Below are 230686 nucleotides of genomic sequence, written 5' to 3'. Positions count from 1 at the left end.
GCAAGAGCAAACATAGCGGCCCCAACGGTAACTGTGTAGAGGTCGCTTTTTCCGTAGACGGCAATGTCGGCGTGCGTGACAGCAAGCAACACGGCAATGGCCCCGTCTTGGCTTTCACCCCGGGTGAGTGGGATGCGTTCGTAGCGGGCGTATCCGATGGGGAGTTCAAGCGGGCCTGAGTGGTCGGCTGAACCGAGATAGCAGGGCCCCGAGTCGAATTGGACTCGGGGCTTTTCGCGTTCCGGGCCCGCCGATGCGGCGGGCCTCGCGGCTGTGTCCGGTGCTTCTAGTGCCTGTTGCCGCTAGTGCCCGTTGCCGTTGCCGTTGTCCTGCGCGCGCCGCAGTACGGCCAGCTGCGTGTGCTCGGCCTCGCGCTCGATCTCGGCATTGCTGTCCCGCTCGGCGGGCGGGTCGGCGCGGAAGAAGCTCCCGGTACCGGGTCGCCCGGCCGCACCGAGTTCGTTCATCTTCCGGGGCACCTTCGCGCCCTGATATTCCAGCGGTACCGGATGCCCGTGTGCGTCGACGGGACCGAGCGGTTGATGCAGCTCGATGTACTCGCCGTGCGGAAGTCGGCGCACCACACCGGTTTCGATGCCGTGCTCGAGTACCGCGCGGTCGCCGCGTTGCAGGCCGAGGCAGAGCCGGTAGGCCGCGAAGTACGCCAGCGGCGGCCCGAACAGCAGCGCGATGCGGAAGCCCCAGGTGGTCGCGTTCAGCGAAATGTGGAATTGCAGCGCGATGATGTCGTTGACGCAGGCCAGGGTGAGGATGAGATAGAACATCAGTGACATGGCCCCGATTGCCGTGCGCACCGGCACATCTCGCGGTCGCTGCAGCAGATTGTGCCGGGCCACATCACCGGTGAGCCGTTTCTCGATCCACGGATAACCGATGAGCAGGCCGAAGATGATCGGCATGACCAGTCCCACCGAGAACGCGCCGGGCACCATATGCCCGAAGATATGCAGTTCCCAGGCCGGGAACAGGCGCAGGAAGCCGTCTGTCCACATCATGTAGAAGTCCGGCTGGGTGCCCGCGGAAACCTGGGATGGGTTGTAGGGCCCCAGATTCCAGATCGGATTGATCTGCAGGATGCCGCCCATGATGGCGACGACGCCGAGGGTGAAGGCGAAGAACGCGCCCTGGTCGAGGGAGAACACCGGCACGATGCGGGTGCCGATCACATTGCGTTCGGTGCGGCCGGGCCCGGGGTACTGGGTGTGCTTCTGATACCAGACCAGTGCGATGTGAGCGGCGATGAGCGCCAACATGATTCCGGGTATGAGCAGTACGTGCGCGATGTAGAGCCGCGGGATGATGATGTCGCCGGGGAAGTCGCCGCCGAACATGAGCCATTGCAGCCAGGTGCCGATGATGGGCGCGCCCATGGTGATGCCGGCGAAGGCGGCGCGCAGGCCGGTGCCGGACAGCAGATCGTCGGGCAGCGAGTAGCCGAAGAATCCTTCGAACATGGCCAGTATCAACAGGATCGCGCCGATCACCCAGTTCGCCTCGCGGGGTTTGCGGAAGGCGCCGGTGAAGAAGACACGGCACAGGTGCACGATCATGGACGCGGAGAACAGCAGCGCGGACCAGTGGTGCACCTGCCGGACGAATAGTCCGCCGCGGACGTCGAAGGAGATATCGAGCGCGGATTCGTAGGCGCGCGACATGGTGACGCCGCGCAGCGGTTGAAATGCGCCGTTGTAGGTGACCTCGGTCATGGACGGATCGAAGAACAAGGTCAAATACACGCCGGACAGCAGCAGAATGATGAAGCTGTACAGCGCTATTTCACCGAGCAGAAACGACCAGTGTGTCGGAAACACCTTGTTGATGGATCTTTTGAGGAATGACGCGGCCTGATACCGCTCATCCGCCGCATCGGCCTGTTCGGCCAGACGATTACGAGTTGCCATTGCGGTCACCCGCCCCCGAAGAGAATGGTAAGGCTTCTACTACAAACGGTAGCACCCAGAGTCCGTGCCCCGTATGGCCTTTCGTTAGGCTCGTCGGGTGAACCTGGCCGGTACCGCCCTGACGCCCCGGGACGCCACCATGTACTGGCTCTCCACCCGCACCCCCAATGATCTGTTCCTGCTCTACGCGTTCGCGGAGACGGCGGAGCCGACCGCTGTTCTCCGGCGATCCATCGCGGATCGGGTCACCCGCATTCCGGATTTGCTGGTGCGCGTGCTGGCCACCCCTGCAAACATTGCGTATCCCATTTGGGCGACTTGCGAATTCCTCGATGAGCAGGTGCTCGAGCATGAGCCGCCGGAGCGGGACTGGGGTGCGCTCACCACCGCGGTCGGCGACCTACTCGGCGGCACCCTGGATGCCGCCCATCGTCCCTGGCGACTGCACCTGTTCCGAAACATCACGGCCGCGCCCGGTTTCGCGGCCGGGGAACCGGCGTTGATCGCGGTCCTGCAACTCTCACACGCGCTCGCCGACGGCCGCCGCGCCGCGACCCTGGCTCGCGCCCTCTTCACCGATTCGAGCGATCCCACTGCGAAAACCGCTGCATCCCTATCGAATTCGCTCTCCCGGATGATCCCCGAGGGTTGGCCCGCAGCCGCCATGGCGATCCCGAGATTCCCGATAGCCATGGCGCGCACGGTATTCCGAGGTTTCGCCGCCTATCGCGCCGAACAACGCCTTGCCGAATTGACCTCCGCCGGTGTGATCCCACCCCCGGCTCGCACCGGCCCGCCGAACCTGCTGAACGGCACCGGTTCCGCCCCCGCGGCCCACACCGCCCGCATGCTCGTGCACGCCGCGCCGGACCTGAAGGTTGCCGGTCATACCGTCACGGTGATCGCGGCGACCGCGATCTCGCTCGCTCTTCAGCGCTATCTGGATTCCCGAGCCGAAACCGCCGATTCCCTCCTGGCCCAGGTCCCGATGGCGGTAGCCACCGACTCCGGCCCCCGAAACAGCTACCGCGACCTCACCGTCGACCTGTCCATCCGGGAGCCGAACCTCCCGCGCCGTGCCGACCGCATCGCCGCGGACATGTCCCAGCGCCGCCATCGCGCCGAACACCCGCTCCAGGAATCCAGATCCCGCGCCACCGCAGCCATCCCCGCCCCCATCCTGCGCCGCGACATCATGGGCTACCCGATGGACCAACTACCCCAACGGGTTTCCGGCCACACTGTTATCTCCAGCGTCCACCGCGGCCCCGCCGACCTCTCCCTCGCGGGAGGCCCGGTCCGCTTCACCGCAGGCTTCCCCGCCATCGGCTCGGTCATGCGCCTCACCCACGGCATCCACGGCCTCGGCAACACCATCACCCTCTCCCTACACGCCGACCCCGCCACCATCGCAAACCTCGATACCTACGCCGAGCTGTTGAATGCGGCCCTCGCGGAGGCTGTTTCCGCCTTGCGGTTGCAACCGGAGATGTGATCGGGGGCGCAGATTCTGACCCCACCAGATCAGCGTCGTAGTTCGCCCCGGCGTGGATAAAAACCTGCGACCGTGGGCAATTCGTAGTATTCGAACCCGTTCCAGTTGACGGTCGGTAGTCTACCGCGAAGGGTGGCGGGGCTGCGGGCTTCCAGCAGCATGGTGGCCTTGTCCGGTGTCAGCAGATCATGGCGCTGCTGGCGTGTGGTCGCCGTAACTCGTTCTCGGCCTTGACCTTCGCGGGCCTGATCAGTACCGGGATCGCGATCATCCGCACCACCCCGCCCGGCGATCCGTGGCCGCTCGATGCGGTCCAGTTCCACCATCGCCTCGGTCGGAAAGAAAGGTGACACCTGGGCGCAGCGCTCGCACCGGCTGGTCGGCTTGCGCGACCGCACCATGGGCCGCGTGCCGCGCGACGCCGAGCTGGTCGTGCTCGAAGGCCCGGCGCTCGGTGTGCGCGGGCCCGGCCAGCACGATTCGGCCTGGTACCGCGGCAAGCTCTACAATGTGTGTGCCTCGCTGGGGATCCCGGTCATGGTGTGCCCGCCGACCTCGCGCGCGAAGTGGGCCACAGACAACGGCAGCGCGGGCAAAGTCGACGTAGCCGTGGCGGTGGCCAAGCTGTGGCCCGCTGCCACGCTCCGCGGTGACGACTAGGCCGACGCGCTGTGCCTGGCCTCGTTCGGTGCCCAGCACCTCGGGCTGCCGGTCCCGTAGACTCCCCAGCGCCGTTGTAATCGAGTCTCCGGGCGATGCATCGCGCGTATCTGCAGCAGTTGTAAGGAATGTTCGTTGCGCTGGTGTCAGGAACGATGGCGGGAACGATAACCAGAGTGATGGTTTTCGTGACAACCAGAGTGATGATCTGCGTGATAACCAAGAACGATAACTGGAACGATAATTTGTGCGAGACATCGTCCAAATAATTTGAACGATGAGATCCACGGTGAGTCACCCGCTAGAGTTGCGGAGTGTTTCAAGACAGTCTGAAAGCACGCAGGGGGTCAGACCCGACGGCCTGACCCCCGTCCTCACGGTGTCAGCAGGGCAGGATCATCGAGACCACAACTGCAGCACCACCGCTGGCAACGGGATGCAACCCACCGCCAGCAGCCAAGGACTACGCACGGAAACCTCGGCTGTCAGTCGGATGACTGCCGAGGGCTTCCGGTTCCGTGGCTTCTTCTTCGCCACATCCTCTCCCTTCATCGGTAGTGGCGGCGGTGTACCTGGGATGGGACACAACCACCTACCGAACGAAGGCAAAGCCCGCTCAGCGTAGCGACCGAATCGCGTGACCCAGCAGCGATTTCGAGAATTGCCCGCAATGTCCCGGGTTGTTCAAGCATTTTTCTTACTGTGAATCAGAAACTGATTCACAGTAATAGAGAACCGGACCGCACAGTCTCACCGGTGCGCGGTGGCGGCCACATCCCGGCCGTGTTCCATGATCGTCGTGCCCCTTGACGCCGACCAGCGCCGAGCGCGCGACCCTCGCCCGCGTCCTGGGTATGTTGGCCGCCGGTGTGCTTGTGCGCCCGCAGGATTCGCAGTGGAACCTGCGCGGCCATGTGTGCGGCCAGCGCGGTACTGGCAGTTGAAAGCACTGCGGCAGTGATGATTTGGCGGGTGCCCTCTTCAATATCCGACTACCGTCGTCAGGGTGGCTGGCATTCTCGAGGCGACAGTGGCGAGCGTTAGCGCGGTCACTGTCGCCCTCATCGGCGGAGCATTCGCGATTCGAAACGCCCGCAAGACACCACACGAAACCCTGAAATCGCTGCTTGAGCTGCTCAAAGACCCTGACATCAGCAGTGGAGACCGTGTTGTTCTACAAGACGCGACACATCGAGAAATCGCCCGCATCGGAATGCTCAACACAGCCAGGTTGGAAGGCTTTTGGGCGTTCCAGCGGGCTCGGTTCCTCGGCGGGATGTCACCGTTCACGCAGCGCGCACTGTTCACAGCAATCATATTGCCCGCGTTGACAATTCCAACTGCATGGGTTTGGCCGGTGAGCCTCAGCGACAACTTTCCCGGGTTGACCGTCGACTATGCCGTAGCGACCTACAAGTCCGGGGAGGGTGGCGCCGGAGACCTCACGTGGTCGGTTGATCGCGACTGGGGGTGGGGCCACTTGGTAGACCACTACATCATCTCTCCACCTTTTCCCACGTGGCTGGTTATGGTCGCCTACATATTGGTGATTGTCGCGGTCATACTGCTGACCAGAGTCGGCGTGGCAGCCGCTCGCACGCATCACATCCTCCGAGCCCTGGCCTCGTTCGGCATGTTTGCTCTCATCTGCCAACTGGTCACCTATGTCGTATACCGAATACTGGGACACTTGGCTACCAATCCGCAAGCGTGGTACCTCGTCTACCAACTAGGTGACGGCTGCGAATCGGAGAGGATGACTGGAGTCGCTATGCCCCCGGGCACCACGAGCTGGGGACAGGAAAAGGTCTACGCATGCGTGCAGTGGGAACATTTCACTGAGCCAGATCTATTGGGCTATACCTGGATTCAACCTGGTCTGCAGGTGTGGATGTTCTGTATCATTGTGGGCTGGGTTGTCGTGAGCTCCCTTCTCCTGCGATACGGTCCGGGAGTCTTCCGTCGCCTCGCTTATGGTCTGAGTCGCCTTCCCAGCTTGTTAGGCAGGCTCTGGCGATGGATTCGGACCCACCTGTGACAAGCCGCGAGCAAACCCTCGGCGCGCCGTGGGCGCGGTAACCAGCGTTTTCGACGGCGACAGCTGGCGGTCTCCATAACCGCTTCCACCACGCACGGCTCCACACCCCACCTCCTCGCGATCTCCGCGACGGTCACACCGTGCGCATGTTGGCGGCGCCACGCGTCCTCACTGGCCGACCACGTCAACTCGGCGATCACCGACACTCGTGCTCGGAGGTCCTCGCACGGGTCACACGTCAAACCCAGTACCTTCTCTGGGGCGCCGCGTGATGCTCCGCGATGATCGCAAGCTCACGCGCCCGGTCGATGATCTCTATCCATACGTCAAGTGGCTCTGTCATGGTCCCCGATGCGTTGCAGGTTCCAGTCCATCGTGGGCCCGAAAACTGCTGCACCACAAGAGAGTTGAGTGGTGAGGAAATCGCCAGGTTGTCGCTGCGGCGTTGTCTGAACATCGGTCCGCATTGCGTTGCAAGGCTGTCTGCGGGGTGCCGCCCCCCGATCGAGAAGAACGGGGGACGGCGCGCGTCGCTAGACCCTCGAAGTCGACCGGAACGCCCCTGGCCTACCGCGCAAGCCCGCACGGGCGAGACACGATAGCGCGACTCCAGCGAGCATAGACCGTACGTCCGCTGATTTCACCGGCTTACCCTTGCAGTGAATCTACTGCTGGCTGCACGCCGAGTGAACTTCGCTCAGCTCGGGGGCCCTCCGTGACCAGCGTTCTCGACGGCGACGGCTGGCGGTCCCTGCCCGACCGCGACAAAACACATCTACGCGACCGACCTGCGTGAGGCGTGCGCGCGGATGCGAATGCCGCTCGACACCAGCGACACACCCGGCACGCTGGCAGCCAAGCACCAGCCCGGCACCGCGCGCCGGGACTACCTCGACCGCATCGACCGCGATCTGGTGTGGGTACGCGACACCCCCAACGCCAAACTGATGATCTTCACCCCCAACCAGGTCGGCAAGAGCACTCGCGTCTCGCGCTGGTTCCCGTTCTGGTGGCTCACCTCGGACAGGGGTGGGAGCCGCGCCACGCGCCCGGTCTGACCGGAGACCGCGGGCAGATGCTCGGCGAGGATGTTGCCGATCGCCGCCGCAGCGGCCTGGCGCGCCTCGCGGTCCAGGTGCCCATTCCGATCCACGGTGGTGGTGAATCGACTCGCGCCCGAGCGCGGCTTGAATCACAGGCAGCGAGATCCGCTCAGTGATCATCCATGACGCGCACGTGTGGCGTAGATCATGGATGCGAGGTGCTTTGCCGCGCAACGGATCTTCGGGGTCGAGGGCCAGGCGTGCGAGCGTGGGCACCCACACCGTTTTGTAGAACGTGCTGATCTGCACCGGATCCCGTGCGAATTGGTGAACAGCCAATCGCTGTATGCGCGACCGGTCGGCGGCAGCGCCTTCAACATGGTGGCATCGATGTTGATCGTGTGCTTGGATTTCTTGGTCTTCGGCGGACCCAGAATCCTTTTGCCGCCGGTGTATTTCCACGCCTGTCGAATCCGCACGGTGCCCGCCTTGCGTGAGACATCCCCGACCCGCAGCGCGGTGGCCTCACCCCGGCGGACTGGCTCAGTGGCGATGGCCAGACCATTTTGTGGACGAAATCCACTGCAACACAATTGATGTCGATGAAGATAGCTCATGGATGCTAGTCGCATCGAACAACATCAGAAAGGAGCTCGTCGACATGGCAGCTTCCGCTGGTCAGGCCACACCGAACCGTCGCGTCATAGCCCGCGAGATCGCCGATGCTTATGGGCGCGCTGTGACTACTGTTCAGCAACAATGGATGACGAGCGACCTCTGGCCGCCGGTTGTCGGCAAGCGGGGCCGCTGGCATGAATATGACTTTGCCGATGTCGACGCCGTAGTCCGCGAGCACTTCCTACGCGACCACCAAGTCGGCGGTAACCCGGACGACCTGCTGACCATTGCCGAGATCTCCGAATACACAGGGCTGGCCCCGGCAACGGTTCGCGCCGATATATCTCGTGGTCGTATCAAGCGGGACCCCGACGACTATGCCGATGGTGTGAAGCGATGGAAGCGCTCGACGATCGAGGCGGCGATGAAGGGGCGCCGGAAGTACTCGCGCCCGCCCGAATCGGCTACGCCGACCGACATTGAAATCGGTGTCCGGATAACTGTGCCGGCAGCCGTTTTCGACAACTATCAACCACTTGTCGGACAGTTGGTCGAATTGCTCGGGTCCTTCTCCGAGCGACTGCGCGAAGAGGGTGGGAGCCTGGAGATCACGACAGCTGGTCAGGACCCGAGCTGACTACCGGGAGCTGCCGATGGTGTGATCGCGGGCGGGCTGATGCTGCAGCGGCAATGACGAAGGCCCCCATCGACACCGGGTCGATGGGGGCCTCGTGAGCGGAGGATAGGGGATTTGAACCCCTGAGGGCGTTAACCCAACCCGCGTTCCAGGCGAGCGCCATAGGCCACTAGGCGAATCCTCCGTGGAGCAATATACCGGTTGCACCCCGGTCGAAAGCAAATCGCGAGGTTCGGGGGAGGGTTCGGGAGGGGGTGGTCAGTTTTTGCGGAGGCCGGTCAGGGCCTTCTGGACCTGGTCTTTGGCGACCTGTGCCACATCGTCCTTGGTGATGGTTTCGCCGCTGCCGCGGTCGACGCTGATCTTGACCTTGACCGAGACATTGCTGTCCTGCGCGGCCACGGTGTAGTCCAGGACGGTGAAGGAGGAGTAGTCGCGGGTTTCGGCGTGCCAGTAGGCCTGTGAGCCCAGGCCGGTGACATCGCCGGAGGAGCGGCCGCTGCCGGTGGTGCCGGTGTCGTAGGACTTCCAGGAGTCGTAATCCGGTTTCCCGTACGCGCTGAGGAAGGTGACATCGAGGGTGATGTCCGCCTCATTGGTGTGGTACTTGCTGGTGCTGGACTGGCCGGAGTAGCCGGCGGTGCAGTTCAGGCGGCCGCCGCTGTAATCGGTGGGCTTGGTCTCGGAATGCGTCGGGCTGCCCTTGGAGGTGGTGGACCATTTGGTCAGCACCGTCGGGTCGATCAGGCTGCACGCGTTGCCGACCTTGTCCATGGAGTAGTTGCCGTCCATGGCCTTCTTGTCATTGCCGAGCGTGGTGAGCGGCTTGTCCTTCTGGGTGAGGGCGACCGCCGCGATACCGATGCCCGCGAGCACCACCAGCCCGAGCACACCGCCGATGATCCATCCGGTCTTACCGCCGCCACCGGACGGCGGCGGCGCGTACCCGCCGTGCATGGGTTGCGGTGCGGGCTGGGCGTACTGCGGCTGGGCGTACCCGCCGACCGGCTGCGCCTGCTGGTAGCCGGGCGCGGCCTGATACCCCGGCACCGCCTGCTGCGCGGGCGCGGACTGATAGTTCGGTGCGCCCGGAAACTGTTGTGCCGGTGGAACGTACTGATTTCCGGCGGTCCCGTAGTTGAGCATGGTCGGATCCGCCCCGACCACCGGCTGCCCCGCATCGGTCCCGGTAGGCGGGGTGGCCCACCACTGCGCGGTCTCCTGATGATTGGCGGGATCCTGCGGTCCGCCCGGTCCTGAGCTCGTCACTACTGGTTCCCCTCCGGTACTGAGCGGGTCACCCCCGCGCTGTCGAAAGGGATCGTAACGACCCCCGGCGGCGCGGGTCTTCTCGAGCCGCTACACTGGCCGACGGATCCAGCGCGGCGCGCATCCTGTGAACTCCCCCAGGGCCGGAAGGCAGCAAGGGTCAACGGGCTCTGCCGGGTGCGCTGGGTCCCCTTTAATTTTCGGGGTGTGCGAGGGACGTATATAGCTCCCCACCGGCCGGTGCTACCAAGTAACGTGACCAGTTGGGTCCGCGCGTGCGCGCGGACCCGCACACATTGCCCCTAGCCCCTGGAAAGGCTGCACTGATGCCTCGGCAGACGCAGATCGGTTTGATGAGCCATGCGGAACTCGTATCCGAACACGAGACGCAGACCGCGAACTACGCGAAGCTCAAGACCGAAAAGCTGACGCTGGACATTACCCGCGGTAAGCCCGCGCCCGAGCAGCTCGACCTGTCGCTGGATCTGCTCTCGCTGCCGGGCAATGACGACTACCGCGACGGCAATGGCACCGATGTGCGCAATTACGGTGGCCTGCACGGTCTCCCGGAGTTGCGCGCCATCTTCGGCGAACTGCTCGGCATTCCGGTGTCGAATCTGCTGGCGGGGAACAATGCCAGCCTGGAGCTCATGCACGACGTGATCGTGTTCTCGATGCTGCACGGCAACGCCGATTCGGTGCGGCGCTGGGTGGACGAGCCGGTCATCAAGTTCCTGTGTCCCGCACCGGGTTACGACCGGCATTTCGCCATCACCGAATCGCTCGGTGTGCAGATGATCCCGATTCCGATGGATCATGACGGCCCGGACGTGCACGCCATCGCCGAACTGGTGGCCACCGACGCCAGCATCAAGGGTTTGTGGGCGGTGCCGAACTACTCCAACCCGACCGGTGTCACCTTCTCCGAAGCCATTACCCGCGAACTGGTTTCGATGCCGACCGCGGCGCCGGACTTCCGCCTGTTCTGGGACAACGCGTACGCGGTGCACCCGCTCACCGATGCCGCCGATCCGGTGCTGGATGTGCTGGGCCTGGCGGCCGCGGCCGGAAACCCCAACCGCCCCTACGTCTTCGCCTCCACCTCGAAGATCACCTTCGCGGGCTCGGGCGTGAGCTTCTTCGGTTCCTCGACCGCGAACCTGGACTGGTACCTGAAGCACGCCGGTAAGAAGAGCATCGGCCCGGACAAGGTGAACCAGCTGCGCCACCTGCGTTTCTTCGGTGACGCCGAGGGTGTGCGCACGCATATGCAGAAGCATCGCGCCATTCTGGAGCCCAAATTCAAACTGGTGCTGCGCATTCTGGAGGACCGCCTCGGCGCCTCGAAGATCGCGTCCTGGACCGAGCCCAAGGGCGGCTACTTCATCAGCCTGGATGTGCTGGAGGGCACCGCGACCCGGGTGGTGGCGCTGGCCAAGGACGCGGGCATCGCGCTGACCCCGGCCGGTTCGTCCTACCCGTATGGAAAAGACGTGGAGGACAAGAACATTCGCATCGCCCCCAGCTTCCCGTCCCTGGGCGAGCTGGAGAAGGCGATGGACGGCCTGGCCACCTGCGTCCTGCTCGCGGCCACCGAGAAGATCCTGAGCCTCGGCGGCGAATAGACTCCTAACGAGCGAAGGCGCGCACTGGAATCCAGTGCGCGCCTTCGCTTTACGTTTCGAATCCTATGCGGGCTTATGTGCCAGCACGGCGAAGATGGTCACCGACAGGTGGATGTCACCGCTGGCGGCCCCGGCCTCCAGATCGGCGATGAGCTGATCCCGCTGCTGTTCGGTGATGGAACCGCGCGCCACGGACATATCCGCGATCCGCGCCACCAGCGCGCCCGCGCCGATGCCGCCGTCCTGAATCAGTGCGTGCGAACCGATATCGTCGACGACCAGTCCGGCCGCGGTGAGCTGTCCGGCGAGCCGCCGCCCCGCGAACGGATTGGTGGTCCCGGCGATCATGGTTTCGATCACCTCGTGCACGACGGCGCGATCACCGGGGTGCACGACCGCCGTGCCCCAGTCGCTGTCCATCACGACCACGCGCCCGCCGGGCTTGAGCACCCGGGCGATCTCCCCGGCCGCGCGGGCGGGCGCGGTCAGATGCTGGAAGACCCGCTCGCACAACGCGATATCGAAACTCTCGCTGCCGAACGGCAGCCCGTAGGCGTCGCCGGAGACGAATTTGGCGGTGGAGCCGGATTGGCGCACGCGCCGTTCGGCCTCGGCGAGCAGTCGCGGATCGGGTTCGACGCCGATCGCGGATCCGGTCGGGCCGACCCGGTCGGCGAAGGTGAATACTTCGGATCCGGTGCCGGAGCCGATATCGACGGCGCTTTCGCCGGGCTGTACCGCCAATGCGTCCTGCGCCCAGTTCCGCAGTCGGCGCACGCCTGGCAGCGCGGCCTGCAAATCCTGGACATCGACCAGTTGATCCTGGCCGTCGCGATCGAACCGATCCGGTTTCGAGCCGGATCCGAGGCCGTCGTGCGGCACGGTTCCCACTGAAGAATTAGCCATGGTGTCGGGCATGGCGCCGACCCTACTCGTGACCCGCGTCACCGCAACGCGGGACGGGTGGGATGATCGAGCCATGGTGAGCCGCGCTGTGTGTATCGCTCAAGAACCCGCCGCCGACGCCCTGCTCTCGGCGGACGATTTCGCGCTTTTGGTGGGTATGACCCTGGATCAGCAGTTCCCGATGGAGCATGCGTTCCGCGGCCCGCAGAAGATCGCCGATCGGATGGGCGGCTTCGACATCAATAAGATCGCCGCCGCCGATCCCGCCGAATTCGAGGAACTCGCCGCCACCCCGCCCGCCATTCACCGCTACGGCCGCTCCATGGCCCGCCGCGTGCAGGAACTGGCCCATTTCATAGTCGAGAACTATGACGGTGATACCTCCGGCCTGTGGACGGCCGGAGATCCGGACGGCAAGGAAGTCCTGAAGCGGCTCAAGGCCCTCCCGGGCTTCGGCGATCAGAAGGCCCGAATCTTCCTGGCGCTCTTGGGCAAACAGAAGGGCTTCACCGGCAAGGGCTGGCGCGAGGCCGCGGGCGCCTACGGCGAGGACGGCTCCCGGCGTTCGGTGGCCGATGTCGTTGACGCCGAATCCCTATCTCAGGTAAGGGAATTCAAGAAGCAGGCCAAGGCCGCCGCCAAGTCGAAGTAGTCCCCGGTACACCGGCCCGATCGAATCAAGCTGGTTTTTAACCTCTGGTAATCGGTTCGGTTGCTTAATGCTTGCCGCCATCAGTTCGTTTCAGGCAGTGGTGAGGGAAGCAGTACCAATGAAGATGAGGAAATTCGCCGGGGTCGCGGCCCTTTTGATAGGCGCGATCGGCGTGACGACCGGGACCGTGGCAGCGGCTCCGGCGCAGGCCGATGCGGGTGCGATCAACTACAGCGCCACCAATACCAACACGAACACGGTCATCACGACCGATGCCGGATCCTTGGTGGTCGAGGACGGCGTGTTCAAGGTGAAGGCGGCCAACGGCACCACGGTCGCGGGCACCGAATTGAGCTTCCGGGTGGACGATTTCGTCTTCCCGATCGCGGCGGAGATCAAGGATCGGACGGCGACCCTGACGCCGCAGTTCGATCAGGCGCACGCGGTGTACAAGCCGGTCGCCCTGCCGTATGAGAACCAGGCCCCGTGGAAGACCGAGTACGACCGTGAGCAGGCCGCCTGGAGCCGTCTGACCAGCACCATCAGTGCGGGCGCCACCATCGGTACCGCAGTCGGCGGCATCGCCGGCGCGGCCATCGGCTGCGTGCTCGGCGGTGCGGTGAGCGCGACCCTGACCGGTGCGCTGACCGCCATGTTCGGTGCGCTCCCGGCCGCCGTGGTCGGCTGCATCGCGGGTGTTGCCGCGGTCGGCTTCCTGGGCACCTTGGTGGGTCAGCTGTTCATCACCGCGCCGGTCGCGATTCTCGCCGCGGCGCAGTACTTCACAACCATCAACACCCCGTTCGTCGCCCCCGGTAAATAATTCGGGGCGGTTTGCCCGAGGTTGCCGCGACAGTGTTCATGTTCGCGGCATCCTCGGGCAATCTCATGTTCGCGTCAACGGGTTTCGATTCCCTCGTTCCCCCTGCGGATCCCTGATGAGGAAAACCGAAAAAATGCTTTCGAAGAAATTCGCCGCCACCGCGGCGCTGGTGATCGCTGCTCTCGGCGTCGCCACCGGTACTGCGGGAGCTGCCCCCGAGGCCGCCGACGCCGGTGCCATCAACTACACCGCCACCAATACCGATACCAACACGGTCATCCGGACCGATGCCGGTTCCATGGTCGTCGAGGACGGTGTCTTCAAGATCAAGGCTGCCAACGGCACCACCGTGGCCGGCACCGAGCTCAGCTTCCGGGTGGATGACTACGTCTTCCCGATCGCCGCGGAGATCAAGGATCACACCGCGACCCTGACCCCCGAATTCGTCGCGGACAAGGGTGTTTACAAGCCCATCAACCTGCCGTACGAGAACCAGGCTCCCTGGAAGTCGGATTACGACCGTGAGCAGGCCGCCTGGAACCGCATGACCCAGACCATCACCATGGGCGCCACCATCGGCACCCTGGTCGGCGGCATCGGCGGCGCGGCTGTCGGTTGCGTCATCGGCGGCGTCGCGGGGGCGGTGCTGACCGGCGCCCTGACCGCCATGTTCGGTGCGCTCCCGGCGGGCATCGTCGGCTGCATCGCCGGCATGAGCGTTATCGGCTTCCTGGGCACCCTCGCGGGCCAGATCCTGGTGACCGCTCCGGTCGCGATCATCGCCGCGTTCAACTACTTCACCACCATCAACCAGCCGACGCTGCAGGCGCCGGCGAAGTAGTTTCACGGTTTCACAGTTTCACGGCACGGCCCCCGCTCACACAATTCGAGCGGGGGCCGTTGCTTGTCAATACTTCGAATCATCAGGGTTGCAAGACTCCCGCGCGGCCCCGTCTTGCTCGATGCTGGCCGACGCACTGCACGAGAGATGAGGGAAGCAGTACATGAAGATGAGTAAATTCGCTGCTGTCGCCGTTTTGGTGACGGCAGCTCTGGGCGTGTCCGCGGGCACGGTCAATGCCGCTCCTGAATCGGATTCGGCCGCAATCAATTTCACGGCCACCAATTCCCAGACGAATACGGTCATTCACACCGATGCGGGTTCGCTGGTGGTCGAGGATGGTGTGTTCAAGATCAAGGCCGCCAATGGCGCCACGGTCGCGGGTTCCGAACTGAGTTTCCGGGTGGACGATTTCGTCTTCCCGATCGCGGCCGAGATCAAGGATCGCACCGCGACCCTGACCCCGGAGTTCGATGTCGACAAGGCTGTCTACCAGCCGGTCGCGCTGCCCTATGAGAACCAGGCTCCGTGGAAGACCGACTACGACCGTGAGCAGGCCGCCTGGAACCGCCTGAAGGACACCGTCGCGATGGGCGCCACCATCGGCACCCTGGTCGGTGGCATCGGCGGCGCGGCCGTCGGCTGCCTCATCGGCGGCGCCACCCTGGCCACCGTGACCGGTGCGCTGACCGCCATGTTCGGCGCCCTGGGCGGCGCGGTGTTCGGTTGCATCGTCGGCATGAGCGTCATCGGGTTCCTCGGCACCCTGGCGGGCCAGCTGTTCGTGACCGCCCCGGTCGCGATTCTGGCTGCCGCGCAGTACTTCACCACCATCAACCAGCCCTCGGTGCAGCCCGCCAAGTAGTCCGGACGCATCCGTTCCGCCGATGGTCCCGGCCGGAACGGATGGCACCGCGAGGATGGATGGAACCCGCTCGGTCGAACGACCGAGCGGGTTCGTCGTATTTCCTTGCGATCTCCGTGAATCCAATGGTGTCCGGAGTGCGCCCGCGGTGGTGCACTGGGGTGATGGGTGAGCTGACCTCGATTCGCGGCGATGCGGCCGCACTCACGACGGTGGATGGGGCGGATCTGCGAAAGACCTTCGCGCACTTCCCCAGTGGAGTGGTGGCGGTCTGCGCGCGGATCGGCGGGGTACCGCACGGCATGGTGGTGAGCACCTTCGTGCCGGTGTCGCTGGACCCGCCGCTGGTATCGCTGTGCGTGCAGTACTCCTCGGAGACCTGGCCGCGGCTGGAGAAGGCGTCACTGCTGGGGCTGAGCCTGCTCGGGACCGAACAGCAGGCCGCGGCGCGCAGTCTGAGTTCGCGCAACGGTGACCGCTTCCGGGATGTGGAACTGCGCAGCGGGCACGGCAATGCCGCGTTCATCGCGGGCGCCAGCGCCTGGCTGGAAGCCTCTGTGCACGAACAGGTTCCGGCGGGCGATCACGCGGTGGTGCTGTTGCGGGTGCATCGGCTGACCGCGCATCCCGATACCGAGCCGCTGGTATTCCATCGCAGCGGATTCCGTTCGCTGCACGACGGCGCGCCGCCGGGACTGACCGAGGCCGCCAGCTGAGGCCGTTGGCTGCGGCCCTCCGCTGAAATCATTGCCGCGCCATTGAATTCACGTTGATCCGGACCGGCGACAGTCGCCGGACCGGCTCGTAACGTCATCCTCACCATCCAGAGCGACCGAGAGACCTGGCTCGTAGAAGTCGCAGCAACCCCCCGATTCGGGTGCGGGTGCTACCGCCGGGACCGATGGAGGACAGATCCACATGAGTACCCTTGCCGCGCCGCCCGATTCCCGGGAGGAGGACGCACATCATGACGACGGCGCGCTGACCGTCGCACCCACCCGGCATCCGTGGCGCTGGGTGGCAGGCGGTATCGCGCTGCTGGTGGTCGCGCAGTTCGCGCACGGCCTGGCCGTGAATCCGGGCTGGGACTGGTCCACGTTCGCGCAGTACATCACGGCCGCCTCGGTGCTCTCGGCACTGAAGGTGACCATCGAGCTGACGTTCTGGGGCACCCTGCTCGGCTTCTTCCTCGGCGTCTGGCTTGCGATCGGCCGCCTGTCGAAAAACCCGGTGCTACAGGCTCTTTCGTGGGCCTACATCTGGTTGTTCCGGTCCATTCCGCTGATCGTGCAATTGCTGTTCTGGTTCAATATCGCGTACCTGTACAAGACGCTGTCGCTGGGCGTGCCTTTCGGACCGGCGTTCTACACCTTCGACGTGAACGGTGTGATCAGCGGATTCACCGCCGCAGTCATCGGTTTGGCGCTGCATCAGGCCGCGTATTCGGCGGAAATCATTCGCGCCGGGATCATTTCGGTGGATCAGGGGCAGTGGGAGGCGGCCAAATCGCTCGGGTTGCCCTGGCACAGGCAGTTCTTCGGGGTGATCGCGCCGCAGGCCATGCGCGGCATTCTGCCCAATGCCGCCAATGAGGTGATCAGCCTGTTCAAGGGCACCTCGATCGTCTCGACGATGGCGATCGCGGAGTTGTTCTACCAGGTGCAGGTGATCTTCGGCCGCAATGGCCGGGTGGTGCCGCTGCTCATGGTGGCGACGGTCTGGTACATCGTGCTCACCTCGATCCTGAATGTCGCGCAGTACTACATCGAACGCCACTTCGCGAAGGGCAGTGCGCGATGAGCGAGTACGCGGTCGAATTGCGCGGCATTCGAAAGTCTTTCGGCGACCTCGAGGTGCTCGGCGGGGTGGATCTGGCGGTGCGCACCGGCGAGGTCACCGTGATCCTCGGTGCGTCCGGTTCCGGCAAGTCGACCCTGTTGCGCACCATCAACCACCTGGAGAAGGTGGATGCCGGCACCGTCCGGGTGGGCGGTGAACTGGTCGGCTACCGCCGCCGGGGCAATCGACTGCACGAGCTGCCCGAGCGCGAGATCCTGCGTCAGCGTTCGCGCATCGGATTCGTCTTCCAGAACTTCAATCTCTTCCCGCACAAGACGGTTCGGGACAATGTGGCCTTCGCGCTGATCGGCGCGCTCGGCCGGCCCAAGGCCGAGGCGCGTGCCGAGGCCGCGCGGTGGCTGGAGCGAGTCGGCTTGGCGGACAAGGCCGATGAGTATCCGCGCCGACTGTCCGGTGGTCAGCAGCAGCGGGTGGCGATCGCCCGCGCGCTGGCCCTGCGCCCGCAGGTGCTGTTGTTCGACGAGCCCACCTCCGCGCTGGATCCGCAGCTGGTCGGCGAGGTGCTCGATGTCATCCGGGATCTGGCGCGGTCGGGTTCCACGCTGGTGATCGTCACGCACGAACTGGGTTTCGCCCGCGAGGTGGCCGACACCGTCGTGCTGCTGGACGCCGGGCGAATAGTCGAACAGGGCCCGCCCGCCCAGGTTTTCGACGAGCCCGCGCATGAGCGCACCAAAGCTTTTCTCTCGCACGCGCTCTGACGCGTCGTCCCCAAGTGAAGGAATGTCATGTCTTTGTCGAGTCGTCGCAGACGGATAAGCACCGCGCTCGCGGTCGCGATCCTGGGCCTGTTCGTCGGCGCGTGCGGTAACGGCGACGGTGGCGCGGACAGCACGCGCACGGTGAACGGCCTGACCTACGATCTGACCCCGCAGCAGTCCGGCCGCGTGCACGCGGACAAGGTGGATTCCATTGCGGCACAGGTGCCCAAGGCGATCCGGGACCGCGGCACGCTGATCGTGACCGGTTCGGCGGCGTCCGCGCCGCCGCTGCGCTTCCTGGCCAATGACGATCGCACCACGGTCGGCTCCGAGGTGGATTTCGCGAACCTCTTCGCCGACATCCTTGGCTTGAAAGTCGATCTGCGCACCGCGGATTGGGCGCAGAACTCGGTCAAGGTGGATTCCGGTGAGGTGGACGCCTTCATCTCCAATGTGACCGTCACCGAGGAGCGCAAGGAGAAGTTCGACTTCGCCACCTATCGTCTGGACAATCTCGCGCTCGAGGTGCCCAAGGACGCGACCTGGACCTTCACCGATCGAAAGTCGGTGGCGGGCAAGCGGATCGGTGTCGGCTCGGGCACCAATCAGGAGCAGATCCTGGTGCAGTGGAACGAGGCGAATATCGCCGAGGGCCTGCCCAAGATCGATATCGCCTACTTCCAGCAGATCACCGACTACTACCTGGGCCTGTCCTCGGGCCGCCTGGACGGCTACCTGGGTCCGAACCCGTCGGCGCAGTACCACGCCGTCACCGCGGGCCAGACCAAGGTGATCGGCACCCTCTCCGGTGCGGGCGATGCCCTGCAGGCCGAGATCGGCGTGCTCGTGAAGAAGGACAACGGTCTGATCGGGCCGATCCACGAGGCCATCCAGTACGCCATCGATCACGGCCTCTACCAGAAGGTCATCGACCGCTGGGGCCTGAAGAACGAGACCGTGACGGCCTCCCGGATCAACCCGCCCGGCCTGCCGAAGAAGAAGGGCTGAGTACGTGAAATTCCTGCTCCTTACCCTGATCACGCATACCCCGGACCCGGTCACCGGCATCCAGGAGACGCCCCGGCAGCGGTTGCGCCGGGTGGTGGACAGCGCGCGCCTGGCCGAGGACCTCGGCTACGACGGCTTCGCGGTGGGGGAGCGGCACGAGGATCCCTTCATCTCGGCCGCACCGCCGGTGGTGCTCAGCCATATCGCCGCCGTCACGAATCGGATCGCGCTGTTCACCGGCGTCACCACGCTCAGCCTGCTGGATCCGGTGCGTGCCTTCGAGGATTACTCGACGCTGGACAATCTCTCGGACGGCCGCCTCGAACTGATCATCGGCAAGGGCAACGGCGCGGCGCAGGCGCAACTGTTCCACGTCACCACCGAGGATCAGTGGGAGCGCAATCGCGAAGGCTACGACCTGTTCCGGCAGCTGTGGGCCAGCGACAGCGTCACCTGGAGCGGCAAATTCCGGCCGCCGCTAACCGAGGCGAAGGCCCTGCCCCGTCCGCTGCAACCGCGCCTGCGCATCTGGCACGGCAGCGCCACCAGCGAGGAATCCGCGGATTACGCCGCGCTGCACGGTGATCCGCTGTTCTCGGCGAATGTCACCTATCCGGTCGAACCGTATGCGGCGCTGGTCCGGCACTACCGTGAGCGCTGGGCGGCGTACGGGCATGATCCGGCGGAAGCGCTGGTGGGCGCGGGCACGGCGGGCTTCCTGGTCACCCGGGATTCGCAGGAGGCCCTGGACCTCTACCGCCCGATCTTCGAGGCCCGCAAGGCCGCCGCCGCGAAGTTCAACGTGCCCATCGTGTTCGACACCGTCGAGGATTTCGCCGCGCGTTCCTCCGCCCTGCTCGGTTCGCCCGCGCAGGTGCTGGACAAACTGCACCGCTACCACGAGCAACTCGGTCACGAGGTGCTGCACCTGAGCGCCGACGCGGATGGCCGCACCGAGAAGCAGCACCGCGAAAGCCTCGAACTGTTCCAGGCGGAGGTGGCGCCCGAACTGCGCCACCACATTCCGAGCCGTCCGCTCGGCGCCGATCGCTACCCCTCCGGAGATCCACAGTGAATTCATCCCCAGCCGTGCACAGCGTGCCCACCGCGGCGTCGCCGAATCGATCGGCCGCGGCCCGCCTGCGGCGACCGGTCGCGCTCGCCGGTGTCCTGGCCGCCGCGCTATCGCTCGCGGCGTGCGGCAGCGGTGACGACGGTGCGGCCGCGTCCGGTCCGGCACAGCCGGGCGGCACCCTGCGCTACGGTCTCTCGACGGCCCCGACCTGCTCGGATCCCGCGCAGTCCGGGACCAATCAGACGCTGTACGTGACCCGCCAGATCGTGGATTCGCTTACCGATCAGGATCCGGCCACCGGTCAGATCCGGCCGTGGCTGGCGGACAGCTGGTTCGTGAGCCAGGACGCGCGCTCGTTCACCTTCCATCTGAAGGAGGGCGTCACCTTCAGCGACGGCACCCCGCTCACCGCGGATACCGTGCGCAAGAACTTCGATTCGATCGTCGCGCTGGGTGGCGTGAAGGCCCCGCAGGCCGCCAGCTTCCTGGCCGGATACACCGGCAGCACCGCCGTCGATCCGCGCACCGTGCGAGTGGACTTCAACGCGCCGAACGCGCAGTTCCTGCAGGCGTCCTCGACCACCCAGCTCGGTATCCAGGCCGAGGCCACCCTCGCCAAGTCGGCCGATGACCGCTGCCTCGGCGGCAATATCGGCAGCGGACCGTTCACCTACGCGGACTGGAAGCAGAACGCCTCCGCCACGCTGGCCAAGCGCATCGGATATCACTGGGGCTCTTCGCTTTTCGCCAGCCAGGGCGAGGCGCTGCTGGACAAGATCGTCTTCACCGTCGTGCCCGAATCCGGCGTGCGCACCGGCAGTCTCGCCTCCGGGCAACTCGACGCGGTCAGTGACGCGCTGCCGCAGGACGCCCCGCAGATCGAGGGCGCGGGCGGCAAGGTGCAGTACACCGCCAATCCCGGCGTGCCATTCGGCTTGCAGCCCAATGTGACTCGTGGAGCGCTGCGTGATCCGGCGGTGCGCAACGCGCTGCTGACCGCCATCAACCGCAAGGAACTGGTGGACACCGTGCTGGGTCCGCAGTTCAAGTACGCGACCAGCGTGTTGGCCTCGGCGACACCCGGCTACCTGGATCTCTCCTCCCGGGTGAAGTTCGATCAGGCCGCGGCCAAGAAGATCCTCGACGACGCGGGCTGGGTGCCCGGGGCCGACGGTATTCGGGTCAAGGACGGTCAGCGACTGTCCTTCGGTGTGCTGTTCTCGGCCGTATTCGCCGGTAACCAGGCGATTCTCGAGCTGACCCAGCAGCAGGTGCGCGCGGTCGGCATCGATCTGCGGCTGGAGCCGGTATCGGTCGCCGAGAGCACCACCCGGCAGAACAACAAGGACTATGACGTCACCTACTACAACGTCAGCCGGGCCGACGGCGATATCCTGCGCCAGTTCGCGGTGAACGGCCGAAACCTCAACGCCCGCAGCGAAACCGACAAGCTCGACACTCTGCTGGATCAGCAGCTCGCGGCCACCGACAATGCCGTGCGCACCCGCCTGCTGGGCGAGGCGCAGAACGCGGTGCTCGATGACGGCCTGTGGATTCCCACCATCGAACTGTCGCAGGCCATCGGCGTCGGCAAGAACGTCGCGGACATCAAGTTCGACGCGTCGGCGCGGCTGCAGTTCCACGACGCCGGACTGCGGCGGTAATCGCCATGCGCCGGTACGTGATCGGACGGATATTGCAGGCGGTGCTCGTGCTGTGGGCGGCCTTCTCGCTGTCCTTCGTCGTGCTCTACCTGCTCCCGTCGGACCCGGTCGAAATGGCCGCGAACGCGGCCGAGGGTCTGCCCACCGATGCCGCCGCCATCGCCGAGATGCGCGCCAGATACGGCCTGGATCAACCGATCTGGGTGCAGTACTGGCATGCGATCACGCACGCGGTGCACGGGGATCTGGGGTATTCGATCAGTACCGGCCAATCGGTGACCGGCGCGCTCGCCGACGCACTGCCGTCGACGCTGGCGTTGGCCGCGCTCGCCATGGTGTTCGCGGTGCTGGGTGGTACGGGACTGGCCGTCGCGGCCGCGTACACCGAGCGGCCGCGATTGCGGAGCCTGCTCACCGCGCTACCGCCGCTGGGTGCGTCCATGCCGCAGTTCTGGGTGGGATTGATTCTGCTGCAACTGTTCTCGTTCCGGTTCAAACTGGTGCCCGCGTTCGGCGGCACCGGTTTCACCGCGACCATCCTGCCCGCGATCACGCTGGCGCTGCCGGTGGGCGCGGTCATCGCGCAGGTGCTGTATTCGAGTCTGGTCACCACCTGGCGGCAGCCGTTCGTGGAGGTCGCCTTCGCCAAGGGCGCCTCGCGCTGGTGGGTGCAGCTGCGGCATGTGCTGCGCCCGGCCATCGCGCCCGCGCTCACCGTGGCGGGTCTGTGGGTAGGCACCGTGCTGGCCGGATCGGTGGTCACCGAGACGGTGTTCTCCCGTCCCGGCATCGGCCGCCTCACCCAGCAATCGGTGCTGTACCAGGACATTCCGGTGGTGCAGGGCATCGTCGTATTCGCCTCGCTGGTGTTCGTGACGGTCAACCTGCTCATCGATCTCGCCTATCCGCTGCTCGATCCCCGGGTGGCGCAGCGCAGTTCGCGTAAGGAGTCCGCCCATGCCTGAGATCTTCTACCTGCTGGCGGTGCTGACCGTCGCCCTCGGCGGCCTGTCCCTGCTCACCAGGACGCGGCCGGACACCGAAACGCGCGGCGCGGCAACCGAACCCGCGCGCCCGCCGCGACTCCGGGTGATCACCCTGACCCACGCGATGCTCGATCCGGGCATGGCCTACTGGTTCACCGGCGAAGAGGCCAACGATGTCTGAGGCCCTGGCGTTGAGTACGCCCACCGCGCCGCCCGAGACCGGCGGACGGGTCGGAATCACCACGGTGCGAGGTATTTCCGCGCGCACGGCGGTCACCTGGCTGCGCCGGAACTACGGCCTGGTGGTGTCCGGTGTGATCGTGCTGCTGGTGCTCGGCTGGGCGGCCGTTCCCGGGGTCTTCGCCGGTGGTGATCCGCTGCACGGGATTCCGGCGCAGAAGTTGCGCGGTCCGAGTGCCGAACACTGGTTCGGTACCGACAATCTCGGCCGCGATCTCTACACCCGCATGGTGCACGGCGCCGGACTCTCGCTCAGCGCCACCGTTTTCGCGGTGGTCCTGGGTCTGGTCATCGGCTCCCTCGTCGGTCTGGTGGCGGGTACCGCGGGCGGTGCGATCGACAGCGTGATCATGCGCGTCACCGATGTGCTGCTGTCGATTCCGGATCTGCTGGTCTCGCTGGCGCTGATCACCGTGCTCGGCCTGGGTACCCGCAATGTGGCGCTCGCCGTGGGCATTTCGCTCATCGCGCGGTTCGCCCGGGTGATGCGCGGTGAGGTGCTGCGGGTGCGGCGCGCACCGTATGTGGAGGCCGCCTTCGCCGCCGGGGTGCGCTGGCCGGTGGTGCTGTTCCGGCATGTGCTGCGCAATGCCTACGCACCGGTCGCCGCACTGGCGGTGATCGACTTCGGCATGGCCGTGCTGTTCGTGGCCTCGCTCAGCTTCCTCGGCTACGGCGCGGTGCCGCCCACCCCGGAATGGGGCTCGCTGGTCTCGGAGGGCCGGAACTTCCTGGCCACCGCCTGGTGGCTGACCACCCTGCCCGGCCTGGTGATCATCGCCCTGGTGCTCGCCACCCAGCGCATTGCCCGCGCCCTGCACAAGGACAACGCCCGATGAGCGACGCACTGCTGAGCATCAGCGATCTGAAGGTGGAGTACCGGGGGAGCACCGGGACCACCGTCGCGGTGGACGGCGTCTCGCTCGAGGTGTGGGCCGGGGAGACGGTCGCGCTGGTCGGCGAATCAGGTTCCGGCAAGTCCACTCTCGCGCACGCGGTGATCGGGCTGCTGAACGGCGGTGTGATCACCGGCGGGTCCGTCGATTTCGCCGGACAGCGTTTGGATCAGGCGAATCAACTTGCGCTGCAAGCGATTCGGGGCGCGCGCATCGGCCTGGTGCCGCAGGATCCGGGCACCGCGCTGAACCCGGTGCTGCGCATCGGCGATCAGGTGGCCGAGGTGCTGCGCATCCACGGCCGCGCGGACCGGCGCACCGCGCATATCGAGGCGGTGCGGATTCTCACCGAGGCCGGGCTGGACCGGCCCGAGACGCGGGCGCGACAGTATCCGCAGGATCTCTCCGGTGGGCAGCGCCAGCGCGTGCTGATCGGCATCGCGCTGGCCTGCGCACCCGAACTGGTCATCGCCGATGAGCCGACCAGCGCGCTCGATGTGACGGTGCAGCGCCGGATCCTGGACCATTTGGCGAATCGCACCGCCGAATCCGGCAGTTCGGTACTGCTCATCACCCATGACCTCGCGGTCGCCGCCGAACGCTCCGATCGCATCGTGGTCATGCAGCATGGCCGGATCGTCGAAACCGGCAGCACCGCGGCCGTTCTCGGCGATCCACAGCATGAGTACACCCGGCGGCTGATCGCCGCCGCGCCCAGCCTCGATACCGAGATCCCGCCGCGCCCCGAACTCGCGGACCGCACACCGCTGCTGGCGGTGAACGGGCTGCGCAAGGTGTTCTCGATCGGGCACGGCGTCTCACTCACCGCGGTCTCGGACGTGTCGTTCGAGGTCGCGCGCGGTGAAACCCTGGCGGTGGTGGGCGAATCCGGCTCCGGGAAGTCCACCACCGCGCGCATCGCCGCACGGCTGGAACAGCCGGACGCGGGCACGGTCACCTTCGGCGGTCACGATGTCGGCGGGCTGCGCGGGGCGAGATTGCGCGAGTTCCGCCGCCGCGTCCAGGTGGTCTACCAGAATCCCTACGTCTCGCTGAACCCGAAGCTCAGCATCGCCCGGATCATCTCGGAACCGTTGCAGGCCTTCGGCATCGGTGATCGCAAGTCCCGGCGCGAGACCGTCGCCGAACTCCTGGACCAGGTGGCGCTGCCCGCCGCCTACCTCGATCGCCGCCCCGCGGAGCTTTCCGGCGGGCAGCGCCAGCGCGTGGCGATCGCCCGGGCGCTGGCGTTGCGCCCGGACCTGCTGGTGCTGGACGAACCCGTTTCGGCCCTGGACGTCTCGGTACAGGCACAGATCCTCGATCTGCTCGAACAGCTCCAGCGCGAACTGAACCTCGCCTACCTGTTCATCTCACACGACCTCGCCGTCGTGCGCCGCCTCGCCGATCGCGTCGCGGTCATGCGCCAGGGCATCATCGTCGAAACCGGCGCGACCGCAGCGCTATTCGACGATCCGCAACACGAATACACCCGGGAGCTGCTGGCGGCGGTGCCGCGCGCCGGAACACCCGCCGCTCCCGCCCTGCTCACCCCTCTCGAAAGGACAGCGTGATGCCGCGACCCGCACCGCTACTGCTGGGCCTGGAACTGTCCGGCACCGGCGCGCACCCCGCCTCCTGGCGGCGCGCGGATTCGCGCGCCGAGGAACTGTTCACCGGCGGTTACTGGGTGGACGCGCTGCGCGCCGCCGAGCACGCGGGCTTCGATCTGGCCTTGCTGCCGGACTCGTTCGCGCTCCAGGCGGCGGGTGCGACCGGACGCCTGGACGCGGTCGCCATCGCCGCCCGCGCCGCCGCCGCGACGCACCGGATCGGCCTGATCCCGCAGGCCCCGGTCACCCACACCGAACCCTTCCATCTCTCCAAAGCCATTGCGAGCCTGGACTTCGCGACCTACGGCCGCGCGGGCTGGGAGGTCACCGTATCGGGTGACGGCGAGGCGAAACTGTTCGGCCGCAAACCCGAACAGGATGCGCACTCGCGCTGGTTCGAAGCCGATGAGGCAATCGAAGTGGTTGCGCGCCTGTGGGATTCGTGGCAGGACGATGCCGAGATCCGGGATATCGCGACCGGCCGCTTCATCGACCGCGACCGGCTGCACTACATCGATTTCGTCGGCGACAACTTCTCGGTGAAGGGTCCCTCCATCACCCCGCGCCCGCCGCAGGGCCAGCCGCCGGTCACCGTGCGCGCGGCCGATTCGCACAGCGCCCGGGTCGCGGTGCACCGCGCCGATCTGATCCGGATCACCGCCCGGGATCTGGACGCGGCCGCCGCGCTGCGCACCGAACTCCGCACGGCCGTGGCCGCCGCCGGTCGCGACCCGAATCAGGTGCGGATCCTGCTGGATATCGATATCCACCTCGCCGTCACCGCCGATGACGCGGCGGTGGAGGTGGCGCGGCTGGAGGACTGGGTCGCCACCCCCGCCCCCGGCACGCTCTTCCACATCGGCTCCGCGGCCGAGCTGAAGGACCTGCTGGACCGGATCGAGACCGACTGCCATGCCGACGGCGTAGTGCTGCGCCCGCTGGCGCTGCCCGCCGCGCTGCCGTACCTCGCCGAATTGACCGCGGGCGGCCCGGCCGACTCCGGTGCGCACACGCCCACCCTGCGGGACCGCCTCGGGCTGCCGCGCCCGGTCAATCGCTATGTGAACGCCTGAGGAGAGCCATGCCGGAACAGCGGATACGCAAGCAGATCCACCTCGCCGCCCACTTCCCGGGCGTCAACCACAACACGGTGTGGACCGAACCGAACTCGGGCAGCCAGATCGACTTCGACTCCTTCGTGCACCTGGCGCGCACCGCCGAACGCGGTCTGTTCGACTTCTTCTTCCTCGCCGAGGGCCTGCGCCTGCGTGAACAGCGCGGCCGCATCCACGATCTGGACGTGGTGGGACGCCCGGACACCTTCACCGTGCTCAACGCGCTCGCGGCGGTCACCACGCATCTCGGGCTCGCGGGCACCATCAACACCACCTATAACGAACCCTTCGAACTGGCACGGCAATTCGCATCGCTGGATCATCTGTCCGGCGGGCGCGCGGCCTGGAACGCGGTCACCTCCTCGGACGCCTTCACCGGCGAGAACTTCCGGCGCGGCGGCTATCTGGAGCACGCCAAGCGCTACACCCGCGCCAACGAGGTGATCGAGGCGACCCGCGCGCTCTGGGACAGCTGGCCCGCCGAGGCCCTCGTGGTGGATCGTGAGCGCGGCGTTTTCGCCCAGCCCGCGCCCCGGGTGCGTTTCAGCAGCGAGCAATTCGATATCGACGGGGAATACGTGCTGCCGCGCAGCCCGCAGGGGTATCCGGTGCAGATCCAAGCCGGAGACTCCGATGACGGCCGCGAATTCGCCGCCGCCAAGGCCGATGTCATCTTCAGCGCGCACGGCGAACTCGAGGACGGGCAGCGCTTCTACACCGACGTCAAGGATCGGCTGGCCAAATACGGCCGCGCCCGCGACGATCTGAAGATCCTGCCCGCCGCCGGATTCGTACTCGGCGATACCGCCGAGGAGGCGGCGGCGAACGCGAAACGCATTCGCCGCCAACAGGTCACCCCGCAGACCGCGATCGCCTTCCTGGAGCAGGTGTGGGGCCGCGACCTGTCCGAATACGATCCAGAGGGCCCGCTGCCCGATATCGATCCGGTCGACAATGCCGACATCACCCGCGGCCGGGTGCGGCACGCCAAGGATCCGCGCGCGGTGGCCGAGGCCTGGCGCGCCAAGGCGGCGGCGGAGAACCTCAGCATTCGCGATCTCATCATCGAGACCACCGCGCGCCAGCAGTTCGTCGGCACGCCCCGCGAGGTCGCGGTGGCCATCGATCACTACGTGCAGAGCGATGCCGCCGACGGTTTCGTGCTGGTCCCGCACCTCACCCCCACCGGCCTCGACGAATTCGTCGACAAGGTGATCCCCGAACTCCAGGAACTCGGCAGCTTCCGCACCGAGTACACCGGCCCCACCCTGCGCGACCACCTCGGTCTGCGCCACCCGCACCGCAGCACCGAAGGAGTACGCGCGTCATGACCGCCATCGTCACCGAATTCGAACAGCAGTGGGCCACCTGGCAATCCGAGCGCGACGCGTGGGCGCGGCAACCGCTGGGCTGGCTCAGCCTGACCGGCCTGCACTGGCTCGGCAATGCCGACGAGACCGTACCCGGGCTCCCGGGTCACTGGCGTGCGGACGCCGAAAACGTCTATGCGACAGTGGAATCCGGCACCACTGCCCTGACGCTCGACGGGGCGGTGCTCTCCGGAACCACCACGCTCACTCCGGGTGAGGGCGCGCCCGGCCTCGAGGTCCGCCACGGTGATCGGCTCATCGAAGTCATCCGCCGCAGTGGGCAATTCGCGCTGCGCGTGCACGATCCGGCCGCGCCGTCACTGGCCGCGTTCACCGCGATCCCGGCCTACGCCCCGGATCCGCGCTGGGTGGTCACCGGCCGGTTCGCCCCCTTCGAGGTGGCGCGCGTGGTCACCACCGGTGCGGTCGTGGCGGGGCTCGAACACCACCATGTCGCCACCGGCACGGTCACTTTCGAGCTGGGCGACGCCGAGCACGAACTCGTCGTGTTCGGTAACCAGACCCGCGGTCTGCACCTGCTCTTCACCGACGGCACCAGCGGCGTCACCACCTACGGCGGCGCACGTCGCCTCGATCTACCCCGCCCGGCAGCCGACGGCACCGTGACCATCGACTTCAACCGCACGGCGAACCTGCCCTGCGCCTTCACCGATTACGCGACCTGCCCGGTCGCCCCGCCGGAGAACCGTCTTCCGGTGGAAATCACTGCGGGCGAACAGGATCCACGCAAGGAGCACGCGCTATGACCACTCCGCTCTCGGTCCTGGACCTCTCGCCGATCAGCGCGGGTTCGGACGCCCGGCAGGCGCTGCGCAACACCATCGATCTGGCACGGCAGGCCGAACGCTGGGGCTACCGGCGCTTCTGGATCGCCGAACACCATTTCGTGAATGTGGCCAGTTCGGCATCCACCACCCTGATCGGCCTCATCGCCGCCGCCACCGAATCCATTCGGGTGGGCACGGCGGCGGTGCAGTTGGGTCATCACACCTCGGCGGCGGTGGTCGAGGCGTTCGGCACCGTGGACGCGCTGTACCCGGGTCGCCTGGATCTGGGTCTGGGCCGCTCCGGGCATCGCGGCTCGCAGATCCGCTCCGCCGGAGTGCCGCCGGTGCCGAAGCAGGGCCGTCGTACCGAAGTGCGCGACGGTGTGGTGCTGCCGCCGCCCTTCAATCCGGGCCAGCTGCTCGACACCACCCGTATCGCGGCGGGGCTGGAGGCGCTGAGCCTGCCGGGCGCGCAACCGCTGCCCTATACCGAACAGGTACAGCAGATCCGGGATCTGCTGGCGGGCACCTACACCGGCAGCGACGGCGTGCACCTGCGCGCGTTCCCCGGTGAGGGCGCGGATGTGCAGCTCTGGCTGTTCGGCAGCAGCGGCGGTGAAAGCGCCCAGCTCGCAGGGGAATTGGGGCTGCCGTTCGCGGCGAACTATCACGTGTCGCCCGGCACCATCATCGAGACGGTGGAAGCCTATCGAGCCGCCTTCCGCCCCTCCGAACGCTTCCCGCGCCCCTACCTGGTGGTGTCGGCGGATGTCGTTGTGGCCGAGGACGATGCGACCGCGCGCCGCCTGGCCGCCAGCTACGGCCACTGGGTCTACAGCATTCGCAGCGGTGCGGGCGCGGCCGAATACCTGGACCCCGATACCGCGCCGCCACTCTCGGACCATCAGCTCCGTCTGATCGACGACCGGGTCGCCACCCAGTTCGTCGGTTCACCGAGTTCGGTGGCCGAGCGACTGCGCGCCCTGCAACAGCTCACCGGTGCGGACGAACTCGTGATCACCAGCGTCACCCACGATCACGCGGATCGCTTGAATTCGCACCGTCTGCTTGCCCGCGAATGGGGGTTGACCCACATCCGCGCGGCGTAGATCCGCCGCCGCTCGCAAGCGAACGGGGACTCCGTGCGCGAGTGGCGCGGGAAACCGCATCTGCGCCCTTGGGCCAACCCGCAGATGTGGTCGTCGAGCCGGGCCCGGACCGTGGACCGTCCGGGCCCGGCTCTTCCATGTTTCGAAACCTCTTGTGCCAGTCATGAAATGGTCACGATGCGACCTATTGAATATGACGCAGAGGTCATCGAAAGATAGGAAACACCCATGAAGAAGACTCTCGCCGTCACCGCCCTCGCGCTCGCCGCCGCCGGACTGGGCGCGGGCGTGGCGCACGCCGAGGAGCTCCAGGTCGACGGCAGCTACGGCTCCGTGCAGGCCTGCGACGCCGACGGCACCAACGGCAGCTTCCAGGCCGGCGGCGTCAACCTGCGCGGTGAGGACGGCTGGCGCTACCGCTGCGACCAGGGCAACGACGGCCTCTGGTACATGACCATCTTCCGCTGATCCGCCGCGCCGCCGGACAGGCATCACATCCAGCCTGAAAAGGCGTGCAGGACAGTGGAAAATGCCCGGCTGGGGACCATCCAGCCGGGCGTTTTCGGGTCAGTGGGTCAGTGGGCCGGCCGGGTCAGCGGGCGGTGCGGGTGGCGCGGCGCATGGCCGAGACCGGATCGGCGTAGAACACGCTCAGCGAGGTGACCGCCGCCGCGAACTCCTGCACCCGGCCGCCGAAACGGCTGATGCGCAGATCCGCCGCCGGGAGCGTGGTGCTCTCCGCGAAAGCCTGTGCCACCCGCTCCATTCCGGGCCGGTAGCCGGTGAAAGCCTGACCGCCCAGCACGACTCGATCCGGGTTGAACATATCCCGCACCAGAGCCGCTGTGCGCCCGAGGATTTCGGCCCGCTCCAGCAGCAGATCCTTGGCCGCGACCGAACCCGCGTCGGCGGCCCGGTACAGATCGGTGATCACCGGGCGGCGCGGGGCCTCCGGCTTGGGCAGTACGCCGCGGCGCACCGCGCGCTCCAGGAAGAAGCGCTCACCGATGGTCGCCTCCAAGCAACCCTTGCGGCCGCAGGTGCAATCGGCGTCCGAACCGGTCGGCAGATGGGCGATGGAACCCGGGCCGTTGGCCGGGGTGTGTACCCGATCATGCAGTGTCACAGCCACACCCGCGGTTTCCCGGGCGTAGATGTACAGGCTGGAACCCGGCCGCTGCCCCTCGCCCGGCTCGCGCCCGGCCAGCAGCAGCTCCGCGGCGGCCATCGCCTCCACGTGCGCGGATACCGATACCGGCAGATCCAGCACGCTGCTGAACACCGCCGCCACCGGAGCGGCCTGCCAGCCCAGGCGCGGATGATCCACCACACCGGCGGCCGGATCGACCCGGCCCGCCAGCGCCACACCGGTCCACAGCGGACGGCGGCGCGGCAGTCGATCCAGGAAAGCCTTGGCACTGCGGGCCACTATGGTCAGCGCGGCGTCCTGACCCGTTTGGGGAGTGGCGATTTCGAGCCCGCCCAGAATCCGGCCGGACAGATCCGCGGCCACGATGCGGGTGAGCGTGGAACCGATGTGCACACCGAGCGTCACGAACGAATCGGTGTCCACCTCGAACGGCACGCGGGGCCGGCCGACCGCGCCGGAGGCGGTCAGATCGGCGCGCTCACGCAGCAGCCCGGCCGTAAGTAGCGCCGACACTTGGCGATTCACCGTCGCGATGCTCAAACCCGTGCTCTGCGCGGCGATATCGCGGAAGATCGGCCCGCGCGCCGCGGCCCGCAGTACGGCGGCGGCGGGGTTGTCGGTAATGCGCAGCTCCGGCGGCACCGCGGGGCGGGCCGGGGCCAGACGGGCGGTGGCGACGGTGCCGTGGGTACGTTTTTCAAGGGTGGGGCTGGTCATAATATGAAGTCCTTGCTGCGGTCCCAACCTGGAAAAGGGGGGACGAGTGCCTACATGAAGAGATTCAGCGGTGCAGCGAGGAGGCCCGGACCCGGGAGCGAATCACGAAGGATTCGAGGTCGATCGGGGAATCAGAGCTCAGCTGCCTAGAAGCAGCGACAACACAGTTCGCGTTGGCGAGGCAGCCGAACACCGAGCGCCACGGTCACATACGTGACTCGTGCGGCAGCGGTGCGGTTGGCGGACATGTGTACAAAGTTAACATCCCGATCAGGGCGAACGGAATCCGTTCTCCCATATCTCGAGAAATGAGGGCCTGCTCACTCCACCCCGTCGCGCTCGCGCGCGCAGGTATTCCGATCACCGTGATTACAAGACTCAGGTGGTCGGCGCGGGGTGGCGCAATAGCCCCTCCGGCATGGATCGCGGCAGGCCGGGCGCATGGGCGGGCGGCGCAAATCAACCGGCCGTGCCGGGGTGCGCACGGTGCTCGAGCGGTACCGTCCGGCGTCCCCGTTAAAGTCTGAAACCGCTGGTCAATGGCGGAAAGGAGATGACGTGACGCCGGAACCCACACCGCTGCGCACCCCCGCCCGCCGAGCCGATCGAGCCCGCCAGGTGGCCGATATCGTGCGGCAGCAGATTCACGCCGGAGCGATCGAGGATTCGCTGCCCACCGAGCAGGAGCTCGCCGCCGAATTCACGGTCTCGCGCAACACCGTGCGGGATGCCCTCGCGCTCTTGAAGGATGAGGGGCTGATCGAGCGCGCACCCAAGATCGGCACCCATGTGGCACGCCGTAAATACGACCACGGTCTGGACGCCCTGCTCGGGTTGAAGGAAACCCTGCGCGGGCACGGTGACGTGCGCAATGAGGTGCGCGCGGCCACCCGCACCACCCCGCCCCCGGCGGTTGCCCGCAAGTTGCGCCTCGCCCCCGGTGAACCCGCCGTATATATCGAGCGGCTGCGCTGGTTCGGTGATCTGCCTCTCAGTCTCGATCTCACCTACCTCGTCCCGGATATCGGCGACGAGGTGATCACCCGCGATCTGGAGACGAACGACGTGTTCGCGCTCATCGAACAGATCAGCGGCGGCCCGCTCGGCTCCGCCGACCTGGCCCTGGAAGCCATTACCGCCGATACCCATTCGGCCGCCACGCTGCAAATGCCCGAGGGTGGCGCCCTGCTGTTGCTGGAACGACTCACCAAGCTCGACGACGGCCGCCCGGTCGACCTCGAATACATCCGGATGCGCGGCGACCGGATCACCATGCGCGGCAGCCTCACCCGGCCGCCCGAACGCACCGATTGGAGGCTCACCTGATGGCACTGGTCAATCAGCGCGCCGACGTCCCCGTCACCATCGACGAATCCCTGTGTATCCAGGGCTGCACGCTCTGCGTGGAGATCTGCCCGCTCGACTCGCTGGCCATCAATCCGGAAAACGGTAAGGCCTTCATGCACGTGGACGAGTGCTGGTACTGCGGCCCGTGCGCCGCGCGCTGTCCCACCGGCGCCGTCACCGTCAATATGCCCTACCTGCTCCGCTGAAGGACCCCTCGCATGAAGCACCACCGCATCGCCCGCCTCGCCGCCGCCGCGGTCGCCGCCGCCATCGCGCTCACCGCGTCCGGCTGCTCGCTGGAATCCTCCGGTGACGGCGACACCGTCAAGGTCGTCATCGGCTACCAGTCCAAGACCATCAATACCGTCACCGCCGGAACCCTGTTGAAGGCCAAGGGATTCCTGGAGCAGCGGCTGAACGATCTGTCCGCGCACGGCGGGCCCAAGTATTCGGTGGAATGGCAGGACTACGACACCGGTGCGCCCATTACCGCGCAGATGGTGGCCGAGAAGATCGATATCGGCTCCATGGGCGATTACCCGTTGCTGATCAACGGTTCGCGCACCCAGGCCAACGAGCGGTCCAAGACCGAACTGGTCTCGATCACCGGGTACAACCCCAAGGGTGCGCTGAATATGGTTGTGGTCGCGCCTGATTCGAAGGCGCAGACGATCAACGACCTCGCGGGGCAGAAGGTGTCGGCGAGCGTCGGCTCCGCCGGGCACGGCACCCTGGTGCAGGCGCTGACCCGGGCGAACATCGATCCCAAGACCGGGGTCGAGGTGCTCAACCAGCAGCCCCAGATCGGTTCCTCCGCACTGGAATCCGGTCAGGTCGCGGCGCTGTCGCAGTTCGTGGCCTGGCCCGGACTGCTCGTGTTCCAGAACAAGGCCAAGCTCCTCTACGACGGTGCGGAGCTCAATGTCCCGACCTTCCACGGCGTGGTGGCCCGTCGCGACTACGCGAAACAGCACCCGGAGGTGCTCGATGCCTTCCTGCGCGCACAACTGGACGCGACCGATTTCATCCACACGCAGCCCCTGGAAGCGGCCAAGCTCGTCGCCGAGGGCAGCGGCCTGCCTCAGGAGGTCGTGTACCTCTACAACGGGCCGGGCGGAACCTCCTTCGACACCACGCTGAAGCCGAACCTGCTGGACGCCTTCAAAGCCGATGTGCCGTACCTGAAGTCGATCGGTGACTTCGCCGACCTCGATATCGACAAATTCGTCGACGACACCGCGCTGCGCAAGGCCTTCCAGGAAAACGGCGCGAACTACGATGCGGCACTGGTCAATAACGCCAACCCCGCGCCGGTCACCGGCACCGACCCACTGACCAACCGCCCCGCCGACAATCCGGCGCAGGCCGGTGAGATCTGGTTCACCGGCTCAGACGCCACCCAGGCCGCCGCCGACCCGACCAGCCTGCTGCGTGCCATCAAACAGGCTCGCGCACAGGGCAAGACGGTCCGCGCCGCCTACGTCCCCGACGCCGAACTCGGCACCCGCTGGTTCGCCGACAAGGCCATCTGGGTCCGCGACGGCGACACCTATCTGCCCTTCACCACCCCCGCCGCGGCCCAGCGCTACCTGACCCAGCACCCCTCGGGTGCGATCGTCGGCTACGACCAGGCCATCACCGAGGTCCGGCAATGACCTCCCAGGCCGCCACCTCCGCCTCGGGCCAGACATCCCCCCGGGAAGCTTCCTCCCGTCATCCCGGCACGCTTTTGGCCGGGATCCACGGTGACCCCGCCGAAAACGCTGGATCCCGGCCAAAAACACGCCGGGATGACGGGATCGGGGCCGCCGGAGTGCGCGGTGGCGGGCGCTTGTCTGCCGTGGTCTGGCGATCCCGCCTGATCAAGCTCGTCTCGGTGCTCGTGGCCATCGGGGCCTGGCAGTTCTTGACCGCCAACAATATTCGGCTCTGGGTGCGGTTCGACACGCTGCCGACCGTGACCGAGATCGTGCGGGCTTTCCACAAGCAGCTGGGGACCGATACGTACTACCTCGATCTCGGGCAGTCGCTGATCCGCATCCTCACCGGATTCGGGCTCGCGGCGGTGTTCGGCGTGACACTCGGTGTGGCGCTGGGGCGTTCGCGCTGGGTCGCGGACACCATCGGACCGCTCACCGAACTGGCCCGGCCGATTCCGGCGATCGCCGTTGTGCCCGTGGCGATTCTGCTCTTCCCCGATGACGAGGCCGGGATCGTGTTCATCACCTTCCTGGCCGCGTTCTTCCCGGTGATGGTCTCCACCCGGCACGCGGTGCGCGCGCTGCCGACCATCTGGGAGGACTCGGTGCGCACGCTCGGCGGCAGTCGCTGGGATGTGCTGTTGCGAGTCGTGTTGCCCGGCAGCCTGCCCGGCGTCTTCAGCGGACTCTCGGTCGGCATCGGGGTGTCCTGGATCTGCGTGGTCTCCGCCGAGATGATCTCCGGCCGCCTCGGCGTCGGCTACCGCACCTGGCAGGCGTACACCATCGTCGACTATCCGGGCGTATTCGTCGGCATCATCACCATCGGCGTGCTGGGGTACGGCACCTCCGCCGCCGTCGAACTCATCGGACGGCGGGTCACGCACTGGCTGCCGCGCGTACCGGAGGTGACCAAATGACCAGCGGTATGAGCCTGCGCGTGGACGGTATCGACCTGTCCTACACCGGTGCCCCGGTGATTCGCGATCTGTCCCTCGAGGTGCGGCCGGGCGAGATCCTGATCCTCACCGGACCGTCCGGATGCGGAAAATCCACCGTGCTGCGCGCCCTCGCCGGACTGCTGCGGCCCGACGCCGGACAGGTCCTCGCCGACGGCACACCGGTCACCGGCACCAATCGCGATCGCGCCGTCGTCTTCCAGGACAACGCGCTATTGCCCTGGCGCACGGTGCGATCCAATATCGAGCTCGCGCTGAAACTGCGCGGTGAGCCCCGTGCGGGCCGAAAGGCGCTGGCGGAGAAGTGGATCGAGGAGATCGGCCTCCACGGATTCGCCGACTTCCTGCCCAAGAGCCTGTCCGGCGGTATGCGCCAGCGCGTTCAGCTCGCGCGCGGCCTGGCCGGTGCGCCGCGCTCGGTGCTCATGGACGAACCCTTCGGCGCACTGGATTCGCAGACCCGCGCCACCATGCAGCGCCTGCTGATCGACACCTGGCGCACGCACCCCACCACCCTGGTCTTCGTCACCCACGACGTGGACGAGGCGCTGCTGCTGGGAGACCGCGTCGCCGTCCTCGGCCGCGCCGGTGCGCCGCTGCGCGCCCTGCTGGATGTGCCGCGACCGCGCGAACTCGGTGTGGACCGCACCGCGTTGCGCGCCGAAATCATTACCGCCCTGGATCATTCGGGCGATCTCGCCGCGCTCTGACGGCGACCCCGACCGATCCCCTCACGAATGTTGGTGTGCCTGATGGAGATTCCCGACCTCGCCGCGACCACCCGGCTCGACTGCGACGTCCTGGTCATCGGCGGCGGCACCGCGGGCACCATGGCCGCACTCACCGCCGCCGAACAGGGTGCGAACGTACTGCTGCTGGAGAAGGCGCACGTGCGGCACTCCGGTGCGCTGGCCATGGGTATGGACGGCGTCAACAACGCCGTCATCCCGGGCAAGGCCGAACCCGAGGACTACGTCGCCGAGATCACCCGGGCGAATGACGGAATCGTCAACCAGCGCACCATCTATCAGACCGCCACCCGCGGCTTCGCCATGGTGCAGCGGCTCGAACGCTACGGCGTGAAATTCGAGAAGGACGCGTACGGCGAATACGCGGTGCGCCGCGTACACCGCTCCGGTTCGTACGTGCTGCCCATGCCCGAGGGCAAGGACGTCAAGAAGGCGCTGTATCGCGTACTGCGGCAACGCAAGATGCGCGAGAAGATCCAGATCGAGAACCGGCTCATGCCGGTGCGGGTGCTCACCGAGAACGGGCGCGCGGTCGGCGCGGCCGCATTGAACACGCGCACGGGCGAATTCGTCGCCGTCGCCGCCAAAGCCGTTATCCTGGCGACCGGTCCGGCCGGACGACTCGGCCTGCCCGCCTCCGGCTATCTCTACGGCACCTACGAGAACCCCACCAATGCGGGCGACGGCTACGCCATGGCCTACCACGCGGGCGCGGAGCTCTCCGGTATCGAATGCTTCCAAATCAATCCGCTCATCAAGGATTACAACGGACCGGCCTGCGCGTACGTCGCCAATCCGTTCGGCGGCTATCAGGTCAACGCCCTCGGTGAGCGCTTCGTCGACTCCGACTACTGGTCCGGGCAGATGATGTCCGAGGTGAAGCGGGAAATCGAATCCGCGCGCGGTCCCATCTATCTCAAGGTCTCGCACCTGCCCACCGAAACCCTCGATGCGCTCGAAGGCATCCTGCACACCACCGAACGCCCCACCCGCGGCACCTTCCACGCCAATCGCGGCCACGACTACCGCACCCACGACATCGAGATGCACATCTCCGAAATCGGTTTGTGCAGTGGACATTCCGCGTCCGGCGTCTGGGTCGACGAGAACGCCCGCACCACCGTGCCCGGCCTCTACGCCGCCGGTGACCTGGCCTGCGTACCGCACAACTACATGATCGGGGCGTTCGTCTACGGCGATCTCGCGGGCTCGCACGCCGCCGGAACTCTGGCCGACACCCCGGCCCCGGCCGCACTGCCCGCCGATCAGTTGGCCGCCGCGCACGAACTCGTCTACCGCCCGCTGCGCAATCCCGAAGGGCCGCCGCAGCAGCAGGTCGAGTACAAGCTCCGCCGCTTCGTCAATGACTATGTGGCACCGCCGAAGACGGCCACCAAGCTCTCCCTCGCCATCGAGACCTTCGATCGCATGCTGGACGATATCTCGGCGATGGGCGCGCAGACCCCGCACGAGCTGATGCGCTGCGCCGAGGTGACCTTCATTCGCGACTGCGCCGAAATGGCGGCTCGCTCGTCCCTCACCCGCACCGAATCCCGTTGGGGCCTCTACCACGAACGCGCCGACCTCCCCGAACGCGATGACGTCGAATGGCGCTACCACCTCAACCTCCGCAAAGCCGCCGACGGCGATATGGAGTTCCTGAAGCGTCCCGTCGCCCCGTACTTCGTACCGGTCCCGGGCCTCGACGACATCGCCACCGATGACACCACGGTCATTCCGGTCCAACAGCCCGCCTTGATCGGCAGCCCTCCCAACCTCGCCACCGCACCGTCGACACCCGGCACTGTCGCCGACGTGGTGTCCTCCGCGAAAGCGCCTGTCGCTCCGCGCATCGCGCTCCTGCTGAGCCTGGACGCACCGACGGTCGAAGAACTCGAATCCTTCCTGGATGATCCGGATCCCCAGGTCCGAGCCACCGCAATTTCGGTACTCACCGAGGGCACCCCGGACGGCTTCGACGCTCCGTTGGTCGCGGCCCTGGGCGATTCCGACTCGGCGGTGCGTGCGGCCGCCATCGACGGACTCCGGGAGTTGGTCGAAATCCTGCCCGCCACAGCGACATCCGAGGTCGGGGGTACTTCGACACCGGCGGATACCGCAGCGGCAGGCGAGGACGATCTGGTCGGCGCGAACCCCGCTACGCGCAGCGGCACCACCTTGGCCGAGCACGCCGATTCACCGGACCCGGCTGTTCGCGCGACAGTGGTGGATCTACTGCGCGCCCTGCGTGCGGGGTCGGCGGAGCTGTTCGCCAAGGCGGCCGTCGACGCTGATCATCGCGTCCGCATCGAGGCGGTGAACGGCCTGGTGTCCCTTGACGAATGGTCCACCCTGGCCACGGCCGCCCACGATGAGAACCGTGAAGTTCGTATCGCGGCGGCCAAGGGCTTGGCCACGGTCGGGATCGGCGGCTTGGAAGCGGTCCGCACTCTCCTCGCCGACCGCGATCCGCTCGTCCGGGCCGCTGCTCTCACGGCATTGGCGCGCCTCGGCAACGCCGACGACATCACGACTTTGACCGTGGCGCTGAAGGATTCGGCCTGGCAGGTGCGCGAAGGCGCGGCCCGGGGGCTCCCCGCCGTCGGCGCGGACCTGGCCGCCGAGCCGTTGAGCCTGGCGCTGGCCGACATCCACCCGGATATTCGCAAGGCGGCCGTCCTGACCCTGAGCAGCTGGCCCGAATCCACTGCCGCTCGGGACGCACTGAACATCGCCCTCGATGACTCCGACGCCGATGTCCGCGCCTATGCCCGCCGCGCACTCGCCGTTCATTCGGGCGCGTGACGGGCCTCAGCTCTCGGTGAAGAGCTTCTCCAATTCGGTTATGCAGTAGGGGAAGTGGGCCGCGAAGCGGTAGAGGTCGTGATCGGATTCGAAACCGCCGAACCAGTAGAGGCCGGGGGTGCCGTCGTCCGTGGGATTCAGGTCGCGGAAGGTGCGCACCCACTGATCGGTGCGCCGGCCCGCCACCATGAAGGGCAGCGCCCGGGAGAATATCATCTCTCGGTCCGGTGCCGGAATATTCTGCGGGACAACGGCATCCAGGCTGCGCAGCATGGCCTGGACGCGCCCCGCCAGCTCCCGGCCCAGCGCGGTGCGGGACGGTAGGTAGCGGGGGAGCAGCAGGGCCGCAATGCCACCCAGGATGAGTGCGACGCCGATCAGGGCGTGGCCGGGGCCGAGCGCGAGGGCCAGGGTGGTGATGGCACCGGCCGCCACCAGCGTTGCGCCCAGCCAGAATTCGAAACCCCGGCGCGTGCGGTCGATGAAGCTGCCCTGCGCGGTGGCCTCGTCGATGAGGGTGCGGCGGACCGCCCGGGCATTGACCTTGTCGCGCAGCGTCGACACCATGACCGCATCGGTGCCCTCGGGCAGGAAGGTCTCGTAGACCGCGCGCTCATAGCCGGTGAGCTGGTCGTCGATCGGGTTCATCCGGCTGATCCGCCAATCGGATTCGCCGATCGCGGCAATCCAGATGTAGCTGCGGACGGCCAGATCCACCACGGTGGCGGCCATATCGGGGGCATCCACATAGCCGTCGGTCAGCAGTCCGGCGGTACCGGGCCCGATGCCATCGGGCGAAGTGAACCGGACGTGATCCCCGTGGCGCTCCAGCGGATCGAGCACCTGGGCGTTCGGTTGCTGCCTGCGCGCCCACACCACGTATCCGGCGGCCGCCGCCAGCGCCGCCAGCAGCGCCCCGAACGCCGCCAGCACCGGACCCGTGATGGAGAACGGGCCGGGTGAATCATCGTCCTGGATATCGGCATTCGGCTTCACCGTGCCGGGCGGGATCTGCAGGGTCACGTCGATGACATCGCCCTTGCGCAGATCCGTCTTGTCCAGATGCGCCACACCGTCCGGTTCCACGCGGATATCCGCGCAGTCCTCCGGCTTACCGGGCTGGCCGATCGTGCACTTGGTGACGCCCATCCGGAAATCGGGACTGGTCACCACCACGCTGATGGACGCCACATCGGTATTGAGCACCCCGGTCCACCGGAAGGTCTGCGCCCCGGCGGAATCGGCGACCGTGTTGTGCACCGTGTACTTGAACGTCACCGTGCCCGAACGCGCATCGATGGTGAAGCGGTCGTCCGCGACGGTCGCCTCACCGTCACCGGTGGCCTGGATATCGCTCACCTGGAAGGTGCGCTGAATGGCATCGGTGACCTGCACCCGCAGCGGCAGCACCTGCCGGAACTCATTGCCGGCGGGCACTTCCACGGTTTCGGTCACCCGGAGCAGGCCGTCATCGCCCAGGTCCACGTCCGCGGTGATCTTCACGCCGTCGGGCTGCTGCGACTGGGCGGCCGGGGCTGCCACGCCCGCCAGCGCGAGCAGCAGCGCCACGAGGACGCCCCCCCGAAAAATCTGCATGGATGGTCACTCTAGCCAGCTTGCTATTCTTCCTCAGCGGCTGTCGGTTATCGGTGAGAACGAGGGGGTGCGGGGGTATGACTCGCCCACCGTCCGGCTACGGACCGAATAACCAGGGCGGCTGGCCGCCCGAACCGGATCCGCGCCGCCCGCAACAGCCGCCCGGACAACCGCGGCAAGGCAATTCACCACCGCCCGGCGGTTATCCACAGCGGCCGGGGGGTCGGCCACAGCATCCCGCACAACCCGGCGGGCAGCCGCCGCGACCCGGTGGGAATCCGGCGCAGCCGGGCGGCTATCCGGGTCAGCCGGGCGGGTACCCCGGTGGGCCGGGTGGGTATCCCTCGCGCCCGGGTGGTTATCCGGTGCAGCCGCCGCACCCCGCCGCACCGCCGGGAGGCATTCCGGCACAGCCGCGTACGGGTTATCCACAGCAGCCGGGTTATCCCCAGCGGCAAGGGTTCTCATCGCCGCAGGGCTCCGGTCCCGCGCCCACCTTCGCGCAGCCGCGACAGCCCGCGTATCGCCCGCCGATGCCACCGCCCGCCGCGCATACGCAGACCGGGATGCAGGCGGTCCAGCGTCCCGCTCCGCCGCGCCGCCGCCGCTGGGGCACGCTCGTCGTCATTCTGATCCTGCTGGTCAGCACGGTTGTGCTGCGCACCGCCATCCGAACCGGGTTGAGCGCCTTGGGAACCGGCGACAAGGTGCAGACCGGGTACAGCAACGATCCGGGCAGCGAGAACGCGGGCGTCGCCAAGACCTCGGACAATCCGCTGGTCACCGATGACAGCCTCACCCTGCTGCCGGAGAACTGCGCCTACACGCCGTGGAGCACCGACGTCGACGTCGCGCGCACCTTCTTCCAAACGGCCGCCAACTGTCTCGCCGACGCGTGGAAACCCCTCTTCACCGATATCAAGCTGCCGTTCGAGCCGCCGAAGCTGAACGTGTCGGCCAGCACCAGCGGCATCACCACGCTGTGCACCGGCAACAGCAGCAATTTCGCCGCCTTCTACTGCTCGGCCGACAAGACCATCTACATGCCGATCAGCCAGCTGCAAACCGATATCTACAAGAACAACTGGGTGGTCTACCTGTCGGTGTTCGCGCACGAGTACGGCCATCACGTCCAGGCCGAATCCGGCATCCTCGGCAAGGTGCACCAGCAGCGCCGGGACGCGGGCGCGCGCAGCGATACCGGCCTCGAACTGTCCCGCCGCACCGAACTTCAGGCCAACTGCTTCGACGGCATGTTCCTGTCCTCGTCGAATAACGGTGGCGCACTGAGCAATGCGCAGATCGGCGTCGCCCGCAACGATATGTACCACCGCGGCGACGCCCCCGGCGATATGCGCGATCACGGCACCTCGCAGAACGGCGGCGCGTGGTTCGAGATGGGCTACGACAAGAACCGCACCGCACAGTGCAATACCTTCGCGGCCGCGCTCAACAAGGTGAACTGACCATACGAAAACGGCCGGGGCGGCGAATGATTCGCTGCCCCGGCCGTTTCGGCGGTTATCGGCTCAGTGCCCGAACGGCCCGTCCCGCTTGATCTGATGACCGTGCCCGTTCACGCCCTCGGCGTACGCGGTCTCGGCGTGCAGCGCGAAGTCGATACCGGAGATCTCCTCCTCGCGGCTCACCCGGAATCCGATGGTCCGGTCGATCACCTTGCCCAGTGCGAACGACACCCCGAACGCGAACGCCGCCACCGCGAGCACGCCCACCAGCTGCTTGCCCAGCTGGGTGAGCCCACCGCCGTACAGCAGTCCCTCCGGACCGTTCTCACCCGTCATCGCGCGATTCGCCAGGAAACCGATGAGCAGCGTGCCCACGATGCCGCCGATGAAGTGCACGCCCACCACGTCGAGCGAATCGTCGTAGCCGCCCTTGAACTTCCAGCCCACCGCGAACGAACACACGGTGCCCGCGACCAGACCCACGATCAGCGCGCCCATGGTGTTGACCGAACCGCAGGACGGGGTGATGGCGACCAGACCGGCCACCGCGCCGGACGCCGCGCCGAAGGTGGTCGGGCGGCCGTCGCGCACCTGCTCGACGACGAGCCAGCCCAGCATGCCCAGGCAGCCCGCGACCAGCGTATTGAGGAACACCGCCGCGGCGGTCGCGTTGGCGCCCAGCGCCGAACCGGCATTGAAACCGAACCAGCCGAACCACAGCAGGCCCGCGCCCAGCAGCACGAACGGCAGATTGTGCGGCCGCATGGCATCGACCTTGAAGCCCACGCGCGGGCCGAGCACGATCGCCAGCGCGAGTGCCGAAGCGCCCGAAGCGATCTCGACGACCAGACCGCCCGCGTAATCCATGGTGCCGAAGGAGGCCAGCCAGCCGTTCGGGGTCCACACCCAGTGCGCGATGGGCGCGTACACGATCAATGCCCAGATCGGTACGAAGATCATCCACGCGGAGAATTTCGCGCGGTCCGCGATCGCGCCGCTGACCAGTGCCACGGTCAGAATCGCGAATGTCAGCTGGAAGGTGACGAACAGCAGTTCCGGAATTCCACTGCTCGCGTGCACAGTCGTGGGATCAATTCCGGAAAGTCCGAAATGGCCGAAATTGCCGATGAGTCCGCCACCCGCGTCATCCCCGAACGCCAGGGTGTAACCCGCCACCAGCCACACCACCGTGACCAGCGGAATCGAGATGAAACTCATCATGAGCATGTTGAGCACACCGCTGGAGCGCACCATGCCGCCGTAGAAAATAGCCAGGCCGGGCGTCATGAGCAGCACCATCGCCGTGGCCGCGAGCAGCCAGGCGGTAGCCGCCGGATCGATGTTCATGAACAAACTCCTTCCGCGCGAATTCGCGTTGCACGGAAGTTACCGAATCCTCACGTTTCGGCGCTGTTACGAAAATGAGGACTTGGATACGTGTATGTAACAGCGATCAGGCGCGGCGCTCTTTGTTCTTGCGCGACAATGCCCGCATTCCACGCGGTCCGGGCACAGGCAGGTCATCCGAGAGCGACATCCACTCGGCGATGGTGAGCCACTGCTGCTGCGCCCGCGCGTCCGCTGTGTCGTTGAACACGCGGCGGCCGCGATCATCACGCAGCTCATAGGCCAGCACCGACCAGCGCGGTGGCCGCTCGTTCTCGGCCAGCTGATCGCGCAGATACGCCGCGACCAGCGTGCCGATGGCGTTCACCGGTCGCAGCGACACCCGATTACCGAACCGGGCGGCATGGAAACGCCTTCCGGCACACAGGGATCGGGGCGTCGCGTTGTAGGCGATCCAGCCCGCGCGCTGCGCCCGCTCGATCAGCCACAGATGCTTCACCGCGGTCGGCGGGATATCGCCGACGCGATCGCGAATCAGATCGAAGACCGGCTCAGACAGCAGAATGTCCCGGCGCGTCGGCCCGGTGCCGTGCGCGATCCAGTATTCGTCGGTGAGTTTGGCCAGCACCCGGCCGAAATCGTCGACACTGCGCTGGGCGCGGCGGCCCAGGCGTTCGATGCGCTCGGCCTCGGCGCGCATATCGTTCTGCACGATCAGGGTTTGGATGGCCGCCAGCGTCGGCACCTGGCCGCGCTGCAGCAGTTCCAGAATCGCGCCCGCGGTGGCCGGGTCCGCGGCTGCCGACACCGGTAGCGAATCACGCTTGATGTCGTAGTCCTGCGGGCTGATGGCTCGACTGAGCAGTCCGACCGCGGCGAGATCACCTGCGAATTCGGTGCTGGAGAGCCAGGCGTGGGCGATGTCGTCGTGCGACGGCACTTGGAAGATCCTCCGATGAGATTTGGTTGTGCCCCGGTCGGGATGAGGGACCGGCCGGGGCCACCAACCTGATGAAGGTTTGGCTACCGAAGTTGCCGATGTCCACGGTAGCCAAACGATTGCGATCTTGCTGCATCGGTTCACTGGATCGTTATGTCCGGTCTGTGCGGATGAAACCGAACACGCATCCGTAAATGGTGATCTTGGGCGGAGGTAATGTCCGGCTATCGTCCCTGGACACCCACGCCGGGAATTTGCTCACCGGCCACAGCAGAATCGAGTTCAGTCCGGTCGGTATCGAACGGGCATCCAGAATGGATGTGACATAACCCACAGTTTGACGCGCCGGAGTGCTGGAACGCGACGTATGCGCGGCCGCGCGGGCGGTGAATCGTTCGATGTCGTAGCCACTCGGTAACCTTTGGGCCGTGGCTCTGTACCGGAAGTACCGACCGGCAACGTTCGCTGAAGTGGTGGGGCAGGAGCACGTCACCGATCCCCTGAGTATCGCCCTGGACACCGGGCGGATCAGTCACGCGTATCTGTTCTCCGGCCCGCGCGGTTGCGGCAAGACCTCGTCCGCGCGCATCCTGGCGCGCTCGCTGAACTGCGTGGAGGGTCCGACCTCCACGCCGTGCGGGGTCTGCTCGTCCTGCGTCGCGCTCGGGCCCGGCGGCTCCGGCAACCTGGATGTGATCGAACTCGACGCCGCGAGCCACGGTGGCGTCGACGACACCCGCGAACTGCGCGACCGCGCCTTCTACGCGCCCGCCGAATCCCGCTACCGCGTCTTCATCGTGGACGAGGCGCACATGGTCACCACGGCGGGCTTCAACGCGCTGCTCAAGATCGTGGAGGAGCCGCCCGCCCACCTGATCTTCGTCTTCGCCACCACCGAACCGGAGAAGGTGCTGCCGACCATTCGGTCCCGCACCCACCACTACCCCTTCCGGCTGCTCCCGCCCGCCACCATGCGCGGCCTGCTCGGCAAGATCTGCGAGCAGGAACATGTGGAAGTCGAAGAATCCGTGTACCCCTTGGTGATTCGCGCGGGCGGCGGCTCACCGCGAGACAGCCTCTCGGTGCTGGACCAGCTGCTCGCGGGCGCGGGCCCCGAAGGCGTCACCTACCCCCGCGCGGTCTCGCTGCTCGGCGTCACCGATGTGGCCCTGATCGACGATGCCGTCGACGCGCTGGCCAACTCCGACGGTGCCGCCCTGTTCGGCACCATCGACCGCGTCGTCGAAGCGGGCCACGACCCCCGCCGCTTCGCCACCGACCTGCTCGAACGCCTCCGCGACCTGATCCTGCTGCGCGCGGTCCCCGACGCCACCGAACGCAACCTGGTCACCGGCCCCGGCGATGTCCTCGCTCGCATGCAGGACCAGGCCCACCGCCTCGGCCCCGCCACCCTCGCCCGCCACGCCGAACTCCTGCATGAGGGCCTCGGCGATATGCGCGGCGCGACCGCCCCCCGCCTCCTGCTCGAAGTCGTCGCGGCCCGCATGCTCCTGCCCGCCGCCTCCGACGCCGAAACCGCCACCCTGCAACGCCTCGAAACCCTCGAGCGCCGCATGGCAGGCGGCGCCATCCCGCAATCGGCCCCCGCCGCACCCGCGCCCGGACGGTCGGCCCCGGCTTCGGACTCCGCACCCGCCCCCTCCCCGGCGTCCGCCCCCGCCGCACCGCCGACCGGGGCACCCCGCCGTCGCGGCGCGGAAGCCCTCGCGGCCCTGCGCGAAAACCGCCCCGGCGCAACCGCTCCGACCCCGCAGCAGCCCCAGGCCGCCGCATCGCAGCAGCCCCCCGCCGCTCCGCAGCGGCAACAGGCCGATCAGGCGCCCCGCGCGCAGGGGCAAGCGGTAGAGGCGAGCGCGAATTCGGCTGCGGCACAGCAGGATCGGCATATCCCGCAACAGGTCGCGGACGCCACTCCTGTTACGCGACCCGCAACTCTCCAGGGCCAATCTGTACCGGCGGAAGTCGCGCAATCGGATGCGACGGGTGCGCAGGGCGCATCCGGTGCCGAATCCGTCGCCGGGACGGGCGGTACCTCGGAATCTGTTGCCCGGCGAGGTGCTTCGGCAGCATCGGGTGCCGATTCCCCGGCGGCTGATGCTCCGCCTCGGACCCCGGTCGCGGCGGTTCGGCCGCCGGAGATGAATGCGGTGCGCGGTCTGGTGGTCGACGCGGCTGCCGACGCGGGCGTTGGCACGCCTACGGATGCTGCTCCCGCCGCTGCCCCGCAGGCGGATTCGATCGTGGATGCGGATGACGCGAACGCCGATGTTCCGTTGCCGGGGCTGGTGGCGGAGGCTGATCTGGCCGCCGCGGCGGCGGCCAAGGAAGCGGCGGCTCGTGCCGCGGAGGCCGCCGCGCAGGGTGGCCCGGCGGATTCCGCTGAAGCTCTGGAAGACGCTACGCTGCAGGTGATTTCGGCGGTTTCCGGTGGGGCCGACGCCGAGCAGGAGGGCATGTTCGATCTCGCCGAGGTCGATCCCGATCAGCTGGCGCTCGGCGCGGATCCCGAGGTGGCGACCGCCGATGACCCGGTGCCCGCATTCGCGTTCTCGGGGCAATCCGGGGATCCGGCAACCGCTTCCGAGGTCGTCGCGCAGCTCACCGCCGACAATCAGGGCGATGGTGGACCCGCCGGAATCGCCGATGACGCGAGGCCCGGTGACGCCGCGGGTGTCGAGGATGCCGCGCATGCGGTGGCGGCCGGCGCTCCGACCGCGGCGGCGTCGGCTCCGGCCGAGCCCGGTTCGGCTGAAACCGCTGCGGCTGAGCCGATTTCGATATCCCAGTCCGCTGCGCCCTTCGAGTCCGCTGCCGTGACGGAGCCCGCTGCGGTCTCGACCGCACCCGTCGCATCCGAAACCGCTGCGGCTGAGCCGGTTTCGGTGCCCCAGTCCGCTGCTGCCTTCGAGCCCGCCGTTGCTGAGCCCGCGGCGGCCTTCGAACCCGACGTCATCGCTGAGCCCGCTGCGGTCACCGAGCCCACCACTGTGGCCGGGGGTGACTCGTCCGAGGACGTGTTGCGGGAGATCGAGGCGGCCTGGGCGGATATTCGGGCCAAGGTGCGGGAGTTCGGGGCGGCGGTGCAGGCGTTGCTGTCCGGGGCCTCGGTATCGCGGCTCGAGGGCGGGACGATTGTCTTCGCGCATCAGCACGCGCCGCTGGCGCAGCGGTTGTCGCAGCCCGCCAATCTGGATGCGGTGCGGTCGGCGGTCAAGGCCGTGCTGGGGCGTGAGCATGACGTGAAGTGGGAAGTGGGGAGTGGGCCCGCGCCCGCCGCCCCGCAGGCGAGTGCCGGCGGGGCCGGGAAGGGACCGGCCGCCGGTGCGGGAGCCGCGCCGAAGAAGGCCGCGGCCAAGTTCTCCCGGCCGAGTCAGGCCAAGAGCGCGGCGGCCGGCGCGGCCACGACGGTCGCCGCTCCGGCGGCGTGGGGGAGTCCGGCGGTCGCGCCGGGCGGTACGGGTGACGGTGCGGCCGAAGGCACGATTGCGGGTGATACGGCCCACGGCGCCTCGGGCTCCGGCGGCGCGGCGCAGGGCGGTTCGGTCGTCACGCGCGGCGGGTCCGCCGGGGGTGCGGGAACCGCCGCGGCGGGTGCGCAGGCCCGGGGCGGGAACGGGAGCGCGGCGGTGCGGAACGCACCGCCGGAGGACGATATTCCGCTGCCTGACGGGCCGGACTATCCGGACGACCCGGGGCCGTCGGACTACTCGTCAGTAGGTTATGACGGCGTCCCACCTGCTACTACGGACGAGGAGGAGCGGGAGATGCTGGCCGCCGCGGCCGTGCCTATCCCCGCCGAGGAGCGCCGCGACCCTGATGATGTGGCCTTGGAACTGTTGCGGTCCGAACTGGGGGCTACTCCGTTAGAGGGTTGACAGTTGCCCTGTGAGGCGCATTAAGTTAACCGGAGTTCGCATCGGGCGGTACTATGATCGGGTGGCCGTGAGTATCGGTTCGGCGAAGTTCTAAGGTATGCCCAGGCGTACGGGTTGCCAGAGAGCGCGTCGGTCCGCTTCTGAGGCTGTTTGTACAGCGTCAGACGATCGGTCGAACGACTGATCGCGCAGGTTACCCGCGGCCGCCCCGCACAACGCGGTGTCGGCGCACATTACGGAAGGAAAACTCCGATATGACCACAGAGGCCTACATTTACGAGGCCATCCGCACCCCGCGCGGCCGCAACAAGAAGGGGTCGCTGCACTCGGTCAAGCCGATCGATCTGACCACCGGTCTGGTCGAAGAGCTGCGGAACCGTTTCCCGAACCTCGATGAGGATCGGATCTCGGACATCATCCTGGGTGTTGTTTCCCCCGTCGGTGACCAGGGCGCGGATATCGCCCGCACCACCGTGCTGACCGCGGGCCTGCCCGACACCGTCGGCGGTATCCAGATCAACCGCTTCTGCGCCTCCGGCCTCGAGGCCGTCAACCTGGCCGCCCAGAAGGTCCGCTCCGGCTTCGATGACCTGGTCATCGCCGGTGGCGTCGAGTCCATGTCCCGCGTGCCGATGGGCACCGACGGCGGCGCCATGTTCATGGACCCGAAGACCTCCTACGAGGCTTACATTGTCCCGCAGGGCATTTCGGCCGACCTGATCGCCACCATCGAGGGCTTCACCCGCGATGACGTCGACGCCTACGCCGTGCGCTCGCAGGAGCTGGCCGCCAACGCCTGGAAGAACGGCTACTTCACCAACTCCGTCGTACCGGTCAAGGACCTCAACGGCCTGACCGTGCTGGACAACGACGAGCACATGCGTCCCGGCACCACCGCCGCCGACCTGGGCAAGCTGAACCCGGCCTTCGCCGGCATCGGCGAAATGGGCGGTTTCGACGCCGTCGCCATGCAGCGCTACACCTACGTCGAGGCCATCAACCACGTGCACCACGGTGGTAACTCCTCGGGCATCGTCGACGGCGCCGCGTTGGTGCTGGTCGGCAACGAGGATGCCGGTAAGGCCTCCGGCCTGACCGCGCGCGCCCGCGTCGTGGCGACCGCCACCTCCGGCGCCGACGCCACCATCATGCTGACCGGCCCGACCCCGGCGGCGTTCAAGGCTCTCGCCAAGGCGAACCTGACCGTCGACGACATCGACATCTTCGAGATCAACGAGGCGTTCGCCTCCGTCGTGCTCAAGTTCCAGAAGGATCTGGCGATCCCGGACGAGAAGCTGAACGTCAACGGCGGCGCCATCGCGATGGGCCACCCGCTGGGCGCCACCGGCGCGATGATCACCGGCACCGTTGTCGACGAGCTGCACCGTCGCAACGCGCGCTACGGCCTGATCACCCTGTGCATCGGCGGCGGCATGGGCGTCGCCACCATCATCGAGCGCGTCTAACGCCCACCGACTTTTCTCGAGGAGAACCAAAGACAATGACTGAGAACATGATCGGCTGGGAAAAGGACGCCGACGGCATCGTCGTGCTGACCATGGACGACCCCAACCAGGGCGCCAACACCATGAACCAGCTCTACAAGGACTCCATGAAGGCGACCGTCGATCGCCTGGAGGCCGAGAAGGACGACATCACCGGTGTCGTCATCACCTCCGGCAAGAAGACCTTCTTCGCCGGCGGCGACCTCAAGAACATGATGAAGACCACCCCGGAGAACGCGGCGGACATCATGGAGGAGCTGGGCAGCATCAAGGGTGACCTGCGTCGCCTGGAGCAGCTCGGCAAGCCCGTCGTCTCGGCGATCAACGGCGCTGCCCTCGGCGGCGGCCTGGAGATCACCCTGGCGACCCACTACCGCATCGCCGCTGACGTCAAGGGCGTGCAGCTGGGCCTGCCCGAGGTTTCCCTCGGCCTGCTCCCGGCCGGTGGCGGCGTCACCCGCATCACCCGCATGCTCGGCATCGCGAACGGCCTCATGGGTGTGCTGTTGCAGGGCAACAAGTTCAACCCGCAGAAGGCCAAGGCCACCGGCCTGATCAACGAGGTCGTCGGCTCGATCGAGGAGCTCGTGCCCGCCGCGAAGGCGTGGATCAAGGCCAACCCGGACAAGGGCGTGCAGCCCTGGGACGTCAAGGGCTACAAGATCCCCGGCGGCACCCCGTCCAGCCCGGCGCTCGCCGCCAACCTCCCGGCGTTCCCGGCCAACCTGCGCAAGCAGCTCAAGGGCCAGAACATGCCGGCGCCGCAGGCCATCATGGCCGCCGCGGTCGAAGGCGCGCAGGTCGATTTCGACAACGCGTCGCTGATCGAGTCGCGCTACTTCGTCTCGCTGCTGACCGGCCCGGTCGCGAAGAACATGATCCAGGCGTTCTTCTTCGATCTGCAGTCGATCAACAACGGTGGTTCGCGTCCCAAGGACGTGCCCAAGCGTGAGATCAAGAAGATCGGCGTCGTCGGCGCGGGCATGATGGGCGCGGGCATCGCGTACGTCTCGGCCAAGGCCGGTTACGAGGTCGTGCTGAAGGACGTCACCATCGAGGCGGCCGAGCGCGGCAAGAACTACTCCGAGAAGCTCGAGGAGAAGGCGCTCTCGCGTGGCAAGACCACCGAGGAGAAGTCGAAGGCGCTGCTCGCGAAGATCACCCCGACCGCCGACGCGGCCGACTTCGCCGGTGTCGACTTCGTCATCGAGGCCGTCTTCGAGAAGCCGGAACTGAAGAACGCGGTCTTCCAGGAGATCGAGGACATCGTCGACGCCGACGCCCTGCTGGGCTCGAACACCTCGACGCTGCCGATCACCCTGCTGGCCAACGGTGTGAAGCGGGCCGAGGACTTCATCGGCATCCACTTCTTCTCCCCCGTGGACAAGATGCCGCTGGTCGAGATCATCCGCGGCGAGAAGACCTCGGACGAGGCGCTGGCCCGGGTGTACGACTACACCCTGGCGATCCGCAAGACCCCGATCGTGGTCAACGACAGCCGCGGCTTCTTCACCTCGCGCGTGATCGGCACCTTCATCAATGAAGCGATCATGATGCTGCAGGAGAACATCGATCCCGCGACCATCGAGCAGGCCGGTCTGCAGGCGGGCTACCCGGCCGCGCCGCTGAAGCTGAGCGATGAGCTCAACTTCGAGACCATGAACAAGATCTTCAAGGAGACCAAGGCCGCCGCCGAGGCCGAGGGCAAGGCCATCTCGGCCGCCTCGCTCGCGTCGGGCAACGTCATCGACACGATGATCGACAAGTTCGACCGCAAGGGCAAGCTGGGCGGCGCGGGCTTCTACAACTACGTCGACGGCAAGACCGCCGGCATCTGGGAGGGCCTGCGTGAGGCCTTCGGTTCCAAGCGTGAACTGCCCGAGGGCGTTTCGCTGCAGGACCTGAAGGACCGCATGCTGTTCATCGAGGCCATCGAGACCCAGAAGTGCTTCGACGAGGGTGTGCTGACCACCACCGCCGACGCCAACATCGGCTCGATCTTCGGCATCGGCTACCCGGCCTGGACCGGTGGCGTGCACCAGTTCATCGTGGGCTACCCGGGCGGCACCGCCGGCTTCGTGGCTCGCGCCGATGAGCTGGCCGCCAAGTTCGGCGAGCGTTTCGAGGTTCCGGCCTCGCTGCGCAAGTAATACGAAAGCGCCTGCCGCGCCGAGGGTTCGGATAATCTCGGCGCGATAGCGTGCACAGACGGGACCCGGGTCGTGTTCACGACCCGGGTTCCGTCGTATTCGGGCTCGGGTGCGCCGCATGCGCCGCCGCCGGTCCCGCGTCGAGCCGGGGTGACGTTCGCATCGCCCGAAGCGATATCCGGGTATGGCGAGGCGCTGTTCGGGCCGGGTGCGGCCAACACCTGGCATACCGTGGATTTCGGGGCGGGCGTACCGGATTTCGGTGCGTGTGGAACCCCGCTCGGACCTCGGTGCTGTGCCGAATTCCGCACACATATGTGCCCAGCGCGCTACGTTTGAATATGCGCGGGTAGAACACCGGTATCGCCCGTAGATTCGGTGCGCGCTCGTCCAGTGCGAGGTGGGGTAGAGATGGAACCACAGCCGCGCCCGGGAGACTCCCGGAGCGACTCTACTCGGCCCGAAACTGCCACGCAGGCATACGTTCCCATGAGCATTGTCGATGAGCTCGAGGCCATGGGACTGGTCGATGCCGAGGAGGTCGGCCGCGGCGGCTTCGGGGTGGTTTTCCGCTGCACGCAGCGCGTGCTCGATCGCGTCGTCGCGGTGAAGGTGCTCTCCACCGAGATCGACGATGAGAGTCGCGAGCGGTTCCTGCGCGAGGAGCACGCCATGGGGCGGCTCTCCGGTCATCCCAATATCGTCGACATCCTCCAGGTGGACGTGACCGCCAGCGGGCGGCCGTACATCGTGATGCCCTATGCCACGCACGGTTCGCTGGAACAGCTCGTGCGCGATAACGGTCCGCTGACCTGGTCCGATTCCCTGCGCGTCGGGGTGAAGCTGGCGGGGGCGATCGAGACCGCGCACCGCGCGCAGGTGCTGCACCGGGATGTGAAGCCCGCCAATGTGCTGCTCAGTCGGTACGGCGAACCGCAGCTCACCGATTTCGGCATCGCCCGGATCCCGGGGGGCTTCCGCACCTCCACCAGCTTGATCACCGGATCGCCCGCGTTCACCGCCCCCGAGGTGCTGCGCGGTGACGAACCCACCGTGCGCTCGGATGTGTACGGTCTCGGCTCCACCCTGTTCGCGCTGCTGACCGGGCATGCCGCCTATGAGCGGCAGGCGGGGGAGAAGATCGTCGCGCAATTCCTGCGCATCACCAGCGCACCGCTGCCGGATCTGCGCGAACAGGAGATCCCGCCGGATGTGGCCGCGGCCATCGAGGCCGCCATGTCGCCGGATCCGCGGGACCGCCCGGAGTCGGCGGTGGAATTCGGTGATCTGCTGCGCACGGTGCAGACCGGGCACGGGCAGGTGCCCGATGAGATGGCGCTGCTGGACAGCGCGGGTGACGAAGCGGATTCCGAAGCCACCGAACAGTATTCGCGGCATCGCACGGTGATGAACTCGCCGCGCAACCGCTCGCTGACGCTGCGCCCGCCGACCGGTCCGAGCGGCACCTTCACCCCCGTGGGCGGGTCCATCACGCCGACCGGAAATACGCTACCGCCCACCGCCGCAACGAAATTCCGGCCGCCGACGCCCGCGCGCGAACCGGTGGCGCGGCCCCGGCTGCTGGAACCGCTGCGCGCGGGCGGCAGGCGGCGGCTCGCGGTCATTCACGGTCCCGCGGGGTTCGGTAAGAGCACCCTGGCCGCGCAATGGTGCGCCGAGCTCACCGATCGCGGGGTCGCGGTGGCCTGGATCGGTATCGACCGGTACGACGACAATGAGGTGTGGCTGCTCGCGCACATCATCGCCGCCATTCGCAGGGTGCGGCCCGAAATCGGGGCCGGGCTGGAGCAGGTGCTGGAGGAGCGGCCCGCGGAGGCGGTGCCGTACGCGGTGTCCGCGCTGATCGACGAGGTGCACGCGGGCGGTAACACCATCATCGTGGTGGTGGACGATTGGCATCGGGTCACCGATACCGGCGCGCATCGGGTGATGGACAACCTGCTCGACAATGGCTGCCACCATTTGCGTTTCGTGATCACCAGCCGGGAGCGCTCCGGATTGCCGTTGAGCCGCATGCAGGTCGCCGATGAGCTCGTCGAAATCGATTGTGATCAGCTGAAACTCACCGAGGCCGAGACGCGGCAGCTGCTCGTCGACCGCACCGGGTCGCAGCTGTCCGACCGTCAGGTCGAGCAGATCTACGCCGCCACCGACGGCTGGCCCGCCGCCATTCAGCTGGCGAGCCTGTCCTTGCGGGCCGCCGGGGCGGACGCCGATCAGCTGATCACTCGAATATCGGGTGACAGCAAGGCGATTCGCGAATATCTCGCCGAGAATGTGCTCGACAGCCTGGAACCGGCCATGCTCGACTTCCTGTCCGCCATCGCCGTGCCGGAGCGGGTGAACGCCTCGCTCGCCGCGGCGCTGAGCGGCAGCGCCGAGGCCGGGACGCTGCTGGAGCAGGCCGAACAGCGAGAACTGTTCGTGCACCGGCTGTCCGAGGATTCGTCCTGGTATCGCATGCAGCCGATGGTGGCCGAACATCTGCGGGCGCGCCTGGAGCGTGCCCAGCCTGGACAGGTCAAAGCGTTGCACCGCAGGGCTTCCCGCTGGTTCGCCGAGCATCAGTTGCTGCGGCAGTCGGTGGATCACGCTTTGGCCGCCACCGATTTCAAGTTCGCGCTCGATCTGATCGAGAACGGCGGTATGGATCTGATCGACCGCTCCCGGCTGGCCACCCTGTTCGGCACGGTATCGAAACTGCCTGTGCAGCAGGTGACTTCGCGCAGCAAGCTGTTGATGGCGCTGGCCCGGGCGAATGTGAATCTGCAACAGTCGGGCGCGGCGCGCACCGCGCTGGGCCGGCTGTCCAGCATGCTGGCGCGCAGCTCACCCACCGATGCCGAGGCGGTGAACCAGCGCTGTCAGGCGGCCGTACTCGATGCCGCCGACCAGGTGGCGCGCGACCGCACCGACGGTGTGCTCGACAAACTCGCCGACAGTCTGCGCCTGGCGGAGGAACTGCCGCCGTGGACGGTCTCCACCGCCGCGAATCTGGCCTCCTTCGTGCGACTCTGCGAATTCGATTTCGACGGCGCGCGCCGCATGCAGGAGTGGGCCGCCCCGTATCACGAGCTGTCCGCCGATCCGCTCGGTGCGGTGTTCGGTCTCTGCGGGCAGGGTGACGCCGCCTACGAACAGCTCGATATCGACTCCGCCACAAGCTTTTTCGAACAGGCCTGGCAGACCGCCCGGGATCGTTCCGGCCCGCACTCGCAGCCGGTGCGGGTGGCCGCCGCCCTGCTCGGCGAACTCGCCTACCGCCGCAATGATCTCGACAGTGCCGAACGGCTGCTGGATCAGAGCTATCAACTCGCCACCCACGTGGGTCCGGTCGACTTCCTGATCAGCACCTTCGTCATCGGCGCCCGCGTGAAGGCCGTGCACGGCGATCTCGACACCGCCACCGCCCGCCTGGACGAGGGCGCGCGAATCGCACTGGACCGCAAGCTCAATCGCCTCGCCGCCCACATCAGGGCCGAGCGCTTCCGCCTCGGCCTGCCCCCGGATCAACTCACCGCCGGCCTGGTCACCGACCCGATGACCCGCCCGGTCCGGCATCTCTCCGGCGCTGCCGCCCTGGCCGCCGAAGCCGAGGAATTCGCCACCGTCCGCGCCCTGCTCTACCGCCACTATCGCGGTGACGACCGCGGGGCCGCCGACGACCTGGCCCCGCTGGGCACCGATGACACGGCCGTCAAACGCGCCCGCGCCCTGCACGCCCGCATTCGTGAGAAGAACCGCCCGCGCGCGGAAATGGATGCCGCCCTGCTGCTCACCGAATGCCTGTCCGCCTCCGGCTGGGTCGGCGAGTCCATCGCGGTGCTGACCCCGGTGGTGGTCCGATACGCCCCGCTCGGCTGGTCCCGGCCCTTCCTGGACGCGGGTCCCGGCGTGCGGAACATCCTGCGCACCATGCGCACCCAACTGCCGCTGATCGATATCGGCAGTCCCGACGCACCGGAGTTGCCGCGCGGGTTCCTCGATTCGCTGCTCTGATCTCGCGGTGCGGCGGTCGCCGTCGCGTGCGAGCGGCCGCGTATGTTTCGCCAGGGTGTCGGTGCCGTCATGCCGGTGTGGCGGGGTTCGCCAGGGGACCTCGAGGGGGTTCACAGGGTTTCTCGAGGAATGGCGTTGAGAATCGCCGTCGTGCTGTTCACCCGTGTGCTGTCGCAGAGTCCTCCGCTCGGCCCTCCTCCCGCACCGCACGTGCCGGTGATGACGGGGCGGGGCGGGAACTTCCACCATGGGATTTCGCTGTTGCACGGGTGGTTACCGCAGGCGGTGTTGTTCGCGGCGGTGTTCACGCTGATCGTGGCGCTGGCCCGGTTCAAACGGAATTGGTGGTTGTTCTCGGTGCCGGTGTGCGTGGGGCTCGGGGTGGCGGCGGCCTGGGGTGCGTGGCTGTACATGATGGACGAGGGCCTGGCCTCGGATCCCGCGCCGATGCTGCTGTGGGTGTGCATCGCCATGATCGCGGCGGCGGGCGGAGCCTTCATTGTCGGCTGGCGGTCGGGACCGTGGTGGCAGCAGGGGGCGGCGCTCTTGGCCGTGCCGCTGGCGCTGGTCAATGCGCTGATCGTGCTGAATCAGTGGGTGGGCTACTACCCGACGGCGAATGCCGCGTGGGAGGCGCTGACCGCCGAGCCGCTGCCGCATCAGACCTCGCTGGCCTCGCTGGCGTCGCTGCGCAATACCAATGTGGGTTCGGGACGCATTGTGCCGGTGGATATTCCGGAGTCCGGCAGTCATTTCAAGCATCGCGAGGAGTACGTGTACCTGCCGCCCGCGTGGTTCGCCGGTGATAAGCCGCCCGCGCTGCCGGTGGTGATGATGATCGGCGGGGAGTTCAACACCCCGGCGGACTGGGTGCGCAGCGGTCAGATCATGCCCGCCGTCGACGATTTCGTGAACGGCAACAACGGGCAGGCTCCGGTGCTGGTGTTCGTCGATTCCGGCGGCAGTTTCAACAATGACACCGAATGCGTGAACGGCAGTCGCGGTGATGCCGCGGACCATCTCACCAATGATGTTCCGGACTATATGAAGTCGGCGTTCGGGGTTTCGGCGGATCCGGCGAAGTGGGCGGCGGTGGGCTGGTCCATGGGCGGCACCTGCGCGGTGGATCTGGCGGTCATGCATCCGGAGCTGCTGCACACCTTCCTCGATATCGCCGGTGATCTCGGGCCGACGGCGGGCACCAAGGAGCAGACGATCCGCCGCCTGTACGCCGGAAACGCCGATACCTGGGCGCAATTCGATCCGCAGACGGTGATGGCCAAGCATGGCCCGTACACCGATATGGTCGGCGTCTTCGACGATCTGACCCCGCCGCAACACCAGGGCGGTAATCGCAACGGCGGCAATGGGAACGGGAACGCCAATGCGGGCGGCTACGGCAACGGCGGTAACTTCCGTCCGAAACAGCCTGCAGCCGACGATGATTCGGTCGGCCTGGGCGGTCACGACGGCGTCTTCGACACCGGCGAGCTGGGTGCGGCGAACACCCTCTGCGAGGATGGCCGCCGCGTCGGCATCGACTGCACGGTGCACACCGCAGAGGGCGGTCACACCTGGCAGTTCGCGTCGTCGGCATTCACCTCGACACTGCCGTGGCTGACCGCGCGACTGGGCCTGCCGGTGCCCAACCTGTCGTAAGGCGTTGCCCCCGTTGGCGATTGCCGCCGGGGGCAACACCGTCGTTGGTGGCTAGGCCTTCCACCACGGGCGCAGCGGAACCGTCCAGGCCTGATCGTCGCCGAGCTTGACGCCCAGCACCTGGTGCAGCTGCACCACATTGCGTTCGAAGCCGAGCTGGCAGCCCGCCATGTACAGGCCCCACACCTTGGCGGTGCCCTCGCCGACCTCGTCGACGGCGGCTTCCCAGTTCTTCACCAGGTTCTCGCACCATTCGGCGAGGGTGAGCGCGTAGTGCTGTCGCAGGTTCTCCTCGTGCAGCACCTCGAGACCCACGTTCTGGATATCGGAGATGATGCGCCCGGAGCCCGCTAGCTCCCCGTCGGGGAAGACGTAGCGGTCGATGAAGTCGCCCGCCTTGGTGGTGCGGGTGTTCTCCGGCCGGGTGATGGAGTGGTTGAGGAAGGTGCCGCCGACCCGCAGCTTGGATTTGATGAATTCGAAGTAGGCCGGGTAGTTGTGCACGCCGATGTGCTCGGTGAGCCCGATGGAGGAGACGGCGTCGAAATCGCCCTCGCGCACATCGCGGTAGTCCGAATGCCGCACCTCGGCGAGTTCGGTCAGGCCCTCTTCGGCGATCTTCTGTTGCGCCCATTCCGCCTGTTCGGCGGAAAGCGTTGCGCCGATGACCTTTACGCCGCGCTTGGCGGCGTAGCGCACCATGCCGCCCCAGCCGCAGCCGATATCGAGCAGCCGGTCCCCGGCCTTCAGATTCAGCTTGTCGAAGACGAGCCGGTACTTGTTCTCCTGCGCCTGTTCCAGGCTCCACTGCTCGTCCTCGTACACCGCGCAGGTGTAGGTCATGGACGAGCCGAGTACGTACTCGTAGAAGGTGTTCGAGACGTCGTAGTGGTGGTGGATCGCCTCGGCGTCACGAGTCTTGCTGTGCCGCAGTCCTTCCAACGCGATGCGTCGCCAGCGCGGCAGCGTCTCCTGCGGCGGCGGCGCGACCGGCTTGAGCAGTTCCCAGCCCAGTGAGCGCGCGATGACGACCAGCTGCATGGCGGTGGGCCGCCGGAACTTCAAGCCCGCCATGGCTTTCAGCAGTTCGTACGGGTCGCCCGCGTGCACGCCGTGCGCGATCATGTCGCCGGAGATGTATGCGCGTGCCATGCCCAGATCGCCGGGTGCGTTGGCCACATAGTTGACGCCGCGCGGATGGATGATCTCCAGGCCGAACTCGGAGTCCTCGGGGCCGGTGCTGCTGCCGTCGTACGCGGTGAAGCGGATCGGCATCGGGCCCTCGATGAGGGTCTCGAAGATCTCGGCAATGGTGAGTTTTGTTCCGAGCTCGGCGAATACGTCGGAACGATCCTTGAACGTGGTCACTTGCGTTGCACCGCCTTCGAATACAGATCCAGTAAACGAGAATCCGGGTCGTAGGTTGCTTTGAGTTGGGCGTAGGTCTTGCCGCCGTAGTAGAGCTCGGCGAACTCGTCCTGCTCGTAGTAGGAGTCCGAGTAGAGGGATTTGTGCCCGTCGAGCGCGGACACCTGCTTCTCGATGGCGCGGTTGGCCGCGCCCTCCTGCTGTCCCGGCCGGGTCGGCACGGCCGACCAGAAGCCGACGTTCACATAGGTGCGATCGGGTTCCAGCGGGTAGAGCGGCCACGGCCGCTCCGGTCCGCCGGAGTCGCGCAATCGCAAGGGGCACAACCAGATCGGTTCGATCGGTATCTCGCGCAGGAACCAGTGCAGGAAGTCCGCGGTGCGTTCGATGGGCACCTCGATGTCCTGCACCACGCGTTCGCGAGGCAGGTTGCCCTGCCGGGCCTCCATGCGGTCGCCGATATGGTATTTCTGGTCGAGTCCGATGAGCTTCCAGTAGAAACTGCTGCGCCGGTACTGCTTCGGCCACAAGCGCCGGATCTTCGGGTGCTGCGCCCCGAAAGCCCGTGAGCACCAGAACCAGTCGGTGTCCCAGCGCCACAGGTAGTCCGAGATGGTCAGGCGGTCGCGCTTGGGTTCGTTCGAGTCGTGCTGGATGGACCGGTAGAAGATGTCCATATCGGTGTAGTCGCTGACCGGTCCGGGTTCATCGGTCTGGCGGCCGAGCACCAGGTAGCTCTCGTCGGCGGTGAACACCACGCCGTCGAGGTAGTCGACCCGCTCCCCGGCGTACGAGCGGTCCGCGATGATCTGCGCCATGGTTGTTTCCAGCTCCCGCAATTCATGAAACCTTATGTGGCGCAGTGCCACATAGGGTTCGACCGCTTCGAGCTGGATCTTCAGGCGGGTGGAGTAGCCGAGTGTGCCGTACGAGTTCGGGAAGCCGCGGAACAGGTCCGCGTATTCGCCGTCCGGGGTGGCGGTGATGATCTCGCCCGCCCCGGTGAGCACATCGATCTCCAGCACGGATTCGTGCGGGAGCCCATTGCGGAACGAGGTCGACTCGATCCCGAGTCCGGTGACCGCGCCGCCCAGGGTGATGGTTTTGAGCTGCGGCACCACCAGCGGCGCGAGCCCGTATTGCAGGGTGACCGCGACCAGATCCTCATAGGTGGTCATGCCCGCCACATCGGCGGTTTTGTTATGCCGGTCGACCGCGATGACCTGTGTCAATCCGGAAACGTCGAGTCCGGGCGCGGTGTTCTTGGCCCGGGCGCGAAACAGATTGGAGGTCTTCTTGGCCAGCCGGACATTCGCATCGGGCGGGATGGCTCGATACGAAGCGAGTAGCCGATCGACCCCTGCCTGATGCGCTGCGAACCCTGATTCCCGCACAGCCGTGGTACGGCCGGCCTTCCCCAACAGACTCACTGCCACCCCCGGAACGCTAGCCTGCACCGACCGGTACGGCCAGCAGGAGCACACCGGCGGGGCGGTTTTTCACGCACAGTTTGCATACGCATCAACACCCGCTACCAGCCGCATATCGAGTCTATTCCCGTTATCCCGGTGATTATAGTTACTAGAGCTAACTATCCGGGGGATTTTTTCCCCGGAGTTTTTCCGGCCTTTTCCGGGACCACCGATCGCGGCGGCGGCTCGGGGGCCGAACAGCGGTTCCCGGCCCGCCACTGCTTGAATAGGCCGGTGCGCTGGCGTCCGAGCAACCTGGATAAAGTCCGGCTGGCGCTGCTGGCCGCCGGATTACTCTGCGTGGCAACCGGATTGCTACCCCGCGCCGAGGCGGCGGACAATATGCGGCGCATCGCGCCACTGCTGCTGTTTCTCGGCAGCGTGATCGTGCTGGCCGAACTGGCCCGCGCCGCCAAGGTATTCGATGTGATCGCGCATCGGCTCGCGATCGTCGCGGGCGGCGACTACGCCGCGTTGTTCCTACTGTGCGGGCTCTTCGCCACGGTGACCACCGTCGTGCTCAATCTCGACACCACCGCGGTCCTGCTCACCCCGGTCATGCTCGCCCTCGCGATTCCGGCGCGCATCGCCCCGCTGCCGCTGGCCATGACCACGCTGTGGCTGGCCAATACCGCGAGCCTGTTGCTGCCGGTCTCGAATCTCACCAATCTGCTTGCCGCCGACCGCGTCGGCCTCGACGTCACCGGCTTCGCCGGTCGCATGTGGCTGCCGCAACTGCTGTCGACGACCGCCACCATGGTGTGCCTGTGGGTGTTCTATTGGCGGCGTTCGCGGCGCGGCGCGGATCGCTACGTGGTGCCGGAACCGGTGCGCCCGGCCGATTCCCGGGAACGCTGGCTGCTGTGGTCGACCAGCGGGGCGTGCCTAGCCTTCGTGGTGTCGATTCCGCTGGCCGGTGATCACATCGGTTACGCGGCCGCCGCCGCGGCGCTGATCGCCCTGGTGGCGTTCGCGATCTTCGACCGCTCGGTGCTGCGGCCGTCGCTGTTCCCCTGGCAGCTGCTGGTATTCGTCACCGGACTCTTCCTGGTGGTGCCCACCCTGAGCCGCTTCGGTCTCTCGCATCTGATGCACGGATTGATCGGCGACGATCCGGGAACGTCCGGTGCCTTCCGCGCGGCGGGTGCGGGCGCGGGCCTGTCCAATATCGTGAACAACCTGCCCGCCTACACCGCCGGTGAGGCCGTGATCCCGGACGGCAATCGAAATCAATTGCTGGCCTTGCTGATCGGCTCGAACGTCGGACCGATCGTGCTGCCGTGGGGTTCCCTGGCCACCCTGCTCTGCCTGGAGTTCTGCCGCGCCTACGGGGTCCGCGTTCCGATGCGCCGCTTCGTGTTCACCGGTCTCGTGCTCGCGGTGACCGCGACGACGCTGGCCGTGGCCGGCCTGCTGATCGCCGGTTAGCTCGACGCGGAACCGAATCTGAAAGTGTTGTGTGGCTGGGGCTGGGGCTAAAGTCTCCGGAGGCGGAACAGTACAGCCGGGAACTTAAGGAGCACATGGTGGGACAGGTCAGCGCCTCCAGTTCGATCGTCGTGACGGCGGATCCGCAGCGCACCCTCGAGGCGATCGCGGACTACGAATCGGTGCGGCCGCGCATCAACTCCGCGCACTACCTGGACTACAAGGTGGTCGAGGGCGGCAAGGGTGCGGGCACCGTGGTGGATTGGACGCTCAAGGCCACCGAGAAGCGGTCGCGCAATGTGCACGCCACCGTCTCGGTGTCGGATTCCATGGTGACCGAACGGGATTCGAACTCCTCCATGGTGACCACCTGGACCGTGACCCCGCAGGGCAGCGGTTCGCTGGTCACCACGCGCACCAGCTGGAAGGGCGCGGGCGGGATCGGCGGCATCTTCGAGGGCATCTTCGCACCGCTCGGCCTGAAGAAGATCCAGGCCGAGGTGCTGGAGAACCTGAAGCGGGAACTTTCCTAACCGGCGATATCGAAGAGGTTGCCCTCGGGGTCGGCGAGCGTCGACCACTTGATGCCGTACTCGTCGAAATCGGCGATGTGCTTGGCGCCGAGGGCAACCGCGCGCTCGATCTGCTTGGCGAGGTCCTCGCCGTGCAGATCGAGATGCACCACATTCTTGCCCGGCGTCTTGTCCGGCACCCGGATGAACATGAGCGTCGGGGTGACGCCGGTGCTCTGCCCCACCGTGGCGAATTCCCGGTTGGCGTCCGGATCCACGGTGCGCTCCAGCAGCTGCGCCCAGAATCCGGCCAGCTCGGCGGCGTTGTCGCAGTCGACGGTGATATTGGCGATGGTCAATGGCATGGCGGTTCTCCTGTTCAGAGCCGGCCGATGGGCCAGCAGATTTCGGTGATGTAGTCGGTCTCGGCGACATCGCCGGGACCGGCCAGATAGCGTTCGCGGACGGGTTCCGCGAGCGCCGAGTCATGTTCGGCGACATAGCTGCCCAGTGCGCCGTAGGTGCGGTCGAAGTCGGTGAACGGACCCAGGTGCACCGCCACCGCGAACCGGCGGGCGGGCAGATCGATCACCGTGCCGAGCGCGGCGCAGCGCTCCCGATCGGCGGGTGCGATCGGCACGAAGGCCACCACCTCACCGCGATCGTTCTCGAAGAACTCCATGGCGTAGGTCGCGCTGCCGGGGCCGTCCGGTGCGATGCCCGCGGCCTCCAATGCCTGGTACAGCGTGCCGAAACTGGTGTCGCACCAGACATCGATGCCGTCGCGGGAGACCACCTCGGCGATCGCGAGCGCGGGAAAGCTGGGGACGGAACGATATTCGACCTTCAGCGGCTCGGCGCCGGGCGGCAACAGCAGCGTCCGCAGCGAGGCCACCACATCACGGGTGCGGGCGAGTTCGGCTTCCATGCGCTCGAGATGTGCGCGCAGTGCGGCATCGCGTGTCCCGCGATCCGGCGCGTCCAGCACCGCTTTGATCTCCGGCACCGGCATATTCAGCTCGCGCAAACGCCGGATCAGATGCGCCCGCTCCACCTGATCGGTCGAATAGAACCGGTACCCGGTGCTCGGATCCACCAGGGCGGGCGGCAGCAATTCGATCTCGTGGTAGTAGCGCAGCGCTTTCACGCTGAGATAGCTGAGCCGGGAGAACTCCCCGATCGGAACCGTCGCTGTCATGCCTTCAGCGAACACTCTCCCACCGGGGGAGAGTCAAGAGCGCCGCGCGGAACGACGACTAGGCTGGGCACCGTTACTTCCCCCGCAGAGAGGACACGCCGTGCAACCCGGTGGAGAGTTCGATATCCAGCAGTTGATGGCCCAGGCGCAGCAGATGCAGGCAGCCGTGATGGCCGCACAGCAGGAGATCGCGGAGTCCGAGGTCGAGGGCGAGGCGGGCGGTGGCCTGGTGCGCGCTCGGATCCGCGCCACCGGTGAGGTGCTGGCGCTGACCATCGATCCCAAGGTGGTCGATCCCGAGGATGTGGACACCCTGCAGGACCTGGTCATCGGCGCGCTCAACGCGGCCATGGAGAATGCCCAGCAGCTGGCCGCCGATCGGCTCGGCCCGCTGGCCGGCGGTCTCGGCGGACCCGGCGGGGCGCTGCCGGGTTTCTGAGCCCGGGCTGCTGAGATAGGCGCTGCCCGGCTGATATGACCGCGTCCGGGTTTCGGGCAGGAATACGGCCGGGCGGTTTCGGCCACGGGAAGGTGGAGGCGTGTACGAGGGTCCGGTTCAGGATCTCATCGACGAGCTGGGCAAACTGCCCGGTGTAGGTCCGAAGAGCGCACAGCGCATCGCGTTTCACCTACTCGGCGTGGAACCGCCGGAGATCGACCGGCTCCAGGCGGCCCTGCAGAAGGTGCGCGACGGAGTGCGTTTCTGTGCCGTCTGCGGCACCGTCTCCGATGGTGAACTGTGCCGGATCTGCTCCGACCCGCGCCGCGATCGCACCATGATCTGCGTGGTCGAGGAGCCCAAGGACGTGCAGGCCATCGAGCGCACCCGCGAATTCCGCGGCCGCTATCACGTCTTGGGCGGAGCCCTGGACCCGTTGTCCGGCATCGGCCCCGATCAGCTCCGCATTCGGGAACTGCTGCAGCGCATCGGCAACCAGGAAGACGGCATCGACGTCAGCGAAGTCATCATCGCCACCGATCCGAACACCGAGGGCGAAGCCACCGCGACCTACCTGGTCCGCATGCTCCGCGATTTTCCCGGCCTCAGCGTCACCCGCCTGGCCTCGGGCCTCCCCATGGGCGGAGACCTCGAATTCGCCGACGAATTGACCCTGGGCCGAGCACTTTCCGGCCGCCGCGCCCTTTAAGGGCGGCGGTTACGAGAGTTGTCTATGTCCATACCGGCGGAGCCAATGCCGCCGGTTGTGGACAGGGAATGTGCTGACTGTTCCTGGGTATATCCGCGCCCGCCCCCGTGGCGTGCAAAGCGACTACCGCGGCCAGCGCGGCGGCTATTCCGGCGAGTACCGCCAGGCTCTTACGCAGCCTCGGAGTCGCTTTCTTCGGGCGTAGCTTCACAGTTCTCTCCTCGCTCGGGGGGAACGGCACCGCAGGAAATTAGTGAAAGGCTAGCGTTCCTTCGGCCGCGCAGACTTAATCTCCCGGGTGCCCAATCCCGAATCGAGACGCTGTTGTTATTCGGCCGCGCACATCGACCGCAGTACCCCGCGCATGATCGGCCACCCGTATTTGGCCGGAGCGAAGGCCATAACCTTGGCGATATTGATCGGCGTCAGCACCGCTGAGCTGGCGATACCGCCGATTCCCGCCGCCATGCTCGCCAGGCTGATGAGCAGGCTCGCGCTGTCCAGTGTCGCGTATGCCAGGTCCCCGGAGTTCTCGATGGAAACATCGGCGAGCGGCACGGTTTCGTGCAGTCGTCCCTGCTGGATATCGAATCCCAGATTGGTGAGGAAGGTCAGCGGCCCGTAATCGATGGCATTGGGAATCGGCCCCAGCTCCTCGACGGGACGCATGACCAGCGGTCCCGCGACGTGATGGTCGCGCAGGAATGCCTGAATCGAATCATGCGCATTGTTCAATGAGTCCCGATCGACCGGCAGATCGGGATGGTTCGCCAGAAACGTACGGGTCCGCTCGAATATCTGCCGGGTGCTGAGACCGCTCGCCGGGCGGCAATCGTCGTTCGCGAGCACCAGTTGATTCGCGAGATCCTCGATATGCGCGGGCACGTCGAAACTCTGATAGATCTCGTCATCGGTGAAGGAGAGATCCAGCGGCGCATAAGAATTGGGCAGATTACAGGTATCGCCGACGCGATCCTGAATAACCCGCGCCATCCGGTGCACGCCCTTGAACATGCCGCCGACCATGCCGCGCAACATATATCCCACGCGCGGAACCATATTCGCGGCCATCTGGGTGGGAATTCGCACGATCCGATTGGAGAGGACGAAGACCTCGATGGCGTCGTTCACGGTGAGTTCGGAGACGGTGACGGTGGTGTCCATCCGCCCGGTGCGCACGGCGTCCAGGCCGTTCACGATGTAGGTGACGATCGGATCGTCGATATCGTCCAGCCGCTGCGCGACGGTGCCGGGATCGACCGGCAGCAGGTTGCGGTGAATTCTGGTGGCGGCCACGGTTTGCCGGAATTCATTCACTTGCTGGTCGTATGCCACCAGCTGTGTCGGCGGTACGACGGTGCGCAGCGCCGAAGCGGCAGCGGTGATGACATTGTCGAAAGTGGGTGCGCCGGTGGCGCAGTCGACATCGCTGACGGTCACCTCGGCGAGCGTGCCGTCCGCGGGCGCGGCCTGCGCCGTGCTGCTGGTCGGGGTGAGTACAGCGACGCCGACCAGGGCGGCGATGGTGCATGCGCCCGCCAGTGGCGTGAATCGAGAGAACTTCATCGGGTCTTCCGTGCTGGGTCCGGGCGCGCCGGAGCGCACCTGGAACGACAAATCGGTTAGGTAAGGTTTACCTCACGATGTCCGATTTGTCGCATGGTTGCTAAACCATTGCCCTGTCTGGTAAGCCCAGCTCAGAAGGTGATGCGCTGCCAATCCAGGGCATCGAAGTTCGACCGATCGCCGAGCGTCCACGACCAGATCAGATCCGCGACGGTCGCCGGATCATCCACTCGCACGGTGAAATGGCGGTCCGGCGAACCGTCCCGGAACTCCACGTCGTAGCGGCCGTTCTCATGCCGATAGGTCTGGATGTAGGTCTGATCGCCGCTCTCCACGATCAGGTACGGCCCGGGCGCGGTGAGTTCGGGCACCCACAGGTGTGCGAGTTCGCTTGTGAGATAGGGGAAATCGCCCGCACCGCCGTGCGAGACCGATACCGGCACCGCACCGGCCGGATCGATCAGCCAGGCCAGCTGCGGATCGTAGAGGGCGTACCCGCGCGGGGTCGCCAGCTCGAAAAGCATTGCGCGCACATGGCCGATGGCGTCATACGGGCTGGAGACGAACAGCGCCTGTCCCATCGCCCCGTCCGCCGCGGGCGCGGCGAGGAAGGCGTCCTCCTCGATGAGCTCACCATTGCGCGCGTCGAGCTCGGCGGCCATCGCGGCCACCGGCTCGGCGGCGGGTTGGCGATCCTGCGCGGTCAGGAACGCGTCGATCTCGGCGGCCGTCGCGGCGACGCCGGAGGGTAGTAGCACGTGGTCGTAGCTCACCTGACCAGGCTAGTAGTCACCCGGCGAGGGTCTGCGGGCCGGTGCTGAACTCGGGCTCGACGCATTCGCAGCCGCCCGCGATATCGGAGCAGTCGGCCAGGTACGGGTGGCGTAGCCGATCGGTATCCGCGCATGCCCAATCGGTGCACTCGGCCGAACCGTCGGCATGTGCGATCAGCGTTCCATGGCAGGAATTCATGCGTCCTCCTTCAACCGTCTGCTCGAAATCCAAGCACCCGGGTCCGACAAGCAGGGGGAGGTCACCGCGTGTCGTCCGATCTGTCGGGAATAAAGCCAGCGTGTCTCGGGCTGGCGTGGTGAACTTGACTATGGGGATTCGGGTTTCCCTCGAACATCGCACCACCTATACCTTCGATCGCCCCGTGCGGATCCATCCGCACGTGGTTCGTTTGCGACCCGCGCCGCATACGCGCACCGCGATCCAGTCGTATTCGATGCACGTCACCCCGGCCGAACACTGGGTGAACTGGCAGCAGGACGCGTTCGGTAACTTCCTGGCGCGCCTGGTGTTTCCGGAACCGGCGCAGGAGTTGTCCATCACCATCGGCCTGATCGCCGATATGGATGTGGTCAACCCCTTCGACTTCTTCGTCGAAGAGGCCGCCGAACACTATCCGTTCACCTACATTCCCGCGCTGGCCGCCGATCTCGAGGCCTATCTGCGCCCGGTCGACGAGGGCGAATCCGGTTCCGGCCCAGGCAAAGCCGTCCTCGACTGGGTCGCCCGGCATCGGCCCGATGACGGACCGCGCACCATCGAATTCCTGATCGGCCTCAATCAGGCGCTGTGCCAGGACGTTCGGTACACCATCCGGCTCGAACCCGGTGTGCAGACACCGGATCACACGTTGGAGACCGGACTCGGCTCCTGCCGCGATTCGGCCTGGCTGCTGGTATCCATTCTGCGCGAATACGGGCTGGCCGCGCGCTTCGTCTCCGGGTACCTCATCCAATTGGCCCAGGATGTACCGTCTTTGGACGGACCCTCGGGACCACCGGCGGACTTCACCGATCTGCACGCCTGGACCGAGGTGTACCTGCCCGGTGCGGGCTGGATCGGCCTGGACCCCACCTCCGGCCTGTTCGCGGGCGAGGGTCACATACCGCTGGCCGCCACCCCGCATCCGGTCTCCTCCGCCCCCATCACCGGTGCGACCGATCCGGTCCAAGCCACCCTCGACTTCACCAATACGGTGCACCGCATTCACGAGGATCCGCGAGTAACGCTGCCCTACAGCGATATTCAATGGGAGCGCATCGCCGCGACCGGCGCCGCCGTGGATGCGCGCATGCACGCCGCGGGCATCGATCTCACCCTCGGCGGCGAACCCACCTTCGTCTCCCTCGACGACCAGACCGGTCCGGAATGGACCACCGACGCCGACGGCCCCCGAAAGCGGGAGCGCGCGGCCGATTTGGCGCAGCGCCTGCGCCGCGTCCACGCCCCGCGCGGCCTCACCCAATACCGCCAGGGCAAGTGGTACCCCGGAGAACCGCTGCCCCGCTGGGAAATCGCGCTGCTCTGGCGCACCGACGGCGAACCCCTGTGGACCCACCCCGAACTGCTCGCCGACCCCTGGCTCTCCCCGCCGATCGCCCAGCTGAACCAGGTCGCGCACCGCTCCGGGACGCGCACCACCGATGAGCAGATCCGGGCAAGCCGCGCGAACGAAGAACGCCGCGCCGCCCTGCTCGGCGAACAGCGCCGCGCCCGCCAGGCGAACGAGGCGCTCGGCGCACCCATCGTGCCGACCCCGCTGCACCTCAGGCCGGATCCCCTTGCTCCGCAGCCGGATAACACTGTTCCCGCACCTCCCGGGACCGATCCCGATGGTGCGCTAGCAGCGCATTCGGCGGACGCGAGTCCCGGCATCGATTCCGCCGCGCCGCAACGCGATAGCGCGGCGAAGCCGCCGGCCGAGGCAGATCCGGAGTCGGCCGAATCGGTCCCGTCCGGGTCCGGCGACCGGGACGTTCCAGATGATGGTTCCGCGGATCTCGATGCCGGTAACGGTGCACGCCATCCGGCCACCGATTCCGATACCGTGCAGCGCGGCAGCACGGAGGCTCCGCGCGCCGGGGCGGGCACGTTCGAATCCGGTGCTGGTCGTGCCGATCCTGCCGCAGGTAACGGTGCACCGCATTCGGCGGCGAATGCGCATCGGGATTCGATGCTGGAACACGATGGGGGAGAGGTTGTCCGGAGCGCTTCGAGCGCCGACGACGGCGTGGATGACGCGCGTGATCTGATCGCGCATGTGGTGGCCGGGCTGGGGCTGCCGCGGTCGCAGGTGCGGGCGGCATATGAGGATCCGCTGCTGCGGATGGCCGCGCACGCGGCGCTGCCCAGTGGCGATCCGGTCGACCGCGAGGACGATCTTGCGCCGGAACGTGATTCGGCACTGGCGCGGCGAGAACTGCTGGCACGACTCGATTCCGGAGTCGGCGCACCGGCGGCGTATGTGCTCTCGCTGTATCGCCGCGCGGACGAGGCGGGCTGGGCCAGTGCGGACTGGCGGCTGCGGCGCGGGCGAATCATATTGACGGAGGGGGATTCTCCCGCCGGACTGCGGTTGCCGCTGGGTTCGGTGTCGTGGCAGGCCCCGCCCGCGCGACCGGAGGCGGATCCGTTCGCACCGCGCCTGCCGCTCGCGGTGGATGAGCCGTCCGCGGTGGTGGAATCGGCCGATCGCGCGCCGATCACCGCGCTGGTGGCGGAGATTCGCGATGATCGGCTGTACGTCTTCCTGCCGCCGGTGACCGAGTTCGGCGCGTTCTGCGATCTGGTGCGCCGCGTCGAGGAGGCGGCGCTGGCCATCGGTCGGCCCGTCGTGCTGGAGGGGTACGGCCCGCCGGTGGATGACCGGCTGCAATCGCTGTCCATCACCCCCGATCCGGGCGTGATCGAGGTGAACGTGCAGCCGACGACGAGTTTCGCCGAACAGTCGACGCTGCTCGAAAACCTCTATGAACAGGCCAGATTGGCGCGCCTGAGCACCGAATCATTCGATGTGGACGGCACCGATCGCGGTACCGGCGGCGGCAATCACATCACGCTGGGCGGGGCCACCCCGGCGCGCTCGCCGATGCTGCGCCGCCCCGATCTGCTGGTGTCGATGCTGCGCTACTGGCAGCGGCATCCCGCACTGTCGTACCTGTTCTCCGGCCGCTTCATCGGCCCCACCTCGCAGGCCCCGCGCGCCGATGAGGGCCGGGTCGAGGCGCTCTACGAAATGGAGATCGCGTTCGCCGAGATCGCCCGCCTGAGTCGCGATTCCACTTCGGGCGTCGGGGGAGCGGGCGGTCACGCGAGATATGACGACGGCGTGCTGTCCGGATCGCAGGGCGCGATCCCGCGCGAGAACGCCGCCGCCCCCTGGGTCGTCGATCGGGCGCTGCGGCATCTGCTCACCGATCTGACCGGAAACACCCATCGCGCCGAATTCTGTATCGACAAGCTGTACAGCCCGGATTCCACGCGCGGGCGGCTCGGGCTGGTGGAGCTGCGCGGATTCGAGATGCCGCCGCATTTCCGGATGGCCATGGTGCAATCGCTGCTGGTGCGGGCGCTGGTGCTGCGATTCTGGGAACAGCCGTACACCGCGCCGCTCATTCGGCACGGGGCGAATCTGCACGGGCGCTATCTGCTGCCGCATTTCCTGGCCGCCGATATCGCCGATGTGGTGGCCGATCTGCGTTCGCACGGTATCGAATTCGATATCAGCTGGCTGGAACCGTTCTCCGAATTCCGCTTCCCCCGATTCGGGACGGTGGTGCTCGGCGATGTGGAAATGGAACTGCGGGGCGCGATCGAACCGTGGAACACCCTCGGTGAGCAGACCACCGCAGCCGGGACCGCGCGCTATGTGGATTCCTCGGTGGAGCGCATGCAGGTGCGGGTGACGGGCGCGGATCGCGGCCGATATGTGGTGACCTGCAATGGTTTCCCGATTCCGCTGATGGCCGCGGGCAAGGCCGACGTGCAGGTCGGCGGGGTGCGGTATCGCGCCTGGCAGCCGCCGGAATCGCTGCATCCGACCATCACCGTGGACGCGCCGCTGACCTTCGACGTGGTGGATCTGGAGACCGGTCTGTCCCGGGGCGGCTGCACCTATCACGTCGCGCATCCGGGCGGCATGTTCTATGCCGGGCCGCCGGTGAACGCGATGGTGGCGCAATCGCGGCGCAACCGGCGCTTCGAACCGGCCGGGCATACCTCCGGCCCGGTCGACATCGCGGATCTGCGTGCCAAAATGGCCATACAGGCCACGGACATCGGCGCGCCTGGGATCCTCGATCTACGCCGGGCGCGCACGGTCTGGGGTAGTGGCGACCGGTAGGCACACGCTGAAAGTGGTGACGGTGGGAGCTGCCGGGGAGTACGCGAAATACCGTGCGGCGGCAGCCGATACGGGTTCCTTCGACGCCGTCGGCCTGCCCGTCGACGGCTACTACGACGAACTGGTGAACGACGGCGGCCGCCTGCGCCCACTCTGGTCCGAACTCTCCGCCGAATTCCTGGAGCAGGGCCGGGACGGTTTGCACGCCCTGGACGCCCGGGTGCGCCGCCGCATCGAGGACGACGGCATCACCTACACCGATCTCGGCGGCGACGCGAATGAGCCCGCCGCACCGCGACCGTGGCGGCTGGACCCGATTCCGCTGCTGCTGGACGTCGCGGACTGGCAGGGCCTGGAGGCGGGCGTGGTGCAGCGTTCGCGGCTGCTGGACGCGCTGCTCGCCGATGTGTACGGACCGCGCCGCACCCTCACCGCGGGCCTGCTGCCGCCGCAGGTGGTGTTCGGCTACCGCGGCTATATGCGTGCGGCGCACGGGATCTCGCTGCCCGGGCGGCATCAGCTGTTCCTGCACGCCTGCGATATCAGTCGCCGCAGCGATGGCGGCTTCCGGGTGCTGGCCGATTGGGCGCAGGCCCCGTCCGGCGCGGGTTACGCGCTCGCGGACCGGCGGGTGGTGTCCGCGGCCATTCCGGAGGCATTCGAACTGGCCAGCCCGCTGCCGTTGAATCCATTCGTGCGGGCGATGCGCCTGATGCTGGTGGAGGCCGCGCCGCACGGCGCGGCGGAGGAACCGGTCGTGGTGGTGCTGAGCCCCGGCCCGCATTCCGAAACCGCCTTCGATCAGGCGTATCTGGCGTCGGTGCTGGGCTTCCCGCTGGTGGAGAACGCGGACCTGGTGGTGCGCGACGGACGTTTGTGGATGCGTTCACTGGGCACGCTCAAACAGGTGGACGTCGTTTTGCGCCGCGTGGACGCGGAGTTCTCCGATCCGCTGGATCTGCGGCCGGATTCGCGCCTGGGCGTGGTGGGATTGGTCGAGGTGCTGCGGCGCGGTGCGGTCACCGTGGTCAATACGCTCGGCAGCGGACTGCTGGAGAGTCCGGCGCTCGCGGTCTTCCTGCCCGAGCTCTCCCGAGCGCTGCTGGATCAGGAGCTCATCCTGCCGAGTGTCGAAACCTATTGGGGCGGAGACGATTCCCAGCGCACCAAACTGCTCGCCGACCTGCCGCGACTGGTATTGCGCTCCACCGCCGACGATTCCACGGTTTTCGGGTCGCTGCTCACCCGCCCGCAACTCGCCGAATGGCGTGATCGCATCACCGCCGAGGGCTGGAAGTGGGTGGGCCAGGAACCCGCCCGTTTCTCGGTGGCCCCCGCCGTCGCCGGTTCCGGCGAGCTCGCCGCCGCGCCGGTCGCTGTCCGGCTGTTCTCGCTGGCCGGGCGGGTCGGATATCGCGTCATGGCGGGCGGACTCGGCCAACTGCATCAGCGCACCGGCCCCGACGGCATGATCGGCGAGGCCACCGCCAAGGACATCTGGGTCCGCGCCGCCCCCGCCGCCGTACCCGCCGTGGAGATCGCGGAGGAACGCGAACGCCGCGCCCCCGTACTCCCCACCCCGGATGTCATCAGCTCCCCGCGCGTCCTGAACGACCTGTTCTGGATGGGCCGCTACGCCGAACGCGCCGAAGCCGCCGTCCGCCTGCTCGGCGCCACCCACGACCGCTACCAGGACTACCGCTACCGCCCCTGGATGGAGGGCGCCGACGCCATGCCCATCCTCATCGCCGCCCTGGGCCACATGACCGGCACCACCCCACCCCCGCCGAGAAAGACACCGCCGCAATCGGATTCGACCGGCCCGGCATCGGATCGCGTTGGCGCTGATCCGTATCCGGCCGGGCAGCAACAGAATTCGAACGACCAACGGCAGAGCGAAGGCGGCCTGTCGCAGAGTCAAGGTTCGAGCGGGCAGACTCAGGGCTCCGGCGGCCAAGGCCAGAGCCAGAGTTCCGGTGGGCAGAACCAGAGTCAGGGTTTCGGTGGGCAGAGCCAGAGCCAGGGTGGGCAGAGCCAAGGTTCAGGTGGGCAGTGGCAGAGCCAAGGCATGTCGCCGGAGTCGTCCGCGGTGGCGCGGCGGCGGGAGTTCTCCGATCAGCCGACGGTGCCCATCGCGCTGCCGGGCGCTTCGCGGCGCGATCACGGGTATCTGGTGTCGCTGACGGTGGATCGGGAGTTGCCGGGTTCGCTGGCGTTCGCGATCGAGTGCTACGGGAAGGCGGCTCGCGCTGTGCGAGACCAGCTTTCGCCGGATACCTGGATGATTCTCGGCGCCATCGACCGGGCGCTGTCGGAATATCGTGGCGCGCGCGGGGATCGGGGTGCGGCGCTGTCCGCGGTGCATTCGCGTTCGCTCGCCGCGCTGCTGTCGCTGGCCGGGATCGACGCGGAATCCACCGTGCGCGATACCGGCTGGCATGTGATGGATATCGGCCGCAGGCTGGAGCGCGGCCTGGCGCTGTCGTCCCTGCTCGCGGCCGCGCTCACCGATTCCTATCCGGATCCGGTCACCCGGGTGGTGACCGAGGCGGTATTGCAGGCCAGTGTCTCGGCGGTGAGTTATCGCAGGCGGCACGGTGATTCGGTGCGGGTCGCCGCACTCGCGGGCCTGCTGCTTTTCGACGAGGGCAATCCGCGCTCGCTGGCCTATCAGCTCGAACGCCTGGAGGCGGACTTCCTCGCGCTGCCCGCCGCCTCGGGATCCTCGCGCCCGCAACGGCTGTTGACCGATGCTCAGCGAATGCTGCGTCGCGTCGACCCGGCCGATCTGGAGGTCACCGATGGCGCGGGCTGCCGCACCGAACTCGCCGAACTGCTCGACGGTGTGCACCTGCGCCTGCGCAAGATCTCCGAATCCTTCGAGACCACACGGCTTTCGGTGCCGCGCGAGATCCAGCCGCTGTGGGGCTCCACCCGGGTGGTGGAGTGAGGATGCGCCGCTATCGGGTCATGCACAGCACCGTCTACGTGTACTCGGACGCGGTCACCAGTTCCTACGGCCGCGCCTATCTGAGCCCGCGCGAATTCCCGGGCCAGCGTTTGCTCTCGCACGAGATCCGCATCGATCCGGTGCCCTCGGATCGCTCGGTCGGCACCGATGTGTACGGCAACACCACCCTGTATTTCCATGTCACCGCCGATCATCGCCGCCTGGAGGTGACCGGTGAATCGGTGGTCGAGGTGCGCAACCCGCCCGATCCGCCCGCGCCCGCCCCGTGGGAGAAGGCCTGCCCGTCCATCGAAAACGGTCCGCTCGCAGTGGAATTCACGCTCGATCTGAATCCGCCCGAGATCATTCCCGAGGTCGCCGCCTATGCCGCCGAATCGTTTCCGCCCGGCCGCCCGCTGCTCGAGGCCGTCGAGGAACTCACCACCCGCATCTACACCGATTTCACCTACGAATCCGGTTCCACCAATGTCAGCACCCGCGTCGCGGACGTCTTCGCCGATCGGCGCGGCGTCTGCCAGGATTTCGCCCGCCTCGGCATCGCCTGCCTGCGCTCGCTGGGTCTGGCCGCCCGCTATGTGTCCGGTTATCTCGCCACCGATCCGCCGCCCGGTAAGGAACGCATGATCGGCGCGGACGCCACGCACGCCTGGGCCGCGGTCTGGCTGCCGGACGGCAGCGCCGAGGGCCACTGGGTCGATTTCGATCCCACCAACAATCAATTCGCCGATGAACGCTATGTGACCGTGGCCTGGGGCCGCGACTACGCCGACGTGCCACCGGTGCGCGGCATCATCTACACCGACGCCAAGGAGAGCAGCATTCGGGTCTCCGTCGACGTCGCCCCGATAGAGGTGTGACATGCGCGATTTCGCCTGCCCGAACTGCGGTCAGCAATTGGCCTTCGAGAACTCGCTGTGCCTGAGTTGCCGCAGCCCACTGGGTTTCAGCCTGGCCGACCGCACCCTGCTGGTGCTGGCCAAGGATGCCGCCCCCGAAGCTGTGCACAATCATCCACAGGTCGAGGGCATCGACCCCAACCTGGATGGCGTGGTGGACGCCAACACCTTCCGGCTCTGCGACAACCGGCATGTGGCGCAATGCAATTGGCTGGTGCGCGGCTCCGGTCTGTGTGAATCCTGTCGCCTCACCCGCACCCGCCCGTCCGATCAGGACGAGCACTGGCTGCCCGCCTTCGCCGAGGCCGAGGCCGCCAAGCGCCGGCTGCTGGTGGAACTCACCGAACTCGGCCTGCCCATCGTGGACCGGCACGCCGATCCGGAGTTCGGCCTGGCCTTCGATCTGCTCGCCAGCGCCGACCACCAGGTCATGACCGGCCATGAGAACGGTGTCATCACACTGGATCTCGCCGAGGGCGATGACGTGCACCGCGAACAGTTGCGGGTGGAGATGTCCGAGCCCTACCGCACCCTGCTCGGTCACTTCCGGCACGAGATCGGCCACTATTTCTTCCCCGTGCTGGTCACCGATGCCGAGATGGACCGGTCGCGCACCCTGTTCGGCGACCCCTTCGCCGACTATCAGGCGGCCCTGGACAAGCACTACGCCGACGGTCCGCCGCCCGGCTGGGAATCGAGCTACGTTTCCTCGTACGCCACCATGCACCCGGCCGAGGACTGGGCCGAAACCTTCGCCCACTACCTACACATTCGCGACACCCTCGATACCGCCGCCGCGTTCGGCTTCGCCCCGGCGGGCGCGACCATGGACCGTCCGCAGGTGGGCCGCTCCGGTTTCGACCGCATCATCGAACTCTGGCTACCGCTGGCCTGGTCGCTGAACATGGTGAACCGCTCCATGGGCCACCCCGACCTCTACCCGTTCGTACTGGCCGGGCCGGTGCTGGAGAAAATGCGGTTCATTCACGAACTCTGCACCGCCGCTTGATAATTCGCGGTGGCTAGACGCGATGCGCGGTGAGTTCCATGACGGTGTACGCCCCGACGCCGGGCTTGTACGACTCGGGCACCACATTGTCCATCCGCAATCGGAAGACCCCGTCCACGGTGTCATCCACCATGATTCGCCACTCCCAGTCGCCCCCGTAGGTCGCCGACAGTTCGACCTGCGCCCCCGGCCGCGCGGTACCCGTCAGCACCTGCGGTCCGGGCTTCTGATGCCAGGTGTCACTCCACAGCGCCTGTGCGTTCCCGTCCTCGTCCGCGCCCACGACCAACAGTCCCTGCTGCGGTCCGTCCGCCGGATGGCTCCAGGTGTAGCCGATCGACGCCAGATTCCCGCCCGCCCCGAAGGTGACCGTCACGGTCGCGGCGGAGGTTTGCATGGTGTCGGTCGGCATCAGCCGAAAATCGTTCGCGCCGGACCATTGGCCCAGCAGATTCGCCAGCATCGCCATGCGGCCGAGGGTAGCCGCGCACCTGGGTTCCGGCACCGTATTGCCACGCTGTAAACTCGTGATCATCATGCAGCGGGCAAGCCTTCTCCTCGGCCGCCGCGGCGGGGTCTGATACGGACCGGCTCCCGTCGCGGGTGTTCGTCGTGCCGGTCTACCCCATACCTGGGATCCAGCCACACTCTCGGAGATAAATCGCCATGTCACCCGCTGATGCTTTCGTTTCCGGTTCGCGCACGATCAACGTGCCGTCGAAGCCGGCCCCTGCCGACCAGCCCGCCTGGAACACGCAGAAGAACTCCTCCATGCCGACCTTCCGGTACCGGCCGTTCGCGGAGGAGGTCGAGCCCATCTCGGTGCCCGACCGCACCTGGCCCGACAAGATCATCGACCGCGCGCCGTCCTGGTGTGCCGTCGATCTGCGCGACGGCAATCAGGCGCTCATCGATCCGATGAGCCCGGCCCGCAAGCGCCGCATGTTCGATCTGCTGGTGCGGATGGGCTACAAGGAGATCGAGGTCGGCTTCCCCGCCGCCTCGCAGACCGACTTCGACTTCGTCCGCGAGATCATCGAGGACGGCGCGATCCCGGACGATGTCACCATTCAGGTGCTGACCCAGTCCCGCGCCGAACTGATCGAGCGCACCTTCGAGGCGTGCGCGGGCGCACCGCAGGCCATCGTGCACTTCTACAACTCGACCTCGATCCTGCAGCGCCGCGTGGTCTTCCGCGCGGACCGCGAGGCCGTCAAGAAGATCGCCACCGACGCCGCCACGCTGTGCCTGGAGATCGAGAAGAAGTACCCGGACACCCGCTGGCGCTACGAGTACAGCCCCGAGTCGTACACCGGCACCGAGCTGGATTACGCACTGGACGTATGTGATTCGGTATCGGCGATCATCCAGCCGACGCCCGAGAAGCCGCTGATCATCAACCTGCCGGCGACCGTGGAAATGGCGACCCCGAACGTCTACGCCGACTCCATCGAATGGATGAGCCGGAACCTGGCGCGCCGCGATTCCATCGTGCTGTCGCTGCACCCGCACAATGACCGCGGCACCGCGGTGGCCGCCGCCGAACTGGGTTACCAGGCCGGCGCGGATCGCATCGAGGGCTGCCTGTTCGGCAATGGTGAGCGCACCGGCAATGTCTGCCTGGTGACCCTGGGGATGAATCTGTTCTCGCGCGGGGTGGATCCGCAGATCGACTTCAGCAATATCGACGAGATCCGCCGCACGGTCGAATACTGCAACCAGCTGCCCGTCGCCGAGCGGCATCCGTACGGCGGCGACCTGGTCTACACCGCGTTCTCCGGTTCGCATCAGGACGCCATCAACAAGGGTCTGGACGCGATGAAGGCCGCCGCCGACAAGGCGGGCGCGGATGTCGACGACATCGTCTGGGAGGTGCCGTACCTGCCCATCGATCCGAAGGACGTCGGCCGCACGTACGAGGCTGTCATCCGGGTGAATTCGCAGTCCGGCAAGGGCGGCGTGGCCTACATCATGAAGACCGATCACGGGCTGGTGCTGCCGCGCCGCCTGCAGATCGAGTTCTCCCAGGCGGTCCAGAAGATCACCGACGGTGAGGGCGGCGAGGTTACCCCGAAGGCGATGTGGGACGTCTTCTCCGAGGAGTACCTGACCCCGATCGTGCCGCTGGAGCGCATTCGCCAGAAGGTCTCCGCCTCCGAATTGGACGGCGGCGTCGACCATATCGAGGCCGTGGTCAAGGTGGACGGCGTCGAACAGGCCATCTCCGGTGAGGGCAACGGCCCGCTGGCCTCGTTCGTGGACGCGCTGTCCACCATCGGCTATGACGTGCGCGTCCTGGATTACAGCGAGCACGCCATGTCCTCCGGTGATGACGCGCAGGCCGCCGCCTACGTGGAATGCGCCATCGGCGACAAGGTGACCTGGGGCGTCGGCATCGCCACCTCGATCACCACGGCGTCGCTGCGCGCGGTCGTCTCCGCTGTGAACCGCGCCGCGCGCGGCAATTGATCCACATCGATCCACAGTGATGATCCCGCTCCGAGATTCGGGGCGGGATCATCGTTTTGCACGGTGAACTCCCGGTAGCGGCACAGTTGCGCGGGGGTGCGAGGTATTACCAGGCCAGGGTGGGAGAGCGTCGGCAATGCTAGCGTGGAACCGCATTAGCGCCGAGCTCTCTGTTCGAGCTGTCGAGCAGATGGGGGACACGTGACTACGAACGATCAGAATTCGACCGCACAGGCCGCGGCCGGGCTGCCGGTGGACGCCGACGACGTCAAGGACGAGCACGCCGCGTCCGGCGCGGGCGCTCCGGAGCCGGGTAAGGCCGCCGAGGCCGAAGCCAATGGCGAGGGTGAACAGGGTGCGGGCTTCTTCCCGCCGGTTCCGGACTCGATCGAGCAGACCACGGTCTTCCACCCCGATGCTCCCGGACCGTACGGGCCGGGGCAGCCGGGATCCTTCCCGCCCGGACCGGGCGCGCCCGAGGGGCCGAATTCCTTTGCCCCGGGTGGATTCCCGCCGCCCGGACCGTACGGCCAGCCGTACCAGGGCGGCCCGAACGGGCCGTTCGAGGGCCAGGGCCCCTTCGCGGGCGGGCAGTTCCCGCAGGGTCCGCAGCAGGGTTTCCCGCCCACCGGCAACTACCCCGCACCCGATGCCGGACAGTTCGCGCCGCCGCCGAATTCGGCTGCGCCGGGCCAGTTCCCGGGTCCGGACGGCAGCTACGGTGAGGTCCGCGACAACACCCCGTACGGCGAGATCCGGCAGGAAATCGGCAGCGACGGCATGGTTCGCCGGGTGTTTCCCGATCAGCCCGATCCGAGCGGTCAGCACGGGCCGGAGGGTGGCGCACCCGGGCAGTTCGGTCAGCCGGGACAGTTCGCGCCGTCGAATGATCAACCGGGCGGGCCGATCTACAGCTGGTCCCCGCCGCCCGCGCAGGCGCCGCAGCAGCACATGCCGCAGCAGGGTTTCCCGCAGCAGGGCTGGAATGGTCAGCCGCAGCAGGGATTTCCGCAGCAGCAGGGCGGGTTCCAGCAGCAGCCGCCGCCGGGGCATTCGGTCAATGATCTGAATCTGCTGCGCCGGGCGCGACGCGCGCCGCGCAGCGGCTGGCGGCGGGCGGTGCACAAGGCGTCCGGCGGTGTGATCAATCCGGGGGAGTCGCCCGCGGATCTGATGCACGCGCAGCTGGTGGATCGGGTGAATCAGCCGGTGCGCGGCGATTACCGGATCGCGATCCTGTCGCTCAAGGGCGGTGTCGGAAAGACCACCACCACCGTGGGTTTGGGGTCGACCTTCGCCTCCGAGCGCGGTGACCGCGTCATCGCCATCGACGCCAATCCCGACCTGGGCACGCTCGCCCACCGGGTGCCGCGGCAGACTCGCTCCACGGTGCGAAATCTGTTGGAGGACACCCACATCACCCGGTACTCCGACGTGCGCGCACACACTTCCCAGGCGCCGAGCCGACTGGAAGTGCTTGCCAGCGAACAGGATCCGGCGGTGTCGGAGGCGTTCAGCGAGGCCGATTACCGCAAGGCGATCGGCATCCTGCAGCAGTTCTACAACATCATCCTCACCGACTGCGGTACCGGGCTCATGCACTCGGCCATGTCCGGCGTACTGGATATGGCGAGCTCGCTGGTGCTGGTGACCTCACCCGCCATCGACGGCGCGCGCAGCGCCTCGGCGACGCTGGACTGGCTCGATCACCACGGCTACCACAAGCTGGTGGAGCGAACCGTGGTGGTGGTCAACGCATCTCGCAAGGGTTCCTCCACGGTGGATCTGGATCAGCTGCGCAAGCTGTTCCTGGACCGCACCCGCGCGGTACAGGTGGTGCCGTTCGACGATCACCTCGCCGAGGGTGCGGAAATCGACCTGGAACTGGTCTCCAAGCCGACCCGCCGCGCCCTGCTGGAACTGGCCGCCATGGTCGCCGACGACTTCGGCTACCACGCCTCCCAGCGGTTCAACCCGAACAACCAGCACTGAGCCGAAAAGTTCTGCGCCACAGCTGAAAACCGACAACGCCCCGCGACATGTCTGTCGCGGGGCGTTGCGGCGGGTGGGGGGTGTGAGTCGGGGCGTTCCCCCTCGTCATCCCGGCATGCTTTTGGCCGGGATCCACACCCGGCAGTTGCTGCGCCGAAGGTGTGGATCCCGGCCAAATACGCGCCGGGATGACGAGAGGCTGGTCAGCCCGAATGTCGGAGGGCTGTCAGGCGTGCACCAGCGGTGCCAGGGCTCGGCCTGCCAGATCCACGGTGCCGGGCTCGTGGCCGTTGGTGACCAGGTTGACGATGAGGCCGTCGATGCCGTGGTCCAGGACGCGGGCCTGGAGCTGTTCGGCCACCTCGTCGGGGGTGCCGACGAATTGGCGGTCGGCGGGGGACTGCTTCAGCGCCTCCACCGGCATCGAGGACAGGTCCGTAATGCCCATGCGGGCAAGGAGATCCGCCTGCGTCTTGCGGGCGCGGTCGCCGTCCTCGTCGACGATGACGAAGGCCAGATAGCTGGTCTCCAGGGTGTCGCGGGCGCGCCCGGCCTCGTCGAGGCGGGCGTGCAGGGCCTCCAGCTTGCGGGGCAGTTCGGAGGCGTTGCAGATGATATTGAGGTGGTCGGCGAACCGCGCGGCCAGTGCGAACGTCTTCTTCTCGCCGCCGCCGCCGAGCATGATCGGCAGATCGTCGCGCACCCGCGGCTCATTCATGGCGTCCTTGGTCCGATACCACTTGCCGTCGAACGTGGAGTGCTGTCCGCGCAGCATCGGCGTGATGATCTCCAGGGCCTCCTCCAGGCGTTCGAAACGCTGGGTGAAGGTGCCGAAATCGAAGCCGTATGCCTGATGCTCGAGCTCGAACCAGCCCGCGCCGATGCCGAGCACCGCGCGCCCGCTGCTCACCACGTCCAGGGTGGTGACGGTCTTGGCGGTGAGCGCCGGATTGCGGTAGGTATTGCCGGTCACCAAGGCGGACAACTGAATTCGCTCGGTGACCGCGGCCAGACCGGACAGCGTGCTGTACGCCTCCAGCATGGGCTGATCGGGCGTGCCGAGCAGCGGCAGCTGATAGAAGTGATCCATGACGAAGGCGGCGTCGAATCCGGCCGCCTCGGCTTCGCGCGCCTGTGCGGCCACGGCCGCGAACAGCTCGCGCGGCGCTACCCCGTAGCTGAAGTTGGGCATCTGATATCCGAGACGAATGCTCATGCGTTCACGCTATGACCTGGAGTGCACTCCAAGTCAAGCGCCGCACCGAATGTTCATTGGGCCGCAGCGTATTCCCGCGCGCGACAGGCCTAATCGGCGGTGGCGCGGCGGGCGGCCCGCTGGAAGGCCGCCAGGACGGTGGCGACGGCGGGGCGTTTCTCCGCATGTGGGCGGGTAGCCAGATCGTAGAGGCGGGCCGCGCGCACTCCGGCCAGGCGCAGCATCACCACATCGGGGTGCCGGACCGCGTGCCGCGGCATGAGCGCGATGCCGTAGCCCGAGGCGACCAATGCCTCGATCACGGTGAAATCGTTGAGCCGCTGCGCGATTCGCGGCTGGACGCCGGTGACGGTGGCGATCGAGCGCAGTACATCGTCCACCGGGAAGCCGCCGCGCACACTCAACCAGGTCTCATCCGCCAGTTCGGCGGGCACCACCGCGCCCTGCCGCGCCAGCCGGTGCTCCGGCCCCACCACCACATCGATGGGCTCGCGCATGAGCACCCGCGAGGCCACCCGCGCCCCGCCCATCGATGCCGACCGCTCATCGCGATGGGTCAGCACCACGTCGTAATCGGCAAGCAGCCGAGGCACTTCCACCGGCGGCACATCCTCATCGGCCGCCACCATCTCCACCCCGGTCTCCGCCAATTCCGCGAGCACATGCGGCAGCAGCAGCGCCGCCCCGGACGGAAACAGCGCCACCCGCACCTGCCCGCGCGGCGATCCCCGATAGGACGCCATCTCCGCGGCGGCCTTCTCCATCGCCGCCAGCACCTCATCGGCCCGCACGACGAGCGCCCGCCCGGCATCGGTCAACCGCACCCGCCGCCCATCCGGCTCCAGCAGCGCCACCCCGGCCTCCCGCGCCAGCACCTTCAACTGCTGCGATACGGCCGAAGGCGTCATCGACAACGCCTGCGCCACCGCCGCCACCGTCCCCCGATCCGCCAACTCCCGCAGCACCCGCAACCGCTCCACCGACATGAGCGGCCCGCCGCCGCCGACCTCACTCGAATCACCCACGCGCCCAGTATTTTCTGCACCGCCGCCGGGCGAATCAGGCCGACGTCCGGGTGGCCGCAGGCTCGCTGTGCCCGGATTGTCCGCCCCGGCCGGTGCCGCGACGGCCTCCGCCAGGGTCCGGGGTGGGGTACCCGCCGGGAGGTTGCGGGGCCCCATCGTGGTCGGGGTGGTGATGCGGCGCGGGCGGGGGACGGTGCGGGGTGGGGTGGGGTGTTCCGGGTCTTCGGGGTGGTGCATAGATAAGTTCTACTACATCATTGGTGCAGAATTATTCGATTGTTCTTACCTATGGATGGCTTCAGTATTTGCCGCATGACCAATCGTGATCGGCTGCTCGGCCTGGGTGTCGTGGTGCTCTGGGGACTGAATTTCCTGGCCATTCGGGTTGGGCTCGATCACTTCGAGCCGTTCTTCTTCGCCGCCCTGCGGTTCGCGGTGATCGCGGTGCCGGTGCTGATCTTCGTGCCGCGCCCGCAGGTGCCGTGGCGCTGGTTGCTGCTGTACGGGGTGGGGTTCGGGATTCTGCAATTCGCGTTCCTGTTCAGTGCCATGCGAGCCGGAATGCCGACCGGATTGTCGTCGCTGGTGTTGCAGTCCTCCGCGCCGTTCACGGTGCTGCTGGGAGCGGTGTTCCTGCGGGAACGGTTGCGGCCCATGCAATTCGCCGGGATCGCGGTCGCCATGGCGGGGATGGCGGTGATCGGCTGGGATCGATCGCACAGCGCGGCGCTGCTGCCGCTGGTGCTGACGCTGCTGGGCGGATTGGGCTGGGCCTTCGGCAATATCGGATCGCGCATGGCCGCGGCGCATGCCGCGCCCGGCGGTCCGGTGAATCCGCTGCATCTGACGCTGTGGATGACCGTGATCCCGCCGCTGCCCATGTTCGCGCTGTCCGCGCTCGCGGAGGGCCCGACCACCGGTCTGCACGATCTGGCGGCCTCGTTCTCGGCGAGCGGCTGGCCCGCCTATGCCGCGCTGGCGTACATCGTGTTGCTGGGCACCATCGCGGGTTCGGGCCTGTGGACGTATCTGATGAGCCGCTATCCGGCGGGCACGGTCGCCCCGCTGTCGCTCATGGTTCCGGTGGTGGGCATCGCCGCCTCGTGGGCGTTCCTGCACGAGCGTCCGACGGCGGTTTCCCTGCTGGGGGCGGCCATCGTCATCGCGGGCGCGTTCACCGCGACGTCGGCGCGCCCCGGGCAGACTGCGAAGTCTGCGAAGCGAATAGTCCGCATTCGACCGTCAATGTTCAACACAAGGTACGCAAAACAGGACCCAACGGACCAAACCCCGGTTCCCGCTGCCTAGGATTCCCCCAGGCGTGGGAGGTAGGGAATGACTGGACAGCGTTTGTCCGTCACGCGGCGAACGGTGCTGCGTGGCGCGGTCGCGGCTGGTGCTCTGGCGAGCACCGCCGCCACCTTGCGGCCCACTCCCGCGCACGCCGATCCGGGCCGCAGCGTGGCCGTACTGGGCGGCGGTGTCGCAGGTCTCACCGCCGCGCACGAATTGGCCGAACGCGGTTTCGACGTCACGGTGTACGAGCGCCGGGCACTCGGCGGCAAAGCCCGCAGCATCCCGGTGCCGAACAGTGGTCGTGACGGCCGTCCGGAACTCATGGGCGAGCACGGTTTTCGCTTCTTCCCCGGCTTCTACCGGCACATTCCCGACACCATGCGGCGAATCCCGTTCGCGGGCAATGCGAACGGGGTCTGGGACAACCTGGTCGCCGCCCCGGAGGCGCGTTTCTCCCGCCGTGACGCCGATGACGTGATCCTGCCCATGGGTAAGGCCGGGCGCATCTGGGCCACCCCGGACGATTTCCGCGAGACCGTCGGCTCGGCCATCGCCACCAGCACCAAGATGTCCGAGGCGGACGCGCTCTACTTCGCCAATCGACTACTGGTGTTCAACACCAGCTGCGATGCCCGCCGCTACGGCCAGTGGGACAAGATCGCCTGGCGCGAATACGTGGGCGCGGGTCGCCGCTCCACCGAATTCCGCATGCTGCTCTCGCGCACCCTCACCACGCTGCTGGTGGCGGCCAAGGACGATCTGGCCAGCACCCTCACCATCGGCAATATGGGTGAGCAGTTCCTGGGCAATCCCTTCGAAGTCGCGAATGACGGTGCGCTGGACCGGCTGCTGAACGGTTCCACCAACGAGGCGTGGATCGATCCGTGGGTCGCGCGGCTGCGTGAGCTGGGCGTGAAATTCGCGACCGGCGAGGTGCGCGGACTCGAGATCGCGGACGGCAGAATAACTTCCGCGCGCATTGTGGACGGTTCCGGCGCGGCCCGTCAGGTCGAGGCCGACTATTTCATCTCCGCCGTGCCCACCGAGGTCGCCCGCACCCTGTGGACACCCGAAATCCTTTCCCGCCGACCGGAATTGGCGGGCATGAATCAGCTCATGGTGGATTGGATGACCGGTATCCAGTTCTTCCTGAAGAGCGAGACCAATATCGCGCGCGGGCACGCCGCCTACGTGGATTCGCCGTGGTCGCTGACCTCCATTTCGCAGAATCAGTTCTGGAACCGCACCCCGGTGACCGGTATGGGCGACGGCACCGTCAAGGACTGCCTGTCGGTGGACATCTCCGACTGGAACACCCCCGGCATGCTGTACGGCAAGCCCGCCAAGCAATGCACCCACGACGAGATCGCCCGTGAGGTATGGGCGCAGCTCAAGGCGCATCTCAATGATCAGCGCGAACTATTGAGCGATGCCGATCTGCACTCCTGGTTCCTGGATACCGGCATCACCTGGGACGCCGGGGCCAAGCGCAACAGCAATGCCGATCCGCTGCTGATCAATACCGCGGGCTCCTGGGCGCTGCGTCCGGAATCACACACCGCCGATATCGAAAACCTGTTCCTGGCAGGCGATTACGTGCGCACCAATGTGGATCTGGCGACCATGGAGGGCGCGTCCGAGGCCGCGCGCACCGCGGTGAACGCGCTGCTGGACGTCTCCGGTTCCAATGCCCCGCGCTGCCAGCTGTTCAAGCTGTACCGTGCCACCGAGCTGGAACCGTTCCGGCAGTTGGACATCGCCCGCTACAAGGCCGGTCAGACGAATCTCTTCGATATTCCCATGTAGCGACATTCCCTACAATTCACTGGCGGCGCACGGCGGTTCGCGCGTTCAATCGAAGTCATGAGCGAGATCAAGGATCCGGCTGAACTGCGTGAACTCCTGGGCGCTCCGACGCCCCGGGCCGTCGCCAAGGAGCGGGTCGCGCTGCATGAGCGCGATAGGGAGTGGATCTCCCTGTCTCCCTTCGTGGTACTGGCGACCAGTGACGCGGACGGCAATTGCGACGCCTCGCCCAAGGGTGATCCGGCCGGTTTCGTCCGGGTGCTCGACGACACCACCATCGCCATTCCGGAGCGGCCGGGTAATCGCCGCGCGGACGGCTATCTCAATATTCTGAGCAATCCGCGTGTGGGCGTGATCTTCCTGATTCCCGGTCGCGGGGAAACCCTGCGCGTCAACGGTCGCGCGCGCCTGGTGCGCGATGCCCCGTACTTCGACGACATGGTGGTCAAGGGCCATCGCCCGATCCTGGCCGTCGAAGTGGATGTGCAGCAGATCTTCCTGCACTGCGCCAAGGCTTTCCTGCGCAGCGGGCTGTGGAAACCGGAGCAGTGGCCGGTCGACACCCTGCCGAGTCAGGCCCGGCTGGTGAAGGAGTTGCAGCCCGGCACCACCGAAACGCTCGAACAATTGGAGAAGCACTACTCGCACACCTATGAGGAGCTGCTCTACAAGTCCTGAGTGCGGCACACCTCACGCGTGCCGGGTCCATGCCGCCTGCGCATCGGCCCGGTCGCACCAATAAACTCGCGGCGTGGCAGACATTTCGGTACGCGGACAGCTGGCGCTGCGGGCGGCGACGGCGGCGTCATGGGCGTCGCGGCGCGCCGGGCGCGGCAATGGTTCGATGATCGGCGGCCTGATCGCGCTGAAAATCGATCCGACGATCATGACACAATTGGGGCGCGGCCGGCGCACGGTGCTGGTCACCGGCACCAATGGCAAATCGACCACCACCCGCATGACCACCGCCGCGCTACAGACCGTCGGCGCGGTCGCCACCCAGGCGGACGGCGCCAATATGGATGCCGGAATCGTGGCCGCGCTCACCGCGAATCGGGTCGCGCCGCTGGCCGCCATCGAGGTGGATGAACTGCATCTGCCGCATGTGGCCGATGCGCTCGAACCCGCCGCGGTGGTGCTGCTCAATCTGTCCCGCGATCAGCTGGACCGGGTCGGCGAGATCAATATGATCGAGCGCCGCCTGCGCGCCGGTATGGCGCGGCATCCGGACGCGGTGCTGATCGCCAATTGCGATGACGTGCTGGTCACCTCGATCGCCTACGACCATCCGAATGTGGTCTGGGTGGCCGCCGGGAGCGGCTGGGCGGTGGACTCGGCCAGTTGCCCGCGCAGCGGTGAGCCCATCGTGTGGGAGGGCGAGCACTGGTACAGCACCGGCGCGGATTTCAAGCGCCCGGAACCGCAGTGGCGGGTCGACGAGCACGGCATCCACGGTCCGGACGGCCTGGAATTGCCGCTGGCGCTTGCCCTTCCGGGGCGCGCCAATCGCGGTAACGCCACCCAGGCGGTGGCCGCCGCCGTGGCGATGGGGGCCGATCCGCTCGCCGCCGCGAACGCCACCGGCACTGTCACCGAGATCGCGGGCCGCTACCGCACCGTCGAGGTGAACGGGCATAACGCGCGACTGCTGCTGGCCAAGAATCCGGCGGGCTGGCAGGAGGCGCTGTCCATGATCGACTCCGCCGCAACGGGTTTGGTGATCGCGGTGAACGGCCAGGTGCCGGACGGCGAGGATCTGTCCTGGCTCTGGGATGTGCGCTTCGAACATTTCGAGGGCACCCAGGTGGTGGCGGCGGGCGAACGCGCCACCGATCTCGCGGTGCGCCTGACCTACGCGGGTGTCGACCACATCACCGTCGCGGATCCCTTGCGCGCCATCGCATCCTGCCCGCCGGGCAAAGTCGAGGTGCTCGCCAACTACACGGCCTTCCGTGACCTGAACCGCGACCTGGAAGCGAAGGCCCGCGCATGAGCGAATCGACCGTCCGCATCGGCCTGGTGCTGCCCGATGTCATGGGCACCTATGGCGACGGCGGCAATGCGCTGGTGCTGCGTCAGCGTCTGCGCCTGCGCGGCCACGACGCCGAGATCGTCGAAATCAATCTGTCCGATCCGGTTCCGGACTCGCTGGACGTGTACACCCTCGGCGGTGCGGAGGATTCCGCGCAGCGCCTGGCCACCCGGCATCTCCAGCGCTACCCGGGCCTCCAGCAGGCCGCTGGCCGGGGCGCGCCGGTGCTCGCCATCTGCGCCGCCATTCAGGTGCTGGGCCACTGGTACGAGACGTCGTCCGGTGAAAAGGTCGACGGCGTAGGGCTTTTCGACGTGACCACCTCGCCCCAGGACAAGCGCGCCATCGGTGAGGTGGCGACCCAGCCGTTGCTGCCCGGCCTCACCCAGCCCCTGACCGGCTTCGAAAACCACCGCGGCGGAACCAAACTCGGCGGCGACGCGTCCGGTCTGGCCCGCGTCACCAAGGGTGTGGGCAATGGCGTCGGTGACGGCCTCGAGGGTGTGGTGCAGGGCTCGGTGCTGGGCACCTACATGCACGGCCCCGCCCTGGCCCGTAATCCCGAACTCGCCGACTACCTGTTGAAGCAGGCCCTCGGTGTGGACACCCTGGCTCCCCTCGATCTCCCCGAGGTGGACCAGCTCCGTCGCGAACGTCTGCGCGCCTGACCGAACTCCGCCGGCTCACCGGTTTGTGAAACACCACTCCGTCATCGAGGTCGGGGGCTGTACGGCCCCCGCTAGCACGCATTTCCCGCGACACATAGCCGACACGCATGGCGAGTCTTGTGGCTCACCCTGAATGTGTTGAGCGGGCGGCGACCGGCCGGTAGTGTCGCGCGCGGCCTACTTGATGAGGGAGGTGGCCGGTTGCGCAGGCGCGCGGTGTTCAAAGCTGCCGGTATGGCGGCTCTGCTGGCGGGTATGGGATCCGGGGCCGCGATGCGCGGCGCGGGTACCGCCGCGGCGAATCCGATCTGGAACGCGCTCTTCCAGGCGTGGGTCCCGGAAATCTTTGCGCCGCTGCCTGATCCGCCGGAGCACACCGACGCCATCGTGATCGGCTCGGGCTTCGGGGCGGCGGTCACCGCGCTGCGGCTGGCCGAGGCGGGCGTATCCAATACCGTGCTGGAACGCGGTTCGCGCTGGCCGAACGATCCCAATCGGGAGATCTTCACCGGTGACGATCTGCCGGACGGCCGCGGCTTCTGGCATCGCACCAGTTTCACCGGCGTCACCAAGGTGCCGATGACGTTCGCCGATTTCGGCGGCGTGCTCGACGTCACCGAATTCGGCGGCATCGATGTATGGCGCGGTGCGGCGGTCGGCGGTGGCTCGATCGTGTTCACCGGGGCCATGGTCGCGCCGCCGAAGCATCTGTTCGACACGGTGTTCGGCGGTATCGCCGACTACGACGAACTGGACCGGGTCTACTACCCGCGGGTGCGGGACATGCTGCGGCTGAGCCCGATGCCCGCCGATATCTACAACTCGGCCCCGTTCACGCATTCGCGGGTGTGGGATCGGCAGGTGCGGGCGGCGGGTTATCAACCGGTGCCCAATGATTCGATCTTCAACTGGGATGTGCTGCGCGCCGAACTGGCGGGCGCGTCGCGGGCGTCGGCCACGGCCTCGCGCAGCAATCTCGGCAATTCCAATGGCGCGAAGTTCGATCTGAATCAGAACTACCTGCGCTACGCCGAGGCCACCGGGCGCACCGGGATCTTCCCCGGGCATCGGGTGGATTCCATCGGCCAGGACGGCACGGGCAAGTACGTGGTGTCGGTGACCAAACTGGCCCCGACCGGTCAGATACTCGGTACCCGCACACTCACCTGCAACCGCCTGTTCCTGGGCGCGGGTTCGGTCGGCACCTCCGAACTGCTGGTGCGCGCGCAGGCCACCGGCACCCTGCCGAATCTGAACGAGCACATCGGCGACGGCTGGGGCACCAACGGTGATGTGGTGCTGGCGCGCAGCGTCAGCGAGCCGACCACCACCGGTGGCGGCGTGCCCAGCGCCAGCCGCATCCTGGACGAGTCCGGGGTGCCGCTGACGCTCGAAAACTGGTATGTCCCAGGCATTCCGGTGGATACCCTGGCTATCGCCTCGCTCGGCATGGTGCTGGATCCGACCCGGGCGCGCTTCGGCTACGACCGCGCCCGCAATACCGTCGGCCTGAATTGGCCGCGCGCCACCCAGGATCATGTGATCGCGGCGTGCCGGACCGTGGACCGTCGTATCGCGGGCCTGTCGAACTCCTCGGTCGACTATTCGCCGATCGGCTACGACGCCAACGCCGCTTTCACCGCACATCCGCTGGGCGGCGCGGTCTTGGGCCGGGCCACCGATGTGAACGGCCGGGTGCACGGTCACCCCGGCCTGTACGTGATGGACGGGGCGGGCATTCCGGGCAGTACCGCGACGGTCAATCCGTCGCTCACCATCACCGCGCTCGCCGAACGCAATATCGAGTCGATCATTCGCGCGGGCAGATAGCTGGGACGCGGGCTGCGAGGTTGCCCGAGCGTGCGGTGTGCGCGCATCGCGGGCGAGGGCGCAGCCCGAGTCACGCGTTTCGGACCGATCCGGCCGGGGCAATTACGCTGGCGCCAGACCGTTCAGTGAGGAAGGGGTCGGCGTGAGCGAAATCGGCGCACCGGAGGCGGAGAAATTCCCGCCCAAGCCACCCGCCCTGTGGACGGATCTGTTCATGCTCGCGCTGGCCGTGGTGTCGGTGGCGCTGGTGGTCTGGGTGACGTTCTTCCCGGTGTCCGGGCACACCTATCACGCCATCCGGATCGTCGACTACAGCATCTGCGCGATCTTCCTGGCCGAATTCCTGTGGCGCTGGCGGCGGGAGGCGTGGAGCTGGACCTTCCCGTTCATCTACTGGTACGAGGTACTGGGCATGATCCCGGTGACCAGCCCGTTCTTCCGCGGCTTCCGGCTGCTGCGGATCGTGGTGATCGCGGTGCGGGTGGGCCGGGTGGCCGATCGCGCGCTCGGCGAACGCGTCACCGCCGCCGTGGTGAATCGTTCGGTCGGGGTCATCGTCGAGGCGGTGAAGCGGCCGGTCACCATGGCCGTCATCGACGAGGTCGGTGAGGTGCTGCGCACCGGCCACTACGCCCGCAATATCGCGAACGCGCTGGAGGAGAACCGGGGCGAGCTCGATCAGATGATGCTCGAGCTCATTCGCCAGGATCCGCAGTTGGGGCGGGTGCGCTATCTCCCGTTCCACGAGGACATCATTCGCGGTATCGCCGACGCCAGTTTCCGGCTGGTGTTCCAGGTGCTCGCCGATCCGCGCACCGATGAGCTGGTGGCGGATGTGCTGCGCGAGAACATCGATCAGATGCGGACGGCGGTGCGGTCCGGGGTGCGGGTGCCGGAGTCGGTGAATCACCGACTCCCGCAATAGCTTTCACACGCTCACCCGTGTTGTGCGGCCTCGCCGCCGTGTCGTAGGTCATCGCCGCCGTGCCGGATGCGATCACGCGGGTTCGCGTAGCGCACTGTCTCCCAGGCGATCAGCGCCAGCAGCACCGCGCACAACAGTGCCAGCGAACCGAGCGCGGGCAGGGTGGTGGCGAGCGGAATCAGCGCCAGCAGGGCCACAGCGGCCACCACACGCGGTATGAGCAGTTTGTGTGTCGCGTAGTATCGGAAACCCACCAACGCCAGCAGATAGGCCACTGCGCCCCCGTAAAGGGCATACAGCGGAATGCCGTAGAGCTTGTCCTCGAGCGAATGCCCTTGCGCCCCGCCCACATAGCCGAGCACCTTCTTCAAACCCAGTGACATGGCCACGATTCCGGCGATCATCGGGAAGTGCCAGTAGGTGTAGCAGCCGCGGGCGATCTGGATGCGCCGCTCACCGGTCGAGTGCTCCAATTCGTGTTCCACCATCAGCGCCGCCACATCGAAGTACGCCCACCACATGAGCCCCGCGACCGCGAGTCCGAGCAGCGAGCCGAGCGTGATGGCCCAGGAGATCGGCAGTCCGGCCACGCCGACGCCGATGGAGACGATGGATTCGCCGAGCGCGATGATGATGATCAGCCCGTACCGCTCGGCGAAGTGCTTGGCGGAGTTGACCACCCAGTCATTGCCGGAGAAGCCGGTCCACAGCATTTCCCCGGCGAGCGCGGCCAGCCAGAGCAGGATCTGCCAGTCGCCGTGACTGCGCACGCCGAGCAGCAGCAGCACCGCGGCGATGGTGAGCGATCCGGTCGCCCAGCGCACCACCTGTCCGCGCAGTTTCTCGTCCTCGGCGCTGGCCATCCAGAACACCCACAGGTGCACGATGCGCGCGACGAGATACGCGATGACGAATACGAGCGGCCCGTACCAGCCGCCCGGAAGATCGTGGAACGCTTCGGGAATGGTGAGCGCGATGATGAATGCCGCGCCCATGGCCACGAACATGGCGACCCGCGCGATGCCCTCATCGGCCTTGACCACATTGCCGAGCCAGGAGTAGCCGATCCACATCCACCACAGCAGCATGAGGATGACCAGCGCGCGCAGCAGGTTGATCGCGGTGGTCTCGTGGGCGGCGAGATCGGTGACCATGGTGAACGCGAACACGATCACCAGGTCGAAGAAGAGTTCCAGCTGGGTGACGGAGGCGTCCCGCGCCACCGGCATGATTCGCTTTCGTTGCGCACCGGGCATGTTGGACATAGTGCCGGGTTCGCGCCCCGAAGGGCAGTGTCAGTGACGCGTGTTCACCTTCGGCGTCACGCGGTGCCGAAGCCCGGTTCGAGTCGGCCGCCGTAATGCAGCGGCTGGGAGTAGGCCTGGGGTTCGTATCCGGCCTGTTCGACGTACGGGGCTTCCTCGACCTCGCCGAGTCCCTCGATGCCGGTGACCGATTCGACGAAGGAGATGAAGTTCTCGATGGTGGTCTCGCCCTCGCGGCGCGCGGTGCGCTTGAGGAACATGCCCGGCGCGGGAATCGGCAGGTACAGCTCGGTGTGGTACCAGACCTCGGTCCCGCCGTCTTCGGTTTCGGCCAGGTCGAACCAGCCTTGGCCGCCGGCGCCCGCGCTGGATTCGGAGACCTTCCAGGCGACCCGGTTCTCGCTGCAGGTGTACTCGACGACCTGGCGATCGGGGCGGCCCATGAGGGTGGCCGAGACGTAGGCGCGTTTGGGGCGGCCCAGTTTGTCGCGGGTGGCGACCCGGACGTCCTGGTACGACGGGGACCAGTCGGGAAGTTGCTCGACCATGAGCAACGCCTCCATCACCTGATCGGGATCGATGTCGATGATGAAGCGGTGATCAGTCTTAGTGCGCATTCCTACCCTCCAGCTTGGGCACCGATTGTGACCAGCGTCGCTCGCCGAGTCAACTGTGTCGCATACCGCCCGGTCTTGTCTGGTTCGCCGGAATCATGAATTTCACTGTCGCGCAATGGAATCGGAACGTACCCGTGGGTAAGTTCCGTTTACCGAATTGGTGACCCAGGTCACAGCAGGGTCACCGAGCGGGAACCGCTCGTTCCACCGCCATTCGCACCAGCGTCGCGGCCTGTTCCTCGGAGAAGATCCCGGGCAGCGTAAGTCGTTCCAGGATCAGCCAATTGATGGCCAGGTAGAGCAGCAGCACGGAGTCGGCATCGCCCGGCAACTCCGATTCGAGGTGGTTGCGGACGTTGAAATCGATATCCGCGCGCACTCGTTCGGTGAGCACCTGCTGTAGCTCCGGCCGCCGGGTGGCCTCCAGCCGCAACTCCAGCTGGGCGAGATAGCCGGTGCGGAAGCTGGTGATGCGCTCGACGATCTCATTCATCAGTTCGGTGATGGTGTCGCGGTCACGCGGTCCGGTGGTCAATTTCCCCATGGTCTCGGGGCTGGGTTCGAGCCGCTCGTAGAAGCGGTTGCCCACCTGCATCATCAGCTCGTCCCGGTTGGCGAAGTAGTTCGAGGCCGTTCCCGCCGGTACGGCGGCCTCCTTGTCCACCGCCCGGAAGGTGAGTCCGCGCGCCCCTTCGCGGGCGAGCACCTCGATCGCGGCATCGAGTAATGCGTTCCGTCGTTCCGGGTTGGTTCTGACCATTGACACCACTCCATCTGTAGTACTATCTTCGTAACCACTACAGGCAGAGTACAACAATTGAGGCGGTAACCTTGCGACACCTTGTCTACTACGTGGCGGTCTCCATCGACGGCATCATCGCGGGCCCGGGGGGCGAGTTCGACTTCTATCCGGTGGCCGAGGACATGGCCGCCTGGGTCAATGTCCACTACCCCGAAACGGTCCCCACCCTTCTGCGTGAACAAATCGGCATGGCCGTGCATGAGCCCAACAGGCAGTTCGACACCGTGCTCATGGGCCGCGGCACCTACGAACCCGGACTTGCCGCCGGTACCGCCAGTCCCTACGCCCATATGAAGCAGTACGTGTTCTCCAGCTCGCTGGCACAGGCGGACTACCCGGCTGTGGAAATCGTGAACACCGATGCAGTCGAACTGGTGCGACAGCTGAAAAAGGAAGAGGGCAAAGACATTTGGCTCTGCGGTGGCGCGAAGCTGGCGGGTCAGCTGCTCGACGAGATCGATCGGCTGATCATCAAGAGCTACCCGGTGATCGCGGGCGCGGGCGTCCCGCTCTTCGGCGGCGACTTCAGCCCGGCCCGGTTCGACGTAGCGGAACGCCGGGAATTCAGCAATGGCACCCAGATCAGCTGGTTCGATCGCGCAGCAGCGCGGTGACCCGAGCCGAGGTCTCGTGCAGCCGCTGGAACACATCGAGCAGCACTTCCATCTGCTCATCGCTGTAATCGTTCATCACCTTGCCGAACTCGCGCGCCAAAACCTCGTAGTGCGGCGCGATTTCGTCGATGCGCTCCGGAACGGCGGTGACGATCACCCGTCGCCGATCCAGCTCATCGTGTTCCCGGCGCACATAACCCGCCTTCAACAGCCGATCGATCATCCGCGTGATCGCCCCCGTGGTGAGCCCGGTCCGCTGTGCCAATTCACCCGCCGTCGCGGGTCCGTCCAGCCGCAGCAGATTGAGACACCGCAGGTCGGTGACGTGCAGGCCGAGCTTGTCGGCGATGGCCCCGTGCACCATGACGGCGTCGGTGGCGGTGCGCTGGGCGGCGAGGGTGAGCGCGGCGGCGAGCTCACGGTGTTTTTTCGTCATCCCTTGACAGCATAGTCTGTCCCGCGCAATATCTTACTGAATCAACTACTTACTCAATCAGATATCGATTGATTCAGGGGATGTCATGACCGCTCAGCTCACCGACGAAACCGCCATCCGTTCGCTCTTCGACCGTTCCAACCGGGCGTGGGAGGCGGGGGACGCGCACGCCTATGCCGCCGTGTTCACCGCGGACGCCGACTATGTGAGCTGGTTCGGGCAGCACGTCAGGGGGCGGGAGGCCATCGAGGCGGCGCATGTTCCGGTGTTCGCCAAGTATTTGAAGGGGACGCGTCTGGATGGGGAGATCACCGGGGTGCGTTTCGTCACGCCCGATGTGGCCGTCGTGCACGGGCGGGGCGCGGTGGTGAAGGGCCGGCGGCGGCGGGGTCGCTTCAACACGAAAGTGAATCTTTACGTGGTCGTTCGGGTCGAGGGGGAGTGGGCTTTCGCGGCCTTCCACAACACCAAGTACAGCTGGTTGTTCAATGCTCTTTCGGGAAGCCAAGATTCGGCCCGCGACCGTTCGGCGACCGGCTAGCCGGGAGGTAGCAGGAAAACGTATGGACCTCGGCCGGTAGTCTTGCAGGTCGGTAGCAGCAGTTTGTCGATCTTGGAGGATTCCCGCAGTGGCTCTCGTCGTCCAGAAGTACGGAGGATCCTCGGTCGCCACCGCCGAGCGCATCCGCAGGGTCGCCGAGCGGATCGTCGAGACGAAGAAGCAGGGCCACGATGTCGTGGTCGTCTGCTCCGCGATGGGTGATACGACCGACGAATTATTGGATCTGGCCCAGCAGGTGGCGCCCGCGCCGCCCGCCCGCGAAATGGATATGTTGCTCACCTCGGGTGAGCGCATCTCCAATGCGCTGGTGGCCATGGCCATTCATTCGCTCGGCGCGGAGGCCCGCTCGTTCACCGGTTCCCAGGCCGGTGTCATCACGACCGGTACGCACGGCAACGCCAAGATCATCGATGTGGCTCCGGGCCGGGTGCAGAACGCGCTCGCCGAGGGCACCATCGTGCTGGTCGCGGGTTTCCAGGGTGTGTCCCAGGACAGTAAGGACGTGACCACGCTGGGCCGCGGTGGTTCCGATACCACCGCCGTCGCGCTGGCCGCCGCGCTCAATGCCGATGTGTGCGAGATCTACACCGATGTGGACGGCGTTTTCAGCGCCGACCCGCGCATCGTCGCCGATGCCCAGAAGCTGGACACCGTCTCCTATGAGGAAATGCTGGAGATGGCCGCCTGCGGCTCGAAGGTTCTGATGCTGCGCTGCGTCGAGTACGCGCGCCGCTACAACGTGCCGGTTCATGTGCGCTCGTCGTACACCGATAAGACCGGCACCCTGATTTCCGGATCGATGGAGGACATCCCGTTGGAGCAGGCAATTCTCACGGGCGTCGCGCACGACCGCAGCGAGGCCAAGGTGACCGTGGTCGGCATTCCGGATAAGCCGGGCTACGCCGCCAAGGTGTTCCGGGCCGTCGCCGATGCCGAGATCAATATCGACATGGTGTTGCAGAACATCTCGAAGGTGGAGACGGGTAAGACTGACATCACCTTCACCCTGCCCAAGCTGGACGGCCCGCGCGCGGTCGAACTGCTCACCAAGGCGCAGGGCGATATCGGCTTCTCGCAGGTCGTGTACGACGATTTCGTCGGCAAGGTGTCGCTGGTCGGCGCGGGTATGAAGTCGCATCCGGGCGTGACCGCCACCTTCTGCGAATCGCTCGCGGACGCGGGCATCAATATCGATCTCATCTCCACCTCCGAGATCCGAATCTCGGTGCTGGTCAAGGACACCGACCTGGACGAGGCCGTGCAGGTGCTGCACCGGGCGTTCGATCTGGGCGGCGATGAAGTGGCCGTGGTGCACGGCGGAACGGGGCGCTAGTCATGGGCGTACGCGTGGGTGTTGTCGGCGCGACCGGTCAGGTCGGCGCGGTGATGCGAAAGCTGTTGGAGGAGCGCAACTTCCCCGCCGACGAGGTGCGGTTCTTCGCGTCCGCGCGCTCGGCCGGTAAGACGCTGCCGTTCCGCGGTCAGGACATCGTGGTCGAGGACACCGAGACCGCCGATCCGTCCGGTCTGGATATCGCGCTGTTCTCCGCGGGCGCGACCATGTCCCGGGTGCAGGCCCCGCGTTTCGCGGCGGCCGGTGTCACGGTCATCGACAATTCGTCGGCCTGGCGCAAGGATCCCGAAGTGCCGCTGGTGGTTTCCGAGGTGAACCCGGAGGCGACTCGCAACCTGGTCAAGGGCATCATCGCCAATCCGAACTGCACCACCATGGCCGCCATGCCGGTGCTCAAGGTGCTGCACGATCAGGCGGGTCTACAGCGCCTGATCGTCTCCAGCTACCAGGCGGTGTCGGGCAGCGGTCTGGCGGGCGTCGAGGAACTCGCCACCCAGGTGCGCGCGGTCATCGACGATGCCGAGAAGCTGGTGCACGACGGTTCGGCCGTGGATTTCCCGGCTCCGAACAAGTACGTCGCCCCGATCGCCTTCGATGTGATCCCGCTCGCGGGCGCGCTGGTCGACGACGGCTCGGAGGAGACCGACGAGGATCAGAAGCTGCGCAACGAGTCTCGCAAGATTCTCGGCCTGCCGGAGCTGCTGGTCAGCGGCACCTGCGTGCGCGTGCCGGTCTTCACCGGCCACTCGCTCTCGATCAACGCCGAATTCGCCGAACCGATCTCGGTCGAGACCGCGAAGAAGCTGCTCGCGAACGCTCCCGGCGTCCAGCTGGTGGATGTGCCCACCCCGCTGGCCGCCGCCGGTAAGGACGAATCCCTCGTCGGCCGCATTCGCCAGGATCCGGGCGTCCCGGACGGTCGCGGTCTGGCGCTGTTCATCTCCGGCGACAACCTGCGTAAGGGCGCGGCGCTGAACACCATTCAGATCGCCGAAGTTCTGCTCGCGGACCGCTGAGTCCAAAGCTCCGAAAACGGGCCGTTCGATCCACTACGGATTGAACGGTCCGTTTTTCATATTCTGGCCTTCTTCAGTCGGTCCAGAGTTCCGCGCAGGGTAGTGGTGGAAGTCGATCTATCGAGGAACCATCGGGGGTGGTTGCCGATGTCCCGATGGTGACTTCAATACTGTGCGGACGCAAGTGCGCCGCGAGGCGTTCGGCAATTGCGCGGGCGGCTCGGTAGTCGAGCACCATGCCACCCGGAAAGCGTAGGCGCACATGGACTTCGCGCGTTTGCGGTGCGGCGGTCATGTGCCACCTCTTGTTGTCGGATTGGTGCGACGGGTCCCAAGTAAACGGTAAACACAGAAAAATTGCGGTGCAATAAGAAAAATACATGTTCCATACTGTGCGCCGTAAGCTCGCCCGGCGTGGAATCCTTGTCCGCAGATCCCATCTGGGAAGGAGAAGGGCATGGTAGGTATCGGCGAAACAAGCGGGCGGTGACGGCCGGGAAAGCCGATCAGGCAGAAGGAGTTTGACCCGGTGGCCGAAAGTACCCTAGGGGCACGGGTAGCGGAGTTGCGCCGGCGGCGGGGACTATCGCAGAAAGAGTTGGGCGCGGCAATCAGGCGCTCGGAAAGCTGGGTGTCGCAAGTCGAACGGGATGTACTGCCGGTCGAAAGACTGTCCGTACTCCAGCGACTGGCCGACGTCCTCGGAGTCGCGGTGCGAGACCTGAGACCCGAGGCGGCCGAACCGATGGCCGCCGATCGTGGCGATGGTCATCGAGCCGGATCCGCCGTTTTCGAACAACTGCGACTGTTGCTCACCGGACATCCAGCGCTGGAGCAACTTCTCGGTGACGAGGCCGATCGCGAGTCGGCCGATGAGTTGCCGGGGCTACAGGAACGAGTAGATCTGGCATGGCAGTTGGCGCACGAATCCCGGCTCGTCGAGGTCGGTAGCGCACTGCTGGAACTGATTCCGGATCTCGAACACGCGGCGCGGACCACCTCCGCGAAACGGCCGGAGGTGCTGACACTGCTGTCACGCGCCTATCAGGTGGCCGCCACCGCATTCACCCGTCAGGAGGAAGTGGACGCGGCCTGGGTAGCCGCCGATCGGGCGCTCACCGCGGCCGAGGAATCCGGTGACGCGCTCAGCGTCGTGGCCGGAACCTACCGCATGGCACAGGCTTTCCTGCGACTACAGCGGTTGGAACAGGCCGAGCAGGCGGCCCGGGTCTCGGTGGCGGCGCTCGCGCCGCAGGTCGCCGATCCCGAGCTGTTGCGCCCGGAAGTGTTGTCGCTCTACGGATCTCTGCAGCTCATGCTGGCGGTGATCGCGGCGACCGATGGCAATCGGACCGCCGCGCGCACCGGTCTGGCCGCCGCGCGCACCGCCGCGCAGCGACTCGGTGAGGGCCGCAATGATTTCGACACCGAATTCGGTCCGACCAGTGTGGCCGTGCACGCGGTCGCGGTGGCGGTCGAATTGGGTGACGCGGGTGAGGCGCTCGATACCGCGGCGTCGGTGGACGCCTCGGTGCTCTCACCCGAACGGCAGGCGCGTTTCCTGGTCGACGTGGCTCGCGCGCACGCGCAGCGACGCCAGGCGCAGGACGCGCTGGGGGCCTTGCTCAATGCCGAGCGCTTGGCTCCCGAGCTGGTGCACCATGATCCGCGGGCGCGGGAGGTGGTGCGCGATCTACTCCAGTTCGCGGGTCGCCGACCGGCCGATGATCTGCGTGAACTGGCCGGCCGGGCCGCTGTGACGCCGTAACGCGGATACGAGGATGTTCCGGTGTCCGTGGGTGTGGGGGCCCACGGACACCGGAACAGGGTTCAGCGAATGCCGGGGGTGCGTGGGTCCGGACCCACGCATGCCAGCAGCTGACATCCCGGCGGCGCGTCGCTGAACGGCGGAGCCAGCGGGGTGTTCAAGCAGGACAGCACATTACAGCCCGGGTAGGCGTCCGGGCCGAGGCCGAACACGGCCAGCGCGATATCGGTGTCGAAGTATTTGGAGGCGTCGAAGCGCAGCGGGGGTTCCACGAACTGACCCGGATCGGGGACCGGGCTGTCGTGGAAGGCCGCGAACAGTTCCCGGAAGAACTCGTGCGGAACCTCCATGCCGTACTGCAGGATTCCGCTCGCGCCCTGGTTGGTGTGCACGCCGAACACCCCGGTCCACACCACCATCAGGTCCAGGCTGGGGATGATGAACACGTGCTGCAATCCCAGCCCGGACATGGAATACATGTCCGCGGGCAGGAATTCGGCGTTCTCGGCGCAGTCCGGGCCGATCCAGAACAGGTAGCCGTAGCAGCTGTTGGTGCTCGACGAGCTGGTGGCGCGGTGCAGATAGGCGCTGGAGACGATCTCGCGGTCGTGCCAGCGGCCGTCGTTCGCGGTCAGCATGCCGAGCCGGGACAGATCGTCGGGCGGGATCATCAGGTGCGCGTAGCCGTAGGTGTGCCCGGAGCGGTCCCGGGCCCAGTAGTAGTCGCCGCGCTGTATCCCGATGGGACCGAACAGCTCTCGTTGCGCGAACTCCTGGAGCGGTTCGCCGATGGCCAGTTCGATCACATAGGAGAGCAGGTCGACATTGCGCTGGCTGTAGGAGAATTTGCTGCCGGGTGGATTGTCGAATGGCACCGCGAGCGCCTGTACGGCGCTGAACGGGTCGACCGGAATGACGCCCGTGAGGCCTTCGGTGACGAGTCCGATACGCAGACCGGATGTTTCGGTGAGCAGATTCTCCACGGTGATCGAACGATGTTCGGCATCACCGATTCCCGGCGGGAGATAACGGTCGATGGGCGCGTCGATATCGAGTTTGCCTTGATCCCAGGCGATTCCGGCGAGCAGTGAGACAATGCTCTTGGTGACGCTCCAGACATTCCATGGAATATGTCCGGTTTGAGCGTTTTCCGGCCCCTCGCCGATGAGACAATTATGTCGGAAAACCTGCACATTCAATCGATTTCGGCTTGCCGCGAAGTTCAACGCGTCCCGCAACCGGGCACTGTCCAGCCCGGCCTGTTCCGGGGCAGCTCGTTCGAATTCCCGCCCCTGCGGTTGCTCGCACTGTATTTCCGGCTGCGCCATTTCCGCCGGCTGCGCGTGCGCGAAACCGCCGCCGCAGATCACCAGTGCCATCGCCACCGCGCCGGCCCAACCCCCGCGCTTGCGCAACATGCGTTTCAGGTTATCCGGCGAGCACTGTCCCAGACCCCGAAACGCACAGCAAAACGCCGCCAGGCGGGGGGAGTCCTGGCGGCGTCGCTCGCAGCTGCGCTGCGAAGCAGCGTCGACGCCCAACAAGCGCCTCTCGGCGGGTGGTCGCTCGTAGCGACGGAGGGTGCGGCCCGGGGCTGTTACCGACGCCGACAGTGGTGATCAACCGGGCTGCGGCGGGATCTATTCCGGCTCCGACGGTGTGATCTGCGCTACCCGGCGGGCCGTGCGGGTCCGCCCGGCAAACTATTCGGTGCGCGCTGTCGCCGGGACCGTTTAGCATTCGCAACGAAGACCGAACTTTTCCCGGGGGGAAGCCTTGACCGACGATCCGGTGATCACCGAACTGCTCAGCGTGCTCGAGCAGAACCCCGAGCTGCTCTCGCTGCGGCTGCGGGTGGTCGAACTGCTCGCCGACCGTGAGCGCTACGCGGACGCGCTCACGCACTGCGCCACCGCGCTGGGGCAGGATCCCGGCAATGCGACGGCAATGGCGCTGCTGCAACGCTGTTCGGCCGCGCTCGCGGGTGGGGCGAGTCCCGCGCCGGTCGCGGCCGCACCGGCTGCGGCCACCGCGCCCGAGGCCGCCGCGGCGGCCTCGGAGACGCCGAATGCCCAGCGCGGCAACGGTTTCGACTGGGCCGCCGCCGAAGCCGAGGTCGGCGACATCATCAAACCGGCCTTCGTCGACGACGACGGTGAACCGCTGGTCGTCAACGAGGGCGATGTGGGGCTGTTCGAGAAGCCCAAGCTGTCACTGTCCGAGGTCGGCGGTATGCAGAACGTGAAGGAGCAGCTGGAGCTCTCGCTGCTCGGTCCGCTGCGAAATCCCGAGCTGGCCAAGGCATTCGGCACCAGCGCGCGCGGCGGGCTGCTGCTGTACGGTCCGCCCGGCTGCGGTAAGACCTTCATCGCCTCGGCGGTGGCGGGCGAGCTCGGCGCGAACTTCTACCCGATCGAGATCGCCGACATCCTCGATATCCACCTGGGTGCGAGCGAACGCAATCTGCATCAGATCTTCGAGGTGGCGCGCCGCAACGCGCCCTGCGTGCTGTTCATCGACGAGGTCGACGCGCTCGGCTACAAGCGCAGCCAGATGTCCGGCTCGGCGGGCCTGCGCACCGTGGTGAATCAGCTGCTCACCGAAATGGACTCGGCCACAGGCGATAACGAGGGCGTCTACATCCTGGGCGCGACCAACCACCCCTGGGATATCGACGTCGCGCTGCGCCGCCCCGGCCGCTTCGACCGGATGATCCTGGTGACCCTGCCGGATCCGGAGGCCCGCGTCTCCATCCTGCGGCACCACCTGAAGGACCGTCCCGTCGAGGGCATCGACCTGAAGGCGATAGCCCTGCGCACCGACGGCTTCTCCGGCGCCGACCTGGCCCATATCGCCACCTCCGCAACGCAATTGGCGATGGCCGACTCGCTGCGCGCCGGAGCCGTCCGCCCCATCCGCATGACGGATATCGACCAGGCCATGACCCAGATCCGCCCCAGCACCAACGCCTGGTTCGAATCCGCCCGCAACGTAGTCGAATTCGCCAACAATGACGGCGCCTACGACGAACTCGCCACCTACATGAAGCGCATGAAGCTCCGCTGACCGAACCTGCGGTAGCGGTGGGAAGAGCAAATGGATAGTCGTATCGAACGGGCCGCCGTGCTCGTTCAACTGGGGCGGTCGGAAGCCGCCCGGGAGTTGCTGGCGGAGGTGCTCGCCGGCGAGCCGGAGAGTCTGCCGGCGCTGGCCCTGATGGCCGATATCGAGTATCGGCTCGGTGACTACCAGCGATCGGTTCGATACAGCGGCGACGCGCTGCGATCACTACCCGAGAACGCGTCGCTGTGGCGCTCGCGGGCCGCGGCCTTCTGGATGCTGGGCCGCCGGGCCGCCGCCGAGCCGGACACCGCGCGCCGGTACTACGCCGATGCCCTGGCGAATGCCTTGCGTGCCGTGCAGATCGATGGGGAGGACGTTGCCAGCCTGCGCATTCTCGCGGTGACGCAGGCCGAATCCGATCCGGACACCGCCCTCGAGACGGTAGGGCGCGCACTGGAAATCGATGCCGAGGACGCCGCTCTGCACTCCCTGCATGCCGCGGTGCTATACAGCCTGAAGTCGCGCGGCGCGGAATTCATCGAGCGAGCCCGAGTCGCCTATCACGAATCACTCCGCCTGGAACCGAACAGCGCCGAAGCCCTCTACCACCTCGGCGTCCTCGACTTCGAGCATGGGAATCGACGACAGGCGGCCGAGCGGCTGCATATGGCCGCACGGATCGACCCGTACTACGCGGAGTCGGCGCGGCACTACATCGACCGGATCAAGCACGAGTACCGGGCCGCCGGAGTCACCCTGGTCTACTCCGATACCGGTGCGGCTTCCACCCGAGACCCCGCGTCCGAGCGAGACCCCGTGTCCGAGCCCGACCTCGCGTCCGATCCGGTGCCCGCACCGACTCCGTCGGGACCCACCGGCGAATGGAATGCCGAGGTGCTCGCCGAACTGCGCCGGTTCGACCCGGAGCGCTGGCGTGAGACCACCCCGGAGAGCTTCGACGCGGGAGTGGCGGTGCTGCGTGACCAACTCGCCATCGACCCCCGAAATGCCGCCGCCGCACACGAATTGGCGCTGACCGACTGGTTGTGCGGGCGTCGCCGGGCCGCCCTGGCGCGGTTGCGCAAGGTGGGGCAATGGGATTCGGAGCGAGGGGATTCGGAACGGGCCGAACAGGTGGCGCGACATATCGTGCTGATCGAGTCCGAGACCGAACGGGCCGAGGCCGCGAAAGTGGAGCGGGAGATCGCGGCCGAGGCTGCCAGGGTGCGCGCACAGCAACGAGCCCAGCAGCGCCGCAACAGATCCGGGAAATCGACAACCCGTGAACTGGCGGCCGCCACCAGCTCGCGTCCGCAACGTCGATGGGGCGGAGCGCTACTACTTTTCCCCATACTGCTGTTCGTGCGACTGGTGGCGAGCGGCTGTTCGGCGGATTCGAGCGGTCACCAGCCGCCGACGGTCACGACCACCAGGAATGTGCCGCCCTACAACCTGGCGACCGACCCGGCCTTCATCTCCATGCTGAAGTCCCCGCCGCCGGTGGTGCCCCATGGATAGCCGGATCGAGCGAGCCTGGGTGCTGATCAACCTCGGGCGGCTCGAGTCCGCCCGGGAAATGCTGGCGGAGATGCTGGCCGGGGAGCCGGAGAACGGCCAAGCCCTCGCCGCCATGGCAGACGTGATGTATCAAATGGACGACTTCGAGCGCTCGCTCGGTTACAGCGCGGCGGGGTTGCGGGTGTGGCCGGACAGTTCGTTTCTGTGGCGGAGTCGAGCGCTGGCGTACTGGCGGTTGGGTAGTACCGGAACCAGTAGCCCGGAGGTGTACGGCAAGCGCAATGCCTCCGCGCTCGCCGCCGCGCAGCGCGCTGTGGAACTGGACCCCGACGACATAGACAACCTGCGCATTCTCGCTGTGACGCAGCGCCGTAGCGACCCTGAAGCCGCACTGGCGGCATTGGACCGGGCACTGGAGATCAATTCGGAGATCCCCGAGATCCATCTGGTGCGCGCTATGGTGCTGCGCCAGTTGCGTTGGCGCGAAGACGTTTTGGACGAGCAGGCGGAGGCGTCCTTCAACGAGGTGCTCCGGCTCGATCCGGACAATGCGGCAGCGACCTTCGAGCTGGGGCTGATCGAAAATCGGCGCGGGCAGCTCGAGCGGGCGCTGGAGCGCTTTCATATGTCCGCGCGACTGGATCCCCGTTTCGCGGAGAACGCGCGCACCAATATCGCACGCATCGAGCGGCAGCTGAGCCGGGCCCGAGCCGCGGCGGCCGACTCCGGGGCCCCCGGCGTTACGGCACCGACCAGCCTCGCGCCTACTGCGGAACCTGCTGCGCCGGAGAAGCTTCCGGCGGAGAAACCCACTCGTATCGAACTCGCGCCCACTCAGGAGCCCGAGCCCACCCCGGAACCCGAGCCTGCCGCGGAACCCGAGCATGCCCGCGAGGCCGCGGCGGGCGCTGCTCGGCTGCGCGATCAGCGGCGAGAGGGGTTGCGGTACGAGCAGTCCGGGGCTGCGAGCGATCCGGAGCCGAGAACCGCGACACCGTCGCGGCGCTGGGGTCGATCGGCGCTGCTGTTGATTCCGATTCTGCTGTTCGTGCGGTTGGTGGCGAGTGGTTGTTCGGCGGATGCGAGTGAGCATCAGCCGGTGCGGCCTACCGGGCCCGCGCCGCTGTTTCCGATCACCGATCCGGCGATCAAGTCGGGTCTGCGGTCGTTTCCGTCGGTTGTGTTGGTGCCCCATGGATAGTCGGATCGAGCGGGCTCGGGTGCTGGCCAGTCTGGGGCGGCTGGAGGCGGCGCGGGAGACGTTGGGGGAGGTGCTCGCGGGGGAGCCGGAAGATGTTGTGGCGCTGGCTGATATGGCCAATGTGGTGTTGCGGCTGCGGGATTATTCGCGGGCGGTGGAGTACAGCGCGCTGGCGTTGCGGGGGGATCCGGAGAACACGTTCGCGTGGCGGGTGCGGGCGCTGGGGGAGTTGGGGATGGCTCGCGATGTCGAGCTGGGGCCGGAGGCGGTGGCCGAGCATCGGGAGCGGGCGCGGGTCGCGGCCGAGCAGGCGGTGCGGATCATGCCGGAGAACACCGATAATCTGCGAATCCTGGCTTCCACCAAGCGGGATCGGGATCCGGCGGCGGCCTTGGCGACGTTGGACACCGCGCTGGAAATCGATCCGGACGATGTCAGCGTGCATCTGCTGCGCGGGTTCATTCTGCGCCGAAATATGAAGGGGCGCAACGAACAAGCCGAGGCGGCGTTCCGCGAGGCACTGCGCCTGGATCCGGAGAACGCGGAGGCGCTGTACGAACTCGCGCTCGTCGATATCGATGGCGGTGAACGCGCGCGCGGCGCGGAGCAATTGCGCCGGGTGGCGCTGCTGGACCCGGAGTACGGCTCCGCGGTGCGCGATCACCTGGAGTGGCTCGCCGCCGAGGACGATCGCCTGGTCCAGGCGGCGCGGGCGGCGGAGACCCGGCGGCTGGCGAACCGCCACGCCAGTGCTCCGCAGCCGCAGTTCCTGTACGAGACCACCAAGCAGCAGGCGCGCGGCAAGCGGGTCACCAAGTGGGTGGTCGGGGTGGTGATCTTCCTGATCATCCGGGCCCTCGTCGCGGGTGTTTCGCCCGATTCGAGCAAGACCACGTACACCCCGCCACCCGATCCGGTCGTCCCGTCGTGGGTGCGGTATCCACCGCCGACCCTTCCGTATCGCCCGTTTCCGACCTTCCCGACGGAACTGCTGCGGGAGTGGCCGTCGAACATCCCGCGGCCGAGCTACCCCTATCGGCCGCCGGTGGCCCCGACCACGCCGCCGACCCCGCAGCTGACGGTTCCGCCGGGCGTGAACCCATTCCAGTGATTTCATCTGTGCAGGTAGAGAGGTTATTTTAAGGAAACGGCCAGCTTTTCTTGACTAACTCCAGAAAAGGGAGCAGGGTGAAAAAGAGTTTTCCCCCACCCTGAGGAGGCTTCGAATGACCAAGCCGACGACCACCAATACCGGCACCCCGGTGGTGAGCGACGACGAATCGCTGACCGCCGGCACGCAAGGCCCGATCCTGCTGCACGACCACTATCTGATCGAGAAGCTGGCTCAGTTCAACCGCGAGCGGGTGCCCGAGCGCATCGTGCACGCCAAGGGCGCGGGCGCGTTCGGCGAACTGGTGGTGACCGGCGACGTCAGCCGCTTCACCAAGGCGAAGCTGTTCCAGCCCGGTGCGCGCACCGAATCGCTGGTCCGGTTCTCCACCGTCGCGGGTGAGCAGGGCTCCCCGGACACCTGGCGTGATCCGCGCGGTTTCGCGGTGAAGTTCTACACCCCCGACGGCAATTACGATCTGGTGGGCAATAACACCCCGGTCTTCTTCATCAAGGATCCGATCAAGTTCCCGGACTTCATCCGATCGCAGAAACGCCTGCCCGGCAACGGACTTCGCGATCACAATATGCAGTGGGACTTCTGGACCCTGCGCCCGGAGACCGCGCACCAGGTGACCTGGCTGATGGGCGATCGCGGTGTGCCCAAGTCGTACCGCCATATGAACGGCTACGGTTCGCACACCTACCAGTGGATCAATGCCGCGGGCGAGCGCTTTTGGGTGAAGTACCACTTCAAGACCGATCAGGGCGTGGAGTCGCTGACCCAGGCCGAGGCCGATACCCGCGCGGGCACCGATCCCGATTTCCACCGCCAGGATCTGTGGGAGGCCATCGAGCGCGGCGAATTCCCCAGCTGGACACTGCATGCGCAGGTGATGCCGGTCGCGGACGCCGAGGGCTACCGCTTCAACCCGTTCGATCTGACCAAGATCTGGTCGCATAAGGACTACCCGCTGATCGAAATCGGCAAGTGGACGTTGAACCGCAACCCGGGCAACTACTTCGTCGATATCGAACAGGCCGCCTTCGAGCCCTCGAATGTCGTTCCGGGCATCGGCTTCTCGCCGGACAAGATGCTGCTGGGCCGCGTCTTCGCCTACGCGGACGCGCATCGCTACCGCATCGGCACCAATTACGCGCAGCTGCCGCCGAATCAGCCCAAGGCGGAGGTGAACTCCTACTCCAAGGAGGGCGCGATGCGATACAGCTACAACGACGCGAAAACCCCGGTGTACGCACCGAATTCGTACGGCGGACCGCACGCCGATCCGGACAAGGCCCCCGACGGCGGCCTGTGGGATTTCGAACCGACCATGGTGCACGCGGGCTACATCGAGCATGCCGAGGACGGCGATTTCACCCAGCCGGGCACGCTGGTGCGCGAGGTGCTCGATGACGGTGAGCGAGATCGCCTGGTGTCCAACGTGGTTGGGCATGTGCTGGGCGGAGTGCAGGAGCCGGTGCTGAGCCGCGTCTTCGAGTACTGGAAGAACGTGGACACCGAGCTCGGCAAACGCATCGAAGAGGGTGTGCGCGCCGGGCTGAACAGCTAGCGAGTACATCCGGATCGACCGAAGCGACCGGGCCCGCACCTCGAAAGGTGCGGGCCCGGTGTTGTTTTCGGTGTTGGTCAGCGCAGTAGTGCGTCGGTGAGCGCCGCGGCCGTGTTCCGGTCCAGGGGAGCGTGTCCGATGATGAAGCGATACCAGAACAGCCCGTAGAACTGGTCGAGCAATAGATCCAGGTCCGTGTCCGCGCGCAACTCGCCCCGTTCGACTCCGCGCACGAGCACCTCCCGCGCGACCGCACGCCGTTCCATGGCGAACGTGCGCAGCGATTCCGCGAGGTGTTCGTCCCAGGCGGCCTCGCGCACCAGGGTTCGCAGTGCGGGTCCGGTCGGAACCCGTTGCGCCCCGGCGAAAGTGCTCTCGATGAGCTGGAGCAGATCCTCGCGCAGCGATCCGGTGTCCGGGCGCGCGACATCCTGTTCGGATCTGTCGGTGAGCGCGTCGAGCAGCAGTGCGCCCTTGGACGGCCACCAGCGGTAGACGGTCTGCTTGCCGACGCCCGCCGCCTTCGCGATGGCGTCGATATTCACCTTGGCCCCCTCGGATTCCGCGAGCAGCCGCAGCGCGGCATCCAGAATCGCCTGGTGCGCGGCCTCATTGCGCCGCCGTCCGGTGTGCGGTCGTTCCATGCGCTGCCTCCTGTGACCCAACTCACCGCATTGTCGAGACTAAAAGTCTCGATAACGGCGTTGTCGAGACTGTGAGTCTCGTAATCCTAGACGGGACCACATCCAGAAAGGCATTCGACATGACCACAGCGGATTCGGCCGGCACCGTCCAGCGGGTAGTCGTCATGGGCGGCAGCTCCGGCATCGGCGAGGCCACCGCCACCACCTTCGCCGCGCAGGGAGCCGAGGTCGTCATCACCGGCCGCGCGCAGGACAGGATCGACGCGGCCCTGGTCCGCATCGGCGGCAAGGCGACCGGGTATCGCATGGACGCGACCAGCCCGGCCGATATCGCCGCCTTCTTCGCGCAGTCCGGCCCGATCGATCACCTGGTCATCGCGGTCAGCGGCGCGGCGGGCAGCGGCCCCTTCGCCGAACTGAACCTCGACGATCTGGAAGCGGGTTTCGCGCAGAAGTTCTGGCCGCAGGTGCGCATCCTGAAAGCCGCGCTGCCGCATCTGAATCCGACCGCATCGGTCACCCTCATCACCGCCGCGTCGGCCCGCGCGGCCTTCGCCGGTACGGCGGGCCTGGCGGCGATCAACGGTGCGCTGCAATCGATGGTCCCGCCGCTGGCCGTCGAATTGGCCCCCGTCCGCGTCAACGCGGTCTCCCCGGGTGTCATCGACACCCCGTGGTGGGATCGCGTTCCGGAGGAGCGCCGCCGCGACCTCTTCGACGGCCTGGCCGCCACCACTCCCGTTGGCCGCGTGGGCAATCCGGCGGAACTGGGCCGCGCGGTACACGCCCTGGCCACCAATGGTTTCATCACCGGCGTGGTCCTGGATGTCACCGGCGGGGCCAATCTCCCGACCGGCCGCTAACGGCCCTTGCGCAGTTCCGGGTCGAGTCCGTCGAGAATGCGGCCGACCTGGATATCGAAGGCGCTGCTGCGAATCGCGTGCATATCCACATCGGGTGCGAGGGTCTGTTCGTCGAATTTGAGGTAGCGCCGGTGCAGGGTGGGATACGGCCGGGCGGCGACCTCGGCCGTTGGCATGAGTTTGCGGAACCATTCGACCTCGGTCAGCCCGCTGCGCCGGAAGGTGACCTGCGCGGCGGCCTCGCTCAGTGCCATGCCGATGACGAAGGAGAAGATCACCGTCACCGCGGTATCGGCGTCATCGGGGGTGAATCCGGCGTCCTCCAGCAGGCTGAGCACGGATTCGTTGAGCCGCAGCATATTCGGGGCGAGGTAGAGCAGGCCCATTTCGCCGAGCACCGTGGACAGCCAGGGGTGCCGCAGCATCATCTCGCGCAGGTCCCGGGTGAAGGCGACCATGGCGGGCCGCCAGCCGTCCGGCCCGGCGACCGGCGGGGTGAGCTCACCGAAGACGGCGTCGGTGATGAGCTCCATCAGCTCGTCCTTATTGGCCACGTGGGTGTAGAGCGAGGTGGCCCCCGCGCCGAGGCGAGCGCCGAGCTTGCGCATGCTGAGTGCGTCATTGCCCTCGGCGTCGAGCAGGGCCAGGGCCTCGGCGACGATCTGATCCCGGCTGAGTGCGGGCTGATCGCGGCGGCGACCGCGCGCGGGTTGGCGCGTCCACACCGAGTGGATCGGCTGTTCTGCCTCGCTCATGGCCTCTTCTCCTTCGTCCGCCGGTCAGCATAACCGCTGCTAGAACGCTGTTCGAATCTTGGAACGGTGTGCGGCATTGCGAACAGTGTACGGAGACCGTACAGTGTTCGACAACGCCGCACAGTGTTCGGCGAAAGCTTTTCGAGGGGAAATGAAATGACTGCGAACGATGCGGCCGCCGCGGTGACTTCGCCTGCGGCACAGCGCAACCCGAGGCGCTGGCTGATCCTGATCGTGCTCTGCCTGAGCTCGCTGGTGCTGGTGATCGACAATATGGTGCTCAATGTCGCCATCCCGCAGCTGTCCCGGGATCTGGGCGCGACCACCCAGGACATCCAGTGGGTGCTGGACTCCTACATCCTGGTGTTCGCGGGCCTGCTGCTCACCTCGGGCAGCCTGTCCGACCGCTTCGGGCGCAGGCTGGTGATGGTGATCGGACTGGCGCTGTTCGGGGCGGCCTCGCTGCTGGCCGCGTACGCCACCTCGCCGGAGACGCTGATCGCGGGCCGCGTGGTGATGGGCATCGGCGGCGCGCTCATCATGCCGAGCACACTGTCCATCCTGATCACCGTGTTCGACGAGCAGGAGCGGCCCAAGGCCATTGCCGCCTGGAGCGCGGTGGCCATGGTCGGCATGGTCGGCGGCCCGGTGATGGGTGGCGTACTGCTGAACCACTTCTGGTGGGGTTCGGTCTTCCTGCTGAATGTGCCGATCGCGATCGTCGCCATTCTCGCGGCGCTGGCGCTCATGCCGGAATCCAAGGGGCCGTGGACGACTCCGGATTTCCCGGGCATGGTGCTCTCGATCGTCGGCACCACCGCGCTGGTGTGGACCATTATCGAAATCCCGGCCAAGGGTTTCGCCGGGGTGTGGCCGTCGCTGATCGTCGCCGTGATCGGCTTCTCCGCCTTCGTCATTCGTGAGCTGAAGGCCGAACATCCGATGGTGCCCATGCAGCTGTTCCGCAATCGGGTCTTCACCGGTTCCAGCTTCTCGCTGGTGCTGGTGGTGTTCGCCAATGCCGGTCTGCTGCTCGTACTCACCCAGTACCTGCAATTCGTGCTCGGTTACTCGCCGATCAAGACCGCGGTGGCGTTCACGCCGATGGCGTTGGCGGCCCTGGTATGTCAGGCCATCGGCGCGGGGCTGATCGGCAAGCTCGGCGTCCGCACCGTCACCATCGGCGGCCTGCTGGTGCTGGCGGCGGGTACCGGCGTGCTCACCACGCTCACCGTCGATTCCGGTTTCTGGATGCCCGCGGTCGCCATGGCCCTGGTCGGCGGTGGCGCGGGTCTGGCCATGCCCGCCGCGATCGGCGCGCTGATGGGTGCGGTGCCGCCGGAGCAGGCCGGTGTCGGCTCGGCCCTGAACGACACCATTCAGCAGACCGGTGGTGCGCTGGGTGTGGCTGTGCTGGGCGCGATTCTGGCGAAGTCCTACACCAACGGCATGCCGGAATCGGCTCCGGAATTGGTGCGCGAGAATCTGGCCCCGGCTATCGGCAGCGGTGACGCCGCGATCATCGCCGCGGCGCGCGAAGCCTTCACCAACGCGATGTCGACCACCTTCACCGCCGGTGCGGTCAGCGTCCTGGCCGCCTGCGTGCTCGCGTTTTTCCTGATGCGAGGTGCGAAAGCGGTGAATGCGGAAGGTGTTTCGCCCACCGAGCCGGTGGATGACGAGCTGGTCGACGCCCGCTAGCCGTCGAAACGAGAACTCCGCCCCCGGTGCCAGTCCCGGGGGCGGAGTTCCTTTGTGAAGCAGCCGCCATCAGGACAGCAGCTGCTCGATTCGGGCGGTGCAGAAGCCGGTGATATCCATCTCCGGCGGCAGCTGCACTCGATTCGCCATGCGCAACAGCGGAACCGACAGCAACACGGCCGCCAGGATCTCGTTGAACACCAGGTTGCACACCCGCATCCCGCTGCGCTTTTCGTAGTAGGCGATGGTCTCGTCCCGGCTCGGGGTGCCGGGCAATGGTTCGTGTCCCTCGAAAGTCGAACTGGCCCAGTCCAGGAACAGCAGCCAGGCCAGATCGACCTCGTGATCGCCGAGATGCGCGATCTCCCAGTCGAGGACGCCGGTGACCCGGAAGTCCCCGTCGTACAGGATGTTCGACATCCGGGCATCACCCCAGTTCAGCACGATGTGTTCGGGCTCATAGAGATTGGCCCGCAGGTACGCGATGGCGCGCCGATACGTCTCGGGCTGCGCCCCGGCGGTCGCCCAGCTCAGTGCCGCGTCCAGATAGTTGACGAGCTGCTGCACCGGTTCCGTACCGTGCCGCGGCAACGCCAGGAAATCCAGTCGCATTGCCCGCCAATCCAATCGATGGATATCGGCGATCGTATCGACGCAGCCCCACCACATCCGCGCGCGCTGTTCGGGTGTGGCCTCGAAGTAGTTTCCCGCTACGTGATACGACGGGTAGTCGCTGGGTGCCTCACCGGTGAGCCGGTTCATCACGAAGTACGGGCTGCCGAGATCGGCGTCGCCGCGATCGAGCCACATGGGTGTCGCCACCGGTATGTCGGTGGCGGCCAGGCGTTGCATGACCAGCACCTGGCGCAGCAGATCGTAGTCCGGGAACAGCGACATCTCCGGTGGCCGCCGGAAAACCAGTGGCAGCGTGCCGTTCTCGTCGATGACCTCGAAAAGGTATGTCTCGGTGGCGAAACCGCGATCGGTGCGCTTGAATTCGCGGACCGTGGCAGTGCCGGACACCGGGAAGTTCCGATGCAGCAGCGGTTCCAGGCCCGCCGCCAGCCGGTCGGCGGGCAGTCGAATGGCGTTCACGCTCAGTACCCTTCGTACCCGTACTTCTCATTGCGGCCCATGAAGACCATTTCGACCAGGCCGTATCCGACCTTGCCGTCCGTCTCGACCCGGCAGAAGGTTTCACTCAGCATGCCGACCTGCTTCAGGTCCGCGGTATCGGTGAGGTCGGCGACGAAACTGTCGCTCCATTGCTCCCCCTTCCAGATCCCCGAGGCATAGCCGCGATACAGGTCGTAACCGGCCAGGCCGGGCCAGAAGTCCGAGACCGGGGTGATGGTGAATTCGCGGGTCTTACCGGCCGCGTCCACGATGCTGAACGTGCCGCCGCGGACGATGCGGAAATCGTCGCGGAAGGTGAGCTCGTGCCCCGCGTCGCGTACCGGCTGCGGTTGCGCGTCGGAGTCGAGCGGCGGCAGGACGGTCCCCTCGAAGTGCCAGCGGTGTCCCTCCGGGGTCTCGCGCTGCGCGAAATGCACCAGCTCGTCCTCGAATTGGAAGATGCCCATGTAGTAGAGGACGCCATCCGGTATCTCGTTGGGCTGCAATACGCCGCCGCCTTCGTTGATGGCCCCGCCGCCGCCTCCGTGCCGGGTGCCCCAGGAGTGATCGCGGCCGAACCACCAGGTGGCGGGGTCGATCTCGATTCGTGCCCCCTCGACCTCGAGCCACCCTGAGACGCGGCCGTTCTGGTAGTACCGCCGCGCGTCCTCGCGGACTCGTCCGCGAGTGCGGAAGAAGGCGGGCTCCTGTTCGTAAGCCGGGAATTGGGCGTCGAATTCGAGTTGGAGCCGGATGCCGTGCTCATTGTCGGCGAGGGTGGCACGCACCTTGCGCAGCGGTTCGACGATCTCGTAGGTGAACGGTCCGACCCGCCAGGAGCCGAGGCCGTCGTAGCGGTCGTCGATCTGCCGGGACAGGCGCACGGTATGCGCCTTGTCGCCGATGGTGATCATGGCGTAGGCGTCGATGAGATTGCGGTTGGGGTAGCGCGCCATACCGGTCATGACGCTCACCTCGCCGGTGGTGTCGAAGCCGTACATGACCACGCGTTCGGTCCAGCGCAGATCGCTCTGCTGCACATGGTCGAACGTGGTGGGCAGCTGATGGCAGAGCAGTTCGTCCTGGGGCGTCAACATTGACGGGTGCCTCTCGGTGGTAATTCGAATACGAGGCGCAGCGTATTTGAAAGAAGGTCTGGATGTAACCTCAATCGCAGAAATCGCTTCGACCAGTTGGGAGAACCCCGGTGAGCGCACCGTCGCAGGCCCGCTCCGGCCCCGGCCGCCCCCGCGATCCGCAGCTGGACGCGCAATTGCTGACCGCGACACAGGAACTGCTGGTCAGCGAGGGCTATCAGGCCACCACGATCGCCGCGGTCGCGCGCCGGGCGGGGGTGGTCACCACCTCGATCTACCGCCGCTGGCCGAGTAAGCGGGCACTGGTCGAGGATGCGATCTTCGCGCTCGACGAGTTCAACCATCCGGTCCCGAGCGGTGATCTACGGGCGGATCTGCTCGCCTGGACGCGACTGTTCCTGTCCGCATCGGCGCATCCGGCGGCCCGCTCGGCGATTCCGGGACTGCTCTCGGAGTATCACGACGACCACGACAGCTACCGCCGGCTGCTCGATCGCGGAGAACTGCCGACCCGGGAGGCGCTGGGCGAGTTGCTCGCGGGTGCGGTGACGGCCGGTCAGGCCGATCCCGGATGCGATGCGGACGCGGTGTTCGAACTGCTGCGGGGCGCGACCCTGTTCCGGGCGCTCACGCACGGCACCGACGACGCCGACGTCTTCTGTGCGCAGATCGCCGATGCCCTGGTGGCGGTGGCGGCGACCCCTGCGGGTCAGCGTATGAGGCCGAACCAATAGATCACACAGGCCAACACGAAGACGATCACTGTTTCCATCGTCGGATCCAATCTCCTTGGCGCACTTATCTCCACGATACCGGGTATCAAGATCACCCGGCGGTGGGATTCGAAACGCGGAACCCGCCGATCCTGACACCCCTCGTGGACAGGTTCGGCGGGTTCCAGCGCCCGGCCTGCCGCCCCCTTCGCGGCAGGACATCTGTGGTGGCTTTACCGGTGTGTCCCGGTGTTGCACACAACAATGCGGGGCCGTGCTTGGCACGGCCTTAAGAAGATCTTGCATTCACGAAAAATGCTGGGGCTGAACAGAATTCAGATTTCTCGACCCACCTTCAGGGTGTACGCGAAGGCGGCCGCGGCGGTCAGTGCCAGCAGTAGATAGCCGAGCGTGTAGTCGTGCCGGGAGCTGTAGACCAGGCCCATGACCAAGGGCGGGAAATAGCCGCCCAGTCCGCCCGCCGCACCGACCACGCCGGTCACGGTGCCGACCCGGGCCGGATCCACCAGCTTGGCGATCAGCGCGAACACGCCGCCGGTGCCCAGGCCGAGGAAGAAGGCCATCAGCACCAGGCTGGTGCCGGCCGGAAACTCCTGCGGCGGTTCGAAACTCAGCACCACCGCCATGATCGCGGTGCCCGCGAACGAGATGGCCAGCACCTTGACCGGCCCCAGTTTGTCCGAGAGCGTGCCGCCCAGCGGCCGGGCTAGCACGCCCGCGATGGAGAACCCGGCGGTGCGCAGGCCCGCATCGGACTGCGCGAACTCGTACACATTGCGCAGCACCGTCGGCAGATAGGTGGAGAAGGCCACGAAACCGCCGAACGCCACCGCGTACAGCAGCGAGCCCTGCCAGGTCGCCTTGAGCTTCAACGCCTCTCGAATGCGCGGTAGCGCAGGCTCGGTGGCCGGGCTCCAGTTCGGTGAGTTGCGGCTGAACATCAGCATGATCACGCCCATGATCGCCAGCGCCACGGCCATGATGACGTGGGTGGTGGCGCGGCCGAGGTGATCGACCAGCCGCGGGGTCAGCAGCGCCGAGAGCGCGGTGCCGCCCATGCCCGCACCGAACACGCCGGTGGCGAAGCCGCGCCGGGCCGGTTCGAACCACGCGTTCACGAACGGAACGCCGACCGCGAACGAGGTGCCCGCGATGCCCAGGAAGAAACCCCAGAAGATGAGCGCCCCATAGGAATTCGACCAGCCCACGAAGAGCGTGGGAATGATCGAGATGAAGCAGATGACGGCGAACATGAGCCGCCCGCCGAACTTGTCGGCGAGCACGCCGGCCGGAATGCGGCCGAGCGAGCCGACGAGCACCGGTGTGGCCACCAGCATCGAGGTCTGACCGGGGGACAGACCCAAATCGTCTGTGTAACTACTGGATAGCGGTCCAATCAGGTTCCAGGCCCAGAAGGTGAGGCCGAAAGCCAGTGTAGCGAGCGTGAGGTTTCTCGCATTCATACCGTTTGTCTAGCAGAAACGCCGGTCAAAAGGACTAAATTAGGCCAATTCGGCGCGCCTGATCGACCCCGGCCGGGTCCCCCGCACTATGGCTGCTGTCAAGTTGCGGAATGCCTCAGGAGGCGCATGTGAAGTTGTGGCGATCCCGCTGGTTACGGGCGGCTGTGCTGCCCGTGCTGGTGGGTGCGACAGCGGCGGCCGGGCCGGTGGCCCGGGCCGACGTCATCCCCGAATTACCGCTCATCATCGATGTCAGTACGCCCGCGGACGGGCAGTGCGCCGGTCCGCTGCACGGCACCACCGCCGTGTACTTCCCGACCGGGGTGCCCGCGCACGCCGATGTGGAATGGCGAATTCTCGGCGGCGGACAACCGATTCGCACCGGCATCATCCCGATGAACAGCGATGTGATGACCATCGGCTTCGATATCGGCCAGGACGAACTGCCCGCGGACGGCCGACTACGGGTGGATGCCCGCGCCAGAGTCCCCGGCGGCGCGGCGAGCGGTTACGGCAAGCCCTGGAACCTGCGGGTGGGCCGGGAATGCCGCCCGTTGCACGTGGTCTCGGCCGGTGACGCGGTCACCTGGGGACAGGGGCTGGATCTGGACCGCACCTTCGCGGGCCTGACCGCCCAGACGCTCGGTGATCAGACCGGGCGCGCCACGCGACTACACGACTATTCGGTCTCCGGTGCGGCACTGGACGCCCCCGGCCTGCACACGGGCGCCGGCGACGCCAGCTGCCCCCTGGACACCAAGACCGCCGACGAATCCGGCGCCAATGAACTACCCGATGTGTTCTGCCAATTGGAGCAGGCGGGGGCCGAGGCCCGCGCGCACGGCTACCCGGTGGACCTGGTGCTGCTGGACGGCTGCATCAACGATCTGGATCCGGTCTTCGGCATTCCGGTCGGGGTCACCCCGGGCACCAGGGATCTGACCGCCGCGGTGCGGCGGGAATGCGGCGGCCTCGGAGCCGAGGCGGTGAACCCGGCGGCGGGGGTGCCGTACTTCAGCGGTGCGAAACTCGGATACGGCGGGCGCGGTATGCGCGCGGCCATCGAGAAGGCGCACGCGCTGCCCGGCAATCCGAAGGTACTGGTGTCCAACTACTTCCACGGCGCGGACGCACCGGGCGTGCCGGAGGTGTTGCGCGCACGCTGGTCCGAATTCGTGCGTGCCTCGGCGGAGGCGTTCCGGCAGGCGGCGGCGCAGGCCAATGCCGTCGCGGGGGAGGCGTACGCGGTCGCCGCGGACGGTCTCGCCAGTCAGGACGGTGATCGCAAGCTGTGGATGAATCCGCTCGGCGACGAGGAGATCTCACTGCGCCTGCTGGCCTGTCCGCAACTCACCGATGTGCCGCCGCAGTGCCGGGCGACCGCCATCGCGCACGCGGACCCCGATGGGGCGCGGGAATACGCCAGGGCCTTCCTGCTGAACCCCGCCATGCGCGAATGGTTCGGTGGCGGTGGACCTTCCGGCGACGGCTTCACCGTCTCCCGGACGGCCGGGCCCGCCGGGACCATGGTGGATTTCGACGCCGAACCCGCGGGCGGTGCGATCCGCCAGTACGACTGGTACTTCGGCGACGGCGCGCACATCGTCACCAAGGGCACGGCGGTGTCGCACGCCTACACCGATCCGGGCCCTAATCTGCCGCGGCTGCTGGTGACGGATATGACCGGGCGGCAGAGCGTGTACGAACTCGGCGAACCGATCGTGATCGAGTAGGCGGCAGGCTATTTCAGTGCCGCGGCCAGGTCCGCGATAGCGCCGTCGGTGACCGGATACCCCGGGAAGTAGCAGCACACCCGGGATATCCGGTCACCGAATCGATCGCGGATCCGCGCCGCGCACTGCGCGGGCGTCCCGCTCACGGTGAGCGCGTCGACCATGGGATCGTCGATCAGCTTCGCCATCTCCTGCCAGCGGCCCTGTTTGGACAGCAGGTTCAGTTCCGGTTGCAGATCGGCCCAGCCTTCCACCTCCAGCACCGGGCGATAGGACGGTGTCGAGCCGTAGAAGGAAAGCAGGTTGCGCACCGATTGTCGCGCGGTATCGATCTCCTCGTCCGAATGTCCCATGGCCACAATGGCTTCCGCGATGATCTCGAACGGGCGGTCCGCGCCCGCCAGGCCCCTGTCGATCGCCGGTAGCGTGCGCTCGCGGAAGTGCCGCTCGGTATTGAAGGGCATGACGAGTATGCCGTCCGCCACCCGCGCCGCCATCTCGGTCATGCGCGGGCCGAGCGCGCCGACCAGCACCGGCGGCACACCGTGCGGATTGGGGCCGGGATCGAAGTTCGGCGGCATCAGGGTGTGCTGCCAGAATTCGCCGCGATGGTTCAGGCGTTCCCCGGTCTGCCAGGCGCGCAGGATCTCTCGCACCGCCGCGACGGTATCGCCCATCCGATCCACCGGGCGGGACCAGGTGCTGCCGTAGCGGCGCTCGATATGCGGGCGGATCTGCGAACCCAGTCCGAGCCGGAATCGCCCGCCGGACAACAGCTGTAGGTCATAGGCGGCGTGCGCGAGGTGAATCGGGCTGCGCGGGAACGCGATCGCCACATTGGTCATGAGCCCCAGGCCGGAGTCCGCGGCCAGGGTGAGCGGCAGGAAGACATCGTGCGCGCCCTCGAAGGTGAAGACGCCGTCCACCCCCGCCGCACGCAGTTCCCGTGCGCGCGCAGCGGATTCGGCAACCGGGACGTTCAGCCAGACATCGAGCGGCAGTGGCGGCATCGCATTCCCATCGGTAGTGCACAACGAACTCCGCCCCGGGCGCTGAATCGTCAGTCCCGGGGCGGAGCGGTCACCGCGCGTTGTGGTCGGTGACCGGCGGTTCCGGAACCGTAAGGGAAGTAACAGTTCTTCCGGAACCGCCGTCCTGCTCGGTGCTTACGCGCCGATGAACTCCGCGGCCTTCTCGCCGATGAGGTAGCTCGGTGCGTTGGTGTTGCCGCCGGTGATGCTCGGCATGATCGAGGCGTCCGCGACGCGCAGGCCCTCGATGCCGTTCACCTTGAGCGTCGGATCGACGACCGCGCGCTCGTCCACGCCCATGCGGCAGGTGCCGACCGGGTGGTAGATGGAGTGCACGCGGTTGGGCAGCTCGGCGCGCAGCGCGGTCTCGTCCTGCAGGGCGGGGCCGGGGGCGAGCTCCTCGGACCAGTCACCGGCAATGCTCTTGTGCGCCATGATCTCCCGGATCATCCGAATGCCCTCGATGAGGAATTCGGTATCGCGCGGATCGCTCAGGTAGCCCGGATCGATGAGCGGGGAGGCGAACGGATCGTTCGAGGCCAGCTTCAGTTCGCCGCGGCTCTTGGGGTAGATGAGGCTCGGGAAGATGGTGAAGCCGGGACGGCGATCCACCAGGTGCAGCTTGTCCTCATCCTGGTTGGGGATGGGGTAGCTCCACGGCAGGGTGTGGATCTGCATATCCGGGTAGTCGCCCTCGGCGTACTTGGTCTTGACGAAGCCGCACGCTTCGAAGACCGTGCGCCCCATCCAGGAGCTGCCCGGGCGGGCCAGTTCCTGCATGATGCCGCTGGCGAAGTGCGTCGGAATGCCGCGGTGGATGGCCTTTTTGGAGATGAAGGTCATCGGCACGAACAGGTGGTCGTGCAGGTTCTGCCCGACGGGCAGATCGGCGAGCACGTCGATGCCGAGTTCGCGCAGGTGCGCGGCCGGGCCGACGCCGGACAGCATGAGCAGCTGCGCGGAGCCGATGACGCCACCGGAGACGATGACCTCCTTGGCGGCCTTGATGATTCGGCGGGTGCCGTTCTTCTCGGCCAGTTCCACGCCGGTGGCGCGGCCCTTCTCGATCACGACCCGGGTCACGTGCACATGGGTGAGCACGGTCAGGTTGGAGTTCGGCCGATCGGTGATGAAACCGCGCGAAGAGCTGTAGCGCAGACCGTTTTTCACGCTCTGCTGGAAGATCGAGATGCCTTCCTGCGATTCGCCGTTGTAGTCCTCGATGATCGGCGCGCCGAGGGTGTCGGAGGCGGCGACCATGAACTGCTGGGCGATCGGGGTCAGGTCCTGCTGCCGGGTGACCTCGATGGGACCGCCCGCGCCGCGCACCTCGCTCGCGCCGTCCTGCCAGTTCTCCAGGCTCTTGTAGGCGGGGAGCACCTCGTCGTAGCTCCAGCCCGTATTGCCTTCGGCGGCCCAGGAATCGAAGTTGGCCCGGTTGCCGCGCACGTAGAGCATGCCGTTGACGGAGCTGGAGCCGCCGAGCACCTTGCCGCGCGTCATCGGGATCTTGCGATCGTTGGCGTGCTTCTGCGGGATGGAGAACTGCTTCCACGTCACGCGCTTCTTCAGCTGCGGGACGGTGTGCACCATGCTGATCGCGCCGGGCATGGTGACCAGGCGGGTGTTGTCCTTGCGGCCTGCTTCCAACAGGATCACGCTGGCGCCGCGCTCGGCGAGCCGGCCGGCCACGATGGCGCCGGCGCTGCCCGATCCGACGACTACGTAATCGGCCTCGGTTGCGGAGTCCCCGGAGCGCGGAGAAGCGGTCATTCTTCGTTACCTCATCCTTGAGTGTGCCTGCGGTCACTGTAGAACAAGTTCTAGTCTGCGCACAGGGCGGACTTGATGTCCAGCCATGCGGGCGACCTCAGGGGCCGAAAATATGATCATCCCGCACGTGGTAGAACAGGTTCTAGAGATGCTGCGTATTAGCTGGCCTCGTCGGTTGCTGCCGGGGCGGGTTCGGCCCGTCGAAACCATGGTAGGAGCAGCCCGTACGTGGTTCAATTCACATGAAACGCGTTTCAGTTTTGCGATCATGACGGCAATACGCGCGAGGAGGAACAATGACTGTTCCGTCGCTACCGGCAGGTTTCGATTTCACCGATCCGGCGCTGTGGGCTGATCACAGTCCCGCGCAGGAGTTCGCCGCGCTGCGGCGCACCGCACCGGTCTGGTGGAATGCCCAGACGCCCGAACAGGCGGCCCCGTTCACCGACGCGGGATTCTGGGCCATCACCCGGTACGAGGATGTCAAGGAGATATCCCGGAGACCGGAACTCTGGTCCTCGCATGAAAAGGGTTCCATCATCCGGATGCCTGCGGATTCGCTACCGGAACAGCTGGAGCTGTCACGAAACGCGTTGCTGATCAATATGGATCCGCCCAAACACACCAAGATTCGGCGCATCGTCTCGCAGGGCTTCACCCCGCGCGCGGTGGAGGGTTTGCGCAAGGCGCTCACCGAGCGCGCCGCGGCGATCGTCGCGGAGGCGAAGGACACCGGAGGCGGCGATTTCGTCGAGCAGGTGGCCTCCGAGCTTCCGTTGCAGGCCATCGCCGAACTGCTCGGGGTGCCGCAGGATGATCGGCACAAGCTGTTCCACTGGTCCAATCAGCTGTTGAACTTCGATGATCCGGAGTTCGCCGGGGCCAATATGCAGGCCAATGCCGAACTGCTCGGATACGCCTACAACCTGGCCGAACAGCGCCGCGCCTGCCCGATGGACGATATCGTCACGCAGTTGGTGACCGCCGATATCGACGGTGAGGCACTGGGTTCGGACGAATTCGGCTTCTTCGTCATCCTGCTGTCGGTGGCGGGCAATGAAACCACCCGCAATGCCATTACGCACGGGATGAAGGCATTCGTCGACAATCCGGAACAGTGGGAGCTGTACCGGGAAAAGCGCCCGCGCACCGCACCCGATGAAATCGTGCGCTGGGCGACGCCGGTCACCTCATTCCAGCGCACCGCGCTGAGCGATACCGAACTCGGCGGACAGGCGATCAGCGCGGGCGATCGGGTCGGATTGTTCTACAGCTCCGCCAATTTCGACGAAGACGTGTTCCACGATCCGTTCTCGTTCGATGTGCTGCGCGATCCCAATCCGCATGTCGGATTCGGCGGTACCGGTGCGCACTTCTGCGTGGGCGCGAATCTGGCCCGCCTGGAAATCGATCTGATGTTCAATGCCATCGCCGATGTCATGCCGAATATCACCGAGGTCGAACCACCGCAACGGTTGCGCGCGGGGTGGATCAATGGGATCAAACACTGGCCGGTCAACTACGGGTGAGCGGCTGTTCGCGGCGAACCCGTTCTACTATGCGAATGTGACCTCACTTCGCGAAATTCCCGTACAGACCCTGGACGACAAGCCCACCACCCTCGCCGAGCTGGCCGGCGACAAGGTGGTGCTGCTGGTCAACGTGGCCTCCAAATGCGGTCTGACCCCGCAGTACAACGGCCTGGTGGAACTCCAGAACGCCTTCGGCCACCGCGGTTTCACCGTGATCGGCGCGCCGAGTAACCAGTTCATGGGCCAGGAACCCGGCACCGCCGAGGAGATCGCCGAATTCTGTTCCGCCACCTACGGTGTGGACTTCCCGCTGCTGGAGAAGCTGGAGGTGAACGGTGACGGCGCGCACCCCATCTACCGCGAGCTCACTCAGGCCGCCGATGCCGACGGCACCGCCGGTGACGTGCAGTGGAACTTCGAGAAGTTCCTGATCGGCCGCGACGGCTCGGTGCTGGCGCGTATCCGCCCGCGCACCGAGCCCACCGACCCCTCGGTCATCGCGGCGATCGAGAGTGCGGTCTAACGCGTGCGCCTGCGATAACGCACCGCACACGGCTGTTCCAACTGCACGACCATTTTCGAATGGTCGTTGCGGTAGCTGTCCGACGGCTGGGAGAGTTCGAACTCCCAGTCGCGCAGCAGAATCGAGAAAATCGCCTTCAACTGCATGAGGGCGAAGGCCGCGCCGACACAGCGGTGGCGGCCCGCGCCGAACGGGATCCAGGTCCAGCGATTGACCAGATCCTCCTGATTCGGGTCGAGATAGCGGGCCGGATCGAAGGTATCCGGATTCGGGAAATCCGCCGGAATCCGGTTGGAGACAGCGGGTGTCGCCGCCACCAGATCGCCGGGCGCGATGCGATGCCCGCACACCTCGAACTCGTCCTGCGCCACGCGCATCAGGATGATGAGCGGCGGATGCATGCGCAGTACTTCCTTGAGTACCGCTTCCAATCGCGGAATCCGGCGCAGCGCATGGAAACTCACATCCGCGCCGTCGGCGTACAGCTCATCCAGTTCGGCCACCACACTGCCGAGCACTTCCGGATTGCGCAGCAGTTCGATGATCGTCCAGGCGGCGGTGCCGGAGGTGGTGTGATGCCCGGCGAACATCATCGAGATGAAGATCCCGGTGATCTCACTGGCCGAGAACCGGGGGTTGCCCTGCTCGTCCGGCACCGACACCAGCACATCGAGCATGTCCCGATCGTCTTTGCCCCGTGCGGGATTCGCGAGCCTGCCCGCCATGATGTGCCGCACCAGTTTCACCAATTGATGCCGGGCCGCATCGCGGCGGCGGAAGCTCTCGATATCGGCGTTCGGGTCCACGTAGCAGTAGGCGTCGGTGCCGCGCTCCAGCTCGTGATAGAGGTGCGCGAAGCGGTCGTCCAGCTCCTCGCGGAACTTGGTGCCGATGAGACAGGCCGAGGAGGTGTAGATGGTCAGCTCGGCGAAGAATTCGAGCAGATCGATCTCGCCCGCATCACCCCAGGACGCCAGCATGCGATCCACTTCGCGGGCGATGGTGGTGGCGTGCCCGCGCATCTGATCGCCGCGTAACGCGGTGTTGTGCAACATTTCCTTGCGACGTTCCGGCGGTGCGTCGAACACCACGCCCGCGCCGAAGATGGGCTTCATGAACGGATAGGCGGCGGCCTGATCCAGATCCTCGTCACCCGCCCGGAAGAAGAATTCGTTGGCCCGCGCGCCGGACAGCAGGATCACATCCCGGGTGGCGAGTCGGAACGAGCCGATATCACCGCATTCGGCGCGCACCCGCGTCATCAGGGCGATGGGATCGGTCCGGAACTCTTCGAGATGGCCGTGCTCGTGCTCGCCGCCCGAGACCGGCCGGGGTGTGACCGGGGTCATCGGAATACCTCCCGCGCTGGAGTAGACACCTGTCTGGACAGTACTACCGGCGTGCGGGCGCGGCAAGAGATTTCAGTGGGGGATAAACGATTTCGGGAAAAGTGCGGGTGCGGTCGAAGGTCAGCCGCGCAGTGCGTGCAGTGCGGCCTTCTCCAGCCGGTCCGCGATTTCGGCATAGGAGGCGTAACCCATGCCCGCGCGCACCAGTGCGCCCGCGTACAGCAATTCCAGCGTCTCCACCATTTCGAGGTCGCTGTCCGAGCCGAGCGCGTTGATCAGCCGCTGCCGGATCTCGCTGCCGATGCGCAGCCGCAGATGCGCCACATCGGGATCGGTGCCGAGCAGGGCGCTGGTCACCGCACCCGCCAGTGCGGGTTCGTCGGCCACCAGCATGGCGATCTGCCGCAGCACCGCGACCGCCCGCTCGGTGCTGTCCGCATCCGCGAGATCGGGTGCGGGGGTGGCGGCCAGGCGTCGCCAGAACATCTCCGCGACCAGGTGTTCCTTGGACGAGAAGTAGGTGTAGGCGGTGGCGGTGCCCACCCCGGCGGCCGATGCCACCATGCGCACCGTGAGACCCGCGAACCCCTCGCGCGAGAGCACCTCCATCGCCGCCCGGGTGAGCCGGTCGACGGTCTCGGCCTGCTTCTCGGTAAGGCGGCGGCGGGTGGCCTCCATGTTTACGACCGGGCGGTCGGAAAGAGAATCAGACACGTGTCCGGATGCTACTATGGCGCTGCTCTCCGGGCAACTCGCCGATACGCAATCCGTATCAATGCGCGCGCCCCAGAAAGGTTTTCGGATGACTCAGGCCGACATTTCCGCCGACACCGCCGCATTGTTCGCGCTCGCCGAACAGGCCATCGGATTCATGCCGCCGGAAGAAGGCCGCGCGCTGTACGAAGCGGCCCGCGACTACGCGGGTGACGGCGCGATTCTCGAAATCGGCACCTACTGCGGCAAATCCGCGATCTATCTGGGCGCGGCCGCCCGCGAAACCGGTGCCGTCGTCTTCACCGTCGACCACCACGGCGGCTCCGAGGAACATCAGCCGGGCTGGGAATACCACGACCCGACGCTGATCGATCCCGAGACCGGCGTCTTCGACACCTCGACCACGTTCCGCCGCACCATGATTCGAGCGGGCCTCACCGAAACCGTCATCGGCGTCATCGGTTCCTCCGCCACCGCGGCGCGTTTCTGGCGCACCCCGCTGCGCCTGCTGTTCATCGACGGCGGGCACACCGAGGAAGCCGCCCAGCGCGATTACGACAACTGGACGCACTGGGTGGCGGGTGGCGGCCTGCTCGCCATCCACGACGTTTTCCCGGACCCGGCGGACGGCGGGCAGGCCCCGTACCACATCTACCGCCGGGCGCTCGACTCCGGAAAGTTCCGCGAACTGTCCGTCACCGGGTCGCTGCGCATTCTGCAGCGCAACGCCGCCTGCAACTGACCGCCCTCAGTGCGTCGGCGTGGTGGCGCAGGCGCAGTGGCTCGCGGTGATCCGGGTCGGGCGGAGCAGATCGCGGAAGATGTTGTTGGCCGGGGTGGTTCGGGTCAGGGCATCGGCGGCCAGCAGGGTGGCGGCCGCGGTCCAGGTGGTGCGTTCCTCGGGCCAGCGTTTGCCATCGGTGAAGACCAGGCCGGTCCAGTAGGAGCCGTCCGGCTCCCGCAGGTGCTGCATGTTGATGAAGAGCTGGCGGGCCCGGCGGTTGTCGCCCAGGGCATCCAGGGCCAGCACCAGTTCGCACGTCTCCGCGCCGGTGACCCACGGCTGGTCGGAGACGCAGCGGATGCCGAGGGTGGGGACGACGAAATCCTCCCAGCGGGAGGTGATTCGGTCGTAGGCGGTGCGGCCCCGAATCGCGCCGCCGAGGATGGGGTAGTACCAATCCATGGAGTAGCGGCTCTTGTCCAGGAACGCCTCGGGATGGTCGCGCAGGGCATGGCCCAGGCGCAGCGCCGCCACCTCCCAGGAGGGTTGCGGATCGTCGAGCTGATCGGCCAGGGACAGCGCGCAGCGCAGGCTGTGGAAGATGCTGGAGCAGCCGGTGAGCAGGGCTTCGCCGGAGGAGCCGCCGGGGCCCAGGGACCAGTGGATTTCGCCGAATTCGCCCTGTTGCAGGGACAGGACGAAATCGATGGCGGCGCGGACCGTCGGCCACATCTCCCGCGCGAATTCGGAATCGTCCGTGCTGGTGAGGAAGTGCAGGACGCCGGTGGCGATATAGGCGCAGAAATTGGTGTCGGCGTCGGCGTTCTCGATGACGCCCGCGCGGAACTGCATCGGCCAGGAGCCGTCCGCGCGCTGGGTTTTCGCGGACCAGCGATAGGCGTCGCGGGCCTGATCCCACAGGCCCGCGATGGTCAGCGCCATGGCGTTCTCGATGTGGTCCCACGGGTCGGTGTGGCCGCCGGTGAACCAGGGCAGCGCGCCGTCGGATTCCTGGGTGGCCGCGATGGATTCGGCGGTGCGCAGGCAGTCCCGGGCGGACAGGACGCCGGGGACCGCGGGTAGCTCAGCGATGGGCACGGCGGACCGCGGGCTTCGCGAAGTACAGCGCCACGCTCTTGCCGATCAGCGGGTCCAGCAGGCGTTCGGTGGTGCGGGTCAGCTGCGGCGCGGACATCATGTCCCACACCAGCATTCGGTGATACATCGACACCGCGGGATGCCTGTCGTTATTGACGCCCACCGCGCATTTGAGCCACCAGTACGGCGAGTGCAGGGCGTGTGCGTGCGCCCTGTGGATAAATCGCAAACCCCGTGCGGTGATCTTGTCGCGCAATTCGTCGGCGCGGTAGATGCGCACGTGCCCGCCCTCATTGGCGTGATATTCGTCGGACAGCGCCCAGCAGATGCGTTCGGGCAGCCAGCGCGGGACCGTAACGGCCAGTGCGCCACCGGGTTTGAGCACGCGCGCCAGTTCGGCGATGGCCGCGCCGTCCTGCGGAATGTGCTCGAGGATCTCCGAGGCGATCACCACGTCGAATTCGCCGTCACCGTACGGCAGGTCGAGGGCATCACCGCGGACCGTCTCGGCCTTCGCGTACTCGGGCGCTTCGCCCGCCTCCGCCATGGCGTGGAACATGGTGTCCACATCGGCGAGGTCGCTGCCGTTCTGATCGAACGCCACGATGTCGGCGCCGCGCCGATACGCCTCGAAGGAATGCCGTCCGGCCCCGCACCCCACATCGATGACGCGGGTGCCCGGGCCGATGCCCAGGCGGTCGAAGTCGACGGTCAGCATGAAAGGGCCTCCTGATGGCGTGCGATGGCATGTTCGTAGATGGAAACCGTTTGCGCGGCAACGGCTTCCCAGCTGAAGACGGTGAGGGCGCGCTCGCGGCCCGCCCGGCTCAGGCGTTGCCGCTGCGCGGGGGAGTCGAGCAGTGCGCCGAGGGCGCGGGTCAGGTCATCCACATTGCCGGGCTCGACCAGTTCCGCGCAGTCCGCGACCACCTCGGGCAGTGCGCCCGCGCGGCTGGCCACCAGGGGTGTGCCGCTGGCCATGGCTTCCACGGCGGGCAGTGAGAAACCCTCGTACAGCGAAGGGATGCAGGCGATCTCGGCCGAGGCCAGCAGGCGCGCGAGTTCCGCGTCGTCGAGCCCGCTGACGGCGGTGACGATATCGGCGAGACCGAGTTCGGCGATCAATTTCTCGGTCGGGCCGTCCGTCTCCAGCTTGGCGACCAGCCGGAGTTCGAGATCGTGTGTGATTCGCAGGCGGGCAATGGCATTGAGCAGGTGCGCGATGCCCTTGAGCGGTTTGTCGGCACTGGCCACCGCCACTATCCGGCCCGGCACGCGCGGCTCCGCGTGCGGCCGGAAGAGTTCGGTGTCCACGCCGAGCGGCACGGTGCGCACCTGCTCCGGGCGCACCCCGAAGTCCTGGACGATATCGGTCGCCGACGAGGACGAGACCGTGATCAGTTCCGGAATCCGCCGGGCGACCCGCTCCTGCATGCCGAGGAAGCCATACCACCTGCGCACGAACGGTTTTCGCCGCCACGGCGCGGCGGCGAGGTCGACCGCCCGGTCCCGGGTGATCGGATGGTGGATGGTCGCCACCAGCGGCAGGTGCCGGGCGATGTCCAGCAGCCCGTAGCCGAGGCATTGATTATCGTGCACCACATCGAAATCCGCTGTCCGGGAACGCAGTATGCGCGCGGCGCGGGTGCTGAAGGTGCGCGGCTCCGGGAATCCGGCCGTCCACATGGTGGCGACCTCCAGCAGATCGGTGCGATCCCGGATCTCCGACGGTCGCGGCGTGCGGAATGGATCCTCGTCCCGGTACAGGTCCAGGCTCGGCACCTCGGTGAGCCGCACGCGCGGGTCGAGGAGCTCCGGATACGGCTGTCCGGAGAACACCTCGACCTCGTGCCCGAGTTCGGCCAGTCCGCGACTGAGGTACCGGACGTATACCCCTTGTCCGCCGCAGTGGGTTTTGCTGCGATAGGACAGCAGGGCAATACGCACGGGCACACCTTTCCTCGGCCGCAGCGAAATCTACTGGGGGCGTGTGTCTTTCAGGTAACGATCGCTCCGTGCGCGGTCAGGCGTTACGGATCGGCTCGAGTTTGCCCGCCAGCCGTTCCAGATAGGCCAGCACATCGGCCTCCGGCTTGTCCGGCAGTCCGTACAGCACATCGGTCACACCGGCCTCGGCCCAGCGGGCGAGCTTGTCCGCATCGGGCTTGAAGTCCAGCGCCACCACGCGCGGCGCGCCCTCGCGTCCGGCTTCCTTCCAGATCTTCATGAGCAGGGCGGTGGACGCCGAGACATCGGTTTCGGCGGGCGTGGTGATCCAGCCGTCACCGGTCCGCGCGATCCACTTGAAGGTCTTCTCGGTGCCGCCCGCGCCGATCAGCAGCGGAATATGCGGCTGCACCGGCTTGGGCCAGGCCCAGCTCGGCCCGAACGATACGAAATCGCCGGAGTAGCTTGCCTCTTCCTGCGTCCACAGCGCGCGCATGGCCTCGATGTACTCGCGCAGCACCGTGCGCCGCTTATTGCCCGGCACGCCGTGATCGGTGAGTTCATCGGTGTTCCAGCCGAATCCGGCGCCGAGGGTGAGGCGGCCACCGGACAGGTGGTCCAGCGTCGCCAGGGTCTTGGCTAGCGTGATCGGATCGCTTTCGGTGGGAAGCGCCACCGCCGTGGACAATTCGATCCGCGAGGTCACCGCCGCGGCCGTGGCCAGCGAGACCCACGGATCCAATGTCCGGGTGTACCGGTCATCGGGAAGTTCGGAAGTTCCGGTGAGCGGATGCGCCGCATCACGTTTCACCGGAATATGGGTGTGCTCCGGCACGAAGAACGAGTCGAACCCGTTGTCCTCGGCCCCCTTGGCGGCAGCGGCGGGCGTGATCCCGCGATCGCTGGTGAAGAGAACAATACCGAATCGCATGTGCGCCTACCTCTCTCAGTTGCCCTTGGCCGCGGCTACACCCGCGCGCCGTCCGTAGAAACTTCCATCACCCAGCGAACAGCCGCTGGCGTAACCGCCCGCGCAGATGCCCGAGGAGACCCGGCCCGCCGCGAAGAGTCCCGCGATGGGTTCGCCGGAGACGTGCAGCACCCGCGAATCCAGATCGGTGCGCAGTCCACCGAGCGTGAAGCCGCCGGTGTATCCGCGCAGGTCGTACGCGCCGAGCGGAGCGCTGATCGGCTTCACCCACTCGGTCTTCTTGTGCAGGAACGGATCTTCGCCGTGCTCGGCATGCCGGTTGTACAGATCGATGGTGGATTGCAGGGTGCCCGCGGGCAACCCCATCTCACCTTCGAGTTCCTCGATGGTCTCGGCCACCCAGGTCGGCGCGATGCGCAGGAAGCTCATCGAGGATTTGGTCTCGAACGCCGCCTCCAGCGCCGCCTCGTCGATGATCAGGTACGCCTTGTTGTCCTGATCCTGGAGCACCGCCTGACCCATGCGCCCCGGATAGGTGTCCTCGGTGATGAAGCGCTGGCCGTGCCCGTTGACCAGGATGCCGCGCGCGATCACCTGCGGGTCCGCGATCAGCGCGACCTCGGTGGCGTCCATATGCGCCAGATCCGCGCCGAGCGCCTGCGCCACCCGGATGCCGATGCCGTCGTGTTCCTCGACGGTCGCGGCCGGGCGGCCGAGGATCTTGGGCGCGTACTGCTCCACCATCTGGTGGTTGTAGGCGAAGCTGCCGGTCGCCAGCACCACACCGCGTTCGGCGCGCACGAACAGCTCCTTGCCGTACCGCTTGGCGGCGACGCCGACCACGCGCCCGGTCTCGTCGACGATGAGCCGTTGCAGCCGGACATCGAATTCCTGTCGCACACCCAGCTTTTCGGCCTGCTGGGCGAGCGGTTCCATCAGCATGTAGCCGCCGCCCTTCTCACCCAGTTTCTTGTCCCGGGTCCAGGCCAGATGCCCGCGCGGCGCGGGGGTGGCGATGGCGTTGAACGGTGCGGAGTTCTCGCCGCCGGAGAACATCAGGCCCTCGTCGGCGGGCGGCTCATAGGCGGGTTCGCCCCAGAACACCTCGTTGAACGGCACACCATTGGCGACCAGCCAGTCGAAGTGCTCGACACTGCCCCGGCAGTAGTCGTGAATCTTGGCCTTGTCCACGCCCGGCCCGAGCGCGGCGGTCAGGAACTTCTCCATCTCCTCCGGAGTGTCCTCGAACCCGAGCTTGCGTTGCAGCGCCGTACCGCCGCCGAGGTAGATGAACCCGCCGGACAGGGCGGCCGCGCCACCCCATCCGCCGGTGCGTTCCAGCACGAGCACATCGGCCCCGGCCCGGGCCGCCTCGATGGACGCGCACACCCCGGCAATGCCGAAGCCGACGACGACCACTTCGGCTTCGAGATCCCAGGAGCTCACCTCACTGGCCCGGAGTGGTCGCACGGTTGCGGTATCGGCCATGGTCTTGGAATTCCTAACTGGTGGAGGACTATTGCTTCTTGTGTGCCTTGACGGCCTTGCCAACGACGCCGTCGAGGGTGGTGCCCGCGGGCCAGCCCACGTAGTGGCACAGGAACAGCGCGATCTCGTGCAGCTGCTCCTCGTCCAGCTCGTCATTGCGCAGCGCCGCGCCGACCTGGATCTCCGCGATATCGAACAGGCCCTGCGCGGTGACCGCGCCGAGCAGCAGCAGTCGCCGATCGCGCAGGGACAGCCCCGGGCGGGACCAGATATCGGCGAACAGGTGATCCGCGGTGACACCGAAGTGCACGCCCGGACCGTCCTGGAACTCCCAGCCGTACACCTCGCTCATCTTCTTCAGACCGCGTTCTCTGCGTTCATCGGTCATTTCACCACTGCTCCTTTGCGATTGCGCCGCGGCCGACGCCGAGACCGTCACCGAGGCCGCCCAGGGCCTGATCGGCGAGCGGCAGGTCGACGCCGAGCCGGCGGCCGAGATCGAGGGCGAGGGCGAGATCCTTCTCGCCGAGATCACGTACGTGCGTCAGGATCGGGAACCAGAAATCGTCCTGGGCGACCGGTGCGGAGGTGTTGCGCAACATGATCGCGCCCGGACCGCCGGTATGCGAATCGGAATGCCGCACCACCTTGCCGAGTTCGGTGATGTCCAGTCCGGCGGCCTCGGCCAGCCGCTGCGATTCGGCGGCGGCGGTGAAAGCGATGAAGTGAAGCAGGTTGCGCGCCAGCTTCATTCGGGTGCCCGCACCGACCTCGCCCGCGTGCACGATGAGCGAGGCGAAACTGGAGAACGGGCCGCGCACGGTCTGGAAGGCGGTATCGCTACCGCCCACCATGATCGCGAGGCCACCCTTCTGCGCGGCCGGTGCGCCGCCACTGATCGGGGCGTCCACGAATTCCACACCGTGCTCGGCACATTCGGCCGCGAGCTGGATCGCCGTGGTGTCGGAGATGGTCGAGTGCACCGCGATCACGGTGCCCGGCTTCGCGGTGCGCAGCATGCCGTCGGGTCCGGTCACGACCGAGCGCACCTGGGCGTCGTCGAGCACCACCACCGAGATCACCGCGCACCGCTCGGCGACTTCGGCCGCCGATGCCGCGGCCGTCGCACCGCCGTCGACGAAGGGGGTCAGCGCGTCCGCCCGCATATCGCAGACCACCAGCCCGCCCGGCCGGGCGAGCAGCCGTTTGGCCATGGGCGCGCCCATATTGCCCAGGCCGATGAATCCCACCGCGGTATCGCTCATGCTCGGAATACCGTTCCGCCATCGACATTGAGCACCTGGCCGGTGACCCACTTGGCATCGTCGGAGAGCAGGTACAGGCAGGCCCCGACCAGATCCTCCGGCGTGCCCAGCCGCTTGATGGCCGCGCCCTTGACGATCTCGTCCACGAACTGCTCCGGCACGATGGAGCGGGTGGCCTCGGTGTCGATGGGACCGGGCGCGATGGCATTGATGCGAATGTTCGCGCTGCCCAGCTCATGTGCCAGCTGCTGGGTGAGGCTGTTGATGCCCGCCTTGGCCAATCCGTAGAAGCCCGAGTACGTCCACGCGGCGGTGGAGGACTGGTTCACGATCGAGCCGCCGCCCTGTTTGCGCATCGACTTCCACACCGCGCGAGTCATATTCAGCGCGCCGTCCAGATTCACGCCCATGAAATTCTTGTAGTAGTCCCACGGCACGGACAGCAGCAGGTCCAGTTTCATGGTGCCGTAGATGGCGGCGTTGTTGACCAGGTGGTCGATGCGGCCGAACTCGTTGCGGGTGAATTCCGCTACGGCGGCCGCGGATTCGGGGTTCGACACGTCCACTTCGTGGAAGACCGCGGTACCGCCGTCGGCGGTGATGCGCTTGGCGACATCCGTGCCGCGTTCGGTGTTCAGGTCGGCCACAACGACTTTCGCGCCCTCGGCGGCGAGTGCCTTCGCGTACTCCTCGCCGATGCCCTGCGCGGCTCCGGTGACAATGACTGTTCTATCGGTGAATCGGGCCATGACGTGCTCCTTCAGCAGCCGGTCGCGATAAGTTTGGTTTCGAGGTACTCCTCGAATCCGGCAATGCCCATTTCCCGGCCGATGCCGGATTGCTTGTATCCGCCGAAGGGGGCGTCGGCGGAATACCAGATCCCGCCGTTCACGCTCAGGGTGCCGGTGCGCACGCCCTCGACCACGGTGCGGACGCGCTCGGTATCGGTGCCCCATACGGTTCCGGACAGGCCGTAGGGGGAATCGTTGGCCAGGCGCACGGCATCGTCATCGCCGTCGTGCGCGATGATCACCAGCACCGGGCCGAAGATCTCCTCCTGTGCGACGGTCGCCGAATTGGTCAGGCCCGCAATGAGAGTGGGCTCGATGAAATAGCCGGGCCGATCGGGCCGGTTACCGCCGATGACGGTGCCGCCCTCGCTGCGCGCACTGTCCAGGTAGCGTTCGACTGTGCCGCGCTGGCGTTCGGAAATCAGTGGGCCGCAGACGGTTCCGGGCTTGTTCGGATCGCCGGGCCGGATGCCCCGCAAAGCGCGCGTGGCGATCTCGACCGCCTCGTCGTAGCGTTCGCGCGGCACCAGCAGGCGGGTGCTGATGGCGCAGCCCTGTCCGGCGTGCACGCTCACCCCGAAGGCCGCATAGCTCACCGCCGCCGACAGATCCGCGTCATCCAGCACGATGAACGCCGATTTGCCGCCGAGCTCCAGGAACACCTTCTTCAAAGACTGTGCGGCAGCGGTCATCACGGCTTTGCCGGTGCGCGTCGATCCGGTGAACGAGATCATGTCCACGCGCGGATCGGTGACCAGCCGCGACCCCAGGCCATGGTCGTCCGAGGTGACGATATTGATCACCCCGGCCGGAATATCGGTCTCCTCGGCGATGATTCGCCCCACCGCCGCCGCGCACCACGGGGTGTCCGGGGCCGGTTTGAGTACCACCGTGGCCCCCGCCGCCAGCGCCGGGCCGATCTTGGCGAAATTGATCTGATGCGGGAAATTCCACGGGGTGATCGCGCCGACCACGCCGATGGGCTCGCGCCGCAGCGTGCGACTGCTCTTGATGCCCATGGGCGACGCCACGCCGAGATCTGTTTCCCAGGAATAGCTTTCGGCCAGATCGGCGAAGTAGCCGAGATCGGTGATCGGGCCCTCCAGCTGCGGTCCGGCGGTCAGCATGCGGGGCGCGCCGACCTCGGCGATGGTGATCTCGCGCAGGTCCTCGAGATGGGCGCGCAGCGCGTCGCGCAACTGCCGCAGACAGTGCGCGCGGAAGGCCGGATTCCGGGACCAGTCGGTGTCGTCGAAGGCGGTCCGCGCGGCGGCGATGGCGGCATCCATATCGGCGGCATCGGCATTGGCCGCCCAGCCGATTTGCTCCCCGGTCGCCGGATCGAGGTTGCTGAACACACCGGCCCCGCCGGGTACCAGCTTGCCCCCGATCAGCAATTGGGACCCGTCATCTGGAATGAGATTGCTCAGGCTCAACGGTAGCTCCCATGCTGTCCGGACACGTGTACGGACTATAAGTTCGGACCTCGGAAACACGCAAGAACATGTTTCAGTTTGCGAGACTGGTTCCGAGTATCGATTTTCGATTCCCGTTGTCAGCCAGCCCCCGCGCCAGTACTGTACGGACACATGTCCAGCCAGATGTCCCAGGGGTTGGGCGCCGTCCGTCACAGTCGACGAACGTGTTATCGAATACGAGGTGCACAGACCATGACCGCAGCCTCCCTAGAGCCGCTGCTGTTCGACCCGTACGACTACGGCGTCCATGAGGACCCGTACCCGGTCTATCAGCGCCTGCGCGCCGAAGCGCCGCTCTATCACAATCCGACCCTCGACTTCTGGGCCCTGTCCAGGCATGCCGACGTGGCCGCCGGATTCCGTGACAATGTGAATCTCTCCAGCGCCAACGGGGTCTCGCTCGATCCCGCCGCCTGGGGTCCGCACGCGCACCACACCATGTCCTTCCTGGCCATGGACGATCCGCGGCACCTGCGCCTGCGCAAACTCGTGTACCAGGGCTTCACCCCGCGCCGGGTCACCGAGATGGGCGATCGCATTCGCGAGATCACCCTGCAACACCTCGAACCCGCGCTGGCCGCGGGCAGTTTCGACTGGATCGACGATGTCGCGGGCAAACTGCCCATGGATGTCATCTCCGAACTGCTCGGCGTGCCCGAGGCCGACCGCGCCGAACTGCGCCGGCTCGCCGATGTGCTGCTGCATCGCGAAGAAGGCGTGCTCGATGTGCCGGTGCCCGCCATGGAGGCCGCGCTACAGCTGTTCGGCTACTACACCGAGATGGTCGCGCAGCGCCGCAAACAGCGCACCGAGGACCTGACCTCCGCACTGCTGGACGCCGAGGCCGACGGGGACCGGCTCACCGATGAGGAGATCATCGGCTTCATGTTCCTGATGGTGGTCGCGGGCAACGAGACCACCACCAAACTGCTCGGCAACGCATTGCACTGGGCCGGAGTGCATTCCGAGCAGTACGCCAAGGTCGCCGCGCATCCGGATCTGGTCGACGACTGGGTCGAGGAGACACTGCGCTACGACGCGTCGAGCCAGATCCTGGCGCGCACCGCGGCGGTGGATCTCGAGTACTACGGGCGGACCATTCCGCAGGGCTCGAAGGTGCTGCTGCTCATCGGGTCCGCCAATCGCGATACGGCGGCCTTTCACGATCCGGACAGCTATGACATCGACCGTGCCGACAAGGGCGGCCTGATCAGCTTCGGCCGCGGCGTGCACTTCTGCCTCGGCGCGCACCTGGCGCGGCTCGAGGCCGGAATCGTCTTGCGCGAGTTCACCGATCGGGTGCGGTCCTACGACCTGCTGCCCGGCAGCGAACGCGTGCATTCGGTGAACGTGCGCGGCTTCGCGAAATTGCCCGTGACAGTGGAGGTTCGGTAAATGCCAAAGTTCACACCGCATCCGGCGCGGCGGCCGGTCCTGATCGCCGGGGCCTCCTCCGGTATCGGCGCGGCCACCGCAACGGCCCTGGCGGAACTGGGATATCCCGTCGCGCTCGGCGCGCGGCGGGTGGAGATCTGCGAGGAACTCGCCGAGAAGATCCGCGCCGACGGTGGCGAAGCCTTCGCGCACCGGCTCGACGTCTCCGATACCGCCTCGGTGGACGAATTCGTCACCGCCGCCGAAAACGCGCTCGGGCCGATCGAAATCGTGGTTTCCGGAGCCGGCGACCTGGAATTCGCATCCGGTTGGGCAATGGATCCCGACCTCTTCGAATCCCAGGTCCGGGTGCACCTGGTGGGCGCGCAACGACTCGCGCACCGGCTCATCCCCGGCATGATCGAACGGCAGCGCGGCGACTTCGTGGTCATCGGCTCGGACTGCGCCGACCGGGCGCGACCCGGCGTCGGCGCGTACAACGCCGCGAAAATGGGCGTCGAAGCCCTGGCCCGGCAATTGCGCATGGAACTCGAGGGCACCGGCGTGCGCTCCTCCATCGTGCGCCCGGGCCAGACCCTCACCGGAATGGGCATGACCGCCGACCCCGCGGTCATCGGACCCATGCTCGAGGAATGGGTGAAATGGGGTTTCGCCCGGCACCCGCACTTCCTGCGCGCCTCCGATATCGCCGCGGCCATCGTCGCGGTCGTCTCCACCCCGCGCGGCGCGCACCTGGTGCTGGTCGAGGTACAGCCCGAAGCGCCGATCAAAGAGCCTGAGCCGAACAAGAATTCAGGAGAATAGCCATGCGGATCGTCGTCGACATCGATCTGTGCCAGGGGCACGCCGTCTGCCAGGACGAAGCCCCCGGGCTCTTCCGCGTACCCAAACAGGGCCAGGTCGAGATCCTCAGCGCCGACCCCGGCGACGATCTCGAAGCGGCCCGCACCGCCGTCCGCTACTGCCCCACCCAGGCGCTCGCACTCCGTGACGACAGCACGGCCGATTGAAGGAATCATCATGGCCTGGTCCCGCACCGAACTCGACGACATGATCACCCGCTGGGTGGAGGAGAACCGGCGCTGCGAAGCGCTCGGCGACTGGAAACCCCTCGCCGACTTCTACACCCCGGACGCCACCTACGGCTGGAACTACGGGCCCACCCAGGAATTCATGGCCGTCGGGCGCGATGAGATCCGCGATATCGCACTCGGACAGGAGATGTTCGGCCTGGAGGGGTGGACCTACCCCTATCAGGAATTCGTGGTCGACGAGCGCAGCGGCAGCGTCATCGGCTTCTGGAAACAGATCAACGAGAAGACCCGCGCCGACGGACGGCCCTACAGCCCGGAGGGCATCGGTGGCAGCTGGTTCCGGTACGCCGGCGACGGGCAGTGGTCGTGGCAGCGCGACTTCTTCGACTTCGGCAATGTCACAGCGCTTTTCGTGGAGATGATCTCCGGCGGCGTGCTGTCCTCGGGCATGCAGAAGCGGATCGAGCGCTCGGTCTCGGGCGAACCGCTCAAAGGCTGGTATCCGGTCGGACAGGGCCCGGCGTCACTGTGGTGAACAGTCGATACAGCTCGCTGACCCGCGGCGAGCTGGCCATCCTGGTACCCGAACTGCTGCTGTGCGGGCATCTCATCGACCGCTCCGGAATGGCCCACGCCATCGGCGCTTTCGGGCGCGAGGGCATGACCGGGGTGGCCATCGACGAATGGCGGCTGGCCTCACCCATCTACACCCGTCGCATGCGCGCCGCCCTCGGCATCACCGGGGACGGCGTGGTGGCCATCTTCAAGGGCTTCCAGCTCGATATCGGCGCGCCACCGCAATTCATGGATTTCCGCTACCGGGTGGACGATCACGACAACGGCGCGTTCCACCTGGACCACTGCGGCGCGCTCGCCGATGTGGAACCCATGGGGGAGGAGTACGTGGTCGGCATGTGCCACCACATCGAAGACCCCACCTTCGATGCCACGGCACTGGCCACCAATCCCCATGCGCGCGTGCGGCCGCTGCATCGACCGCCCCGGGTACCCGCGGATCGGACGCCGGTCTGCGCCTGGACGGTGACCATCGATCGGTCGCAGCCGCCGTTCGAGGCTCCGGCGGACGCGTTGGCATTGGCCGAAACACGCGCGGCGACTGTGGAATTGGCGGCGATCGAACAGGACGGCGACGGGCGGCACGACTACGCCGGACCACTGCTGAACGATCTCCGATTCACGGACTTCTCCCGATCGGCATTGATCCGGATGGCCGACGAGGTGTGCCTGCAACAGCACCTGCTCACCCTCGGATTCCGCCGAGCGGTCGCCGAACGTTCGGATTCGGCTGTGGCCCTGGGCATCACGCGTAAGCAGTTCATCGGAATCGCCGGAATCACCGCCGAACGCCTGCGCCTCGCGCTCGGGCTCGGCGATGACGCGGCGGCGCTGGCCAAGGTATTGCGACTGCATCCGGCCCTGAATCCGGCGGACTACGTCGACGCCGAGGTGAGCAGCGAAACCCACGGCGGGGAGCGGACGGTGGAGCTGCGGCTCGGCCGCGACTGCGGCGCGGTGGCGGACGGGGCCTGGGCGGCACTGGTCGACGACACCCACCTCGAGGCGCTCAACGCGCTTGCGCGCGGGGTGAATCCGCGTTTCGAGGTCCGGGTGCGAAGCGTCACCGACACCGCGCTGACCGTCGAATTCGGACTGTCCGCCACACCCTTCCGGGAGGCGGGCGAGGTCGCCATCACCCGCTTCAGCACCGGAGCCGACTTCTCCTTCACCGACCGGGGAATCCCCCTGCCGCTCACCGTCCTGTAGAAAGCGAACGCCCATGGCCCGCAACTTCGCCGACCTCTACGAACACTCCGCCGACGCGGTACCCGACCGGCTCGCCGTCATCGAGGGCGAACGCCGGCGCACCTTCGCCGAACTCGACGAGCGCGCCAATCGCCTGGCGCATCACCTGGCCGCCGCCGGGGCCGGACCCGGCACCCATATCGGCTTCCATATGCACAACAGCATCGAAACCCTCGAAACGCTGTTGGGCTGCTTCAAGATTCGCGCGGTACCGATCAATATCAACTACCGGTATCAGGCCGAGGAACTGCGCTACGTCTACGACAACGCCGATCTGGAAATGGTTGTGCACCACCGCTGTTACGCCCCGCTGCTGGAGGCGGTCCGGCCGCAACTGCCGAAACTGCGGCACAGCCTCGTGGTCGAGGACGATCAGGGCGGCGACGGACTGCCCACCCTGTCGCAGTCGTATGAGGAGGCGCTCGAAAACTCCTCCCCGAAAAGGGATTTCGAGGAGCGCAGCGCCGACGACCTGTTCATCATGTACACCGGCGGCACCACCGGACTCCCCAAGGGCGTCATGTGGCGGCAGGAGGACATGTGGCGGGTCCTGGGCGGCGGCATCGACTTCTACACCGGCGAACCGGTACTGGACGAGTACCAGCAGTCCCGCGCGGGCGCGGCGCTGGAGCAGCCGCTGCGCTGGTTCGTGCTGCCGCCGCTGATCCACGCCGCCGCCATGATGCCCACCTTCACCGCACTCTGGTCCGGCAACACCGTGCTGTTCGAACCCCGCTTCGATCCGGCGCGCATCTGGCAGACCGTGGCGCGGGAGCGACCGAACATCCTGGTCATCACCGGTGACGCCATCGCCCGGCCGCTCGTGGACGCCTACCGGGCCGCACCCGTGGACGCCGCCTCGGTGTTCTCCATCGGGTCCGGTGCGGCACAGCTCACCCAGCCCGTGAAAAACGAACTGCTGGAACTGTTTCCGAACACCCTCGTCACCGAATCCATCGGATCCTCCGAAACCGGTTTCGGCGGAATCGGATTCGCGCAGAAGGACGACGATCCGGGACGCGGGCCGCGGGTGAACACCGGACGCGGCGCGCTGGTGGTGGACGATGCCGGGCAACCGGTCGAGCCCGGCGGCCAGGGCTGGCTGGCCAAGACCGGCAATGTGCCGATCGGCTACTACAAGGATCCGGTCAAGACCGACAAGCTGTTTCGCACGGTGGACGGGCAGCGCATGGTCATCACCGATGATCGGGCCCGGGTCGAGGCGGACGGGGCCATCACGCTCATCGGGCGCGGGAACATGGTCATCAACACCGGCGGCGAGAAGGTCTTCCCCGAAGAGGTGGAGGCCGTGGTCAAGGCGCACGAATCGGTATACGACGCCGTCGTGATCGGTATCGCGCACGAGCGCTGGGGACAGCTGGTCGGCGCGGTGGTATCGGCTCCGGCCGGGATCGATTTCTCCGGACTGGAGGATCATGTGCGCGCACATCTGGCCGGATACAAACTGCCCCGGCGCATCTGGGTGACCGAGACCGTGGCGCGCACGCCCAGCGGAAAACCCGACTACCGCTGGGCCAAGGCGTACGCGGAATCCGCCGAGCCCACACACGAGGTGCGATAACCGGTTATGGAACCGAATGCCACGTCAGGGTCCGATCAGCGAGATACCTTGGCCGAATCGATGGCGAATATCACAGGAACCTGTTCTAATTCTGACATGGCAGCGGCGCACACCGTACTCGGTGAACAGGTTCGGATGCCGGTCGAGATCAGGCATGCCGACGCCGCCTCCGCGCTCTTCTTCGCGGATACCGCGGCGGCGCGCGAGCTGCTCGCACCGGCCGGACTGGAACCGGTCACCGTACTGGGCCGGGCGATCCTCTCGCTCGCCTTCGTCCGCTACGTCGACGGAGACCTCGGGCCGTACCACGAATTCGCCTTCTCGCTCATGGCCCGCCAACCCGGGCGCAAGGACAGCACCGGGGCCTACATCCACTGGCTGCCGGTCAACCAGAGCTTCACCTGCGAAGCGGGACAATCGATTTGGGGCTTCCCCAAACTGATGGCCGATATCGACATCACCCCCGTACGCGGCGGACACCTGTGCGATGTGCGCGTGGACGGGGAATTCGTGGTCGGCATGCGGGTCGCGAACGGGCTGCCCATGCCCGGCGGCGCGGGCGGGGCATCCATCGACGCCTACACCCACCGCAATGGAACTCTGCGCCGGACACCGTGGGTGATGAATCCGAGCGGCGTGCGCGGACGGCCCGGCGGCGTACGCGTCGAACTCGGCAACCATCCGATCTCCCAGCAGCTACGCGCCCTCGGCCTGCCCAGGGGTGCGCTCTTCGGCAGCCGGATCGGCTCGCTCGCAATGACTTTCGCCGATGCCACCACCGTTCTGCCGACCCGGGAGGCCCGATGACCCAGACCGCACTCGTCACCGGCGCGGCCAGCGGTATGGGCCGCATCGTCGCCCAGCGGCTCGCCGCGGCTGGCTGGAAGGTCGCGGCCGTCGACCTCAACGCCGACGGGCTGACCGAAACCGCAAGGCGCTCACCGAATATGGCCACCTACACCTGCGATGTCTCCGATACCGAACAGGTGCGCGCGGTGGTGGAGAAGGTGCGCGGCGAACTCGGAACCATCGACCGGCTGGTGCACGCGGCGGGCATGTGCCACGTGCACGCGTCGGCGCTGAATCATGATGTGGCGCAGATCCGCAAGATGATCGACGTCAACTACATCGGCACCGTCAACCTGTGCCAGGCCGTCATCCCGGCCATGAAGCAGGCGCGGACCGGCACCGTCGTGTTGTTCGCCTCCGTCGCGGGCTGGCTGCCCTCACCCGGTATGGCGGGTTACTCCGCCTCCAAATTCGCGGTCATCGGGTTCATCGACAGCCTCGCCTACGAACTCCAGGACAGTGGCGTGCGGCTGCTCGGGCTCTGCCCGCCCATGGTCGAGACCGCCTTCCTGGACAAGGTCCGCGAAGAGAACGAATCGGTGCTGGCCGGAACCGGCGGCATGAGCCCCGAAGGCGTCATCGACGCGCTCGAAAAGGCCCTGGCCAAGCCGAAGAGTCCGCTGTTCGTATTCCCCGGACAGGCGTACCCCTTCTACCTGATGCGGCGATTCCTGCCCGGCGTCATGCGCCGGATAGTGGGCCGCACCGTGAAGCCGACGGATTAACCGTCGCGCGGAAACCGGCTCGTGCTCCGACCGGTGACCGCAATCGGCGCTGGGCGATCGGGGCTCTGCGATCGCCCAGCGCCTCTTCTTCCCCGTGCCGAAGCGGCCCCGCCACCGCAATCGGCCAGCGAATAATCGCTGGCCGGAACCCGCCCCCGCGCGGCACGATAGCTCTTCTGCACTGCTCGGAAACCATTCGAGAAGGGGACGGATGAGCTCGCGCGCGCCCGCGATAAAACTGGTTCTGCGATATTACGGCCGGGAAATGGCCCGGCGAAAACTATTGACCACCGGCGGAATGCTGGGCCCTGCCCTGGGCAGCGTCTGCCAGAGTTACATCGCGCCACTGCTGGTCGCGATCCTGATCGGCCGGGTCGCAAGCACCGGCGACTCCGGCCTACCCACGGTCGGGCCGCTGGTGGCCGCCTTCGCCGGGGTGATCGTGCTGTCGGAAGTGCTGTGGCGCATCGGAATCCACTGCCTCAACCGGCTCGACGCCTACGGCATCGAAAGCCTGTACGTGATCGCCATGGACGAACTGCTGGCCAAGGACGCGGCGTTCTTCCACAACAACTTCGCCGGATCGCTCACCAAGCGGGCCCTGAGCTTCGCCACCCGCTTCGAGCAGTTCGTCGATACCTTCGCGTTCGAAATCTTCTCCGCCGTACTGCCTTTGGGTTTCGCGGCGGTCGTGCTGTGGCGCTACGACCCCATGCTGGTGGTGGTGCTGATCGGCATGATCGCGTTCACCGCGCTGGTGATCGCGCCACTGATCCAACGTCGACAGGCGCTGGTCGACGATCGCGAGGCATCCATCGCACTGGTCTCCGGGCATGTGGCCGACAGCCTGGCCAATATGCAGGTGGTGCGGGCCTTCGCCGCCGAACGCCAAGAGGCCGAGGAACATCGGCGGCGGGTGCTCGATCAACGGCGCAAATCACTGCTGTCCTGGGACTACGCCAACCTGCGCATCGATACCGTGGTGACACCGCTGGTGGCGGTCACCAATGTCGCGGGATTGCTCATCGTGCTCGGGCTCAGCGGCGGGCACGCCTCGGTCACCGCGATCATGGTGGCGTTCACCTACTACTGGAACGCGACCGGGATCATGTTCCGGTTCAACCAGATCTACCGGCGACTGGAGAGCACGCTCACCGAGGCGGCGCAGTTCACCGAAATGCTGCGCACACCACCCACCGTTGTGGACAGCTCGGAGCCGGAAGCCCTGCTGCCCAAGGGTTCCGACGTGCGATTCGAGAGCGTGCACTTCACCCACGCGGGGGCGACGCCACTGTTCACCGGGCTCGATCTCGAGGTGCCCGCCGGATCCAAACTGGGCCTGGTCGGGCGCTCCGGTGGCGGAAAAACCACCCTCACCCAACTGCTGCTGCGCCTGATGGACATCAATGACGGCGTGATTCGCATTGGCGGACAGGACATCTCGAAGCTGAAGCAGAGCGATCTGCGCAGCCAGCTCGCCTATGTGCCGCAGGATCCGGCCATGTTCCACCGCACGCTACGAGAGAACATCCGCTTCGCCCGGCCCGGCGCCACCGAGGCGGAGATCCTGCGCGCCGCCCAGGCCGCGCACGTCACCGAATTCGCCGACGCGCTACCGCAGGGCATGGATACCCTGCTCGGCGAACGCGGCGTGAAACTGTCCGGCGGACAACGGCAGCGGGTCGCGCTCGCGCGCGCCATCCTGCGCGACGCACCCATTCTGCTACTGGACGAAGCCACCAGCGCCCTCGACTCCGAGAGCGAAAAGCTGGTGCAGCAGGCACTCTGGGAGCTGATGGAGGGGCGTACGGCGCTGGTGGTCGCGCACCGTTTGAGCACCGTCGCCGGAATGGACCGGCTCGTGGTGCTCGATCACGGGCGGATCGTCGAGTCCGGCACCCATGAGCAGCTGCTGCACGCGGAAGGAACGTACGCGCAGCTGTGGCGGCATCAATCGGGTGGCTTCCTCGGCGAAGAATTGATCGCCCGGTAGCCTCCGTCATCCCGGCGCGCTTCTTGGCCGGGATCCACACCTACGCAGTGGATCCCGGCCAAACCCACGCCGGGATGACGGGCTACTTGCCTTGGAAGTTCGGCTTGCGCTTCTCGGCGAAGGCGCGCGGGCCCTCCTTCGCGTCCTCGCTGCGGAAGACCGGCAGACCGACCTTCGCGTCGATCTTGAAGGCCTCTTCCTCGTGCAGACCCTCGGTATCGCGGATCACCTTCAGAATCGCCTGAACCGCAAGCGGCCCATTGTTATTGATCAGCTCGGCGATCTCCAGGGCCTTGTCCAGCGCGGTTCCGTCCGGCACCACATGCCCGATCAGGCCGTGCTGCAACGCTTCCGCCGCGGTGATGTGCCGACCGGTCAGCAGCAGTTCCGCCGCCACCGTGTACGGGATCTGGCGCGGCAGCCGCACCGCGGATCCGCCCATCGGGAACAGGCTCCACTTCGCCTCGGAGACACCGAATTTGGCGCTCTCACCGGCAATGCGGATATCGGTGCCCTGCAGGATCTCGGTGCCGCCCGCGATGGCCGGACCCTCGACCGCGGCGATCAGCGGCTTGCTCAGGCGGTAGCCCTTGAGCAGGCCCGGCATCCGGGTCGGATCGAACGCGGCGCCCTCGCCCATGCCGTCGCTCGGGTTACGCTTGGACATGGCCTTGAGGTCCGCGCCCGCGCAGAACGCGCCACCCGCACCGGTCAGGATGCAGCAGCGGATCTCCGGATCACTGTCCACCCGCTCCCACGCCTCGGTCATGATGCTCAGCATCTCGCCGGTGAGCGCGTTCTTGGCGGTGGGGCGATTCATGGTGACGATCAGCGTGCCGCCACGCTTCTCCACGAGAGCATGAGGCTCGGTATTGCTACTTGTTTCAGTGGTGGCTGTCGTCATCGCCGACCTTTCTTTCCGCAGATTCGGGGACGAAACTACCCCGCGCCGTTGTCTTGAACAATAACGTGTTCTAGTTTGGATCGTGGTGACCGCCGTCACGGGCGGCAAGTTATGGGAGATATGCCATGAGTACGAGTACGCAGAGCAAGCTGCCGCCCCGGGTAACGGAATCCTTGATCAACCGGCTCACCGGCATGGTGACCGCGGGCACCGCGGGCGAGGCCCGCGAACCCTTCGACATGATCGAGGTCTACACCGGCGACGTCGTCGGCCAGCTGCCGCAGTCCTCGCCCGAAGACGTCGAGGCCGCCGTCGCCATCGCACGCGCCGCCCAGGTCGAGTGGGCGCGCCGCCCGCTCAAGCAGCGCCTCGAGGTGTTCGAGCGCGCGCACGAGCTGATCCTCACCGAGATCGAGACCATCGCCGATCTCATCCAGATCGGCTGCGGCAAGGCCCGCCGCATGGCCATCGAAGAAGCCTGCGACACCCCGATGGTCATCGCGCACTACCTCAAGACCGCCGAGAAGACCCTGCGCTCCAAGAAGCGCAGCGGACCCATGCCGGTCATCACCAGCTCCACCGAAGAGCACCGCCCCAAGGGCGTCGTCGCGGTCATCGCGCCGTGGAACTTCCCGTTCGCCATCTCCATGTCCGACTCCGCCCCCGCGCTCATGGCGGGCAACGGCCTGATCCTCAAGCCGGACAACAAGACCGCGCTGTGCACCCTGTTCGGCATCGAACTGCTGCACAAGGCGGGACTGCCGCGCGGACTCGTCCAGGTGGTGTGCGGCGGCGGACCGGATGTCGGCCCGACCATCATCGACAACGTCGACTTCGTCATGTTCACCGGCTCCACCAACACCGGGCGCACCATCGGCGCGCAGGCGGGCAGCAACCTCATCGGCTGTTCGCTCGAACTCGGCGGCAAGAACCCGATGATCGTCCTCGACGACGTCAACCTCGACGAATGCATCCCCAGCGCCACCTTCGCCGTCTTCGGCAACACCGGCCAGGCCTGCATGCACATCGAGCGCATCTACGTGCAGGAGCGCGTCCACGACGAGTTCGTGCGCCGATTCGTCACAGCCGCAGAGGAATTGGGTGCGAAGGCCGGAGCCACCTACAACTTCGACCCGGAGATCGGCTCGCTCGTCTCGGTCGAACACATGCAGCGGGTGTCCGCGCACGTCGAAGAGGCCCGCGAGAAGGGCGCGACCGTGGTGACCGGCGGCAAGCCCCGCCCGGACATCGGCCCCGCCTTCTACGAGCCCACCATCCTCACCGGCGTCACCAAGGACATGGAACTCGCCACCAAGGAGACCTTCGGACCCGTCGTTGCCATCTACAAGTTCGGCAGCGACGAAGAAGCCATCCGCCTGGCCAACGACACCGACTACGGCCTGAACGCCAGCGTCTGGGCGGGCGATTTCACCCGCGCCGGACGCATCGCCGAGAAGCTCGAAGCCGGGGCCATCAACATCAACGACGGCTTCGTCACCACCTACGCCGCCAAGGGCACCCCGTCCGGTGGCGTCAAGAGCTCCGGCGTCGGCACCCGCCACGGCGCGGCGGGCATCCTCAAGTACACCGACACCATCAATGTCGGCGTACAGAAGAAGCAGATCCTCGCCGCCCGCGCGGGCATGCCCTACGAGAAGCAGCTCAAGAGCACCCTCATGACGCTGCGCCTCATGAAGAAACTGCATCTGGGCTGAAAACGCCTGCGACACAACGACCCCCTGCCTTCGCGGCAGGGGGTCGTTGCGCGTTCGGAGATAGTCCTCCGGAGCCGGAGCCGGAGCCGGAGCCGGAGCCGGAGCCGAGGGCCGGGGGTCAGGGGCGCTGGGCGCTGACCGACAGCTGGCCGATGCCGATGATGTGGCTGCTCATCGAGAACGAGGCGACGGCCGGGGGAGTGGCGGCGGGCAGATCCATTCTCGGAACGTCCAAGGCCAGCACCGTGATTCGGTAGGTGTGCGCCTTATCGCCGCTCGGCGGGCAGGGGCCCAGGTAGTCCGCCGCGCCCGCATCGTTGGTTCCGGTCACGGCCGTGACCCCGGTGCCGAATTCCGTTGCGGTGGGGGCGATATCCCAGTTGATCCAGTGCCAGAAGCCGCTGCCGGTCGGCGCGTCCTGATCGAACATGGTGACCGCGAAGCTCTTGGCCGCCGCCGGAGCCCCCGACCAGCGCACTCGCGGTGCGTGATTGGCGGCCGTGCACCCGAACGCCCCGGCGAAGTTATCCGCCCCGAACGTGCCGCCCCGCACGTCCGGACTGTTCACCTCGAACGTCGCGGCCCCCGCCGGAGCCACACTCCGCACCGTGACCCCGGCGGCGGTGGGCTGTGCCGCCGGAGCCGATTCGCCGTCCGTCCCGCATGCCGCCACGCTCAGCAGACCGGAGGCGACGACGGCGGCGGACGCGATTCGCGCGATGGTGTTCATGACGATCCTCCAAGATCCGTTGTTTCAACTTCTGAGACAAGCATCTTGGATATTGAGATCGCGGAGAAGGCCGTCCACATCCTGGTATCCCGCGTACCACCCGATCGTCCGTGCTCAACGCCCTGCGCCATGATGGTCCGGTGGACAGAGCGGAATCCGGAGCCGAGTTGGGCTCCTTCCTGCGCGCAATGCGAGAACGACTGACGCCCGAGGCCGCGGGCCTGCCCGGCACCGGTAAACGCCGCACCCCCGGGCTGCGCCGCCAGGAGGTCGCCGAACTCGCGGCCGTCAGCATCGACTGGTACATCCGCCTGGAACAGGGCCGCGCAGTCACGCCGGGAGCCGCCGTCCTGGACGCCATCGCCGCAGCCCTCCAGCTGACCGATTCCGAGCGCTCCCACCTGCACCTGATTGCCCGCGGTTCCCAACCCCCACCGCAGCGCGCCCAGGCCCCGCTGAGCGCCTCCATGCGGGCCATCCTGGACGGAATGCCCCTGCTCCCCGCCTACGCCATGGACTTCCGAGGCGATGTGCTGGCCCGAAACGCCGCGGCCGCAGCCCTTTTCGGCGAAGACTTCCTCCCGGGCGTCAATATCGCCCGCCTCATCTTCCTCGACGAACCCACCCGGGCCACCCAACTCGACTGGCCCAAGGTCGCCCGCGAAACCGTGGGCGACCTCCGCCTCAACCTGGCCCGCAACCCCGAAGACCCCCGCCTGCTCGCCCTCATCACCGAATTGCGCACCGCCAGCCCGGATTTCGCTACCTGGTGGAACGACCACACCGTCCAGGAACGCCACCACGGCCGCAAACGCTTCGCCCACCCCGCCGAAGGCACCCTCACCCTCGACTACGACACCCTGGTAGCCCCCGACACCTCGGCGCACCGCCTCTTCGTCCTCACCCCCGCAAATGCCTTCACAGAGGCCGCATTACGCACCCTCATCACCACCCGGGCCCACCGCCTCGGCACCCACCCGTTGCACCCCGCCGCCAGCTGACCCCGAAACAGCGAAAAGGCCCCGACCGAAGTCAGGGCCTTTCCTGTGTCTCAACCAACACGTCGGGGTGACAGGATTTGAACCTGCGACCTCTTCGTCCCGAACGAAGCGCGCTACCAAGCTGCGCCACACCCCGTGATGTGAACGTGGAGTAGCTTAGCCGATGGGTGGGCCGGATGATAAATCGGCTGGTCAGAGGGGGTAAATGTGGTTGGGGAGCGGGGGTCAGAGGGGGCGGATGGTGGCCAGGATTTTCTTGGCCAGGGTGGCGTCCACCGAGTTGGCCACGCCGGTGTCGGCGGCGATGGTGAAGACGAATGCGCCGTTGTCGCCGGGGAAGGCGAAGGTGTAGATGGAGTAGGTGGAGGCGCAACCGGAGGCCGGGGGCGGGGCATTGCCCTTCGTCTCCAGGTAGACGCCCTGGAGCTGGTTATCGGTGTTGCTGAAGGGTTCCGAGGCGCCGGGGGTGGAACCCGTGGAGGTGGACCAGCCGATCTTGGACATGCGGGTGGCTATATCGGTCGCGGCCTTGGCGGGATCGGTTTCCGTTGACTGACTGAGGAATACGTTGGTGCGGACGTAGTTCGGGCAGTAGTCGACGCCGTCCTGCGCCAGGCCCGCGATGGGAACGGAATCGCCGCCGCTGTTGAAGCTGGTCTGGCCGGTGCGGTCGAGCTTCCAATCCTTCGGAATGTCATATGCCGCACCGTTTTCCGTGATCGTCACCACCTGGTAGCCGGGGATCACCGCGGCGGGCGTTGACGTCTTCGGGGACGTGGTGGGCTTGGGAGAGGTGCTCGGCTTGTTGCCGGAGGGGGTCGTGGTGAGCGCGCTGATCAACGACGGCGTCGTATTCCCGTGTGCCGAAGGATCATTGGAGCCGCGGTTCACCAGCACCACGGTGACCACCGCGCCGATGATCACCAGCACCAGTGCGCCGATACCGGCGAACAACCAGCCCTTGCCCTTACCGCCGCCGGGAGGTTGCTGGCCGTAGCCGGGCGGGCCGTATGGCGGCTGCGGCGGCTGCTGATACGGAGTCGGCCCGGACTGATACGGCGACTGCTGATACGGCTGATTCGGCGCGCTCTGATACGGATTCGGCGCGCTCTGATACGGCTGACCGCCCGTGAACGGCGCGGTCGGGGGCGGCTGCTGCTGCCCCCACGGCTGATGCACCGTCGGATCCGACTGGCCCACACCGTAATTCGGTGCGGGCTGCTGCGGCTGCGCGGGATGCGACTGCCACGGCGAATCAGCGGCGGGCGCGCCCTGCCACCAGTCCGGATCCGGACCCTTCGTTGTCGGATCCTCGTTCGGTTCATTACCACTGGCCACGGCTCACCCCTGACTGACGACTACATACCGCGTTGTATATCGCGGAACGGGTCTATCGCGCGACAGCCTCCGAGGTGGTGCGTCCGCGACCCGACTCCGCCACCGGCTGCTTGGGCGGCGCGCCGACCAAGGTCACCAGCGTCGCCTCCGGACGGCAGCAGAACCGGTACGGCGCCCACGGCGACGTACCCAGCCCGGCCGACACGTGCAGCTGCGTATGCGAACCCCACTGCGACGGACCCTTCACCCGCGAACGGTCGATACCGCAATTGGTCACCAGCGCACCGAAACCCGGAACGCACAGCTGACCGCCGTGGGTGTGACCCGCCATGATCAGGTCGTAGCCGTCCCCGGCGAAACGATCCAGCACCCGCGGCTCCGGCGAATGCGTGAGCCCGATGCTCAAGTCCGCCAACGGATTCGGCGCACCCGCCACGGTGTCGTAGCGATCCCGCTTCAGATGCGGATCATCCACGCCCGCGGTCGAGATCTTCACCCCGGCGACCTCGATATCGCGGCGCACATGCGTCAGATCCAGCCAGCCGCGCTCGGTGAACGCCGCGCGCAGATCCTGCCACGGCAGCGGATCGCCGAAAACGCGCTTGTGATCCTTCTTGAAGTACTTCAGCGGATTCTTCGGCACCGGCGCGAAATAGTCATTCGACCCGAATACGAAAATGCCGGGCCGGCCCAGCAGACCGCCGAGCGCCTGCACCACCGCGGGCACCGACTTCATATGCGAGAGGTTGTCGCCGGTGTTCACCACCAGATCCGGCTCCAGCCGATCCAGCTCCCGCAACCACGCCTGTTTCAACTGCTGACCCGGCATCATGTGCAGGTCGGAGATGTGCAGAACCCGGAGCGAGGGTTTACCCGGCGCCAGCACCGGCAGCGTCGCCTCACGCAGGGTGAAGGCGTTGCGCTCGATCAGCGTGGCGTATCCGACTCCGGCGACGGCGGCCCCTGCGGCTCCCAGAGCGGTACGGCGAAGGGCGACGGTCGAGATTACGGGCATTCGCCCAGAATAGGCGACCCGTTGAAAATGCGTCGAGCCTCGCGGGTGATGAACGGTACCGTGGCGGCCATGTCGGAACTCAAATCGAAGCTGCGTGCCGATCTCACCACCGCCATGAAGGCCAAGGACACGCTGCGCCTGAACACCGTGCGCATGCTGCTCGCCGCCGTCCAGACCGCGGAGGTCGCCGGTACGCAGGCGAAGGAACTCACCGACGCCGAAGTCATCGCCGTCCTGTCCAAGGAGGCGAAGAAGCGCAACGAGGCCGCCGTCGTCTACGAACAGGCCGGCCGCGGTGAACTCGCCGCCACCGAACGCGCCGAAGAACAGATCATCGACGAATACCTGCCCACCCCGCTCACCGACGCCGAGGTGGCCGATATCGCCGACACCGCCATCGCCGACGTCGCCGAACAACTCGGCGAGCGCCCCGGCATGCGCCAAATGGGCCAGGTCATGAAAATCGCCACCGCCCTCGCCGCCGGGCGCGCCGACGGCACCCGAGTCTCCGCGGCGGTCAAAGCCCGCCTCTGACGGCGATACGCGAAAAGCATCAGGGCCCCTCGCCGATTACCGGCGAGGGGCCCTCGAGCGGTTCTTTACCGCGCTAGCGGGGGATCGGGATGGGGATGGGGATCGGGGGGAGTTGCGGCAGACCCGGCAACTGGATCCCCGGCAGGGAGGGCGGGGGAGCGGCGGACGGCAGCGGATGCTGGGTGCCGTCGCTGACGTAGATGGTGATCACCGAACCAGGGATGGCCGAACCATCCGGCGAGATGCTCATCACCGTGCCCTTGTTCGCGCCGGGCGCGGAGGTCACCGAGACCTGGAAACCGGCGGCGGTCAGATTGCCGGTCGCCTCGGCCTGGCTCTGGCCGATCACATCCGGAATCTGTGAATTGTTCGAGCCGCGCACGTACTTGTCATCCAGCGGCGGCAGACTCAGCGGCGGGAACTTGCCGAGCACGTTCTTCATCGCGCCCAGCCACGTCCGCGCCGGTTCATTACCGCCGTACAGGTTTCCGCTGCCGCAATTGCGCAGCGGGTACGAGCAGATCTCGCCCGGAGTCGGGCTGTCGCCGTAGATGTACGCCGAACCCGCGAACGACCCGCTGAACGCCAGGAAGGCCGAGGAGCGGTGCGTTTCGGTGGTTCCCGTCTTGGCGGACAGCGGGAAGTTCCAGCCGACCGAACCGGCCGCACCGGCACCGGTACCGCTGAGCACGTCATGGCTCAGCGCGTTGGCGAGCGTGTTCGCCAGCCCCGGATCGACCACCTGCTCACATGCCTGCTGCGTGAGCGGCACCGGCTTCCCGCTGCGATCCACCACCTCCTTGATGGGGGTGGGCGGGCACCAGCGACCACTGGAGGCCAGTGTCGCGGCCACATTCGACAGCTCCAGCGCGTTCACGCCGACCGGGCCCAGGGTGAAGGAACCGAGGTTCTGATCCTTCACCATGTCCGCCAGGCTCTGATTCCCATGGCCCGAGGTCCCCGGCTGCGCGTAGGAGCGCATACCGAGCCGCACGGCCATATCCACCGTCGGCGTCACGCCCACGGCCTGAATCAGCTTGACGAAGGCCGTATTCGGTGAGGTCGCCAGCGCCTCGGTCACCGACATCGGCGACTTGTAGGCGCCCGCGTTCTTCACGCAGTACGTCTCGGCCGGGCAACCCGGCGTACCGCTGTTACCCATGCCCTTGGCCTGGAAGTTGGCGGGCACGTCCAGCTGTGCGCTGATGCCGAGCCCCTTCTCCATCGCCGCGGCCGTGGTGAAGATCTTGAAAATCGAGCCCGCACCGTCACCGACCAGCGAATACGGCTGCGGCTGCACGGTTTGATGCGCATTGCCGTCGAGTCCGTAGGTGCGGCTCGACGCCATGGCCAGCAGCGGATGCGAATCCTGACCCGGGGCAACCACATTCATCACCGAGGCGATGTCGTCCAGATTCGGGTCCGCGTTCGCGGTCACCGACGCCTTGGTCGAGTTCTGCACATCCGGATCGAGCGTGGTGCGAATCAGGTAGCCGCCCTTGTCGATCTGATCGCGGCTGATCCCGGCATTGGCCAGGTACTGCAGCGCGTAATCGCAGAAGAACCCGCGATCATTGGCCGCGATGCAGCCGCGCGGCAGCCCCTTGGGCTCGGGCAGCACGCCCAGCGGATCGGTCTTGGCCTTGCGGAACTCGTCGGCCCGGCTGGGGATATTCGCGATGAGCGTGTCCAGCACGGTGTTCCGGCGTTCGAGCACGCCCGCCGGGTTGGTGTACGGGTTCAGCTTGGAGCTGGACTGCACCATGCCCGCCAACATGGCGGACTGCACGATGTTCAGATCCTTGGCGTCCACGCCGAAATAGGTCTGGGCGGCGTCCTGGATGCCGTACGACGAATTGCCGAACGGAACCAGGTTCAGATAGCGGGTGAGGATCTCGTCCTTGGTGAGCTGCTTGTCCAGCGTCATCGCCATGCGGATCTCGCGGATCTTGCGGGCGGGCGTGGTCTCGATGGCGGCGCGGCGTTCGGCGTCGGTCTTGGCGACCACGAGCAGCAGATAGTTCTTCACATACTGCTGGTCGATGGTCGAACCACCCTGCTGCACTTCGCCGCCGCTGGTGTTGGTCAGGAAGGCACGGAAGGTGCCCTGCCAGTCCACGCCACCGTGTTCGGCGAAGCGTTTGTCCTCAACGGACACGAGCGAGAGCTTCATGTCGTTGGAGATCTTGTCGCTGGGGACCTCGAATCGGCGCTGCTCGTACAGCCACGCGAACGGCTGCCCGTTGGCGTCGACCATGGTCGACACCGCCGGGACCGCGCCTTCCACCAGTTCGGCGGAGACGTTGTCTACGGCGTCGGCGGCTCGGTTCGAGATATAGCCGAAGCCGCCGGCGAGTGGGAACAGCAGCCCGGCGAGGAGAACGGCGGCCAGGACGCAGCTGCCGGCCAGTCTCGCGAGCGTTCGTGTGATCGGCACGGCCCCTAGCCTAATTGCCCTTTCCGGTGCTTGGCGCTCGCCCGGGCGCGGGGTGTCCATTCGTCTCAAAGATGCCGACTGGCCGGTTTTAGGCAACGAATGCATGGACGGACGTACCAGAAAATCTCAGGACGGTCTTGCGCGAGCGCTACACCACTATCTAGATTGAGAACCCAGTGTGATAGAGCTAACACTCAAAGTGGAATGTGGTGCAGTTCGCAGTGGGGTTGGGTATCTGCGCGCTGCACACGCGATTCTGGAGCGCCGTGACCCGGTGTTCGGACTGCAAAGGGGCACTTAAATGCACATGACTACCCCGATAGCTCGATTGGACGTGGAGCAGGCCGAAGCAAGGATCGCCTGGGTTTCCCAGGCCCGATGCAAGGAAGTGGATCCCGACCAGTTGTTCGTGCGCGGCGCTGCCCAGCGCAAGGCGGCAACCATCTGCCGGCACTGCCCGGTGCTGATGGAATGCGGGGCGGACGCCCTGGACAACCGGGTCGAGTTCGGTGTGTGGGGCGGCATGACCGAACGGCAGCGTCGCGCGCTGCTCAAGCAGCATCCCGAGGTGACCTCCTGGGCGGACTTCTTCCGTGTCCAGCGTACGCAGAAAGTAGCCATGTAATCCGACGTATTCCCATAGGCAGAATGGACCGAGCCCGCGGATGCGGGCTCGGTCCATGTCTGGGGTCGGATCGGGCAGAACAGGCAAATCCTCCAGGGCGATTCAGGGGGGTTGCGCATTCACGCCAGCGATGGCGCAAATAGGTCAGGCAGTCCGGGCGGCTCCCGCTTCGGCCAGCTGATCACCGACCGCGCGCAACGCCTCGATATCGGCGACCTCGAACGGCAATGCCGTCACCGCCGCGATCGGCACCCGCGGGTGCGCGCCCGTGAACCGGTGCAGCAGATGCTGTTCCCGCTTCGCGGTCACCGCCCGCTGCGCGTGAATCCGCAGCACGGCGGCCGCCAGCGCGGCCGGAGTCTCGGATTCGCCGTTCACCGGTGTCTGCGGGGCCAGCTTGTCGGCCGCCACCTGCGCCTGCTCCGCCGAAAGCGAACTCAGCACGGGGTGCGTGCGATTGAGCACCAGCCCTGCCAAAGGCATCTTGTCCGTGGACAACCGGTCCACGAAGAACGACGCCTCCCGCAGCGCGTCCGGTTCCGCCGCCGCCACCACGATGAAATGCGTGCCCGGCCGGGACAGCATGGCGTAGGTGCGATCCGCGCGATCCTGGAATCCGCCGAACATGGACTCCAGCGATTGCAGGAACACCGAGGCGTCCTTGAGCAGCTGACCGCCGACGATCGTGGACACGCCGCGCAGTGCCAGACTCATCGCGCCCGCGACGAGTTTGCCGACGCCGCGGCCCGGCGCCATGATCACGCGGATCATCTTGCCGTTCAAAAAATTGCCGAGACGCTTGGGCGCGTCGAGGAAGTCCAGGGCGTTCCGCGAGGGCGGCGTGTCGACCACGATCAGGTCCCACTCGCGTTTGCTCGCCAGCTGCCCGAGCTTCTCCATTGCCATGTACTCGGACGTGCCGCCGAACGAGGACGCCACGGTCTGATAGATCGGATTGGCGAAGATCTGCTCGGCCTTCTCCGGACTGGTGTGCTCGAGCACCATGTCATCGAAGGTGCGGCGCATATTCAGCATCATGGCGTAGAGCTCGCCCTTGACGCCCTCGCCCAATTCGACCTTCTGCGGGGTGTTTCCGAGATCGCTGACGCCCAGCGATTGCGCGAGCCGGCGGGCCGGGTCGATGGTCAGCACGACCACCTTGCGCCCCGATTCGGCCGCCCGCAGCGCGATGGCCGCGGCGGTGGTGGTCTTGCCGACGCCGCCGGAACCGCAGCACACCACGATGCGCGAGGTCGGATCGGCGAGCATCTTCGAAATGTCCAGGGGGACGGTATTGGCCGGAACGATCATGGTCAGCGGACTCCCTGCGCGCTCAATACTTCGGCCAGCTCGTACAGCCCGCCCAGATCCATACCGTCGGCCAGCGACGGTAGGTACAGCCGCGAGATATCCACCTGCGCCAATTCCTCGGCGCTCTCGTCCTGCGCGTGCAGGCGGGCCGAATGCTCGACGGTCTCGGCGACCAAGCCTTGGAAGTCGGCCTCGGACAGGGTGATTCCGGCCTCGGCGAGTCCGGCGCGCAGCGCGTCGGTGTCGAGTTCGCCCGCGGCGGCCTTCTCGCGCAGCGCCCGCGGCAGATAGCCCTGATTGGCCCGGTTCACGATGACGGTGCCGATATTCAGGTCATTGGCGGTGAGTTCGGCGACCGCGTCCGCGGTCTCCTGCACCGGCAGCGCCTCCAGCAGCGTGACCAGGTGGATCATGGTCTGCGGCGAATGCAGCAGCTTGGATACGCCCTCGGCCTGCGAGGCGATCGGACCGCCGCCGGCGATCTCGGCCATGGCCTGGGTGACGTCCAGGAAGCTGGCGATCCGGCCGGTCGGCGGGGCGTCGATGACGATTTCGTCATATGCCGGTTTACCCGACTTGTCGACGCGCACCGCGCATTCCTTGATCTTGCCGGTCAGGATCACGTCCCGCAGACCCGGCGCGATGGTGGTGACGAATTCGATCGCACCCACCCGGCGCATGGCCCGGCCCGCGAAGCCGAGGTTGTAGAACATGTCGAGGTACTCGAGGAAGGCGTGCTCGACATCCAGGGCCAGCGCCAGCACTTCGCCGCCGCCCTCGGCGGTGGCGATGCGAGTCTCGGTGGGCGGCAACGGCGGCAGATCGAAGAGCTGGGCGATGGACTGTCTGCCCTCGACCTCGACCAGCAGTACGCGGCGGCCCCCCGCCGCGAGTGCCAGCGCCAATGCGGCCGCGACCGTGGACTTCCCGGTGCCGCCCTTCCCGGATACGTAATGCAGGCGGGCTTTGTCCGCCCGCTCCGGCCAACCTGCTTCGACCCCCGGCTCAACCGAAACGGGCACTGCTATCGGTACTCCCACGCTCGCGAGCCTATAACCCGTTCCTGGTTCATGCCCACAAGTGACACCAACTGTCTGATACACCACTCTGGAATTCTCGATTTCCTGATATCGAATGCGCCAGACCAGGGTCCGAGGTATGGGACCACCTGGACCGGGGCTAATCTCACGACCATGAGTGATCTGACCGCGTGGGAGTACGCGACCGTGCCGCTGTTGACGCACGCCACCAAGGCAATCCTCGACCAGTGGGGGTCCGACGGCTGGGAGCTCGTCTCGGTGCTCCCCGGGCCGACCGGTGAGCAGCACGTCGCCTACCTGAAGCGACCCAAGAACTGATGACCGCCGCCACCGCGTGGGCGGAGAACCTGGAGAAGCTGGGCGTCACCGTGCCCGGCGTGGCCGCGCCCGTGGCCTCGTACATTCCGGCCATCCGGACCGGGAACCTGGTCTATACCTCCGGCCAGCTGCCGTTCGTGGACGGACAGCTCACCGTGACCGGCAAGGTCGGCGCGGAGGTCTCCACCGAAGAGGCCGCCGAGGCCGCTCGGCTGTGCGCGCTCAATGCGCTTGCGGCCGTGCATGATCTGGTCGGGCTCGACAATGTGGTGCGCATCGTGAAGGTCGTCGGCTTCGTCGCCTCGGCCCCCGGCTACTCCGATCAGCCGGTCGTCATCAACGGCGCGTCCAACTTCCTCGGCGAGGTCTTCGGCGATGCGGGCGTGCACGCGCGCTCCGCCGTCGGCGTCTCCGAACTCCCGAAGAACACCCCGGTGGAAGTGGAGCTCATCGCCGAAGTGCGCTGAGCGCTTGCTCTTTCGAGGACACGTGGGAAGTGTGGTGCGTCCAACCTGGACCCACCGCACTCCCTGGGTTAGGACAGAAATATGACCCTCACTCATCCCGCGTATGAACAGCTGCGGCAAGTGACTCCGTCCGCCGGTGTGGTGCTGGCCGACAATCCCAGCGGAATGACCTTGCAGGGCACCAACACCTGGCTGCTGCGCGCTCCCGGTAGCGCCGAGTATGTGCTGGTGGACCCGGGTCCCAAGGATCGCAAGCACACCGAGGCGCTGGTGCGCGAGACCGGCGGGAAGATCGCGTTGACGCTGATCACGCATCATCACGCCGATCACACCGGCGGTATCGATCGCCTGGTGAAGGCCACCGGAACCCCGGTGCGCGCCAAGGACTCCCAATTTCTGCACGGCTCCACCGCGGTGCTCGCCGACGGTGAGGTCATCGAGGCGGCCGGACTCCGCATCACCGTGCTGGCAACCCCCGGGCATACCGAGGATTCGGTGAGTTTCCTGGTGGACGGGCCGGACGACGGCGATGCCGCGCTGCTCACCGGCGACACCGTATTGGGCACCGGGACCACGGTGCTGGAATCCCGCGACGGTGCGCTCGCCGACTATCTGAACTCGCTGCAGCGGCTGGCCGAGGCGGCCCCGGCGCGGGTGCTGCTGCCCGCGCACGGCCCGGATCATCCGGATGCCCTGCCGGTCATCGACTTCTACATCAAACATCGCGAGGAGCGCCTGAATCAGGTGCGGGCGGCCCTGGAAGAGCTGGGCCCCAACGCGAAAGCGCTGCAGATCGTCGCGAAGGTCTACGCCGACGTGGACAAGCGCCTCTGGCCCGCCGCGCACAGCTCGGTGCAGGCCCAGCTGGCCTATATCCGCGCCGAGGGCTGAGACGCACGAAGGGACCGGGTCGTCACTTGCGTGGCGGCCCGGTCCCTACGAGTCTCTGTTCCCTGATGTCGCTGCTTACCGCGCGCGGCGGGCCAGGCGCTCCGAGTCGGAGATGAGCACGCTCTTGCCCTCGAGCCGCAGCCAGCCGCGGTGCGCGAAGTCGGCCAGGGCCTTGTTCACGGTTTCGCGAGAGGCGCCGACCAGCTGGGCGATCTCCTCCTGGGTCAGGTCGTGGGTCACGCGCAGCGCGCCCGCTTCCTGGGTGCCGAAGCGCTGTGCGAGCTGCAGCAGCGCCTTGGCGACACGACCGGGCACATCGGTGAAGATGAGGTCGGCCAGGTTGTTGTTGGTGCGGCGCAGACGGCGGGCGAGGACCCGCAGCAACTGCTCGGCGATCTCCGGGCGCTGATCGATCCAGGCCTTGAGGGCGTCCCGATCCATGGTGACCGCGCGGACCTCGGTGACGGTGGTGGCCGTCGAGGTGCGGGGGCCCGGATCGAAGATGGACAGCTCACCGAACATGTCCGACGGGCCCATGATCGTCAGCAGGTTTTCGCGACCATCGGGGGAACGTCGGCCGATCTTCACCTTGCCGGAGGTGATGATGTAGAGCCGGTCGCCCGGTTCACCCTCGTTGAAGATGACATGACCGCGCGGAAAGTCCACGGGCTGAAGTTGTTTGGCGAGGGCGGCCACCGCGGTGGGCTCGACGCCTTGGAAGATGCCTGCTCTGGCGAGGGCCTCGTCCACGAATGTGCTCCTTATGGGAAATGGCTCTGTTCTGGACCGAAGCATTCGGCCGACAGTGCAGTCTACTTTGCAATACGTCCGGGTAGTGATAGACACCACGCGGCGGGGTCATTCTCCGACACGCGGAGTCCGATTACACGACACGCACCGTCGATCTCGCGACACGCAAAGTTCAACTCTAGCGACACGCCGTCGAGCTCACCCATGAAGATCGGAAAATGCTCTCGACCGGCCGAAAAACGGCAGATCGGTCAAAAGCGGAGCGCGTCGGCTCAGCTGGCCTGCGCCACATCCAGACCCTTCGCGGCGGGCCGGGCGCGCCGTGGACGCGCCGCGGCGGCGGGCAATCCCAGTTTGGTGAGGTCACTGACCTCGGCATTCGTGGCTCGATCCAGGTACTGCTGCACCTCCGGATCGGGCTCGAGCAGCTTGCGAAGCCGGTTCTCGACACGTTCCATCACCAATGCGAACAGCATCAGCGCTATCGGAAACAGCACCACAGCGAGTCCTTGCATAGGGAGGAGTAAACACGGCGAAGGTCTCAGATGGAACACGGCGGGTGCGCAGCCCGGTTGATGGGGCTTGCGGGTTACGTAAGGTGGACGCGTGCGTGTCTCGACATCCAGCCAGGTGACTCCCGCCCCTGGCGCAGCTGCGCCTCCTGGCGGGAAAGCGAAGTCGCGCGCCAAGGAAACCCCCACCGGCCTGGTGCGTCGCGCCCGCCGGATGAATCGCACGCTCGCGCTGGCCTTTCCGGACGCACACTGCGAACTCGACTTCACCACGCCCCTCGAATTGGCCGTGGCCACAATCCTTTCCGCGCAGTGCACGGACGTCAGAGTGAACCTGACCACACCCGCGTTGTTCGCCAAGTACCGCAGCGCCCGCGATTACGCCGAAGCCAATCGGGCCGAGATGGAGGAGTACATCCGCCCGACCGGCTTCTACCGCAACAAGACCAATTCGCTGATCGGGTTGGGTCAGGCGCTGGTCGAACGCTACGACGGTGAACTCCCGAACACCCTTGACAAGCTGGTGGAGCTGCCCGGCATCGGACGCAAGACCGCGAACGTCATCCTCGGCAATGCCTTCGGCGTCCCCGGCATCACCGTCGACACGCACTTCGGCCGCCTGGTCCGGCGCTGGCAGTGGACGGACGAAGAAGATCCGGTGAAGGTCGAGCACATCGTCGGCGCGCTCATCGAGCGCAAGGAGTGGACGATGCTCTCGCACCGCGTCATCTTCCACGGCCGCCGCGTCTGCCACGCCCGCAAACCCGCCTGCGGCGCCTGCATCCTCGCCAAGGACTGCCCTTCGTACGGCACCGGCCCCACCGATCCGGCCACCGCCGCCGCCCTGGTCAAAGGCCCGGAAACCGAGCACCTGCTGGAACTGGTGGGGTTGTGAGCCCTGCGGCTCCACCCGAGCACACCGCACGCCCCCGGTCGCACGACACCGCGGGCGAACACGGCCATTCGACCTCCGCTTCCGGCCGGGACTCCGGTCGACTCACCGGAATTCGCGGGATCGGACCGGTCCGCGAGGTCGAGCGGGCGGACCGGAGCCGACGCGGTCGTAGCGGAATTCGCCGACGGGTGAGCTTGATCGCCGTGCTCGCGGCTTTGGTGTTGGCTGTGGCGTCGTGCTCGGGCTCCGGTGGGGGTTCGGCCGGTGGTACCGCCGCGCCCGGCGGCAAACCGGTTTCCGCGAGTGAGCGGGCGCGGGCCGCGCTGGTCGACTGTCCTGCTCCGTCGGGGGCTCCGGTTGCCGACAGTCCGCTGCGTGGACTGACGTTGAACTGCCTCTCCAACGGCAGCCCCATGGATTTGACCGCCGCGTTGGCGGGTAAGCCCGCGCTGCTGAATCTGTGGGCCTACTGGTGCGGGCCGTGTGCGGAGGAACTGCCGCTGCTGCAACAGTTTTCGGATCGGGCATCGGGGTCGATCACGGTCCTGACGGTGCACAGTGACCCGGGGACGGCCAAGGGGCTGGCGCGGTTGACCGGGCTCGGGATTCATCTGCCCGGGGTGGAGGATCCGGATGCCAAGGTGCGCACCGCCGTCGGCGCGCCCGCGGTATTGCCGATCTCGGTGCTGTTGCGCGCGGATGGCTCGGTCGCCAAACTCGTTGTGCGCCCGTTCAAGAGCGTGGACGATATTTCCGATACCGTCGCGGCCGAACTCGGGGTGCGGGCGTGAGGCGGCGAAATAGCCTGTGCGGCTTGGTGGTTGCTGGTGTGGTGGTCGATCTTGGAGTGTGGGCATGAGACTCGAGGTGCCTACGGGCTCCATTCCGGAGTGGTTGCGCGGGGTGGCCGATCACGATCCGGCCGACCCGACCGGGATGAATCCGATTCTGAAGCGGCTCGCCTCCGCCGCCATGCGCGCTCGCGAGGCAGCGGTCCTCGTGCTGTTCAGCGGCGATGAGGCGGCCGATCCGCAGGCACTCGGCGGACTACCCGCCGACGCCGATGTGCTGCTGACCCAGCGCGCGGCGACCATGCGCACGCACAGCGGTCAGGTTGCGTTCCCGGGCGGCGGCGTCGAACCCGGCGATGACGGTCCCATCGGCACCGCACTGCGCGAAGCCCAGGAGGAGACCGGCCTGGATCCGCAGGGCGTCGAGCCGATCGCCGTGCTGCCCAAGATCTTCGTACCGCCGTCGCGCTTCGATGTGACGCCGGTGGTCGCGTACTGGCGCACGCCGGGCGAGGTCGGCGTGGTCAGCGAGAACGAGGCGACCCGCGTGGTGCGGGTGCCGGTCGCGGACCTCATCGATCCGGCGAACAGATTCGTGGTGCGGCATCCACTCGGCTATATGGGTCCGGCGTTCACCGTGGACGGCATGCTGGTGTGGGGCTTCACCGGGGGAGTACTGGCCGGACTGCTCGCGGTCTCCGGTTGGGAACATGAATGGGACCATCACGATGTGCGTGATCTGCAGGCCTCTTTGGCGGCGGTTGGGATGACGTTATGAGTTCTTCGGCCTGGCTCGACCTCGGCATCTTGATTCTGGCGCTGCTGGCGGCCACCTCCGGGTGGCGGCAGGGTGCGGTCGCGTCCGCGCTGGCTTTCCTAGGCGTGGTGCTGGGTGCGGTCGCGGGCATTCTGATCGCCCCGCACATCCTGATCCACCTCAGCGAGGGGCGATCTCGCGTCCTGGTCGGCGTACTGCTGATCGTGGCGCTGGTGATCGTCGGCGAGGTGGCGGGCATGGTGCTGGGCCGGGCCGCGCGCAGCGGTATGCGCGATCCGTTCACTCGCAGCGTGGACAGCGTGGTCGGCGCGGGTCTGCAGATGGCGGCGGTGCTGGCCACCGCGTGGCTGCTGGCGCTGCCGCTGGCGAACTCGTCGCAGCCGGGAATCGCGGCCGCGGTCAAGAACTCTCAGGTCCTGGTGAATGTGGACCATGTCGCGCCGGACTGGCTGCGGCGGGTGCCGAATGAATTCTCCAACCTGCTCAACACCTCCGGGCTGCCGGATGTCATCGGACCGTTCGGGCGCGTCCCGATCGCGGCCGTGGAGCCGCCGGACGCCAGCGTGCTGCAATTGCCGGTGGCGCAATCGCTGCAGTCGAGTGTGCTGCGCATCCGCGGTATCGCGCCGAGTTGCCAACGGCAGCTGGAGGGTTCGGGCTTCGTGGTCGCGCCCGAGCGCGTCATGACCAACGCGCACGTGGTCGCGGGCACCAGCACGGTGAGCGTGGATACCGCGCGTGGCTCGATGGAGGCGCAGGTCGTGCTGTTCGACTCCTCCAAGGACATCGCGGTTTTGGCGGTGCCGGGCCTGAACGCGCCGGTGATCCCGTTGGCTCCCAAGGCCGCGAACTCCGGTGAGTCCGCGATCGTGCTGGGTTACCCGGGTGGCGGTCGCTACACGGCCAGCGCGGCCCGTGTCCGCGAGACCCTGGATCTCAAGGGCCCCAACATCTATCGCGACAACAATGTGCAGCGCGAGGTGTACACGGTGCGCGGTCAGGTCCGCGCGGGTAACTCCGGCGGCCCGCTGGTCGACACCGACGGCAATATCCTCGGCGTGGTCTTCGGCGCGGCCGTCACCGACGACGACACCGGCTACGTGCTCACCCTGGACGAGGTGCGCCCGGAAGTGAATGGCGCTGCCGGAGATTCGACCCCGGTCGGCACCGGCAGCTGCGTCCTGAGCTGAGCCCCGACAGCAGGCGAGCCGCACCGGACATCCGGCGCGGCTCGCCTTCGTCATCCCGGCGCGCTTTTGGCCGGGATCCACACCGGTCGCGCGCATCCCGGCCAAGAACATGCCGGGATGACGGAGGGTTGTCAGGACAGGAGTTTGGCGAGTTCGGCGGTTACGACCGCCGGATTCTCCTGGTGCGCATAGTGTCCCGCGTCCGGGATGGTGATGACGCGGCGCTGCGGGGAGAATTCCTGACCGCGCCGGATGGTGCTGGTCAGGATGTAGCGGTCGCGGTCGCCGTGCATGGACAGCACGGGGATGTGGATCGGTTCGCGCATGGTTTCCATGAATCGCGCACCGTCGGGCCGCCATTGGCTGCGGAAGGCCCAGCGCTGGTATTCCAGCGCACAGTGCGCGGCGCCCGGAATCCGGATGGCGGTGCGCATGCGTTCCGCGGTGTCCGCGAATTCCGGTGTGGCGGACCAGTGTTCACCGGCGTGCTGGCGCAGTAGCCGTTCGATCTCGGCCCCGTTGTCGGCGGTGATGAGGTTCTCCGCGTAGCGCGGGATCTGATAGCGCAGGAAGTTCGGCAGCCAGGTGGCGCGCTGCTTGCCGTCGCGCAGGATGGAGCTCTTGAGCGCCGCCGGATGCGGTGAGCTCATCAGTCCGATGGCGCGCACCACGCGCGGTTGCAATACCGCGGTCGCCCAGCACACCAGTCCGCCCTCGGCGTGGCCGACGAGCGTGGCCTCGGTATGTCCGAGCGCGCGAATGAGTCCGGCGATATCACCGGCGAGCGTCCAGCCGTCATAGCCGCGCGGTGGTTTATCGCTGTCCCCGTAGCCGCGCAGGTCCACCGCGACCGCGCGATACCCCAGTTCGGACAGCGCGGTCAGCTGATGCCGCCACGACCACCAGAAGTCACCGAAGCCGTGCAGCAGCACCACCAGCGGCGTGTCCGGATCCGCGAAGACCACGCCGCTCTCCGGCATGGCCTCGACGACGTGGAAGCGAATGCCGTTGGCGTGCACATCCCGATGGGTCCACGGTCCGTCGTAACGGACAGCGGACGGATCGGGGGGCGATATCGACGACACGCCGAAGGAGACTAATCGAAGGTCTACAGCCGCGGCTTGCCGAGACCCGAGGTGGGTTCCGCCGACTGCTCACCGGAGCCGCTGAAACCGCTGGGCAGCACGGTCTTCACTTCCTTGAGTGATTCGATGGTCTTCTCCGGCGCGCGCAGTTTGCGCACCTTGAGATAGCCGAGCAACCCGAGTGCCGCGGTGGTGACGATCATCAGCAGGAAGACGATGAGGAACGCCAGCCAGCGGTACACCCACACGTCCAGCAGTTCGGCCAGGAAGAAGAAAAAGAAGAAGGAGCTGAACAGCAGAACGGTCAGCGCGCCGATGAAGAAGACGCTGCCCTGCAGGCCCTTCTTGACCTCGCCGGTCACCTCGGCCTTGGCGAGCGCGACTTCGGCGCGCACCAGGGTCGACATCTGTTCGGTCGCGTCACGCACCAGGCTGCCGATGGTCGCCGAGTCGTGTGTATCGACATCGGACAGCGGAATCGAGGTGATGGTGCGGGTGCGGTCCCCGTTTCGCCCGTTACCGCCCTGTGTGAAGCTCAATTGCTCGACCCTTCTCCATGTCCCGGAACTCCCCGGTGTCGCTCACTGTTGTCCTTGCAGTGCCCGCTCGTCACGGCGCGCCTGGTGGGCGCGGCCACGACGCAACAGTAGTGCCGATCCTGCCAGGGAAGCCGCCAAAGACGTCAGCAACACCGCTGCTTTCGCGAGTTCGACCGCGGAGCCGTCGCCGACGTCCGCGAGTGCGAGTTCTGCCACCAAGAGGCTAACGGTGAAGCCGATCGCACCTAGTACCGACAGGGCGAACATGTCCCGATAATCAAGATCGTCGGGCCGCTGGGCGATACCGAGACGTACCGCGAGCCAAGCGAACCCGAAGATGCCGAGGGTTTTACCGGCCAGCAGACCCACGATGATGGCGAGCGAGATCCGGTTGGTGAACAGCTCGGAGAACACCTCGGTATCGAGCTTCACCCCGGAGGCGAACAGCGCGAACAGCGGTACGCAGAGCGCGGCGGAGATGGGCTGGAAGAAGTGTTCGAGCTTTGCCGCGGGCACGCAGTGCTCGTCCTCGTCAGGATCGGGACGCACCCGGGTGAGCAGTCCGAGCGCCACACCCGCGAGCGTCGGGTGAATGCCCGCCTCGTGCAGCGAGTACCAGGCCAGCAGCGCCAGCGGCACGTACAGGAACGGCGTCCCGATGCGCTTCCACTGACCCAGCGACCACACCGCGCAGCACAGGATCGCGATGAGCAGCCACAGCATCTTCAGCGTCGTGGTGAACAGCACCGCGATCAGGATGATGGCGATCAGATCGTCCACCACGGCCAGGCTCAGCAGGAACACCCGCGCCCCCGCCGGAATGCGAGAACCGGTGAGCGCCAGCACCGCCAGCGCGAACGCGATATCGGTGGCGACCGGCACCGCCCAGCCGCGATCCATCCCCTCCACGCCCCAGCCGATGCCGATGGCGATGAGCGCGGGCATCAGCACGCCGCCGAGGGCGGCCACGATGGGCAGGGTGGCGCGTTTGGGATCGGCCAGTTCGCCGACCACCAGTTCGCGTTTGAGTTCCAGTCCCGCGACGAAGAAGAAGATCGCGAGCAGGCCGTCCTTGGTCCAGTCGGCGAGCGTCAGCTCCAAATGCAGTGCGGGGATGTCGAGATGGGTTCCGGTCATGGTGTCGTAGCTCGCGCCCCATGCGGAGTTCACCCACAGCACGGCGGCGGCCGCGGCGATGAGAAGCAGTGCGCCACCGAAGGTTTCGGTCCGGAGATAGCGGGACAATTCGGAGCGCAGCTGAACAATCAAAAGGTGCACCTTTCCGGCAGTACGGTCGACAGAACCTGCGGAATGCGACTCACCGGAGCACGGTCGGCACATACCGCATGCCGACCAGACTTCCCGGCACACCTTACGCAATTCTAACGGTTGATTCCGGACATAAGGACGCGGGTCGCGTCGCACGCATGGCCCGGGACGCACATCGGCCCCATGACCAACCGGTCATGGGGCCGATGCCGTTGTGCGTGAGCGCTTTACGCCTTACCGGCGCGAATCGCCTCGAAAACGTTGGGGTCCACCAGGGTTGAGGTGTCACCCAGTTCGCGTCCCTCGGCCACATCGCGCAGCAGGCGGCGCATGATCTTGCCCGAGCGGGTCTTGGGCAGCTCGGGGACCACGTGGATCTCGCGCGGGCGGGCGATGGGGGAGATCTCGCGGGAGACCTCGGCCTTGAGCTCGGCCACCAGGTCATCCCCGGTGTCCTTGGCTCCCGCGGTCAGGATCACGAACGCGACGATGCCCTGCCCGGTGGTCTCGTCGGACGCGCCGACAACGGCGGCCTCGGCGACGCCGGAGTGCCCGACCAGCGCCGATTCCACCTCGGCCGTGGAGATGCGGTGGCCCGACACGTTCATGACGTCGTCGACGCGGCCCAGCACCCACAGATCGCCGTCGGCATCGAGCTTGGCCCCGTCACCCGCGAAGTACCAGCCCTGGTCGCCGTAGCGCGCCCAGTAGGTCTCCCGGTACCGCTCGTTATCGCCCCAGATGCCGCGCAGCATGGACGGCCACGGCTCATCGAGCACCAGGTACCCGTTGGCCTCGGTCTCGCCCAGTACGACCGGCTTGCCCTCCTCGTCCACGACCTTGGCCGAGATGCCCGGCAGCGGGGTCATGGCAGCACCGGGCTTGGCGGCGGTGACGCCCGGCAGCGGCGAGATCATGATGGTGCCGGTCTCGGTCTGCCACCAGGTGTCCACGATGGGAGTCTTGTTGGCGCCCACCACATCCCGGTACCAGCGCCAGGCCTCGGGGTTGATCGGCTCACCGACCGAACCGAGCACGCGCACGCTCGACAGATCGTGCGCGTCGGGAATCTCCCTGCCCCACTTCATGAATGTGCGCACCAGCGTCGGGGCGGTGTAGTAGATCGACACCCCGTACTTCTCGATGATCTGCCAATGCCGGTGCTCGTCAGGGAAATTCGGTGTGCCCTCGTACAGCACGGAGGTCGCGCGATTGGCGAGCGGTCCGTACACGATGTACGAATGTCCGGTCACCCAGCCGATATCGGCGGTGCACCAGTACACGTCCTGGCCGGGCTTGTGGTCGAAGACGTAGTTGTGCGTGTACGACGCCTGCGTGAGGTAGCCGCCGGAGGTGTGCAGGATGCCCTTGGGCTTCCCGGTGGTGCCGGAGGTGTAGAGGATGAACAGCGGATGCTCGGCATCGAACGGCTGCGCCTCGTGCTCGGGCGAGGCGTCGGCGACGGTCTCGTGCCACCACACGTCGCGGCCCGCGGTCATGGGCGTGTCGATCCCGGTGCGGTTGACCACCAGCACCTGCTCGACGCTCGAATTCCCGTCCGCGAGAGCCTCGTCCACCGCTTCCTTGAGCGGGGCGGGCTTACCGCGCCGCCACTGCCCGTCGGTGGTGATGACCAGCCGCGCCCCGGTGTCGTCGATGCGCTGACGCAGCGCGCTGGGCGAGAATCCGGCGAAGACCACCGAATGCGGCAGGCCCAGCCGCGCGCAGGCCAGCATGGCGGCCACGGCCTCGGGCAGCATCGGCATGTAGATGGCGACGCGATCCCCGGCCACGAGTCCGATCGAGGTCAGATAGTTCGCGGCGCGCGACACCTCGGCCAGCAGTTCGGCATAGGTGATGGCGCGCGAATCGCCGGGCTCACCCTCCCAGTGGATGGCGACCTGATCGCCGTGCCCGTCCAGCACATGCCGGTCGACGCAGTTGTAGGCGACGTTCAGCTTGCCGTCCACGAACCATTTGGCGAAGGGCGCGTCATCCCAATCCAGGACACGCGTCCACGGCTGCGCCCAGTGCAGGCGCCGCGCCTGTTCGGCCCAGAACCCTTCGCGATCGGCCGCGGCCCGCTCGTACAGCGCGGCGTCGGCGTTGGCGGAGGCGGCGAACTCAGCGCTCGGTGGATAGGCATCCAGGTGATCGGCGGTGCTTTCGGTCATCTCTCTCTTCTTCTCTCGCGCGTGCCGGCCACGGGGTGACCGCGGCCACGTTCGACCCTAACCGAGTGTGATCTGCGTCGTGCCCGGCTGTCGCCTTCGGTCCCACTCTGTGCATTCGGGACATTCCCACCCGGCGTGTGAATGAACCGTGAACCACCTGGACCGGGCATTGTGCAATGTGTCAGGTAAGGCCCCCCGCGCGAGTCGCTCATGTTGCCGGATTGCTAACAAGGCGAACAATCCCGTTTCGATCCGCTGACACCCGCTGTCCGGACGGTTACTGTCCGTTTCACCCAAGGCGGATCGTGGATGAGCGCTGAAGGACCTCCGGCGCGCGTCACCTTCCCCTCGCCATTTCCGGACACCGGGAGAAATGCGTTGAGAATCAAGACGATAACCGCGGTGGCGGCCGCAGCGTTGATGGCCACGAGCTTCGCGCTGACCGGCTGCTCCTCGGACAGCAGCAGCGGCGATGACCTGGTCAGCGTGAACGCGGCCGAACCGCAGAATCCCCTGGTGCCCACCAACACCAACGAGAACATGGGCGGCCGCGTGGTGGACCGGCTGTGGGCCGGACTCAAGTACTACGACGGCGGCGGCACCCCGCACGACGAGATGGCGCAGTCCATCGAGACCACCGACCGGCAGCATTACAAGATCACCATCAAGCCGGACTGGAAATTCACCGACGGCACCCCGGTCACCGCGAAATCCTTTGTCGACGCCTGGAATTACGGTGCGCTCGGCACCAACGCCCAACTGCAGAACTGGGCGTTCACGCCGATCCTCGGCTACGAGGACGTCGCCGCCACCCCGCCCAAGGCGCAAACCCTGTCCGGTCTGAAGGTCGTCGACGACCACACCTTCACCGTGGAACTGAAGCAGCCGTCCATCGACTTCGAACTCGAGCTCGGCTTCGCGCCGTTCTATCCGCTGCCCGAAGCGGCATACAAGGATATGAAGGCGTACGGCGAGAACCCGATCGGCAACGGCCCGTACAAGTTCGCCAATGCCGGTGCCTGGCAACACAATGTGCAGATCGAGCTGACCCCCAACCCCGATTACAAAGGCGGCCGCCCGGCCAAGAACAAGGGCCTGCGCTTCAAGATGTACGCGAATATGGACACCGCGTACGCCGACCTGCTGCAGGGCAATCTCGATGCGCTGGACGTGATTCCGGATACCGCGCTGGCCACCTACGAACAGGACCTCGGCGACCGCGCCATCCACAAGCCGATCGCGTACAGCCAGCACATCGGCAGTCAGCCGAATCTGGCGCACTTCTCCGGCCCCGAGGGCGTGCTGCGCCGCAAGGCCATCTCGATGGCCATCAACCGGGAACAGATCGCCACCAACATCTTCCACGGCACCCGCGTCCCCACCAAGGATTTCACCGCCTTCACCCTGCCCGGCTTCCGTGACGGACTGCCCGGCTCCGAGGTGCTGAAATTCAATCCGGACGAGGCCAAGAAGCTGTGGGCGCAGGCCGACGCCATCTCGCCGTGGTCGGGGACCTATCAGATCGCCTACAACTCCGACGGTGGCCATCAGGCGTGGATCGAGGCCGTGGCCAACAGCGTCAAGAACACCCTCGGCATCGACGCGGTCGGCGCGCCCTACCCGACGTTCAAGAGCATTCGCGACGAGATCCAGGCCAAGACCATCGGCAAGGCGTTCCGGTACGGCTGGCAGGGCGACTACCCGTCCATGTTCGAATTCCTCACCGCGCTGTACCTGAGCACCTCGGAAACCAATAACGCCGGATACAACAGCCCGGAATTCGACGGACTGCTGAGCAAGGCCCTCGCGGCTCCGACACCGGAGGCGGCGTACGACATCGCGGCGCAGGCGCAGGGCGTGCTGTTCCGGGATATGGCCGATATCCCCGTCTTCGACTACAACGTCGCCGCGGGCCGCTCGGACAAGGTGAAGAAGGCCGACGTCTCCTGGTCGGGACTGTTCGACTTCGAGAACATCGAAAAGTAAACCGCTGCTAGGGAAACGGGTTGCGGTGTGGTGGATTCCACTGCACCGCAACCGCTCCCGCCATTCGATGGAGTGAACCATGGCTTGGTATATCGTGCGGCGGCTGCTCCAGATGATCCCGGTCTTCCTCGGCGCCACGCTGCTCATCTATTCGATGGTCTTCCTGATCCCCGGCGACCCCATCCAGGCGCTGGCCGGTGACCGGCAGATGACCCCGGCGGTGGAGGCGGCGCTGCGTGCCCGCTACCACCTGGATCAGCCTTTCTTCATCCAGTACCTGGAGTACCTGAAAGGCATTGTCACCCTTGACTTCGGCACCTCGTTCTCCGGACGGCCGGTGCGCGACGAGCTGGCCCGGGCCTTCCCGATCACCTTCCGGCTGGCCATCATGGCGGTCTGCATCGAGGCGATCTTCGGCATTACGTTCGGCCTGATCGCCGGACTGCGCAAGGGCAAACTGTTCGACTCCACCATGCTGGTGCTGAGCCTGGTCATCATCGCGGTGCCGATCTTCGTGGTCGGCTTCCTGGCGCAGTATCTGCTCGGCGTGAAATGGGGTATCGCACCGGTGACGGTCGGCGCGAAGGCAGGCTTCACCGATCTGCTGGTGCCCGCCTTCGTACTCGGGTCACTGTCCTTCGCGTACGTGCTGCGATTGACGCGAAACTCGGTGGCGGAGAACATGACCGCCGACTACGTGCGCACCGCCACCGCGAAGGGATTGAGCCGCAGACGCGTCATCGTGGTGCACATCCTGCGCAATTCGATGATCCCGGTGGTGACGTTCCTCGGCACCGATCTGGGCTACCTGATGGGCGGCGCGGTCGTCACCGAGGGCATCTTCAATATCCCGGGTGTGGGCGGCACGCTGTACCAGGCGATCGTGCGCGGCGAACCGCCAACGGTGGTGGCCTTCGTGACCGTGCTCATCGTGATACTGCTGCTGGCGAATCTGCTCGTCGATCTGCTCTACGCCGCCCTCGACCCGAGGATCCGCTATGCCTGAGATCGCGAAAACTCGTGCGGGACAAGAACATTTCGTCGCACCGCCGGACGAGGTCGAGGTGCTGGCCACCGACCGGCTGGACGAATCCGGCGCACCCACCAGCGTCTGGCGCGATGCCTGGCGGCAGCTGCGGCGCAATCCGATCTTCGTCATCGCCGCACTGCTGCTGATCTTCGTGGTGCTGGTCGCGGCCTGGCCGGAACTGTTCACCAACCAGGATCCGCGGTACTGCAACGGCGATTTCAGCATGCACAAGCCGGGCAGCGGACATCCCTTCGGCTTCGACAAACAGGGCTGCGATATCTACGCCCGCACCGTCTACGGGGCCCGGGCGTCGGTGCTGACCGGTATCGGCTCCACCGCGCTGTTCGTGCTCATCGGCGGGACGCTCGGCGCGATCGCCGGATACTATGGCGGACTTTTCGATTCGATCATCTCCCGAATCGCGGAGATCTTCTACGCGCTGCCGCTCATGCTCGCCGCCATCGTGCTCATGCAGATGCTGTCCTCGCGCACCATCTGGACCGTCATGATCACCCTGGCCTCGTTCTCCTGGCCGCAGGCCGCCCGCATCACCCGGGGCGCGGTCATCGAAGCCAAGAACAGCGAATATGTCACGGCGGCAAAAGCATTGGGCGTATCCAGATTCCGGACGCTACTGCGGCACGTACTGCCCAACTCGGCCGGGCCGATGATCGTGGTCAGCACCATCTCGCTCGGCGTCTTCATCGTCACCGAGGCGACGCTGTCCTATCTCGGCGTCGGACTGTCCCGGCAGATCGTGTCCTGGGGATCCGATATCGCGGTGGACCAGAAGGAGATTCGCACCTCCGCCATCCTGTTCTATCCCGCGACCGCGCTCGCGCTGACCGTGCTCAGCTTCATCATGCTCGGTGACGCCGTCCGCGATGCCCTCGATCCCAAGGCCCGGAAGAGGTGACCGATATGGATAAACCACTGCTCGAAGTCCGCGACCTGAACGTGAGCTTCACCTCCGACGGCAAACAGATTCCGGCCGTGCGCGGGGTGAACCTGACCGTGTACCCCGGCCAGACCGTCGCCATCGTGGGCGAATCCGGCTCCGGGAAATCGACCACCGCGCACGCCATCATCGATCTGCTGCCGGGTACCGGGCGAATCACCGACGGCTCCATCGTGTTCGGCGGCAGGGACCTGGCCAAGGTATCCAAACGCGAGATCGTCGGCGTGCGCGGCAAGGGGATCGGGTTCGTCCCGCAGGACCCCATGTCGAACCTCAACCCGGTGTGGAAGGTCGGCTTCCAGATTCGGGAAACGCTGGAGGCCAACGGTATTGCCAAGGGTAAGGCTGCTGAACAGCGTGCCGTGGAGTTGCTCACCGAGGCGGGGATGCCGGACGCCGAGCATCGAGTCAACCAGTATCCGCACGAGTTCTCCGGCGGTATGCGCCAGCGTGCGCTCATTGCCATCGGATTGTCCTGCCGCCCAGAGCTTCTCATCGCGGACGAGCCCACCTCCGCGCTGGATGTGACCGTGCAGCGGCAGATTCTGGACCACCTGGACACCCTCACCAGTGAGCTCGGCACCGCCGTGCTGCTCATCACCCATGACCTCGGGCTTGCCGCTGAACGCGCCGAACACCTGGTGGTCATGTATCGCGGCAGGGTGGTGGAATCCGGTCCGGCGCGACAGATTCTGCGCGAACCGCAGCATCTGTACACCAAGAAGCTGGTGAACTCCGCGCCGTCGTTGGCCTCGCAGCGGCTTTCCTCGGTGCGGCAGCGCGCCGAGGTACGGGCGCAGGCGGTTCAGGTGGCGGGTCAGCTCGCCGAGGCCGATACCGAATTCGCCGGTGCGCCGGACGATGTGCTCACGGTGGAGAACCTCACCAAGGTCTACAAGATCCGCGGCAGCACCCCGTGGAAATCCACCGAACTCGTTGCCGCGGACGATGTCTCGTTCCGGCTGCAACGTGGCACCACCACCGCCATCGTCGGTGAATCGGGCTCCGGCAAATCCACCGTGGCGCAAATGGTTCTGGGCCTGCTCGAGCCAACCTCCGGTCGCGTCACCTTCGACGGCCGCGAGGTCGCCACCCTGAATTCCAAAGCGGCACTTGCCTTCCGCCGCCGCGTCCAACCGGTGTTCCAGGACCCCTACGGCTCCCTCGACCCCATGTACTCCATCTACCGCACCATCGAGGAACCCCTGCGCACGCACGGCATCGGCACCTCGAAGGAACGCGAAGCCACCGTCCGCGACCTGCTGGACAAGGTCTCGCTGCCCGCTTCGGTCATGCGCCGCTACCCCAATGAACTCTCCGGCGGTCAGCGCCAGCGCGTGGCCATCGCCCGCGCCCTGGCCCTGTCCCCGGAGGTCGTCGTGTGCGACGAGGCCGTTTCCGCCCTGGACGTGCTCGTCCAAGCCCAGATCCTGCAACTGCTCAACGAACTCCAAGCCGAACTGGGCCTGTCCTACCTCTTCATCACCCACGACCTGGCCGTGGTCCGCCAGATCGCCGACAACGTCGTCGTCATGCAGTCCGGCAAAGTGGTCGAAGCCGCGCCCACCACCGACGTCTTCGACACCCCGCAATCCCCGTATACGCAACGACTCCTGGATGCCATCCCGGGCCGAGACCTGCTCGTCAGCTGATATGTGACCGCCCAGTAGCCTCGTATCTCGTGACCGATCCGCTACAGCCACTCGTCGAACTGCCCGGTGTGCTCGAGGCCGCCGACAAAGCGCGCGACGCGCTCGCCGAAGTGCACCGGCACCAGGCCAACCGGCGCGGTTGGCCGACGACGGCGGCCGAGGCGGCGGTACGGGCGGCCCGATCCTCGGCGGCCATCGAGGGCGGCACCATCGATCTGCCCGCCGACGGCAATGTCGAGGATCCGATCCTCGCGGGCGCGCTGCGCGTCGGCCAGGCCCTGGACGGCGATGCCCTGCGCACCCTGGTCGGCGTATGGGAACGAGCTCCGCTGCAGGCGCTGGCCCGCCTGCACCTCTTGGCGGCGGCCGACATGGTCGAGGACAAGGAGTTGCTGGGCCGCCCGCGCAATGTGCCCGGCGTGGCCGAGCGGCTGGATCTGCTCGCGCAAACCGTGCAGGCCACCAAGGCCCCCGCACCGGTGATCGCGGCCATCGTGCACGGCGAACTGCTCGCGCTGCGACCGTTCGGAAGCGGTGACGGCATCGTCGCGCGCGCGGCCTCCCGACTGGTGGCGGTGTCCAGCGGGCTGGACCCGCACAGCCTCGGCGTGCCCGAAGTGTTCTGGTTGCGGCGTCGCCAGGCGTACCTGGACGCGGCCGCCGCCTTCGGTATGGGCACCGAATCAGGAGTGGGCGGCTGGGTGATCTTCACCAGCGGCGCGCTGGAAGACGGTGCGCGCGAAGCCCGTTCGATCGCCGATTCGGCGGCGGGCTGAGTCCGGACATCAAAGCGGGCGGCGTAATCGCTTTCGCGATCTCACCGCCCGCATAGCACGGATCGCCTGGTTACCAAGCGTGCTTCTCGGGTTGTGTTTACGGCCTCGGCGAGCTCTCCGGGTCCGGTGCGGAGCGTCCCCGCACAGTTGCGAGGCATTACCGCCGAATCCTCGGATAACGCAGGCCCACAACTACTCGTTGCCCTTTCGCGGCGTGCTCCGCGTGGGTGCCTGGTGTCCGTGCTGGGAGGGATGGGATGGGAAACCGGATCTTCTCTTCCGATCCGATCTTGGCCTTCCGTCCTTCCGTGCGTCCATTGTTACCCTGTGACCGCCCTCACATCAAGACCTGGGGAAACATTCCAAAACTCGGCGTGTCGGGCATTTTTGTGCATTGGCGTTTTCATTCGCACGGCCGCCCGGCCGACTACCGCCGGCGGCGCAGCAGGCGGTAGCTCACCGCGCCCGCCGCCAACGCGCTCAGCGCCACCACGGCACTCGCGGCGACGGTCGTGGTGGAGGGTTGCGGGATGCGCGCCCACAGCGATACCGGGTTCTCGAAGGTCAGCACCGGCCAGCCGCGCGCGACCGACTCCCGGCGCAGCGCCCGGTCCGGATTCACCGCGGTGGGATGCCCGACCGCGCTCAGCATCGGCAGATCGGTCACCGAATCGGAGTAGGCGTAGCACTTGGTGAGGTCGTAACCGTTTGCGGCGGAGAGCTTTTCGATGGCCTCCACCTTGCCCTCGCCATAGCAGTAGAACTCGACGTCGCCGGTGTACTTGTTGTCCCGGACCACCATTCGGGTGGCGGCGAAGTGATCCGCGCCCAGCGCCTGCGCGATCGGGGCCACCATCTCCTCGCCGGACGCCGAGACGATGATCACGTCGTGGCCCCGAATCCGGTGGTCCGCAATGAGATCCGCGGCCTCGGCGTAGATGAGCGGATCCACGATGTCGTGCAGTGTCTCCGCGACCACCGAGCGCACCTGATCCACATCCCAGCCCGCGACCATGCGGGTCAGATGTTCGCGCATGCGCTCCATCTGATCGTGGTCCGCGCCCGAGAGCAGGAACAGGAAATGCGCATAGCTGCTCTCCAGGACGGCACGGCGGCTGAGCAGGCCCTGGTCCAGGAACGGCTTGCTGAAGACGAAGGCGCTCGACCTCGCGATCACCGTCTTGTCGAGATCGAAGAAAGCGGCCACTCGTCCACGTTCGGCTGTCACGGCGTCCAGGATATGTTTCGCGAGTGACGGCCGCGTGTCGCGGTGCGCTCGATGCCGGATATTTCCCCATTTGCCCGGGTTAGCCAGCGGGAAGCGGAGCCGGGTCCACGGGAAAAAGACTCGCCCGGCGGACTTGCAAACCCGGCGGGGCTTGGGTGTAGTATCGCAGATACCTGGACTTGTTCCAGGCGCGTTCAGCCCGACCCCCCGGGGCTGAACCCGACGACCCCAGCCTCCTCCCCCCCCGGCTGGGGTCGTCCTCTATCTCGGGACTGTTTGTCCCACTTGGGTACCCGGGTCTTTATCCACAGCCCGCCGTGTTATCCACAATCGCTATCTCCCCTCTTTCGGCGCGCTCCGCGCTGGGCGACGCTGACCTGCATGGACTCTCATACCGATGACTCGCCACGAGCCCTCGCCCTGCTGTCCGACCCGCGCCTGCGCGAGGAGGTGCGCCGCATCGCGGCCGCCGCCGACCGCCCCCTCGACGAACGCACCGCACCCGTCGCCCGCCACCCCTGGGCCGCCGCACCCGTCATAGTCCTGGACACCCCCGCCGCCCGTTGCTGCATATCCGCCGGATCCACCCGCCGCCCGGGAATCCTCCTGGTGACCGACGGTGAACCGGGTTTGCTCGACTGGCAAACCGCCACCGAACTCGGCGCGGAAAACGTCCTCCCGCTCCCCGCCGCCGCCCCCATCCTCATCACCGCCTTCACCACCGGCAACCAGCCCGGCTCCGCCGACGGAGCGGTAGTCGCCGTGGCCGGAGCCGCAGGTGGTGCCGGTGCCTCAACCCTCGCCGCCGCCATCGCCCTGGCCGGCGCCGCCCGCACCCGTCACACCGGCCATCCCCGCGTCGGCACTACCCATCCACGCCGGATCTCCGCATCACCCCACGCCCCCGGTCGCGATGAGCTGGTCACACGCGCAGGCGCGACCGGCTCGCGGGGCGGCACCTTCGGATCGCGCGGCGGTGCGGATGCCATGCGAGGCAACGCCACTGGCACACAAGATGATGCGTTCGGATCAGATGGAGGCTCGGGTGCGATGTGCGGCGATGCACCTGGAGTGCGAGGCGGTGTGTCCGGATCACCCGCTCGATCGGCATCCACCCGTGGCGAGATATCCGGTGTGCAGGGTGATGTGTTTGCGGGACAAGGTGTTTCGGCCTCGATGCGCAGCGGTTCGGTCTGGGGGCGCGGCGATTTCGTGGCCGGTCGAGAACCCGCGCATACCCTGCTGGTGGATGCCGCTCCTTTCGGCGGCGGGATCGATCTGTTGCTCGGCCTCGAGGGGGTGCCGGGTCTGCGCTGGCCGGATCTGGTGATCGAGGACGGGCGGGTGTCCGCATCGGCCCTGCATGACGCCCTTCCGAGTATCGGTGGCGCGGCGGTGCTGTCCTGTGGAAGAGGGCTCTCCGCAACAGAACTCGCGCCCTCGGCGGTGCGGGCGGTGCTGGACGCGGGCCGGGGTGCGGGCGATCTGGTGGTCTGCGATGTATCCGCCGAACGCGGCCCGCACGCCGAGGAAGTGCTCGATGCGGCGGATCTGGTGGTGCTCGTGGTGCCCGCGCGGTTGCGCGCCATCGCGGCGGCCGAGTCCGCGGCCGCCTATCTGGCGCGGCGAAATCCACACGTGCGCTTGCTGGTTCGTGGACCTTCGCCGGGAGGGCTGCGCGGGCGGGAGATTTCCGAGACCCTGGGCCTGCCGCTGCTCGCCGCGTTGCCCCCGCAGCCGGGTCTGGCCGAACGTCTCGAGCGCGGTGGTCTCACCATCAAGCGGCGTGGCCCATTGCGCACTGCGGCCGATTTGGTGCTGACCGAACTGGGTCACCGTAGTGCGTTGCGGGCCAGTCGAATTGGATCGGCATTGGCGGGAGCTCGGGGATGAGCGCCCTGGTCACGCCCGAACTGCTGGATCGGGTGCGTGAGCGCCTGGCCGATGGCGCGGGTGATCCGGATCCGGCACGGGTGGCGGCCGCCATTCGGGCCGAGGCGGGCGGGGTGCTCGGCGATACCGATTTGCTGCGGGCTCTGCGGCTGTTGCAGACCGAGATGACGGGCGCGGGTGTGCTGGAAACGCTGCTGCATGACCCCGATGTCACCGATGTGCTGGTCACCGCCCCGGATGCGGTCTGGGTGGATCGCGGTCACGGCCTGTGCCGAGCGCCAGTGCGCTTCGAAGACGAGGCGTCGGTACGCAGGCTGGCTCAACGTTTGGCGCTGTCCGCCGGACGCCGGCTCGACGACGCGCAACCGTGGGTGGACGGGAGACTCTCGGGAACCGAAGCGGCCCTGGGAAATTCGTTCGGGGTTCGCCTGCACGCGGTCCTGTCGCCCATAGCGCACGGTGGCACCTGCCTGTCCCTGCGCATACTGCGCCCCGCCTCGCAGGGTCTTGATGCCCTCGCCGCCTCCGGTGCGATCCAGCCAGACGCGAAAGTGCTGCTGGAGAGGATAATTCGAGCCCGACTCGCCTTTCTGGTGATAGGCGGGACCGGAAGCGGAAAGACCACTTTGCTGTCCGGTCTGCTCGCCAAGGTCGATTCGTCCGAACGCATCATCTGCGTCGAGGACGCGGCCGAACTCGCCCCACCCCACCCGCACGTGGTTCGTTTGGTAGCTCGCCCCGCCAATGTTGAAGGCGCGGGCGAGGTGACAGTCCGCGACCTGGTCCGCCAAGCCCTGCGCATGCGCCCCGACCGCATAGTGGTCGGCGAAGTCCGCGGCGCGGAGGTAGTAGACCTCCTCACCGCCTTGAACACCGGCCACGACGGCGGCGCGGGCACCGTCCACGCCAACTCCCCGCGCGAAGTCCCCGCCCGCCTGGAAGCCCTCGCCGCCCTGGGCGGCATGTCCCGCGACGCTCTGCACAGCCAGCTGGCCGCCGCCATCCAAGTAATCCTGCACGTCCACCGCCACCCCGACGGCACCCGCACCCTCCGCGAAATCGGCCTGGTCATCCCCACCCCCACCCGAATCGACATAATCCCGGCCTGGTCCGCCGACCGCCGCCCCACTCCCGCCGCCGTAACCCTAAACGCCCTACTGGACGACAGAACCGCGCTATAGCCCGGGCATCCCGCCCCGCTCGAGCCGCTGACGAAACTGGGAACGCTACCCGGGCCCTTCGGCCTCGGCGAAGGCCCTCCATTCCGGCCTACGCGTCCACATAGCTCATGACCGTGGCGCGACTCATCCAAAAGCTCTCTACTCCAATGCTATTCAGCTCCGCAGTGAAAGGACGAGCTATGACCGCCGCATCGAACGGCCCGGATCGGCACCCTTCCGTTCCGCCACAATCGCAACCCGACTGCTGCACCGACGAGCACTGTCCCATGCGAGATCAACGCTGCGGCAAGCTTTTTCACTGGCGTCACAGCCAGCCGCCCGGCCTACGCCCCGGTTGGCGAATCCGCTGCACCAACCACCGAGCGTCTCCTCCGCCCGCCGCGGGTGGTGATGATCAATGACCGCCCCCGAGTACCACGCTGTTTCGCGTGCCTCACGTGGCGACCGAACGCGACGGCGGGAACAGGTGATTCCACATGAACACCACGCCACCGCGCTCGTGGATCGCGCCGCATCTGTATCGGCGTCGCTGGAGTCCGGTTCGAGTTTCGGGGGAGCGGGGTGGTTCGGACGGTCGCAGGGCCGGGCTACCGGGTCGCGGATCGGCAGAGCCGGCGGTGATGTCTGCCGCCGCGTCGGCGCATCGTTCTCAGGTCCTGGAGGTGGTCGATGACTTCGGTTGTGGGGCACCCTGCTTCGATTCTCGGCTGTATCGCGCTGGCGCTGGTTGTCGCTCCGGAGTCCGCCGCGCGGCGACGGTTCGCGCAAATATTTCGGCGCGACGGCCGGTTTCGCCTGCCTCGGCACGTTACGGCTGGTCGGCTGGCCGCGGTTGCGGCGTTTCCGGTGGTGTTTTTCGTCGGGGTGGGGACTTTGGTTGCCGGGGGCTTGGTTCTGGGGACGCTGGTATTGCGCCGGCGACGGACTCGATCGGATCGGGAGCGGGCGGCCGAGAGTGCGCAGCTGCTGGAGGGGTTGGAGGCCGTGATCGGGGAGCTGCGCATCGGTGCGCATCCCAGTGCGGCGGCGGAGGTCGCGGCGGTCGAGACCACCGGACCGATGGCGCGCGTTTCGCGGTCAGTGCCGCGCGGAGTCGGCTCGGCGGATCCGGCGCGGATGCGTTCCGGCGCACCGCGACCGCTGTACCGGAGGAACTGTCCCGGGTCGCGGATGCGTGGCAGGTCGCGGATCGGCATGGTCTGGCGCTGGCCGAATTGCTCGCGGCGACTCGGCTGGACCTACTGGGCCGCAGACGTTTTCGCGATCGAACCGCAGCTGCTCTGGCCGGAGCCCGTGCCACGGCGGCGGTACTGGCACTACTTCCGCTCCTCGGGATAGCGCTGGGGCAGCTCATGGGGGCCGCGCCCCTGCACGTGCTCTTCGTCTCGTCGGCGGGCGCCTATCTGCTTCCGCTCGGGGCCGCCCTCAGCTGCGCCGGTCTGCTCTGGACGGACGCCATCACGAGAAGGGTTCTGCGATGAGCGCACGGCACAGGAATGGGAGGCGGCCTCGGTCGACTGGCCCGCCGGGGTCTCGCGCGGTGCCGTGTCGTGCGCGGGAGGTGTTGTGGTGAACGCGCTTTCGCTGGCCGGGGTGTTCGCGGCCCTGGCCCTACTGTTCGAGCCGGGCCGGATTGCGGCACGGCGGCGGTTGGCGCGGCTGCGCTCCGGTGCCGGGAGGGATGAACCGCGAGCGCGCCCGACGCGTCGGATTGCCGATCCGCTGGGGACTTCGGGGACGCTGGACCTCTTCGCGGCCTGCCTGCGCGCGGGGCTGCCTGCGGCGGCGGCTGCCGGGGCCGTGGCCGCGGGGGCGGGTGAGCCACTGGGTTCGGTATTGCGGCGGGCGGCGGAACTGCTTGCGCTGGGGGCGGATCCGGTGACCGCGTGGGAGCAGGCGGCCGCCGGGTGCGCGGACGACGGTGTGATGGCGCTGGCCCGGATGGCGCGGCGGTCGGCGCGCTCGGGGGCCGGATTGGCCACGGCGGTGGGCGAATTGGCGGAGCAGCGGCGCGGTGCGGTCGAGGATGCGGCGGCGGCGCGCGCGGAGCGGGCCGGGGTGTTGATCGGGGGTCCGCTCGGACTGTGCTTCCTGCCCGCCTTCGTCTGCCTGGGCATCGTGCCCGTGGTGATCGGGCTGGCGAGTCACGTACTGGGCGGGGGACTGCTGTGAACGGAAACGACTGTGCCGACGCGGAATCGCCGCATCGGAGCGAGGAGAGGAGAGATCGTGCGCACATCCATTCGGGGCCCGGAGTGGGACCTGCGAAACCGGTTGCTGCTGGTCGCGGTTCGCGAGGACGGCATGAGCACCGCCGAATACGCCATCGGCACCATCGCGGCGGCGGCCTTCGGCGCCGTCCTGTACGGGGTGGTGACGGGGGACAGCATCGTCAACGCGCTGACCAAAATCATCGACAGGGCGCTGAACACCTCCGTCAAGTGATCCCGGCGCACAAGCCGTCATCTCGTCGCCGCGCCGGTGCCGAGCAGGGCATGGCGACCATCGAGGCCGCCATCGCCCCGGCGGCGCTGGTCACCGTCCTGGTGCTCTGTAGCGCTGCCCTACTGGCCGTCTCGGCGCAGGTGCGGTGTGTGGACGCCGCTCGGGAGGCGGCGCGCCTGACCGCACGCGGAGCGGCCGCTCAGGCTGTCCCGGCCGCGCGGCGGGTCGCGCCACCGCACGCTGCGATCACCGTCCGCTCCGAGGGCGACCTGGTGGTGGCGGTGGTGGCCGTCCGCGCGCCCCTGCTACCGCTCACCCTGCGGGCGGAGGCGGTGGCGGTCCGGGAGCCGGGGGAGTCACCGTGATCCGGGAAATCGCAGCTTTTCGGCCGAATCAGCAGGGTGAGTCGGGGGGAGTGACGGTGCTCGCAGGTGTGGCGTTGGTCGCTCTATTGAGCCTCACGGTGCTGCTGGCGCAGGTCGGAGTCGCCGTGGTGGGCAGGCATCGGGCGCAGTCCGCGGCCGATCTGGCGGCGCTGGCGGCGGCCGCCGGATTGGCGTCCGGCTCCGAATCGGGATGTGCGCGCGCACGGGAGATCGGTATGCGAATGGGTATGCGCGTGATCGATTGCGCGGTGCGCGAGTGGGATGTGACCGTCACCGTGGAGTCGCGAATGTCGCTGGGTCCACTGGGCACTCGATCGATCAGTGCGAAGGCGCGGGCGGGACCGATGGGACATAGCGACTAATGGCGACTATCTCGTACCGAGCGGTTGGTTAGAGAATGGATGGCGCGGACCACACCGCGTGTCGATCAATGTCGATATTGGATGAAAGTGGTAAGCGAATTGTTTGGATCCCGAGTGCTTTCCTATTCGTTCCAGAAGTCGGAATCGAAAGAATGCACTGGTAAATGCGTGATCGACATTATCGAACGGAGCAATCCTCCAGTTAACAGGATCACATCCCTTTTTATTCGGCTATCGGCCACCTGCCGCGAGACCCGCCCCGGACCGCCCGCGCGGCCCCCGGACACCTCTCAGTTGCCGGATTCCGCCCGGTCGGCGCGATGGCGGTCCGGCCTCGCTCCGGCGACGGAGAGATCACGAAACGGTGTGACCGCCGTCACCTTCGCCGAGCTCGTCCAGCACCGCCGCCAGCAGCCGCGCCGCCCCCGCCTTATCCAGCGGATTATTGCCATTTCCGCACTTCGGAGACTGTACGCAGGACGGGCACCCGCTCGCGCAGCCACAGGATTCGATGGCCGCGAGGGTGGCCCCGAGCCACTGCCGCAGCCGCGCGAACCCGCGCTCGGCGAAGCCCGCACCGCCCGGATGCCCGTCGTAGACGAAGACGGTGGCCAGTCCGGTATCGGCATGTTCGGCGGTCGATACCCCGCCGATATCCCATCGATCGCAGGTCGCGACCAGCGGCAACATGCCGATCGCGGCGTGTTCGGCCGCGTGTAGTGCCCCCGGCGCCCGCTTGGCGTCGATACCGGCGCGGGCCAGCAGCTCCGGGGTGACGGTGTAGAACACCGCCCGGGTCGGCAGCAGCTGTGCGGGCAGGTCCAGCGCCACCATGTCCAGCACCTCGCCGCTGGGGAGTTTGCGCAGGTAGCCGATGACCTGCCGGGTCACCAGCACCCGCCCGAGCGCAATGGTCACCGCCCCGTGCACCTGCTCGTGCAGTACCTCTTCTATCTCGATCGAGGTCACCGCGCGGGCACTGGTGGACCAGCCCGGCGTCTCGGCGCGCACGAGTGCGACGCCCTCCTCCAAATCCAGCTCGTCCACCACGAAACTTTCGCCCTGATGCAGGTGAACGGCCCCTTCGTGCAGGGTCGCCGGTGCTCGCCCGGCATCGGTGGTGCCCAGCATGCGCCCGGATTCGACGTCCACCACGGCGATGGCCGAGCCGATGCCCCCGCGCACGTCGACGGCATCGTGCGGATGTGAGTCCACGGTGCTGAACCAGCGCGCCGACCCATCCCGCCCGGCACCCGCCCGCCGCCGAATCAAACCCTGCTTCGCCAGGTCGGAGAGCAGTTCCCAGGCTTGATAGCCGAGTACCTCGGCATCGGTGAGCGGCTGCTCCATGGCCGCGCACAGCAGATGCGGACCCAATACATAGGGATTGTGCGGATCGGTGATGGTGGCCTCGACGGGCCGTCCGAGCAGCGCTTCGGGGTGATGCACCAAATAGGTGTCCAGCGGGTCGTCCCGGGCGATGAGCAGCACCAATGACCCCTGCGTGCGCCGCCCCGCGCGTCCGGCCTGCTGCCAGAACGAGGCCACCGTGCCCGGATACCCGGCCACCACGACCGCGTCCAGTCCGGCGATGTCCACGCCCAGTTCCAGGGCATTCGTGGTCGCCGCGCCCAGCAGTGACCCCTCCGACAGGGCGGTTTCCAGCGCTCGCCGGTCCTCGGCCAGATATCCGGCCCGGTAGGCGGCGATCCGGCTCGGCAGCGTCGCGTCGACGTCGGCGAGCAGTCGCCGCGTATCCATGGCGATGGCCTCGGCCCCGACCCGGGACCGCACGAAGGTGAGCGTGCGCGCCCCCTCGGCCACCAGATCGGCCATCACCTTGGCCGCCTCGGCGCCGGCCGAACGTCGAACGGCCGCACCATTTTCCCCGGTCACGCCCGCCCCGAGCAGTGGCGGCTCCCAAAGTGCCACGGTCCGCGCCCCCTGCGGCGACCCGTCCTCGGTGACCGCGACGCAGGGCGCTCCGATGAGCCGCGAGGCCGCCTCGGCCGGTTCCGCGGTGGTCGCCGAGCAGAGCACGAAAACCGGATCAGCCCCGTATCGCTCGGCAAGCCGCCGTAGTCGGCGCAGTACCAGCGCCACGTGCGACCCGAATACTCCGCGATAGGTATGGCATTCGTCGACCACGACGTACTTCAACTGCCGCAGCAGCCGCGCCCACCGCTGATGCGACCGCAGCATGCCGACGTGCAGCATGTCCGGATTGGTGAAGACCCAGCGCGCGTTGGCCCGCACCCACTGCCGGATCTCTACCGGGGTATCCCCGTCATAAGGGGCGGGGTGAATCCTCCGAAGTGGGTCCTGACCGGTGAGTTCATTGACCATGCGGAGCTGATCGGCCCCCAGCGCCTTGGTCGGCGACAGATATAGGGCGGTGGCCCGGGGATCCTCCTGCAGTGCGGTGAGTACCGGCAATTGATATGCCAGCGACTTACCGGAGGCCGTCCCGGTCGACACCACCACGTGCCGCCCCTGCGCCGCCAGCTCGGCAGCCCGGACCTGATGTATCCAGGGCCGTTCCACCCCGGTGGCGCACACCGCGGCAACCACGTCGGGGGAGGTCCATTCGGGCCATTCCGTTACCTGAGCCGCACGTGGCGGTAGCTCCGCGACATGGGTGAGACGGGGGTCACCACCCACTGCTCCGGTAAGGACACGATTCAGCAACGATCGACCATAGCTGGGGGAGTTGTCACCCTCCGCGCGGTCCGCGGCGTCGGCGATATTCACGATCGCGGGGTCCTGCTGGGCGAGTGGGGTGCGAAACGTGTGTATGTCTGGTCCTCTACCTGCCATTTCACTACAGAGTAGCGGCCTGTCTCACAGGCGGTTTGCCGGATGCTCGCTCTGTTATCCGGAAGCAAACCTACTTCGAGTACGGATTTGGGCATTACGCCCCTCACCTGCGCATTCGCAAGATCAACTTTTTTGCAAATTGTGGGTAACTCAGCTGTTGAATTGCTCGCGGACATGGTTCACTGGTTCCTGGTCGCAAGCTTCTGTGTTCGAGGGAACGGATCCAAAGTCCAAACCATCAAGCAGGATCGATGTTGCGAACGGTGTACTGATGGCTTTCCTGCAGGGGGAACAGAGTACAGCGGTCTCAACGGACCCGGTGGACGAACCTACTTGTCTACCGTTCCGGTATGGAAAGAGAAGGAACAGAATGGCACAGGGAACTGTGAAGTGGTTCAACGCGGAGAAGGGGTTCGGCTTCATCGCGCCCGAGGACGGCTCCGCTGACGTCTTCGTCCACTACTCCGAGATCCAGGGTTCGGGCTTCCGCACTCTCGAGGAGAACCAGAAGGTCGAGTTCGAGGTCGGTCAGGGCACCAAGGGCCCGCAGGCCACCGGTGTTCGCGCGCTCGGCTGAGCGGGCCAACCCCACAAACCCGTCCCCCACCGCCAGCAGGCGGTGGGGGACGACCCATATCTGCACCCATTACACTCGATCACAACCCGGGGCCATATCGTCGCTGCGACCGAGGCTAAGCCTCTGAACACGGTATAAACGTTGTCGGCAGCGATATAACCAGTCGCAGCCGCTTGCCCCACCCGCGTATCGGCGCGGCCGTGCCGCTGGAATATGAGCAGCGCGGATCGACAGGAAAGGTGTGTTCGCCGGTGGCAACACGAGACCGCGGTGCAGCGCCGAACTCCAAGGCAGCGCCCGACCAGGGCCGCCCCCTGCGTCGTCTCGTGATTGTCGAGTCACCGACGAAGGCCCGGAAAATCGCTCCCTACCTGGGCCGCGGCTATGTGGTCGAGGCATCGGTGGGTCATATTCGGGACCTGCCCAGAGGCGCCGCCGATGTACCCGCCAAATATAAGGGGCAGCAGTGGGCTCGCCTGGGCGTTGATGTCGACAATGACTTCGAGGCCATCTATGTGGTGAGCCCCGATAAGAAGGCCAAGGTCGCGGAGCTGAAAAGCCTGCTGGCCGATGCCGACGAACTTTATCTCGCCACCGACCCCGACCGCGAGGGCGAAGCCATCGCGTGGCATCTGCTGGAAACGCTGAAGCCGAAGGTGCCGGTCCGGCGCATGGTGTTCCACGAGATCACCGAGCCCGCCATCCTCGCGGCGGCCGCCGACACGCGCGAGCTCGATAAGGATTTGGTCGACGCGCAGGAGACCCGGCGCATCCTCGACCGGCTCTACGGTTATGAAGTCTCGCCCGTGCTGTGGAAGAAGGTCATGCCGCGTTTGTCGGCGGGCCGTGTGCAGTCGGTGGCGACGCGCGTCATCGTGCAGCGCGAGCGGGAGCGCATGGCGTTCCGGTCCGCCGAGTACTGGGATATCGCGGCCAAGCTGGACGCGGGCGATCAGGGCGAGGGGAATCCGCGGGTCTTCGGTTCGCGGTTGGTGAGTGTCGACGGCGCTCGCGTGGCGGCCGGTCGTGATTTCGGATCCGACGGGCAGTTGAAGTCCTCGGGTGTCACCGTGCTCGACGCCGGGTACGCGCAGCGGCTCGCCGAATCGCTCACCGGTGTGGATCTCAATGTCACCTCGGTCGAATCGAAGCCGTACACCCGTAAGCCGTACGCGCCGTTCATGACCTCGACGTTGCAGCAGGAGGCCGCGCGCAAGCTGCGTTTCACCTCCGAGCGCACCATGCGGGTCGCGCAGCGACTGTATGAAAACGGCTACATCACCTATATGCGTACCGACTCGACCACGTTGTCGGACACCGCGATTCAGGCCGCGCGGGCGCAGGCGACGCAGCTGTACGGCGCGGAGTACGTGAGCCCGACGCCGCGCCAGTACACCCGCAAGGTGAAGAACGCGCAGGAAGCACACGAGGCGATCCGCCCGTCGGGTGATGTGTTCGTCACCCCGGGGCAGATTCATTCGCGGGTCGACAATGACGAGTTCCGGCTGTACGAGCTGATCTGGCAGCGCACCGTGGCCTCGCAGATGCAGGACGCGCGCGGCACCACCATGACGGTGCGCATCACCGGTATCGCGAATACCGGTGAGGAGTGCGTGTTCTCGTCGTCCGGCCGGACCATCACGTTCGCGGGCTTCCTGAAGGCGTACGTCGAGAGTGTCGACGAGGACGCGGGCGGTCAGTCCGATGACGCGGAATCGCGACTGCCGGTGCTGACCGAGGGTCAGGGCGTGACGGCTGTCGAGCTGCTGCCGGATGGGCACACCACCAATCCGCCCGCGCGTTTCAATGAAGCCTCGTTGATCAAGACGCTGGAAGACCTCGGTATCGGGCGTCCTTCCACCTACGCGTCGATCATCAAGACGATTCTCGATCGCGGGTACGTGTACAAGCGCGGTAACGCGCTGGTGCCGTCGTGGGTGGCGTTCGCGGTGGTCGGTCTGCTGGAGGCGCACTTCGGGCGACTGGTGGATTTCGACTTCACCGCCGCCATGGAGGATGACCTCGACGCCATCGCCGGTGGACGCGAGCAACGCGGAAACTGGTTGTCCAGCTTCTACTTCGGCGGTGAGCACGGCGCCGAGGGTTCGGTGGCGCGCGAGGGCGGCCTGAAGAAGATGGTCGGCGAGCGCCTCGACGGAATCGATGCGCGCGAGGTCAATTCGATCAAGCTGTTCGCCGATGACGAGGGCCGCGATGTGGTCGTGCGGGTCGGCAAGTTCGGTCCGTATCTCGAGCGCATGATCGTCAATCCCGATGACCCGGAAGGGGATTCGATCTCGCAGCGGGCGAACCTGCCCGATGAGCTGCCGCCGGACGAGCTGACCGCCGAGGTTGCCGAGAAGCTCTTCTCGACGCCGCAGGAAGGTCGCTCACTCGGGGTGGATCCCGAGAGCGGGCACGAAATCGTCGCCAAGGAAGGACGTTTCGGTCCGTACGTGACCGAGGTGCTGCCCGCGCCGCCGGAAGAGGCGGAGCCCAAGAAGGGCGCGAAGAAGGCGGAAGCGCCGAAGCCGCGCACCGGATCGCTGTTCAAATCCATGGATTTGGAGAGCATTACGCTCGATGACGCGTTGAAGCTGCTGTCGCTGCCGCGTGTGGTCGGTGCCGATCCGACATCCGGTGATGAGATCACCGCGCAGAACGGTCGCTACGGCCCGTATCTGAAGAAGGGCACCGATTCCCGGTCGCTGACCGGTGAGGATCAGATCTTCACCGTCACTCTGGAAGAGGCGCTGAAGATCTACGCCGAGCCCAAGCGGCGCGGTGGGCAGTCCGCGAGTGCGCCGCCGCTGCGGGAGCTGGGTGTGGACCCGGTGTCGGAGAAGCCGATGGTGATCAAGGACGGCCGGTTCGGGCCGTATGTCACCGACGGTGAGACCAATGCGAGTCTGCGCAAGGGCGATGAGGTGGAGTCCATCACCGATGCGCGCGCCTCGGAGCTGCTGGCGGATCGGCGGGCGCGCGGGCCGGTGAAGAAGGCGGCCAAGAAGACCGCGGCGAAGAAGGCTCCGGCCAAGAAGGCGGCCGCGAAGAAGACCGCCGCGAAGAAGGCGGTCGCGTCCAAGACCACGGTGGTGAAGAAGGCGGCGGCGAAGAAGGCCGCGGCCAAGACCGCCGACGGGGTCACTACCAAAAAGGCTGCGGCGGCCAAGAAAGCTGCGGCGACCAAGTCCTGACGATGATCCTCCGTCCCGGCTCTGAGCTGGGGCGGAGTGAATTTTTCAGGGGCTGTTTCCTGTCGGTGCCCTGCCGTAGCGTGTGGTTCGAACACGCACCGGCGGAAGGGCATTCGATGGCAGTCGATCACGAGCGCGAAGAGTTGATCACCGTATTGGCGAGTCAGCGCGAGCTGTTCCGAATCACCCTGCGGGGTCTCGAGGACGATCAGGCGCGGGAGCGCAGTACGGTCAGCGAGCTGACGCTCGGCGGGCTGCTGCACCACATCATCAATACCGAGCGGCACTGGACGGCCATCCTGGTCGAGCGTGATCCGGAATCCGAATTCGATGTCTCCGGAATGGATTCCGAGTACAAGCTGGGTCCGGACGAGACGGTCGAGGGGCTGCTCGCCGAGTGGGATGTGGTGGCCGAGCAGACCGCGAAGCTGATTCGCGAACTACCCAATCTCGAGGATTCGATTCCGACGCCCACCGCGCCCTGGGCTCCCGAGCGGGTCTGGCTGACGGTCCGGTACATCCTGCTGCACATTCTGCGGGAGATCTCGCAGCACTCCGGGCACGCCGACATCATTCGCGAAGCGCTCGACGGCGCGAACACCACCTACCAGCGCGCGGTCTGAGCTGTCGGCGGTCGACAGTAGTCTGTACGGCGTGGCAGGAGTCTTCGATCGGCTGGTGGGACAGGATGCGGTCGAGTCCGATCTGCGGACCGCCGCGGTGGCGGCCCGGGGCGGGGAGGTCGTTTCGTCCTCGGCCATGACGCATTCGTGGCTGTTCACCGGTCCGCCCGGTTCGGGTCGTTCGGTGGCGGCGCTGTGTTTCGCGGCGGCATTGCAGTGCACCGATCCGGAGGCGCCGGGGTGCGGCCGGTGTCATGCCTGCACCACCACTATGGCCGGAACGCACGGTGATGTGCGGCGCGTGGTGCCGGAGGGCCTGAGCATCGGCACCAAGGAGATGCGCGAGATCGTGCAGGTCGCCTCGCGGCGGCCGAGCACCGGTCGCTGGCAGGTCGTGGTGGTCGAGGATGCCGATCGTTTGACCGAGGCCGCCGGAAACGTGCTGCTCAAGGTGGTCGAGGAGCCGCCCGCCCGCACCGTTTTCCTGCTCTGTGCGCCTTCGGTGGATCCGGAGGACATCTCCATCACGCTGCGCTCGCGCTGCCGTCATGTGCATTTGGCGACGCCGTCGGTGGATTCGATCGCGACGGTGCTGCGCGATCGGGATGGACTTTCCCCGGAGGCCGCCGCCTGGGCCGCCTCGGTCAGTGGCGGTCATGTCGGTCGGGCCCGGCGCTTGGCCACCGATGACGAGGCCCGCGCCCGCCGCAAACGCGCCTTGGCCCTGGTCGCCGCCACCGCGCGGCCCGGCATGGCCTATTCCACCGCCGAGGAATTGGTGAAGTCCGCCGATGACGAGGCGAAGCAGGTCAGCGCCGCCCGCGATGAGAAGGAACGCGACGCCCTCGCGACCGCGCTGGGCGCGGGCGGCACCGGTAAGGGCGCGGCGTCGGCCACCCGCGGTTCCGCCGGTGCGCTCAAGGATTTGGAGAAGCGCCAGAAGTCCCGCGCCACCCGCACCGGCCGTGACGCCCTGGACCGCGCGCTCATCGATGTCGCGGGTATGTACCGCGATGCCCTCGCGGTCCGTTTCGGCGCGGCGAACGCCGATACGAAAACCGGTGTCACCCTCACACATCCGGATATGGCCGACCAGATCCGCGCCCTCGCCACCGACGTCCGCCCCGAGGGCCTGCTCCTGTCCATCCAGGCCGTCCTGGATTGCCGCGAAGCCCTCGAAACCAACGTGAAGCCCCGCTTCGCCGTGGCCGCCATGGTCGCGGGCCTGATAGCCGCCCGCTCCGCATGACCGCGACCACCGATTTTCGGATTCCGGCCATCAGACGATAGACTCGCAGCGCCGGAAGGCACGCCGCCTTAGCTCAGTCGGTAGAGCGCTTCACTCGTAATGAAAAGGTCGGGGGTTCGATTCCCCCAGGCGGCTCCAAACAAGCAGGTGGAGAGCGTTTGTCGCTCTCCACCTGCTTTTGTTTTGTCAGGGTAGGCAGGGTGGCTGGGTGATGGGGTTGCAGCGGCGGCTGTCGTAGTGGGGGTTGCGGTTGGCGGCGGGGGCCGGGGCGTTGCGGTCTTCGGCGCGGCGGTTGTCTCCCGGGGTAGAGGTGTTCGAGCCGGTGGTGTTGCTCGAGGTGGTGGCCTGGGCGGGGGCGGCCAGGGCGGCGGGGACGATCGCCAGCAGGGCGGTGAGGGTGCAGGCCGCGAACAGGGTGCGGGCAGCGGTCGGCGACGGGTGGGTGGACATGCGGGATCTCCTGTGGGTTCGCCGCGATGGGAGGGCGGCGCGGATCTGTTCGGATCGCCGCGTGGGGTGCGCGGTGTAGGAGCCCGTGCGCTGAGCGCGTCAGGTGAGACTTCGGTGGGCGGTGCCGGTGCGTGTCAAACCTCTACCGGTGAAACGAGATTGCGGTGCGGGGCGTTCATATCGGCGATGTTGCGGATCGGTCAGGGCATGGCGGCGGAGCCTCGCGCAGCCCGGTGACATGGCGCAGGCCCCCGCCGCCGTGATCGGGCGGTGGGGGCCTGCTGTTCGGGCCGGGTGAGCTGTTCGGGTCAGGAGACCAGGCCGCGGCCGGTGGTCAGGGGGAGGTCCATGGCGGTGAGGAGGCCGGGGCGGGCCTGAACCAGGGCGGGGATGGCGCTGACCAGGCGGGCCGCGGTGCCCACCACGCCCGCTTCGGCGTGATCGCCGTTGCTGTAGAGCTGGAGGTCCAGCAGGTAGTCGGGGTCGCCCTTGATTTCGACTCGGTAGCAACCCTTTCCGGCTGGCTGGGGCCAGTCGGGGGCGAGGTCGGGGTGTAGGCGGGTGACGTGTTCGAGGGTGAGGATTTCGCGGCCCGCGCGAATGCCGTGGATTTGGAAGCGCAGGGCGGCGGCGGTGCCTGGGGCGATGGTGCGTTTGCCGACGACGAGTTCCTCGGTGGCCGGGAGGCGTTCGTAATGCTGTGTGACGGAATCCAATTCGACGTCGAGGGCGGCGGCGAGCTGGCGGATGACGCTGCCCCAGGCGAGGGTGAGGACGCCGGGTTGCAGCAGCAGGGGCAGGTCGTCCAGCGCGCTGCCGAAGCCCATGATGTCGAACAGGACCTTGGGGTTGTCGTAGGTGGAGTAGTCCATGATCTCCGAGCAGATGACCGCGTCGATGCGCTCGGAACCGCTGGAGAGCAGCAGGGGGAGCCAGTCGTTGGCCCAGCCCGGGTCGATGCCGTTCACCCAGAGTGAGGCGTTGCCCGCGTCGGCGGCTTCGATGATCGGGGCGATGGCCTCGTCCGGCAGTGTGCCGTAAGGGAATTGGAGGAAGACGGGGCTGCTGGAGACCACGTTTATGCCCGCGCGCAGGAACATCTTCAGGTCTTCGACGGCTTCCATGAGCCGGTCGTCGGCCATGGCGGTGTGCACGATGCAGTCCGGTTTCAGGGCGATGAGGGCCTGGGCGTCGGTGGTCGCGAGGACACCGGTTTCGGTGTCCAGGCCCGCGAGTTCGCCCGCGTCCCGACCGGCTTTGGCGTCGCTGGACACCCAGACGCCGACCAGGTCCAGTTCGGGGCGGGCGATGATATTGCGGAGTGTGCGGCGGCCGACATTGCCGGTACTCCATTGCACGACACGGTATTTCATGGCTGACTCCGGTTCACAGGTCGGGCAGGCCGAGTTCGAGGTTGGGTGCTTCGATACCGCCGTCGACCTCGAGGATCTTGCCGGTGATGTAGCCGCCCGCGCGCGAGCACAGGAAGACGATGGCGGCGGCGATCTCCCAGGGCTCGCCGAGGCGGCGCAGCGGGGTCGCGCCCTCCATCTTGGCTTTGATTTCCGGTTGCTGCGCAACGACTTCCAGCGCGGAGGTGAGGACGGAGCCGACGGCGATGGCGTTCACCCGCACGCGCGGGGACAGATCCGAGGCGGCCATCCGGGTCCAGTGCGCGAGTGCGGCTTTGGCGGTGCCGTAGGCCAGGAACCCGCGACCGGGTGCGCGGCCCATCATCGAGGAGATGCTGACCACTGATCCGCCGTCGTTCTTCAGCATGTGCGGCAGCGCGGCCTGGGTGAGGGCGTGCGCGGTGGACACATTGAAATGGAAGGCGTCCTCCAGGAATTGCGGGGAGGTGGTGGCGAAGGTGTTCGGCATGGTGCCGCCGACATTGTTGACGACGATATCGAGGCGGCCGAGTTCGGCGGCGGCGGTATCGGCGAAGGCGGTGACGGTGTCGAGGTCGTTCAGATCGCAGGGCACGATCACCGCGCGCCGGCCCAGCGCGCGGATCTTGCCCGCGACGTCCTCGAGCTGCGCGGGGGTGCGGGCGGCGAGGGCGACATCGGCGCCGGCCTCGGCCAGCGCGAGCGCGGTCGCGGCGCCGATACCGCGGCCCGCGCCGGTGACGACGGCGACGCGGCCGTCCAGTCGGAAGGTGTCCAGGATCATCGAGTGCAGTCCTATCGAGTGATGGCAGTCACCCAGAGCTTTAAGAACAAGTGCTTAACTGTCAAGGATGAGTTCTTTATCGGCTGGTGGACGGCTATTCTGCACCTGTGGGAGTGAACGAGGCGCGGGAGCGGATCATCTTCGCGGCCGAGCGATTGATCGCCGAACGCGGGCAGGCGGTGCCGCTGCGCGATATCGCCGCGGCCGCCGGACAGCGGAACAATTCGGCGATCCAGTACCACTTCGGTTCGCGGGACGGACTCATCGAGGCCGTGGTGGAATTGCGACTCGGCGCGCTCGAGGTGCGGCGCTTGGAAATGCTCGCGGAACAGGTCGGCGCGGGTGCGGGGGTGCACGCGCTCTTGGAGGCGCTGGTGCTGCCGATGTTCGAACTCGGGGCCAGCGAGGGCAGTCATCACTACGCGCGCTTCCTGGAACAGATCCACACCCACCCGGCGGTCACCGACGCCTCGAATCTGGAGAGCGACCGCCGCACCTCGGTGCGGGTGATCATGCAGCGGCTCGGCGATGAAATGACCACGCTCGCACCGCGATTGCGGGTGCATCGGCTGCGCGCGCTGCCCACCATGCTGTTCGCGCTACTGGCCGATCATGAGCGGGCGGTGGAGTCGGGCCGGGTCGCGGCGGGGGACACCGGCGCGTGGACCGAGATCATCGACATGCTCGCGGGCGCGCTCACCGCGCCGGTCAGCGAGCGGGCGCCGATTCGCTGAGGCCCACGGTCGGCGGATCGTCGTGTGAGCCGCCGAGTCCGATGGTCGGTGCGTCGTCCGGCGCCGTCCCGGTGCGGTAGTGCACCGGCATGGTGGGCGGCTCCTGATAGTTCGGGTGCAGCGCGTGCGCGGAGATGGTGGCCACGGCGGCGGCCGGATCGGCCGCGTGCGATGCCGCGACCGGGCCGATGACCCGCTGCGCGCCGGCGGGAACGGAAACCGGTGGTGCGGACGGGTCGGTAACCCGGTGGGCGGCAGGCGGAACCGCGCCGGATCGCGGGTTGTCGCCGACCTGGGCGACAGCCGGAACCGGGACGGGGTTCGTGCCCGATGAGCCGGGGCGCTCGCGGCGCTGGAACAGCAGGTACGCGCCGCCGATCGCCGCGATTACGAGCAGTATCAGCAGGCTGTTGGGGAATGAGTAGCCGAAGGTCATGCTGCCCGCTTTGGCGACGATGATGAGGGCGAGCATGCCCGCGGAGGCGGCGGCGCGGGCGATTCTGCCACTGTCGGCCTGGCGCTGGCGCATGTGACCTACCTCCCGCGGATCGAAAACCCTTGCAGGGGAAGCATACCCACGGGTTCGGACTGCGAACCGCACTGTCCGGGGGTGCGAAGTCGCGCGGAATATGGCGGGTTGCGGCGGGCCCGGTTACGGTTGTCTGGTGGAAACCGTGCAGGCGCGTGACGCCGAATCCGCTGCTCACCCCAGGTGGCTGAGTGCCGGATTGCCGCTGCTCGGCGGTGCCGCGGTGGCAGGTGGCTTGGTGCTACTGCACTTTCGCGATCCGCATGAGTCGGGGTCGTATGGGCTCTGCCCGTTCAAGGAAGTGACGGGGTACTGGTGCCCCGGCTGCGGCGGGCTGCGCGGATTGCACAATCTCACCGACGGCCGGGTGCTCGACGCGATTCACAGCAATATCCTGCTGGTGCCGCTGCTGCTGGGATTCCTGGCGTGGTGGGTGACCTGGCTGGTGAGCGGGTTCCGTGGGCGGACGAGCCCGCCGCCGCTACCGCGGGTGCTGCCCAGGACCGCCCTGTGGGTGACGCTGGCCTTTCTCGTCCTATATACGGTGGTCCGCAATACGCCGTGGGGGAGCTGGCTCGCGCCGGTGTGATCGGTCGGCGTGCCTGGCCGAATTACCTCGGGCAAACCGGGCATGCTCTGGCTATGAGTGATTCGCTGAAGGAGCGCGTGCGCGCGAAACTGGTCCGGCAGCTCGATGAGGACGGGCCGCCGGACCCGGATCAGGAAGACGGACGCCAGGTTTCGGTGCGGGACGACCTCGACATCCTCGATGCCGTCGCCGACGACGATCCCTTCGTGGAAGAGCTCGCTCGCCGCTACCTGGTGTTCTAGACCGGCCGCCGGCCCGGATCGCGACCGGCGACCAGCGGCGAACCGAGGGTCAGATCGCGCAGGGGGCCGCGCCGGCGGCCGAGCTGCCGAAGGGGCGGGTTTCGGGGGTGGGGTTCCAGTGGCCCTCGGTCTTGGCGTAGTCCCAGGCGGGACCGTTCTCGACCAGAGCGGCGATGGCGTCGACGAGGCGGTCCACATCGGCGGCGGTGGTGCCCAGGCCGATGCTGGCCCGCACGGCGGCGTCGACGCCGAGACGCGACAGCAGGGGGTGCGCGCAGAAGCGGCCGTCGCGGACGCCGATGCCGTGTTCGGCCGAGAGGTAGGCCGCCACCTGGCCGGGCTCGAACCCGTCGACGGTGAAGGCGACGATGCCGACCGCATCGGCGCTGTCCCGCCAGATGCGCAGGAAGTTCACGCCCGGAACGGTTTTCAGGCCGTAGCGCAGGCGGTGGGTGAGGTACTGCTCATGTTCGAGCAGGGTGGTCTCGTCGAATTCGGCCAGTGCGTCACACGCGGCGGCGAGGGCGGCCACACCCAGCACATTGGGGGAACCGGCCTCGTGGCGCTGCGGGGCGGGAGCCCACTCCACGCTGTCGGCGCTCACCGAACGGACCGCGCCGCCGCCCGCGAGGTACGGCTCGGCGGCATCGAGCCAGTCGCGGCGGCCGACGAGTACACCAGCGCCGAACGGGGCGTACGCCTTGTGACCGGAGAAGGCCAGGTAGTCGATACCGCTGGTCTGGAGATCGATGCGCCGGTGCGGGGCCAGCTGGGCGGCGTCCACCAGTACCCGGGTGCCGCACTGGTGCGCGATCCAGGCCAGCCGCTCCAGCGGGAGCAGTTCCCCGGTCACATTGGACGCACCGGTAATGGCAAGCAGCGCAGCGGGTTTGGTGCACAGTTCGGCGACCACGCGCTGAATGGTCTCCTCGATGGTGTCCGCGATCGGCACCACGCGGCGGCCGTTGCGGGTCCACGGCAGGAAATTGGCGTGGTGTTCGGAATCGAGCACCACGGTGTCACCGGGCACGCAGGAGGCCAGCAGGTTCAGCGCATCGGTGGTGTTGCGGGTGAAGACCACGACCTGATCGTCGGCCGCGTTGAGGAAGCGGGCGACCGAACCGCGAGCGGATTCGTAGCAGTCGGTGGAGACGCGCGAGGCGTATCCCGCACCCCGGTGCACGCTGGCGTAGAACGGCAGCAGATCCTGCACGCGGGTGGTGACCTGCGCCAAAGCCGGTGCGCTGGCGGCATAGTCGAAGTTGGCGTAGCGAATCGTTCCGCCCTGCACGAGCGGTACCTCGAGCTCACAACCGGAAACGGTGGCGAGGGCGGCACAGGTCTGGTCGGCGAAAGCAGTCATCACGAAATCCCATCGGGCAAGGGACACGCGATCAAGGAAAGCAATGATCGAGAGTCCGCGCTTGCCGCGCCCGGTCGGGCGGCGGCCCGGTCGTCACCTGGAGCACCCCACCGCGGAGGAGGGTTGCCGACCAGCTAGCCAGGGCTTGACGCTGGTACTCATGACCTGGTTGAAGAGCTTGCAGAAGATCGCGGTTCTTGTCAACCCCGCCGCGAAAATCATCCGAAAGTTGGATCGGGAGGGCCGAAAAGGTCGAATCGCGAGATCGTTGCTGAAGCGTATGGTCGAAGAGAAAGTTAGGGTATCCAAAGGTGGGCGCCCCGGAGACGTAATTTCGACCGAACGAGGAGCTCGACCATGTTGGACACCGACACCGCCGCGCCGTTCTCGACGCTCATCCGCAGCGCGACCGAACAGCAGCACGCCGAGGCCGAGCACTCCACCTTCATGCGCGATCTGCTGACCGGCGAACTCGGCGTCGAAGCCTTCTACCGCTACACCTCGCAGCTCTGGTTCGTTTACGAGGCGCTCGAAAAGCATTCCGCCGCACTGGCTTCCGATTCGGTCGCGGGACCGTTCGTACAGCCGGGCCTGGCCCGCCTGGCCGCTCTGGAAGCCGATCTGGCCTACCTCGGCGGTGCGAACTGGCGCGATGAACTGACCCCGCTGCCCTCGACCGCCGCCTACGCCGCTCGCATCGAGGAGTGCGCGACCGAATGGTCCGCCGGCTACGTGGTGCACCACTACACCCGCTACCTGGGTGATCTGTCCGGTGGCCAGGTCATTCGCGGTACCGCCGAGAAGCTGTGGAACCTGCCCAAGAAGGGCGACGGCGTGCGCTTCTACGTCTTCGACGACATCTCGAATCCGGCCGCGTTCAAGCGCGAGTACCGGGAGAACCTGGACGGACTGCCCATCGAAGGCGCCGATGTCGAGCGGGTGCTCGACGAGGCTCGCCTGGCGTTCACGATGAACACCGACGTGTTCCGCGAACTGGGCGCGGAATTCAGCGCGCGGAACTGAATCTCTGCCGCTCCGAGGGCCGCCGCACGTTTCTCCTCCGGAACGTCGGCGGCTTTCTCATGTGCGGTGAAAACACTTGCGCCCGTGGGCCGCGGTGGGTTGCCATGGGAGGGTGAGTTTTCCCCTGCTGCTGAGCTTTCTCGGGTTGTGCGTGCTGCTGGCCCTGACCCCCGGTCCGGATACCTTTCTGGTGCTGCGTTTTTCGATGGCCGGGCCGCGTCCGGGGATAGCGGCGGCGGCCGGATCCGCGTTCGGCGGAATCGTCTGGGCGGTGGTGGTCGCGGCGGGGGTGGCGGCGCTGCTGGAGCAGTCGGCCACGGCGTATCGCAGCCTGAAGGTGGTCGGTGGAATCTACCTGCTGTACTTGGGGATTCGGGCGCTCATGGCGCATCGCAGGGGGCTCGCGGACGCGGAGGCGGAATTGGCCGCGCGGGGGTCGCGGGAACGGGCGTCATCGATTCGCTCGGCGTTCGCCGCGGGGTTGCTGTCCTGTATTTTCAACCCGAAGGTCGGGTTGTTCTATCTCGCGGTGCTGCCGCAGTTCCTCACCCAGGTGACGTTCGCGAATACGCTCACCCTGGGCGCGATCGAATCCTCCATCGCCGCAATCGAAATGGTGCTGCTGGCCCTGGCGGCCTCGCGTGCGGTGGAACTGCTGCGCAAGCCGAAGGTGCGGGATCGGCTGGAGCAGGCGAGCGCCGGAATCCTGGCGGCGCTGGGCATCGGCACCGTCGCCTCCGCCGCGGCGTGAGTCAGTCGGCGATCTCGGCGCGGTGGTAGACGCCGTTGTAGTACACCAGCGGGCCGACGGCGGGCGCGTCCTCGGTGTTGTCGTGTACCCGCGTGACCAGGCCGATCACCAGGGTGTGATCGCCGATCGGAATCAGCTGGTGCACGGTGGCGCGCACCCAGATCGGCGTCCCGTGCAGTACCGGTTCGCCGGATTCCAGGGTGGTCCACAGCGATCGGTCGGTGAAACGTTCCTCGGCGCTGCGACTGAACCGCTGCGCCAGATGCTTCTGATGTTCGCCCAGGAAGTGCACCACCACCGATTCCGCCTGGGTCATGGCGGCGATGCTGGACGAGGTCTCGGCGATATTGAACGAGATGAGCGGCGGCTGCGCCGATAGCGAGGCGAACGAGGTCGCAGTGAAACCGACCGGCCCGTCCGGAGACTTGAGCGTGACGATGGTGACGCCCGCCGGATAATGGCGCATGGCGGCGCGATACTGCTGGGCGGTGATGCCGCTCAGGTCGTCGGGCACGTGGAGCTCGGCGCCAGGCGTCGGAGAATCGGTCACCTTCCGAACCTACGTCCACGGCCCGCCGGATATTCCATCCGGTGCGGAAATTGGTGCGAACTCAATCGACGTCGATCGCCAGACCAGCGGTTATTCGAACCAGCTCGCCAAAAGTGGTGCGAAATACCGTGTTCGGATGCCCGCCCGCGGCCCACAGCTCCGCATGCCGGGCGAGCGCTGTATCGATGTAGGTGGGCAGGTTGATCGGATGCCCGACCGGGGCGACCCCGCCCATCGGCTGACCCGTCACCTGCTGCACCATCGCCGCCGGAGCCCGGGTCAGCGTGCCCTCCAGGCGTTCCCCGGTGCGATCCAGATCGACCGTGTGCGCGCCGGACACCAGCAGCAGCACCGGATCGTCGTCGAGCAGGAACAGCAGCGATTTGGTGATCGCCCCGAGTTCCACGCCGAGTGCCTGGGCGGCCTCGGCCGCGGTGTGGGTGGGTTGCGGCTGGGTGAGGATGACCCCGTGATGACCGCGAGCAATCAGTGTGTCGGAAACTTTGGAAGCGACCGGCGGCAGGGACCTGCGCATGGCACCAGAGTAGAGCGATTGCGGTGGATGTGCGGGGGATCAGTATTCGGGATAGCCCTCTTCCGGGCCGAGCATTCGCTCGATGCGTGCTCGCGTGACGCGTTCCAGCTCGATGACGCTGTGCTCCGAAATCGTTTCGCGCGCACACGAATCGAAGGCGTGCTCCAATTCGGCCGCGGAGAGTGCGCGCAGCCCCGCCGCGACGGCGGTGTGCAGGGCGTCGTAGCCGGGGTAGGGGCGGCCGTCGGCGATCTTCTCGGCCCAGCTGACACAGCTGCAGCATTCGTACAGGGCGTGCACGGCGCGCCGGCGGGAACAGGAATTGAAGCGGTCGAGGCCGATTCCATGATGCATCAACACGGGAAACTCCCAGCCCGGAGTGTGGCTTGTGGACCCTGTTAATCGTCCCGTCCGCGAGCCCCCGGAAACCAGTGCGGGACAGCAGATTTAGCACAGGATTTACACCGCCCGCCCGGACCCTCCGCACCCCCGATACGCTGGACCGATGACCGATTGGAAGGCTTTCGAGGTCGAAAGCAAGGACCACATCGCGACGGTTACCCTGACCGGTCCCGGCAAAGGCAATGCCATGGGCCCGGACTTCTGGCGTGAACTGCCGCTCATCTTCCGCGAGCTCGACGCGGATCCGGAGGTGCGGGCCGTCGTGCTCACCGGGTCGGGCAAGCATTTCTCCTACGGGCTGGACCTGCCCGCCATGAGCCCGCTGTTCGGGCCGCTGCTCGCCGATAAGGCGCTCGCGGGACCGCGCACCGACTTCCTGCGGCACGTGCGTGAGATGCAGGCCTCGGTCACCGCGGTCGCGGAGTGCCGCAAGCCGGTCATCGCGGCCGTCTCGGGCTGGTGCATCGGCGGCGGACTCGATCTCATCGCCGCGGCCGATATCCGGCTCGCCAGCGCCGAGGCCAAGTTCAGTCTGCGCGAGGCGAAGGTCGCCATCGTCGCGGATATCGGCTCGCTGCACCGGCTGCCCGGAATCATCGGTGAGGGGCATCTGCGCGAGCTCGCCTACACCGGCAAGGACATCGACGCGGCGCGCGCCGAGAAGATCGGCCTGATCAACGATGTGTTCGCCGATCAGGAAGCGGTGCTGGACGCGGCGTACGCGCTGGCTCGCGAGATCGCCGAGAACCCGCCGCTGGTGGTGCAGGGCATCAAGGATGTGCTGGATCAGCCCAAGGCGGGCAAGGTCGCCGACGGACTGCGCTACGTGTCGGCGTGGAACTCCGCGTTCCTGCCCTCGCACGATCTGACCGAGGCGATTCAGGCGGTCTTCGAGAAGCGCGCACCGAAGTTCGAAGGGAAATAACAACTCTCACCGGCCCCCGCCCGCCTATTGTGGGCGGGGACCGGGAGGTTGGTCATGGCTACATCCGAGGTGAGCGAGTCGACCGGAGAAGGCGGCTTCACCCATCGGCAGATACTGGTGATTCTCAGCGGGCTGCTGCTCGGAATCCTGCTCGCCGCACTGGATCAGACGATCGTGTCGACGGCCATTCGCACCATTGCCGATGACCTGAACGGGTATTCGCTGCAGGTGTGGGCGACGACGGCGTATCTGATCACCGCCACACTGGCTACGCCGCTCTACGGCAAACTCTCGGATATGTACGGCCGCAAGCAGTTCTATCTTGCGGCCATCACTATTTTCCTGGTCGGTTCGCTGCTGTGCGCGTTCGCGCATTCCATGTATCAGCTGGCGGCTTTCCGTGCGATTCAGGGTTTGGGCGCGGGCGGGCTGATGTCGTTGGCGCTCACTATCGTCGGCGATATCGTGAGTCCTCGGGAGCGGGCCAGGTATCAGGGCTATTTTCTGGCGGTATTCGGCACATCGAGCGTGCTCGGGCCGGTGCTGGGCGGATTGTTCGCCGGGCAGGACAGCATTCTCGGCGTATCCGGTTGGCGCTGGGTGTTTCTGGTCAATGTGCCGATCGGACTGTTCACCCTCGCCGTGGTGACCAGGGCATTGCACCTGCCCGCGCGGGAGCGTTCGCGCGATCGCGTCGACTACTGGGGCGCGCTGGTGCTGGCCATCGGCATCACACCCCTGTTGATCGTGGCCGAGCAGGGTCGCGAATGGGGTTGGGGGAGTGGCAGATCGGTGCTCTGCTACGTCATCGGTACGGTCGGGGTGATCGGATTCGTCGCGGTGGAGGCGGCGCTCGGTGATGCGGCGCTGATTCCGCTGCGGATTTTCGAGAATCGCACTTTCGCACTGGGCGTTGTCATTTCGTTCGTGGTGGGCGCGGGCATGTTCGGCGGGATTCTGCTGCTGCCGCAGTATTTGCAGGCGGTGCGCGGTGCCAGTCCGATGATCGGCGGCCTGGAGATGATGCCGATGGTGCTGGGCATGATGATCGGCTCGATCATTTCCGGGCAATTGATCTCACGCACCGGGCGCTACAAGGTGTACACGGTGATCGGCGCGGGCATGATCACGCTGGGCCTGTTCCTGCTGCACTATCTGAAGGCCGATACCGCCTACTGGGTGGTGGTGCTGTTCATGCTGTGCGTGGGGTTCGGGCTGGGGAATCTCATGCAGCCGCTGATCATCGCGCTACAGAATGCGTTGCCGCCCAAGGATATGGGTGTCTCCACGGCCGCCGCGACGTTCTTCCGGCAGATCGGCGGCACGCTCGGCGCGGCGGTATTCCTGTCGGTGCTGTTCACCCGCCTGACCCCGGATATCCGCTCGGAATTGCTCACCGCGGGTAAGGACAGCGAATTCCAGCGGGCGCTGCTCGCCGGTGCGCACGACGGCAATCCGGCGGATATGGCGCTCGCACAGGGACTTCTGAATCACGACACCACGGCCGCGCAGAGCGTGCTCGGTGACAGTTCGGTGATTCAACGCTTGAATCCGGTGCTGGCCAAGCCATTTCAGGTGGGATTCGCGGAATCGCTGTCCACGGTATTCCTGACCACCTCCGGGGTGGCGCTGGTGGCGCTGCTGCTGGTGCTGTTCTGGAAGGAAGTCCCACTGCGAATGACGGTGGGCGGCACGGAAACCGCACCGCCCACCGCATGATTCGGCACCGAGATCAGTGGCCGCCCTGTTCCTTCAGGCGCGCGTACGCCTCGGTGACCAGGGATTCGGCCTTGGCACGGTTGTCCCAGCCCTCGACCTTGACCCACTTGCCGGGCTCCAGGTCCTTGTAGCGCTCGAAGAAGTGCGCGATCTCCTTGCGCTGGAACTCCGGGATGTCCTCGACGTCCTGGATGTGATCCCAGCGCTTGTCCTTGTTCGGGACCGCGACCAGCTTCTCGTCGGTGCCGGCCTCATCGCTCATGATGAGCACGCCGACCGGACGGGCCTCGACCAGCACACCCGGGAACACGGGCTCGGGCAGCAGCACCATGCAATCCAGCGGATCGCCGTCGCCGCCGAGGGTGTTCTCGATGTAGCCGTAGTCGGCCGGGTACATCATCGGCGTGTACAGGTAGCGATCCAGCCGCACCCGGCCGGTCTCGTGGTCTACCTCGTACTTGTTGCGCTGACCCCGGGGGATCTCGATGGTGACGTCGAACTCCACGTCATCTCCTTCTTCGGTGCGGGTATGGCTGCCGACTCGCCAGCTCGTTCGGGGGAACGACTGCGCAACGAGGATAGTGTGATGCGCGGATGCGTGGGTTCGGCAGGGACGGGTATCAGGGAGACGGCGGCAGGTGGCTCGGAACAAGCAGAACATCGGTGGGCTGGAAGCCAAGCGGCGTCGTAAGACCTGGATCCTGGTGGCATCGGTCTTGGTGGTGGTGCTGGGCATCGCCACGGGTGTGGTGTTGACGCTGAAACCGTGGACGGAGGAATTCCGGCACGGGGGCTTGACGATCGCGGACCCGCCGTCACCGGTGAAACCGCTACCGCAGGTGGCGGCCGCTCCGCCGGACGCACCGGCGCCGAGCGCGAACGGTTTGGCCGCCGCGCTCGCACCCGTGGTCGGCAATCCGGATCTGGGGATCTTCGCGGCCTCGGTCTCGGACGCGGACAGCGGCAAGGTGCTGTGGACGACCGATCCGGGCAAGCCGATGATCCCGGCCTCCACGGCCAAGGTGCTGACCACGGCCGCCGCGCTGCTGGCATTGCCGCTGGACCACCGGGTGACCACGCAGGTCGTCACGGGCGCGGCCGCCAATGAGCTGGTGCTGGTCGGCGGCGGCGATCCCACGCTGACCGCGCAGCCGGACGGTAAGGGCTACTACCCGGACGGGCCGAAACTGTCGGATCTGGTGGCGCAGATCAAGTCCTCCGGGCAGAAGCCGGACACGATCGTGGTGGACACCTCGGCGTACGCCGGGTCGACCATGGCGCAGGGCTGGGATCCGGCGGATATCGGCGGCGGATCCATCGCGCCCATCGATCCGGTGATGATCGACGGCGGACGCTTGAATCCGCTGGTCGAGTATTCGCCGCGCACCGCGACCCCCGCGCTCGACGCGGGCCGCAGGCTGGCGAGCGACCTCGGACTCGATCCGGCGAAGGTGCGGCTCGGCAAGGCGGCCGCCGGGGCCACCAAGGTCGCCTCGGTGCAGTCCGCGCCGCTGCGAGATCGGCTGCGCGACATGATGGTTCACTCCGATGACGTGCTGGCCGAGACCATCGGGCGGGAGATCGCCGTCGCGGCGGGTTCGGAGGCGTCGTTCACCGGCACCGTCACCGCCATGGCGACCACCCTGCGCGCCGCCGGATTCGATACGAGCGGCCTGACCCTGCTCGATGCCAGCGGCCTGTCGGTGGACGATCTGATTCCGCCGCGCCTGCTGGACCGCATCGTCACCGTGGCCGCGCTGCCGGGTAGTGGCGAGGGACAAGGCAATTCGGGCGTCACCGCGACCGCGAACACCACGGACCATCCCCTCGCGGGTCTGCTCGACTACCTGCCCGTGGCCGGGGCCACCGGCTCGCTCGCCGAGCGCTACACCAGCCGTGACCGGGCCGGAGCGGGCTGGGTGCGGGCCAAGACCGGAACTCTGGACGTCGCGAGCGCGTTGGTCGGATATGTGCTGGATCGCGATGGGCGCGTACTGACCTTCGCGCTGATGTCCAATCAGCGGCTGCCCGAACAGAGCCGCCCCGCCTTGGACGCCATCGCCGCCGCACTGCGCAACTGTGGCTGCTCCTGACGGGTGGATGACTATGACCGGACCCGAACACCCCGCCGACCGGCCGGGCGCAGAGACAGGTCGTACCGATGAGAAGGCCGTCACGCGTATCGAATTCGCGGACGGCCGTGACGATGGGCAGGCACCGGTGAGCATCGACACCCGTGAGCCGTCACGGCTCAAATCCACGTTGACCGGTTCGGTCGATTGGAGTCTGGCCGCCCGCACCGGGGCCGCGCTGGTGCCGTCCGGGCCGCGTACGTCCCGGTATTCGGCCGAACAGGCCGTGCGTGAGCTCGCCGAGGCCTCCAAACGGGCCGAGGGCCCGGTGCGCGAGGTGAGCGGGCTCATCGACGGGCGGGTGGTGCCGGACGCGCGCGTGGTCGATCGCAAGGGCTGGATCGCCGCCGCCGCGGAATCCATGGGGCAGCTGACCGGAACCGGCGTCGAGGCCGGGGGCAAAGGCAAGTTCGTCGGCAAGCCCGCGGGCGTGCAGGCCGGTGCCATGCTGGCGTTCCTGTCCACCGCGATCCTGGGGCAGTACGACCCGTTCAGCGGACCGGATGGCACGCTGCTGCTGGTCGCGCCGAACATCATGGCGGTGGAGCGCGCATTGGGCGTGCCGCCCAGCGACTTCCGGCTCTGGGTGTGCCTGCACGAGGTCACGCACCGGGTGCAGTTCTCGTCCGCGCCGTGGCTCGCCGAATACATGCAGCGCAATGTGGAGATCCTCGGCGACGCCGGCGAGGAGCCGATGGCGGATATGCTCGGCCGCCTCGTGGCGGCCGTGAAGGAGCGCCGCCGCGGGATCGAGGATCCGGCGGGCGGCATGGTCGGACTGTTGCGCGCCACCCAGGCCGAACCGCAACGCGAGGCGCTGGACCGGCTGCTCATGCTCGGCACGCTGCTCGAAGGCCACGCCGATCATGTGATGGATGCCGTCGGCCCGGCCGTCGTCCCGTCGGTGACCCGCATTCGCGCCGCCTTCGACCAGCGCCGCAAGCGCCCCGCCAATCCGCTGCAGCGACTACTCCGCGCGCTGCTGGGCATGGATGCCAAAGTGGCGCAATATGTTCGGGGCAAGGCTTTCGTCGACGAGGTGGTGCAGACCGTCGGCATGGATCGTTTCAACCACATCTGGACCGATGCCGACACGCTGCCGCGCACCGAGGAGATCGGTGACCCGCAGCGCTGGGTCACCCGCGTACTGGGCTGAGGCGGTCGCGCCGCCCGATCGGCGATCCGACGTGGCGGGCCGGGTAATCCCGCGTCCATGCGACGATCGGGGCGTGAATCCACGGCTACCCGAGACGCGTGCGGCGCTGGAAACGCGCCATGCCGTGCGGGATTGGCTGGGGAAATACGCCCCGGACGGGGTGGTCGCGGTCGGATTGTCCGGTGGCGCGGACTCATTGGCGCTGACCGCCGCAGCGGCGGTCGAAGCCGCCGCCGTGGACGCCTACGTGGTCGACCACGGAGTGCAGGACGGCTCGGCCGAGGTGGCGGCGCGGGCCGCCGCGACGGCCATGGAGCTGGGATGCCGATCCGCGCGCGTGCTCACGGTCCGGGTGGGGACCGAGGGCGGGCTGGAGGCCGCGGCGCGGCGGGCACGATATGCCGCACTCGATCGAGCGCGGTCGGATCTGCCGGTACTGCTCGGGCACACCCTTGATGATCAGGCCGAAACCGTCCTGCTCGGTTTGGCTCGGGGGTCGGGCGGCCGATCGATTCAGGGGATGACCGAGTACGCGGAACCGTGGGGGCGGCCGCTGCTCGGGGTGCGGCGGGCCGTCACCCGGCAGTTGTGCGCCGATCTCGGGGTGCGGCCCTGGGAGGATCCGCACAACAGCTCGCCGGAGTTCACCCGGGTTCGACTGCGCACCGAGGTGCTGCCGCTGCTGGAGGAGGTGCTGGGTGGGGGTGTTGCCCCGGCGCTGGCGCGGACGGCGGCGCAGCTGCGGGAGGACGGGGCGGCCCTGGGTGAGATTGCCGATGAGTTGCTGAAATCCGAGATTGATGGCGCTGCCCTGCGCCTCGAGACGCTCGCCACTGTCGCGCCCGCGCTGCGGCGGCGCGTCATTCGCGCGTGGCTGCTCGCCGGGGGCGCAAAATCATTGACGGACAGCAATTTACGAGCGGTCGAGGCACTGGTCACCGACTGGCGCGGTCAGGGCGGGGTGGCGGTCGGTGGTTCGGTCACCGGGACCAGGTTGGTTGCCGCGCGTGAACGTGGCAGGCTCATACTGGGCTCGGCCCACAGCGGACCCGATCGGGGTCGACATCATCTCTGAAGGGAAACCAGCGGACGTGTACGGGGACGACATCGCGTCGGTGCTGATCAGCGAAGACGAGATCGCGGACAAGGTTCAAGAGCTCGCCGAATTGGTCGCCAAACGTTATCCCGCCGGTGCCCCCGAGGGTGATCTGCTGCTGGTGGGCGTGCTCAAGGGCGCGATCTTCTTCATGACGGATCTGGCCAAGCGGCTGACCGTGCCCACCCAGATGGAGTTCATGGCGGTCTCCTCCTACGGGTCCTCCACCTCCTCTTCGGGCGTGGTGCGGATCATGAAGGATCTGGACAAGGACATCGCCGGGCGCAATGTGCTGATCGTCGAGGACATCATCGACTCCGGTCTGACGCTGTCGTGGCTGCTGCGCAACCTGTCCAGCCGCAATCCGGCCTCGCTGGAGGTGGTGACGTTGCTGCGCAAGCCGGACGCGTTGCGCACCCAGGTGGATGTGATGGCGGTCGGTTTCGACATCCCGAACGAGTTCGTGGTCGGCTACGGCCTGGACTACGCCGAGCGGTACCGCGATCTGCCGTACATCGGCACGCTGGACCCGAAGGTTTACGGGGGATAGATCCCGTCCCACAGCTCTCGTGCGGAGACCGTTCGCCGGATTCGGCGGGCGGTCTCGCTGCTTCTGTGACGAAACTCACGTTAGAGCCGTGGACGCGGTGAGCCGGGTTGCCGGGGCTTGTTGCCGGGGGTCAGCTCTCGGGTCGCGCCGGTCGGCGGGGGTGTGTAGCGTGGTGCGTGTTACTGCTGGTCACATGTCTGTATCAATTTCGGACGTGCGTGTCGGGGGGAATGGCCAGGAATTCGCGGTGCCGGTTACCGGAAAGTTTCGGGCGCGCCCTATGCTGTCTTTAACAAACCTGACGGCTGTTTTCTGACTCAGTTTCAAACTTTTGGGTCGGATACGGCTGGATATTCAAGACCGATTCTGATAGCAAGGGGCTATGGACCCGCATTTGCGCGACCTGCGGTATTTCGTCGCCGTCGCTGAGGAACTGCATTTCACCAACGCCGCCCAGCGGCTGCACATCGCGCAGCCCACGCTGTCCCGGCAGATTCGACAGCTGGAGCGTCAACTCGACGTGGTCCTGTTCGACCGCAATCAGCGCAGTGTCGCACTGACTGTCGCGGGCAAGGAACTGCTGGAGGGTGCGCGCCGCATCCTCGAGCTCTGGGAAGTCACCAATGTCGCGCTGCAGGAGGCGGGTGAGGTGCTGCGCGTCGGCATCCAATCCTCCATCGGCCGCGGCCTGATCACCGATCTGGAGAGCGCCAGCGGGCATCGCCTCGCCCTGCACTCCGCATCCTGGACCGACCCGTCCAGCGGCCTGGCCGGGCGACAGGCGGACCTGGCGCTCATGTGGCTGCCCGTACCCGACACCGGTCGCTACCGGTGGCAGGTGCTGCGCACCGAACCGCGCTGGGTACTGCTGCCGGAGAACCATCCGCTGGCCGGACAGGACACCATCGAATTCGCCGCGCTGGCCGATGAATCCTTCATCGCCATGCCCGCCGAAGCCGGTGCGGCACGCGACTTCTGGCTCGGCGCGGACGCCCGCGGCGGTCGCCAGGCCAAGATCGGCGCGGAAGCGGCCACCGCCGAGGAGCGCCTGGAGGCGGTCTCGCTCGGACTCGGTGTCTGCCTGCTCGCCGAGAACAATGTGCCCATGTACCGCTGGCCCGGCCTGACCGCGCGACCCGTCGCCGGACTCGCGCCGTGCGAATTGGCCGTCGCCTGGCGCGCCGATGACGACCGCCCGACCATCCTCGAGTTCGCCGCCCGCGTGCTCGAAGGCGGATTCGCGGACCGCGAGCCGGTCGCCGCGCAATAGCTCGCATCGGACGGCGGTAGTGGGTCGGAGGCATTGCCGCCGCTGAGCAGCGAAATCGAAAAGGGCGGTCCCGCACCGGGACCGCCCTTTTTCGTGCCTGACGCGGTTGGCGGCTCGCCACCCGGCCGGGTCGAGTCCGGCCGGGGTGCGACCCGACTTCTCGCCGGGGCCTACTCCTTACCCGGCGCGGTGCGCTCCCACGGGCAGGCGGCCTCGAGTTGCGCCGCCAGTTTCAACAGTGTGCTCTCGCTGCCCGGCGGGCCGATGAGCTGCGCGGCCAGCGGGGTGCCGGTGCGCTGGTGCACCCCCATCGGCACCGAGATGGCCGGCCAGCCGACCAGATTCCACAGCGGTGTGAACGGTGAGAAGCGAGCGCTGGCAACGATATTGGCGAGCCATGGCCGCGAGTGCCAGCGGCGTGCGCGGGGCGGCGGGGTGGCCAGGGTCGGGGTGATGGCGACGTCGTAGCGCTCGAAGTAGTCGAGCAGCCGCGCCTCGATGCGGTCCACCTGGGACGCGCGCAGCAGCCCCGATTTCAGCACGAAGCGGCCCAGCGCGATATGCGTGCGAGTGCGGCGCTGCAGCAGTTCCGGATGCGGAACCATGGTCGCCTCGCGGGCGGCGTTGGCCACCCAGCGCAGGCCGAGTGCGAAAGTCGCGCCCTGATAGGGAAGTTCGGACACCCCGATGGTGTGCCCGGCGGTGGACGCGGCGGCCGCGGCCATATCCGCGGCGCCCGCCCAGGCCCGATCCACCCGGGACAGCGGGGTCGGCGCGGCGGTGGCCAGGCCGATGCGCAGTGTCTTGGGCGGATCCAGTTCGGCGAGCGCGGGCCGATCGGCGAGCACCGACAGCATGAGCGCCGCGTCCGCGACAGTGGTTGCCAGCACGCCGTTTTCGGTCATGCCGCCCCAGGAATCGAGTCCCACCTCGGCGGGCACCAGGCCGCGTCCGGGTTTGACCCCGACCACGCCGGAGCAGGCGGCCGGAATGCGCACCGAGCCCAGTCCGTCATTGCCGTGCGCGATGGTCACCATGCCCGCGCCGACCGCCGCGCCCGATCCGCCGGAGGAGCCGCCCGCGCTGAAGCGGGGATTCCAGGGACTGCGGGTAATGCGCTCGGGGGTATCGGTGACGCCCCAGAGCCCGAACTCCGGAACCGTGGTCAGGCCGACGATGACCGCGCCGGCCGAGCGTAGTCGCCGCACCACCGGATGATCCGCGGTCGCGGGCCGATTGCCCCCGGCCAGCGATCCGGCGCGGGTGACCTCGCCGGTGACGTCGATATTGTTCTTCACCGCGACCGGAACCCCGGCCAGCGGCAGTACGTCCAGATCGGGCCGCTCGGCCAGCGCGCGCGCTTCGGCGCGGGCGGCGTCGAAGCGAACCTCGCTGAACGCGTTCACTTTTCGATCTTGTGCGCGAATCCGCGCGAGCACATCGTCCACCATCTGCTCGGCCGTCACCGATCCGTTCTGGACGGCGGAGGCGATCCCGGTGGCGGTGGTCAGATCCAAGGGTGGAAGGATTTCGGGAGTTTCGGGTTCTGCCGCTGCGATGTGCGGCTCCGGCTTCATATCGGCTTTATCGTCGTTCACCACTGCCTCGTTCACCGCTGCGTCGACCGCTAGCGCGGCGCCCTCGTCGTACATGCTGGTGTTCCCCCGTCGCTTCGAGTTCGAAATCGGGTGATCCGCTGTTCAGCCGCAAGTTATCATTCCGGCTATTGCTCAGGGATGATGGTGTCTGGTGTGGCGGATTTTTCCGGTATCGGAAAACCCGTCCATCTATGGATCGTCAGTACGGATTCGAACGGTATCCGTGCCGAGCCAGATGGGTGCGGACATGGTTTCAAGTTCCGAGCGCCGCTCCGGCCGTCACTCGGCCGGAACGGAATTCACTGTGGTCGCGGCGTTCACCGCGGCATGGGGCAGTGCCGCCACGCCGCCGGATATCGCAGCTTTTCTGCCCGACGCAAGCACGCTGCGACGGGACGCGCTGCTGGAGTTGATCCGGGTCGATATGCGCCATCGCTGGCTGCGCCGCCCCGGCGGGCCGGTCCCGGCGCAGGAACGGCACAAACGCCTCACCGACTACTGCGCCGAATTCCCCGAACTCACCGAGCCCGATCTGCCCGCCGGGCTGGTGTACGAGGAGTTCGTCATCCGCAGGCACAGCGGGGAACGGGTGGATCCGCGCGACTGCCTGCGTGAGTATCCGCACCAGGCCGGCGAGTTGCGCGAACTGCTCAATGCCGATGACGAGGATCAGAGCACGCGGCGGGCCGCTCGGGACGACTCCACCCGGGGCGGCACCACCCACGTGCCTTCGGCCGAGTTCACCCGGGCCGCCGATATACTCGACGAATTCACCAGGGGCACAGACTCTTTCGGTGATTCCACGTTCATTCGCGATGGCGAGGACGCCACCCGGGCCGCACCCTTCGACGACGGCGATTCCACCCATCCAGGCATACCGCTCGATATCGACTCCACCCGCGCGGGCGGCCTGCTGGACGGTGATTCCACCCGGGTCCCCGACCAGGGCGAACTCACCCAGCAGGACCCGTCGGCTCGGGACGGCACCCGCGCCACCGGCGGCGGACTCAGCGCCCCCGAAACCGGTGAACTGCTGGACCGGCTCGAAATCGGCCAGCGCATAGACGATTTCGATCTGCTCACCAGTCTCGGCAGCGGTGCGTTCGCGCGCGTGTTCCTGGCCCGGCAACGCTCCCTGCAACGCCTGGTCGCGGTCAAGGTGTCCGCCGATCACGGCACCGAACCGCAGACCCTGGCGCAACTGGACCACGACTACATCGTGCGGGTCTTCGACCAGCGGCTCATCTCCGGTATCCGGACCAGCAGCGGGCGGCGCATGCGGCTGCTCTACATGCAGTTCCTGCCGGGCGGCACCCTGCTCGGGGTGTTGCGCTGGGTGCGCGCCACCCCGGTCGCCGAACGCAGCGGGCAATTGCTGCTCGATGCCGTGGACGCGGCCATGGAGGAGAAGGGTGAGATCCGGCCCACCGACTCCAGTGTGCGCGCCGAGCTCGCCGGACTGAGCTGGCCGGAGACCGTCGCGTGGCTCGGTCGCAGGCTCGCCGAGGCGCTCGACTACGCGGACAGCCACGGGGTGCTGCATCGGGATGTGAAGCCCGCGAACGTGCTGCTCACCGCAGAGGCCGTGCCGAAACTGGCCGACTTCAACATCAGTTTCAGCCGCAATCTCGATGACGCCAGCCCGGTCGCCTACTTCGGCGGATCGCTGTCGTACATGTCGCCCGAACAGTTGGAGGCGTGCCATCCCGGCCGCGCCCGCTCGGCCGCCGAACTCGACACCCGCGCCGATATCTTCTCGCTCGGCGTGGTGCTGTGGGAATTGCTCACCGGTGCGAAACCATTCGATGACTCGACCGCCGGACCCGGCGGCCACGGCGACCACACCACCCTGGAGGCCATGCTGGACCGGCGGCGCGGCGGGGTGGAACAGGTCGCCCTGGAACGCGTCCCCGACGACTGCCCGGCCGCGCTGCGCCGCGTGCTGCTCACCTGCCTTGCCCCCGACCGCGAGGACCGCTGGAGCAGCGGAACCGTTCTGGCCACCCAGTTGGAGATGTGCCTGGACCAGCGCGCCCGCGATCTGGTCGATCCGCCGCCGCACAGCTGGCGACTGCGGTTGCGGCCCTGGCTGATCCCGCTCGTCGCGCTCGCCATCGCGATTCCCAACGTGCTGTCCTCGCTGTACAACATCGTGCACAACAACACCCTGATCATCAGCCACATGTCCGACGCCGCCATGCACACCTTCACCCTCATCACGGCGCTGGTGAACGTGCTGTTCTTCCCGCTCGGGGCGGCGCTGATCATCTATCTGTGCCGGCGGGTGATCGTGGTGCCGCGCGGCCTGCGCAAGGGCAGAACCTACGACGCGGACACGCTACGCCGGGCCAGAGCCGATGTACTGCTTGCGGGAGAACGCATCTCGCTCATCGTCTTCTCGCTGTGGCTGATCAGCGCGATCACCTTCCCGGTCGCCCTGCGCCTGTCCACCGGTGAGATTCCGACCCGGGGCATGGTGCATTTCGTGGTGTCGCTGGTGGTGTGCGGAGCCATCGCGGTCGCGTACCCGTTCTTCCTGGTGACGTTCTTCCTGGTGCGCTGCATCTATCCGATGTTCCTGCGGCACGGCGATATCAGTGCCGAGGACGCGGTGTGGCTGCATCGGCTCGGACACCGCTGCACCACGTACCTGGCGGTCGCGGCGTCGGTGCCGCTGCTGGCCGTCGCGGGCGTGACATTCCTGCCGCCCGAGGACATTCCGCGCGTGATCGTGGCGGTGCGGGTGCTCAGCGTCGGCGGAATCGTGGCATTCGTGGCCGTATACGCCATGTTCCGGGCGCTCGAAGCCGATCTGCAGGCCCTCGAGCGCGTGGTGTCGCCCGGTCATTCCGCTCGCGATACCGGGGAGCCCGTGGGTGCCCGAACGTGAATGAGCATCCGGCGCAGGCGGTTTCCCGCTTCACCGCCGAATGGGAATCCACCTTGCGCGGCGATCGACTCGAACCGCCGGAACTGGACGGCTACGTTCCCGACGGTGAAGCGCTGCAACTCGATGTGCTCACCGCACTGGTGCGGGTGGATATGCGGCAGCGCTGGCGGCGCACCGGTATGGAGAAGCGCATCGCCGACTATCGCACCGAATTCCCGGCTGTCATCCGCAGCTCCGAATTCGCGGATCTGGTGTGCGAGGAATACCTGGTCCGCAGTCGGTACCGGCCGTTGGACGTCGACACCTTCAGCGCCGAATACCCGGAGGTGGCGGGGGAGATCCGCCGGCGCTTCTCGGACGGCATCACCCCCGCACCGCCGCAGGAACTGCCCGAGGGCATCGAAACCGGCCGCCGCCTGGACGATTTCGATCTGCTCACCGATCTCGGCGGGGTGCGGCACAGCCGCATGTTCCTGGCCCGCCAGCGTTCCATGCAGCGACTGGTCGCGGTACGGGTGGAGTTCGGCGCGAACAGCGACAGCCCCACCGTCGCCCAACTCGACCACCACTACATCGTCCGCGTCTACGATCAGCGCCTCATCGCGGGCAACGGCAACCCCCTGCGCCTGCTGTACATGCAGTACCTGCCGGGCGGCAATGCCGCGGGGGTACTCACCCTGCTGCGCGCGCAACCCGGTCCCGCGGCCGGCGGTGAGCTGCTGTTGCGGGCGGTCGACGCCGCGATGGAGGCGCGCGGGGAGATTCGGCCCGCGGATTCCAGTGTGCGGCGCGAGATTTCGGAGTTGAGCTGGCCGGAGACCGTGGCGTGGGTGGGGCGGCGGCTGGCGGCGGCGCTCGATTACGCCGAGCGGCACGGGGTGCTGCATCACGATATTCGGCCGGAGAATGTGCTGTTCACGGCCGAGGGCGTGCCCAAACTCGCGGATTTCGCACTGGGGCCGCTGTATTGGAACGCCGGTATCCCGGGTGCCGGTGGGGTGGCGTCGGATTCGCCCGAGGGTTTGCGCTGGCGATCACCCGAAGCCCTTGCCGCACGGCTGGATCCGGCCGCACCGATGCCGGACGCGCGCAGCGATATCTTCTCCCTCGGCGTGCTGCTGTGGGAAATGCTCACCGGCGCGGCACCATTCGATGATCCCGCGGCGGACGGCATACCCGGGCACGAGGTCGTGACCGCCATGCTGGCGCGGCGGCGCGCGGGGGTGCGACCGGCCGCACTGGCCGCACTGCCCGCGGACACCCCGGCCACGCTGCGCCGCGTCCTGCTGGAATGTCTGGACCCGGATCCGGATCGGCGCTGGCAGAACGGCGTCGAGCTGGCCGGGCAATTGGATCTCTGCCTGGACGCGCGCGCCCGGGACCTGGTCGATCCGCCGCCGAAGAGCTGGCGGTCGCGAGCCAGGAGCTGGCCGGTGCCGATCGCGGCGCTGTGCGTCGGCGTGCCGAACGCGCTCGCCAGCGTCTACAACATCCGGCTGAATCAGAGCCTGATCGTGGATCGGCTGTCAGCGGAAGATCAGGGGCGTTTCGGCACGGTCGCGCTGGTCAACAATGCCATCGCGTTCCCGCTGGCGGCGCTGCTGCTGCTGTGGCTGGCGCGGCGGCCGCTGACGGTCACCTATCGACTCGCCCGCGGGCACCGGTATTCGCCTGCGGCGCTGGCCCGCGCCCGCGCGGACACACTGCTGCTCGGCGAGCGGGCGGTGTGGATACCGTTCCTGATGTGGGTGATCGCGGGCGTGGCCTGGCCGCTGGCGCTGTCCGCGTCCGGGGCGCGGCTGCCACCGCACACCTTCCTGCATTTCTTCACGGCCCAGGTGGTGTGTGCCGCAATCGCTCTCGCGTATCCGTTCTTCCTGATCGCCGGGTATTCGGTGCGGGCGCTGTATCCGCAGTTGCTGGTGCGGGGCGCGGTGGGACCGGCCGATCGGCGACAGCTGCTCGGTTTGGCGCGGCGCAGCAATGTGTATCTGGCGGCGGCCGCGTCGGTGCCGCTGCTCGGTGTCGTGACCGCCACCTTCGTCTCGCGCGAGGACCTGGAATTGGTGATCGTCCCGGTGCGCTGGCTGAGTGTCGGCGGTGTGCTCGCCTTCGCACTCAGCTACTGGTTGTTCCGCCTGCTCGAGGCCGATCTGCGGGCGCTGGTGCGCGCGATTCCGAAAGGCGGCCGATCGCCGGACGATTCCGGGCACGACGGGTAACCGGCGATCCCGCGCGGTCGTCACGAACGATCGCGGCGGCAAGCGGATATCGATCGTCCCGCCGACCTGGCGAGGCGGCAACGATTTTCGGGCCGATTCCGTAGGGTTGGCCGCGTGACCCGCGGCAGTGTCGAAACTTCCCTGGCGGAGCTGGCGTCGCGTATCAGGCAGCGCGCGGATGGACAGGCCGGTCGGTTCGTCCTGGGGATCGCCGGACCACCAGGTGCCGGAAAATCCACCCTCGCACGCGGTGTCCGCGATGAATTGAATCTGGCCGCGGGGACCGCCATCGCGGAGGTCGCGCCGATGGACGGATTCCACCTCACCAATGCGCAATTGCGGGCGCTCGGCGAACTCGCGCGCAAGGGCGAACCGGACACCTTCGATGCCGCCGGATATGTGGACCGGCTCCGCGAACTACGCGAAACCCCACTCGGACAACCGGTTCCGTGGCCCACCTACGATCGCGAGATCCACGAACCGGTACCCGGCGGGGTGATCTTCGACCGGCAGCGCATCATCGTCACCGAGGGCAATTACCTGCTGCTCGACGATCACGGCGCACCCGGCTGGTCCGCCGTGCGGCCCCTGCTCGACGCCACCTGGTACCTCGACGTCCCGCGCCCGGTCATCGAACAGCGCCTGGTGCGCAGGCATATTCGCGGCGGCCGCAGTCCCGAGGCCGCGCGCACCAAGGTCGCCGAGAGTGATCTGCTCAATGCCCGCCTGGTCGAGGGCACCCGGCCCAGCGCCGATCTGGTGCTGCGCAAATTCGGCCGCGCCTACCGCATCGTCTGAGCCATCCAGGCCCGCGTGCCGACCGAGACGCAGGACCGCGAGGCGACCTCGGCCGCATGCGCGAGCGCGATCGGGAACGATTCACCGAGCGTGTGGAAATGGCAGAACGCGCCGTGCAGGATATCGCCCGCGCCGAGCGTATCCACGGCATGCGTTGCGCCGATGGGGATTTCGCCGCGCTCCCCGGGCATGGAGTAGGCGATGGGATCCGCGCCGTGCGTGAGGGCCACCCACGCCGGACCCAGCGCGTGCAGCCGCTCGAAGAGCTCCGCGGGCGCACCTGGTGACACACCGGGCGGGGTGAAGGCCGCCGAACAGATGGCGATATCGATCAGCGGCAGCAGTTCGGTATGCACCGGCCGCCAGCGGCCCGCGTCCAGCACCACCGGGATGCCCCGCTCGCGCGCGGCCGCCGCGATCCGCAGCGACGGTTCGGCGTAATGCCCGTCCACCAGCACCACCGCCACCCCGTAAAGATGCTCGGCGGCCTCGCCGTCGAACGGCGCGTGCACGCGGGAACCGTCCAGCGACACGATGGTTCGCGTCGCCGACCCGGTCGCCACGATGATCGAGGACACCGGCGGCTGCTGTGCACTGTCCGGCGTCAGATCGGTGACGCCTACGCCGTGCTCCTGCAGATCGCCCCGGATGAGTTCCGCCAGTGGATGTTTGCCCAGCGCCGTGACCAGCGTCGGCACCCGCCCGGACAGGTGCGCGTAGGCGACCGCGGCATTGGCGGCCGGACCGCCCGCGCCCAGGAACAACTCATCGGCCTGCGTCTTGCTGTCCTCGGCGGGGTACCGGTCCACCGCATACGCCAGGTCCAGCGTGGACAGTCCGATGAATACCGCTCCGTTGTCGTCCATCAGGTGACGATACGGCGCTACCGTGGTGGAAACGGGGAGGTAAGGCAGGCAATGGAATTGACCAAGGGCGCGAACGCGCCGATCAACACCGACGAGGTGGTCGTCGAGGTCAGCGCGGCCACCGCGGTGGATGTGGCGGCCCTGCTGCTCACCACCACCGGCAAGGTCCGGTCCGACAGCGATTTCATCTTCTACAACCAGCCGGTCGGGCCCGGCGTCACCGCGCAGCCGCCCAACCGCATTCGCGTCACCACCCGGCTGGTACCCGCCGAGATCGACCGGATCGTGGTCACCGCCAGCCTGGACGGCTCCGGACCGCCGAACTGGGGCCGCGCCGGACGGCTCACCATCACCGTCGCCGATCCCGCCGGGCGCAGCACCCTGGCGAGCTTCACACCCACCGATCTGAGCACCGAGACAGCACTCATCGGCGTGGAAATCTATCGGCGACAAGGTGGTTGGAAGGTGCGCGCCGTCGGCCAGGGCTACGCCAACGGACTCGCCGGAATCGCCACCGATTTCGGCATCACCGTCGATGACGCTCCCGCCGCGCAGCAGGGGTACACACCGCCACCGGTCAACTACCCGCCGCCCGCACCGACGACGGTGAATTACCCGCCGCCGGCGCCGAACTATCCGCCGCCGTCGTATTACCCACCGCCGCAGCAGAATCCGTATCCGGCACCGCCGCCGTACCAGCAGGGTGCGCCGCAGCAGCCGTACGCGCCGCAGCCACAGTCCTTCGCACCCCCGCCGCAGCCCAGGTTCGGCGAGGCGACCGTCAGCCTGGACAAGGGCCGAGTCTCGTTGAGCAAGAACGAGACCGTATCGCTCACCAAGACCGGCGCGCCCTCACTCACCCGGGTGAAAATGGCGCTCGGCTGGGATCCGGCCAAGCGCGGCAAGGATATCGACCTCGATGCCTCGGTGGTCGCCTACAACCGGCAGGCCAAGGAATTGGGCAAGGTCTGGTTCGTGAAGCTGTCCGCGTTCAAGGGCGCGATAAAGCATTCCGGCGACAATCTCACCGGTGCGGGCGAGGGCGACGACGAGGTGATCACGGTCGATCTGCCCGCCCTGCCCGCCGATGTGTACGCGCTGCTCTTCACCGTGAATTCCTACTCGGGCCAGAAATTCGACGAAATCGCCCGGGCCTTCTGCCGTTTGGTCGACGATTATTCCGGCGCGGAACTGGTGCGTTTCGAACTGTCCCGCGGTGATCGCCGCACCGGACTTTTCATGTGCATGCTGACCCGCGCACCGCACGGCTGGAATATGACCGCCCTGGGCGAATACGGCGACGGTGCGACGGTTTCCAAGATGATCGATCCCGGAAAGCGTTTCGTACTGGCCACCGTGCACTGATCACGATCGGAAAACGAAACGGGTTGCGGCCGAATTGCTCTCGGCCACAACCCGTTTCGGTTCGACGAAAACTACCCGCGCACCCGCGACTCGTACGCCTTGCGCGCGGCGGAATCGACATCGTCCAGGAACGCGCTCTGCGCACCCAGCGCCCGTCCGAGCCAATCGCCCAGCGCCTCCGGCAGCAGGCCGACCACCTGCGAGATGGCCCCCGCCACCGTGGTCACCCGCACCTTGGACTTCGGCGCCACGATCAACCGGGTGATGGCGTCCGCGATCTCCTCCGGCTCGGCCGGACGCAACAGCTTGGGCGTCGAAACCCCGGACCCCAGTTCGGTTTTGGTGAGCGTCGGCAGCACCGACGAGAACCGCACCCCGGTGCCCCGGTACTCCTCGCGCAGCGTATCGGTGAACCCGAGCACCGCGTGCTTGCTCGCGTTGTAGGTGGCCAGACCCGGAATATGGGTCTCCCCGGCCAGCGAAGCGATATTGATGACGTGCCCCTTACCGCGCGGCAGCATGCGCGCCACCGCCAGCTTGGAACCCAGGATCACGCCGTACACATTGATGTCCAGAATCCGGCGCGTGATCGCGTCCGGCTCGTCCACCAACCGCCCGGCGGGCATGATCCCGGCATTGTTGATCAGCACGTCGATCGGCCCGAGCTGCTGTTCGACCTCGTCGAGGAAGCTCTCGAAGGACTGCTGATCGGTGACGTCCAGCCGCCCGTACACCTCGAAACCCTTCGCGGTGCCGGACTCCTTGACGCTCACCTCGTCGATATCGCCGATGGCGATCTTCGCACCGAGCGCCCGCAGTGCCGTCGCGGTGGCCAGCCCGATACCGCGCGCACCACCGGTGATCACCACGACCTTGCCGGAGATCCCACTGAAGTCGGTCACTTGCCGGTTCCCTTCGCGGTGTCGAACACGGCCTGCACGCTCAACCGGCGCAGCCCGCGCGCACCCGCGGCCCGCATGGCGGCCAGCGAGAAAGCCAGCTTCGTCGGCGAATACGGGAACCACAGCAGCTCTTTGGTCTGCGTCGGCAGGATCGGCTTGGTGATGGCCTGCTGCCGGCAGTACTTGCGCACCCCGTTCGCACCGCCCCAGCGCGCACCCACCCCGGACAGACCCCAGCCGCCCATGGGCAGCGCGAAGCTGAACATGTTCGCGAACACGTCGTTGATATTGACCGCGCCCGCATTCAACTGGCGCGCAATGCGTTCCGCGCGATCCTTGTCACCGCTCCACACCGACGCGGACAGGCCGTAGATCGAATCATTGGCCAGCCGAACGGCTTCCGCCTCATCGGCCACCTTCATCACCGGCACCGTCGGGCCGAAGGTCTCCTCGGTCATACAGCTCATGGAGTGATCGACATCGGCCAGCACGGTCGGCTCGAACAGCGTGCCGACACCGGTGCGCTTACCGCCGGTGAGCACCCGCGCGCCCGCCTTCACGGCCTCGTCGACATGGCGCTGCACGATCCCGGCCTGCGCCTCGTTGGCCAGCGCGCCCATGTCGTACTTGGGTTCGCGGCCGTCCACACCCTGGCGGACCTCCTTGACGGCGGCCGTCAGCTTCTTCAGGAATTCGTCGTAGACCGGCGCTTCCACATAGACGCGCTCGACCGAGATGCACACCTGCCCGGCGTTGAACAGGCCGCCGAAGGCGATACCGTGCGCGGCGCGATCCAGATCGGCGTCGGCGAGCACGATGGCCGGATCCTTACCGCCCAGCTCCAGGCTGTACGGGATCATCCGCTCGGTGCAGGCCGCGGCGATCTTGCGGCCGGTCGGGGTGGAACCGGTGAACTGCACGTAGTCGACGTGGCCGACCACGGCCGCACCCGTCTCGCCCGCACCGGTGACGATGTCGAGCACCGGCGGCGCACCGATCTCACGCCAGCCGCGCACCAGTGCGACCGCCGAAAGCGGGGTCACCTCGGACGGCTTCAGGATGACGGCGGCACCGGCGGCGAGCGCCGGGATCACATCGATCACCGGCATCGCGAGCGGGAAGTTCCACGGCGTGATCACCCCGACCACCGGATACGGCCGGAACACCCGGGTCAGCGATTTCACCCGGGCGAGCGGGCTGTGCGGTGAAGGGTGTTCGTCCGCAAGGAATTTCGCGGCCCGGCGGGCGTAGTACCCGGTCAGGTCGATGGAGAACGCGGGATCGATGAGCGCGTCGATGCGCGCCTTACCGGTCTCGGACTGCAAGGTATCGGCGAGCGCGTCGGTATTGTCGACCAGCCAGTCCTGCAGCTTGAGCAGCCATTCCTTACGCCCGTCCGCGCCGATGGCCTCCCATTCGGGCTGATGCAGGCGCAGCTCGGCCACCTTGGCCGCCACCGTCGCCGCCGAATCGATCGGCACCGTGCCCGCGACCTCGCCGGTGGCCGGATTGCGCACCTCGATCTCGGTCGGAATCACCTGCGCGGCAACCGGTTCCGGCGCGGCGGCGGCGACGGCCGCCGGCTCCACCGCGGCCACGGTCTCCGCCGGTGCGGCGGGCTCGGCCTTGGCGGCCGGTTTCGCGGCCGCCTTCTTGGCGGTGCCGTTGGCGGCGGCCTTACGAGGTGCGGTCTTGCGGGCGGAACCCGCGGCGGGCTCGGTATTGGTCACGATGTGCTCTCCCACGTGCGCTGCATTGCGAACCGGTTCGGCTCCGTGAGCTGTGTGCGACAGCTCACTGAACTATGATCGTGACACAATTTCGCCGGGACATTCTTGGCTTCTGGGCTCAAGGATTCCGGTCGTCTTTGTGCTCTGGAACCAAAGGGGAAGGTCCATCCGTGGCCATTATCGAGACCAGCGAGGCCACCCGGCAGTGGATCGCCGATTTCGTCGCGGAAAACCTGCGCACCGAGAACCTGGAACAGGTGCTCTCCCGGCTGGACAGCGCGATCATCGCCCGCGTCCCCGAACTCCGGGACCGGGATATGCGCCGCGATCTGTCCGCCAGCACCCGCGCGCACGCCTTCGAGGTGCTGAGCGGACTCACCCAGGACCGTTTCGACTATCCGGTGCCCGAACAGGCGCACGCCTTCGCCCGCACCGTCGCCCGGCGCGGCCACGATGTCCGACTGCTGCTGCGTGTCTACCACGTCGGACAGGAGGCGCTGCTCGACTACATGACCGAAATCGTCGGTCAGGGACAGCTGCCCCGGGAGATCGAAAGAGATGTCCTGCTAAGGCTTTTCGACCGTTCCACGCGCTGGATCAGCACCTCGGTCGAGGCGCTCACCGACACCTACACCCTCGAACGCGAGAGCGGCCTGCGCGCCGCCCTGAATCAGCGCGCCGAAATCGTGCGCGCCCTGCTCGACGGCGGCGACCTCGATATCGAACTCGCCTCCGCCCGCCTGGGCTACCGGCTCGCACAACGCCATCTGGCGCTGGTGCTGTGGACCGATGAGGACACCACGCTGACCCCGCCCGACGGCTCGGACGATATCGCCGGACTGCTGGACCGCGTCGCCGCCCGCTGCGCCAGCGCCCTCGGCAACGGCAGCGTCCTGACCGTCCCCTCCGGGGCCTCGGCGCTGTGGGCGTGGATCGGCCTGGACGATGAGCTCCCGGACCCCGCACAGGCCAGCTGGCCCGTCGAAACACCCGTCCGAGTGGCCGCCGGGGTGCCCGCCGCGGGGGTCGCCGGATTCCGCGGCGGGCACCGCGAGGCCATCGCCGCCCGGCAGGTCGCCGAACGCGCCCGGCCCGGCCTACCGGCCGTGGTGCGCTATCCCGAAGTCGAGGTGGCCTATCTGGCCGGAGCCGATGAGACCGCCATGCGGGCGCTCATCGAGCGGGAATTGGGCGCGCTCGCGGCACCCGACGCGCAATCGGCGCGGCTGCGCGAAACGCTGCACGCCTATTTACGCGCCCGCCGCAGTCCGGACGCGGCCGCGAAAATATTGGGCGTACACAAGAACACCGTGCGCTACCGAATTCAGCGCATAGAAGAACTACTCGATCACTCCATCGACCGGCGCGGCCCGCGCTTGGAGATCGCGCTGGACTGCGTGGCCGTCTACGGCGTCTGAATCGACGCCTTCCGCCCGCTCTAGCTCGCGTCCTCATCGCGGGCGGCGGCCTCACGAGCGGCGATCCGGCGCAGCGGGGGTTCATTGTCCGCCGCCACCGGCACCCGCCGGTCCGGCAGCTCGGCCAGCAGCTGCGTGGTGGCGGCCGCGATGGCCTCCACCGCCTTGTCCACGGCCGGTTTGGTAGCGGTCGTCAAGCCCGAGACGCCGCTGATCTTGCGGACGAATTGCTGCGCGGCCGCGTAGATTTCCTGGTCCGTCGCGGGGGGCTCCAGCCCGCGCAGGATGGTGATATTTCTACACATGCCCGAGAGAGTAATGCCGGAATTAGCCGCATGACAGGTGAAGAAACCGGGGCTTGCGCCCGAATCACACTCCGACGGGCTCGAGAAAGCCGCCACACGCGATCGGCGAATACTCGGCCACTCTCAGAGTGATGAAGCAGAATCGTTGGCATGCCCGCCCGCGACGTGCCAACGCTGACGACTTTCCCCTACCCGGAGCTCGACCAGCGCGAGGAAGACCACTGGTCCGGCGCACAGGTCTCCGACGACGAACTTCGCGCTCTGGCGCTCGGCGGTTTCTACTCCGCTCGCTGGGATGCCTTCCACGACGCACTGCTGCTCGGACCCGAACGCGAGCATCCGCTCGGCGACCGCCGGGAACTCGCCATCGACACCCTCACCGGAGCGTGGGGCATCACCGATGGCACCGAGGCCATGGCATCCATGGAGCAACTTCTGGAAGGCATGCATTCACCGCTCTACGCGCTCGTGCATCCACTGGTGATGGCGGGTATCAATTCCCCCGAACGCGATCGCTTCGGCGAGCGGGCGGACCGGCATCGCGCCTTCCTGCGCCAGGTCGGTTCGTTCCGCGGGATGGAGAATCCCGAAGCGCTGGTGCGTGATTACGACATCTGGTCCCAGGCCATCAAACTCGGGCTGACCGAACATCTGGTGCGCCCGCTGCCCACCGATATCCAGGCGTGGGATCTGGCCCGCGTGGTCGCGGTCAGCCGGATGGCGTACACCGCAGGCTATTTCGAGGCCGATGTGGCGTGGGATTACCTCATGCGCGCGCTGCCGCTGGCCCAGCGCAAATACCGCAACTGGCGGCAATTCGGCGATGCCTATCTGGCGGGCTGGACCTACTGGCAGGCGTGCGAGGATCTCGCCGAACTCAAATCCGGCGGGGTGGACCGGCGTATGGAACTGCTGCGCCTGTGGATGCGCCCGACCAGCCCGTGGCGGCGCATCGAACTCCAGCCCGAGACCGAGCCCGAACAGCCTGAGGATTAACGACATTCGGCAGTGGTGCCGAATCCCGGCACCCCGCTGGGGTTCGGGGGTCCCGGGGTCGCGGCCCCGGAACCCCTCAGTCGGGCAGGGACCGCAGGATTCCGCGGCCGTAACGCTGGAATTGCGCGTCGTCGACCATGGCCAGGGAGTGGCGCTCCACCAGCAACTCCCATTCGGAGTAGAGCTTGTGCACGCCCGGATCGGCGGGACCGGCTGCCCCGTCGGCGGATTCCCGTTGAATCGCGAAATTCAGTGCGCCGGTGACCCTTTCGGTATCGGCGCGATCGGTCCCGGTGAAATGCCAGGACAGATTGCCGTCGTTCACCTCGACGCCGTACTCGCCCGGCGCGGTGCCGGAGCCCGCGGCGTCATCGGTGGTGCGCGCCCACAGCAGGGCCGCGATGGGTAGCTCGTGCGCGAACCGCTTACCGGCGCCGAGCGAGACGAAGATCAGCCGGGTGGTGCTGACCGCAAGCAGCCCAGCGCCTTTCGCGGCGGGCGGCTGCGCGTTCACGATCGCGGCCTCGAGCAGATATTCGTCGGCGGTGACATAGCGGTGCAGCGCCGCGACGGCCGGTTTGGCATCGCGCTTGGGCGCCATCCGGCGCACCGCGCGATCCACATCGGCGCGGGCGGGACCGGTACGGCCCCAGGACGGTGCGGGCGGATTCAGGTCGGGGGAAGCCACATCCAGACGCTGGGTGGCCAGGATCTGATTGTTGATCCGCTCGACGATGACGGTGGCCGCGGGCACATCGTGTTCGGCGATGAGCACCGGCAGGGGAGTGCGGTCGGCGGGCACGCCGGTGAGCACGGGGGTGGGATAGCGGAGATAGATCTCGATGACGACGGCGTCATCCGCGCGCCGGTTCAACCGCACCTTGAGGAGTTCGGCGACCGGTACGTCGAGCACGCGCTCGCCGTCCGTTCCCGGCCGCAGCACCGTCAGTCGCCCGTTGCCGTGCCGCACAATCGCTGTGGGTGTCCGTAGCTCGACTATGTCCATACCCCCTGCGCTCTGTTGTGTCGTCGCTCACGATGGGACGACCATGCCATCATTGTGACCACTCGGTCCGACACCAGGGGGTGACCGTCCCGACGTGTTGCCGCAGATGGTCGGGGAACCACCCGCGTTCTTTAGCCGTTTACCTGTTGAACTGCATTAGCTGCCGAACTGCGCGATGTAACGACTCGACCCTACGGGGTAACGTGGCATGTCCGCATCCGTTCGCTGGAACGGGCGCGCCACAAGCATCGCAGGCAAACCGGATACACCCCCCGGAAAGGACTGGCCGCCGGCCGACGCTCTATGACCCGCAAGAATGTGTTCCGCAACCTGGCCATAGTCGCGGGCTTCCTGCTCGTGATCTATCTGGTCAGCATCTTCAGTGATGACACGCGCGGCTGGCAGAAGGTCGACACGTCGGTGGCGCTTTCCCAGCTGCAGAACAAAGACAATGTCGACAACGTTCAGATCGACGACAAAGAACAGCAGCTGCGCATCACGCTGAAGAACGGCAATGATGCGACCAGTGGCGAGAAGAAGATCATCGCCAAGTATCCGGGCGGCGGTGAGATCTCTCAGCAGATCTTCCAGGCCGCGCAGAATTCCGGCGCCAAGGTCAACACCTCGGTGAAACAGGATTCCTGGCTCAGCCAGATCCTGCTCTTCATGCTGCCCATGGTGATTCTGCTGGGCCTGTTCATCTTCGTGATGTCCCGCATGCAGGGCGGTGGCCGCGGCGGCATGATGGGCTTCGGCAAATCCAAGGCCAAACAGCTGTCGAAGGATATGCCCAAGACCACCTTCGCAGATGTGGCCGGCGCCGATGAGGCCGTCGAAGAGCTGTACGAGATCAAGGACTTCCTGCAGAGCCCGGCCCGCTATCAGGCCCTCGGCGCGAAGATCCCCAAGGGCGTGCTGCTGTACGGCCCGCCCGGTACCGGTAAGACGCTGCTGGCCCGTGCGGTCGCGGGTGAGGCGGGCGTCCCGTTCTTCACCATCTCCGGTTCGGACTTCGTGGAGATGTTCGTCGGTGTCGGTGCCTCCCGCGTGCGTGATCTGTTCGATCAGGCCAAGCAGAACAGCCCCTGCATCATCTTCGTCGACGAGATCGACGCGGTCGGCCGCCAGCGCGGCGCCGGCCTCGGCGGTGGCCACGACGAGCGTGAGCAGACGCTGAATCAGCTGCTGGTGGAGATGGACGGTTTCGGTGAGCGCACCGGCGTCATCATCATCGCGGCCACCAACCGTCCGGACATCCTGGATCCGGCGCTGTTGCGCCCGGGCCGTTTCGACCGGCAGATCCCGGTGAGCAATCCGGATCTGGCGGGTCGCCGCGAGATCCTGCGGGTGCACTCGCAGGGCAAGCCGATCGCGACCGACGCCGACCTCGAGGGTCTGGCCAAGCGCACCGTCGGCATGTCCGGCGCGGACCTGGCCAACGTGATCAACGAGGCCGCACTGCTCACCGCGCGTGAGAACGGCACCGTGATTACCGGTGCGTCCCTTGAAGAGTCGGTGGATCGCGTGATCGGCGGCCCGCGCCGCAAGTCCCGCATCATCAGCGAGCACGAGAAGAAGATCACCGCCTACCACGAGGCCGGGCACACCCTGGCCGCGTGGGCGATGCCGGATATCGAGCCCGTCTACAAGGTCACCATCCTGGCCCGCGGCCGCACCGGCGGCCATGCCATGACGGTGCCCGAGGACGACAAGGGCCTGATGACCCGGTCGGAGATGATCGCCCGCCTGGTGATGGCCATGGGTGGTCGCGCGGCCGAGGAACTGGTGTTCCACGAGCCGACCACCGGCGCCTCCTCCGATATCGACCAGGCCACCAAGATCGCCCGTGCCATGGTCACCGAATACGGCATGAGCGCCCGCCTGGGTGCGGTCCGCTACGGCCAGGAGCAGGGCGACCCGTTCCTGGGTCGTTCGATGGGCACCGCATCGGATTATTCGCACGAGGTCGCCCGCGAGATCGACGAGGAGGTGCGCAATCTCATCGAGGCCGCGCACACCGAGGCGTGGGCCGTGCTCAACGACTACCGCGACGAGCTGGACGCCCTGGCGACCGCGCTGCTGGAGCGGGAGACGCTGCACCGCAAGGATCTCGAGGTCGTGCTCGCCACCATTGAAAAGCGGCCGCGCATAACCGCTTTCAATGATTTCGGCGGTCGCACCCCGTCCGATCGCCCGCCGGTGAAGACCCCGCGCGAGCTGGCCACCGAGCGCGGCGAGCCGTGGCCGGAGGAGCCGGTGCGCCCGGTCGTTCCGGTCGGGCAGCCCGCCAACGGCTATCCGGCGGCGGATCCGGCCTACCCGGGCGGACAGCAGTACGGCGGTTATCCCGCACCCGCTCCGGCCGGTTATCCGCTGCCGCAGCCGGGCGGATATCCGCCGCGGCCCGCGGGCACGCACGGTTCACGTCCGGATTACGGCGCTCCCGCCGGATGGTCGGCCCCGGGCTGGCCGCCGCAGGAGGATCAGCCGCAGACGCAGCCGCCACCGCGGCAGGCGTACGGCGGCTGGGCGCCCGCGGGTGGTCAGCGGTACACGCCGCAGCCCCCGCAGCAGCCGGACTACGGGCAACAGCAGCCGGAGGGCCAGCAGCCGCCCGCCGGTGAGGACAACAGTGAGTGGGACGGACCGAACGGTCGCCGCTGACCGAGCCCCGGATAGGCTCATCTGGTTCGCGGCCCGGTTCGGGTCCGGTCCGGTAGGTGCGGGCCCGCGCGACGGGCGGTGACGTACCGCGCGCGGGTGGGTGCATCGACCGCATCGCGTGCGGGTGCACCGCTCGCGGCGGGCGCCACGCCTGGTGACCGGACCCGTACCGGGGGCAGCCGCGTACGCCGCACCCAATTTCCACGTGCGGCAGTTCTCTACAGGAGGTGTCGATTGTCGGCCAACAACCGTGTCGTCTCCGGTCCGATCGCGCTCGACACCGGTCGGCCGTTCGATCAGGACCGCGCAGAGGCCGCCGTTCGCGAATTGCTGCTCGCGGTCGGTGAGAATCCGGATCGTCCCGGTCTCGCCGATACCCCGGCTCGCGTCGCCAGGGCATACAAGGAAATGTTCGCCGGGCTCTACACCGAGCCGGACAAGGTGCTGGACACCACGTTCGACGAGGGGCATCAGGAATTGGTGCTGGTCCGCGATATCCCGATGTACTCGACCTGTGAACACCATCTGGTGGCGTTCCACGGTGTCGCGCACGTCGGTTATATCCCGGGCGCGCACGGTCGCGTGACGGGTTTGTCCAAACTGGCGCGCCTGGTGGATATGTACGCCAAGCGTCCGCAGGTGCAGGAGCGCCTCACCAGCCAGGTCGCCGACGCCCTCATGCGCAAGCTGGATCCGCGCGGCGCGATCGTGGTGGTCGAGGCCGAGCACCTGTGCATGGCGATGCGCGGTATCCGCAAGCCCGGCGCGAGCACCACCACCTCGGCGGTACGCGGCCTGCTGCAGACCAATGCGTCCTCGCGCGCCGAGGCCCTGGACCTCATTCTCCGGAAGTGAGCGCACCGACCATGACCGAAAGCGGTTCGCGGGGGACACAATTGGTGCTGCCTCGTGGGGGCCGCTCATGTGTCGTGATGGGCGTCGTTAACGTCACCGCGGATTCGTTCTCGGACGGCGGCAAGTTCCTGGATGTGGGTGCGGCCGTCGCGCACGGGTGGCGGCTGTACGAGCAGGGCGCGGACATCATCGATATCGGTGGTGAGTCGACCCGTCCCGGCGCGCACCGGGTCTCCCCGGAGACCGAGGCCGCACGCGTCGTCCCGGTGATCCGGGAGCTGGTATCGCTGGGCGTTCCGACCAGCGTGGACACCATGCGCGCGCGGGTGGCCGAGGCCGCCATCGAGGCCGGTGCGTCGGTGGTCAATGACGTCTCCGGCGGTCGCTCCGATACCGATATGGCGAAAGTCGTTGCGGCGGCCGGTGTTCCGTGGATCCTCATGCATTGGCGCGCGGGTGCGAACTATGAGCACACGGGTCCGGCCGAGCATTACGGCGATGTGGTCGCCGAGGTGCTCGCGGAATTGCGCGATCAGGTCGATATGGCCGTCGCCGCCGGTGTCGATCCGGGCCGCCTGGTGCTGGATCCGGGTCTGGGTTTCGCCAAGAACGCGGACCACAATTGGGAATTGCTCGGTGCGCTACCGGAATTCGTGGCGATCGGGCTGCCGATTCTGATCGGCGCCTCCCGTAAGCGTTTTCTTGGTTCGCTGCTGGCCGATGCCGATATCGCGCGTCCCCCCGCCGGTCGCGAAACCGCGACCGCCACCATTTCCGCCCTGACCGCCGAGCACGGCGGCTGGGGTGTGCGCGTACACGATGTGCGCGCCTCGCTGGACGCCATCGCGGTCACCGATGCCTGGCGCAATGCCCGGCGGGCCCGCTCCGGCGGTGTCGTCGACAGGTGGACTTGGACACAGGGAGAACAACTTTGAGCACCGACCGCATCGAATTGCGCGGCCTGCGCGTCTTCGGCCATCACGGCGTCTTCGATTACGAGAAGCGGGACGGCCAGGATTTCGTGGTGGATCTGACCGTGTGGACCGATTTCGCGGCCGCGGCCAAATCCGACGATATCGCCGACACCATCCACTACGGCGAGCTGGCCGATCTGGCGGTGCGGATCGTGGCGGGCGAACCGCGCGATCTGGTCGAGACGGTGGTGTCCGAATTGGCCGACGCGGTGATGGCCGATACGCGAATTCGCGAGGTCGAGGTGGTGTTGCACAAGCCCTCCGCGCCGATTCCGCATAGCTTCGAAGATGTCCGGGTCGTCACGTCCCGTCGGCGCGAACCGGAGGAGGCGTAGCGGTGAGCCGGGTAGTGCTGTCGATCGGATCGAACCTGGGTGATCGGCTGGCGCACCTGCGCGG

At 67.0% G+C, this 230686-nt stretch carries 203 protein-coding genes, 3 tRNA genes, 1 other RNA gene, 1 pseudogene and 2 riboswitches (2 of these 210 cut by a window edge); of the genes and pseudogenes, 134 read left to right on the top strand and 74 right to left on the bottom strand.

Annotation, left to right across the window (positions count from 1 at the left end):
* On the top strand, nucleotides 1-179 hold the 3' portion of the coding sequence (locus ACFVUS_RS20170; RefSeq protein WP_387768142.1) for a DUF397 domain-containing protein. Its footprint begins 31 nt before the window's first position; only the last 179 of its 210 coding nucleotides appear in the window; the start codon falls outside the window, past its left edge; its stop codon occupies nucleotides 177-179.
* Between the two features lie 123 nt (nucleotides 180-302).
* Here ACFVUS_RS20170 and ACFVUS_RS20165 read toward each other — a convergent pair whose 3' ends face one another.
* Nucleotides 303-1922, bottom strand: coding sequence for a cytochrome bc complex cytochrome b subunit (locus ACFVUS_RS20165; RefSeq protein WP_387768139.1), 1620 nt, complete (start codon nucleotides 1920-1922; stop codon nucleotides 303-305).
* A 97-nt stretch (nucleotides 1923-2019) separates the two neighbouring features.
* Here ACFVUS_RS20165 and ACFVUS_RS20160 point away from each other — a divergent pair, with 97 nt between their 5' ends.
* The gene (locus ACFVUS_RS20160; protein WP_387768136.1) at nucleotides 2020-3417 is read left to right on the top strand and encodes a wax ester/triacylglycerol synthase domain-containing protein; all 1398 of its coding nucleotides are present in this window, start codon (nucleotides 2020-2022) and stop codon (nucleotides 3415-3417) included.
* 29 nt (nucleotides 3418-3446) lie between these two features.
* Here ACFVUS_RS20160 and ACFVUS_RS20155 read toward each other — a convergent pair whose 3' ends face one another.
* Nucleotides 3447-3743, bottom strand: a complete 297-nt coding sequence (locus ACFVUS_RS20155; RefSeq protein WP_387768133.1) for a hypothetical protein — start codon at nucleotides 3741-3743, stop codon at nucleotides 3447-3449.
* Between ACFVUS_RS20155 and ACFVUS_RS20150 the strand changes: the two genes are divergently transcribed.
* From ACFVUS_RS20150 to ACFVUS_RS20130, 5 genes are all read left to right on the top strand, one after another.
* Nucleotides 3724-4077, top strand: coding sequence for a hypothetical protein (locus tag ACFVUS_RS20150; protein ID WP_387768130.1), 354 nt, complete (start codon nucleotides 3724-3726; stop codon nucleotides 4075-4077). The two genes, ACFVUS_RS20155 and ACFVUS_RS20150, sit on opposite strands and share 20 nt — an antisense overlap.
* 806 nt (nucleotides 4078-4883) lie before the next feature.
* Nucleotides 4884-5021, top strand: a complete 138-nt coding sequence (locus tag ACFVUS_RS20145; RefSeq protein ID WP_387768127.1) for a hypothetical protein — start codon at nucleotides 4884-4886, stop codon at nucleotides 5019-5021.
* A gap of 62 nt (nucleotides 5022-5083) precedes the next feature.
* The gene (locus ACFVUS_RS20140) at nucleotides 5084-6115 is read left to right on the top strand and encodes a hypothetical protein (protein ID WP_387768124.1); all 1032 of its coding nucleotides are present in this window, start codon (nucleotides 5084-5086) and stop codon (nucleotides 6113-6115) included.
* 809 nt (nucleotides 6116-6924) lie between these two features.
* Entirely contained in the window at nucleotides 6925-7173 is a 249-nt protein-coding gene (locus ACFVUS_RS20135) for a hypothetical protein (protein WP_387768121.1), read from the top strand.
* 646 nt (nucleotides 7174-7819) lie between these two features.
* Nucleotides 7820-8413, top strand: coding sequence for a helix-turn-helix transcriptional regulator (locus ACFVUS_RS20130; protein ID WP_387768118.1), 594 nt, complete (start codon nucleotides 7820-7822; stop codon nucleotides 8411-8413).
* A gap of 99 nt (nucleotides 8414-8512) precedes the next feature.
* Here ACFVUS_RS20130 and ACFVUS_RS20125 read toward each other — a convergent pair.
* Both ACFVUS_RS20125 and ACFVUS_RS20120 read right to left on the bottom strand, forming a co-directional pair.
* Nucleotides 8513-8597: transfer RNA gene (locus ACFVUS_RS20125), tRNA-Ser, on the bottom strand.
* 74 nt (nucleotides 8598-8671) lie between these two features.
* Nucleotides 8672-9682: a hypothetical protein gene (locus ACFVUS_RS20120; RefSeq protein WP_387768115.1), complete on the bottom strand. Its 1011-nt coding sequence runs from the start codon at nucleotides 9680-9682 to the stop codon at nucleotides 8672-8674.
* A 101-nt stretch (nucleotides 9683-9783) separates the two neighbouring features.
* Between ACFVUS_RS20120 and ffs the strand changes: the two genes are divergently transcribed.
* Both ffs and ACFVUS_RS20110 read left to right on the top strand, forming a co-directional pair.
* An RNA gene (gene ffs, locus ACFVUS_RS20115) (signal recognition particle sRNA small type) lies at nucleotides 9784-9878 on the top strand.
* A 130-nt stretch (nucleotides 9879-10008) separates the two neighbouring features.
* A complete protein-coding gene (locus tag ACFVUS_RS20110) occupies nucleotides 10009-11307 on the top strand; it encodes an aminotransferase class I/II-fold pyridoxal phosphate-dependent enzyme (protein ID WP_387768112.1) in 1299 nt (432 codons plus the stop codon).
* A 63-nt stretch (nucleotides 11308-11370) separates the two neighbouring features.
* On the opposite strand, the gene ACFVUS_RS20105 is transcribed toward ACFVUS_RS20110, so the two are convergent.
* Nucleotides 11371-12189 carry a methyltransferase domain-containing protein gene (locus ACFVUS_RS20105; protein WP_387768109.1) on the bottom strand — a complete coding sequence of 273 codons (819 nt, stop codon included), beginning with the start codon at nucleotides 12187-12189 and terminating at the stop codon, nucleotides 11371-11373.
* A gap of 97 nt (nucleotides 12190-12286) precedes the next feature.
* Between ACFVUS_RS20105 and ACFVUS_RS20100 the strand changes: the two genes are divergently transcribed.
* From ACFVUS_RS20100 to ACFVUS_RS20010, 19 genes are all read left to right on the top strand, one after another.
* Nucleotides 12287-12865, top strand: coding sequence for an HhH-GPD-type base excision DNA repair protein (locus ACFVUS_RS20100; RefSeq protein ID WP_376070584.1), 579 nt, complete (start codon nucleotides 12287-12289; stop codon nucleotides 12863-12865).
* A gap of 118 nt (nucleotides 12866-12983) precedes the next feature.
* The gene (locus tag ACFVUS_RS20095) at nucleotides 12984-13688 is read left to right on the top strand and encodes a hypothetical protein (protein WP_376070586.1); all 705 of its coding nucleotides are present in this window, start codon (nucleotides 12984-12986) and stop codon (nucleotides 13686-13688) included.
* A 133-nt stretch (nucleotides 13689-13821) separates the two neighbouring features.
* The gene (locus ACFVUS_RS20090) at nucleotides 13822-14529 is read left to right on the top strand and encodes a hypothetical protein (RefSeq protein WP_376070589.1); all 708 of its coding nucleotides are present in this window, start codon (nucleotides 13822-13824) and stop codon (nucleotides 14527-14529) included.
* A 163-nt stretch (nucleotides 14530-14692) separates the two neighbouring features.
* A complete protein-coding gene (locus ACFVUS_RS20085) occupies nucleotides 14693-15394 on the top strand; it encodes a hypothetical protein (RefSeq protein WP_376070592.1) in 702 nt (233 codons plus the stop codon).
* 164 nt (nucleotides 15395-15558) lie between these two features.
* Entirely contained in the window at nucleotides 15559-16110 is a 552-nt protein-coding gene (locus ACFVUS_RS20080; protein WP_387768104.1) for a flavin reductase family protein, read from the top strand.
* A gap of 100 nt (nucleotides 16111-16210) precedes the next feature.
* Nucleotides 16211-16302: riboswitch (SAM riboswitch) on the top strand.
* A gap of 10 nt (nucleotides 16303-16312) precedes the next feature.
* Nucleotides 16313-17194: an amino acid ABC transporter permease gene (locus ACFVUS_RS20075; RefSeq protein WP_387768101.1), complete on the top strand. Its 882-nt coding sequence runs from the start codon at nucleotides 16313-16315 to the stop codon at nucleotides 17192-17194.
* Complete coding sequence (locus ACFVUS_RS20070; RefSeq protein ID WP_387768098.1) at nucleotides 17191-17955, top strand: amino acid ABC transporter ATP-binding protein; 765 nt, start codon at nucleotides 17191-17193, stop codon at nucleotides 17953-17955. Before ACFVUS_RS20075 ends, ACFVUS_RS20070 begins: the two co-directional genes overlap by 4 nt.
* 27 nt (nucleotides 17956-17982) lie before the next feature.
* A complete protein-coding gene (locus tag ACFVUS_RS20065; RefSeq protein ID WP_376070597.1) occupies nucleotides 17983-18963 on the top strand; it encodes a transporter substrate-binding domain-containing protein in 981 nt (326 codons plus the stop codon).
* A gap of 4 nt (nucleotides 18964-18967) precedes the next feature.
* Nucleotides 18968-20038, top strand: coding sequence for an LLM class flavin-dependent oxidoreductase (locus ACFVUS_RS20060; protein ID WP_387768094.1), 1071 nt, complete (start codon nucleotides 18968-18970; stop codon nucleotides 20036-20038).
* A gap of 23 nt (nucleotides 20039-20061) precedes the next feature.
* Nucleotides 20062-21702: an ABC transporter substrate-binding protein gene (locus ACFVUS_RS20055; protein WP_387770035.1), complete on the top strand. Its 1641-nt coding sequence runs from the start codon at nucleotides 20062-20064 to the stop codon at nucleotides 21700-21702.
* A gap of 5 nt (nucleotides 21703-21707) precedes the next feature.
* Entirely contained in the window at nucleotides 21708-22667 is a 960-nt protein-coding gene (locus ACFVUS_RS20050) for an ABC transporter permease (RefSeq protein WP_387768091.1), read from the top strand.
* On the top strand, nucleotides 22660-22869 hold the full coding sequence (locus ACFVUS_RS20045; RefSeq protein ID WP_387768088.1) for a hypothetical protein: 210 nt from the start codon (nucleotides 22660-22662) through the stop codon (nucleotides 22867-22869). The genes ACFVUS_RS20050 and ACFVUS_RS20045 overlap by 8 nt, the downstream gene beginning before the upstream one ends.
* A complete protein-coding gene (locus ACFVUS_RS20040; RefSeq protein WP_387768085.1) occupies nucleotides 22862-23767 on the top strand; it encodes an ABC transporter permease in 906 nt (301 codons plus the stop codon). The genes ACFVUS_RS20045 and ACFVUS_RS20040 overlap by 8 nt, the downstream gene beginning before the upstream one ends.
* Complete coding sequence (locus ACFVUS_RS20035; RefSeq protein WP_387768082.1) at nucleotides 23764-25398, top strand: dipeptide ABC transporter ATP-binding protein; 1635 nt, start codon at nucleotides 23764-23766, stop codon at nucleotides 25396-25398. The genes ACFVUS_RS20040 and ACFVUS_RS20035 overlap by 4 nt, the downstream gene beginning before the upstream one ends.
* The gene (locus ACFVUS_RS20030; RefSeq protein WP_387768079.1) at nucleotides 25398-26510 is read left to right on the top strand and encodes an LLM class flavin-dependent oxidoreductase; all 1113 of its coding nucleotides are present in this window, start codon (nucleotides 25398-25400) and stop codon (nucleotides 26508-26510) included. Before ACFVUS_RS20035 ends, ACFVUS_RS20030 begins: the two co-directional genes overlap by 1 nt.
* Nucleotides 26511-26518: 8 nt before the next feature.
* Nucleotides 26519-27883, top strand: a complete 1365-nt coding sequence (locus tag ACFVUS_RS20025; RefSeq protein ID WP_387768076.1) for an NtaA/DmoA family FMN-dependent monooxygenase — start codon at nucleotides 26519-26521, stop codon at nucleotides 27881-27883.
* Nucleotides 27880-28689 carry a DUF1684 domain-containing protein gene (locus ACFVUS_RS20020; RefSeq protein WP_387768073.1) on the top strand — a complete coding sequence of 270 codons (810 nt, stop codon included), beginning with the start codon at nucleotides 27880-27882 and terminating at the stop codon, nucleotides 28687-28689. Before ACFVUS_RS20025 ends, ACFVUS_RS20020 begins: the two co-directional genes overlap by 4 nt.
* Nucleotides 28686-29819: an LLM class flavin-dependent oxidoreductase gene (locus ACFVUS_RS20015; RefSeq protein ID WP_387768070.1), complete on the top strand. Its 1134-nt coding sequence runs from the start codon at nucleotides 28686-28688 to the stop codon at nucleotides 29817-29819. The genes ACFVUS_RS20020 and ACFVUS_RS20015 overlap by 4 nt, the downstream gene beginning before the upstream one ends.
* 228 nt (nucleotides 29820-30047) lie before the next feature.
* Entirely contained in the window at nucleotides 30048-30287 is a 240-nt protein-coding gene (locus ACFVUS_RS20010) for a hypothetical protein (RefSeq protein ID WP_387768067.1), read from the top strand.
* A 124-nt stretch (nucleotides 30288-30411) separates the two neighbouring features.
* Here the strand turns inward: ACFVUS_RS20010 and ACFVUS_RS20005 are convergent, their stop codons facing one another.
* Entirely contained in the window at nucleotides 30412-31686 is a 1275-nt protein-coding gene (locus tag ACFVUS_RS20005; RefSeq protein ID WP_387768064.1) for an ROK family protein, read from the bottom strand.
* Nucleotides 31687-32244: 558 nt separating this feature from the next.
* Here ACFVUS_RS20005 and ACFVUS_RS20000 point away from each other — a divergent pair.
* The 6 genes from ACFVUS_RS20000 (at nucleotide 32245) to ACFVUS_RS19975 (ending at nucleotide 39246) form a co-directional block, all read left to right on the top strand.
* On the top strand, nucleotides 32245-33012 hold the full coding sequence (locus tag ACFVUS_RS20000) for a GntR family transcriptional regulator (protein ID WP_364637326.1): 768 nt from the start codon (nucleotides 32245-32247) through the stop codon (nucleotides 33010-33012).
* Entirely contained in the window at nucleotides 33012-33239 is a 228-nt protein-coding gene (locus ACFVUS_RS19995) for a ferredoxin family protein (protein WP_067574315.1), read from the top strand. The genes ACFVUS_RS20000 and ACFVUS_RS19995 overlap by 1 nt, the downstream gene beginning before the upstream one ends.
* 12 nt (nucleotides 33240-33251) lie before the next feature.
* Entirely contained in the window at nucleotides 33252-34688 is a 1437-nt protein-coding gene (locus ACFVUS_RS19990; RefSeq protein WP_387768059.1) for an ABC transporter substrate-binding protein, read from the top strand.
* 176 nt (nucleotides 34689-34864) lie between these two features.
* A complete protein-coding gene (locus ACFVUS_RS19985; protein ID WP_387768056.1) occupies nucleotides 34865-35653 on the top strand; it encodes an ABC transporter permease in 789 nt (262 codons plus the stop codon).
* Nucleotides 35650-36402: an ABC transporter ATP-binding protein gene (locus ACFVUS_RS19980; protein WP_387768053.1), complete on the top strand. Its 753-nt coding sequence runs from the start codon at nucleotides 35650-35652 to the stop codon at nucleotides 36400-36402. The genes ACFVUS_RS19985 and ACFVUS_RS19980 overlap by 4 nt, the downstream gene beginning before the upstream one ends.
* A 42-nt stretch (nucleotides 36403-36444) precedes the next feature.
* Nucleotides 36445-39246 carry a fumarate reductase/succinate dehydrogenase flavoprotein subunit gene (locus ACFVUS_RS19975; RefSeq protein ID WP_387768050.1) on the top strand — a complete coding sequence of 934 codons (2802 nt, stop codon included), beginning with the start codon at nucleotides 36445-36447 and terminating at the stop codon, nucleotides 39244-39246.
* Between the two features lie 6 nt (nucleotides 39247-39252).
* Here the strand turns inward: ACFVUS_RS19975 and ACFVUS_RS19970 are convergent, their stop codons facing one another.
* A complete protein-coding gene (locus ACFVUS_RS19970) occupies nucleotides 39253-40842 on the bottom strand; it encodes a DUF2207 family protein (protein ID WP_387768047.1) in 1590 nt (529 codons plus the stop codon).
* 77 nt (nucleotides 40843-40919) lie between these two features.
* Here ACFVUS_RS19970 and ACFVUS_RS19965 point away from each other — a divergent pair, with 77 nt between their 5' ends.
* Complete coding sequence (locus ACFVUS_RS19965; protein ID WP_387768044.1) at nucleotides 40920-42308, top strand: neutral zinc metallopeptidase; 1389 nt, start codon at nucleotides 40920-40922, stop codon at nucleotides 42306-42308.
* A gap of 63 nt (nucleotides 42309-42371) precedes the next feature.
* Here ACFVUS_RS19965 and ACFVUS_RS19960 read toward each other — a convergent pair whose 3' ends face one another.
* Complete coding sequence (locus ACFVUS_RS19960) at nucleotides 42372-43655, bottom strand: ammonium transporter (RefSeq protein WP_387768041.1); 1284 nt, start codon at nucleotides 43653-43655, stop codon at nucleotides 42372-42374.
* A 106-nt stretch (nucleotides 43656-43761) separates the two neighbouring features.
* On the bottom strand, nucleotides 43762-44595 hold the full coding sequence (locus ACFVUS_RS19955; protein ID WP_387768038.1) for a hypothetical protein: 834 nt from the start codon (nucleotides 44593-44595) through the stop codon (nucleotides 43762-43764).
* A gap of 428 nt (nucleotides 44596-45023) precedes the next feature.
* Here ACFVUS_RS19955 and ACFVUS_RS19950 point away from each other — a divergent pair.
* From ACFVUS_RS19950 to ACFVUS_RS19930, 5 genes and pseudogenes are all read left to right on the top strand, one after another.
* Nucleotides 45024-46616: pseudogene (locus tag ACFVUS_RS19950) on the top strand (DNA polymerase III subunit gamma and tau); the annotation flags it as partial.
* A gap of 2129 nt (nucleotides 46617-48745) precedes the next feature.
* The gene (locus ACFVUS_RS19945; RefSeq protein WP_387768035.1) at nucleotides 48746-49957 is read left to right on the top strand and encodes an acetyl-CoA C-acetyltransferase; all 1212 of its coding nucleotides are present in this window, start codon (nucleotides 48746-48748) and stop codon (nucleotides 49955-49957) included.
* Nucleotides 49958-49992: 35 nt separating this feature from the next.
* Entirely contained in the window at nucleotides 49993-52146 is a 2154-nt protein-coding gene (locus ACFVUS_RS19940) for a 3-hydroxyacyl-CoA dehydrogenase NAD-binding domain-containing protein (RefSeq protein ID WP_387768032.1), read from the top strand.
* Between the two features lie 489 nt (nucleotides 52147-52635).
* On the top strand, nucleotides 52636-56166 hold the full coding sequence (locus ACFVUS_RS19935; protein ID WP_387768029.1) for a protein kinase: 3531 nt from the start codon (nucleotides 52636-52638) through the stop codon (nucleotides 56164-56166).
* Nucleotides 56167-56385: 219 nt separating this feature from the next.
* A complete protein-coding gene (locus ACFVUS_RS19930) occupies nucleotides 56386-57825 on the top strand; it encodes an alpha/beta hydrolase (RefSeq protein WP_387770032.1) in 1440 nt (479 codons plus the stop codon).
* Nucleotides 57826-57876: 51 nt separating this feature from the next.
* On the opposite strand, the gene ACFVUS_RS19925 is transcribed toward ACFVUS_RS19930, so the two are convergent.
* Both ACFVUS_RS19925 and ACFVUS_RS19920 read right to left on the bottom strand, forming a co-directional pair.
* Nucleotides 57877-59193 (bottom strand): class I SAM-dependent methyltransferase, encoded by a 1317-nt coding sequence (locus ACFVUS_RS19925; RefSeq protein WP_387768026.1) that lies wholly within the window; start codon nucleotides 59191-59193, stop codon nucleotides 57877-57879.
* On the bottom strand, nucleotides 59190-60623 hold the full coding sequence (locus tag ACFVUS_RS19920; protein WP_387770029.1) for an FAD-binding oxidoreductase: 1434 nt from the start codon (nucleotides 60621-60623) through the stop codon (nucleotides 59190-59192). Before ACFVUS_RS19920 ends, ACFVUS_RS19925 begins: the two co-directional genes overlap by 4 nt.
* Before the next feature lie 276 nt (nucleotides 60624-60899).
* On the opposite strand from ACFVUS_RS19920, the gene ACFVUS_RS19915 reads away from it, so the two are divergent.
* The gene (locus ACFVUS_RS19915; RefSeq protein ID WP_387768023.1) at nucleotides 60900-62093 is read left to right on the top strand and encodes an SLC13 family permease; all 1194 of its coding nucleotides are present in this window, start codon (nucleotides 60900-60902) and stop codon (nucleotides 62091-62093) included.
* Nucleotides 62094-62191: 98 nt separating this feature from the next.
* On the top strand, nucleotides 62192-62626 hold the full coding sequence (locus ACFVUS_RS19910; RefSeq protein ID WP_387768020.1) for an SRPBCC family protein: 435 nt from the start codon (nucleotides 62192-62194) through the stop codon (nucleotides 62624-62626).
* Here the strand turns inward: ACFVUS_RS19910 and ACFVUS_RS19905 are convergent.
* On the bottom strand, nucleotides 62623-62970 hold the full coding sequence (locus ACFVUS_RS19905) for a VOC family protein (protein ID WP_364637358.1): 348 nt from the start codon (nucleotides 62968-62970) through the stop codon (nucleotides 62623-62625). The two genes, ACFVUS_RS19910 and ACFVUS_RS19905, sit on opposite strands and share 4 nt — an antisense overlap.
* Before the next feature lie 14 nt (nucleotides 62971-62984).
* Nucleotides 62985-63803, bottom strand: coding sequence for a MerR family transcriptional regulator (locus tag ACFVUS_RS19900; protein WP_387768017.1), 819 nt, complete (start codon nucleotides 63801-63803; stop codon nucleotides 62985-62987).
* Between the two features lie 100 nt (nucleotides 63804-63903).
* Between ACFVUS_RS19900 and ACFVUS_RS19895 the strand changes: the two genes are divergently transcribed.
* Together ACFVUS_RS19895 and recR are read left to right on the top strand one after the other, a co-directional pair.
* On the top strand, nucleotides 63904-64242 hold the full coding sequence (locus ACFVUS_RS19895; RefSeq protein ID WP_364637362.1) for a YbaB/EbfC family nucleoid-associated protein: 339 nt from the start codon (nucleotides 63904-63906) through the stop codon (nucleotides 64240-64242).
* 100 nt (nucleotides 64243-64342) lie between these two features.
* Nucleotides 64343-64951 carry a recombination mediator RecR gene (recR, locus tag ACFVUS_RS19890; protein WP_364637364.1) on the top strand — a complete coding sequence of 203 codons (609 nt, stop codon included), beginning with the start codon at nucleotides 64343-64345 and terminating at the stop codon, nucleotides 64949-64951.
* A 327-nt stretch (nucleotides 64952-65278) separates the two neighbouring features.
* Here recR and ACFVUS_RS19885 read toward each other — a convergent pair whose 3' ends face one another.
* The 3 genes from ACFVUS_RS19885 to ACFVUS_RS19875 all read right to left on the bottom strand — a co-directional run bounded on the left by ACFVUS_RS19885 (nucleotide 65279) and on the right by ACFVUS_RS19875 (nucleotide 67489).
* Nucleotides 65279-66517 carry a hypothetical protein gene (locus ACFVUS_RS19885; protein ID WP_387768012.1) on the bottom strand — a complete coding sequence of 413 codons (1239 nt, stop codon included), beginning with the start codon at nucleotides 66515-66517 and terminating at the stop codon, nucleotides 65279-65281.
* A gap of 131 nt (nucleotides 66518-66648) precedes the next feature.
* On the bottom strand, nucleotides 66649-67290 hold the full coding sequence (locus ACFVUS_RS19880; protein WP_387768009.1) for a hypothetical protein: 642 nt from the start codon (nucleotides 67288-67290) through the stop codon (nucleotides 66649-66651).
* A gap of 16 nt (nucleotides 67291-67306) precedes the next feature.
* Nucleotides 67307-67489 (bottom strand): hypothetical protein, encoded by a 183-nt coding sequence (locus ACFVUS_RS19875; protein WP_364637368.1) that lies wholly within the window; start codon nucleotides 67487-67489, stop codon nucleotides 67307-67309.
* Nucleotides 67490-67619: 130 nt separating this feature from the next.
* Between ACFVUS_RS19875 and ACFVUS_RS19870 the strand changes: the two genes are divergently transcribed.
* Genes ACFVUS_RS19870 through ACFVUS_RS19855 form a run of 4 tightly spaced genes read left to right on the top strand, consistent with a single transcriptional unit; the run spans nucleotide 67620 to nucleotide 76527 of the window.
* Nucleotides 67620-71651, top strand: coding sequence for a transglutaminase family protein (locus tag ACFVUS_RS19870; protein ID WP_387768005.1), 4032 nt, complete (start codon nucleotides 67620-67622; stop codon nucleotides 71649-71651).
* A gap of 16 nt (nucleotides 71652-71667) precedes the next feature.
* Nucleotides 71668-74601, top strand: coding sequence for a circularly permuted type 2 ATP-grasp protein (locus ACFVUS_RS19865; protein ID WP_387768002.1), 2934 nt, complete (start codon nucleotides 71668-71670; stop codon nucleotides 74599-74601).
* Between the two features lie 2 nt (nucleotides 74602-74603).
* A complete protein-coding gene (locus tag ACFVUS_RS19860; RefSeq protein ID WP_387767999.1) occupies nucleotides 74604-75479 on the top strand; it encodes a transglutaminase N-terminal domain-containing protein in 876 nt (291 codons plus the stop codon).
* A 1-nt stretch (nucleotide 75480) separates the two neighbouring features.
* Nucleotides 75481-76527: a putative zinc-binding metallopeptidase gene (locus ACFVUS_RS19855; RefSeq protein ID WP_387767996.1), complete on the top strand. Its 1047-nt coding sequence runs from the start codon at nucleotides 75481-75483 to the stop codon at nucleotides 76525-76527.
* Between the two features lie 13 nt (nucleotides 76528-76540).
* Here ACFVUS_RS19855 and ACFVUS_RS19850 read toward each other — a convergent pair whose 3' ends face one another.
* Nucleotides 76541-76996: a hypothetical protein gene (locus tag ACFVUS_RS19850; protein ID WP_387767993.1), complete on the bottom strand. Its 456-nt coding sequence runs from the start codon at nucleotides 76994-76996 to the stop codon at nucleotides 76541-76543.
* Between the two features lie 197 nt (nucleotides 76997-77193).
* Here ACFVUS_RS19850 and leuA point away from each other — a divergent pair, with 197 nt between their 5' ends.
* Nucleotides 77194-78996, top strand: coding sequence for a 2-isopropylmalate synthase (leuA, locus tag ACFVUS_RS19845; protein WP_387767990.1), 1803 nt, complete (start codon nucleotides 77194-77196; stop codon nucleotides 78994-78996).
* A gap of 201 nt (nucleotides 78997-79197) precedes the next feature.
* Entirely contained in the window at nucleotides 79198-80988 is a 1791-nt protein-coding gene (locus ACFVUS_RS19840) for an AAA family ATPase (protein WP_387767987.1), read from the top strand.
* Nucleotides 80989-81214: 226 nt separating this feature from the next.
* Here ACFVUS_RS19840 and ACFVUS_RS19835 read toward each other — a convergent pair whose 3' ends face one another.
* On the bottom strand, nucleotides 81215-82204 hold the full coding sequence (locus ACFVUS_RS19835) for an LLM class F420-dependent oxidoreductase (RefSeq protein WP_387767984.1): 990 nt from the start codon (nucleotides 82202-82204) through the stop codon (nucleotides 81215-81217).
* An 89-nt stretch (nucleotides 82205-82293) separates the two neighbouring features.
* Nucleotides 82294-83190, bottom strand: coding sequence for a LysR family transcriptional regulator (locus ACFVUS_RS19830; RefSeq protein WP_387770026.1), 897 nt, complete (start codon nucleotides 83188-83190; stop codon nucleotides 82294-82296).
* Between the two features lie 351 nt (nucleotides 83191-83541).
* Here ACFVUS_RS19830 and ACFVUS_RS19825 point away from each other — a divergent pair, with 351 nt between their 5' ends.
* The 7 genes from ACFVUS_RS19825 to ACFVUS_RS19795 all read left to right on the top strand — a co-directional run bounded on the left by ACFVUS_RS19825 (nucleotide 83542) and on the right by ACFVUS_RS19795 (nucleotide 91786).
* Nucleotides 83542-84537 (top strand): EamA family transporter, encoded by a 996-nt coding sequence (locus tag ACFVUS_RS19825; protein ID WP_387767981.1) that lies wholly within the window; start codon nucleotides 83542-83544, stop codon nucleotides 84535-84537.
* Nucleotides 84538-84564: 27 nt separating this feature from the next.
* Nucleotides 84565-86331, top strand: coding sequence for an FAD-dependent oxidoreductase (locus ACFVUS_RS19820; protein WP_387767978.1), 1767 nt, complete (start codon nucleotides 84565-84567; stop codon nucleotides 86329-86331).
* A gap of 57 nt (nucleotides 86332-86388) precedes the next feature.
* Nucleotides 86389-87009, top strand: a complete 621-nt coding sequence (locus tag ACFVUS_RS19815; protein ID WP_387767975.1) for a pyridoxamine 5'-phosphate oxidase family protein — start codon at nucleotides 86389-86391, stop codon at nucleotides 87007-87009.
* A 73-nt stretch (nucleotides 87010-87082) separates the two neighbouring features.
* Nucleotides 87083-88324: a MurT ligase domain-containing protein gene (locus ACFVUS_RS19810; protein ID WP_387767972.1), complete on the top strand. Its 1242-nt coding sequence runs from the start codon at nucleotides 87083-87085 to the stop codon at nucleotides 88322-88324.
* Complete coding sequence (locus tag ACFVUS_RS19805) at nucleotides 88321-89031, top strand: type 1 glutamine amidotransferase (RefSeq protein ID WP_387767969.1); 711 nt, start codon at nucleotides 88321-88323, stop codon at nucleotides 89029-89031. The genes ACFVUS_RS19810 and ACFVUS_RS19805 overlap by 4 nt, the downstream gene beginning before the upstream one ends.
* A gap of 234 nt (nucleotides 89032-89265) precedes the next feature.
* Nucleotides 89266-90861 carry a GMC oxidoreductase gene (locus ACFVUS_RS19800; protein ID WP_387767966.1) on the top strand — a complete coding sequence of 532 codons (1596 nt, stop codon included), beginning with the start codon at nucleotides 89266-89268 and terminating at the stop codon, nucleotides 90859-90861.
* A 142-nt stretch (nucleotides 90862-91003) separates the two neighbouring features.
* Nucleotides 91004-91786, top strand: a complete 783-nt coding sequence (locus ACFVUS_RS19795; RefSeq protein WP_387767963.1) for an ion transporter — start codon at nucleotides 91004-91006, stop codon at nucleotides 91784-91786.
* 11 nt (nucleotides 91787-91797) lie between these two features.
* Here the strand turns inward: ACFVUS_RS19795 and ACFVUS_RS19790 are convergent, their stop codons facing one another.
* The 3 genes from ACFVUS_RS19790 to ACFVUS_RS19780 all read right to left on the bottom strand — a co-directional run bounded on the left by ACFVUS_RS19790 (nucleotide 91798) and on the right by ACFVUS_RS19780 (nucleotide 94428).
* A complete protein-coding gene (locus ACFVUS_RS19790; protein WP_387767960.1) occupies nucleotides 91798-93042 on the bottom strand; it encodes a low temperature requirement protein A in 1245 nt (414 codons plus the stop codon).
* A 65-nt stretch (nucleotides 93043-93107) separates the two neighbouring features.
* Nucleotides 93108-93668 carry an SRPBCC family protein gene (locus ACFVUS_RS19785; protein ID WP_387767957.1) on the bottom strand — a complete coding sequence of 187 codons (561 nt, stop codon included), beginning with the start codon at nucleotides 93666-93668 and terminating at the stop codon, nucleotides 93108-93110.
* Between the two features lie 181 nt (nucleotides 93669-93849).
* On the bottom strand, nucleotides 93850-94428 hold the full coding sequence (locus ACFVUS_RS19780; protein ID WP_387767954.1) for a TetR/AcrR family transcriptional regulator: 579 nt from the start codon (nucleotides 94426-94428) through the stop codon (nucleotides 93850-93852).
* A 71-nt stretch (nucleotides 94429-94499) separates the two neighbouring features.
* On the opposite strand from ACFVUS_RS19780, the gene ACFVUS_RS19775 reads away from it, so the two are divergent.
* Nucleotides 94500-95084, top strand: a complete 585-nt coding sequence (locus tag ACFVUS_RS19775) for a dihydrofolate reductase family protein (protein WP_387767951.1) — start codon at nucleotides 94500-94502, stop codon at nucleotides 95082-95084.
* Here ACFVUS_RS19775 and ACFVUS_RS19770 read toward each other — a convergent pair.
* Entirely contained in the window at nucleotides 95053-95520 is a 468-nt protein-coding gene (locus tag ACFVUS_RS19770) for a MarR family winged helix-turn-helix transcriptional regulator (protein WP_387767948.1), read from the bottom strand. The two genes, ACFVUS_RS19775 and ACFVUS_RS19770, sit on opposite strands and share 32 nt — an antisense overlap.
* 85 nt (nucleotides 95521-95605) lie before the next feature.
* Between ACFVUS_RS19770 and ACFVUS_RS19765 the strand changes: the two genes are divergently transcribed.
* The 3 genes from ACFVUS_RS19765 to ACFVUS_RS19755 all read left to right on the top strand — a co-directional run bounded on the left by ACFVUS_RS19765 (nucleotide 95606) and on the right by ACFVUS_RS19755 (nucleotide 98452).
* The gene (locus ACFVUS_RS19765) at nucleotides 95606-96061 is read left to right on the top strand and encodes an SgcJ/EcaC family oxidoreductase (RefSeq protein ID WP_387767945.1); all 456 of its coding nucleotides are present in this window, start codon (nucleotides 95606-95608) and stop codon (nucleotides 96059-96061) included.
* Between the two features lie 88 nt (nucleotides 96062-96149).
* Nucleotides 96150-97415: an aspartate kinase gene (locus ACFVUS_RS19760; protein WP_387767942.1), complete on the top strand. Its 1266-nt coding sequence runs from the start codon at nucleotides 96150-96152 to the stop codon at nucleotides 97413-97415.
* Between the two features lie 2 nt (nucleotides 97416-97417).
* Nucleotides 97418-98452, top strand: coding sequence for an aspartate-semialdehyde dehydrogenase (locus ACFVUS_RS19755; RefSeq protein WP_387767939.1), 1035 nt, complete (start codon nucleotides 97418-97420; stop codon nucleotides 98450-98452).
* A 73-nt stretch (nucleotides 98453-98525) separates the two neighbouring features.
* On the opposite strand, the gene ACFVUS_RS19750 is transcribed toward ACFVUS_RS19755, so the two are convergent.
* On the bottom strand, nucleotides 98526-98747 hold the full coding sequence (locus ACFVUS_RS19750) for a hypothetical protein (RefSeq protein ID WP_364637414.1): 222 nt from the start codon (nucleotides 98745-98747) through the stop codon (nucleotides 98526-98528).
* Nucleotides 98748-98981: 234 nt separating this feature from the next.
* On the opposite strand from ACFVUS_RS19750, the gene ACFVUS_RS19745 reads away from it, so the two are divergent.
* Nucleotides 98982-100220, top strand: coding sequence for a helix-turn-helix domain-containing protein (locus ACFVUS_RS19745; protein WP_387767934.1), 1239 nt, complete (start codon nucleotides 98982-98984; stop codon nucleotides 100218-100220).
* A 62-nt stretch (nucleotides 100221-100282) separates the two neighbouring features.
* Here ACFVUS_RS19745 and ACFVUS_RS19740 read toward each other — a convergent pair whose 3' ends face one another.
* On the bottom strand, nucleotides 100283-101638 hold the full coding sequence (locus tag ACFVUS_RS19740) for a serine hydrolase domain-containing protein (protein WP_387767931.1): 1356 nt from the start codon (nucleotides 101636-101638) through the stop codon (nucleotides 100283-100285).
* A 358-nt stretch (nucleotides 101639-101996) separates the two neighbouring features.
* Here ACFVUS_RS19740 and ACFVUS_RS19735 point away from each other — a divergent pair, with 358 nt between their 5' ends.
* From ACFVUS_RS19735 to ACFVUS_RS19715, 5 genes are all read left to right on the top strand, one after another.
* Entirely contained in the window at nucleotides 101997-103286 is a 1290-nt protein-coding gene (locus tag ACFVUS_RS19735) for an AAA family ATPase (RefSeq protein ID WP_387767928.1), read from the top strand.
* A gap of 30 nt (nucleotides 103287-103316) precedes the next feature.
* Nucleotides 103317-104801, top strand: coding sequence for a tetratricopeptide repeat protein (locus tag ACFVUS_RS19730; protein ID WP_387767925.1), 1485 nt, complete (start codon nucleotides 103317-103319; stop codon nucleotides 104799-104801).
* A complete protein-coding gene (locus ACFVUS_RS19725; protein WP_387767921.1) occupies nucleotides 104794-106002 on the top strand; it encodes a tetratricopeptide repeat protein in 1209 nt (402 codons plus the stop codon). The genes ACFVUS_RS19730 and ACFVUS_RS19725 overlap by 8 nt, the downstream gene beginning before the upstream one ends.
* Nucleotides 105995-107113: a tetratricopeptide repeat protein gene (locus ACFVUS_RS19720; RefSeq protein WP_387767918.1), complete on the top strand. Its 1119-nt coding sequence runs from the start codon at nucleotides 105995-105997 to the stop codon at nucleotides 107111-107113. Before ACFVUS_RS19725 ends, ACFVUS_RS19720 begins: the two co-directional genes overlap by 8 nt.
* 115 nt (nucleotides 107114-107228) lie before the next feature.
* Nucleotides 107229-108686: a catalase gene (locus ACFVUS_RS19715; protein ID WP_387767915.1), complete on the top strand. Its 1458-nt coding sequence runs from the start codon at nucleotides 107229-107231 to the stop codon at nucleotides 108684-108686.
* A gap of 77 nt (nucleotides 108687-108763) precedes the next feature.
* Here the strand turns inward: ACFVUS_RS19715 and ACFVUS_RS19710 are convergent, their stop codons facing one another.
* Nucleotides 108764-109330: a TetR/AcrR family transcriptional regulator gene (locus tag ACFVUS_RS19710; RefSeq protein ID WP_387767912.1), complete on the bottom strand. Its 567-nt coding sequence runs from the start codon at nucleotides 109328-109330 to the stop codon at nucleotides 108764-108766.
* 119 nt (nucleotides 109331-109449) lie between these two features.
* On the opposite strand from ACFVUS_RS19710, the gene ACFVUS_RS19705 reads away from it, so the two are divergent.
* Entirely contained in the window at nucleotides 109450-110193 is a 744-nt protein-coding gene (locus ACFVUS_RS19705; RefSeq protein WP_387767909.1) for an SDR family oxidoreductase, read from the top strand.
* Here the strand turns inward: ACFVUS_RS19705 and ACFVUS_RS19700 are convergent.
* Nucleotides 110190-110948, bottom strand: a complete 759-nt coding sequence (locus ACFVUS_RS19700; protein WP_387767906.1) for a TetR/AcrR family transcriptional regulator — start codon at nucleotides 110946-110948, stop codon at nucleotides 110190-110192. The two genes, ACFVUS_RS19705 and ACFVUS_RS19700, sit on opposite strands and share 4 nt — an antisense overlap.
* Nucleotides 110949-111104: 156 nt before the next feature.
* On the opposite strand from ACFVUS_RS19700, the gene ACFVUS_RS19695 reads away from it, so the two are divergent.
* Nucleotides 111105-112649: an MFS transporter gene (locus tag ACFVUS_RS19695; RefSeq protein WP_387767903.1), complete on the top strand. Its 1545-nt coding sequence runs from the start codon at nucleotides 111105-111107 to the stop codon at nucleotides 112647-112649.
* Between the two features lie 69 nt (nucleotides 112650-112718).
* Here the strand turns inward: ACFVUS_RS19695 and ACFVUS_RS19690 are convergent, their stop codons facing one another.
* Both ACFVUS_RS19690 and ACFVUS_RS19685 read right to left on the bottom strand, forming a co-directional pair.
* Nucleotides 112719-113744: a phosphotransferase family protein gene (locus tag ACFVUS_RS19690; RefSeq protein WP_387767900.1), complete on the bottom strand. Its 1026-nt coding sequence runs from the start codon at nucleotides 113742-113744 to the stop codon at nucleotides 112719-112721.
* 2 nt (nucleotides 113745-113746) lie between these two features.
* On the bottom strand, nucleotides 113747-114862 hold the full coding sequence (locus ACFVUS_RS19685) for a hypothetical protein (protein WP_387767897.1): 1116 nt from the start codon (nucleotides 114860-114862) through the stop codon (nucleotides 113747-113749).
* A gap of 110 nt (nucleotides 114863-114972) precedes the next feature.
* Between ACFVUS_RS19685 and ACFVUS_RS19680 the strand changes: the two genes are divergently transcribed.
* Nucleotides 114973-115596 (top strand): TetR/AcrR family transcriptional regulator, encoded by a 624-nt coding sequence (locus ACFVUS_RS19680; RefSeq protein WP_387767894.1) that lies wholly within the window; start codon nucleotides 114973-114975, stop codon nucleotides 115594-115596.
* 314 nt (nucleotides 115597-115910) lie between these two features.
* On the opposite strand, the gene ACFVUS_RS19675 is transcribed toward ACFVUS_RS19680, so the two are convergent.
* Nucleotides 115911-117059 (bottom strand): nitrate/nitrite transporter, encoded by a 1149-nt coding sequence (locus tag ACFVUS_RS19675; protein ID WP_387767891.1) that lies wholly within the window; start codon nucleotides 117057-117059, stop codon nucleotides 115911-115913.
* 128 nt (nucleotides 117060-117187) lie between these two features.
* On the opposite strand from ACFVUS_RS19675, the gene ACFVUS_RS19670 reads away from it, so the two are divergent.
* On the top strand, nucleotides 117188-118792 hold the full coding sequence (locus ACFVUS_RS19670) for a PKD domain-containing protein (RefSeq protein ID WP_387767888.1): 1605 nt from the start codon (nucleotides 117188-117190) through the stop codon (nucleotides 118790-118792).
* A gap of 8 nt (nucleotides 118793-118800) precedes the next feature.
* Here the strand turns inward: ACFVUS_RS19670 and ACFVUS_RS19665 are convergent, their stop codons facing one another.
* Both ACFVUS_RS19665 and ACFVUS_RS19660 read right to left on the bottom strand, forming a co-directional pair.
* Nucleotides 118801-119793 carry a TIGR03617 family F420-dependent LLM class oxidoreductase gene (locus tag ACFVUS_RS19665; protein WP_387770023.1) on the bottom strand — a complete coding sequence of 331 codons (993 nt, stop codon included), beginning with the start codon at nucleotides 119791-119793 and terminating at the stop codon, nucleotides 118801-118803.
* 165 nt (nucleotides 119794-119958) lie between these two features.
* A complete protein-coding gene (locus ACFVUS_RS19660; RefSeq protein ID WP_387767885.1) occupies nucleotides 119959-121596 on the bottom strand; it encodes a GMC family oxidoreductase in 1638 nt (545 codons plus the stop codon).
* Between the two features lie 296 nt (nucleotides 121597-121892).
* On the opposite strand from ACFVUS_RS19660, the gene ACFVUS_RS19655 reads away from it, so the two are divergent.
* The gene (locus tag ACFVUS_RS19655; protein ID WP_387767882.1) at nucleotides 121893-123125 is read left to right on the top strand and encodes a cytochrome P450; all 1233 of its coding nucleotides are present in this window, start codon (nucleotides 121893-121895) and stop codon (nucleotides 123123-123125) included.
* 37 nt (nucleotides 123126-123162) lie between these two features.
* A complete protein-coding gene (locus ACFVUS_RS19650) occupies nucleotides 123163-123651 on the top strand; it encodes a glutathione peroxidase (RefSeq protein WP_387767879.1) in 489 nt (162 codons plus the stop codon).
* Here ACFVUS_RS19650 and ACFVUS_RS19645 read toward each other — a convergent pair.
* Together ACFVUS_RS19645 and ACFVUS_RS19640 are read right to left on the bottom strand one after the other, a co-directional pair.
* Nucleotides 123648-125000 carry a cytochrome P450 gene (locus ACFVUS_RS19645; protein WP_387767876.1) on the bottom strand — a complete coding sequence of 451 codons (1353 nt, stop codon included), beginning with the start codon at nucleotides 124998-125000 and terminating at the stop codon, nucleotides 123648-123650. The genes ACFVUS_RS19650 and ACFVUS_RS19645 overlap by 4 nt on opposite strands.
* 120 nt (nucleotides 125001-125120) lie before the next feature.
* Nucleotides 125121-125678, bottom strand: coding sequence for a TetR/AcrR family transcriptional regulator (locus ACFVUS_RS19640; protein WP_387770020.1), 558 nt, complete (start codon nucleotides 125676-125678; stop codon nucleotides 125121-125123).
* Nucleotides 125679-125802: 124 nt separating this feature from the next.
* On the opposite strand from ACFVUS_RS19640, the gene ACFVUS_RS19635 reads away from it, so the two are divergent.
* Entirely contained in the window at nucleotides 125803-126456 is a 654-nt protein-coding gene (locus tag ACFVUS_RS19635) for a class I SAM-dependent methyltransferase (RefSeq protein WP_387767873.1), read from the top strand.
* Between the two features lie 6 nt (nucleotides 126457-126462).
* Here ACFVUS_RS19635 and ACFVUS_RS19630 read toward each other — a convergent pair whose 3' ends face one another.
* The 9 genes from ACFVUS_RS19630 to ACFVUS_RS19590 form a co-directional block, all read right to left on the bottom strand.
* Nucleotides 126463-127536: a prenyltransferase gene (locus ACFVUS_RS19630; RefSeq protein ID WP_387767870.1), complete on the bottom strand. Its 1074-nt coding sequence runs from the start codon at nucleotides 127534-127536 to the stop codon at nucleotides 126463-126465.
* Entirely contained in the window at nucleotides 127523-128254 is a 732-nt protein-coding gene (locus ACFVUS_RS19625; RefSeq protein ID WP_387767867.1) for a class I SAM-dependent methyltransferase, read from the bottom strand. Before ACFVUS_RS19625 ends, ACFVUS_RS19630 begins: the two co-directional genes overlap by 14 nt.
* Nucleotides 128248-129483 (bottom strand): glycosyltransferase family 4 protein, encoded by a 1236-nt coding sequence (locus ACFVUS_RS19620; RefSeq protein WP_387767864.1) that lies wholly within the window; start codon nucleotides 129481-129483, stop codon nucleotides 128248-128250. Before ACFVUS_RS19620 ends, ACFVUS_RS19625 begins: the two co-directional genes overlap by 7 nt.
* 76 nt (nucleotides 129484-129559) lie before the next feature.
* Nucleotides 129560-130414: an LLM class F420-dependent oxidoreductase gene (locus ACFVUS_RS19615; protein ID WP_375962171.1), complete on the bottom strand. Its 855-nt coding sequence runs from the start codon at nucleotides 130412-130414 to the stop codon at nucleotides 129560-129562.
* Between the two features lie 15 nt (nucleotides 130415-130429).
* Entirely contained in the window at nucleotides 130430-131902 is a 1473-nt protein-coding gene (locus ACFVUS_RS19610) for an FAD-dependent oxidoreductase (protein ID WP_387767861.1), read from the bottom strand.
* Between the two features lie 28 nt (nucleotides 131903-131930).
* Entirely contained in the window at nucleotides 131931-132290 is a 360-nt protein-coding gene (locus tag ACFVUS_RS19605; RefSeq protein ID WP_387767858.1) for a carboxymuconolactone decarboxylase family protein, read from the bottom strand.
* 1 nt (nucleotide 132291) lies between these two features.
* Entirely contained in the window at nucleotides 132292-133167 is an 876-nt protein-coding gene (locus ACFVUS_RS19600) for an NAD(P)-dependent oxidoreductase (RefSeq protein WP_387767855.1), read from the bottom strand.
* On the bottom strand, nucleotides 133164-133916 hold the full coding sequence (locus ACFVUS_RS19595; RefSeq protein ID WP_387767852.1) for an SDR family oxidoreductase: 753 nt from the start codon (nucleotides 133914-133916) through the stop codon (nucleotides 133164-133166). The genes ACFVUS_RS19600 and ACFVUS_RS19595 overlap by 4 nt, the downstream gene beginning before the upstream one ends.
* Nucleotides 133917-133927: 11 nt before the next feature.
* Nucleotides 133928-135388, bottom strand: coding sequence for an aldehyde dehydrogenase (locus ACFVUS_RS19590; protein ID WP_387770017.1), 1461 nt, complete (start codon nucleotides 135386-135388; stop codon nucleotides 133928-133930).
* A gap of 240 nt (nucleotides 135389-135628) precedes the next feature.
* Between ACFVUS_RS19590 and ACFVUS_RS19585 the strand changes: the two genes are divergently transcribed.
* From ACFVUS_RS19585 to ACFVUS_RS19545, 9 genes are all read left to right on the top strand, one after another.
* Nucleotides 135629-136831 carry a cytochrome P450 gene (locus ACFVUS_RS19585; protein ID WP_387767849.1) on the top strand — a complete coding sequence of 401 codons (1203 nt, stop codon included), beginning with the start codon at nucleotides 135629-135631 and terminating at the stop codon, nucleotides 136829-136831.
* Nucleotides 136832-137635 (top strand): SDR family oxidoreductase, encoded by an 804-nt coding sequence (locus ACFVUS_RS19580; RefSeq protein ID WP_387767846.1) that lies wholly within the window; start codon nucleotides 136832-136834, stop codon nucleotides 137633-137635. It begins immediately after the preceding gene.
* 2 nt (nucleotides 137636-137637) lie between these two features.
* Nucleotides 137638-137841: a ferredoxin gene (locus tag ACFVUS_RS19575; RefSeq protein WP_364637481.1), complete on the top strand. Its 204-nt coding sequence runs from the start codon at nucleotides 137638-137640 to the stop codon at nucleotides 137839-137841.
* Nucleotides 137842-137851: 10 nt separating this feature from the next.
* Complete coding sequence (locus tag ACFVUS_RS19570) at nucleotides 137852-138400, top strand: nuclear transport factor 2 family protein (RefSeq protein ID WP_387767842.1); 549 nt, start codon at nucleotides 137852-137854, stop codon at nucleotides 138398-138400.
* Nucleotides 138394-139650 (top strand): hypothetical protein, encoded by a 1257-nt coding sequence (locus ACFVUS_RS19565; protein ID WP_387767839.1) that lies wholly within the window; start codon nucleotides 138394-138396, stop codon nucleotides 139648-139650. The genes ACFVUS_RS19570 and ACFVUS_RS19565 overlap by 7 nt, the downstream gene beginning before the upstream one ends.
* A gap of 13 nt (nucleotides 139651-139663) precedes the next feature.
* The gene (locus ACFVUS_RS19560; protein ID WP_387767836.1) at nucleotides 139664-141271 is read left to right on the top strand and encodes an acyl-CoA synthetase; all 1608 of its coding nucleotides are present in this window, start codon (nucleotides 139664-139666) and stop codon (nucleotides 141269-141271) included.
* Nucleotides 141272-141367: 96 nt separating this feature from the next.
* Entirely contained in the window at nucleotides 141368-142078 is a 711-nt protein-coding gene (locus ACFVUS_RS19555) for an acetoacetate decarboxylase family protein (protein ID WP_387767833.1), read from the top strand.
* Entirely contained in the window at nucleotides 142075-142845 is a 771-nt protein-coding gene (locus ACFVUS_RS19550) for an SDR family NAD(P)-dependent oxidoreductase (RefSeq protein WP_387767830.1), read from the top strand. Before ACFVUS_RS19555 ends, ACFVUS_RS19550 begins: the two co-directional genes overlap by 4 nt.
* A gap of 265 nt (nucleotides 142846-143110) precedes the next feature.
* On the top strand, nucleotides 143111-144838 hold the full coding sequence (locus tag ACFVUS_RS19545; protein ID WP_387767827.1) for an ABC transporter ATP-binding protein: 1728 nt from the start codon (nucleotides 143111-143113) through the stop codon (nucleotides 144836-144838).
* Nucleotides 144839-144920: 82 nt separating this feature from the next.
* Here ACFVUS_RS19545 and ACFVUS_RS19540 read toward each other — a convergent pair whose 3' ends face one another.
* Nucleotides 144921-145742 (bottom strand): crotonase/enoyl-CoA hydratase family protein, encoded by an 822-nt coding sequence (locus ACFVUS_RS19540; protein WP_387767824.1) that lies wholly within the window; start codon nucleotides 145740-145742, stop codon nucleotides 144921-144923.
* Nucleotides 145743-145867: 125 nt separating this feature from the next.
* Here ACFVUS_RS19540 and ACFVUS_RS19535 point away from each other — a divergent pair, with 125 nt between their 5' ends.
* On the top strand, nucleotides 145868-147457 hold the full coding sequence (locus tag ACFVUS_RS19535) for a succinic semialdehyde dehydrogenase (RefSeq protein WP_387767821.1): 1590 nt from the start codon (nucleotides 145868-145870) through the stop codon (nucleotides 147455-147457).
* Nucleotides 147458-147575: 118 nt separating this feature from the next.
* Here the strand turns inward: ACFVUS_RS19535 and ACFVUS_RS19530 are convergent, their stop codons facing one another.
* Nucleotides 147576-148187, bottom strand: a complete 612-nt coding sequence (locus ACFVUS_RS19530; protein ID WP_387767818.1) for a YbhB/YbcL family Raf kinase inhibitor-like protein — start codon at nucleotides 148185-148187, stop codon at nucleotides 147576-147578.
* Between the two features lie 140 nt (nucleotides 148188-148327).
* Here ACFVUS_RS19530 and ACFVUS_RS19525 point away from each other — a divergent pair, with 140 nt between their 5' ends.
* A complete protein-coding gene (locus tag ACFVUS_RS19525; protein WP_387767815.1) occupies nucleotides 148328-149188 on the top strand; it encodes a helix-turn-helix transcriptional regulator in 861 nt (286 codons plus the stop codon).
* 62 nt (nucleotides 149189-149250) lie between these two features.
* Here the strand turns inward: ACFVUS_RS19525 and ACFVUS_RS19520 are convergent.
* The 3 genes from ACFVUS_RS19520 to ACFVUS_RS19510 all read right to left on the bottom strand — a co-directional run bounded on the left by ACFVUS_RS19520 (nucleotide 149251) and on the right by ACFVUS_RS19510 (nucleotide 151541).
* Nucleotides 149251-149324 (bottom strand) — tRNA-Pro (locus tag ACFVUS_RS19520).
* A gap of 89 nt (nucleotides 149325-149413) precedes the next feature.
* Entirely contained in the window at nucleotides 149414-150526 is a 1113-nt protein-coding gene (locus ACFVUS_RS19515; RefSeq protein ID WP_387767812.1) for a hypothetical protein, read from the bottom strand.
* 52 nt (nucleotides 150527-150578) lie between these two features.
* A complete protein-coding gene (locus ACFVUS_RS19510; RefSeq protein WP_387767809.1) occupies nucleotides 150579-151541 on the bottom strand; it encodes a metallophosphoesterase in 963 nt (320 codons plus the stop codon).
* A gap of 69 nt (nucleotides 151542-151610) precedes the next feature.
* Between ACFVUS_RS19510 and ACFVUS_RS19505 the strand changes: the two genes are divergently transcribed.
* Complete coding sequence (locus tag ACFVUS_RS19505) at nucleotides 151611-152075, top strand: GatB/YqeY domain-containing protein (RefSeq protein WP_387767806.1); 465 nt, start codon at nucleotides 151611-151613, stop codon at nucleotides 152073-152075.
* Nucleotides 152076-152148: 73 nt separating this feature from the next.
* Here the strand turns inward: ACFVUS_RS19505 and ACFVUS_RS19500 are convergent, their stop codons facing one another.
* Complete coding sequence (locus ACFVUS_RS19500; RefSeq protein WP_387767803.1) at nucleotides 152149-154512, bottom strand: penicillin-binding protein; 2364 nt, start codon at nucleotides 154510-154512, stop codon at nucleotides 152149-152151.
* Nucleotides 154513-154813: 301 nt separating this feature from the next.
* Here ACFVUS_RS19500 and ACFVUS_RS19495 point away from each other — a divergent pair, with 301 nt between their 5' ends.
* Nucleotides 154814-155137: a WhiB family transcriptional regulator gene (locus ACFVUS_RS19495; protein WP_067569470.1), complete on the top strand. Its 324-nt coding sequence runs from the start codon at nucleotides 154814-154816 to the stop codon at nucleotides 155135-155137.
* Between the two features lie 144 nt (nucleotides 155138-155281).
* On the opposite strand, the gene ACFVUS_RS19490 is transcribed toward ACFVUS_RS19495, so the two are convergent.
* Both ACFVUS_RS19490 and ACFVUS_RS19485 read right to left on the bottom strand, forming a co-directional pair.
* Nucleotides 155282-156448, bottom strand: coding sequence for an ArsA family ATPase (locus ACFVUS_RS19490; protein WP_387767799.1), 1167 nt, complete (start codon nucleotides 156446-156448; stop codon nucleotides 155282-155284).
* 2 nt (nucleotides 156449-156450) lie between these two features.
* Nucleotides 156451-157470 carry an ArsA-related P-loop ATPase gene (locus ACFVUS_RS19485; RefSeq protein ID WP_375962217.1) on the bottom strand — a complete coding sequence of 340 codons (1020 nt, stop codon included), beginning with the start codon at nucleotides 157468-157470 and terminating at the stop codon, nucleotides 156451-156453.
* 171 nt (nucleotides 157471-157641) lie between these two features.
* Between ACFVUS_RS19485 and ACFVUS_RS19480 the strand changes: the two genes are divergently transcribed.
* The 3 genes from ACFVUS_RS19480 (at nucleotide 157642) to ACFVUS_RS19470 (ending at nucleotide 159164) form a co-directional block, all read left to right on the top strand.
* Nucleotides 157642-157806 carry a DUF4177 domain-containing protein gene (locus tag ACFVUS_RS19480; RefSeq protein ID WP_297628122.1) on the top strand — a complete coding sequence of 55 codons (165 nt, stop codon included), beginning with the start codon at nucleotides 157642-157644 and terminating at the stop codon, nucleotides 157804-157806.
* Nucleotides 157806-158273 carry a RidA family protein gene (locus tag ACFVUS_RS19475; RefSeq protein WP_387767794.1) on the top strand — a complete coding sequence of 156 codons (468 nt, stop codon included), beginning with the start codon at nucleotides 157806-157808 and terminating at the stop codon, nucleotides 158271-158273. Before ACFVUS_RS19480 ends, ACFVUS_RS19475 begins: the two co-directional genes overlap by 1 nt.
* An 81-nt stretch (nucleotides 158274-158354) precedes the next feature.
* Nucleotides 158355-159164, top strand: coding sequence for an MBL fold metallo-hydrolase (locus tag ACFVUS_RS19470; protein ID WP_387767791.1), 810 nt, complete (start codon nucleotides 158355-158357; stop codon nucleotides 159162-159164).
* 75 nt (nucleotides 159165-159239) lie between these two features.
* Here ACFVUS_RS19470 and ACFVUS_RS19465 read toward each other — a convergent pair whose 3' ends face one another.
* Both ACFVUS_RS19465 and ACFVUS_RS19460 read right to left on the bottom strand, forming a co-directional pair.
* Nucleotides 159240-159914 (bottom strand): Crp/Fnr family transcriptional regulator, encoded by a 675-nt coding sequence (locus ACFVUS_RS19465; RefSeq protein ID WP_019044571.1) that lies wholly within the window; start codon nucleotides 159912-159914, stop codon nucleotides 159240-159242.
* 272 nt (nucleotides 159915-160186) lie between these two features.
* Nucleotides 160187-160429, bottom strand: a complete 243-nt coding sequence (locus tag ACFVUS_RS19460; RefSeq protein WP_153802894.1) for a hypothetical protein — start codon at nucleotides 160427-160429, stop codon at nucleotides 160187-160189.
* Between the two features lie 115 nt (nucleotides 160430-160544).
* Between ACFVUS_RS19460 and nth the strand changes: the two genes are divergently transcribed.
* From nth to ACFVUS_RS19440, 4 genes are all read left to right on the top strand, one after another.
* Nucleotides 160545-161321 (top strand): endonuclease III, encoded by a 777-nt coding sequence (gene nth / locus ACFVUS_RS19455; RefSeq protein ID WP_387770014.1) that lies wholly within the window; start codon nucleotides 160545-160547, stop codon nucleotides 161319-161321.
* Between the two features lie 188 nt (nucleotides 161322-161509).
* On the top strand, nucleotides 161510-162112 hold the full coding sequence (locus tag ACFVUS_RS19450) for a TlpA family protein disulfide reductase (RefSeq protein ID WP_387767787.1): 603 nt from the start codon (nucleotides 161510-161512) through the stop codon (nucleotides 162110-162112).
* Nucleotides 162113-162176: 64 nt separating this feature from the next.
* Nucleotides 162177-162890: an NUDIX hydrolase gene (locus ACFVUS_RS19445; protein ID WP_387767784.1), complete on the top strand. Its 714-nt coding sequence runs from the start codon at nucleotides 162177-162179 to the stop codon at nucleotides 162888-162890.
* Nucleotides 162887-164080 carry a MarP family serine protease gene (locus ACFVUS_RS19440; protein ID WP_375962231.1) on the top strand — a complete coding sequence of 398 codons (1194 nt, stop codon included), beginning with the start codon at nucleotides 162887-162889 and terminating at the stop codon, nucleotides 164078-164080. The genes ACFVUS_RS19445 and ACFVUS_RS19440 overlap by 4 nt, the downstream gene beginning before the upstream one ends.
* 131 nt (nucleotides 164081-164211) lie before the next feature.
* On the opposite strand, the gene ACFVUS_RS19435 is transcribed toward ACFVUS_RS19440, so the two are convergent.
* The 4 genes from ACFVUS_RS19435 to acs form a co-directional block, all read right to left on the bottom strand.
* Nucleotides 164212-165156: an alpha/beta fold hydrolase gene (locus ACFVUS_RS19435; protein WP_387770011.1), complete on the bottom strand. Its 945-nt coding sequence runs from the start codon at nucleotides 165154-165156 to the stop codon at nucleotides 164212-164214.
* A gap of 32 nt (nucleotides 165157-165188) precedes the next feature.
* Entirely contained in the window at nucleotides 165189-165704 is a 516-nt protein-coding gene (locus ACFVUS_RS19430; RefSeq protein WP_387767780.1) for a phage holin family protein, read from the bottom strand.
* A 42-nt stretch (nucleotides 165705-165746) separates the two neighbouring features.
* A complete protein-coding gene (gene nhaA / locus ACFVUS_RS19425; protein WP_387767777.1) occupies nucleotides 165747-166973 on the bottom strand; it encodes a Na+/H+ antiporter NhaA in 1227 nt (408 codons plus the stop codon).
* A 227-nt stretch (nucleotides 166974-167200) separates the two neighbouring features.
* On the bottom strand, nucleotides 167201-169147 hold the full coding sequence (gene acs / locus ACFVUS_RS19420; RefSeq protein WP_387767774.1) for an acetate--CoA ligase: 1947 nt from the start codon (nucleotides 169145-169147) through the stop codon (nucleotides 167201-167203).
* 420 nt (nucleotides 169148-169567) lie between these two features.
* Between acs and ACFVUS_RS19415 the strand changes: the two genes are divergently transcribed.
* From ACFVUS_RS19415 to ACFVUS_RS19395, 5 genes are all read left to right on the top strand, one after another.
* Nucleotides 169568-171133: an ABC transporter substrate-binding protein gene (locus ACFVUS_RS19415; RefSeq protein WP_387770008.1), complete on the top strand. Its 1566-nt coding sequence runs from the start codon at nucleotides 169568-169570 to the stop codon at nucleotides 171131-171133.
* A 79-nt stretch (nucleotides 171134-171212) separates the two neighbouring features.
* Nucleotides 171213-172139: an ABC transporter permease gene (locus ACFVUS_RS19410; protein ID WP_387767771.1), complete on the top strand. Its 927-nt coding sequence runs from the start codon at nucleotides 171213-171215 to the stop codon at nucleotides 172137-172139.
* Complete coding sequence (locus ACFVUS_RS19405) at nucleotides 172132-173079, top strand: ABC transporter permease (RefSeq protein ID WP_387767768.1); 948 nt, start codon at nucleotides 172132-172134, stop codon at nucleotides 173077-173079. The genes ACFVUS_RS19410 and ACFVUS_RS19405 overlap by 8 nt, the downstream gene beginning before the upstream one ends.
* A gap of 5 nt (nucleotides 173080-173084) precedes the next feature.
* Nucleotides 173085-174773, top strand: a complete 1689-nt coding sequence (locus ACFVUS_RS19400) for a dipeptide ABC transporter ATP-binding protein (protein WP_387767765.1) — start codon at nucleotides 173085-173087, stop codon at nucleotides 174771-174773.
* 29 nt (nucleotides 174774-174802) lie between these two features.
* On the top strand, nucleotides 174803-175549 hold the full coding sequence (locus ACFVUS_RS19395; protein ID WP_387767762.1) for an oxidoreductase: 747 nt from the start codon (nucleotides 174803-174805) through the stop codon (nucleotides 175547-175549).
* Between the two features lie 427 nt (nucleotides 175550-175976).
* Here the strand turns inward: ACFVUS_RS19395 and ACFVUS_RS19390 are convergent, their stop codons facing one another.
* A complete protein-coding gene (locus ACFVUS_RS19390; protein WP_387767759.1) occupies nucleotides 175977-176777 on the bottom strand; it encodes an HAD family hydrolase in 801 nt (266 codons plus the stop codon).
* 381 nt (nucleotides 176778-177158) lie between these two features.
* Here ACFVUS_RS19390 and ssd point away from each other — a divergent pair, with 381 nt between their 5' ends.
* The 7 genes from ssd (at nucleotide 177159) to ACFVUS_RS19355 (ending at nucleotide 183044) form a co-directional block, all read left to right on the top strand.
* Entirely contained in the window at nucleotides 177159-178670 is a 1512-nt protein-coding gene (gene ssd, locus ACFVUS_RS19385; RefSeq protein WP_387767756.1) for a septum site-determining protein Ssd, read from the top strand.
* The gene (locus ACFVUS_RS19380) at nucleotides 178667-179851 is read left to right on the top strand and encodes a TadA family conjugal transfer-associated ATPase (RefSeq protein ID WP_387767753.1); all 1185 of its coding nucleotides are present in this window, start codon (nucleotides 178667-178669) and stop codon (nucleotides 179849-179851) included. Before ssd ends, ACFVUS_RS19380 begins: the two co-directional genes overlap by 4 nt.
* A gap of 669 nt (nucleotides 179852-180520) precedes the next feature.
* Entirely contained in the window at nucleotides 180521-181189 is a 669-nt protein-coding gene (locus tag ACFVUS_RS19375; protein WP_387767750.1) for a hypothetical protein, read from the top strand.
* A gap of 228 nt (nucleotides 181190-181417) precedes the next feature.
* Complete coding sequence (locus ACFVUS_RS19370) at nucleotides 181418-182023, top strand: type II secretion system F family protein (protein WP_387767747.1); 606 nt, start codon at nucleotides 181418-181420, stop codon at nucleotides 182021-182023.
* Between the two features lie 69 nt (nucleotides 182024-182092).
* The gene (locus tag ACFVUS_RS19365) at nucleotides 182093-182296 is read left to right on the top strand and encodes a DUF4244 domain-containing protein (RefSeq protein WP_387770005.1); all 204 of its coding nucleotides are present in this window, start codon (nucleotides 182093-182095) and stop codon (nucleotides 182294-182296) included.
* Nucleotides 182297-182346: 50 nt separating this feature from the next.
* Complete coding sequence (locus ACFVUS_RS19360; RefSeq protein ID WP_387767744.1) at nucleotides 182347-182661, top strand: TadE family type IV pilus minor pilin; 315 nt, start codon at nucleotides 182347-182349, stop codon at nucleotides 182659-182661.
* A 50-nt stretch (nucleotides 182662-182711) separates the two neighbouring features.
* The gene (locus ACFVUS_RS19355; RefSeq protein ID WP_387767741.1) at nucleotides 182712-183044 is read left to right on the top strand and encodes an Rv3654c family TadE-like protein; all 333 of its coding nucleotides are present in this window, start codon (nucleotides 182712-182714) and stop codon (nucleotides 183042-183044) included.
* A 354-nt stretch (nucleotides 183045-183398) separates the two neighbouring features.
* Here ACFVUS_RS19355 and ACFVUS_RS19350 read toward each other — a convergent pair whose 3' ends face one another.
* Entirely contained in the window at nucleotides 183399-185732 is a 2334-nt protein-coding gene (locus ACFVUS_RS19350; protein WP_387767738.1) for a DEAD/DEAH box helicase, read from the bottom strand.
* Between the two features lie 499 nt (nucleotides 185733-186231).
* Between ACFVUS_RS19350 and ACFVUS_RS19345 the strand changes: the two genes are divergently transcribed.
* The 5 genes from ACFVUS_RS19345 to ACFVUS_RS19325 all read left to right on the top strand — a co-directional run bounded on the left by ACFVUS_RS19345 (nucleotide 186232) and on the right by ACFVUS_RS19325 (nucleotide 191645).
* A complete protein-coding gene (locus ACFVUS_RS19345; protein WP_067573509.1) occupies nucleotides 186232-186438 on the top strand; it encodes a cold-shock protein in 207 nt (68 codons plus the stop codon).
* Nucleotides 186439-186689: 251 nt separating this feature from the next.
* Entirely contained in the window at nucleotides 186690-189635 is a 2946-nt protein-coding gene (gene topA / locus ACFVUS_RS19340; RefSeq protein ID WP_387767734.1) for a type I DNA topoisomerase, read from the top strand.
* Nucleotides 189636-189751: 116 nt separating this feature from the next.
* Nucleotides 189752-190258 carry a DinB family protein gene (locus tag ACFVUS_RS19335; RefSeq protein WP_387767731.1) on the top strand — a complete coding sequence of 169 codons (507 nt, stop codon included), beginning with the start codon at nucleotides 189752-189754 and terminating at the stop codon, nucleotides 190256-190258.
* A 31-nt stretch (nucleotides 190259-190289) separates the two neighbouring features.
* Entirely contained in the window at nucleotides 190290-191507 is a 1218-nt protein-coding gene (locus tag ACFVUS_RS19330; RefSeq protein WP_387767728.1) for a DNA polymerase III subunit delta', read from the top strand.
* 62 nt (nucleotides 191508-191569) lie between these two features.
* A tRNA-Thr gene (locus ACFVUS_RS19325) sits at nucleotides 191570-191645 on the top strand.
* 48 nt (nucleotides 191646-191693) lie between these two features.
* On the opposite strand, the gene ACFVUS_RS19320 is transcribed toward ACFVUS_RS19325, so the two are convergent.
* The 3 genes from ACFVUS_RS19320 to ACFVUS_RS19310 all read right to left on the bottom strand — a co-directional run bounded on the left by ACFVUS_RS19320 (nucleotide 191694) and on the right by ACFVUS_RS19310 (nucleotide 194132).
* Entirely contained in the window at nucleotides 191694-191957 is a 264-nt protein-coding gene (locus ACFVUS_RS19320) for a hypothetical protein (protein WP_387767725.1), read from the bottom strand.
* 308 nt (nucleotides 191958-192265) lie between these two features.
* Nucleotides 192266-193330: a diacylglycerol kinase gene (locus ACFVUS_RS19315; protein ID WP_387767722.1), complete on the bottom strand. Its 1065-nt coding sequence runs from the start codon at nucleotides 193328-193330 to the stop codon at nucleotides 192266-192268.
* Between the two features lie 13 nt (nucleotides 193331-193343).
* A complete protein-coding gene (locus tag ACFVUS_RS19310) occupies nucleotides 193344-194132 on the bottom strand; it encodes an SDR family oxidoreductase (protein WP_387767719.1) in 789 nt (262 codons plus the stop codon).
* Nucleotides 194133-194239: 107 nt separating this feature from the next.
* On the opposite strand from ACFVUS_RS19310, the gene ACFVUS_RS19305 reads away from it, so the two are divergent.
* The gene (locus tag ACFVUS_RS19305; RefSeq protein ID WP_387767716.1) at nucleotides 194240-194866 is read left to right on the top strand and encodes a TetR family transcriptional regulator; all 627 of its coding nucleotides are present in this window, start codon (nucleotides 194240-194242) and stop codon (nucleotides 194864-194866) included.
* On the opposite strand, the gene ACFVUS_RS19300 is transcribed toward ACFVUS_RS19305, so the two are convergent.
* Complete coding sequence (locus ACFVUS_RS19300) at nucleotides 194841-195395, bottom strand: hypothetical protein (RefSeq protein ID WP_387767713.1); 555 nt, start codon at nucleotides 195393-195395, stop codon at nucleotides 194841-194843. The two genes, ACFVUS_RS19305 and ACFVUS_RS19300, sit on opposite strands and share 26 nt — an antisense overlap.
* 136 nt (nucleotides 195396-195531) lie before the next feature.
* Here ACFVUS_RS19300 and ACFVUS_RS19295 point away from each other — a divergent pair, with 136 nt between their 5' ends.
* Complete coding sequence (locus ACFVUS_RS19295; RefSeq protein WP_387767710.1) at nucleotides 195532-195984, top strand: DUF2752 domain-containing protein; 453 nt, start codon at nucleotides 195532-195534, stop codon at nucleotides 195982-195984.
* A gap of 53 nt (nucleotides 195985-196037) precedes the next feature.
* Nucleotides 196038-196226 carry a hypothetical protein gene (locus ACFVUS_RS19290; RefSeq protein WP_387767707.1) on the top strand — a complete coding sequence of 63 codons (189 nt, stop codon included), beginning with the start codon at nucleotides 196038-196040 and terminating at the stop codon, nucleotides 196224-196226.
* 49 nt (nucleotides 196227-196275) lie between these two features.
* Here the strand turns inward: ACFVUS_RS19290 and ACFVUS_RS19285 are convergent, their stop codons facing one another.
* Nucleotides 196276-197589: an aminotransferase class V-fold PLP-dependent enzyme gene (locus tag ACFVUS_RS19285; RefSeq protein WP_387767704.1), complete on the bottom strand. Its 1314-nt coding sequence runs from the start codon at nucleotides 197587-197589 to the stop codon at nucleotides 196276-196278.
* Nucleotides 197590-197641: 52 nt separating this feature from the next.
* Nucleotides 197642-197755, bottom strand: a riboswitch (SAM riboswitch).
* Nucleotides 197756-197946: 191 nt separating this feature from the next.
* Between ACFVUS_RS19285 and ACFVUS_RS19280 the strand changes: the two genes are divergently transcribed.
* Both ACFVUS_RS19280 and ACFVUS_RS19275 read left to right on the top strand, forming a co-directional pair.
* Entirely contained in the window at nucleotides 197947-198612 is a 666-nt protein-coding gene (locus ACFVUS_RS19280; protein ID WP_387767701.1) for a heme oxygenase (biliverdin-producing), read from the top strand.
* Nucleotides 198613-198724: 112 nt separating this feature from the next.
* On the top strand, nucleotides 198725-199363 hold the full coding sequence (locus ACFVUS_RS19275) for a LysE family translocator (protein ID WP_387767698.1): 639 nt from the start codon (nucleotides 198725-198727) through the stop codon (nucleotides 199361-199363).
* A gap of 1 nt (nucleotide 199364) precedes the next feature.
* Here the strand turns inward: ACFVUS_RS19275 and ACFVUS_RS19270 are convergent, their stop codons facing one another.
* The 3 genes from ACFVUS_RS19270 to ACFVUS_RS19260 all read right to left on the bottom strand — a co-directional run bounded on the left by ACFVUS_RS19270 (nucleotide 199365) and on the right by ACFVUS_RS19260 (nucleotide 200808).
* Complete coding sequence (locus ACFVUS_RS19270) at nucleotides 199365-199829, bottom strand: flavin reductase family protein (RefSeq protein ID WP_387770002.1); 465 nt, start codon at nucleotides 199827-199829, stop codon at nucleotides 199365-199367.
* 145 nt (nucleotides 199830-199974) lie between these two features.
* Nucleotides 199975-200448: a YbaK/EbsC family protein gene (locus ACFVUS_RS19265; protein WP_387767695.1), complete on the bottom strand. Its 474-nt coding sequence runs from the start codon at nucleotides 200446-200448 to the stop codon at nucleotides 199975-199977.
* 39 nt (nucleotides 200449-200487) lie between these two features.
* On the bottom strand, nucleotides 200488-200808 hold the full coding sequence (locus ACFVUS_RS19260) for a 2-oxo-4-hydroxy-4-carboxy-5-ureidoimidazoline decarboxylase (RefSeq protein ID WP_387767692.1): 321 nt from the start codon (nucleotides 200806-200808) through the stop codon (nucleotides 200488-200490).
* Nucleotides 200809-200953: 145 nt separating this feature from the next.
* Between ACFVUS_RS19260 and ACFVUS_RS19255 the strand changes: the two genes are divergently transcribed.
* Nucleotides 200954-201775: a crotonase/enoyl-CoA hydratase family protein gene (locus tag ACFVUS_RS19255; RefSeq protein WP_387767689.1), complete on the top strand. Its 822-nt coding sequence runs from the start codon at nucleotides 200954-200956 to the stop codon at nucleotides 201773-201775.
* Between the two features lie 54 nt (nucleotides 201776-201829).
* The gene (locus ACFVUS_RS19250) at nucleotides 201830-203494 is read left to right on the top strand and encodes an MDR family MFS transporter (protein WP_387767686.1); all 1665 of its coding nucleotides are present in this window, start codon (nucleotides 201830-201832) and stop codon (nucleotides 203492-203494) included.
* A 13-nt stretch (nucleotides 203495-203507) separates the two neighbouring features.
* Here ACFVUS_RS19250 and ppa read toward each other — a convergent pair whose 3' ends face one another.
* Complete coding sequence (gene ppa, locus ACFVUS_RS19245) at nucleotides 203508-203999, bottom strand: inorganic diphosphatase (protein ID WP_387767683.1); 492 nt, start codon at nucleotides 203997-203999, stop codon at nucleotides 203508-203510.
* 154 nt (nucleotides 204000-204153) lie between these two features.
* Here ppa and dacB point away from each other — a divergent pair, with 154 nt between their 5' ends.
* The 5 genes from dacB to ACFVUS_RS19220 all read left to right on the top strand — a co-directional run bounded on the left by dacB (nucleotide 204154) and on the right by ACFVUS_RS19220 (nucleotide 209698).
* A complete protein-coding gene (gene dacB / locus ACFVUS_RS19240; RefSeq protein ID WP_387769999.1) occupies nucleotides 204154-205587 on the top strand; it encodes a D-alanyl-D-alanine carboxypeptidase/D-alanyl-D-alanine-endopeptidase in 1434 nt (477 codons plus the stop codon).
* 13 nt (nucleotides 205588-205600) lie between these two features.
* Entirely contained in the window at nucleotides 205601-206782 is a 1182-nt protein-coding gene (locus ACFVUS_RS19235) for a zinc-dependent metalloprotease (RefSeq protein ID WP_387767680.1), read from the top strand.
* Between the two features lie 73 nt (nucleotides 206783-206855).
* Nucleotides 206856-207857 (top strand): tRNA lysidine(34) synthetase TilS, encoded by a 1002-nt coding sequence (gene tilS / locus ACFVUS_RS19230; protein ID WP_387767677.1) that lies wholly within the window; start codon nucleotides 206856-206858, stop codon nucleotides 207855-207857.
* Nucleotides 207858-207873: 16 nt separating this feature from the next.
* Nucleotides 207874-208428 (top strand): hypoxanthine phosphoribosyltransferase, encoded by a 555-nt coding sequence (hpt, locus tag ACFVUS_RS19225; RefSeq protein WP_364637587.1) that lies wholly within the window; start codon nucleotides 207874-207876, stop codon nucleotides 208426-208428.
* A gap of 382 nt (nucleotides 208429-208810) precedes the next feature.
* Entirely contained in the window at nucleotides 208811-209698 is an 888-nt protein-coding gene (locus ACFVUS_RS19220) for a LysR substrate-binding domain-containing protein (RefSeq protein ID WP_364637589.1), read from the top strand.
* 170 nt (nucleotides 209699-209868) lie between these two features.
* On the opposite strand, the gene ACFVUS_RS19215 is transcribed toward ACFVUS_RS19220, so the two are convergent.
* Nucleotides 209869-211350 carry an amidase gene (locus tag ACFVUS_RS19215; protein ID WP_387767672.1) on the bottom strand — a complete coding sequence of 494 codons (1482 nt, stop codon included), beginning with the start codon at nucleotides 211348-211350 and terminating at the stop codon, nucleotides 209869-209871.
* Nucleotides 211351-211543: 193 nt separating this feature from the next.
* On the opposite strand from ACFVUS_RS19215, the gene ACFVUS_RS19210 reads away from it, so the two are divergent.
* From ACFVUS_RS19210 to ACFVUS_RS19200, 3 genes are all read left to right on the top strand, one after another.
* Nucleotides 211544-214186: a serine/threonine-protein kinase gene (locus tag ACFVUS_RS19210; RefSeq protein ID WP_387767669.1), complete on the top strand. Its 2643-nt coding sequence runs from the start codon at nucleotides 211544-211546 to the stop codon at nucleotides 214184-214186.
* On the top strand, nucleotides 214183-216408 hold the full coding sequence (locus ACFVUS_RS19205; protein ID WP_387767666.1) for a protein kinase: 2226 nt from the start codon (nucleotides 214183-214185) through the stop codon (nucleotides 216406-216408). The genes ACFVUS_RS19210 and ACFVUS_RS19205 overlap by 4 nt, the downstream gene beginning before the upstream one ends.
* Before the next feature lie 114 nt (nucleotides 216409-216522).
* Nucleotides 216523-217206, top strand: coding sequence for a nucleoside/nucleotide kinase family protein (locus tag ACFVUS_RS19200; RefSeq protein ID WP_387767663.1), 684 nt, complete (start codon nucleotides 216523-216525; stop codon nucleotides 217204-217206).
* On the opposite strand, the gene ACFVUS_RS19195 is transcribed toward ACFVUS_RS19200, so the two are convergent.
* Nucleotides 217191-218072, bottom strand: a complete 882-nt coding sequence (locus tag ACFVUS_RS19195; protein ID WP_387767660.1) for a PfkB family carbohydrate kinase — start codon at nucleotides 218070-218072, stop codon at nucleotides 217191-217193. The genes ACFVUS_RS19200 and ACFVUS_RS19195 overlap by 16 nt on opposite strands.
* Nucleotides 218073-218123: 51 nt before the next feature.
* On the opposite strand from ACFVUS_RS19195, the gene ACFVUS_RS19190 reads away from it, so the two are divergent.
* Nucleotides 218124-219437 carry a TerD family protein gene (locus tag ACFVUS_RS19190; protein WP_387767657.1) on the top strand — a complete coding sequence of 438 codons (1314 nt, stop codon included), beginning with the start codon at nucleotides 218124-218126 and terminating at the stop codon, nucleotides 219435-219437.
* Between the two features lie 71 nt (nucleotides 219438-219508).
* Here ACFVUS_RS19190 and ACFVUS_RS19185 read toward each other — a convergent pair whose 3' ends face one another.
* Nucleotides 219509-220339 (bottom strand): SDR family oxidoreductase, encoded by an 831-nt coding sequence (locus ACFVUS_RS19185; RefSeq protein WP_387767654.1) that lies wholly within the window; start codon nucleotides 220337-220339, stop codon nucleotides 219509-219511.
* On the bottom strand, nucleotides 220336-221877 hold the full coding sequence (locus ACFVUS_RS19180) for an aldehyde dehydrogenase family protein (RefSeq protein ID WP_387769996.1): 1542 nt from the start codon (nucleotides 221875-221877) through the stop codon (nucleotides 220336-220338). Before ACFVUS_RS19180 ends, ACFVUS_RS19185 begins: the two co-directional genes overlap by 4 nt.
* A 362-nt stretch (nucleotides 221878-222239) precedes the next feature.
* Here ACFVUS_RS19180 and ACFVUS_RS19175 point away from each other — a divergent pair, with 362 nt between their 5' ends.
* Nucleotides 222240-223487 carry a PucR family transcriptional regulator gene (locus ACFVUS_RS19175; RefSeq protein WP_387767651.1) on the top strand — a complete coding sequence of 416 codons (1248 nt, stop codon included), beginning with the start codon at nucleotides 222240-222242 and terminating at the stop codon, nucleotides 223485-223487.
* A gap of 20 nt (nucleotides 223488-223507) precedes the next feature.
* Here the strand turns inward: ACFVUS_RS19175 and ACFVUS_RS19170 are convergent, their stop codons facing one another.
* On the bottom strand, nucleotides 223508-223792 hold the full coding sequence (locus tag ACFVUS_RS19170) for a DUF2277 domain-containing protein (protein WP_364637607.1): 285 nt from the start codon (nucleotides 223790-223792) through the stop codon (nucleotides 223508-223510).
* Between the two features lie 150 nt (nucleotides 223793-223942).
* Between ACFVUS_RS19170 and ACFVUS_RS19165 the strand changes: the two genes are divergently transcribed.
* Entirely contained in the window at nucleotides 223943-224788 is an 846-nt protein-coding gene (locus ACFVUS_RS19165) for a DUF1266 domain-containing protein (protein ID WP_387767647.1), read from the top strand.
* A 76-nt stretch (nucleotides 224789-224864) separates the two neighbouring features.
* On the opposite strand, the gene ACFVUS_RS19160 is transcribed toward ACFVUS_RS19165, so the two are convergent.
* Nucleotides 224865-225794: a hypothetical protein gene (locus ACFVUS_RS19160; RefSeq protein ID WP_387767644.1), complete on the bottom strand. Its 930-nt coding sequence runs from the start codon at nucleotides 225792-225794 to the stop codon at nucleotides 224865-224867.
* 303 nt (nucleotides 225795-226097) lie between these two features.
* Here ACFVUS_RS19160 and ftsH point away from each other — a divergent pair, with 303 nt between their 5' ends.
* From ftsH to folK, 5 genes are all read left to right on the top strand, one after another.
* The gene (ftsH, locus tag ACFVUS_RS19155) at nucleotides 226098-228458 is read left to right on the top strand and encodes an ATP-dependent zinc metalloprotease FtsH (protein WP_387767641.1); all 2361 of its coding nucleotides are present in this window, start codon (nucleotides 226098-226100) and stop codon (nucleotides 228456-228458) included.
* A gap of 234 nt (nucleotides 228459-228692) precedes the next feature.
* The gene (folE, locus tag ACFVUS_RS19150) at nucleotides 228693-229313 is read left to right on the top strand and encodes a GTP cyclohydrolase I FolE (protein ID WP_375962315.1); all 621 of its coding nucleotides are present in this window, start codon (nucleotides 228693-228695) and stop codon (nucleotides 229311-229313) included.
* 77 nt (nucleotides 229314-229390) lie between these two features.
* A complete protein-coding gene (gene folP / locus ACFVUS_RS19145; RefSeq protein WP_387767637.1) occupies nucleotides 229391-230248 on the top strand; it encodes a dihydropteroate synthase in 858 nt (285 codons plus the stop codon).
* Nucleotides 230245-230622 (top strand): dihydroneopterin aldolase, encoded by a 378-nt coding sequence (folB, locus tag ACFVUS_RS19140; protein WP_375962318.1) that lies wholly within the window; start codon nucleotides 230245-230247, stop codon nucleotides 230620-230622. Before folP ends, folB begins: the two co-directional genes overlap by 4 nt.
* A gap of 2 nt (nucleotides 230623-230624) precedes the next feature.
* On the top strand, nucleotides 230625-230686 hold the beginning of the coding sequence (gene folK, locus ACFVUS_RS19135; protein ID WP_387767634.1) for a 2-amino-4-hydroxy-6-hydroxymethyldihydropteridine diphosphokinase. It continues 475 nt past the right edge of the window; 62 of the gene's 537 nt are visible here — the first part of the coding sequence; its start codon is at nucleotides 230625-230627; the stop codon falls past the right edge of the window.

The sequence above is a fragment of the Nocardia sp. NPDC058058 genome, from assembly GCF_042885355.1.
Lineage (GTDB): Bacteria > Actinomycetota > Actinomycetes > Mycobacteriales > Mycobacteriaceae > Nocardia.
This window is presented reverse-complemented; position numbering and strand designations above follow the sequence as displayed.

Excerpts from the sequence above, each read along its gene's own strand:
- ACFVUS_RS20165 (WP_387768139.1), bottom strand. The coding sequence starts at position 1,922 with ATGGCAACTCGTAATCGTCTGGCCGAACAGGCCGATGCGGCGGATGAG.
- ACFVUS_RS20150 (WP_387768130.1), top strand. The coding sequence starts at position 3,724 with ATGCGGTCCAGTTCCACCATCGCCTCGGTCGGAAAGAAAGGTGACACC.
- ACFVUS_RS20155 (WP_387768133.1), bottom strand. The coding sequence starts at position 3,743 with ATGGTGGAACTGGACCGCATCGAGCGGCCACGGATCGCCGGGCGGGGT.
- ACFVUS_RS20135 (WP_387768121.1), top strand. The coding sequence starts at position 6,925 with ATGCGAATGCCGCTCGACACCAGCGACACACCCGGCACGCTGGCAGCC.
- ACFVUS_RS20130 (WP_387768118.1), top strand. The coding sequence starts at position 7,820 with ATGGCAGCTTCCGCTGGTCAGGCCACACCGAACCGTCGCGTCATAGCC.
- ACFVUS_RS20110 (WP_387768112.1), top strand. The coding sequence starts at position 10,009 with ATGCCTCGGCAGACGCAGATCGGTTTGATGAGCCATGCGGAACTCGTA.
- ACFVUS_RS20100 (WP_376070584.1), top strand. The coding sequence starts at position 12,287 with ATGGTGAGCCGCGCTGTGTGTATCGCTCAAGAACCCGCCGCCGACGCC.
- ACFVUS_RS20095 (WP_376070586.1), top strand. The coding sequence starts at position 12,984 with ATGAAGATGAGGAAATTCGCCGGGGTCGCGGCCCTTTTGATAGGCGCG.
- ACFVUS_RS20090 (WP_376070589.1), top strand. The coding sequence starts at position 13,822 with ATGCTTTCGAAGAAATTCGCCGCCACCGCGGCGCTGGTGATCGCTGCT.
- ACFVUS_RS20085 (WP_376070592.1), top strand. The coding sequence starts at position 14,693 with ATGAAGATGAGTAAATTCGCTGCTGTCGCCGTTTTGGTGACGGCAGCT.
- ACFVUS_RS20080 (WP_387768104.1), top strand. The coding sequence starts at position 15,559 with ATGGGTGAGCTGACCTCGATTCGCGGCGATGCGGCCGCACTCACGACG.
- ACFVUS_RS20075 (WP_387768101.1), top strand. The coding sequence starts at position 16,313 with ATGAGTACCCTTGCCGCGCCGCCCGATTCCCGGGAGGAGGACGCACAT.
- ACFVUS_RS20070 (WP_387768098.1), top strand. The coding sequence starts at position 17,191 with ATGAGCGAGTACGCGGTCGAATTGCGCGGCATTCGAAAGTCTTTCGGC.
- ACFVUS_RS20065 (WP_376070597.1), top strand. The coding sequence starts at position 17,983 with ATGTCTTTGTCGAGTCGTCGCAGACGGATAAGCACCGCGCTCGCGGTC.
- ACFVUS_RS20050 (WP_387768091.1), top strand. The coding sequence starts at position 21,708 with ATGCGCCGGTACGTGATCGGACGGATATTGCAGGCGGTGCTCGTGCTG.
- ACFVUS_RS20045 (WP_387768088.1), top strand. The coding sequence starts at position 22,660 with ATGCCTGAGATCTTCTACCTGCTGGCGGTGCTGACCGTCGCCCTCGGC.
- ACFVUS_RS20040 (WP_387768085.1), top strand. The coding sequence starts at position 22,862 with ATGTCTGAGGCCCTGGCGTTGAGTACGCCCACCGCGCCGCCCGAGACC.
- ACFVUS_RS20035 (WP_387768082.1), top strand. The coding sequence starts at position 23,764 with ATGAGCGACGCACTGCTGAGCATCAGCGATCTGAAGGTGGAGTACCGG.
- ACFVUS_RS20030 (WP_387768079.1), top strand. The coding sequence starts at position 25,398 with ATGCCGCGACCCGCACCGCTACTGCTGGGCCTGGAACTGTCCGGCACC.
- ACFVUS_RS20025 (WP_387768076.1), top strand. The coding sequence starts at position 26,519 with ATGCCGGAACAGCGGATACGCAAGCAGATCCACCTCGCCGCCCACTTC.
- ACFVUS_RS20020 (WP_387768073.1), top strand. The coding sequence starts at position 27,880 with ATGACCGCCATCGTCACCGAATTCGAACAGCAGTGGGCCACCTGGCAA.
- ACFVUS_RS20015 (WP_387768070.1), top strand. The coding sequence starts at position 28,686 with ATGACCACTCCGCTCTCGGTCCTGGACCTCTCGCCGATCAGCGCGGGT.
- ACFVUS_RS20010 (WP_387768067.1), top strand. The coding sequence starts at position 30,048 with ATGAAGAAGACTCTCGCCGTCACCGCCCTCGCGCTCGCCGCCGCCGGA.
- ACFVUS_RS20005 (WP_387768064.1), bottom strand. The coding sequence starts at position 31,686 with ATGACCAGCCCCACCCTTGAAAAACGTACCCACGGCACCGTCGCCACC.
- ACFVUS_RS19995 (WP_067574315.1), top strand. The coding sequence starts at position 33,012 with ATGGCACTGGTCAATCAGCGCGCCGACGTCCCCGTCACCATCGACGAA.
- ACFVUS_RS19990 (WP_387768059.1), top strand. The coding sequence starts at position 33,252 with ATGAAGCACCACCGCATCGCCCGCCTCGCCGCCGCCGCGGTCGCCGCC.
- ACFVUS_RS19980 (WP_387768053.1), top strand. The coding sequence starts at position 35,650 with ATGACCAGCGGTATGAGCCTGCGCGTGGACGGTATCGACCTGTCCTAC.
- ACFVUS_RS19975 (WP_387768050.1), top strand. The coding sequence starts at position 36,445 with ATGGAGATTCCCGACCTCGCCGCGACCACCCGGCTCGACTGCGACGTC.
- ACFVUS_RS19970 (WP_387768047.1), bottom strand. The coding sequence starts at position 40,842 with ATGCAGATTTTTCGGGGGGGCGTCCTCGTGGCGCTGCTGCTCGCGCTG.
- ACFVUS_RS19965 (WP_387768044.1), top strand. The coding sequence starts at position 40,920 with ATGACTCGCCCACCGTCCGGCTACGGACCGAATAACCAGGGCGGCTGG.
- ACFVUS_RS19960 (WP_387768041.1), bottom strand. The coding sequence starts at position 43,655 with ATGAACATCGATCCGGCGGCTACCGCCTGGCTGCTCGCGGCCACGGCG.
- ACFVUS_RS19945 (WP_387768035.1), top strand. The coding sequence starts at position 48,746 with ATGACCACAGAGGCCTACATTTACGAGGCCATCCGCACCCCGCGCGGC.
- ACFVUS_RS19940 (WP_387768032.1), top strand. The coding sequence starts at position 49,993 with ATGACTGAGAACATGATCGGCTGGGAAAAGGACGCCGACGGCATCGTC.
- ACFVUS_RS19935 (WP_387768029.1), top strand. The coding sequence starts at position 52,636 with ATGAGCATTGTCGATGAGCTCGAGGCCATGGGACTGGTCGATGCCGAG.
- ACFVUS_RS19930 (WP_387770032.1), top strand. The coding sequence starts at position 56,386 with ATGACGGGGCGGGGCGGGAACTTCCACCATGGGATTTCGCTGTTGCAC.
- ACFVUS_RS19905 (WP_364637358.1), bottom strand. The coding sequence starts at position 62,970 with ATGCCATTGACCATCGCCAATATCACCGTCGACTGCGACAACGCCGCC.
- ACFVUS_RS19900 (WP_387768017.1), bottom strand. The coding sequence starts at position 63,803 with ATGACAGCGACGGTTCCGATCGGGGAGTTCTCCCGGCTCAGCTATCTC.
- ACFVUS_RS19885 (WP_387768012.1), bottom strand. The coding sequence starts at position 66,517 with ATGAAGTTCTCTCGATTCACGCCACTGGCGGGCGCATGCACCATCGCC.
- ACFVUS_RS19875 (WP_364637368.1), bottom strand. The coding sequence starts at position 67,489 with ATGAATTCCTGCCATGGAACGCTGATCGCACATGCCGACGGTTCGGCC.
- ACFVUS_RS19870 (WP_387768005.1), top strand. The coding sequence starts at position 67,620 with ATGGGGATTCGGGTTTCCCTCGAACATCGCACCACCTATACCTTCGAT.
- ACFVUS_RS19860 (WP_387767999.1), top strand. The coding sequence starts at position 74,604 with ATGCGCCGCTATCGGGTCATGCACAGCACCGTCTACGTGTACTCGGAC.
- ACFVUS_RS19855 (WP_387767996.1), top strand. The coding sequence starts at position 75,481 with ATGCGCGATTTCGCCTGCCCGAACTGCGGTCAGCAATTGGCCTTCGAG.
- ACFVUS_RS19850 (WP_387767993.1), bottom strand. The coding sequence starts at position 76,996 with ATGGCGATGCTGGCGAATCTGCTGGGCCAATGGTCCGGCGCGAACGAT.
- leuA (WP_387767990.1), top strand. The coding sequence starts at position 77,194 with ATGTCACCCGCTGATGCTTTCGTTTCCGGTTCGCGCACGATCAACGTG.
- ACFVUS_RS19835 (WP_387767984.1), bottom strand. The coding sequence starts at position 82,204 with ATGAGCATTCGTCTCGGATATCAGATGCCCAACTTCAGCTACGGGGTA.
- ACFVUS_RS19830 (WP_387770026.1), bottom strand. The coding sequence starts at position 83,190 with ATGTCGGTGGAGCGGTTGCGGGTGCTGCGGGAGTTGGCGGATCGGGGG.
- ACFVUS_RS19825 (WP_387767981.1), top strand. The coding sequence starts at position 83,542 with ATGACCAATCGTGATCGGCTGCTCGGCCTGGGTGTCGTGGTGCTCTGG.
- ACFVUS_RS19820 (WP_387767978.1), top strand. The coding sequence starts at position 84,565 with ATGACTGGACAGCGTTTGTCCGTCACGCGGCGAACGGTGCTGCGTGGC.
- ACFVUS_RS19815 (WP_387767975.1), top strand. The coding sequence starts at position 86,389 with ATGAGCGAGATCAAGGATCCGGCTGAACTGCGTGAACTCCTGGGCGCT.
- ACFVUS_RS19805 (WP_387767969.1), top strand. The coding sequence starts at position 88,321 with ATGAGCGAATCGACCGTCCGCATCGGCCTGGTGCTGCCCGATGTCATG.
- ACFVUS_RS19800 (WP_387767966.1), top strand. The coding sequence starts at position 89,266 with ATGGCGGCTCTGCTGGCGGGTATGGGATCCGGGGCCGCGATGCGCGGC.
- ACFVUS_RS19790 (WP_387767960.1), bottom strand. The coding sequence starts at position 93,042 with ATGCCCGGTGCGCAACGAAAGCGAATCATGCCGGTGGCGCGGGACGCC.
- ACFVUS_RS19785 (WP_387767957.1), bottom strand. The coding sequence starts at position 93,668 with ATGCGCACTAAGACTGATCACCGCTTCATCATCGACATCGATCCCGAT.
- ACFVUS_RS19780 (WP_387767954.1), bottom strand. The coding sequence starts at position 94,428 with ATGGTCAGAACCAACCCGGAACGACGGAACGCATTACTCGATGCCGCG.
- ACFVUS_RS19770 (WP_387767948.1), bottom strand. The coding sequence starts at position 95,520 with ATGACGAAAAAACACCGTGAGCTCGCCGCCGCGCTCACCCTCGCCGCC.
- ACFVUS_RS19765 (WP_387767945.1), top strand. The coding sequence starts at position 95,606 with ATGACCGCTCAGCTCACCGACGAAACCGCCATCCGTTCGCTCTTCGAC.
- ACFVUS_RS19755 (WP_387767939.1), top strand. The coding sequence starts at position 97,418 with ATGGGCGTACGCGTGGGTGTTGTCGGCGCGACCGGTCAGGTCGGCGCG.
- ACFVUS_RS19750 (WP_364637414.1), bottom strand. The coding sequence starts at position 98,747 with ATGACCGCCGCACCGCAAACGCGCGAAGTCCATGTGCGCCTACGCTTT.
- ACFVUS_RS19740 (WP_387767931.1), bottom strand. The coding sequence starts at position 101,638 with ATGTTGCGCAAGCGCGGGGGTTGGGCCGGCGCGGTGGCGATGGCACTG.
- ACFVUS_RS19730 (WP_387767925.1), top strand. The coding sequence starts at position 103,317 with ATGGATAGTCGTATCGAACGGGCCGCCGTGCTCGTTCAACTGGGGCGG.
- ACFVUS_RS19725 (WP_387767921.1), top strand. The coding sequence starts at position 104,794 with ATGGATAGCCGGATCGAGCGAGCCTGGGTGCTGATCAACCTCGGGCGG.
- ACFVUS_RS19720 (WP_387767918.1), top strand. The coding sequence starts at position 105,995 with ATGGATAGTCGGATCGAGCGGGCTCGGGTGCTGGCCAGTCTGGGGCGG.
- ACFVUS_RS19715 (WP_387767915.1), top strand. The coding sequence starts at position 107,229 with ATGACCAAGCCGACGACCACCAATACCGGCACCCCGGTGGTGAGCGAC.
- ACFVUS_RS19710 (WP_387767912.1), bottom strand. The coding sequence starts at position 109,330 with ATGGAACGACCGCACACCGGACGGCGGCGCAATGAGGCCGCGCACCAG.
- ACFVUS_RS19705 (WP_387767909.1), top strand. The coding sequence starts at position 109,450 with ATGACCACAGCGGATTCGGCCGGCACCGTCCAGCGGGTAGTCGTCATG.
- ACFVUS_RS19700 (WP_387767906.1), bottom strand. The coding sequence starts at position 110,948 with ATGAGCGAGGCAGAACAGCCGATCCACTCGGTGTGGACGCGCCAACCC.
- ACFVUS_RS19695 (WP_387767903.1), top strand. The coding sequence starts at position 111,105 with ATGACTGCGAACGATGCGGCCGCCGCGGTGACTTCGCCTGCGGCACAG.
- ACFVUS_RS19685 (WP_387767897.1), bottom strand. The coding sequence starts at position 114,862 with ATGTTGACGCCCCAGGACGAACTGCTCTGCCATCAGCTGCCCACCACG.
- ACFVUS_RS19675 (WP_387767891.1), bottom strand. The coding sequence starts at position 117,059 with ATGAATGCGAGAAACCTCACGCTCGCTACACTGGCTTTCGGCCTCACC.
- ACFVUS_RS19660 (WP_387767885.1), bottom strand. The coding sequence starts at position 121,596 with ATGACCGCTTCTCCGCGCTCCGGGGACTCCGCAACCGAGGCCGATTAC.
- ACFVUS_RS19655 (WP_387767882.1), top strand. The coding sequence starts at position 121,893 with ATGACTGTTCCGTCGCTACCGGCAGGTTTCGATTTCACCGATCCGGCG.
- ACFVUS_RS19645 (WP_387767876.1), bottom strand. The coding sequence starts at position 125,000 with ATGACCCCGGTCACACCCCGGCCGGTCTCGGGCGGCGAGCACGAGCAC.
- ACFVUS_RS19640 (WP_387770020.1), bottom strand. The coding sequence starts at position 125,678 with ATGGAGGCCACCCGCCGCCGCCTTACCGAGAAGCAGGCCGAGACCGTC.
- ACFVUS_RS19635 (WP_387767873.1), top strand. The coding sequence starts at position 125,803 with ATGACTCAGGCCGACATTTCCGCCGACACCGCCGCATTGTTCGCGCTC.
- ACFVUS_RS19625 (WP_387767867.1), bottom strand. The coding sequence starts at position 128,254 with ATGCTGACCGTCGACTTCGACCGCCTGGGCATCGGCCCGGGCACCCGC.
- ACFVUS_RS19615 (WP_375962171.1), bottom strand. The coding sequence starts at position 130,414 with ATGCGATTCGGTATTGTTCTCTTCACCAGCGATCGCGGGATCACGCCC.
- ACFVUS_RS19610 (WP_387767861.1), bottom strand. The coding sequence starts at position 131,902 with ATGGCCGATACCGCAACCGTGCGACCACTCCGGGCCAGTGAGGTGAGC.
- ACFVUS_RS19605 (WP_387767858.1), bottom strand. The coding sequence starts at position 132,290 with ATGACCGATGAACGCAGAGAACGCGGTCTGAAGAAGATGAGCGAGGTG.
- ACFVUS_RS19600 (WP_387767855.1), bottom strand. The coding sequence starts at position 133,167 with ATGAGCGATACCGCGGTGGGATTCATCGGCCTGGGCAATATGGGCGCG.
- ACFVUS_RS19595 (WP_387767852.1), bottom strand. The coding sequence starts at position 133,916 with ATGGCCCGATTCACCGATAGAACAGTCATTGTCACCGGAGCCGCGCAG.
- ACFVUS_RS19585 (WP_387767849.1), top strand. The coding sequence starts at position 135,629 with ATGACCGCAGCCTCCCTAGAGCCGCTGCTGTTCGACCCGTACGACTAC.
- ACFVUS_RS19580 (WP_387767846.1), top strand. The coding sequence starts at position 136,832 with ATGCCAAAGTTCACACCGCATCCGGCGCGGCGGCCGGTCCTGATCGCC.
- ACFVUS_RS19575 (WP_364637481.1), top strand. The coding sequence starts at position 137,638 with ATGCGGATCGTCGTCGACATCGATCTGTGCCAGGGGCACGCCGTCTGC.
- ACFVUS_RS19570 (WP_387767842.1), top strand. The coding sequence starts at position 137,852 with ATGGCCTGGTCCCGCACCGAACTCGACGACATGATCACCCGCTGGGTG.
- ACFVUS_RS19560 (WP_387767836.1), top strand. The coding sequence starts at position 139,664 with ATGGCCCGCAACTTCGCCGACCTCTACGAACACTCCGCCGACGCGGTA.
- ACFVUS_RS19555 (WP_387767833.1), top strand. The coding sequence starts at position 141,368 with ATGGCAGCGGCGCACACCGTACTCGGTGAACAGGTTCGGATGCCGGTC.
- ACFVUS_RS19550 (WP_387767830.1), top strand. The coding sequence starts at position 142,075 with ATGACCCAGACCGCACTCGTCACCGGCGCGGCCAGCGGTATGGGCCGC.
- ACFVUS_RS19545 (WP_387767827.1), top strand. The coding sequence starts at position 143,111 with ATGGCCCGGCGAAAACTATTGACCACCGGCGGAATGCTGGGCCCTGCC.
- ACFVUS_RS19540 (WP_387767824.1), bottom strand. The coding sequence starts at position 145,742 with ATGACGACAGCCACCACTGAAACAAGTAGCAATACCGAGCCTCATGCT.
- ACFVUS_RS19535 (WP_387767821.1), top strand. The coding sequence starts at position 145,868 with ATGAGTACGAGTACGCAGAGCAAGCTGCCGCCCCGGGTAACGGAATCC.
- ACFVUS_RS19530 (WP_387767818.1), bottom strand. The coding sequence starts at position 148,187 with ATGAACACCATCGCGCGAATCGCGTCCGCCGCCGTCGTCGCCTCCGGT.
- ACFVUS_RS19510 (WP_387767809.1), bottom strand. The coding sequence starts at position 151,541 with ATGCCCGTAATCTCGACCGTCGCCCTTCGCCGTACCGCTCTGGGAGCC.
- ACFVUS_RS19505 (WP_387767806.1), top strand. The coding sequence starts at position 151,611 with ATGTCGGAACTCAAATCGAAGCTGCGTGCCGATCTCACCACCGCCATG.
- ACFVUS_RS19495 (WP_067569470.1), top strand. The coding sequence starts at position 154,814 with ATGCACATGACTACCCCGATAGCTCGATTGGACGTGGAGCAGGCCGAA.
- ACFVUS_RS19490 (WP_387767799.1), bottom strand. The coding sequence starts at position 156,448 with ATGATCGTTCCGGCCAATACCGTCCCCCTGGACATTTCGAAGATGCTC.
- ACFVUS_RS19480 (WP_297628122.1), top strand. The coding sequence starts at position 157,642 with ATGAGTGATCTGACCGCGTGGGAGTACGCGACCGTGCCGCTGTTGACG.
- ACFVUS_RS19475 (WP_387767794.1), top strand. The coding sequence starts at position 157,806 with ATGACCGCCGCCACCGCGTGGGCGGAGAACCTGGAGAAGCTGGGCGTC.
- ACFVUS_RS19470 (WP_387767791.1), top strand. The coding sequence starts at position 158,355 with ATGACCCTCACTCATCCCGCGTATGAACAGCTGCGGCAAGTGACTCCG.
- ACFVUS_RS19460 (WP_153802894.1), bottom strand. The coding sequence starts at position 160,429 with ATGCAAGGACTCGCTGTGGTGCTGTTTCCGATAGCGCTGATGCTGTTC.
- ACFVUS_RS19445 (WP_387767784.1), top strand. The coding sequence starts at position 162,177 with ATGAGACTCGAGGTGCCTACGGGCTCCATTCCGGAGTGGTTGCGCGGG.
- ACFVUS_RS19440 (WP_375962231.1), top strand. The coding sequence starts at position 162,887 with ATGAGTTCTTCGGCCTGGCTCGACCTCGGCATCTTGATTCTGGCGCTG.
- acs (WP_387767774.1), bottom strand. The coding sequence starts at position 169,147 with ATGACCGAAAGCACCGCCGATCACCTGGATGCCTATCCACCGAGCGCT.
- ACFVUS_RS19415 (WP_387770008.1), top strand. The coding sequence starts at position 169,568 with ATGGCCACGAGCTTCGCGCTGACCGGCTGCTCCTCGGACAGCAGCAGC.
- ACFVUS_RS19410 (WP_387767771.1), top strand. The coding sequence starts at position 171,213 with ATGGCTTGGTATATCGTGCGGCGGCTGCTCCAGATGATCCCGGTCTTC.
- ACFVUS_RS19405 (WP_387767768.1), top strand. The coding sequence starts at position 172,132 with ATGCCTGAGATCGCGAAAACTCGTGCGGGACAAGAACATTTCGTCGCA.
- ACFVUS_RS19400 (WP_387767765.1), top strand. The coding sequence starts at position 173,085 with ATGGATAAACCACTGCTCGAAGTCCGCGACCTGAACGTGAGCTTCACC.
- ssd (WP_387767756.1), top strand. The coding sequence starts at position 177,159 with ATGGACTCTCATACCGATGACTCGCCACGAGCCCTCGCCCTGCTGTCC.
- ACFVUS_RS19380 (WP_387767753.1), top strand. The coding sequence starts at position 178,667 with ATGAGCGCCCTGGTCACGCCCGAACTGCTGGATCGGGTGCGTGAGCGC.
- ACFVUS_RS19375 (WP_387767750.1), top strand. The coding sequence starts at position 180,521 with ATGACTTCGGTTGTGGGGCACCCTGCTTCGATTCTCGGCTGTATCGCG.
- ACFVUS_RS19360 (WP_387767744.1), top strand. The coding sequence starts at position 182,347 with ATGGCGACCATCGAGGCCGCCATCGCCCCGGCGGCGCTGGTCACCGTC.
- ACFVUS_RS19345 (WP_067573509.1), top strand. The coding sequence starts at position 186,232 with ATGGCACAGGGAACTGTGAAGTGGTTCAACGCGGAGAAGGGGTTCGGC.
- ACFVUS_RS19335 (WP_387767731.1), top strand. The coding sequence starts at position 189,752 with ATGGCAGTCGATCACGAGCGCGAAGAGTTGATCACCGTATTGGCGAGT.
- ACFVUS_RS19320 (WP_387767725.1), bottom strand. The coding sequence starts at position 191,957 with ATGTCCACCCACCCGTCGCCGACCGCTGCCCGCACCCTGTTCGCGGCC.
- ACFVUS_RS19315 (WP_387767722.1), bottom strand. The coding sequence starts at position 193,330 with ATGAAATACCGTGTCGTGCAATGGAGTACCGGCAATGTCGGCCGCCGC.
- ACFVUS_RS19310 (WP_387767719.1), bottom strand. The coding sequence starts at position 194,132 with ATGATCCTGGACACCTTCCGACTGGACGGCCGCGTCGCCGTCGTCACC.
- ACFVUS_RS19300 (WP_387767713.1), bottom strand. The coding sequence starts at position 195,395 with ATGCGCCAGCGCCAGGCCGACAGTGGCAGAATCGCCCGCGCCGCCGCC.
- ACFVUS_RS19290 (WP_387767707.1), top strand. The coding sequence starts at position 196,038 with ATGAGTGATTCGCTGAAGGAGCGCGTGCGCGCGAAACTGGTCCGGCAG.
- ACFVUS_RS19285 (WP_387767704.1), bottom strand. The coding sequence starts at position 197,589 with ATGACTGCTTTCGCCGACCAGACCTGTGCCGCCCTCGCCACCGTTTCC.
- ACFVUS_RS19280 (WP_387767701.1), top strand. The coding sequence starts at position 197,947 with ATGTTGGACACCGACACCGCCGCGCCGTTCTCGACGCTCATCCGCAGC.
- ACFVUS_RS19270 (WP_387770002.1), bottom strand. The coding sequence starts at position 199,829 with ATGCGCCATTATCCGGCGGGCGTCACCATCGTCACGCTCAAGTCTCCG.
- ACFVUS_RS19265 (WP_387767695.1), bottom strand. The coding sequence starts at position 200,448 with ATGCGCAGGTCCCTGCCGCCGGTCGCTTCCAAAGTTTCCGACACACTG.
- ACFVUS_RS19255 (WP_387767689.1), top strand. The coding sequence starts at position 200,954 with ATGACCGATTGGAAGGCTTTCGAGGTCGAAAGCAAGGACCACATCGCG.
- ACFVUS_RS19250 (WP_387767686.1), top strand. The coding sequence starts at position 201,830 with ATGGCTACATCCGAGGTGAGCGAGTCGACCGGAGAAGGCGGCTTCACC.
- ACFVUS_RS19235 (WP_387767680.1), top strand. The coding sequence starts at position 205,601 with ATGACCGGACCCGAACACCCCGCCGACCGGCCGGGCGCAGAGACAGGT.
- ACFVUS_RS19220 (WP_364637589.1), top strand. The coding sequence starts at position 208,811 with ATGGACCCGCATTTGCGCGACCTGCGGTATTTCGTCGCCGTCGCTGAG.
- ACFVUS_RS19215 (WP_387767672.1), bottom strand. The coding sequence starts at position 211,350 with ATGTACGACGAGGGCGCCGCGCTAGCGGTCGACGCAGCGGTGAACGAG.
- ACFVUS_RS19210 (WP_387767669.1), top strand. The coding sequence starts at position 211,544 with ATGGTTTCAAGTTCCGAGCGCCGCTCCGGCCGTCACTCGGCCGGAACG.
- ACFVUS_RS19195 (WP_387767660.1), bottom strand. The coding sequence starts at position 218,072 with ATGGACGACAACGGAGCGGTATTCATCGGACTGTCCACGCTGGACCTG.
- ACFVUS_RS19190 (WP_387767657.1), top strand. The coding sequence starts at position 218,124 with ATGGAATTGACCAAGGGCGCGAACGCGCCGATCAACACCGACGAGGTG.
- ACFVUS_RS19170 (WP_364637607.1), bottom strand. The coding sequence starts at position 223,792 with ATGTGTAGAAATATCACCATCCTGCGCGGGCTGGAGCCCCCCGCGACG.
- ACFVUS_RS19165 (WP_387767647.1), top strand. The coding sequence starts at position 223,943 with ATGCCCGCCCGCGACGTGCCAACGCTGACGACTTTCCCCTACCCGGAG.
- ACFVUS_RS19160 (WP_387767644.1), bottom strand. The coding sequence starts at position 225,794 with ATGGACATAGTCGAGCTACGGACACCCACAGCGATTGTGCGGCACGGC.
- ftsH (WP_387767641.1), top strand. The coding sequence starts at position 226,098 with ATGACCCGCAAGAATGTGTTCCGCAACCTGGCCATAGTCGCGGGCTTC.
- folP (WP_387767637.1), top strand. The coding sequence starts at position 229,391 with ATGGGCGTCGTTAACGTCACCGCGGATTCGTTCTCGGACGGCGGCAAG.